Raw genomic sequence first — 230,686 nt, 5'->3', positions numbered from 1 at the left:
TCATATCTATTAAAGACGATTTTTTTGACTAGACTTAAGTGAAGGTCTTACTCGCATACTCATTTATTTGCAGTAACTGCTATATCTATCAATAAAGACTGAAAAACCCGGGGCAAAGTGTCTCGGGTTCTTTAATGGGCATTAAGATGGATAAACGATGATTAAGTGTCCATAAACGGCCTGAGTTTTTTCTCTTGTGCTTTCCTCACTCCTTAAATAAAATGCACCGATCTCCTACTTTTTTGTCGATCTTTGTCGTATTTCCATTTCGATTTTTTCATTTGGTACCACTACAATCGTCATTTACCTACCATGATCTGCGGCATGATTTAGATCAAATACAGCTAACTGCTTTAAATACAGTAAATAAGCAAATGACCTGTGCTGGTTTAAAAAAATTCTGAGTATTACACACATAGATTTCGATCTTTTTTGTTCTTCCCTCTTTACAAAACGAACAAAAGTTCGTATACTAATTATACGAACTTTTGTTCGTATAAAATAATGAGGTGAGAAATCATGAAATCAATGAGACGTCTTGGCTTAGTATTAATGGTATTATTTTTAGGCATTATTATTGGTAATTTTGGTATGCGTACAGCATTGTTGATCTTTGTTCCGTTGTTTGCTTTATGGTTTATGTTGTGGGATGAAAAGAAATACCGTCAGTCTGAACGGCGTCGGATTCATGATGACACTTTTTATCCAGACTCCTATTATCGATCGAGACACTCTTGATCTTGACCCATAAAGAATCCTGAATAACGAAATAAAAAAACACATATGTAAGAGTCAGAAAACGGCTCATGCACAAAAAAGTAGTCGATTGTTCCCCCCCATCAAAAAACAATTGACTACTTTTACAAATACACCTGCACAAACTAAAAATAGTGAGCAAGCGTGCTTAGGATTGCTTCACAAAAAAGAGAGTGGGACAATTAGTCAGAAAAAATCTGATTAATGCCCCACTTTCTTTTTACATTTATTTTTAATGTTTATTAAGCAAAAAATCGTTTAATATTCCATCAAGGTGATCATATCATATCCTTCGATTTTTTCACGACCATCTAAGTCCATTAGTTCGATCAAGAAAGCACAGCCAACAACGACACCGCCCAATTTTTCTACTAATTCGATGGTTGCTTTGATCGTTCCCCCTGTAGCTAATAGGTCATCACAAATCAAAACTCTTTGTCCAGGTTGGATCGCATCTTTATGGAGTGTCAATGTATCTGTACCGTATTCCAGTCCATAAGTTACTTCGATCGTTTCACGAGGCAACTTCCCTTTTTTACGTACAGGTGCAAATCCAACTCCTAATTCGTAAGCTACAGGACAGCCAACGATGAATCCTCGCGCTTCTGGTCCTACAACCATATCGATTCTTTTTTCTTTCGCATAGTCTACGATCTGTTTCGTTGCTTCTCTGTAGGCATCTCCATCAGCCATAAGGGGCGAGATGTCACGAAAAATAATTCCTTTTGCTGGATAATCAGGAATACTTGCAATATATTTTTTTAAATCCACTATTTGTCTCCTCCTAGGTTGTTAACCTTTTTTTAATAGAGGGAATATCACTTAACAATAAGAATTCCTCTACTTTGATTTTTTTTATTCGTTGCTGATAACGCACGCTATCAGTCAACGGATGACTTTTGGGATTAGCGATCTTTTGCAAAACGCCATCTTCTATTGTAACAAATTTCAATTCAAAAAACACCTGAATCATAAAAATTAATAATTTTTGTGGTATTTTTAGATATTGAGCAATCGAGCCTAATTTATAGCGAATATCTATTTTTTCTTGTGTATGGATCAGTTTGAACAATTTGGCATATTGTTCTCTTGACCCAACTCCATTCAAATAAGCTTCTTCATAAGAAATCCCTAATAAGTACATTCGATCGAAAGAACCAAAGACAAGGATTTCTTTTAATATTTCTAAATCATTTGGACAATCAACTACCAGCAAGGAATGATATGAATTATCGTGGATCAACTGCTTGATATGTTCCACACTTTCGAACACGTGGACATTGTCTGTAGCCAGTCCAGAGATTTCTTTTAAAGAAGAGCGATCAAACGCAAGATACAATGTTTGTGGATCAACCTTCGTTAACTGACGGTATCTCTTTGAACGCCAATCAAAAATTTGAAATCCATCAACAACAAAGTCTGATACCAGCAATTGCGGTTTTTTCCGACCGTTCCATTCATTGATAGCTAATTTCCCAACGATATCCACTGGATTATTTAACAGCTCAGCTTCTTGGTCGCCAAAACCAAATGCTACCGCATCTAACGGACTAGCTTCTTCCATCAATGTTAACTTCAAATGTTGCTGACTCGTACCAATTCTTTTCACATTTTCAGCCAAGATTTGGCGAAACAGAAAGTGAGGTACCGCATTGTCTGTACCATATGGTGCAAGTAACTTTAATTCATTAAGCAATTCGATAGTTACATCTTTGGGTGTAAGGACTTCGTCGATCGGTAGAGCTGCGCCTTTTGTCAAATCTATTTTTTGTTCGGAAACATACTGATTCATTCGTTTTTGTAATTCTTGAAGATTATCACTAGGCATCGTTAACCCTACAGCAGCATGGTGTCCTCCAAAGAAAGTAAATAAGTCACGCATCGCATCTAACATTTCATATAGATTCAGGGCTTCGACACTTCGGCCAGATCCTTTCGCTGTACCATCTTCTTTGATCGTTAAGACGATCGTCGGTTTACCAGTGGCATTCATCAGCTTACCAGCTACGATCCCCAACACTCCCTCATGCCACCCAGGATGGGCAAGAAGGTGGATCTGATTCGTTTCATCAATCATTTCCAATGCTTCTTGGGTAATTTTTTCAACGACTGCTTTTCTTTCTTCATTGATCGTGTTGAGTTTTTTGGCATACGTGAGTGCCGCTTCCTCATCAAAGGTAGCTAGCATCTCGACAGCTGGATTAGGATCACCCATTCGGCCAATCGCGTTGAGCCGTGGGGCAATTGAAAAGCCGATGGTCGTTTCATCTGCTTCTTTCATAGAGACGCCACTTTCATTAAATAAAGCTTGTAAACCGATCCGTTCGGTTTCTTTGATCGTATCTAACCCTAAAGCAACAAGTGTGCGATTTTCCCCTGTCATTGATACCAAGTCTGCAATCGTTCCAATCGCCACTAAATCTAAAAATTCAGCAGGAGGTTCTTCTAATAATGCTGTTGCCACTTTAAAAGCTACTCCGACACCTGCTAGATCAGGAAACGGATAATTTCCTTGTGGATGTCGTGGATGCACGATAGCGCAGGCTTCAGGTAATTCACTGGGCATTTCATGGTGATCTGTGATGATTACATCAACACCTGCTTGTTGCGCATAAGCTACGGCATCGTGACCAGCCACACCATTGTCCACTGTAATGATCAATTGCGCACCTGCATCGATTTTTTCTTGATAAACGGCTTTGTTTGGTCCATAGCCATGGATAAAACGATTGGGTAAAAATGTTTCGACATTGGCGCCGAGTAGCTCCAATGTTTCTTTCATCACTGTCGTACTTGTAATCCCATCTGCATCGTAGTCACCATAAACGACTATTTTTTCACCATTGATCACCGCTTCTTGGATTCGACTGATGGCTTTATCCATGTCATGCATTAAGTAAGGATCATGCAATTCTTGATGTTTGGGATTCAAAAATTCTTTTACTTTCTCTACATCACGATAGCCTCGTTGCCAAAGTAATTTGCCAATAAAAGGCGATAGATTCTCTTGCTTTATACTTTGAAGAAACATTTCAGTCGGTTCTGATTCACTTAATTGCCAATCATAATTTGCTTGTCTCACTTGCTCACCCCTAACCTAGTTATTATAGCAAACGAAAAGTTTAAAAAAAAGAAGAAAGATAGCCACAAACACATTAAAATGGTCTTCAAAAAGTCGTTACGCACTTTTTGAAGACCATTTGACAAACCCGAAACTCAGCCTTTTACCTCTCAGCCAAATGTAACAATGCTTCCTGCCATCTTTTATTTTGATCTCGTTCATAAAACTTTAGTCAAAATAATTATAGCTTTGCTTTGCTGAAATTTTCTGCGTATCAGATGTTGACGACTGTGCTTGTTGTAGTTGTTTTTTCGTTGCTTGTAATTCTGCCTGATAAGCAGCTTCTAATTCTGCTCGTTCATTTCGGAATGTTCGTTGTTGTTCTTCCTTTGCTTCAGCAATTTTTTTATCAAGATTTTCTTGATAATCTGATAGTTCCTGCTTTAATTGTTTGATTTGTTTTTTCTGTTGCCATAGAGTGGTTGATGCAGTAACAAAAACAATCAATGCACCAATAATCGCCGAACCAATGATAACTAAAATCAATGGTGCAGAAAATGAAGCAATCCCAAAGTTAACAGGAACATTTCTGTTGTTTAATACAGCAAATACGACAATAATCAAGACAAGCAAAAATCCAATAATCACACTACTTTGTTTTTTCATACTCTTTCACCTACTTTTTATTAAAAATCCCACTTGCGAGGTAGTCGCCAATAGTCGGAAAGAGAGTGTAAAATTTAGCCGCTATTTCAAGAAGGACAGGACGATTCACTTCACGCTTTGGATGTTCCATTGTTCGTACAATTGTTTTTGCTAGTTTCTCCGGTTCTAAAACAAGTTGACTAACTTTTTCTAAATAACTGCCGGTAGGATCAGCTTTATCAAAAAATTCAGTAGCAACCGGTCCTGGATTCACCGTAGTGACTGCCACTCCAAGTGGTCTTAATTCTAATCGTAAGGCATTAGAAAAGCCTAAGACAGCAAATTTTGTTGCTGAATAGATCGTTGATTTTGCCGTCGCCATTTTCCCAGCCATTGAAGCAATATTGATGATATGTCCTTGCCTTCTTTCAGCCATATCAATCGCAAATTTTTGAGTTAGGACCATCATTCCTAGTACATTTACTTCAAACATATCGTAAGCTTTTCCTAAATCGAAAGTTAAAAAATCTTCAAAAATGCCAAAGCCGGCATTATTGACTAACACATCTACACGTCCGACTGTTTGCATCACTTGTTCATAGAGCCGATCGACGCTGTCAGGATCACTCACATCTACTGGAAAAGCATAGGCTTCCTTTCCGCTTAATCTCTGACATTCTGCTTTAACCTCATCAATCAATTGGCTGCGTCGAGCACAAGCAATGACGATGGCACCTTTTTTTGCAGCTTCATAACAGATTTGAGCGCCCAATCCACCAGAACTACCGGTAACTAAGACAACTTTATTTTCTAAATTCATTCTTTTCCTCCTCACGAAATGGAATATCGACAGTATCAAAATCTTTCATGATCCTTGTATTTGCAAAGACCTCACGTGCCTCTTCTTCTAGTTCTTGCGCAGCTTTTCCTAAATAGCGCGCACTAATATGGGTTAATAACAAACTTTTCGCTGCTGCTTCTTTAGCTACTTCAGCCGCTTGATAAGTCGTCGAATGGAAGTAGTTCTTTGCCAGCTTGGCTTCATTTTTGTTAAACGTACTTTCATGAACCAAAACATCACAGTCTTGGGCCAACACGACTGAATTTGCTGTCTTCCTCGTATCACCTAAAATCGTAACGATCCGCCCTTTTTTGTCTGGTCCCACAAACTGCTTCCCGTCCACAACCCTTCCATCAGGTAATTGAACAGATTCTCCTTTTTTCAACTTTCCATATATTGGTCCAGCCGGAATATTCAGTTCTTGTAATTTTTCAACTTGAAGCTCTCCTTTATGGTCATGTTCCACAACCCGAAAGCCATAGCTGGCAATTCCATGATCTAATTTTTTAGTATAGACAGAAAAATGCTGATCTTGAAAAATCGGCTGATCTTCAACTAACTCGATGAATTTCAACGGATAGCCTAAACGTGTTTGCGAAACAGCTAACGAAGTTTTGACAAATGTTTCGATTCCTTTTGGTCCGTAGATCTCCAAGGGCGTATCTCCCCCTTGGAATGAACGACTGCTTAACAAGCCTGGCAACCCAAAGATATGGTCACCATGTAAGTGAGTAATAAATATCTTTTCAATCTTTCTTGGACGAATGTTGGTACGTAAGATTTGCATTTGCGTTCCTTCACCACAGTCAAATAACCAGACTTCATTTCTTTCATCCAAAAGTTTTAATGCAATACTGGTAACGTTTCGATGTTTGGCAGGTACCCCTGCACCAGTTCCTAAAAATTGTAATTCCATAATCTACCTGACTTTCTTTAAACTCACTATTAATTTTATGGGAAATGTGCCGGATAATCAACCGAAAGTCCGTATTGCTTCCTAAATAATTGCATTTTTATTGGTACTAAAAAAAGAAAAACGCCTTTTTCACGCGTTTCTCTTTCTTTATTCTGTTCGTCTCTTTATTGAGGATGTTTGTCTTTCCACGATTTCCGTGCCGTTTCTTGTGTTTGTTTTTCGACTTCTTTGGCAGCGTGGACGTCTTCTTCGACCTCTTCATAATCTAAGCGAGTAATTTCGCCACCTAAATCCATCATGACTAATTGGTTCAAAGGACGATTATCTTCTTCTTCAGCAATCAAAATCAAACCGGTTGCTCCTTCGCCAATTTTATTGCCCACAAAATCAAAAACTGTCTGAGCATCTTGGATTTCCTTGGCATCCTGCGTAGCACCGATCATCCCGCCAGCAAACCAACCTAAAAGAATCCCTAGTGGGCCTCCCAAGACACCGACTAACATTCCGATTAAACCACCTTTTGAAGATTTATTATTTCCAGTAAAATCCAAAAAATCCTCTATTTTGAATTGATGCGTTCCATTAGGATCATGACTAATCACTGCCATTTGTTCACCCTTGATGGCACGAGAAGCGTGTAATCGTTTGATTTCAGAAAATGCTTGGTAAGCTTGACTCTCTACAGGGAAATTCAAAATAATCACTCGTTTGCTCATAAAAACACTCCTCTATTCATTTTCTTTATTCTAACTTTTATTTTAAAAAAACAAAAGGAAAAACCCTTTAATAAATAACACATAAGAAATATAAATTTTTCCTATTAAAAAATCTTTCTGAATACTATTGGTGATAGCTTAAAAATTTTTACCAAAAGACAAATCCTACCATTGCTTAAACCAAAAAAGCGCCAAACCATTTTTCTGGTTTGACGCTTTGTTGATATTGAGTGTTAACATGGGCTCTTTTCATGAGCATACGTAATCTTATTCGACAAACTCAAATTCAAATTCACCAATTCTCACTAGATCGCCATCTTTTGCTCCACGGGCACGTAAAGCTTCGTCAACGCCCATTCCTCTCAACTGACGAGCAAAACGCATAACAGTTTCATCGTGATCGAAATTCGTCATTTGGAATAGTTTCTCAATTTTTTCTCCTGATAAAATCCAAGTAGCATCAGGATCGCGATCGATTTTAAATTCTGGCCCTTCTGGATTGAATCCATATTGAACTGTTTCTTCTTCGATTTCTTCATCATATAACGGAAACTCTGGTGTTACTTCTAGAAGATCCGCTGTCGCATTCAGCAATGGATCAATGCCTTTTCTTGTTACCCCTGAAACTGGAAAAATCGGCATATCGTCTGCAAATTCATCTGTTTTTTCTTTATTAAGCTGCTCTTTGAATTTTTTCAAATTTTCTTCTGCGTTTGGCATGTCCATTTTATTGGCTACAATTATTTGAGGTCGTTCCAATAAACGAAGATTATAAGTAGACAATTCATGGTTGATCGCCAAATAGTCTTCGTAAGGATCTCTGCCTTCCATCCCACTCATATCAATCACATGTAAAATAACACGAGTACGTTCGATATGACGTAAAAACTGCGTTCCTAAGCCAACACCTTGAGAAGCTCCTTCAATCAATCCAGGAAGGTCCGCTGCTGCAAAACTGCGTCCATCGCTAGTTGTTACCATTCCAAGATTTGGTACTAAAGTTGTGAAATGGTAGGCGCCGATTTTAGGGCGAGCGGAAGAAATAACTGAAAGTAACGTTGATTTCCCTACAGATGGAAAGCCTACTAGCCCAACATCAGCCAAGACTTTTAGCTCTAATTCGATTCTGCGTTCCTGACCTGGTTCGCCGTTTTCTGCAATTTCTGGTGCTGGGTTTCGTGGGGAAGCAAAGCGAATGTTTCCTCGTCCCCCTCGCCCGCCTTTAGCAACGACTAAGGTTTGACCATTTTCAATTAAATCGCCTAACAAAGCCCCTGTTTCAGCATCACGGACAGTCGTTCCTTGAGGTACTTTCACATAAGTATCTTCTGAACCCCGACCGTGCATCCCTTTACTCATTCCGTTTTCTCCTGGCTGTGCTTTAAAATGGCGATTGAAACGAAAATCCATTAATGTACGTAAACCTTCATCAACGATCAAAATGACGTCACCGCCACGACCGCCGTCACCACCAGCAGGTCCTCCATCAGGTACATATTTTTCTCTGCGAAAAGCGACCATTCCGTCGCCGCCTTTACCGGCCTTCACATCGATGGTTACTTGATCTAAAAACATGGACATCTTTAAGTCCTCCTATTTTAATTATCTATTATTCATTTGACTGCCTGAATTTCCACAATAAACAAAAGTCTTATTTATTTTATCGGTCAAAAGCTATTTTGTCTATCGTTTCAATTAAACTTTCCAGGTTTTGTTCATTTTTTCTATTCTGTCTAAGTGAATTGTTCCAAAGTTCTCCTAGTACTTTTCATCTCTTAGACCTTTTTATCACTTTACTTTTGTAAGTATCTTTTTTTGACAAATTTTGTGAACAGGAGGAAAATGACAGTGTATTAATCAAGGATGCGAAGTTTGCACCCTCAATATCACTAAAGGAGGAACTTTTGATTATGACAGTAAAAGTAGGTATTAACGGATTTGGACGTATTGGACGTTTAGCTTTCCGCCGAATCAAAGAAGTATCTGATGATATTGAAGTCGTAGCAATCAATGACTTAACTAGCCCAACAATGTTGGCACAGTTGCTACAATTTGATTCAACTCATGGAACCTATCCCGGTACAGTTACTGCAACAGAAGACTCAATCGTAGTAGATGGTGAAGAAACGCGTGTCTATGCTGAACCAGATGCAAGTAAAATCCCTTGGGTTAAAGAAAACGGGGTCGATATCGTACTGGAATGTACTGGTTTTTATACTTCGGAAGAAAAAGCACAAGCCCATTTGAACGCTGGGGTAAAACGTGTAGTGATCTCTGCTCCTGCTGGTGCAATGAAAACTATCGTATACAATGTAAATGATGATACGTTAGATGCTAATGATAAAATCATTTCGGCAGGCTCTTGTACGACAAACTGTTTAGCACCGATGGCTTATTTCTTAAATAATGAATTTGGTATCGAAGTGGGGACTATGACTACCGTTCATGCTTATACTTCTACACAAATGTTATTAGACGGACCAGTAAAAGGTGGAAATTTACGGGCAGCTCGATCAGCAGCTGACAACACGATCCCTCACTCAACAGGTGCGGCAAAAGCAATTGGCTTAGTTATTCCAGAGCTTCAAGGGAAATTGCAAGGTCACGCACAACGAGTACCTGTAGTGGATGGTTCATTAACAGAACTAGTCTCCATTTTAAAAACAAAAGTGACCGCTGAACAAGTGAACGAAGCGATCAAGAAACATACCGAAGACAATCCATCATTTGGTTATGATGATCGTCAAATCGTCTCTGGTGACGTAATCGGTACCACACAAGGTTCGATTTTCGATCCAACTCAAACAGAAGTCACAACGGCTGGCGATTACCAACTCGTAAAAACCGTTGCTTGGTATGACAATGAATATGGTTTCACTTGCCAAATGATCCGTTTGTTGGAAAAATTTGCTAATCTTTAATTACCAAAAAATCACATGTTTTCAACGATAGAAAATAGAGACCGTTTGAACGACTCGTTGAGTGGTTCAAACGGTCTCTTTGTCTAGTTCTTCTAAACTGGTTCAAAAAGAACGAGTGATGGTAAACCTTATCATCTCTCTTGATCAAAGATAGAATTTTTATAAACATCCCTTATTTGCGAATTATTAGCTCGTGTTTTTTTCACTTTCTTTTGAGCAAAGTGTTCTGGATAAGCTATTTTCAATGCTCTTTCTTCTCCTAAATTATTCGCTAACTCTGTATTTTTTCCACTCAATTTCTCAAGATCATTAATATAAACATAACGCCCTAACTGCATTGTACGTGAAAAAATAGCAAAATCTACTGCGGCAGAAAAATGATGAAATCCCTGTTTTGATTTTAAATAAGCACTTTGATCAATGATATAATCTGTAACTTTTCCTCCATTGCTAATTAAAGATAAATCCCTTTGAAGGATAAAGTCACTTTTGTTCTTATCGTTGCGCTTATTGAGTGCTTGTGCTAGTTCTGATAGGTTAGATTTAGAAATTTCAAATTCATGTACACAAGGTAACAGACCATTTACTTGCGTTCTTTTTTGATAGTAACCTGTGGGATCAACCACTGAAACGATAAAGTTCCCGAAAGTATTTTTCCGTATCACACAACCAAGATTCTGTTTTTCATGAGGGCCCTTGTCCTTCAACTTGATCTGAATATCATGAGAAGTAACTAGAAAAGAAGTTGGATCGCCTGGCATTAATCGAGAGAGTTCTTGTACAATCGAATTTTTTTCTAACTGATAATACTTACTATATTGAAGTGAACGGCTAATTGCTGCCACTTCATTTGGCAGAACAATCCCTCTTGACTGTTTTAATTGTTCTTCTGCTTTCTCAAATATTTCTTTTGGTTCCCGCAGCTCAGCTAGGTAAATCCCTCTGTCTTCTACTTCTACTGAATCTTGTCTATACGACGATTTTCTTTGTTGAGAAGTTGTGAGTATTGTATCTTCAATTTTTGTTTTCCAATTCTTATCCATATTTTCCACTTGTTCAGTTTTATTATGTACAATAACCATCGAATGAAGAAGACCTTCCGAATATTGTAATTGGTTCATCCTCTTAAGTGCTGCGTAATGAAACTCATTCATCAAACGTTTATGATTATTTTGTTGAGTTGCTGGTGTAAGATTGAAGTAATCCATTGGGGGCTTCGTTTGTTCATCAATGGCCTTAACCTTCTGACCTTGTATTTGACCGTTCTTTTGAACATCCTCATGAATTTGATCAACAGCATTCCCATAAAAAATGTAGTCAACGGTGTAATATAGTTGCGGAAGTAAGAAATGAAATTTTTTTGAATGTGATATATTCTTTGCCGTTTCTTTTATTTCTTGTTTATTCCTAAGATTCTCAAATTTATCCACTAGTGTAGTCTCATTCTCATGGCTAGAGTGTAATGGCGTGCCCAATAGATTGGCTAACTCTTTGGTTTTGTCTTGATCGATTGCGCATTTGCGAATCGTGAGCTCTTGGTCATTCGAAGTTACCAATGTAACGAGATATTTATTGTTTTGATTTTGGATAATTGCTCCTGTTAAACTAGTATATATAGGCTCATTTTCAGTGGTGTCCTTAATCAACTCTTTTTCCTCTTTATGTAACGGTCTCCCACTTAGGAGTGGTAATATGAGAAAACGAGCTTCATCTCCACTTAAGTGTAAAAGTTCCTGTTCTATTTTTTGTGTATCTTGGATAGCATCGCTACTCCGTTCGAATGAATCGTACATTGTAAACTGACCCTTTTCTTCAGCTAAACTTGTTATGTTAGGATCGTCACTCACATTGATCATATGACTCCAATTTTTCAAATACTCTTTAAACATCGCTTTCGTCTCATTCAAATCAGGAATATGCCGAATATCTCCAACTGGAAGATCAAAAAATTGTTCATACATTTTGAAATTCCCAAATTTGTCTTGCTTATTTACTTCAATCGAAGGTTTTTTTTTTGAACAAACGTTTTGTGCGGTTCACAATTGAATGTTTAGTATCTTTAGAGGATATTGAATTGACTAATAATCGTGCGCGCAAAGCTTGTTCTAGTTCTAGTTTATTTGCCAGTGGCATTTTTTCGCTCCCTTTCTTGAGATCATTTTTTACAATAAAAATCGTTTTGTGCGGTTGATTCGCTTTTTTTCATGAAACGATTTTATATCCGTTTTTATGTCAAAAAGGCTCCTAAATTCATTTTCTCTATTTTCATTCTTCACAATGTATTTTTCGATAATGACAGAAAGGTTCCTCTTTGCCTATTCTTGATTTTCGTTCGTTTTTTTGTCTGATTTATGTAAAATTCTCAACTATATATGTAAGCAGTCACCCATATTTCTATTGTGAACGGATGACTGCCGGTAAATAAAAAGAATGAGTTCTCTCTATTAGAATCCTAAAATTATTTTTGTATTAGCTATTAGCAAACAACTCATTGGACATATTTTGCTAAAAACTCTTTGACGGTTTGCTGATACTTTTCTGGGTCTGCCTGATACGCTTTTGCGTGTTCGGCTCCCTTGACCACGTATTTTTCTTTTGGTCCCTTAGTTGCAGCATATACTTTTGCTAACATATTATAGGGAACGAATGTATCCGCATCACCATGGATAAATAACATTGGTTTCGTATTTTTAGTTAATTGATCAACGCCACTTGCTTCCCCAAAAAAATACCCTGCTCGAATTTTTGTAATCAAGCTAGTCACTTGGATCAATGGAAAAGAAGGTAAGTTGAACATATCTTTTAGTTGATATGCAAGTTCTTCATCAACTGACGAATACCCACAGTCTTCGATGATCGCTTTCACGTTATTTGGTAGCTTCTCACCGCTCGTCATCATCACAGTTGCAGCACCCATACTTACTCCATAAAGCACGATTTGTTGCGACTGCCCTGTTTCTGCTAAGATTTTATCGATCCATTGGACGTAATCTTTTCGCTCTGGCCAACCGAATCCGATATAATCCCCTTCACTACGCCCGTGGCCTCGAGCATCTGGAACTAACACATTGTAGCCTAAATCATGAAACATTTTTGCATAATTTGCCATTGTTTCTGCATTCCCCATATAACCATGGGCAACAATAACTGTTTTATCACTTTTCTTTTCTGCTGGCAGATAGATCGCAGACAATTTCAAATGATCTGTTGATGTTAGATGCCAGTAAGTGCGATTCTCTTTCTGATTGAACCACTTTGTCGCCTCGTTTTCTTTTGTTGTTTGAGAAGTTCCCGGCGTATCGTTTTCTAAAAAATCCTTTTCTGATGGGACAACTGCATAATTATAAAAATAGTTGCCTGCAAATAATAGAACCACTATCACGACAATAGCAATTCCGATTACTATTTTTGTCAAAAGTTTCATCGCTTTCCTTCCTTATTCCATTATTAATACTAATTCTTGATTAAGTATAAACAAAGAAGTTATTCGATGCAATCCTTCCAAGAGTAAATATAAAGCTCCACATCACCCATTTCTCTTCAAATTTCATTTATAAATGGTTGTAAAAAAACCATCTTCACACAACTAATCTATCAAGATCAGTCTTGTTATCTCAGAGACATAACATCTTGACAAATTATTTAGACTAATCAATTTTTCAATCATTTTTACAAAAAAAACTTCAAAACCAGTAGAATTAACCGGCTTTGAAGTTTCCCCGATGGTTCTTAGCTTTTAAACAAAAAATTTAAAAGTTAGGAACCATTATTTTTTATTTTCGATCATTTTAAAACTTGACCACGGTTTTAAGAAGTCTAATAAGAACAATTCATCTTCTGAAATACGTCCGACTACATTCACACGACCGTCATTTTTCATCTCTTTTAGCGCAATTTGAGTTTCACCTTTGTATTGGTCATACCCCACATTATCAATCAAGACATCCCCGCGAGACATGTCCCGGGTATTATGTGGTGGGAATGGTTTATCTTTATAGTAGATTCGTGTCATTGTTGATCGAAGGATATATTCTGAACGATCACCACGATAGCTGTGGAGATTATCAAACAAACAAATCCGTTCATCTTCGGTGATATCTTCTTCAACATCTACTTTCAACGTTGGATAATCTGCATTAAATGCTTCTGCCATCGCTTTTAGTTCTTCCTCGCTCGCATAAGCATTGCCGATAGAAATATCATCGATCAAACCCGTAAGCATCAAGTGCTTGACTTGTGTAGAAATCTCTAAGTTTCGATGATCTTCAAGCGAACACAAACCGTCTTGCGTTGGCCATGGTCCGAAATCGGCGGTTTGAGAATTGACGAATGCCATTGTATTCAAATTATAATTTCTAAATTTTTCTGAGCAATACACAAAATGATCATAACTCAAACCAGAATAGCGATGAGGGTAAAAATTATGAGACCCTAACAAATTATTAGTATTCGGAGAATAACTCATGATGTTGTCAACATAACTAGTGCCAGAACTCATATTGATCTCAATCTTAATACCGTATGGATTACGTGTCATTTTTGCTTCTTCAGCTCCCGTGAACCCGATATCTAAACGGATGCCGTACGCTCCCATCTTATGAAAAAAGGAAAGATCATCGTAGGATATCCCTAATTGTTCAAATAATGCTGGGTTGATATCTACCATAACTTCCATTCCTAATTGGTTCGCATATTCCACAACTTTAGAAAAATCAGCTAAAACCTTTTCTTTGTCATCTTCTATTTGTAATAAGCTAGTAAATACACGTTTGAATCCATATTTATGTGCTAAATCCAAATATGCTTTGTCCTTTTTGAACATTGAACGTTCCGGATAAATCGAAATACCTAATTTTCCCATCAGTTGAATCCTCCCAAAATCTTTTTTGTATCCACTTACATTATAACAAAAGCGCTTTAAATGGTCTACACCTTTGAGAAAAGTGATCATAAACGAAGAAATTATGAGAAAAAGAATAGGTAAATTGAACATTATTTGTTATCATTATAGATAACAAACTGATTATCTTTGAAAGGAACCAAAAATGAAAACAAAAAAACTTCTTTTAAGTATGGGATTGGTTGCAACCCTACTATTTGCAGCAGGGTGTAATCAAAGTGAACCAAAAACAAACACTTCTGAAACAACAAGTTCAACAGAAAAAACAACGGAAAGCAGTACAAAAGAAAGTGTCGATTTAAACGCACTCCCTCTTCCTCAATTGAGCAATGAGGTCGCTGCCAATGAAGATCTGGTTGAGATGGTCACATCAAATGGGACAATCAAAATGAAATTATTCCCTGAATTGGCCCCTAAAGCAGTTGAGAATTTTATGACACATGCTAAAGATGGCTATTACGATGGCTTGACTTTCCACCGAGTGATCAAAGATTTCATGATCCAAGGAGGCGATCCTAAAGGGGATGGTACTGGCGGTGAAAGTATTTGGGGCAAAGGATTTGAAACTGAAATATCTAACCAGCTTTACAACATCCGCGGAGCTTTATCCATGGCACGTGCCCAAGATCCTAACAGTAATGGGAGCCAATTTTTTATCGTCCAAAACTCAGATGATATGCATGACGGACTATTAAAAGATGATTACCCTCAAGCAATCATCAATGCGTATAAAAATGGTGGCTATCCTAGTTTAGATGGTGAATATACGGTCTTTGGACAAGTCATCGAAGGAATGGACGTTGTAGATAAAATCGCAGAGGTTGAAACAGATGCCTCAGATAAACCAAAAGAAGCGGTTAAAATTGAAAAAATCAATATCTTACAAGAAGCGAAAGAATCATAAGACGAATCATTAAGTAAAAGCCGAAGAATAACGAAAGGTACTCCATTGCCCTTCGCTGTTCTTCGGCTTTTACTGATAACTGGGTCCTTGTAAATTCTGCTTTTATAAAAAAAGCCGCTTTACCCAATTAAGCATCTTTGTTCACAATAAAAGTAAACTCACACTCACAAACTTTTTTATCCTCGACATAAGCCGCAGATAAAGCGGTACCTACTGCACCTTTCATTTTTGTGATTTCAAAATGACATTTCATCACGTCACCAGGAACCACTTTCTGGCGAAATTTCGCTTTGTTAATCCCACCGATATACGCTCTTTTGCCTAAAAATTCTTCTGATTTTAAAATCAGAATCGATCCAGCTTGCGCTAAGGTTTCTAGAATCAATGCACCAGGCATTACTGGATTATCAGGAAAGTGTCCTTGGAAGAAATCTTCATTGATCGTTACATTTTTCGTTGCGACGATTTTCTTTCCTGGTTCTAAGGTATCGACATAATCGATATAGCATATTGGATAACGATTGGGGATCAAGTCCATTACTTCAGTAGCTGATAATACGTAAGACATAATATACTCCTTCTTTTGGCTAATTGCCTTGATTATTACTTTGATTATCAAAGTATCATATTCTTAAATTTTTAGCAATCTTTTTTTATTATTTAAAAAAATAGTTTGACAATCAAAGCATTTTGACTAATAATAGAAAATCAAGAGGTTATTATTTTGCAATTATTGTTTATTATACAACCTATTAAATCTTTTTAAGATCAAAGGAGTGTCAATATGTCTTTTTTAGAAGGAAAGAAAATCGTCATTATGGGCGTCGCAAATAAGCGTAGTATTGCTTGGGGTTGTGCCGAAGCAATGATGAAACAAGGTGCTGAGATCATCTATACTTATCAAAATGAACGCATGAAAAAATCATTGCTTAAATTAGTCGGCGAAGATGCCTTTACGGTGGAATGTGATGTATCAAGTGATGAAAGTATTGAAAAAGCAATGGATGCAATCGGCGAATATGCTGGAGAAATCCACGGCCTAGTACACGCGATCGCATACGCAAACAAAGAAGAATTATCAGGAAACGTATCCGATATCTCACGTGACGGCTATCAATTAGCGCAAGATATCAGTAGCTATTCATTAATCGCTGTAACAAAATATGCACAAAAGTATCTAGCACATAACAGCGGAATTGTAAGCATGTCTTATTTAGGATCAGAACGCGCTATTCCTAACTACAACATGATGGGAATCGCAAAAGCATCTTTAGAAGCAGCCATCCGTTACTTAGCTGCAGAACTATCTCCTAAAGGCATTCGTGTCAACGGTATTTCAGCTGGAGCGATCAAAACATTAGCGGTTACTGGCGTGAAAGATTACCAAAAATTGATCCAATTATCTGAATCACGTACACCAGATCAACAAGGTGTGACGATCGAAGAAGTCGGGAATGCCTGTGCCTTTTTAATTAGCCCATTATCAAGCGGAATGATTGGCGACATCGTTTATGTAGATAAAGGCGTCCACTTATCTTAAGAGGACCCTATTTACTTTAGTCATCCCATTTAAAACAACACGAATCGCTTTTTATTTAAGTAAGATAACGGAAAAATTCGTTTAACACTAACGAACTCACCGGTTTCAAATAAACTTTAAACGACGACCTACTATTGATAGGCTTATCAATATTGGGTCGTCGTATTTTGATTGATCCCTAAAAAAATATGAGACCCAGACAATGATACGCATGAAATATGCCTATCTAGATTATTGTGACAGATTACAAGCCATTTGATTGTTAAAATATAAATAGTTTATATTTTAATATGAGTGAAATTGTATTTTCTATTTGGTGATGGATAAACTCTTCTAAAGTAGTATGTGGCAAGAAAGCTTGTAAAACTAATTTTATAAAAAAACTAGGACAGATCATCTATATCTGTCCTAGAAATCGTAGCATCTCTTTTTTATTAGATTATACTGTTGTTTATTCGACTACTTCGATCCAACCCTCAGGCGCTTCTACATCGCCAAACTGGATCCCTGTCAATTCATCATACAATCGTTTAGTTACAGGACCAACTTCTGTTTCGCTATGGAAAACATGTAAGTTATTTTGATAATAGATCCCTCCGATCGGTGAGATGACCGCTGCTGTGCCACACGCTCCTGCTTCGGCAAATTGGTCTAATTGATCAATAAAGATATCCCCTTCGACAGCAGTTAAGCCTAAACGCTCTTCAGCCAATTGTAAGAGTGAATATTTCGTGATACTTGGTAAAATCGATGGCGATTGCGGTGTGATAAATTGCCCATCTTTAGTAATACCAAAGAAATTCGCTGCACCGACTTCTTCAATTTTCGTGTGAGTAGCAGGATCTAAATACACGCAGTCTGAATAATCTAATTCCTTCGCTTGTGTACCTGGCAACAGACTAGCTGCATAGTTCCCTCCTACTTTTGCTGCCCCTGTTCCATTAGGTGCTGCCCGGTCATACTCTGATACAATAAAGTTCGTTGGTTTCAAACCACCTTTAAAGTAAGCACCAACTGGTGTACAGAAAACGACAAATAAGTACTCTGGCGCTGGGTGCACACCAATGTTTTCACCGACACCAATCAGAAAAGGACGTAAGTATAATGTTGCGCCTGTTCCATAAGGTGGTACAAATGCTTCGTTCGCTTTGACTACGTCTTTCACAGCATCAATGAACATTTTTTCTGGTACCATCGGCATCAATAATCGTCTAGCACTTTGATTCAAACGACGGCTGTTTTGATCTGGTCGAAAAATATTGATCTTGCCATCTTTTCTTCGGTAAGCTTTTAATCCTTCAAAGCATTGTTGTCCATAATGAAGCGCTGGAGAACCTTCATGGATTGTTAAATAGTTGTCTTCCGTCAATTCTCCTTTTTCCCATTGACCATCTTTCCACTTTGCAACGTAACGCCAAGGAGTTTTGATATATGAGAAACCTAAATTATTCCAATCCAATTGCATATTCATTCCACCTATCTTTGTTTTGTGAATATTTTAGCACTATCCTTGAGGTTTGTCATTTTATTTTTTGGAAAATTTCTGAAATTTGAAACAGTTTTGCTGATTTTCTTTTTCCCTCGTTCTTGTTACAATACAGTAGTGAGTATATATTTTAGAAAAGGGGATCTTATGTTTTTACAACTAGCGACAACAGCAACCACTTCCACAGGTGAAACATTAACTGACCAAGCAGTCCACCAAGTGAATGCTTTCCAACGTTTCTGGAATACGATCGATTGGGATGCAATTTTTGCAACCTTTATCCAAAAAGGACTTTATTTAGTTTTTTTAATTCTTTTATTTGCCATACTCAACCGTGTCGGAAAATATTTAATTGATAAATCTTTTAAACAATATTCTAAGAAATCGGTTTTGAATGAAAGTCGTTTAAAAACGTTACACAGTCTGTTAAATACGATTTTCCAATACACGATGGGTTTTTTCTTTATTTATGCGATTTTATCCGTCATTGGTGTTCCGATTGGTTCATTGTTGGCAGGAGCGGGAATCGCTGGGGTAGCAATTGGATTGGGCGCACAAGGCTTTATGAGTGATGTGATTACTGGCTTTTTCATTATTATGGAACAACAAATGGATGTCGGAGATTATGTAAAATTAGCGAATCTATCAATTGAAGGAACAGTGGCTTCTGTCGGTATTCGGACGTTACAGCTAAAAGCCGTAGACGGTACGGTCCACTTTATTCCCAATCGAAACATCACGACTATCAGCAACCTATCCAGAGCGAATATGCAAGTTCTACTTGATATTCGCATCGTGCCGGAAGAAGGCTATGATTCTATCTACGAAATCATCGATCGTGTAAATCAACGATTAGCTGAAAAATACCAAGACGACTTACAAACTGAACCAACAATTTTTGGATTAGTCGATTTAGGGAACAGTAATTTTGCGATTCGAACCATTTGTTATGCCTTGAATGGAAAACAATTTGTTTTGAAAGAAGAATTTTTGAGTTCTTATGTAAAAGAATTGACAACAGCAGGATTTACCATTCCTAACAGCCCGATCAGCTTGAAATAAAAAAGATTGAGACGATTCCTTACGCTTTCCATTAAATGACCTTAATGGAGAAATAAGTGTAATCAGTCTCAATCTTTTTTGCTTTAATCGTTAACTAACGATGTCTAACTTTTCTTTTAATTCTTCGACTTTAGGCGAAACAATGTTTCGTCGTTCCAATTCATGCACCATATAGTTGACTGCCTTTAGTAGTTCTTTTCGAGTAATGATCCCTTTAAAAACTTTGTCTTCTGTAACAACCGGTAGAAAAGGTGAATCAACTAATAAATGGAGAACTTCTTCTAGTTCCCAATTTTCATCGATCGTTGCAACATTCGTTTCCATTACATCTGCAACGGTTAATCCTTCTAATGGGTCCATACTGATTGTTTGTAGATCGATCATTTTATTGACGACATCAGATAAGCTAACTAATCCCACAAAACGGTCATCTTTTCCTAGTACAGGGATCTTCGTATAACCTACTTTCGATAAAACAAGCAAACCATGTGATAATGGATGTTGATACATGACATTCGCTACATTTTCAGCCGAGATCAAAAAAGTCTCTCGATTTTGTAGCAATAACTCTCTTACAATCGGTCCAATCATTGGAGGGCCTCCATTTCAATTTCATTTCAACATAATTATTTTACCGAAAACGGATGCAAAATTCATATAAAAAATCGAGATTTTAGTAAAAATTAGAGATTTTTTGCTTACAAGGAAAAAGTGAAAGCCAGTTCCTCGACAGGTTGATGCGCTCGATTATAATATTGAACATTGACTTGTTCTCCACTGTGTTCAATCAAGGCATAAGAAGGGATTTGGATCGGTCCTCGTGGTTGCGAAATGCTTCCAGGATTCAAATACAAGACCCCTTCTACTACCTCACAACCAATTTGATGCGTATGACCAAAAAAGACCATCGTTGCTTGGTTGGCTTGCGCTTCAAGCGCTAATTGAGTAAGACCAAAACGAACATTTGCCAAATGTCCATGAGTGATAAATATTTTATCTTTCACAGTATCAACCCACTCTTTTTCAACAAATCCCGGTCCGAAATCACAATTTCCCTTGACTACATGGAAGTGCGTCCACAATTGATCTTCTGGCGATAATTCTGAATCGCCACAGTGAAAGAAGAAATCCACTTTCGTTTGATAACGAGCAACTAGATCAGCTAAGATTTCCCGATCACCATGGTTATCACTGACAACTAAATAGTTCATTTGTTTTCACCTTCCAACCAGCTTTGCCATACTTGGCTCAATTTCTTCATTGCTTGTGCCCGGTGGCTTACTTGGTTTTTTTCTTCACTTGACATTTCGGCTGCAGTTTCAGTTGAACCGTCAGGAATAAATAGTGGATCATACCCAAAGCCGTTGTCTCCTCTTGGGATTCTTCCTACTTTTCCTGGCCATTGCGCTTCCACCACTAGACTTTCTTTATCCGGTGCAGCAAAAACCAAGGTGCAATGAAATTGCGCCGTTCTTTTCTCATCAGGAATCTCCGTCATCTCATAAAGTAATTTCGCATTGTTTCCTGCATCACTTTTGTGTTCACCGGCAAATCGTGCAGAGTAGATTCCTGGCATGCCACCTAAAGCATCTACTTTCAAACCAGAGTCATCAGCTAATACAGGTTGATTCAACAAATAAGCAATCGTTTCCGCCTTCAGACGAGCATTTTCCTCAAACGTTGAACCAGTTTCTTCTACATCAGGTAATTCAGGATAATCAAACAATGTTTTGACTTCATAACCAGCTTTGCCAAACATCGCTTTAAATTCTTCTGCTTTTCCAGCATTTTTGGTAGCAATAACGATCGTCTTCAAATCGTCCTCTCTTTCTGCTCGTTGCTCGAACAAGACATTTTTTTGTTCAAGAATCAATTGCTCAATCGCCGTTTTTCCATAAAAGAGCAGATCGTTTAATTGTTCTCCATCAAAGGTTGCTTCTTCCCCAGTTCCTTGAATCTCGACAAATTTGCCAGATTCAGTCATGACTAGATTCATATCGACTAGCGCTGCAGCATCTTCTTCATAATCTAAATCTGCCACACATGTCTGATCGGGTAAAATCCCAACACTGATAGCAGCTAAATGTTCAATAACTGGATCTTCACCTAAAACTTTTGTTTGAAGTAACTTTTCGACTGCTAATTTTAACGCAATAAAAGCTCCTGTGATGCTAGCCGTTCTTGTCCCACCATCTGCTTGCAAAACATCGCAATCAATGATAATACTACGTTCGCCTAACTTTTTCAGATCAACGACCGCTCTTAACGAACGACCAATCAACCGTTGGATTTCCATTGTGCGTCCTGAAAGTTTTCCTTTGCTGCTTTCTCTTCGATTTCTAGTATGAGTCGCACGTGGCAACATGCTATATTCTGCTGTTACCCAACCAGTTCCTGTTTCTCTTAAAAATGGCGGAACGTTTTCTTCAATCGTAGCAGAACAATTGACGATCGTATCACCAAAGTGAATCATAACAGAACCTTCTGGATGTTTAAAAACATTTGTTTCAATCTTTATTTTTCTTAACTGCTGAGGTTGTCTTCCATCGTGACGCATCTGTTATTTTCCTCCTAATTCAATATGCTCAACATTCAACTGATCGAGCATCAACCAATCTTGTGCAATCTCTTTAAAAAGCTTAGCTGAACCAGTCGTATAGAATTGGCATAACGTCCGCCCCTCATTGACTGAATTGCTGATTTCAAAATAGTCCAGCAACATCGAAACTTCCCCGACAGTCTCTGCACCTGAATCGATTAATGTTACACTTTCTCCCATAACGTTTTGGATAATCGGACGTAACAAAGGGTAATGGGTACAACCCAATACTAATGTATCGATTTTCTTAGTAACCAATGGCGCTAGTGTCTGGGCAACGATTTTTTTTGCAACTGACGAATGATATTCATTACTTTCCACTACCGAAACGAATTTTGGACAAGCCAAACTAGTCACGGCAAGTTCAGGTACCTTCGTTTTCAGCGCTGTTTCATAAGCACGACTTTTGATCGTTCCGAGGGTTCCGATAATCCCTACTTGTTTATTTCTTGTTTGTTTAACAGCTGCTCTTGTCCCAGGTAAGATCACACCAATGACTGGAATAGGAAGTGCCGCCTTGATTTCTTCTAAAGCAACCGCAGTAGCAGTATTACAGGCAATCACTAACATTTTGATGTTTTGTTCCACCAAATGATTCGTCATTTCCCAAGTAAATTCGATCACTTGTTCTGCCGGTCTAGGACCATAGGGGCAACGGGCAGTATCTCCAACATATAAGATATTTTCATTTGGTAATTGTTTCAATGCTTCTTTGACCACCGTCAATCCACCAACACCTGAATCAATAAAACCAATCGGGCGATTATCAGTCAATAGTATCATCCTTTTTCTCAATAAATTCTATCTTCCTTATTGTGGACTTTTTAAGGTGATTTTTCAAGTACTACCTTTGTACTTCTATCCATAAAGCTTGAATAGCTCACACAGTCGATCTAAAGAATCACTAGTTTGACTTAATGATCTTAAGTTAGTTGTTTTTAGCAGATGAAGATTGCTCTTTATCTACACTTATCATGAATGATTGCGATTCGTTTTAGAGATACTAGAAGAGACTGAGACAAGTTTTGTCCCAGTCTATGAGCAATTATGGTTTATCGACTAACTTCAGCTGATCCTTGAGATAAAGAATTCATTTGTTTTATATTTTTGTTTGGTTTTGGTAGAGTATTTTGTTCCGATCCTCGATTACTTAGTCTTTGATTCAATGGTAATGGAACTTGATCTATTGTATTTGGGTTTGTTCTATCTAGTTCGGGAAGCTTACTTAGCAAAGTTGTTTTTCCATTGATTATTTCGTTAAGCTCTTTTTTATCTTCTTTAGTCAGAGTAAGCATATAAGGTATATTGCGTCTATTTATTTCATTAAGTTTTCTGCTACCAATAAATTCCGCCATCGTAGATAGCATTTTGGGTTCTACCTTTTGGTTCTCTTTAAGTGCTAATGCAGTGTTCATTGCTCGAGATAACAAAAGCGCGTTGTCATCCACTACTTCAGCTATAGTCTTCCCATTTATTTTAATGTCTGCTTCATTTTCTTGTTTTTTATCTGTTTGTTGTTTCGCTCTTTCTCTGATTATATCCCGAAGTGCTTCTTTTTCTTCTATTCTCATGACAAGATTATCAGAAAGTGTATCCATATACTTTTCATCAAGATAACTATTCTCAATGGTAATTGCTATTTCATGTAAATCCTTTGGAGAGGTAGTTTTATTCTCTGAAAGTTGATAATTTACTTTTATTGTTTCAGCCAATAGGGAGACTATCTTATTCTGTACCACAACATTTAATAGATTAATCCGGGCTGGTGCTTTTGGTAAAGTTCCTGGTTTTGGCGACGTATTTGGTTCCAAGCCTGGAGTATTCTCACTTTGATTTAGTAGAGTTCTTAAATTTGGTTTTGGTGATGTCTGTAGTGGATTCTTTGGTTTTGAATCTAAATTGTTTAGTCCTTGACTTAATGTTGAACTTAGGTTCATTTTAGCTGGTTCTTGTGAAATTTCGAGTTCCTTATTTAGCAATGTTGTTTTTTCATTTATTATTTCATTAAGCTCTTTTTTATCTTCTTTAGTCAGAGTAAGCATATAAGGCATATTGCGTCTATTTATTTCATTAAGTTTTCTGCTACCAATAAATTCTGCCATCATAGATAGTATTTCTGGTTCTACCTTTTTGTTCTCTTTAAGTTCTAATGCAGTGTTCATTGCTCGAGATAGCAATAGTGCGTTGTCATCTAGTACTTCAGCTATGGTCTTCCCATTTATTTTAATGTCTGCTTCATTTTCTTGTTTTTTTTCTGTTTGTTGTTTCGCTCTTTCTCTGATCATATCCCGAAGTGTCTCTTTATCTTCTCTTGTCATGACAAGAGCGTTTGGAACCGCATCCATATACTTTTTATCAAGAGAACTATTCTCAATGGTAATTGCTATATTATGTAAATCCTTTGGAGAGATAGTTTTATTCTCTGAAAGTTGGTAAGCTACTTTTATTTCTTCAGCCAATAGGGATACGATCTTATCATTTATTACGCTATTTGAGAATATATTCCGAAGCTTGTCTTTGTCTGCTTGTGTCAAGGCAAGCGTACGCATGAGCTCCAGTTTCTGGTCTATATTTAGGTTTAAATTCACAACCTCATTTGCTATTCTATGTAGTTTATTCGAGGTTGCAGGTCGATCCTCTGAAAGCTGATGCTTATTTGTAATAGTAGTAGCAACAGCATGTACATTCTGCTGAAATAATTGTTCTGATTCTGTTGATTTTTTTTTGACATTATTACGTCTTTCATTCGCAATATGTTTTGCTATTTCCTTTAGATCATGTTGGGCGTTAGGTTTGTATTTTTTTATAATAGCTATATTAGCAGCTTTCTTTTGTTCTTCGTATATAGACAGAAGAGTGTCTTGATCTTTTTCTGATATTTTAAGTTCGAAAATAACCTCTCTTTTCTGTTCATCACTAAGATCTAATTTCGCAATCTTTTTTGCTGTTTTATTTAGTTTTTCTGGGGAGTTAGATTGATCCTCTGAAAGTTCATATTTAGTTGTAATAGCTAGAGTAGCAGCTTTCTTAATTACTTGTATTTTTTTTAGTTCTTTGTATATTGTCCGAAGAGTGTCTCTATCTTCTGTTTCTATTGCAAGTAGATGAATAACTTCTTTTTCCTTTTCCTGTGCTTTACTAAGATTTAAATCCATAAGCTCATTTGCTATTGCCTTTAGTTTCTCTTGAGGGGTCGTTTTTTCAACTGAAAGTTGATATTTACTTGAAATAGCTGTAGCTGCAGTAACTATTTTCCAATTCAATTTCTCCTCAAATTTGTTTAAGTACATTTCTCGAAGAGTATCTTGATCTTTTTCTGATATTTCAAGTATTCTAATAACCTCTCTTTTCTGTTCATCACTAAGATCTAATTTCGTAATCTTTTTTGCTATTGTATTTAGTCTCTCTTGAGGAGTCGTTTTTTCAACTGAAAGTTGATATTTACTTGAAATATCTTTAGCAATACTAACTCTTTCCCCATTCAAGTTCTTCTCTAATTCGTCCGAGTACATTTCTCGAAGAGTGGCTTTATCTTTTTCTGGTATTTTTAGTTCGAGAATAACCTCTCTTTTCTGTTCTTCACTAAGATCTAAATCCACAATCGTTTTTGCTATTTTATTTAGTTTTTCTGGGGAGTTAGATTGATCCTTTGAAAGTTCATATATATTTGTAATAGTTAGAGTAGCAGCTTTTATGTTAGCGTCTTTCTGACTTTCTTGTGTTTTTTTAAGTTCGTTATATATTGTCCTAAGAGTTTTTCTATCTCTTGTTTTCATTTCAAGTAGGTGAAAAATATCCTTTCCAATTCCCTGTACTTCACTAGGATTTAAATGCATAAGCTCATTTGCTATTGCCTTTAGTTTCTCTTGAGGGGTCGTTTTTTCAATTGAAAGTAGATATTTACTTGAAATAGCTGTAGCTATACTAACTCTTTCCCAATGCAATTTCTGCAATTTCTTCTCTAATTTGTTCGAATACATCTTTCGAAGAGTGTCTTTATCTTTTTTTGGTATTTCAAGTTCGAGAATAACCTCTCTTTTCTGTTCGTCACTAAGATCTAAATCCACAATCGTTTTTGCTATTGCCTTTAAATTATTCTGGGAGTTAGGTTGATCCTCTGAAAGTTTATATATATTTGTAATAGCTAGAGTAACAGCTTTTATGTTAGCGTCTTTCTGACTTTCTTGTATTATTTTTAATTCTTTGTATATTGACCGAAGAGTGTCTTTATCTTTTTTTGGTATTTCAAGTTCGAGAATAACCTCTCTTTTCTGTTCATCACTAAGATCTAAATCCACAATCGTTTTTGCTATTGCCTTTAAATTATTCTGGGAGTTAGGTTGATCCTCTGAAAGTTTATATATGTTTGTAAAAGCTATAGTAACAGCTTTTACGTTAGCGTCTTTCTGACTTTCTTGTATTTTTTTTAATTCTTTGTATATTGTCCGAAGGGTGTCTCTGTCTTTTGTTTCTATTTCAAGTAGGTAAATAATCTCATGTTCCTGTAATGTACTAAGATTTCGATTTATAAGCTCATTTGCTATTGCCTTTAATTTCTCTTGAGGAGTAGTTTTTTCAACTGAAAGTTCATATGTATTTGTAATAGCTATTAGTGCAGCTTTCGTTTCTTCCGACAAAGGCATGTTTGAATTAAGTCTATGTTTTTCATTAAGATAGTTAATAAAAAAGGTTCTATTATTACTATTTATTTCTATATTTCTTTGTTGTAACAGATTTTTCTCTTCTAGAAAAGATTTTAGATAGGTGGAGATTTCTTCATAGGAGGGGATTTCTTCAGTTGAAGCTTGATCATCTTTAGAAAGATCTTTATCCAATGCTGCTGATGTTTCCAGATCAGTACGTTTCTTTTTCGTAAATTTATACTTATTGAATAGTCTATAAAAAAAACCACGCTGATCTTGGGACTGTATGCTAACTTTCTCTTCATTGTTTTTATTTATATTCTGTTCCTTGTTTGGCATGCTGTTTTCTCCTTTGAGATTTTATATACGCTTTATAAATTTATCAGAAAAAAAAGGACATCAAAAACTTTTATTTCTAAACAAAGAAATTCTTGGGATTTAATACTATTGCATTTATTCAAAATCTAGATTATCTTTTTTAATCTCTGGGAATATTTGGCATCCACGTGCGGTGATTTGCAAAAATAGTATTACTTTATAAAAACAGAAGAACATGTAGCCTGCAAATTTAAATCAATATCAACATGAAAATTAGAAGCTTTTTGATCAAATTATGAGACAAAGTGAAAGAACAAAAAGCTGAGATAGAATGAGGTACATTCTGACCCAGATTTAATTTTGCGCAACTTATCAGTTCTTATTGACCAAAAACCTTTTTTTAACAGATATTAAAACTAATCAAAAAAAAACGAAAATCAGAATAACTGCTTTTCGTTTTTTCAGCTTGTTCATACGAATACTTTGACCGCACGCTCAAGTTAATTTTTGAACTGTTACACTCTTACTTGAATGTTGCTAAATTGAACACTATCTGATCGTTAGGTGATAATTTAATATCATTTGCTCCTTTTTCCGCCATTTTGCCGTTGATTGTGAACGTCCAATATAATCCTTTATCTTTGTCTTGTGCATGCCCATCAATTGCCGTCACAAAACCATTGTCTTCTTTCACTGAAAACTGTTTTTTTAGTAATTCCAGCAAGGTCTGATTTGGTTGGTAAGTAACGTTTTTTGCCGATAGTTCTTTTCCCTCTTCTTGCAAAGTGATGGTCACTTTTTTTGTAGTGGCTTGTGATTGAGCGCTTGATTGTTCTGTCGTGGTAGGTGATTGACAACCAGTCATAACGATCATACTTGATAAAGCAGCTAATAATACTATGAATTTCTTCAAAAAAAACACTCCTATTTATTAATTTGTAAAAAGAATTAACTTAAGTTATCACTTTAAACATTATAGATATGATTCTTAGACAGTTAGATTTTAATTCAAACAGTAAGGTCTGATAATAATTAATGGAATACTTTCCCAGCTCGCTCATAGAATGGTTCTTTAATATGATAAACCACATTGACATAACGTGCCAAGACAAAAAAGAGATCCGATAACCGATTAATCAGTTTATAGCTCATTTGATTCGTTTCTGTTTCTTCCAAAATCAATTCAGTGATTTCACGTTCCGCTCTTCGGGTCACTGTTCGGGCAAGATGGAAATGCCCTGCTACTGGATGTCCACCAGGCAAGATAAATTTGTCGATCACCGGTAGTTTTTCTTGATAAAAATCAATCATTTCTTCCATTTTCTCCAAATCTTTTTTAGTCACGATCCGTTCTTTGACTTCCGTTGGTGTGGCAAAATCTGTTCCGATATCAAATAGTAATCGTTGAAGTTGGATTAATTGTTCGATCAAAAGCGCAAATTTATCAGGATCTAATTCTGCAACGATCGTTCCTACCCAAGAATTGATTTCATCCACACTTCCATAAGCTCTAACACGAGAAGCTGACTTAGCTAGCCGTTGCCCTCCGATAATACTAGTCATCCCAGCATCACCACTTTTAGTATAGATTTTCATGGTACTATGCTCCTTTTTAACCTTATAATCCACACTTTAGTTGTACTTTACAATGGGTGCAAGTACTGCAACCTCCGATTTCTTCAATTGTACCTTCATGACAAATCGGACAGCGCTCTTCACTCGTTGCTGAGTCGTTTGAAGCTTCTGTTAGCAAAACATCTGGGTGTACCTCTGATGTTACTAGCTCATCGGTAAAACTATTTTCTTCCGCTGATAAAGTCAGGACTTGTGAATCTCGGCTACCGTCAACATACACCGTACCGCCTTTTGCCCCACCTTGATAAAGTCGTTCGTAAATATCAGCTACTTCTTTAACACGATATCCCTTAGGTGCGTTGACTGTTTTGGAAATGGAGCTATCAACCCATCGTTGGATCGTACATTGGACATCCACGTGAGCTTCTGGTGAAAGCTCCATTGCTGAGACAAAGTATTCCGGTAACTCTGAGGCATCTGCCTCTGAATGTTTCGCTAGATATTCGTCAACGATTTCAGCGTGTACTTCAATGAATTTTCCTAAGCGACCGCTTCTAAAGTAGGAAAAAGAGAAATAAGGTTCCAATCCCGTGGAAACACCAGTCATCGTACCTGTCGAGCCAGTTGGTGCAACGGTTAATAAGTGTGAATTACGGATTCCATAAGTTAAGACACCTTGCCTAATATGTTCTGGCATCTTTTTCATATACCCAGAATGGATAAAACGCTCACGTAATTGTCGTGTTTCTTCTTCGTTCTTACCAACTAAATAAGGAAAACTTCCTTTTTCTTTTGCCAATTCGATCGACGTTTGATAAGCTGTAACGGCAATCGTTTCAAACAATTGATCGACTAACGCATTTCCTTCTTTAGAGCCATACGTTTTGCCGCAATAGATCAATAAGTCGGCTAAGCCCATCACCCCTAAACCAATACGACGTTCCCCTTTTGCTTGTTGCTCATTCTTGTCAAAAAAATAAGGGGTCGCATCAATAACATTATCTTGGAAACGTACACTGGTTCTAACCACTTCTGCAACTTTTTGAAAATCGATTTCTTGGTGCTCATCTACCATATTCGCTAAATTGATAGCCGCAAGATTACATACCGCATACGGTGTCAATGGCTGTTCTCCACAAGGATTTGTTGCAACGACTTTTTGACCATAGGCAGCAGCATTAGTCATCTCATTGGCGTTATCAATAAAAAAGATCCCTGGTTCCGCAGAATAAGTAGCACAGTAAGTGATCAATTCCCAAAGCTCTCTGGCTCGAATTGTTTGATGAACTTTCACTTTACGTCCTGTCGCTTCCCACTCACGAACATCACCGATTTCAGCCCAATGTTGATCATAATCAGCCATTTCTACTTCTGTATACTCGTCAATAGCAGGAAAACGCAAATCATAGGTCTTATCTTGTGCGACAGCTGCCATGAATTCCTTTGTCAGACAGATTGAAATATTCGCCCCTGTTAAGAAGTCAGGATCTTTGACACTATAACTTCCACCCATTTTTAATTTTTGCTTAGCCTCTTTGATGAAAGCATGTTCTGCAAATTGCAAAAGCCCCTCTTCCTTAACCAAGACTTCAAATAGCTCCCTTTCTTCTTGAGTTAAAGGAGAAAAAGCTAGTTTCTCGCTTGCTGATTGTTTGATTAGGGGATTTTGACTTGTAGTTATCAAATGTTGCAGGATCAACGGATTCTGGATTTTTGAAATAATAAATTCAAAAATATCTGGGTGCCAATCATTGAGCATGATCATTTGCGCCCCTCTGCGACTTCCTCCTTGCTCGACTAAATGGGTGAGATTAGCTAAATCATTGAGCCAAGAAACAGCACCAGAAGATTTTCCATTTACGCCATGTACGACAGCTGATTTTGGTCTCAAGGTTGAGCCATTCGTTCCTACTCCACCACCACGACTCATGATTTCCATGACTTCTTCTCGGTGTTTTGCTAAACCAGAACGAGAATCTTGAATAAATGGCATGACAAAACAATTAAAGTATGTGACTTCTGATTGCGTACCAGCACCATATACCACCCTTCCTGCAGGAATCAAATTTTGTTCAGTCAATTGTTTGTAAAAATCTTCAAAAAATTCAGCTTTTCTATCGCCCTCGACTTGACTAATTCCGAAAGCAACTCGAGCAGCAATTTGTTCATAATACAGCTCTAAAGGTTTTTCAACTTCACTTTTGTTTCTTTTAACGAATCCACGAGCTATTTCTTCAGGATCAGTCAAAGAGGAGCGAAATTCCTCTTCCACTTCGATCGTTAAATCGTCTCCAGAGTGCTGAATGATCGTTCCAATTCCACGAGCCGGGTATTGTGGATCCGCATGTACCGTCAAGACGACTAGATCACCTATGGTTAACGTCTGATTATGTGGATCTTTGTAAGTATATCGATCCAACATGACCAAGCGTGAAATACCTTCAAATGTCAGTTTCATTTGTGGATCAATAGGTTTGACCTCTGGATAATTCCGTATATCCTGCTTAAGTTTTTCTATATATTTTTTTGAATAAATTCCCATTCCATCGCCACCTTATCATAAAAAAACACTATATATAGTGTCTGTTAATTATTATCACACTACATCATGTGTTTTTCAATCTTGTAATAAAAAAAATTTATGATATAATGAGAACTATTATCAGTGAAGGAGCAGCCTCAAAAGATGAACACATTTAAACAAAAACCTTACTTTACGATTCACAAATTTGCTTATTTGTCATTATTAATTGCTGCCTGTGTCGTAGGCAGACTTTTTTTTGCTTGGTTACCAAATATTCAACCTATGACAGCAATTTTTTTACTACTTGCGGCATTTGGTTCTTTAACAGATGCTTTAATCGTCTCCATATTGAGCTTATTCATCACTAATCTATATTTAGGATTAGGGACTTGGACAATCAGTCAAATGCTCGCCTTCAGCGGGATTGTTTTGTTTTTTCATTGGATGAATCAGTTACCTATAGTCGCTAAGCATGTGACTATTCAAGCAATTTTGAGCTTTATTTGTGGATTAATTTACGGTTTGATTGTTTCACGAATTGAAACTTTCATCTATCAACTTCCCTCTTTTTGGGCTTACTATTTTCAAGGACTTCCTTTTGATCTCGCCCATGGTATAGGTAATTTCTTTTTTTATTTAATTCTCTTTCCCGTATTCCAACGAATACTATTTCCGCTATACAGTAAGACGCTTGATGACAGATATAAAAAATAAATGACGTGAGAATCCTTATTTTATCAGTCGTCTGATCATTTTTGTCTAACTTTTTTTAGGGTATAGAATCAGAAGTGATTCTTCTGTCCCAGTTTTCATTTAGCCATAAAAAGTGGGATATTAATCAAATTTTTTCTGATTAATATCCCACACTCATTTATTATGTAATCATTTTTAGAGTTTATTGATTGTTATCTATGTAACGGGTTATGCTGTAGGTCTTGAGATACAGATGCTCTTTCTGGGGATGAGTTTTCTTCTTTAGATACTCTATTTAATTTTTCTTTAAGATCTTCTCCTCTACCTTTGTTCACTGGAACTTCAGAACTATTTCTAACATTATTCCCTCCCTCATACTTCCCCATTTCTTCTTCTACTCTCTGTCGGCTTATGTGTGGACTTTTTTTCAACTCATTTTTAAGATACCTCAATACACTACTTCGAGGGATGACTCTATTCTTCATAACTTTTGCTATTACTTGCTCAACCGCTTTATCCTCTTTTTTTCTATATTTACCCTTAAACTTCTTCAATTCTTCTTCTGCTCTCTCTTTACTTATGAATGGATTATGCTCAAATCCATATGTGAGATACTTAAATATTTGGGAATGATCTTGAGTTCTGCCTGCATCCTTCATAACTGTTTTTATCTCTTGTTTAACCGCTTTATTCTCTTTTTTCCTAACTTTACTCTCAAACTTCTTCAATTCTTTTGCTCTCTTTTTACTTATGAATGGACTATTCTCTTTTTCTTTAGTTGTACTCGGATTTAATTCAGTTGGTTCCTGTTGAATAGTTTTTGTCTTTTCCTGTTCCTTGTTTGGCATATTATCTTCTCCTTTAAAATTTTATGTACTGCTTCATCAATTTATCAGAAAAAAGAATACATAAGAAAACTTTTATTTCCAAGAAAAGAAAATTTTGCAATTTAATAGCATTTAATTGATTAAAATTCTAGGTTATTACTTTTAATTTCTGAGAATACAAGGTCAAGTATAGTATTTTCAAAGAATTATGCATCAAAAAATTGTATTTGAGTAGTCCTATACATAACAGTTCCTTTCATAATATTTCATTGATTCTTTAATCCTATTTTTGATTTAGCTATAAAAATCGGGTCGTTCATCCAATTTTTTCTGATTAACGACCCGAGCTCATATACTATGTAATTTGGGCTCTATATTTTTTGATGTTGGTGAAATTTACCAACATCTTTTTCATGATGTAAAAACATAGAAAAGACACCCTGAAATCCTTTAGAATTAATTTGACGAACCAATTCATAGGATAATTCAAGATGTCTTGTACTCAGCTTATCAAAGATCCCCTAAATATTCTAGACCTAACTATCTATTTTGAGGTAAATTGTTAAACCAAAGAAAGATATAAAGAGAAATTTTGCTTGATTTACAAAGGTACTCTTCAATACACGCCCGAAGAGTGTCCACATTATTCAACATATAGGAAGAACTTTTTTAAACCACCGAGTGAAGGAAACCAATGCACGGCTTAAAAGTACTTCTCAATACCAACGTGGGCTTGGTAGAAAAATGAAACGTTATTGGAAACTCCTACAAAAAGAAGAAGCAAAGTTGAACTATGAAAAACGGGTTTGGTGTTCCAGTTTCAAAGATTATTTGACTGAAAGTGAGATTGCCAACCGACTGTTAGCTACTTGTCCCAATCTGTGACTAGGCTATCAATTATACCAAGATATGATAAAGAAAAGAGATCAGTCGCTCTTTGAGGACTGTTTAACCAAAGAAATCAGCTATCTACCTGAAACCTATGCGACAACTTTTCGAACTTTTAAAAAGTTTCTGCTACAGATCCAAAATGCCCTCCGCTACAGTTATTCAAACGGACTACTAGAATGTTTAAACAACCATATTAAAGTATTAAAACACAATGCTTATGGTTTTCGAAATTTTTATTATTTCAAACGACAGATCGTAATCCGTCACGGTAAAACTATTTTAATTAAATAAAAAGAACAGAACTGGGACAATAGTCAGAAAAAAATCTGATTATTGCCCATTTTTTTGATTTTAAGGTACACAAAAAGCACGCAACCTTGTGAGATTAAAGTAACCCAACCCAATCAAAAAGGAGCATGCTTTTATGTTTAAAAATTATACCATCAATCAAACAACTTTACCACTAGATGTAGAACAATAATATATTCCAGAAACGGATGTTGCCTTTAAATAATAATTGGTGCTATTTCAAAGCAGAATGCAGGAAAAAGCTTTTAGAGGAGAAAACCGGTTCAATTTATCGGAAACGAAAAATTGATGTCGAACCAGTGTTCGAGCATCTAAAGGCTCACTTGGCCGTTTTCACTTACGTGGGAAACAAGGAGCAACGATTGATATTGGCTTGGCACTCATGGCACTTAATTTGAGAAAATTGGGGAAATATATGAAGGAAAAAGTGTCTAAAATAAGAAAAATCAGCCTGATTTTCTTTTTGAAAAGTATTATTGTCCCAATCTCGTCCAAATTATTCTAAGATTTCTCTTTACCAACATCATTTGACAAAGAGCCAGCAATTATTGTTCATCGACTAAATCCATCTGACTTTTTAGGTAAATGATTATTTTGTTGTACATTTTGGTTTAGTAGAGTTTTTGGTTTTAAATCTGAATTATTTAGTCTTCCACTCAATGAAACTTGATTTGTTGAGTTTAGGTTTGTTTTAGCTGGTTCTTGTGAAGTTCCGTGCGCCCTGTTCAGCAACGCTGTTTTTTCTTTCATTATTTTGATAAGGTCCTTTTTATCTTCTTTAGTAATCAAAATCTCCTCAACTAAATTGCGTTGAGAGAGTTTATCAAGGCTACTGTTAACAATAAATTCGGCCATCATAGATAGCGTTTCTGGGTCTACCTTTTTGTTCGCTTTAAGTCCCAATGCTGTGTCCATTGCCTCACATAACAATATCATGTTTTCAGTCTGTACTTGATCTATAGTCTTCCCATTTATTTTAGTGTCTGTCTTATTTTCTTGTAATTTTTTGGGTTGCTGTTTCAGGCTTTCGCTGATCATATCTCGAAGTGTTTTTTCATCTTCTCTTCTCATGCCAAGAGCTTCAGGAACTTTTTTCATATAATTTTGATCAAGTACACTATTCTCAATGGTAACGGCTATTTCATGTAAAACCTTTGGAGCTGTAAATTGACTCTTTGAAAGTTGATAATGTCTTTTTGCTGATTCAGCCAACATGGATACTAGCTTATCCTGTGCCGTAGCATTTATTGAATTACTTTGAACAGATACTTTTGGTTTTGGTGGAATCGGTGGTGGAGTCTTTTGTTGTACATTTTGATTTAGTAGATTTTTTGGTTTTAAATCTGAATTATTTAGTCTTTCACTTAATGAAACTTGATCTGTTGCTTTTACCTTAAAATATTCTTTTTCATCATAGTTATATTCACTCTTAAACTTCTCAATTTCTTTTTCTCGTCTCTCTCGGCTTATTCTTGGTCTATTCTCCAACTCATCTATGAATTGCTTTAATATGGTGGGGTTAAGTTTAGTAAAGTGTCTATTCTTCATAAAACTTGCTATCGCTTGCTTAACCGCTTCATTTTCTTTTCTTTCTTCAATTAATTTTTCCACTCTTGACGTTTGATTTCCTATAAGTTCCTTAACGTCCTGTTCAGCGATTATTTTTAGATCATGAATAAATGCTATACACGTATCAGGAGTCAAGGGATTAAACTTAAATTTATTAAGGTCTCCAATTAGTGCATCTTTTGTTTCCTTCGGCAAACGTGTATCTGAGTGAATCTTATGCCTTGTCTTAAGGTAGTCAATATAAAAAGTTTTATTTTGGCTAGTTACTTCTATTGTATTTTGGGTCTCTATTAGGTTGTTTGGTTGTATGAGTTTGCTCTCATCTGGATGAAGTGGAAGTCGTTTGATGACCCCTTCTGCTACATCATCTTTAAGTTCAGAAAGAAATTCACCTATTGCTGCTAATGTTTCCGAACTAACAGGTTCACCCTCCTCAAGCTTACACTCTTCGATTAGTTGAAAAGCTATAGTAGCATGATTATACAAAGTATTTCGAGGTCGTTCGCTTTCATTATTTGCAATTTTTTGATTTGTTTCTTTTTTCTGTTCCATGTTTGGCATGTTATTCTCTCCTTTAAAATTTTATATACTGCTTCATCAATTTATCAGAAAAAAAGAATACATAAAAAACTTTTATTTCCAAGAAAAGAAAATTTTGCAATTTAATACCATTTAATTGATTAAAATTCTAGGTTATTACTTTTAATTTCTGAGAATACAAGGTCAAGAATAGTATTTTCAAAGAATTATGCATCATGAAATTATATTTGAGTATTCCTATACATAACAATTCCTTTCATAATATTTCATTGATTTTTTAATCCCAGTTTTAATTTAGCCATAAAAAGTGGGATATTAATCAGATCAATATCCCACACTCATTTATTATGTAATTATTTTTAGAGTTTATTGATCACTATCTTTGAAATTGATCCTTTTTGTTTAGATATGCCTGTGACTTTGGTAGTACAGATGTTTTTAATTGCTCAATTCTTTTTTTCGTAAGGCTTCTTTGTTCTGAGCTTCCTTTTTTAAGAAATTCTTTCACACTCATCTTGAAATATTCTTGTCTTTCATTTGGTTTACTTGGATTCTTATATTCATTTTTTAATTTCTCAATTTCTATTTTTTGCCTCTTTTTGCTTATGTATTCAGATTTTTTCAACTCGTCTTGAAATTGCACCATTAGTGTTGGGGGAATTTCAGGATAGTGTCTGTTCATCTTAAATCTTTGTTTCACTTGATCAACCGCTTTATCTTCTCTAGCCTTTTTTATTAATTTTTCTATCTTGGGCGTTTGCTTCTTCAAAAGTGTCTGAACATCTCTTCTAGCGATCACAGCTAAATCATAAATAAAGGAAGTAAACCTGTTAAGGTCCAAAGAATTGAAATAGAATTTATCAAGGTCTTGAATTAGTGCATGTTTTGTTTCTTTCGACAAAACTGCTTCTTTGCTTAAATCATACCTTTGATTAAGGTAGTTAATATAAAAGGTTTTATTTTTATTATCCACCACTATTCTATCTTCACTATTCATTTGGATGTTCCTTTGTCGTAACAGTTTTTTCTCTTCTGGAAGAAGCGGAAGATAAAAGATAATCCCTTCTGCAGAATCTCTCTTATAGTTAGAAAGAATTTTACCTAATGTTGCTAACTTTTCCGAACTATTAGCTTCTCCCCTCACAAGCTTATGATCCTTGATTAGTTGAAGAGCAATAGCATATTGACTTCCTGTCCGTATTACTGCTATTTTTTGTTTATCATTTGGCATGTTATTCTCTCCTTTAAAAGTTATATACTACCTTGTTAAACTATCAGAAAAAAGGAGTATCTAAGTAACTTTTATTTCTGCAGAAAGAATTTTTTGGCATCTGATATCACTAAACATGTTGTTTTTCGAGTTACTATCCGATAACCATTCTATCGAATAGGCAGTCATCACCCACTTATAGAGAATGGATGATGACTGCCTATACTAGATTAAAATTGAAAATTCTTAATTTAGCCACTTCTGTTTGTCACAAATCGTTGATTGAATGATCTATCGACCACTAGAACATCGTACTTCTACTTCACGCAAGCTCCCCTTTTTTGCCTGAGTAGTCGTTGGGAACAGCTGGTTTTCTAACCGACCAATTTGTTCATTCATTTTTGACATTTTCCTAAATTAACGAACTCTTACACAAAAAATGTACTAAATTTCTAGAAAATCTTACAGAAACTTCTTTCTTTTTACCATTTCCTGTTTGTCGCAAGCAATGGATCATTCGTATACAATTAGTCAATTACATTCGATAATAGACAATGATTGCTAGTCCGATACCTGATAAAATCAGTCCCCAAAATAGTTGTCCGAACATACTGGTATCTCCCAATAGCCAACGAACGAAAAATAATTTTCTTCCAAAACAAAAAATTAACACACCTATGATAAAAATAATACATCCCGTAGAAAATATCGGGTTTGCTTGAAAAGCATTCATAATCTCTTCCATCTAACAACATCTCTTTCTCTATCCATTATAGTTACCACAAACTCTGTTAGGCATCCTCTCATTTCAATACGTTTACCTAACGACACTTAGTATACTTCCTACTGTCAAGACAGTCCATATTTTTAAATGACCTGAACGAACAAAACTGTAAGCTATGTTTTTAAGCTGATCTTTGTCTACGACTACTTTCTCTCACAATATCGTTGAAGAGAAAAACGATCTAAGTTTTACATTGACGAATCAAATAAAAATACTCGCTGAACAATTTTCATTGAACAACGAGCATGCTAAGTTTTTGACTAATAGCTGTACTTTCTTTTTTCTAAATAGGAAGAAAGTAAGGATAAAGCATAGCAGACAGCAAAATACATCAATGTCATTGCCACAAACATTGGCAATACATAATTGGTATTTTGGCCGTAAACAATTCGTGCTTGGTGAGTCAATTCAGGTAAGGAAATGATCACTGCTAATGATGTATCCTTGATCAATGAAATCAGCTGACTCACGATTGCTGGGATCATTGATTTAAATGCTTGGGGTAAAACGACGATTCTCATCGTTTCTACATAAGACAATCCTGTGGAAAGACCAGCCTCCATTTGTCCTTTAGGAACGGCATTCAACCCTGCTCGAAAAATTTCTGATAACATAGCCGATTCAAAAATCGTCAATGCTGCTACGGCTGACCAAAAAATATTCATTTGGATACCGATTTGTGGTAAGGCAAAATACGTAAAGAAAATGATCAATAGCAATGGAAGATTTCTGATAATATCAATTAGTATTCCTAGTATTTTTGAAAAATAAGGTATATTAGCAAAACGAACCACACCACAAATCCCGCCAATCAAAAAACTAAAGATGATTGAAAATAATGAAACCTCCACAGTCACTTTTAATCCTTCTAATAAGAAGCGGATATTCATCCATGAAAAAGCACCACTAAAATCCATTTTGTTCTCCCCTTCCTATGAACGAACTGCCCATTTTTTCTCTAAATATGTCATCAAGTAAGACAAAGGTAATGTAATTACTAAGTAAAAAAGACCCACGATGATATAGGTATCAAAAGTGTTGAAAGTTTCACTGGCAATTAAGTCCCCTTGATACATTAAATCTAACCCAGCAACGATAGCTAAAATCGATGAATTTTTGACTAGATTAATGAATTGGTTTCCTAATGGTGGTACGACGATCTTGAAAGCCTGCGGCAAAATAATAAACCGCATCGTTTGCGCATAGGTCAAACCAGCTGATAAACCCGCTTCTGTTTGCCCTTTTGGCACTGTTTGAATTCCTGAACGAACGGTTTCTGCAATAAATGCCGAAGTATAGATCGTCAAACCGATCGTCCCTGCTTGAAAGCCGTCAAAACTAATCCAATAGATCGGAAGGACGACATAAAAGAACATCACAATAATCAACAACGGGATATTTCGAAAAAATTCCACGTACGCTTTAGCTAGTCCACTGATCACTTTGTTCGTTGACAATTGAAAAATTGCCATCAGTGTTCCAATAATCAAACTAAATAATAAAGCTAACACACTTGAATAGATAGTGATTTTAAACCCTTCTAAGAAGGTTGATCCATATGTTTGCAGCAACTCAGCCATTCTTTCCCCTCCTTAATTCACTTTTCCTTGGGTGGTATCTGGGAACCATTTTTGGTAAATCTGATCATATGTGCCGTTAGCAATGAGTTCTTTTAACGCTTGATTTACGGCATCCAAAAATTCTGTTTGTCCTTTATTGATCGCAATGCCATAAGGTTCATTGGTAAACGTCCCACCTGCTAAAATATAGTCAGGGTTCTCGTCAGCCATTCCCAACAAAATGGCATTATCGGTCGTCATAGCATCTCCTTGTCCTGATTGTAAAGCAGTAAACGCTTCGGCATAGTTTTCTAGTTCAAGAATTTTTGCATCTGGAGCATGTTCTCGGATATTTACTGCAGAAGTTGATCCTTTGACTGCGAGCACAGTTGTTTCAGCATTTAAGTCATCTACGCTTTTAATCGGGCTTCCTTTTTTGACTAATAAAGATTGTCCGGCATCAAAATAAACATCAGAAAAATCAACTTGCTTTTTTCGTTCATCTGTAATGGTCATTGTCGCAATAATCGCATCAATATTTCCATTTTTTAATAGAGGAATCCGTGTTTTAGAGGTAACTTCCACAAATTCTGCTTTCCCATCTTTTCCAAGAATCTCTTGCGTAATCGCTTTAGCGATATCGATATCAAATCCTTGAACCCTACTACTTTTGATATCCATCATCCCAAATAAGCGAGTATCGTATTTTACACCCCACGTTATGGTGTTGTTTTGCTTACTTCGTTCCAGAATATTTTCTTCAGCGACACTTTTTCCTTTGCAGCCTGCTAATATCAAAAAGACCAGACCCAAAAGGAAAAGCAAACGAATCATTGTTTTCTTACGCATCTTATTCCTCCTATCAATGATTGATTACTTTACTAATAAATTGTTGTGCCCGAGGTTCTTTAGGGTTCTCAAAGAAGTCTTTTACATTGCGGCTATCTTCTAATACTTGACCATCCGCCATGAAAATAACCCGATCTGCTACTTCTTTTGCAAATCCCATTTCATGGGTCACGACGATCATTGACATCCCATCACGAGCTAATTTTTTCATTACATCAAGTACATCCCCGATCATTTCCGGATCTAAAGCAGATGTAGGCTCGTCAAATAACAGCATTTCCGGATTCATCGCCAAACCTCTGGCAATTGCCACACGCTGTTGTTGTCCTCCAGATAACATAGATGGATAAGAATCTTTTTTGTCGAGCATGTTGACTTTTTCTAAGAATTTTTCCGCGTTTTTCACTGCACTTGCTTGATCTTGCTTTAATACTTTAATCGGTGCAAGTGTAATGTTTTCTAAAACGGTTTTATTAGGATATAGATTAAAATGCTGAAAAACCATTCCAACATTTTTTCTGACTTCAGTCAATTTTGTTTTTTTGTCCTGAAGGTCGATATCATTGATTAACAATCTTCCAGAAGAGATCGTTTCTAATCCATTGATACATCGTAACATTGTACTTTTACCTGAACCTGAAGGACCAATGACAACGACGACTTCCCCTTTCTCAAACTCGAGGTTTATGTTTTTCAAAGCATGGAATTTGCCGTAGTATTTTTCCACGTTATCAAATTTAATCATTGCCATATCATTACACTCCCATTATTATTTAGTAAGAAAACATTTAAAGATATATAATAGAACATATTATATCTGAAACTTACGTATTTTGTAAAGTTTCTTTGAAACTTTCTTTCGTTATTTTTCTCCTTTGCTTCTTACATCTGCTATTTTTCTGCATTTTGTTCGTCTTTTGATTTAGAACGGTTGTTTCTTCCTCCAAAAAACGGTAAGATATTAAGTGCTTAGTCTTACAAATCGTAAAGAGGTGTTTTTTTTGAAAAATATTATTCTAACAGGTGATCGCCCGACTGGCAAGTTACATTTAGGGCATTATGTAGGATCACTCAAAACACGGGTAGAAATGCAAAAAGATGAAAACAATCAACTTTTTGTAATGATTGCAGATATGCAAGCCCTAACCGATAACGCTAAAAACCCTGAGAAGGTTTCTTCAAATGTACTTGAAGTTGCTTTAGACTATTTAGCTGTTGGATTAGATCCTACGAAATCAACGCTTTTTATCCAATCGCAAATACCAGAATTAGCTGAATTGACTATGTACTATCTAAACCTAGTCAGCGTCGGGCGTGTCCGTCGTAATCCTACAGTTAAAACAGAAATCGAACAGAAAAAATTTGGTGAAGGTGTCCCAACTGGATTCTTTATTTATCCTGTATCGCAAGCTGCTGATATCACAGCTTTCAAAGCGAATTTAGTTCCTGTTGGTGAAGATCAAAAACCAATGCTTGAACAAACGCAAGAAATAGTTCAAAGTTTCAACCACACGTATGGCGACGTCTTAGTGGAACCAAAAGGCGTTTTCCCACCAAAAGGAATGGGCCGTTTGCCTGGCATCGATGGGAATGGAAAAATGAGCAAGTCATTGGGTAATGGCATCTATATTTCTGATCCTGCTGATGTGGTCAAGAAAAAAGTAATGAGTATGTACACAGACCCAAATCACATCCACGTGGAAGATCCAGGTCAAGTCGAAGGCAATATGGTGTTCACTTATCTTGATGTGTTTGGAAAAGACAAAAACGCAATTGAAGAAATGAAAGCTCATTATCGTCGTGGTGGTCTAGGTGATGTGAAAATCAAACGCTATTTGATTGATGTTTTGGAAGAAGAGTTTGCTCCAATTCGTGCTAGAAGAGAAGAATTAGCGAAAGATCCAGCCGCTGTGATGGCGATCCTAAGAGACGGTAGTGAAGCAGCTGCGAAAGTCGCTGCTCAAACTCTAGCAGAAGTCAAAACTGCAATGGGAATCAATTATTTTAACTGATTGGCTTGTTAATGAATAAAAAAGACGTCCTCATTCTTTATGAGGGCGTCTTTTTTTACAGTTTAACGAATATTTGCACCAACTGTTTCACTTAGTGCTTTTTCGATCTTAGTCATTGATCGGTTAATTTCTTCATCTGTCATTGTTGCTTCAGGATTCTCGAATGTCAGACTGTAAGCCATTGACTTATGTCCTTCCTCGATATTTTTTCCTTGATACACATCAAACAGTTGGATGTCTGTTAAGAACTTACCTGCAGCAGACTGGATAACCGTTACGATTTCTTGATTGGTTACTGTTTCTGCAACTAACATCGCAATGTCACGAGAAACGGAAGGGAATTTTGTCACCGCATGGAAAGTCATCCCTTTTTGAGCAGCTTCGATCACTGAGCTCAAGTCAAATTCTGCAACATAGGTTTCTGGAACATCGTATTCTTTAGCTGTATTCGGATGAACCTGTCCAACAAATCCAATCACTGTTTCACCTAAATAGATTTCCGCTGTTCTTCCTGGATGCATGTCTTTCAAACTATCAGTCGCTTGATAAGAAATTTCTGTTGCTATTCCTAATTGTTCAAACAAGTTTTCTAAAAGACCTTTGATCGTATAGAAGTCAACTACTTCTGCTTGAGTTTGCCAACTTTTATCCTGCCAAGTACCTGTCAATGCAAGAGCAACATGTTTCACTTCCTGCGGCAAATGAGTCAATGGATCGTTTTCTTGATAGAAGACTCTTCCGACTTCATAAAAAGCGACATCACTATTTTTTCTAGCTACGTTATAGTTCACATCATCCAGTAACCCACTGATCAAGTTCATTCGTAAGACAGAACGGTCTTCGCTCATTGGCCAATCAAGACGTGTAACTAAGGAATCTTTGATTGTAAATTGACGAGATTTTTCTTCCGTTGTCAAAGCATAGCTGATGGCTTCATGTAAACCACTGTCTTCAAGTAATGTACGGATCTTGCGTGTTGTTGCTTGCTCTTGGGTCAAACTTCCTGCAACAGTCTCTCCACTTGGTAATGTGGAAGGCAAGCGATCATAACCATAGATACGAGCGACTTCTTCAATAATATCCGCTTCAATCCTGATATCCCAGCGACGAGGAGGAACAGTAACGGTGAACGTTTCCCCTTCACTTTGATAGCCAAAGCCAAGTGCTTCAAAAATCTCATTTACTTCCTTAACTGTTAAGTCAGTTCCTAGATAATGATTGATTCGTGAGAGAGTGATCGTTACTGTTACGTCTTCTACTTGATAAGTCGAACCAGCAACCGCACCTTGAAGAACCTCACCGCCTGCTAACGAAACGATCATTGCAGCAGCAACGTCACATGCTTCAGCAACTGTTGCTTGATTGATTCCTTTTTCAAAACGAGCAGAAGATTCACTTCTTAAATTGAATTGTTTCGCTGTTCGACGGATCGAAATTGGATCAAACAAAGCTGCTTCTAGAGCAACCGTAGTCGTTGTCTCAGTGATTTCAGAATCCAAGCCGCCCATCACACCTGCTAAAGCGACTGGTTGTTCTCCATTAGTGATCACGAGATTTTCGGGTGTTAACTCACGTGTTTCGCCATCTAACGTAACGATTTTTTCTGTTGCTTTTGCCTGACGGACGACGATTTCTTGTGATCCTAGCCGATCATAATCAAACGCATGTAATGGTTGTCCAAACAACAGTAAGATGTAGTTTGTGATATCTACTACGTTGTTGATTGGTCGAATCCCTTCATTCATCAAGATATTTTGTAACCATTGTGGACTAGATTGGATTTTTACGCCCTCAATGATTCGAATTTGATAAGCAGGCACAGCTTCTGGATCTTCGACTGTCACCTTGATTTTGTCTTTTGCCGGACGTGCTGCTTCTACTAATTCTTCCTCTGCAAAATGAGGTGTTTGACGATAAATCGCCCCCACTTCATATGCTACTCCTCGCATAGATAAAGCATCTGCGCGGTTCGGTGTAATCGATAACTCGATAATTGAATCGTCCATGTCTAAATAAGAAAAGACGGGCTCTCCATTGACTGCCTCTTGTGGAAGATAGTAGATTCCTTCAGCATATTCTTTGGGAACAACACTATCTGGATAGCCAATTTCTTGTAAGGCACAAATCATCCCATTAGAAACTTGACCACGCATTTTCCCTTTTTTGATTTTTACATTCCCTGCGATCCGTGAATTAGGTAAAGCAACGATGACTTTGATCCCTGCCTTCACGTTAGGTGCGCCACAGACGATCTGTGAAAGTTCTTCTTCACCGATATCCACTTGGCAAATCGATAAATGATCGGAATCAGGATGTGGTACGCATTCCTTGACTTCGCCGACTACGATTTTTTTTAAGCCTTCTTCAGGAACCGTGATTCCTTCCACTTCGATCCCAGTCACTGACATTTTATCAGCTAGTTCTTTTGGCGTAACTGCTGACAAATCAAGATATTTATTTAACCATTTATAAGAAACTAACATGCTTTTTACTCCCCTTTGAACTGACTTAAGAAACGCAAGTCATTTTGATAGAAATTACGAATATCATTGACACCGTAACGTAGCATTGCTACTCGATCTGGGCCAAGGCCAAAAGCAAAACCAGAGTATTTTTCCGGATCGATACCTGACATTTTCAATACATTTGGATGAACCATTCCAGCTCCTAAGATTTCAATCCAACCGGTGTGCTTGCAGACATTACAGCCAGCGCCACCACATTTGAAACAGCTGACATCCACTTCAACAGAAGGTTCAGTAAACGGGAAATAACTAGGACGTAGTCGAATTTCACGTTCTTCACCAAACATTTTCTTCATTACGACTTCTAAAGTGCCTTTTAAGTCACCCATCGTAATATTTTCATCGATCACTAATCCTTCAATTTGATGGAATTGGTGACTATGAGTAGCATCATCTGTATCACGACGGAATACTTTCCCAGGTGAGATCATTCGAAGTGCACCTTTTGAAAAGTCATGTTTTTCCATCGTACGTGCTTGTACTGGTGAGGTATGCGTACGAATCAAGATCTCTTCTGAAATATAAAAAGTATCTTGCATATCACGAGCTGGGTGGTCTTTTGGTAAGTTCATTCGCTCAAAATTATAATGATCAGACTCCACCTCATACCCTTCAACAATTTGGTAGCCCATTCCGACAAAGATGTCTTCGATTTCTTCCATGATTTGTGTCAAGATGTGGCGGTTTCCTTGTTTGACTTGACGTCCTGGCAAGGTCACATCAATTGTTTCTTTGCTTAAAGCTGTTGCAAGTGCCGCTTCTTCTAACGCTTGCTTTTTACGTTCAATTTCTGCTGTCAACAGATCACGAATCTCATTGGCAAAACTACCAACTTTCGGACGTTCTTCAGGACTTAGATCCTTCATTCCCCGTAAAACTTCGGTGATTGGTCCTTTTTTTCCTAAAGTTTCTACACGAATTTGATTTAATTCTTTTAAATCGCGTGCTGTCGCTATTTTAACAATTGTGGCTTCTTTCAAGCTTTCTAATTGGGCTTGTAGAGACATTCCCTATTTCCTCCTTCAAATTCAAATACAAAAAAGACCTCATTCCTACAAAGGAACGAGGTCTTCGCGTTACCATCCTAATTTACGGTCAAAACCGTACACTTACTTTTTTAACGACATTTGCCGGTCTGACTAAAATCAGACGAACTCAGAAAGTGAACTTCATTTTTCAAACTCAGGATCTGCTTACAGTCTATGACAGATCTCCCTGGACTGGTTTAGCCAAACTACTCTTTTTCGTCAACGTTCTTTAGCTATTCATCTAATGCCAGTTTACAAGATTTCACTTCCAAAATCAACTGCATTCTTCTTCTGTCACCCATTTTTCACTCCAAACCTGTAACTGAACAATGGCCTTTTGAAGATCCGCTCCTTTTTCAGTTAACATATATTCTGAACGGCTGGACTCTTTACATGAGAAGTTTCTGGCGATGATTTTTTCTTTTTCAAGTTCTTTTAATCGTTCAACTAAAACCCGATCACTCACCATAGGTATTTTAGCTGCGAGATCAACAAAGCGTTGCGGACCATTTTCAAGCAATACATCAATAATCAGCCCATTCCATTTTTTACCTAAAATCGAAAAGGTCTTTTCAAATTTAGGACATAAAGTGAACTCTGTCTGTGTTAGCTCCATTTTACTCACCTCTTTGCTAAGAGTATAGCATATTACTTACAAAGTGTAAGTCCTAGTTGCTCAATTATTATTATTTATTAATATTTATTATTTTCTTTGCGCTTAATAAGACAAGAAAGACATCTGTGACAGGCTTTTCTAAAGATTCTGTCAACGCCTGTTGATAGAGATTCAATTGCCCACGATATTTTTGAATGACAGCATCAATCGCTGTTTCATCGTTGCGATCTAAAATGAAATCCGTCTTAAAGTCATATAATTGAATCGTCGTGGGTAAATCGATATAACCATCAACAATCCCATGGATCAGCAATTCATCTTCTTCATTTGGGTATTGTTCAAAGACCCGTTCTGCAGGTAATAGCATCGAAAACGGTTGTTCCCGTTTGACATGCTCTTTTTGCTTGATCAATTCTTTTCCTAGCTCGGTTTCAAAAAACCAAAGAATAGCAGAAAAATCAATTTTTTTGGCTACCTTTTGATCCACTAAACGCTTTTTGACTAATTCATCTAGCAATGCTTGGATCGACTCAGTAGTCGGCATTTCTAATGGCAGCAATTGCAATAAATAGTGTGTTGCAGTTCCGATTGCCGCAGCTGAAACCTGTTGCGTTTTTTGTAAGAAACGTGGTTCAGCCAATGTATCTTGCGTATAACGGAATTGGCGGTTTAACCCTCTTGTTTCATTACTTTCCCAGACAAGTTTAGCATCAAGCGTATCATCTGGATCTTCAAATAAACGTTTAATTTCAGAAACTGATTGATAACTTGTGGTTTGTGTCGACTCTTTGAAAGGATAACGATAATCGAGTCGTGCTTTCAAAGCAGGCGATAATGGTGTTTGATCCACGTCATTATTTTCAGCAGCATCGTTTTCTTGCGCTATTAAACGTTGCCTTTTTTCAAGCAGAGATTGTTGATTCATCCAAGTAATGGCAAATTGGCTATCAGAGTTTTTTAATTCTGAAAGAATGGTTGCTTCGGCAAAATAGTTTTGCATCAATGGATGACGCATCAAACTAAGACCGATCCAGCTCATCAAGCTGTTCTTCCCTTTTAATCGAGTCGTTGGTTCTAAGACTAATTTGGTTTGTTCAGAAGCTTCTGACCAATTCTTCAAGGTATCTTCTTTATTTTTATACGAGCCGATAATAAATAATTTTTGTTCCGCACGGGTCAAACCAACGTAGAGTTTACGCATCTCCTCTGACAATAACTTATTTTGTTTGGCTGATTTGATTGCTTGGTAAGGCAAGGTATCATACAACACCCGAGTATCAGGGTCCATATAACGAATCCCCGCACCTAGTTTTTCTTCAAAAGCATATCGCTTTTTTAAATCTTGCAAATTGAATTGTTTGGTCATATCTAATAAAAAGACAATAGGAAATTCTAACCCTTTACTTGCATGAATCGTCATGACTCGGACGGCATTATCGGCGGATGAAATCACCGGCTCCGCTAAATCTTTGTCTTTTTCCTGCATCTTTTCGATGAAGCGAACGAATTGATACAACCCTCTAAACGAACTTTGTTCATACGCTTTTGCACGATCAGCCAAGGCATAAAGATTTGCTTGTCTTTGGGCACCAGCTGGTAAACCTGCTACATATTCTAAATAACCGGTTTGTAAATAGATCTCCCACAGCAAGTCAGTGATTGAAGACCGCCGAGCCAGTTCCCGCCACAATTCGAGTTGGTCATTGAAATGGCGCAATTTATCAGCTAATTCATTCTGATTTGCTGTTTGGTAAGCCAGCACCGCATCATAATAGGTATGGGTACGATCAGCTAAACGGATCTGTGCCAGTTCTGGTTCAATCAGTCCCACGATCGGTGAACGTAAAACGGCTGCCAATGGAATATCTTGATATGGATTATCAATCAATTGGAGTAAAGAAATCATCGTACGCAACTCCGTAGATTGAAAATAATTTTGGGCATCGTTCATTTCTAAAGGAATATCTAATGTTTTAAAGATCTCTAATATCGTCAGATTATTCTTCTTTGTAGGTGTCAAAAGTACGATATCTTTATATTCGACCGGACGATTCTGTTTCATTTTTTTATCATAGATCAAAAATTTTTCATCAATCAGTTCACGGATTTTTAAGCCCGTCATAAAAAGTTCGCCTTCTGTTTTGTCCTCTAAACTCTCATCAATTGGAAGGTCGCTGTTTGGCTCTTCTTCTTTTTCGTAAATCAATAGTTCCGGTTCAAAGCGATCGACTTCGGGGAAATCAGGAAATCCTAATCGTAATTGTGCAGCATCATCATAAGCGATTTGCCCCACAACAGGGTCCATCAATTGTTGGAACACTAGATTGGTAAATGACAGGACTTCCTTTCGGGAACGAAAGTTTTCTGCCAAAATGATCCGTCTTCCACCGTCAGCTGTTGAAAATGCTTCATACTTTTCAATAAACAAACTAGGATCAGCTAGTCGAAAAGAATAAATCGACTGTTTAACATCCCCAACCATGAATAAATTGCCGTTTGTTGGATCAGGTTGTCTAAGCCAGTAAAGGATAGCTTCTTGCAACTGGTTGATATCTTGGTATTCATCGATCATTACTTCTTTAAATTGCTTACGATAAAGCTTTGATGCTTCACTTGGAAGCCATGACTCTTCTGTTTGAGTCGTCAAGATTCGCAAGGCAAGATGTTCTAAATCATTGAAATCTACTACTCCCTTTTCTCTTTTTCGTTGGCTAAAGCCATCCATGAAACGTTTGGTGACATTCGTCAACTCTTCCACTAGGACAGCAGCTTTTTTCGTCCGTTCGGTCAATTGTTCAGGAGAAATCGGAAAATATGTTTTTCCAATTTTCTGAATGATTTTTTTCGCCTGATCTCTTAAATTTTTAACTTCGGCTGAACGTTCTTTCAGCTCTGCTTTGCGACTGCTTTTAAAAGTAGTAAAAGTCAATGTTTCTAAAACCGTATAGGCTTCCGGCAATTGATCTTGTAATAAGTGATCATAAATGCGTTGGACTTGTTCTTTTTCTCCTGCAACTTGTTCCAACATTTTTTCCAGACCTTCTTCTTGCGCTAATCCAACCATTTCTTCATAAAGTTGCACACTTTGTGCCATATCTGTAAGTAGAAGTGGTTGCAATTGTTCTTGGTACAATGGTGAATGAGCTAATCCATCATCTAAACGATAGTTATCCACTAATTGATCTAACCAATGTTTGGGATCAGGATTCGCTCGCGCAAATTCATAAAGAGAGAAAACCAGATTGGTCAATCCATCATCTGAACGATCATTTGAAAAATTCATTGTTAATTGGAAAAACTCTTCCCGATCTTCGCTATAACAAGCCTCGCGTAATTCATCCCAAACATCTTCTTTCATTAAGATCGTTTCTGTCTCATCCGTTAACATCCGAAAAACTGGATCAATATCGATCAAGTAGTAGAATCGGCGGATGACCGTTAAACAAAAAGCATGTAAAGTAGAAATATTAGCACTCGGCAATAAAATCAGCTGTTTCGTGAAATGTTGTTGGCGTGCCGGATCGCTTTCACTATTGACTGCTTCTTGTAAAGCTTCTTGGATCCGTTCTTTCATTTCTTTCGCTGCCGCTTCTGTAAACGTCACGATCAAAAGTTCATCAATATTGAACCCCATTTTTAGTTTTTCGATTACTCGACGGACAAGCACTGTGGTTTTTCCAGAACCAGCGGAAGCTGATACCAGCAAGTTATCTCCCTGATCAAAAATGGCTTGCCATTGTTCGTCAGTGAATCGTTCGTTTTCTGGTCTCAAAGGAATTTTGGTCATTCTTCCTCACTCCTTTTTTCTATTCTTCGCAGGGCTTCTTCCTTGTTTAATTTTTCTAAACGGTGATAATTGTTTTCTTGCAACATCACATCAAACGTACAAACACTTCTAAAAGGACACATTTGACAAGCAAGCCGCTCCTTGTCTTTGTATGCTGGATTAAGTTTGATCTCCCCTGACGTGATTTTATCCCCTGCTAAACGCATATTCGCACGATTATGCGCCATAAAAAGTTGGAGTTCCTGTTCTGTATAGAATTTTTCTTTACTAAAACTTCCCTTTTGATAGACATCTTTCGCATTTTTCTTGATCGGATAAATCAAAGAGTTCTCTTTTGCTTCCAGTGAATGATCTAATACTTCCAATAACTCAGGTTCATCGACAAAGATGCCGTCATAACTGAATTTTTTCAATGTCTCTTTTTCAATTTCATTTGCTTCAGACAAAATCGGATTATGGACATGTAAATAATAGGAACCAGCTGGTCGAACCAATGCTTTTCCAGTCAATTTGACAGCATCCATCAACGCCACGTCTAGATAGGTCAACAGTTGCATAGCCATCCCGTAGTAAGCTTCAGTGACATCAAAGGAACGTCCACTTGATTTATAATCGACAACACTAAGCCAGGTATCCGCTTGTTCAACAGCAACATCCACACGATCAATCTTCCCACGAACATGTAATTTCCCACCATTATTCAGTGGTAATTCCAACCCTGGGATACCTTGAGCGCCAGCAATTTGGCCAAACAATATTTCTGTTTGAAGGGGCTTCATCCCTGTATTTTTACTTTGCTTTTGTAATGCCCAAGCTACTTTTTGGATCGTTTGTCCTAACTGATAACGAATATAGTTCATTCGAGCTGAACTATCTAAAATTTCAAAGCGTAACTCGCCAAAGACTTCTTGCAAGACTTTTTCAGTAAACTCTTTACGTTGTGTATCGGTCATTTCTACTAGCGATATCTGATTTGAAAATAGTAATTTAAAGAAACGGTCTAATGATTCATGATAAAAATCACCTGTAGCAGCCGGCGTTAAACCATAGACCATTCGTTCTTTCAGTTTCAAACCAAATTGGACAAAATATTTATATTCGCAATTATAGAAATTTTCTAATCTGGAAATAGAGGTATAAATATCTTTACCATAGAGTTCCTCTGCCATCTTTTTAGGTAATGACACCGGGACATTCAGATGTTCTTGACTTTCAAAAATGCGCAATGCAAAATTTCGCCATTGTGATTGCAAGATCTGCTCTCTTAGTTGGCGCCAATACACCGGAACTTTTTTCTTCTCTTCCTTTGCTAAACGATAGATATGATTGATTGTATTGATCCCACTACGATACGTACCGATATAACAACTCGGATCGCTGTCTAAAACCAAATGCTCTTTTCTTTCAGCTGGGATCATCAAGTATTCCATGATTCGTTTCAAATAAGGAGAGATTTTCAACGTGTTTGTATCATAACTTTGAGCGTAACTGAGGTATAGACGCTGAGTGGCTGAAGCAAACACCAAGTAGGCTTGCAATGGTTCAAAAGACAAGTTCTCTTTTGCGGGATCAAATAAAAATTTCTCTTCCGCTAAACGAGCATTCAACGTTTCCCTTTCCTCACTAGAAAGCAAGCCTTTCGTTTCGTGACGATCAGGAAATACTTGATCATTCAAGCCAATGGCAAACGTGACTTTCGCCTGGTTTGATCGTACCAGTTCCAAGCGGTTGATGCGTACTTGGTCGATTGCTGTAGGAATCTTCCCATAACTTAAATTTTCTAACCCGCTGGTAATGATTTCCTGAAACAAATGCCAGTCAAATTCAGATTCCCCATAAATGAGCGAATACTCGTCCAGTAAATCAATCAACGCCCCCCATGTTTGCTCATGGTTTCGGGCTGATGCTAAATTGCCTCGTTCAATTTCTTGATTTCGCCAAAAAACTAATTGTTGTTGTACGCCACTGTTCACCAAAAAACGATAAAAGACCGTCGCGCCTTCTTGTCCATTTTTACATTTTTTTATCTTGTCAAAAAATGTTGGGACTTTCTCTTTGAAGAAGTGCCGAATATCATTCGAGCGTTTTTCTAATTCTTGAACATCTTCCAGTTGTTCTGCTTCAAAATCGTAAGACACGAACTGCCAATCTTTTTCTCTCGTCCAGTATGAACCTTGATAGTTATAAGCAAGTGCTACATTTTCTGTGACATCTAATTTTGCTCGGAACTGATTTCTTTGCTCACGCCAACTGGCTAAGTCTAGTGTATCATCCGCTTCACAAATGAATAATTCAGTTTTGAAAAAACGCATGATATCATTCAAACGATAGGCATACCGATCTAAAGCGAATAAACTATTGATCCATTCGATCAATGGATGATTCTCCATCAACTGCTCTTCATCAATATAAAAAGGAATCGCCATTTCTTTGAAAACGGGTTGTAGCAAGTTACCATAAAACGCCATATCTTTCGTTAACACTTGAATGTCACGATAGCGATAATTTTCCTCGCTGACCAAACGACGGATCTCCACAGCTAGTTGTCTGACTTCTTCGGTGGCGTTCTCTGCTTCCCAAATTCTCAACGCCTCTTGTTGCCCAACCTTCAGCGGCTGGCTTTTTTTGTTGCTAGAAGTTTCTTCCCACATTTTTTGCAAGTGCATGAGTGCAAGCGGTCTTTCATGTTCTGGGGCAAATTTTTCCACTAAAACCGGCACTCTTCGTTCTTTGGCACTGTTGATTAGTTGGAAATAGAGCTTTCCTGTTTCATGAAACAATGTCAACACTTCAGGCATATCCGTGATATAAGGACGATCAAGAAGCAAATCAATCACTAGCTGTCCCTTTTCCATCATGACCTGTAACAATTGATATTCTTGCGCATTGACTCGAGTGAAACCACTAACGATAAATTTCACCTTAGACATGTCTTGCGTTTGTAAATAATTTGCCAAAATGGTCAAAGCATCTTCAGATTGCAGCGCACGTTGGACTAATTCTTCTTCAAAAGCTGTAAAAATCAATTGAAGATCTTTCATTTTCAACTGTTGATTTTCAGCTTTTACCGTATCCGCTAGTTCTGAAAAGACAAGATCTTCAGGTGAAATATTTCCAACACGTAATTCATTGTGCAATTCTTGCAACTGGCGAATAAACCCTTTTTTATTGATTTCTCCCCGAAAAATCGTTAAATTTTCTTCATTTTTTTCTAGGATCTGTCGCAAGATCATTGCCGAACCAGATTCTGAAAGTTCATTACCAGACAATAACGTTGTTTGCTGCAACAAATACCACGCTAAACGATAAAAACTAAATACTTGGACATTCGTTGTACTAAATGACGTTTTGCCACTTCTTTGACGCAGCTCTGTCAAGATTTCTTGTTCTTGTTCAAATTTATTATAGTTAGGTACAAGGAAAAATACCTGGTGCATGCTATCTTTTGCTAACCATTCGACTGATTCATCAATCAACGCTGTACGGTGGTCTTTTCGGGCTGTCCCGAGAATAAATTGTAAAGACATTTTCCCTCTCCTTATTCCTTAGATTCATTCCTCATTCATTATACCAAAAACAACTGAACATTTGTTCTTTCTCCTATTTTTTTTAGAAATTAATTGTTTGCGCTTATAGAGATTATTTTACCAAATCCTCTCAAAAAAAGTTTAAGACTACTTCTTGCGATTCACATCCATCAATCGCTATCCTTTACTTATTTCTTATACTTATCCATATAAAAAAAGCACCAAAGCTAGTTATTTCCACTAACTTTGATACTTTCTTTTATAACTTCATTTGGTTTAATGAATGGAACCCATCAATTTTTTGATTGGTTCTTTAATCATAAACAATACAACTGCTCCGACGATTGCTACGACACCGACAATCCCGAAATAAGCAGATTCAGTACCTGGTGTATAGAAACGCGCGATTTGTGCATTGATCGCTTGTGAAGAAGCATCTGCCAAGAACCAGATAGCAATGGTTTGTGATTCAAAAGCTTTAGGTGCTAATTTTGTTGTCGCAGACAAGCCAACTGGTGATAAACATAATTCAGCGATTACGACAATGAAGAAGCTGCCAATCAACCACATTGGACTTACTTTACTATCTGTGCCATAAAGCATGCCTGGTAACATCATTAATAAGAAAGATAACCCAGCAAATAATAATCCTAGTGAGAATTTCACTACGGTTGATGGTTGTCGTTTTCCTAATCTCGTCCACAATGTAACAAATACTGGTGTCAAGACGAAGATGAAAATCGGATTCAATGATTGGTACCAACTAGCTGGAATATTCATACCGAACAATGTTGATTGTGTCCGTTCTTGTGCAAACAGAGCCAAGATGGAAGATCCTTGTTCTTGTAACGACCAGAAAATGATCGCTGCTAAAAATAATGGGATATACGCCCATACTTTTGGTTTTTCCTCTGCTGTAACATTTTTAGCTGTTAACATTTTAACAAAATAGTATAACGGTAAAAGAATACCTAAAACACTAATTGAATTGACAAAGAAATCAATGGTTAAATGTCCAGTGACTTGTGCGCCACCAAAGATTGCTACAATCACAACTAAAGCAATGACTAAGTTACGAATGAATTTTTTACGCTCTGCTGCTGTTAATGGGTTTGGAGCAACTGTTCCTATACCATCCAACGTTTTACGTCCTTGGATCACGTATTGTAACAGTCCAAAGAACATTCCGATTGCAGCTAATGAGAAGCCAAGATGGTAGTTGTATTCTTGTCCGATCGTTCCTACGATGATCGGTGCTAACATCGCACCTAAGTTGATTCCCATATAAAAAATAGAGAAGCCGGCATCTCGTCTTAAATCAGTTTTTGAATAAAGATGTCCAACCATTCCGGAAACATTTGGTTTCAAAAAGGCTGTCCCAAAGATAATCAAAGCCATTGAGACGAATAAAGTGGAAACACCAAATGGTAATGCTAAGACGATATGTCCAAGCATAATAAATATTCCACCGAAGAAAACAGTTCTTTTTGCACCTAGTACCCGGTCTGAAACCCAACCACCGATGATACTAGACATATAAATCAGTGAACCATAAATTGACATAATTGCTAATGCTGTTGCGGTAGGTAATCCAAGTCCACCGTTTGCTACAGTATCGTACATGTAGTAAAGCAACAGCGCACGCATACCATAATAACTAAATCGTTCCCACATCTCTGTGAAGAATAATGTTGACAACCCCTTCGGCTGACCGAAGAAGCCCTTGTCTTGTTGATTTTCCATAATCCATACCCCAATTCTTTAAATTTTCAGAAAATACTATAAATATTCACTGAAAAATTTAACTAAAAAACTTATTTAAGAAATATATACTTATTTTCTATAAAAACGAATAAAATTTAATGGGAAAATGATAATAAAAAATAAACATATATTTAATAATTATATATTGCTATTTTAAAATGATCGAGTTTTACTTAGTTTAACAACAATGGAAACGTTAACTAAAATAACCTCTATTATTTTAATATTCATTAAAAAATTTACTTATTTTTTGTGAGCATATTATTTCACTTACTTTTTGTAAGGTGATATACTTCGTTTGTACTCATAAAATATGCAGATCGCAACTAAAGGAGATTTCACCATGACAACATTTACAACAACTTTGCAAAACCGTCGTTCTATCTATGATTTAGGACGTAACGTAACACTATCAAATGAAGAATTAACAGCTTTGATCAAAGAAGCAATCAAAGAAAGTCCAACTGCATTTAATGCACAATCAACACGAGCAGTCATTCTTTTTGGAGATGCTCACGAAAAATTATGGGAAATGACCGAAGAAGCTCTTCGCCCATTGACACCTGCTGAAGCTTTTCCAAATACGCAAAATAAATTAGCTGGCTTCAAAAAAGGCTATGGAACAGTCTTGTTCTTTAAAGATACAGATATCATCAAAAATCTCCAAGAACAATTTACATTATATGCTGACAACTTCCCAGATTGGTCAGAACAATCAAATGGGATTGCTACAGCAAATACATGGGTAGCCTTAACAGAACAAGGTTTAGGAGCTAACTTGCAACATTATAATCCAGTAATTGACGAAGCTGTCGCTAAAGAATGGAACATCCCATCTAATTGGAAACTACGTTCTCAATTAGTGTTTGGCTCACCAGAAACACCAGCTGGACAAAAAGAATATATGAACGACGAAGATCGTTTCCGTGTATTTAACTAAAACCTCTATGTAATAACCAACTTTTAGCCCAATACTTTAATGGTTGTGAATAGCGTGCTTTAACTTGAACAATAAGTGCACATTTTTAAAATAGCTTTTCAACTCCTTAAAAGTGTCTGCTTATGGTTTAATGTTCACTCTGTGATACCATTTCTGTCTATATTAAACTACTAAAGATAAAGAGCTCGGGGCGAAGGTCGCCCTGAGCTCTTTATCAATTTTCTTTTATCCTACCTTTAACCAGAAGGATTTGTTACATTAATTACATAAAAATCTTAAAATAGTCTATTCATGCGTTCTATTAGACTTGCCTATTAATAAATTCTATCAAATTTCACTAAAAAATTTAGAGATACCTTTAATGATCTTAAAAAATTAGATACTAAACACTTTTGTCTCAACCTCTTCCTGATGGCTTTGTTACGACTATCATCTTTTTCTATTATTTTGAATGAATTAATTTATAACAAGCATATAAGTTTTTCAACACCCAGGTTTTATTTTCGTAAACGAGATATTTTGCAGCCCACTGAGGCTTGTATTTTTCTTTGTATTTCCTTAACCCTTTGAATGAATACAAATACTGAGTATTATTATAGACGCTGTAAATAAACGTATTCTCTAAATTAATTGTGTTTTTATAAGTAGAAGAGAACGGAGCCATTCCTAAATTGAATTTTTGATAACCTTGTTCCTTAGCCCATAGGATGGAATATAAATAAAGAGCATCCATCATTGCCACTTCTTCACTGATAGACCAACGGATCAAGTCGACTGAAATGGTCTCATTAGTATAAGTTGGCATCATGGAAACAAAGCCAACAATTTTTTGTTCTTGATTTCTTATAATACCAACTGCTGCACAATTTAAATATTCCTTCTCAAATCGTCCGACAGAAAAAGTCATCTCATTTTTTGACCTTAACCATTGATCAGATACTTCTTTCAATTCTGACAACAGTTCACGATCATGGGATAACTGTGATGTTGGTGAAAATTCCGAAGAAATTGAGCCCACGCTTTCTGATGACTCTGAAACAATTGTCGGTTCGATGATTTCAAACGTATACCCTAGTTTTTCCATTTGGTTTAATGTTGCTCTAAACCCTCTCTTCTTCTTCCCTGATAGTGAAAACTCAGATAAATCAATGACTGCTTCTTCTCTAACTTGAAAAATTCGCAATTTAGATCATTATAAAAACTAAGGTACTGTGTGGAAGCTTGATAAAAAACAATTCGTTTGCCTAATTGATTCGCTTTAGACACCAAAGTTTTCAAAAAAGGAAAAATGGCTTCTTGTTTACCAACTGGATCACCTAAAATAAAGAGATAATGGTTATTTTCTTGATAAATCACTGCAACATCTTCCCACCACGCAACTCGGTTTTCCTTTAAAAAACCTAAATGAGCTAAGTGATTTCCACCATTTTGTTCTAAGAAATTTCGATATTCAGCATCATCTAATAGCTTTAAATCAAGCTTTAATGATTTCCTTTTTCTTCTTCGGTGTATAACTGACCAAAGCCCAGAAAGTAAAAGCAATAATAGTGTCGTTCCACTCAGAATAAAGAATGATTGTCTAGGCAATATCGGAAAAATTTCAGTTAGACTATCAAATACATAGAGACATGCTAAAGTCCAAATCAATTTTTCTAAAACACTTTGTTTGATGACTTCGACCTCTAACCATCTCCTATAAAATAGAGTATCTACAAATAATACCGTTGTTAATAAGAGGGCTGTCAAACTTTGGTCTTCCCAAAAAAGATAAAACTGACAAAGTGCTAATAACATCAGTTTGAAACGCAACATTTCCCAAGTATCGATCGCCCCTTTATAAATCCCTACAACATCTGTCAGTAATAAAATGCTCAGACATACGTAAATTGGCGCAATAAAAAAAGCCGACTTCATTCCCATATATGCATATTCAAAAAATAAAATGCATGAATCAAATAAAAATGTTAATGAACAAAATAGAAAAATGGCTGTGCTGAGCGTTCTTCCAATTTGCTTCATCTGTGCTTGCGTAATCGAAAATACTACTGTCGTAAATTCCTTCGTAAGAATCGTAAATTGATTATTGCTGATTTTTTGACTAATCAGCATTTGAACTTCACTCACACTGAACAATAAACCAAACAATAGTGGAATGAAGTAATACGCTAAACGATACAGAATCAGCGCCATCAATACTGCTTCTTTATCTATCTGCAGCTCCTGTGTAGCGCCTAAAAGGAAAATGACATCAAACGCACCAAAACCACCTGGTACCATACTAATAATTCCAGCAATCGTTGCTAAAATAAAAATACTTTCCATATCAACGAATTGAACCTGCAAGTTAAGAAAACGAAACGCGACGTACATCACAATACCAGAAGTGAGATAATCAATCGTTGATACGATCGTGAATTGTAAACCTAACCATCTCGCAGCTGGAAGTGGCGGTTTGATACTAATGTAGCCGATATATAGAGGCAACAAACAAGCACTGACAATTAAACCAATCTTGATCGTATCATTTCCCTCTAATAAATGACTTTCTGGAAAAACATTTAGCAGCACCATTGCAGATAATACGCCCACACCAGAAATAGATGAGATCAATAATAGCGAAATCGCTTTTTTTAGTTGGTTTACTCTGCTTTGGTCAATATAGTTTTTATAGAAATTATAACGTACGCTGGCACCAAAAATTCCACCAAATCCCAAAACTGCATTGAATGAATTGGCAATCCAGCTGATTTTTAATAGTTTTATTTTAGAAATTTTCATCGTCTTCAATTTTCGGATCAATGCAAAGTCGTAGAGACAAAGAATGAAAATGCCTAAAGCACCTACTAAAAACAAACTGAAAATTTTTAAGATAGATTCATTACTAATTGTTTGTAACACTTTGCTTAACCTAATGGTAGAAAGTTCACTATTTATTTTTAAAACAGAGATCGAAAAAATGAATAGTGAGAATATAATTTTGAAAAAATTGAGTTTCATCCTCTTCATTAAAATTAAAAGTCCTTTCATTATAATAGAGCTAATATATATCAAATTAGTGAAACAATTTTTTTAATGTTATTATAAAAGTGATCGCAACGATTCAAAAATAAATAAACAAACTCTTTCTCATACGAAGAATCATTTTGAAATGCTGTGTAATCTAGCGTCTGCAAGGCAAAGAAAAAAGAGACCGAGCTAATACTTGCCTCAGTCTCTTATTATATATGCGACTCCGAAATAGGTTCATCCCATATATCGCTCACTATCGTTCTTTGTTCTTATTCTAAAGTAACTTACTCTTGATCAGAATCGATTATAATATCAATTTCGGCATCATCATTTAAATGCTGTGCTAAAAAAGTGACCAACTCTTCCATTGATACAGAAAATTTCAGCATGGGTCCACGCCAACCGTTACGAAAGAAATTCATTTTTATGATGGAAGATCCTTCCGGTTGATACAAAACGATTTTATTGATCTCAGAAAAAGGAACACCTTTTTTATCAAAGCTATTTAGAACAAGCCCATCTTCTGTTATACCACGACTATCTAGTAAAAAGCTGATGAAAATTAGCGCTGACAAGACCCCTTTAGCCAATTCATCTGCAGTTGGTTGACTAATCAGCGTAAACCAAAGAACTAAGATTGCCAGAAAAGGCACGACTAAGTAAACCCAGCGATTTCTAACCGTTCGATAGACGATTTCTCGACGTACCAACCATAAAAACAAACACATAACAAAGACAAATAAAAATAATAGTAAAGTAAATATACTAATCATCTAACTACACCTCTTTTCTCTTTCCAAATACTCGAAAAAGAAATAAAAATTACAAGCAAAAGGACATACAGTGCCGATTTCGTTACTGTACGTCCAAAATCATTTCTTCTTATTCAAATGTTTCGTATTTTGCAACAACCATACTTGCTTTTTCTTCTAATAACTCTTGATCTTCCATTGCGCATTGAGCAACTTTGACTACGGCACAATTCGTCATTTTTGAAACAACTTCTCCGATAACTGCTTTTGTAAACCCAATCGGTTTACATGAATATTGCTCTCCTAAATTAATCATTTCTTCCGTCATCAAAATCCTCCTAAACTACCAAGCTCTTTTATAAGGTAACTGTTTTTTTCAAACAGTAATTGCTCTTTCAAATAAACATCATCTAAAAACATTTGTTATTTGACCTGCGATTTATTTCGACCTTACTGGCATTATAGCGTACTGTTTTCGTTTTCACAATTAAAAACTATCAATAAATCGAAACATTTTTTTCAATTTTAAAAAAATTATTCGGCTATTGATCCTGTGATTTTTCAGGACTTTTGTCTTCTTATTTTAAATTTGGAAAACAACATGTCAAATTTTTTATTTTATTTTTAAAAAAAAGCATTATAATATGTAAATATTAGAAAAAAGGGGAATTATTATGAAAAGATTCATTGGTAAAAAAATATTATTCGTGGCAGTCCTATTATTCGTTATTTTTTCTGCCACCACTTATTTTCACCATTCACACAATGTTGGAAAGGATACTGAAAAAGTGAGTAGTTATGCTAAAAAACAAGTTTTACTTGATGTCCCCTTGGAAAGCCAATTCACCGAGCCAGCGTTAGGAAATGGCTGTGAAGTTACTTCACTGTCCATGCTGCTTTCTTATTATGGTTACGAGACTTCTAAAAATCAGTTAGCTCAACAATTGAATTACGTTCCTGTTTTTAATGCTGATGGTACACATGGCGATCCTAATGAAGGGTTTGTTGGGGACATCAGCGGTGGAGATTGGGCAATGGGCGTCTATGTCCCGCCTATCGCGTCGTTGGCGCAGACAATCGTAAAAACAGATTATCATACTCTTCCAAAAACCGATGCAACAATCAATGACATTAAGAAAGCTTTACAACAAGGAAAGCCTGTGTGGGCCTCCGTTACTTTAGATTTCCAAGTGCCTACTGATACTGATTTCGTTACTTGGCAAACAAACAATGGGCAAGTAAAAGTGACACCATTAAACCATGCCTGTGTAGTTACTGGTTATGACAATGACAATATTTATGTAAATGATCCTTATGGAGAAAAAAATAGACCCGTAGCAATCAAAGATTTTGAGGCAATTTTCACCTCAATGGGTGGTCAAATGTTGACTTTAGAGAAAAGCTAGTATTTTTATAAAAAATACATTATACTCTAGCTAAATATGATGGAAAGGATTGAGGGAAATGGAAAAAATTCATAAAAAAATAGATCCTAATGAAATTCCGATTATTTTCGTTCGTGATGTAAATGGTCATACACCAACCAAAGTTTCCGTCAAGGAATGGACGGATCGCTATAGCCCAGTTTCACTCAATGAGTTACAGATCAAACTTTATCGTCAAGCATTAGCCTATTATTCTGAGAAAGATTATGCAAAAGCGATTGATTTATTGAAATTTTTAATCTCACAAACAAACTATACACATTTTGAATACATCGAACGTTTGGCAACGATCTATCGAATCATCGATGCTCCACTAAAAGAATTTCAGTTACTTTCTAATACATTATCAATTGCCAATTTGATCCCACTTCCATCTGGTTTAATCAAGAAGTTAGAAAGACGAATGATCACTGTCAAAAAAATGCTGGATAAAGAGTAATCTCTTGCATTTTCTTTGTGTCGTGCTATGATCAAATTGTTTGATTGGGATGTAGCCAAACTGGTAAGGCACTTGACTCTGAATCAAGCAATTGCAGGTTCGAACCCTACCATCCCAATAAAAAAACCAATCAGAAATTCAGTTTTCTGATTGTTTTTTTTATATCTTCTTTAAGTTTACATAATAAAATTATAATTATCCAATGATAGCTAATGCTTTTTTAGGTACTTCTTTTTTGTCAACTTCTTCATATGACTCGACGTGAGCGCCCTTATTAATAATCTTTAAATAATGTCCTTCTTTTAAAATAGATAAACCTGTAAATTCAATCGTTCGTTTATGTCCCTCCTGATCGGCAGCTTTTTGGATATAAGTCGCTGTTCCATATGAATTGACTTCATCTGGTTTTTTCGTCTTGACGTATACCTCTCCTTTTGTTACCAACGGATTTAACTGGTCTACCACACCTGCCATCTCATCGTGGGCGTTTTGCGTATAAAACTTCAAGCCAACTAATGCGACTCCTGCAAATAATACCGTTCCAATAACTACTTTTACTACTTTCATTTTTCTACCTCCTATTTTTATTTCATTATATCCATAAAAATAAACGGCATCATCCGCCTCTAGTTGGAGATTTTTCTCCGACTTTGGCACAAAAGCTTTTGCTCACCCTTGTTCTAAATAATGCTCAATATTAAAAAACGCTCAAAACGGCTAAAACCATTTCAAGCGTTTTTTTTTAATGATAAAATCATGAGCAACAATTTTGCCATATGATTAATTTCTTGTAATTAATACAGCCTAGTTGGATCATAATGATAAACTACATTCCCGTTCAATAATGCCTTACCTACGACATATTTACGATTCTCTAATTTTAGCCACGCTTCACGAAAAAGCATGACCTCTTCTCTTTTGACCTCAATTTTTTCAATTTTTCCGTCAATCAATTCTTGGATAAGTGCTTCGTATGGATTCATTGTTCTCCTCCGTCACAATCAATACGTAGTAAAAATTGGTTCATGATCTACTTTTGTATCTAGGTCTGTTCTGACATTTACCGTTGTATATAAAACTTTTTCAACAGGTATACTATAATAATTGTCTTCGCTACTGCTGAATTGGTGTACACCTTTTTTCGTCAGAATACCATTGATTTTATTCATCAGTACTCTTTTTTCTACACTATTACTGACCACATAGTAAATCACACGTATATTGTTTACTAAATGTAAATCGACTTCTAACATTACTTGATCCATGAAAATTTCATCCTTTCTTTCGGATCAATTATAGCAAGAAACTTCTTGTTAATCAAAAACCTTTGTATGTCCTTCTTGGTTATCAATTAAAGAAATACTTGCATCATTTGATACAAAATGTTATTTTGTATCAGATATCATTATTATTCTGGGAGGCACTTTCGTGATTGCGATTGGTCAGCTTGTTTTTTACATTCCATTTTTCATCATGCTAAGTATTCTTTTCTATTACATAAATTGGACAAAAAAGAAACTATCTGTTTTACTTGTTTCTCTTCCAAGCATCTATTTTACTTATCAAATCTTTTCTTTCCGCCATTGGGAAATCCCTTCTGTCTTAATTAGACATGTCATTAGTTTAGTTATTTCAGTCATTCTACTGATACTTTGGATATTTTATTTATTAAATAAACAAGATTAGTGTGTGTATAGATTGTGAATAAACGAACAAAAAATGAGTGTGAAAAAAGTGAGCAACCACTTTTTCACACTCATTTTTGATCATTCATTTACACCAAAGAAAGATTTGAACCGTTCAAGGATTGATGCTTGTTTTAAATCAATAAACTGTTGGGCAACAGAAAATTTGTCCTCTAGCAATTCTTTATTTGATTCAATCAAAATTTTTGCTTCTTCGTACTTCTTTTCTTTACATAGTTGCTTGACTTCATTCAATACATCACCAGCACTCATCTTTTCACCTACTTCAGTTATTAGGAACCTGTTGATATTAAAGGTTGTCTCAATGTTGAATGTTTACGATTCTTTCACACAATGAACTTTCTTCCGCAGCACAAAAGCTATTCTTTTTGATCACTTGACGTGATAAACCGGATCGACTCTTGGTATTCCCGATAGTCTCTACTATAAAGATCTGTTAATCGATCTGGCAAAACGAACCAAGCTGGATGGTACCCATTTACAGTGACAGGAAATCCTTTCTCTTGCAGACTATCACCATCCCAGCGTAAGGCAATCGCTGTTTTGCCTGACCATTTCACTAAAGCAACAGAATAACCTTTTTTCGTCTGCGTACCATCTTCTAAAATTTTGAGGATTTCTATTTTTTCTTTAGGAGCTGTAACCTCTTGTGGACGTACCATTCTTTCCCCTCCTTATTTGACCACTAACACACTGCAGGGCGCATGAGTAACAACATAAGATGCTGTAGAGCCGACTAAAGCTTGTTGGATTGCTCCTTTACCAGTAGCCCCCATGACAATCAAATCGATCGCTTCTTGTTGTGGAAACACCGTCCCAATCAAGTTACGTGGGTCACCCGTTTCAACAATAGCATGGATGTCATTGATCCCATATTCTTTCGCATCATGGATCTTTTTTAACATTTCGACTTCTATCTTCTGTTTTTCTTCTGCATAGATTTTTGAAAATGCGTAGGCGCTATGTGTCAACTCTACTTTATTGATGATCGAAACGATAAATAATTCGGCTTCATTATCTTTCGCTAAATCTAGCGCTTCCAAAAAAGCTTGTTCTGATTGCTTAGACCCATCGACAGCTACCATTATTTTTTGATATCTCTTACTCATGTTATCGCCTCCTTGTTTCTATTATTGTAACATCACATGCTAAATTTAAAAAAAATTACGCTGTTTTCAATTATTTCGTATTTATTTTCAAAAAAATGTAGCTTTTTTTTACTTGTTTCTAGTGTTTATTTTTCTCATCAATTGTCCTTGTTAGTGGTTTATTTTAAACGTTTATGACGGTTTTCTCATTGTTTTTCACATTTTATGATAATCTGTTTGTTACAAAAAACGTATCTTTGTTACAAAGTGTCATAGAGCTTTTACCTATGAAATATTTTCCCATGGTAAAGTATTCCTCGTTGGACACAACAAAACTATTTTTAAATTTATGAAGGAGATCTTACATGAAATCACTTAAAACATTACTATTAGGAACAACTTTGACTGCCGGCGCACTATTCTTTATGGGAACATCTGCACATGCGGACGAAGCTTATACCGTTCAATCAGGTGATACGCTATCAACGATTTCTCAAAAATACGTTGGTGATAACTCCTTGATCCAAACTATTGCAGAAAAAAATTCAATCTCAAACATCAACTTGATTTATTCAGGTCAACAATTAACAATCCCAACAGGCGAACAAGCAACAACACAAACAGCTTACCAAGCGCCTGCTCAAACAAAAACAGTGGCTGAACAACCAGTGAAGCAAGAATCAGTTCAACAAGCAGCACCTGCTCAACCAGTTGCTCAAGCAACGCAAACAGCGGCACAAGCAACACCAGCGACAACAAACACAAGCTCAGCGAAAGAATGGATCGCTCAAAAAGAATCTAGCGGTTCTTATACAGCAACAAACGGTCGTTACATCGGACGTTACCAATTAGATTCTTCTTACTTAAATGGTGACTATTCAGCAGCAAACCAAGAACGAGTTGCTGAACAATACGTATCTTCTCGTTATGGCTCATGGGAAGCAGCTAAATCTTTCTGGGAAGCAAACGGTTGGTACTAATATAAAATAGCTTGTTTAAAAAGCGAAGGTCCCTCTTTACGATCTTCGCTTTTTTATTGATTCTATTCATCTATTTTTTTGAGATTGTTTTAACTTCTTGATTGCCCATTCGTAGTGACTGGCAGTTGCAGAAATGAAATAACTACCTAATGTGGTATTCCCCACCCATGCAAATTGCTTTTTTTGGAATAACTCTTCATTACTCAAGGCGTCTAATTTTTTCATTACTTGCTCATGGCTTTTTTTCAAATAGTTTTCAGCTTCCACTAAAGAAGTTGTTTGATGCTTTTCTACAAACTCTTCATTCATCTTCCCGTAGGTTCGCCAATTATACGGTTCAGGCAAGAAATTTCTTTCTTCTCCGTTAAAGTTGCTTTCAAGCCATCGTAACAATAGTTGATGCCATTCGTATAAATGGATCAATACATCTTTTAAGTCTTTGTCTCGTCGCCAATGTGCTTCCTTTTTTTTCGCCAAAAACTCTTCACTAAATTGAAAGGATTGCTTGCGATCTTCCTCACTCATACCGTTAATTAATTTCCATAAATCATCGAATTGGCTGTTTGCTTTTTCAAGCAATTCATCTTTTGATTTTGGTCGCATATGACACTCCACTCTTTTTTGCTAAATCACCTGCTCACCACAAGGGGTTTCAAAATGATTTGTAGTAACTTTTATGTGTACATTATTTTGTGTTACGAGCAACAAAAGCAAAACGATGCTGCAAATTATAAATCGTACCATGTCGTTTCAACTCTTCATAAAGTCCCAATAACTCTTTGAAATTTTTCTCAACTGTAAATCCTGGGTATTCCCATTCAATCGTCCGTACATAAAAGATCAAACTATCCATATCAAAGAATTGTTGATTCAAATAGGCTTCGTCACAAAACAAAAGATCAAAATGATGCTGTTCTAGTTCTGCTTTCACTAAGGAAAGATGAAAATCAAAACATTCTTTCCTTACTTCTGGCATCAAACGAGAAGCCAAATTCAACCCGTTGAAATCTCCTACTTGTTGAGAAATAAATAACCCATCTGGTTTCAAGACACGCTTCACTTCAGTTACTGCAAAAGATTCATGAGAATTGATCACTAGATCAAATGAATCATCTGGAAAATCCAATATGTCCTCTTCCCCCACAAATTTTACTGTTACACCTTGAGGGTCAAGTGTTTGTAATAATAGCTGGTAATTAGGCGGATACCCTTCCGTTACTGCTGTCTGTTCATAAGGATGGTTAAATGTTTGTAACAATTCACCTCCACCTGTTCCCATATCTAATAGAGACATAGTTGGAGTTAAATAATTTAAAACAAGCTCTCGGTAATCCCACGGAGGCTCTTCACACGACCATTTCCCATCTAAATAGGAAAAATCCCAGCCAGTAAAATTTTTCTGTTGTTCCTCACTTTTAAGCCACTCTTTTTTTAATTGGTCCATCATCTTTTATCGCTCCAGTCATTATGATTTTATAATCGTTGACGGCGATATAGTCGATTGGATAAAGCATACTCGATATAGGTCTATCCATTCCACTATATCGAGTAGCTACCTCGTTGTTTTCTCATGTTCATTCTCCTTTTGATTGACTTAAAAACAGTATATCATGAAAACCAGGAACAGAAAACGCTTACTAAAAAACTGTTTCGTGCGTTTGCTTAGATTGTTAGATAATTTGGAAGCTATAAATTTTTTGATTTTCAACAACCTCTTTCGCAATTATTTTCCTATACTGTACAATCTTTCAGTACATCAGCTATCCGAATATTTTACATAGAAAAAAAACTCTTCTATCAGCATTTACTAAAAGCTGTTAAAAGAGTTTAAGTTAGTGTATCAGCCAATAACTCATTATTGATTCAAAATGTCCTTTACTTTCATTTTATCCATTTCTTTTATTGTCTTTTTTTTCTTTGATTCTTTTCCGCCTTCATAAATACAGATCAATGTAATCAAACCAACAATAGGCATTAATATATTTCTAAATGTTAGATTTAAATGACCTGTCAAAACGATAAAAACAACTAAACCACTGAAAATCACTGGTAAGATCGCTCCCATATATTTATTCCCTATATAACCACTTAGGGTTTGAAACCCAATAATACCTGCAATAAGTAAAAATTGTATTATATTATTCATCTATACTCTCCCTATGTTTTTTTATAATTTCTTTTGCTATGTCTAAACTTATTTTTTCGTTAATCACGAGTTGCATCATTGATACTTCAAAAGAATCTTCTTGCTTTATATCAAAAAGTTTTATTTTTTCAATTAATCTATCTAACCTTAATCTTACTGTTGGGTAACTAACTTCATACTCTTTTGCTAACTGCTTTAAGGAACCTGATGCCAACAAAAATTTCTTAATAAATACTTGTTCCTCAGGTTCTAAATTAAAAAACCATTCCATTCATTAACCTCCCAACAAAACATAAATATAATTAAACAAAGTTTAATATTGTTAAAAATAAAACACAACTTGATTTACAAAAAATTTGAGATGCGATTTGAGTAGATAAAGAGAGAGGGTTAAAAATTTCTATAATTCATGGAACTGATGAAGCAAAATTGATTCTTAAGTCCCATTTTCATTTTAGTTATAAAAAACATATCGTTCTCTAGTATGAATAACTCAACACAAAACAAACAACTGAGAGAACGCTATGCTGTAAGACTGATTTTACACAATTCTTCCGTCCTCGTAAAATATATTTTATCTAATATTTTTTCATGGTACTTCTAAACAAATAATTTATTGATTAACATACTCTTAACGGAGTTTTTTCGTTATTGTAGGATTTTTTTAAGTACAATAAATGTATGTAAAGTATTTAAATTGCCAAATAAATCACCTTAATAAAGATAAGTACAGTTATGTGAAATGATCTTAAAAATCATTCTTTTAGTCTGTTTCTATAAAATGCAATAGCCTTTACCTTTTCTTCGAATATTAACGGCGTTCTTAATAGTTCATAAACAGTAGCACCTTCCACTGTTTGATCTCTTCCCCGCTGTTAACTGCAATAGTGTCTATACTTAATTTATCAAAGTCTGTTGAATGCCTCTACATCATCCACGTCTAATCTACCCTCTTAGACAATGCCTTTACAGTCCGCCACTCTTTGCTTTCGTAAAATTGGGCTATTTCCTTATTCATGCAACCATTAGCAGAGCTGCTTAGTTGTTTCTTACTAGTTTGTTATAATATTTGTTTCTTTGCGTTTTGTGTTCCCAAAATATCTATTATTTATGGAGACTAATCTGCGACATTCACCATACTCACAATTTCATCTTTATTATTATTTCTACTCAGTTAAAAAGCTAATACTTTCATTAGGCTTATTGAACTCCACAAAAGCACTACATATGTTTACAATTTTAATAAAATCTTTTTCATTAATATTAGTTACATTGTATCTTCCATGTTGTACCGAGAGAGTGTAAAATATTTTGTGTAAATAGAAAAAAGGAAGTCCCTTCTGTAGAATAGAGTTACCACAACACATTCACAGAAAAGAGGACTTCCATATGAACGATTTTACTACAGAAATTCTAAAGACTCTAGCGAACAAAGGCGATTTGAATGAATTATTCCGTGTCCATTTGGAAAAAGCTGTCAATACGCTTCTCAAAACGGAGTTAACGGCTTTCCTCGATTACGAAAAGTACGATCGCATTGGTTTTAACACGGGTAATTCTCGTAACGGCTCCTATGACCGTACGGTCAAGACCGAGTACGGGGAACTTCATCTCCAGATTCCGCGCGACCGCAACGGCGAGTTCAAGCAACAGACTGTTCCTGCTTATAGACGGACGAATGATACCTTAGAGGAGACCGTCATTCACCTCTTCCGAAAAGGTATTACCATGTCGGAAATCGCAGACTTGATTGAGAAAATGTATGGGCATCACTACACGCCCCAAACCATGTCCAACATGACTAAAGTGCTGACTGAAGAAGTAAATGCATTTAAAGTTAGAACTCTAAATGATAAGTATGTCGCTATTTTCATGGATGCTACTTATATTCCTTTAAAAAGACAAACTGTTTCAAAAGAAGCAGTTTATATTGTAATTGGCATTCGATTAGATGGAACCAAAGAGGTTCTTGGGTTTAGTCTTGCTCCAACTGAATCTGCTTATGTTTGGAAAGAGATTCTTCAAGACCTAAAAGACCGTGGTTTAAAAGAGGTTTTATTAGTCGTAACTGATGGTTTAAGTGGCATTAACGATAGTATTCATAGTGTTTATCCAAATGCTCAATTTCAACAATGTTGTGTCCATATATCTAGAAATATCGCTCATAAGGTTCGTGTTAGTGATCGACAAGAAATCTGTAGCGATTTCAAATTAGTTTATCAAGCAAGTTCAAAAGAAGAAGCAAATAATCAAATAAGGTTTATGATAGATAAATGGAAAAAGCAGTATCCACGAGTGGTTAAATTGCTCATGAATCCTGCTATATTAACCTTTTATAATTTCCCTCCGTCAATCAGAAGAACTATTTATTCAACTAATTTGATTGAAGGTTTTAACAAACAATTAAAGAAATATACCAAAAGAAAAGAGCAATTTCCTAATGAAGAATCTCTGGAGAGATTTCTAGTATCTCAATTCAACAACTATAATCAAAAGTTTCTATGCCGAGTTCATAAAGGTTTTAAAGAAATACATGATACATTAGAATCAATGTTTTAACTTAATCAACAGAATGGGCTTTTCCATTTACACATAATTCTTGACGCAACCTGTACCGAGTGTCTTGTTAACTTATTCACATCAAAATTAGCATATCTAAAGTATTTTTCTATTACTAATTGGAAACACATTTCTCTTCTTTTTTTATTTAAAACTGTCCTATCTATTTCTATTTTTTTTAAATATTTTTCTTTTTCTTTATTATTAAAATATTTATCATTTTTCATATTACCTTCTAGTAACTGATAAACAAAAGAATAGTCTATAATCGAAAACAATGTTCCCACACATATTGGATAATATTTCATGTCTACGTGAAGTAATTCAATTATCAAATTTAAGGTATCTTCAAAATCTTTTTTACAGTGAAATTTCACAGTCTCTAACTCGTTGAACAAATTTTCATACTTATTACCTTTATAAAGTTGGTATATAAACTCATCCGACATAGTTTTATCATCTTCAATAATTTCTTCTTCCATTAATAATGAAGACAAGGCCCATCCTGACTCTTTTATTTTATCCGCTCTTTCCAAATAATACTTTTCTAGTCCTCCAACCTTTTCAAAAGTTTCAGCTAGATTAGACATGATATGTTCTATGTTATTAATTATTTCTTCATAAATAAAAAATAATGATTTAGTTTCAGTAAGCGGTTTAATCACTTTAAGTAATTCATCTTGTTTCTTTTTAGATAAATCTCTTATTTTTTTACCTATAAGTATTTCCATTGATTGTTCTTTCATGTTTTTCCCCTCCTCTATATATAGTTAAAAATTAAATCAGCTATTGCAATCAAAGTTACTAAAAGTACTAAACTTATTTTTTAGTTTCTTCTAATAGAATCAGATATAAAAAAAATAGGAATAAACATGTTATAGTTAGTTCCTATTTTTATCTTGTTTATTAGTCAACTCTAGATTCTTGTATTTCAATAATCTTTATATATCTTTGTAAATCTTTTATCTTGTTATTTCTAATAGTTTTAGAAACATGTGGATTCAATTTATTTTCTTCACCAGAATGTTTGTAAACTTCTATCCACTCTTCTAAATAACTTTTCAGGCCTTGTCTGTTTCCAACTTCGTCTATACCTTTTACAAAATTATCGCCGAACTTACTTCTCAGTTTCATCAGTTCATCCTGCAATTCTTTATCGCACAAATTTTCCAATTCTTTATAATTCAATTTTTCTTCCATTGTACAAACCCCTTTTCATTTTTTATTATCTACATACTTATTTTAACTTACTGAATGCTTTCTATACCACCATCATTAATAACAATTTTTATCAACAATTTTATAATATATTCATATTTTGACAATTTTACTTCATCAAGCATCAATTTTTACAAAACAAAAACTCCTTTATCAACTTTTTCTAAAAGTTGATAAAGGAGTTTAAAAATTGTTTACTCGTTGAATATGAAACCCGTGTCAAAATTATCTGATACCAAGTGCAATTCGTGCATAGCGACTCATCTTATCCGTCGTCCATGCTGGATACCAAACTAATTTTACTTCTGCCTTAGTTACTTCTGGCACTTCTTTTAAGGCGTCGTGGATTGATTCAGTTAGGATATCAGCTAACGGGCAACCCATGGTTGTTAAGGTCATTTTAATGACTGTTTCTCCGTTTTCTGGATCAAACTCGATTTCATAGATCAAGCCTAGGTTGACGATATCGATCCCTAGTTCAGGGTCGATGACCATTTCTAAGGCAGCTAAGATTCGTTCCTTGATTTCATTGACTTCTTCTGCAGACCATTTTTGGTTTGCTTCGCTCATCTTGCAGCACTCCTTCATGCAATTTTCATTTATCATACTCTTTTTTTGCTCATTTGTAAATGAGAATCGAGAGGTTCTATTCTCATTTAGCAGGTTGAAAACAGAAAATTCTTCTGACTTATTTAAATCAATTATTGTTTTTTAGTTTTTGAAGGAGTTTTCTTTATTTCGGGAAAGACACCCGTAGAACGGTAAAGATTTTGTTCGCTTTCATTAGCAAAACGGCCAAATACCGAATGTGTTGGTAAAATATTGATAAAAGCATCTTCGTCGATTTCATGGACGATTTGATCTAAATCATACATTTCATAACGAGTGATCACCATCATGATCGTTTTACCTTCTTTTTTAGAATAGCCACCGATTGATGGTAAGAGGGTCATTCCTCGAACCATATTTTGAGCGATCGCTGCGGTCACTTCATCTGGTTTGACCGTCACAATCATGGCGGTCACTTTTTGATGACTCGTATGAATCGCATCAATCACTTGGGTCATGGCATAGATAGAGATAATCGTATAGAGCGCACTCTCCCAGTTAAAAAGAAAGCCCGCAATCACCACGATCAAACCATTTAACATCAACATATAATTTCCAACGGTTTTCCCTGTAGTTTGTGAAAGGACTAAAGAAATAATATCCATTCCTCCAGTTGTAAACCCCATTTTAAGTGAGATCCCTACACCAACACCTAACAAAACACCGCCGACTAAGGCATTCATTAAAATATTGTCCGTCACCTGCCCAGTGGGAAGTAAGGTAGTTGCTACCGATACGGCTACTACATTGACAAAACTTAAAATCGTTGCTCGTCTGCCTACTTTCAAGAACCCTAGAATAAAGACAGGGATATTCAAAATAAAGATAAAGGCACCTGTGTCCACTTTTACGTGGAGCCAGTCAGATAATAACGAGGCAATGATTTGGGCAATCCCATTCATCCCTGCGGAAAAGACGTTTGCTGGAATCAAAAAATAATTTAAGGCAACCGCTGCGGTCAATCCGGTGACTAAGATAACCACAATCTTTTTTAATATTTCATTTCTTTGATACACTGTCATAATCTTACTCACAAGCACCTCTTCCTTTCAAAGTTATTCCAATTGTAAGAATAACAGGTTATGAATTAAATTAAAATACTTGAATCATAAATGAGAATAATTTTAGTAAAGCTTCAACACAATCATTTGACTATGATACAATAAAATAAAAACAAATCAGGAGGATCACTATGGCAAAAGATGCAAGTTTTGACATTGTTTCAGAGGTCACAATCGAGGAAGTCAGAAATGCGATCCAGCAAACAATAAAAGAATTAACCAACCGTTTTGATTTTAAAGATTCGACTATTGATATCAAATTTGATAACAATAAATTAACCATTCTCAGTGACGATGATTTCAAGATCGAACAAATCAAAGATGTCTTGTTAAGTAAATTAAACAAACGAAATGTTCCAATCAAAAATATCCATTTCTCTGAATCAGAGCATGCCCTTGGAGGAAAAGCACGCCAATCCGCTGAACTTATCAATGGCATTGATCGGGAAAATGCCAAGAAAATCACAACTGAGATCAAAAATTCAAAGATTAAAGTAAAAACCCAGATTCAAGAAGATCAAATTCGTGTAACTGGAAAAAACCGTGATGACCTTCAAGCGGTGATTGCTTTATTGCGAAAATTAGATCTGCCAATCGAACTTCAGTTTACTAACTATCGTTAACAGATAGCTTTACTTGTCAGACAATGAAACAATTGATCAAATACGCGCTTGAACAGATAAGACACCTGAATCTACCAGTCGTTTATGGTTGATTCAGGTGTTTTTAATTTTAAACTACTAGCGCTAGAGTAATTTCACATCTCTAATGATTTACTTTTGTGCCAAAAATCGGTGATTTCTTTTGTGAGTTCAGAAAGGTTTCTGACAGTGGTCGCTGACTGCCAATGTCTTGGAAACAATTGGCGATAATCCAACCGAGTAAAACGCTGATCTGCTAACAAAACGATTCCCTGATCACTGGCATCTCTAATGACACGCCCCGCTGCTTGTAAGACTTTATTCATACCAGGTAATTGGTACGCATAAGCAAATCCCAGCTGATCTTTTTCGTCATAATATTCTTTGATCAACTCCTGCTCATGGTTCATTTGTGGTAATCCAACGCCAACGATCATACTGCCAATTAATCGGGTTCCTTTTAAATCGATCCCTTCTGAAAAGATTCCGCCTAACACACAAAAAGCTAGTAAGGTTTCGTCTGGATCAATTTGAAACTGCTTCAAAAATGTTTCTCTCTCAGTTTCACTCATCATGGTATCTTGAATCAGCACCTTAACATCTGGATGTTTTTCTTGAAAGGCTGTCACTGCCTGATCCAAATATTGGTAAGAGGGGAAAAATATCAAGTAATTTCCGATTTTTTCTTTTGTAAAATGTTGGATCGTTTCAATTAATCGAGGCATGTTCTCTTCTCGTTTACGATAGGTTGTTTCTAAATAATTTGTGATCAGCATTTTTTGGTTTTCTTCTGGAAAAGGACTTGGCAAGCGATAAGCTAAGCTCTCTTTTCCTCCTAGCGTTTCTTGGTAATAAGATAATGGCGAAAAACTAGCGGAAAATAAGATACTACTTCTCCCCTTAGCTAACGATTGTTCTAAAAAATCACTAGGATCGATGCAAAATGCTTTGATGATGAAATCTTGATAAGTTTTCTCTACAGTTGTTTCATAATGATCATCGTAAAATTCACTGATTTTCAAAAAGTGAAGTAAGTCAAAATAAAAGGGGAGTAACGTCTCTTGAATGGCATGTTCAGGATACTCTGCCAACCACTCTTGGATGTGCTCACTCAATTGATAACCAGCATTAACCAATGTGTCCGCGGGTGCTTTTTGATGGTGGTAGGTCCACCCATCTTCATTTGAAATTTCCTGGATCTGATCGAACGCTTTAAGTAACTTATTAAAACGTCGTCTTAACTTTTTAAATTCTTTTGGAATGAGTGCATAGACGTTTCTAGCGCTTCGATATGAAAGTTTTGCGGAGTACATCTCTCGGGAACGACTGACCAAATTATGGGCTTCATCAATCAGAAAAAGATGATCCTCATTTTTTTCGCCTTCAAAAAAACGTCGTAAATAAACAGTCGGATCAAACAAATAATTATAATCCCCAATAATCACATCACACCATAAACTCACATCTAGCGACAACTCAAAAGGACATAACGTATGTTTCTTCGCATAAGTTTCAATAACTTCTCTGGTGATTTGATTTTCATGATTCAATAAATCCCATAATCCTTCATTGATCCGGTTGTAATAACCGTTGGCATATGGACATTGATCTGGATTACATGTTGTTTCGTCTAAAAAACAAATCTTATCTTTGGCTGTCAAAGTCACACTTTTGGTCTCAGCACCCACATCTTTTAACGCCTCCAAAGCATCTTCAGCGACTTGTCTCGTGATTGTTTTAGCCGTTAAATAAAAAATGCGTTCTCCCTCTTCTTCCCCTATTGCTTTCAAAGCGGGGAACAGTGTAGAAACTGTTTTTCCAGTTCCTGTCGGTGCTTCGACGAATAATTTTTGTTTTGTACGAATCGTTTTATAGGCAGCGACTGCTAACTCTCTTTGACCTTTACGGTAGTTGTCATAGGGGAATTTCAAAGCCATCAAAGAAGCATTTCGAACGGTACGCCAATTCTCTTGAAAAATCAGCCATTCTTTATAGTCATCTGTAAGTTTTTTAAAAAACTCATTTAATTGTTCGATGGTTTGATGCTCAACTTTTCGGGTAATGATTCCTTCAGTAGTTTGATAATAAGTTAGTTGCAAATTAATTTCTTTTAAATCATGTTCATGACAATAAATATAAGCATAGGTTCTTGCTTGATGGAAAAATAATTCAATTTGTTCTTTTTCTAAGTCTTCATACCTCGGTTCCGAAGTTTTTATTTCATCAATATAATAGATGCCTTCTTTTTGGAACACGCCATCTGCTCGCCCTTCTATGATTAGCTGGTATTCCTCGAAGTGGACAGTCGTCTTTAAAAAGACTTCTTTTTCATAGTCTTCTCCAGCATCTTTTTGAAGCTTCCGATGGATCTTGGCACCTTCCAGTGCGGTATGGTTACTTTTTTTACGATTGTCGATACTGCCACGCCTTAAGATAAATTCAACAAGGTTACGTACCGATATTTTTGATTGCTTCACCACTCCCACTCCTTTGACTATAAGCTTACCTGAAAAAGAAAAGAATCGCAAAATACTAAAATCAAGCTTATCAATTTGCCGATTTATACGCCTCAACAGATGAAAGTATTACAGCTATTTAGTCACTTCTTCCTTTCACAAGTAGGATCACAAAGCTATAGATTTGTTTACATTATTCAGATATCTCTCTCCCTTTACATTCATCATCGTTCACTTGAAAGTAAAGTAAAACATCCGAAAATAGCTTTTTGCATTTTCGGATGCTTTCCTTTGTTTTTCAGAGTTGGACATCACTGTCGCAAGCTCGAATAGGATATAGAATTAGGATTTTTGGATGAGCTCACTCTAACACCAACTTATTAAAAAGAAGTGAGAATTTTCTGTTCTCTTGTTTAAAATCTCTCAATACTTTTATTTTTCATCTTGTCATTGAAATAAGTTGTTTATTTAGGAAGCGAGAGAACTTGTCTACAAAAAAACATGACTCAGCTCTACTATATTCAATTAATTCAATTAATTCAATTAATTCATTTATTATTCATTCAATTCGATTTAGATTCACCGTGGACCATTCCTCAAGTAGGGTCTTTTGTTTCATCTTATCAATTGAGTTATACTAGAATTAAGTAAGCGATCAGGAGGAACTCTTTATGCATATTGAACAAATCAAAACTGGGATGATCGAAGAAAATTGTTATTTGGTTTATAACGATGAAGCTTTACTGATTATTGATCCTGGTGAAGATGCAGCAAAAATCAAAACACAAATCGAAAAAACGCAACAACAACCCGTAGCGATTTTACTAACACATACCCACTATGACCATATCGGATCCGTCGAAGAACTTCGTCAGTTTTATCAGATCCCTGTATATGTTAGTCCATTAGAACAAAGTTGGTTAGGCGATCCGATATTGAATCTTTCTGGTTTGGGAAGACATGGTGACATTGCGAATATCATTGTTTCACCTGCTGAATATGAATTTGAAATGAAACCCTATCGTCTAGGGAATATGACATTTCGGGTCGTCCCTACACCTGGTCATTCGATTGGAAGTGTCAGCTTTATCTTTGATGATTTTGTCGTATCAGGTGATGCACTATTTAAAGGCAGTATCGGTCGAACCGATCTATATACTGGGAATCTGGAACAGCTGCTACACAGTATTCAAACCCAGTTGTTTGTGTTGCCAGATGAATTTGCCGTTTATCCTGGGCATGGAGATGCTACGACCATTGAACATGAAAAAAGAACCAACCCTTTCTTTAATGCTTAACTAACAAATCGATTGGAGGCTGTAAATATGACTAAAACCACTCTTTACATCGTCAGACACGGAAAAACGATGTTCAATACGATTGAACGTGTTCAAGGTTGGTGTGACACACCACTCACCAAACAAGGCCAAGAAGGAATCCACTATCTTGGAAAAGGATTGAAAGACGTTGATTTTTCTTTTGCTTATTCTAGCGATAGTGGTCGTGCTATTGAAACGGCACGTATCATCCTCAGTGAACATGCCAAAGGAAAAGATATCCCTTATTTTATCGATCAAAGAATTCGTGAATGGTGTTTTGGCTCTTTAGAAGGTGGCTATGACATGGAGATGTGGGGAGTTATCCCCCGAGTATTAAACTTCAAAACTTATGATGAGATGTTCACGACGGACGTAACTTTTGAACAAATTGCTAATGCTATTTATAACTTGGATACTGCTGGCTGGGCTGAGACCTACGATACTTTAAAAAATCGTGTATGGTCAGGATTTGAAGACATTGCGCACCATTGCGAAAAAAATGGTGGTGGCAACGTCCTAGTTGTTTCTCATGGGTTGACAATTGGCTTTTTACTCAGCTTAATTGACGTACATCAACCTGTTCGAGCAGGCTTATTAAATGGCAGCGTGACAAAAGTGACATATGAAAAAGGCAATTTTTCAATTGAAGGAATCAACGATATTAGTTATATAGAGCAGGGAAAAAAACACTCGCGGGATTCTTTTTTATAATCGTTCTGTTATCAAACACTGGTTTGCGAGTACTCACTTGAGTACTCGCTTTCTTATGCCCTCTTTCTATTTCTCAAGTTTTTCTTAACATCAAGAAAGCATTTGGTTTTCCTTAGAAAGAACGGTATACTTAATACTGTATTTTATTTGGGAAGGAAGGTCCGTATGTTTTTTGCAAATATCATCAAAGCAGCTATCTTAGGAATTATCGAAGGGATTACCGAGTGGTTGCCGATCAGTAGTACTGGTCACTTGATCCTAGCAGATCAGTTCATCAAGCTAGACGCTAGCACACAGTTTATGTCGATGTTCAACGTCGTTATTCAATTAGGTGCTATTTTAGCAGTCGTCGTTTTATATTTTCATAAATTAAATCCCTTTTCTCCAAGCAAAACCACTATTGAGAAAAAAGATACTTGGACATTATGGTTTAAAGTCGTAGTCGCTTGTATTCCAGCAATTATTATTGGATTACCTTTAGATGATTGGTTAGAAGAACATTTTCATAAATTTCTACCAGTTGCGATCGTCTTAATCGTTTATGGGATTGCATTCATTGTTGTGGAAAAAAGAAACAAGACAAAAACACCACGTTGGACAACCTTAAACGATTTTACTTATCAAGCGGCGTTACTGGTTGGATTATTCCAAGTATTAGCGTTAGTTCCTGGAACTTCTCGTTCAGGAGCTACGATCCTCGGAGCCATTTTGATTGGTGCTTCTCGATTTGTAGCAACAGAATTTTCATTTTTCCTTGGTATCCCAGTGATGTTTGGTGCCAGTGGTTTAAAAATCGTGAAGTATCTAGCTGAAGGAAACTCCTTTAAAATGGAAGAAACGATTATTTTACTCGTTGGAACCCTCGTATCATTTATTGTCTCCGTTTTAGCCATCAAATTCTTGTTAAGTTATTTGAAGAAAAACGACTTTACAATTTTTGGTTGGTATCGGATCATTTTAGGGGTCATTTTGATTGGTTACTGGTTTATCGCAATGTAACTGAATAAAACGAAGTCAAAGCACCGTATGATTACGGTGCTTTTTTATATTTATTCTAATTATCTCCTTTCCAAAAAAGCGTTATTCTAAATGATAACTATTATCGTTCTCATTTAGCGATTTTTATTATCAATTAGAATTTTGGTGTGGTATATTGATTTTGTAAAGGAGGAAACAAATATGACTCGTTTAATACAGACATTTATCCCGACAATCGGTTGTTTATTACTTATAATCTTAGGTTTGGCTACTCAATCTTTTGTGCCTTTTCTAAGTATCATCTTTTATTTAGGCGCCATCTCATTCGGCGGTTTCAAGCAGACTCGCGAAGGGTTGACCGAACTTTGGCAGGAAAACACATTGAATGTTGACTTATTGATGGCCTTAGCAGCAATTGGCGCTTGTTTGATCGGTGATTTTTTAGAAGGTGCGATGCTTACGTTTATTTTCTGTTTAAGTGGCGCTCTCGAAGAATATACGACCAGTAAAAGTCAGCAAGAAATTACCGCTTTAATGAATCTACAGCCACAAAAAGCACAACATTTAACTGCAAACGAAGAATTAGAAGAAATAGCTGTAACTGATCTTAAGATCAATGATCGGGTATTTGTCCCAAAAGGTGGAACGATCCCAATCGACGGCTATTTAGAAAGTCAACAAGCAACGGTTGATGAAGCAACATTGAGTGGTGAATCTGTACCAGTTGAAAAAGTCCCTCATGATGAGTTATTTGCAGGAACGATCAATCGAGGAAATCCTTTGATCCTACAGGTGACTAAAAAAAGTGATGAGACCGTTTTTGCTAAAATCATCCAGCTGGTTGAAAAAGCACAAAGCACCCCTACAAAGACCGCTTCTTTTATCTCTCGTATTGAAAATACCTACGTTAAAGGTGTGTTAGTCGTTGTTCCATTAATGATTCTTGTTTCATATTTCATTTTTGGCTGGAGTTTTCAAGAAAGTTTTTATCGGGGAATGGTTTTACTGGTTGTCGCCTCTCCTTGTGCGTTGGTTGCCTCTGCGACACCTGCAACACTAGCAGCCCTTTCTAACGCTGCCCGCAACGGTGTGCTGATCAAAGGTGGACTCCATTTAGAACAATTAGCTGATTTAAAAGCAATTGCCTTTGATAAAACCGGAACTTTAACGAAAGGTAAACCGATAGTAACTGATAGCTATTTTGTAAAAGATCAGAATCTGGCGCAACAAATCTTAGTTTCAATGGAACAAAAAACAACGCACCCCTTAGCTCAAGCAATCGTAACACATTTTGACATTGCTATACCAAAAGACATCCAAAAATTACCAATCGAAGAAATCACGGGGTTTGGTTTACGAACAGTTTACCAAGAAGCTCAGTGGATTGTAGGTAAATGGGAACCAGAAAAAACGTCGATAGCTGAAAAAGAACTTCTTGATAAAATTCATTTACTCGAACAACAGGGAAAGACAGTGATTGTTTTAACCAAAGACAATCAATTGATAGCACTCATCGGCTTATTAGATGTACCGAAAGAAAATGCCCAACAAGTCATTGACTATTTCAATAACCAGCAAATTGATACCAGCATGATCACTGGAGATAACCAAGGGACTGCTGCAGCTATTGCAGAGAAAATTGGCGTTCAACACTTACTGGCTAACTGCACACCATCGGATAAAACACACTATGCACAACAGCAAAAAGAAAAGTATACTGTCACAGCAATGGTTGGTGATGGTGTCAATGATGCCCCAGCTCTTGCAACTGCTTCACTAGGAGTAGCCATGGGACAAGGAACGGATGTCGCTATGGAAATCGCTGATATCGTCTTGGTAAAAAATGACTTGCAAAAATTAAGTTATGCCCACCGTCTTTCACTAAGAATGAAGAAAATCATTAAGCAAAATATTATTTTTTCTCTTACAGTGATTTGTTTACTGATCCTTTCTAACTTTCTGCAATTTTTAAATTTACCTCTTGGCGTGATTGGTCATGAAGGAAGCACGATCTTGGTTATCTTAAATGGGTTACGTTTATTGAAACCCTTACCTGAAGATACTTCCAAAAAATCACGTTGCACTGGCTGTCCCTTACAGCCGAATCACCACTCTATCTAGTTTTTCCACTCTGATGAACCTCACTTTTGTAACCGTTGAAAAAATGATATGATTGATGGCAGGAAAGTGAGGTTCTTTTTTTATGGAAAGTTGGATTTTTCTTGGATTGATCATGCTTGTTGCCCTGCTTGCTAAAAATCAAAGCTTGATCATCGCTACAGGTTTTATATTACTAGTCAAATTGATACCGACATCGAAAGTGTTTCTTACTTGGCTTCAAGGCAAAGGAATTAATCTAGGAGTCACCATCATCACAGCTGCTATTTTAGTTCCAATCGCTACTGGCGAGATTGGCTTAAAAGATTTACTAGATGCCTTTAAATCACCCATCGGTTGGATTGCTGTGTTTTGTGGTGGTCTAGTAGCCGTCCTTTCTTCCAAAGGAGTCGGTTTGATTGCTTCAGACCCGCAGATTACTGTTGCATTGGTTTTTGGAACAATTCTCGGAGTCGTTTTCTTAAAAGGGATCGCTGCTGGTCCGGTGATTGCTTCTGGTATTACCTATTGTCTCTTGCAATTATTTTCTTTAAGTAAATGAAAAAAACGATCACAGATAAAGTGTTTTGAGTCCTCTGAATCGAATCGTTCGTGATATACTTATTCCGAGGTGATCACATGTTAGAAAAATTAAAATACTTTATCGGCACGGTTGGTTGGTTTTTATTAGCGATCGTATTGATTTTAGGACTAGCTTATCTTTTATTTCCAGATCTGATCCAAAATGTGTTCAATACCTACTTTAATTGATCGTGAAAAAAGTAAACCCGATAGATGAAGGGAACAAACTTTATCTATCGGGTTTATTGTTTTTCCATGTACCTTTACTCCTGAAATCTATTTGATAAAAGTTGCGTGGTTTTTATCAAGTATTTTTTTAATGTTCTAACCTCTTCCTCTTACCCCTACGCCACTTACACCCTTTTATGTTTCCTAAAATATTATTAAATAATCCTCATTTCTTTTTGGCTCCTCCTTTCATTTTTTGTTATACTAGAACACAAGATAGCATCACTTATATTTTTAATCATTCGCTATTATGCTTTATATATAGAAAGGAAAACGCTCATGGAAACCTTTGAAGGTCTTTTAATTGATACGTATGTCTTACAAGAACAACCTATGATGTTGACTGGCTTAAATCTTCAACTGGAAGATCGTGTCATTAACGGTCTGTTGAAAGATCGTTACTTGGCAAAATATATTCTTCGGCTCCCTTTAAATAAATATGTATTAGAAGTCAGTGGAAAATGGAACCGCCGCAATCAATTAGTCATCAAAAAAATGATAATCAAAAATATTGATGAATACATTAAAATTATTGGGACTCCGGAATAAATTTAGCTACACCAACGGTTAACGGTTATAAAATAACTAAAGAATGGTATCGTTATGATTGCTTAGTCTACAAGGAACGTATCCCTTTTCAAAAAAAGCTTTGCAAACGGTTCGCTTTGTTATATAATGTTCGAGTACCAAACAGTCCCATTCAAATTTTGTTTAAAAAGATAAATTTATCTGCTTTGGTTGAACGCTATTGTCTCCCACAATAGCGTTTTTTATTTGTCCTTTTCCCTTCTCTTTCAACGCTAGTAGAGCCTAGAATTAAGTTTCTTTTAGTGTTAAGGAAAAAAACTTGTCATGTTCATATTGCAAAGATTACTTCATTTAGGTATAATAATGAATGTTGAATTATGCGGTAACACGCGTAAGAACTTAATTTATCGGAGGTGAAACTAATGCCAAACATTGAATCTGCAATCAAACGTGTTCGTACAAGCGAAAATGCGAACGTTAAAAATTCATCTCAAACAAGCGCTATGCGTACTGCAATCAAAAAATTTGAAGATGCTGTAGCTTCAGGTGCTGAAAACGTAGATGCGTTATATAAAGAAGCTGTTAAAGCTATTGATATGGCTGAAACAAAAGGTCTAATTCATAAAAACAAAGCTAACCGCGACAAATCTCGTTTAAGCAAAAAAATCGCTAAATAAGGAAATCGGCTACGGCCGGTTTTTTTATTTTGTCTCAAACAGTCTATTCGATCACCCTTCTGTTGGGTTTCTTTCCATTCTTTTTATTAGTAAACCAGCTGCGGCTGACTCAGCACTTCCTACTCTAAAACAATTGATGTCTAAAAAACGCTCAAAACATCATCGTTTCAAGCGTTCTTTTTGGATTTATTTCGATTGTTTTTCTCTTCTTTTTAACTCTTCAAAAGCTGACCTGTTCGTAAGACAAATAATTGAAAGCTTAATTCTTTTTCGATTTTACCACTTTTGATTTGGTAATCCATTTCAACCAGATCGTCAAATAAACGCCTTAGGATCTTTTCATCAAATTTACGTACCTCTTGCATCGCCAATTTTACACGGTAAGGATGTATCTTTAAAGTCTCAGCAATATTAGCCTGCTGATAACCGATTTTCATCAAAAACTTGGTCTGTAAAAACAAACGTATTTGTGAAAGCAAGATGGCATTGATCTTAATGGTTTCTTCTCCTTGGATAATTAAGTCTTCAAACAACCGCAGCGCTTGTTCTGTTTTCCCGGAAAGAATATATTGTGTCATATCAAAAAGATTATGTTCCAAGGTTTTAGGGACTAACTGTTCCACTTCTTTAACAGTGATCAGTTCTTGTTGTTGCCCATACAATAGTAATTTATTCAATTCCCTCATCATTTTTGATAGATCGAGATCCGTTAACCTTAAAAACAGATCAATCGCTTTACGGTCCATTTGAAACGGTGCATTTTCCAGTGTATTCAATAAATACTGACGTACTTCTTTTTCATTCAATTGCTGAACATTGATGGTCACAGCAGCTTTTTTTAATTGTTTCGTTACTTTTTTCCGCTCATCTAATTTCTCATAGGGAGCAAAAAACACTAAAACTGTTGATTCTAAAGGTTCTTTTAAATAATCAATCAGTAGATCCGTATTTTGTTCAATCCCATTATTCACTTTTTCAGCTGTTAAAAAGTAGGGATTTTCTACAAATACTAGGCGTTGATCACCAAAAAATGGCAAAGTCTCTGCCTCAGCAACCACCTCATCAATACTAGCATTCCCCATATCAAAACTTAAGAAATTCAAGTCATCTTGACTATCGATTTGAATTTTTTTCTGGATTTCTGCTCTTACCTGATCCTGTAAATATTTTTCAGTACCTAGAATCAAATAACAAGGCGCAAGCTTTTCTTTACGGATTTTTTGTAAATCTGCTTGAATACTCATTTCGTTCACCACTTTCAAATTTATCCTACCATGAGTAGCTGGGAATTGCTAGTCCATCATTGTGTGGATCTTTCCGTTTGGATACCAAAAGGGATGCCATTTAAAAGTAATTGCGCCTTGACGGTCGGTACGCAAAGGAGTGACTTTATTCTGCTTTAACGTCGCTAGTACGTCTTCATGAGGATGACCAAATAAATTATTCACGCCACAGGATAAAACACCATAGGTTGCTTCTAATTGCGAAATGAACTGTGGATAACTAGATGTGCGGCTGCCATGATGTCCTAATTTGATCACATCCGCTTTTAAATCTGGATAAGCGTTTCCGATCTTATCTTCTGCGTGCTGATCTAAATCACCTAAAAAGAGAAAACGACAGGACTGATGAGTCATTGACAAGCCAATCGAATCTTCATTTTCGCCCTTCCCCTGGGTAATCGGAGACAACACAAAAAAATCAAAATAACCTTTGATCCAATCACCCTGCCTGACTTCACAAATAGTGGTTCCTGCTTTTTCCAATTTCTGCAACTGCGTATGGAGCCAGGTGCTTTTGCCAGCTCCCCAACCAATATAAATCGTATCGATCTTGAAATGTTTTGCTAATGTCGTGACTTCTCCCACATGATCGATATCGTCATGCGTCAATATCAGTTTATTGATGTGTCGGATGCCATTTCCTTTTAAAAATGGGACAAGATTGAACTCTGCAGGTGGTCTAACCCTTCGCTCTTGCCAAGCTTCTTTTTGAAAACTCAATTTTCCACCAGTATCAATTATAACGATTTCTTTTAAAAACGGCGCTTTAAAAAAAATACTGTCTCCTTGCCCTACATCGGTGAAAGTGATGCTACTTCCGAATTGAAGAAAACGACCAAAAATGAGAATAATGGGTACAAGGAGTGCAGCGGTCACGCATTGAAATGGTTCATGTTGCTTTTTCTCTATAAGCCATAAAAGAAAGCCTAAACTAAATATTAACAACCAGCCATTCGGTCGCCTAATCACTAGATTGGCAAATCTCAACGAATCTAGTAATCTCTCGAAATGGACTAAAAAAGAATCAAGCAACTCGCTAACACTTGGAGGTAATACCCTGCCAAAAACAAATAAAAACGTCAAACAAGGAAGAAATACTTTCTTAAAAACAGGAGCAAAAAGAAGAGTCAACATACTCCCTAATAGTGGCCACTCATAAAAATGCCAAACTGTCAGTGGCATGATGCCGATACTAAATAACACGATAGTAGTGAACTTTTGAAACTTAGTGGTTGGGTGAGACAACAAAAGAAAGAAGAAGCTCATTCCTAAACTTAGCTGGCCCTCTACTTGGAAAAGACAAAGTGGCTCGATCAGCAAAAGTATCCATAAAATAATCGAATAATGATCGAAAGAAGAAAATTTGACATTGAGGAGTTTTAGCCCTAATTTCAATAAGAATGACAGCCCCGCTCTTTTCACTGACACAGAGCCCCCAGATAAGCTAAAATACCCCAAAGTCCCCCCAACTAGTGGGAGATAACTAGCAGTTAATGTCATCCCTCCTCTGCGAAACAGATAATAGAGCCAACCTAAGTAAGTTTGGATGTGCATGCCTGACAAACTGAATAAATGAAGTAAGCCAGTTTCTTTATATGTGTCTTCTGATGCTAAAAACTGACTATCTTTATAGCCAAAGATCAAAGCATTCATATAGATACTCACCTTGTGACTAAAGTGTTCTTGAATAAACGTAATAGACCTTCCTCGTGTTCTGCTCAGCATATTCTGCCAAGCATTACGATTCAAATGTTCTTTGATCTGGCGTATCTGAAATCGTCCTTTGATCCGATGTATTTGGTCATACTTTTTTTTGATCAAACCCATAAGGATTCCTTTGTTTGGAAGTTTCTTGGTAATCCCCGACTACAATTAATTCAATCGCTTCATGTCTAAGAACAAGAAAAGAATTTCTTTCTTGTTCAGATTTGGCATAATAGCTGCAAGAAATCTTTTGCTTGTCCGTTGTGTGCCCAATAAAAGTCACTAAATCTCCATTCATTTTCACTGTGTCTGAGGCGACCATGATACGTTCCAACGTCCTTTGATCATCGATTGGTTTTGTTTCTTTAAACCAGCAAGAAAATAAAACCAGCGTACTACAAATGAGACTTAAACCAATAATTTGTTTATTTTCTTTCCGTAAAAAAAACAAAAAAAATCCAGCGAAAATCAAACGATAATGCCATCTGTCTGTATAATAAAACAAACAAATAAAAATCGAAGAAATCGCTGGAAAAATGAATCGATTCTGTGTTTGATCACAAAATCTACTAAACATGTTCTCCTGATAATTCTTTTTGGAGTTTAGAAAAGTGAGTAGAATCCAATGATACTTGATGAACAGTTGCACCTAATTGTTCGATCAATGATTGTGCATACGGATCATTTCGATAATCATGTAAATAGTTGATTTTTTTGATTCCTGCTTGTAATAAGGCTTTTGTACAAGCTAAACAAGGGAAATGAGTCACGTAAATCTCTGCGCCCTCCGTAGGTATGCCTAGTTTTGCACATTGTAATAAAGCATTCATTTCCGCATGGATCGTTCGCAAGCAATGACCATCGACGATATAACAGCCTTCATCAATGCAATGAACATCCCCACTAACAGCGCCATTGTAGCCTCCAGCAATGATCCGTTTTTCTCTTACTAAAGTTGCGCCGACTTCTAATCGTGTACAAGTACTTCTCAATGATAATAATACTGCTTGAGCCATAAAATATTGGTCCCAAGGAATCCGTTCATTGCTCATATTAGCCACCTCTATCGTTTATTCTATAGTAATTGTAACGAAGTTTTTGATTTTTTCAACTGTCTTCTGACCAATTCCGTCTATTTCTTGAAGCTCGTCAATACTTTTGAACGATCCATTATCTTGTCTATACTGAATAATTTCTCGGGCTTTTTTTTCACCGATCCCCGGTATTTGTTGCAATTGCGAAAGATCAGCGGTATTAAGATGCACTCGATCTGGGTTTGTGTCCGCTGAATCTACCGTCGCTAGACTAGCATTTGAGCTTTCTGGAATTTCTTCGCCTACTTCAGGAACGTACAGCATTTGTTGATCCGTTATTTTTGCTGCAAAGTTGATCTGTTTCTCGTCAGCTGATTCCGTCAGCCCACCTGCTTTTTGAATGACATCAAAGACCCGATCTTCTGCCACAAAAGCGTACATTCCAGGTCGTTTTACCGCTCCTTTCACATCGACATAAATCACTGACCTAGTCGATGTACTCACCGTTTCATCAATTGGCTTCGTTTCAGAACTGTTCTTTTCCGGAGCCTCAATCGATTGGTTTGTCAAAAATAGTTGATCCTTTTTACTTGATTGACTGAAAAAATGAACCATCATTCCACCAAGGATGATGACCCCTATGATGCCAAAGATCCCTCCGATCACAAATTTTGGTGAAGAAAAGTTGCTAGTGTAGAAACGCTTTCGTTTGTTTTTCCATTCTTCGCTCATTGTGACAATTTTCCGATTGGTTTCCTTTCATTAAATTATGAAGAAGTTTTTTCTCTTCATGATTAAATACGTCAAATCATTTTTCTACATGAAAATAAACCTACTTTTGGGACAATTATTTTTATGAAGAATGAATCTTTCATACCTTTAAACATTTCAGGAATAGGCGTTGACATAGGGTCTATACTCCTCTTTTCATTAACTAGCAAAAAACATCAAAATCACTTTTACTGACTTTAATGTTTATCTATTTTTCTATTCGTTTTTGAAAAATAGTTTCAAGTTCACACTCTTAGCGAAGCTCTTCCTTGATTTTTTTGAGCATGTACCCGACTTACCTAAGCAATCCTAAATACGATATCTTTGCCACTGTCTCTCTAGCGGCTATGTACAATTATTCTCACTATGCCAAAGAGCAATGCCTCAACTACATCAACTTTCCAAGTGTTCAAATCTCCTAAATAAGTCAAAGACTCGCTTTTCCTCATGAATAATCGTGAGCTAGTTTACATAGATTTTATAAGATATTTTTTTACGGACAAAATATTCCATTGTCTAAACTAGTCGTTATACCATATCCAGATAGGTAACTAGTACGATTACGAGACATGTAACGATCATGTAAATAATGTTTTCTAAGCGTCTTGTATGATTTTTTAGAATAATCCCAGGATCAGTAGAATTGAAACTAGTCCGATACTCGATTGGCACAAAATTACCGATACATATTCCGAATAACAAAAGTAAAAAAGGCCAATTTGTAATAACTCCTCTATTCATAAACGCACCTATGATTGAGCTAACATAAATCACCATTTGAATCATTATAATTACAATCGCTTTTTTTCTCATCATTAATCCTCTCCAAGTAAATTTAGAAAAACAAACAGGACTTGATCACAAAATAAAAGTGGTAGTTGGTTTTAAATAGATTTCAAGAATAAAATTCTCCAGCTCTTTCCTCTATTTTCAGAATACCCAATGAATCGGATAAATGTAAAAATCAAAAGCTGTGTGCCAACGTAGTTTTTACTAGGGAATCAGTAAAAAAACACTGACTTAGAACGATCTGATCATCTTACTGTATTCATTTTTTTGTCCTTCGATTATATCATACATCTTCACTTTATTTCCTATTTTTTCATTTAACCGAAAATTTTTCCATTATAAGTTTAAACTCTTTATCAACTGACGCAGTTAAAAATAACTTTTATTTTACTGATCAAACGAATAAAAAAGCTTACCTCATACACATAGATCCCCTCATGGCTAGTTTCTATTCATTTTAGTTTCTCTATAAAAAAGAGACAGACAAGCTTTCTGTTAAGGCTGAGTCATTGAAAACATCAATCTTAAAGGAAATTTTGTCTGTCTATTTATTCGTTCAAAAACCGTTTCATGAACAACGATAAAAAAATGTTGTTGAAACAAAACGATTTATAATGAATCTTTAGTTCATCTTTTCTAAATAATCAAGGGCATCTTGGACGGTTTTCACTGGTACAATTTTCATTGAAGAGTTCAATTCTTTCGCAGCAGCTTTGGCTTCTTCGTAATTGGTTTTGATTTCTGGATGTTTCTTCTTGATTTCATCTGAGATTGGATCATCCGGTGCAAAGAATATTTCAACGCCAGCTTTGTCTGCACTAGCCACTTTTTTATCAATACCACCAATTCGCCCAACTTCACCGTCGCTATTAATCGTTCCAGTACCAGCAATTTCTTTCCCATGACGAAGATTTTTACCGGTCAATTGTTCATAGATTTCCAGGGTAAACATCAAACCAGCAGACGGCCCTCCGATTGATCCTGAATTAATCATTACATCTGTATCCGACTTGATACTCGTATGATCGGTTAAAGTAATCCCAATCCCTGCTTTATTATCCGTTGGCAGTTCGATCAATTTACCTGAAGTTTCGTTTTCTTTGCCATCTCGGAGATAGGTGATCGTGACCGTATCGCCGACTTTTTTACTTTTGACATACTTCATAAATGCTTCTGCACTTTTAAAGGTTTGTCCATCAACTTTTGTGACTGTATCACCAACTGCTAATTTTCCATAGAAATTGGAATTCTTCTCGACACTCATGACATAGACACCTTTAAATTCCATCTGGTAAGAGCGCCCTGCCAATTTTAGTGCTTGCTCAATCGCTGCATTTTGGGAAGACTCCATATAATATTGTTGGATTTGATTGTATTCTTCGCTAGTCGCCCCGCCAGTCAACTCCTCAGCGCTAATCAAATCTTCAAACGGTGCTAGCTTGGCTTTGACTGCTGTAAAACCAGTTGCTCGACGGATGCCCACTGAAGTTAATGAAAAGGAACCTGAATCTTTGTCCTTTTTCCCATTGACGGTAATCAGCTCTTTCAAATTGATGGTTACTCCTGGTGCTTCCACATAAAAAGGAAGTGGAATTACCACGAACCCAATAATAAATATCCCTAAAAAAATGACAAGAATTGTCTTTAACCATCTTTTAAAGTCCATCATTTTCACGCTTTCCAGCTAACGCTTCGTTGATTACTGGTGGAAGATAGTCACTGACATCTCCCCCAAAGTATAAGACTTCTTTTAATAAACTAGAACTAACGTGACTATATTCTTGTTTAGCCAATAAAAAGACCGTCTCGATTTCTTGATTTAAATGATGATTCATTTGAGCAATATCCCGTTCATATTCAAAATCCTTTACACTACGGATACCACGAATGATGGTTTGAACAGCTAATTCATTCGCAATCTCGACTGTTAATTGATTTTCCTGGTGGTACACTTTAACATTCGGAAGATGACGAACAGCTTGAGTAATCAATGTAACTTTTTCATCAACGGTAAATAGATGTTTTTTTGACGTATTCACAAATACCCCAATGATGACCTCATCAAACATTTTTGCTGCTCGTTCGACCATATCTAAATGCCCATTCGTGAACGGATCAAAGCTGCCTGGAAACAAGGCTTTTTTCATAGGTCTTCCTCTTTTCTGTAGATAGTCACAGTTGAAATACCATACGTTTGTTTTCTGATTTGCGTAAAATCAGCAATCTTTTCTGGTAATTCCACTGTTTTATCAGTTTCACATACAATAACTGCCGAATCATTAAAAAGGTCCAGCTCCGTCATTTTGATTATTTGGTCAAGAATTTTTTGTTTGGCATATGGTGGGTCAAGAAATAAATAATCAAATTTTTGCTGATCATTTGCCAGCTTTTCGATGGCTTTGTCCGCATCAAGTTTTAACGTGGTGAATTTTTCTGGCTCTTTCGTTACTTTAATGTTTTCTTGGATTATTTTTAGCGCTTGGTAATTTTTGTCTACACAAAAGGCATGCCCACAGCCACGAGAAACTGCTTCGATAGCTAACCCGCCACTACCAGAAAATAGGTCTAAGACTGTTTCTCCGTCGAAGTAAGGACCGATCATATTGAAGATCGATTCTTTCACTTTATCTGTGGTGGGACGTGTATTAGCCCCTGCTAAACTCTTTAAGCGTCGTCCACCATATGTTCCTGATATGACTCGCATTGACTCACTCCTTTTAAAAATCGTGCTGTTACTAGTATACCAAAAAAAAAGATAAAAAAACTTGGATAGCCATTAATTTCATGCTTTCTCAAGTTATTTTTATCTTTTTTATTTAAGAGATGAATGATTTACACAAAACAGGTTTAAAAGACATGGTCTGCTAAACGAATCTTAGTATTGATCTCCTCAATCTCAAAACCTTCTTCTTTGACTGGTTGCTTCGTACCAATCTTATCAGCAAAGTTCATTTCGACGTCTGGACGATAAGAGCGTTCAACTTTGCGAACAAAATGAAGTTTGTTGATTCGTTCTGCAGTTTGCTCAAATGTGTCTTCATTCAAATACAATACGACATATTTCATTTTACGTGAAACGTAATGAAGCAATCCAAATTTCTTCAAATTTTTTAATTGTTTCAAACTGTATACCCAGACAATCAACCCACGTCGTTTCGTTAGTTGAAATTCATTTTTTTCATCATTCATGACAGTTACCTCCACATCCACTACGCCCCTCTTGTTCAAAAAAAGGATTTCCCGCATCAATTTTAATCGTCAACGATACCGTTTCTGCTAACTGTTGGCTAATTTTATCCAATAGATCTTGCAATTGTGTTTCCATACAACGAAAATCCGCTACTTTTTCATGCAAATCAAGTTGGCGTTTGGCTAACCGAACAGCTCTTTGCTTCTCTCGAAATTCTGGTGCATATTTTTGATAAGGAACAACTTTTTCAAACTGTTCTTTTTTTATTGAGAAATCATTAATCAATAAATTGACATCCGCTGATTGTTCCATCACTTTTTTAGCTTTTAAATATTTTTTCATCGTCTCGCTTTTTTTGATACAATTGGATAAGCTCTGACATTGATCTTCTAAGGCAAATAATTCCTCATTGATTATCACTGCTATCGGTACTCTCCTTACCTTCTTCTTGCATTAAGACTAACATATTTTCTTTTGAAAAAGCAATTCCTAATAGATCGGAAGTGTTAACTAAAAAGCGGTCGTGATAGTACGGATCACTATACAAAAATAAAAATGTAAACGTTGGATCAATCACTGGATGGGTAAAGACACCGGTCGATTGGGGAAGCTTTCTTTTTGCGACTAACGAATCAATTTCATCAGTAGTCAATGAAAACTTAGCAGTTGCGTTTGTACTACCCGCTATTTGTTGCCATTCTGCTAATCGTTCTTTCGTCAAAATATCTTCTGGTCTATTAAGGTAATCACTTAAAAGCAGTTTCGTTTGAGTAGAAAAACCGGTCGTCTGCTTATAAAGTGGTAAGCGATCCAATTGCCTTAACTGATTCAACAATTGAACACTATGACCTTCTTTTGCTTGATTGATTTCAGCCCAATCTACTTGATCGTCTATTTTATATTGCGGTAAGTCTGAACCAAATACTTGATAGGGATGAAGTTTCAACAAACTAGCTTTATCCAAATAAACGATCGAAAACAGTCCATTACTACTTTGGTCGAAGAATAAAATAGCAAACGTATCATTATCAAACGCAATCAACGGTCGATAATTCATATCTTCTTCCATCAATTCGATCCCGACATCTGTTCCATTGTATTGAAAATTAAAATTCGTATAGATCGTGGTGATCTCTGTTAGATCTTGCATTGTCATCCCTAAGTAAAAAGGAGCAATCGTTGAGTTGTCCGTATTTAATACTTTAATCGTGGAAACTTTATCTTTTGTGATATTCGCTTCAAAGGATAAGTGATTGATTTGATCATGGTAATATCTTGTTTCAAAACCAAACCCACTCGTCAAGCGTTCATAGGGATCGCCAAAACGTTGCTCTAATTCATCAACTGATTGACCAACATACGTGGAAAAGCCAGATGTTTCCAACTTCTGGTATTTCCACGTAGTCATTTGATTTTGAGTGATTTGCTCTGAGCTTTTTTTTACTTCAAGTTTAGGAGGAAACAACACCGGCTGCATGTAAAATGCAATGATCACTGATAACAATATCGCACCAAATAACCCTAGCCGTTTCATCTTTTTCCCACCTTTATTTTTCAGTTACTTCAATCAATAAATCACCAGAAGCGATCGCATCGCCATCTGTTACATAGACATGCGCAATTTCACCATCAAAACGAGCTTCAATTGCTGTTTCCATTTTCATTGCTTCCGTGATCATCAATGTATCGCCTTTTTTGACATGATCGCCTTTTTTGACTAATACATCTAATACAGAACCAGACATCGTTGCACCGATATGTTCACGATTTGTTGGTTCAGCTTTCACACGTGTTTGTACAGTACTGATGATCGAATGGTCGTTCACTGTGATTTCACGACGTTGCCCATTCAAATTAAAGAATAAGACACGATTTCCTTCAATATCTGGTTCACCGATTTCATCCAAGCGAATAATCAAAATCTTGCCTTTTTCAATTTGAACATTCACCGTTTCTCCTAAGCGAATCCCTTGGAAGAATGTTGGTGTATCAAGTAATGTCACATCACCAAATTGATTATAGGCCGCTTGATAATCTAAAAAGACTTGCGGATACATCAAGTAGCTCAGCACTTCTTCTTGTTTAGGTTCATAGCCGATTTTTTCAGCTAATTCTGCTTTGACTTGTTGGAAATCAACTGGTTTAGCTAAAGCTCCAGGACGTTCAGTAATCGCTTCTCGTCCTTTAAGGATGATCTTTTGTAATTTTTCCGGGAATCCTCCAACCGGTTGTCCTAGCTCTCCTTGGAAGAAAGTAATCACAGACTCTGGGAAACTCAATGTTTCACCTTTTTCATAGATATCTTCCTCCGTTAAATCATTTTGAACCATGAACAAGGCCATGTCTCCTACAACTTTTGATGAAGGGGTAACTTTCACGATATCACCAAACATTAGGTTCACTGTATGGTACATCTGTTTGATGTCATCCCATTTATTTCCTAAACCAACTGCTTTGGCTTGTTGTTGGAGATTAGAGTATTGTCCACCAGGCATTTCATGCATATATACTTCTGTTTCTGGTGCATTCAAACCGTTCTCAAATGGTTTGTAATACATACGGACATCTTCCCAGTAATGATTCAATTGTTGTGCATTTTGAATATTGATCTCTGGCAACCGTGGACCGTTGACCAAAGCATAATACAAACTGCTCATACTTGGTTGACTTGTATTCCCACTCATCGCACTCATCGCCACATCAACGATATCTACCCCAGCCTTTGAAGCTGCAGAATAGGTAATGATTCCATTTCCACTCGTATCATGTGTATGAAGGTGGATTGGCAAATCAGTAGTCTCTTTTAATTCACTAATCAAGCGATAAGCAGCTTGTGGTTTCAGCAAGCCAGCCATATCTTTGATCGCAATGATATGCGCCCCAAGTTGTTCTAGTTCTTTCGCCATGTCCTTGTAATATTGGACATTATATTTTGCACGACTAGGATCATTGATATCTCCGGTATAGCAGATCGCAGCTTCTGCAATCTTACCTGTGTCTCGAACCGCTTGGATACTTTTTTCCATTTGCGGTACCCAGTTCAAACTGTCAAAGATTCGAAACACATCAATTCCTTGAGCCGCTGCTTCTTTCACAAATTCTACTAAGACGTTATCCGGATAATTGGAATAACCGACTGCATTTGAACCTCTGAACAACATTTGTAACAGCGTATTTGGCATCAATGCTCGGATCTTTCTTAATCTTTGCCAAGGATCTTCATTCAAGAAGCGATAAGCGACGTCAAAGGTTGCTCCTCCCCACATCTCACTTGAGAATAGTTCAGGTAATCCTTCACCGGTCAATTGAGCAATCTCTTTAAAGTCTTTCGTACGAACACGAGTTGCTAATAAACTTTGATGAGCATCTCTAAATGTCGTATCAGTCAATAACAAGTTTTCTTGCGATTTGATCCATTGGACTAACGCATCCGAACCATCAGAATCTAAAACATTTTTTGCTGTCAGATAATCTGGGCGTTTAATCAAATCTTTCGGTACCCGAGGAGATTCATAAAATGGTTTTTCACCATTTTTGATTCCCGGGAAGCCATTCACGGTAATTTCACCGATGTATTTCATTGTTTTATTCCCACGGTCGCGTAAACGAGGGAACTCAAACAGTTCTTTTGTATTATCGATAAATGTCGTTTTAGCATTTCCTGATTGAAATTCAGGATGGGAAATCACATTCAACATAAATGGGATATTGGTTTTGACTCCACGAATCCGAAATTCTTTTAAGCAACGTTCCATTTTTTGGATTGCCGTATCAAAATCTGCCGCATGCGTACAAACTTTGACTAAAAGTGAATCAAAGTATGGGGTAACCACATATCCTGCATAAGCATTACCGACATCTAAACGCACTCCGAAACCACCAGGTGAACGGTAAGTATCGATTTTCCCTGTATCAGGAAGAAAATGATTCAACGGGTCTTCTGTAGTGATCCGACATTGAATCGCAGAACCATTTAGTTTGATATCTGCTTGTTGCGGCAGACCAATTTCACTGTGTAAATCTTTCCCTTGGGCAATCAATAATTGAGTAGTCACGATGTCCACATCGGTAATCATCTCTGTAATCGTATGTTCCACTTGGACTCGAGGGTTGACTTCGATAAAATAAAAGTCATTTCCTTCAACTAAAAATTCAACCGTCCCAGCATTGACATAACCAACGTGTTTCATTAATTGAACGGCTGCTTGACAGATGCGTTCGCGTTGTTCAGTCGACATGGAGACACAAGGGGCTACCTCTACTACCTTTTGGTGACGTCTTTGTACAGAGCAGTCTCTTTCAAATAAATGGATCACATTTCCATGTTTATCGCCCAAAATTTGGACTTCGATGTGTTTAGGATTTGCAATATATTTTTCAACATACACTTCATCGCTGCCAAAAGCCGCTTTTGCTTCACTTTTCGCACGATCATAGCCTTCTCGAGCGCTTTTTTCATCATGGGCGACACGCATTCCTCGTCCCCCACCACCTAGAGCGGCTTTAATCATGATCGGATAACCGTACGTTTCAGCAAAAGACAAAGCATCTTCGACCTTTTCAATCGGTCCATCAGTCCCAGGAATCGAAGCAATTCCAGCTGCGATAGCTGCCGCTTTTGCTTTGATCTTGTCACCAAAGATATCCAAATGATGTAAGTCTGGTCCTACAAAAGTGATGCCTTCTTCCTTGCATCGTTTTGCAAAACTTAGATTTTCAGATAACAACCCATAGCCTGGATGGATTGCATCCGCTCCACAGGCTTTCGCAATGGCAATAATCCCTTCAATATCTAAGTAAGCGTCAATCGGTTTTTTCCCTTCGCCAACTAGATATGCTTCATCTGCTTTAAACCGGTGCACGGAATACTCATCTTCTTTTGCGTAGATACCTACAGTTTTAATTCCTAATTCTGTACATGCTCGAAACACTCGTACAGCAATTTCTCCTCTGTTAGCAACTAAAACTTTTTCCATCAAACCACTCCTACATCTTTTTAGTATAAACCTAAACTTTTTCGTTTTTCATCTGCACTGATATTCAAGACGAAGCCAACACAAATGGATAACATCAATAAACTAGATCCTCCCTGACTCAAAAATGGGAAAGTGATCCCAGTTAACGGAATAACGCCGGTTATCCCTCCCAAATTGATAAATATTTGGATCATGAACATGGCACCAATCCCAATACATAATAGAGAATTAAATGGATCTTTTGAGCGAATCCCCACCAAAAAGATCCGAACAATCATAAAAAACAGTAAAGCAAGAATCAAGATCCCCATGATCACGCCTAACTCTTCTACCACAATGGCATAAATAAAGTCCGTCTGCGCTTCATTTAAAAAACCTTTTTTCTGGATACTATTTCCAAGACCTCGACCAAAAAGCCCTCCATTGAACATCGCATAATAACCATTAGCTAATTGATGACCTTTGTTCAACTCGTCAGAAAAAGGATTTTGATAAATGGCAAATCGGTTATAGATATATTGTAAACGTCCGGGAAATATTTTCCCGTGGGTGATATTGATCAACCAGATTGCTAAAGCACTCAAGCCAACCCCACCGACCCCAACGATCAACGTATAAACGTAGTTGATACCACTAGCCAAAAGTAAGACTAAGATAATTAAAAAAATGACAGTTGCATTACCAAAATCGGGTAAAATAGCAACTAGCGCTGTTAGTGCCAACACTAACAGTAACGGTCTTTTAACAGTAGAAACAAAATCTTTTTGAACGCTTCTTTGTCTTTTAGATAACATTAATGCTAAGTACCAAATCACAATGATCTTTAAGTATTCAGCTGGCTGGAGAGAGAATCCAGCGATTTGAAGCCATCCTTTCGCTCCATTGATCTCTTTCCCGAAGAATAAAACGATCAATAGCAAGATCGTCAGTACAGCAATAGCTGCCATAATCAGTCGTTGATTTTTTAATACGGATGTTTTCATTTTATATAAAAGTCCAATAGCTACTAAGCTAACGCCCCAAAACAAACTTTGGTTAAAAAAAGAGGCGGAAGGACTGCTTCCATTTTCTAGCAATAAATAAGATGATGAACTATAGACCATGATTAAACCTAAAATACATAGAATCAAGTAAGGAATCAAAATACTATAGTTTAATAAATGCCTTTTTTTTACTTTCTTAGGCAAGTTTACTCCTCCTTGCCAATTTCTTTTTTATCGTAATTTTCTTGGTAAACCTCACTATATAATCGGTTCAGTTCACGCTCTAGCTCACTCAGCAACAATTGACCTTGCGTTTTATCGATGATGCCTACACGAACGGCAAATCCGACTTGTTGTGAGAAGCCATACATTTGCGTATCTACTACTTCTTCAAATGCCTTACATTGTGAGATACACAGGCTATTTTTTTGATTTTTGATCAAGCGTTTGATTCGTTCTGATTCATCTTTAAGCACTTGAACTGCAAATTCATTTGATAGAGAATCCATCTAAGCCTACCCCCATTCTAAGTTTATTTATTATAACATACTTAAAATTCTAACGGGGAAAAATCCCAGTTTTCGCTCAGGGATTTTCTTCTTTTTTTACTATTTGCTAGCCCATCATGAGCAAAAACAATAGATGCACTAATTTTACAAACAATACACTACTTAACTAGAAAGTATCAGTGCTAAAAAAGCGTCCCCGTATTTGTCTAACTTGCTTTGTCCTACTCCTTTTATCTGCAATAAAGAAAGTCGATCTTTTGGACGTTGTCGACTCATTTCTTTTAAAGTCGCATCTGAAAAAACCACATAAGGCGGCACGCCTGCTTCAGAAGCTAAGTCAGTTCGTAACTCTCTTAGCGTTTCAAATAAGGTGTCAGCTTCTTCATCAGAAAGTTGTTGGACTTTTTCAGCTTCTTTTTTAAATACTTTTTGTTTCCCTTTTAACACTTCGATTCCTAGTTCCGTTACTTTCAACGTGGGGTATTCACCGTTCATTGAATACAGATAACCACCAGAAATAAGATACTCGATCAACTGAAGAATATCTTTTTGTGCCCATTTTTTTAATAAGCCATAAGTTGATAACGCTTGAAAACCTAGCATCTTGACTTTTTGTTCTTTCGAACCAGCTAATACCTTCATCAACAATTGTTTCCCATAATTTTCACCCATGCGTTTCAAGCAAGACAACACCATCTGTGTTTCAGTCGTTACATCGACTAGTTCACGTTCATCTAAACAGTTACCACATCTTCCACATGGGATACTTTTTTCGCCAAAATAAGTAAGAATATATTGTTGCAGACAGGATTCGATGTAGACGTATTCCGTCATTGCTTTTAATTTTTCGTATTCTTTTTGTTTTTGTGACTCTTCTCGTTGGGATTGTTGGATAAAAAATTTTTGGACCTGTATATCTTGGGGAGCAAACAACAAGACAGCCTCACTTAAGAGCCCATCACGACCTGCTCTTCCCGCCTCCTGATAGTAAGATTCTAAAGAACCAGGAATCTGATAATGAATGACGAAGCGGATGTTACTCTTATTGATCCCCATGCCAAAAGCATTCGTTGCAACTAATAATTCTATACGGTCATATAAAAAGTCCTCTTGGATTTCTGTTCGTTGGCTTTCACTCATCCCACCATGATATCTGCCAACACTGAAATCAAATTTATTTAACAAATGATAGATTCGATCAACTTCTTTGCGGGTAGCGGCATAAATGATCCCTGATTGCTTTTTATTGATACGCAGATACTCAATTAAGTACTGCTCTTTTTTTTGATCTTTTACTACTTGTAAACGTAGATTTTCTCGTGCAAAACCCGTTTGAATATGATTATCCATTGGTATCTTTAAAAGTCTTTTAATATCTTCTGCTACTTGCTTTGTTGCAGTAGCAGTCAATGCCACAATGACCGGTCGTTGATCAAACGTGCTTAATGTTTCTGCCATATGAAGATAGCTTGGACGAAAATCATGTCCCCATTGTGAGATACAATGCGCTTCATCAATTGCTATCAGTTGCACGTGCCAACGTTTCATTGATTGGATAAAATCTGGCATGATAAACCGTTCTGGCGCAACATATAATAATTGGATTTGTTGCTGTTCGAGTAATCGAAACCGAGAAGCAGTCTCATAACTATCCAATGAACTATTGATAAATGTCGCTGAAATGCCTAACTGATTGGCAGCATCTACTTGATCTTTCATCAGAGAGATCAAAGGAGAAATGACCACAGTCAAGCCATCCAGCATTAAGGCTGGCAATTGATAACAAATGGACTTCCCACTTCCTGTAGGCATGATCCCTAGGACGTCTTCATGACCAAGTACCTTTTGGATAATTTCTTTTTGTCCAGGGCGAAATACTTCATAACCAAAGTATTGTTTTAATATATCATTCATTTTATCCCTACTTTTTAGTTGATTTAAGAGGTTGTGAAAGAAGCGATCAGCTCCGATGACAATAAGAAAGAATTTTTTAAAACAGCTTCTCATGTTTTGAAAAATTCAGGCTTATTTCAAGGAGCTGATGCTTGAACACCGTGAATCAGAGGTTGTGAAAAGAGCGCTTTGACCTGAGCGCTCACCAAGTAAAAACTGCGCCGAGTAATCGAAGGAGCATTAAGGATGAAAATCTCGAAACAGCTCCCCATGTTTTACGAAATTCAGCTTTATGTCAAAAAACTGTCGCTCGTCCACGGTTTAGTTTTTTTTTATTTATAAAAAGCCTAGAGCAATCTTTTATTATTGACTCTTCTATCGCCCCTCTATAACTATAATACGTCAATTATATTTTACTTCTCCAAGCAATCAAGTACAACATTCTTTTTGTGAAACTTCTGCTTTTCGTGAAACAAAAACCGAGGTAATTAAAGATTTTAAAAAGACTTTTAATAAACTTTTAGCGTACTTATTGAATTTTTCTTTTAATTTTTATTAACTTCTCCACAGATAACAATTTTAGAAAAAGGAAAAACAATTCTCTCCTTTTAATTTCAAACAATTGAATACGTTCTAAAAAATTGAGAAGCAAAATTTGCCGACAGTATTTTTCTTTTCATCCACTTTAATGCTGATTTACCAGTCATCTGAACAAAAATAAACCGAAGATGCCCGAAAATAGTTACTCCTATTTTTGGACTTCTTCGGTTTATTTCTCAAAGCTAAACATCACTGTATCAACAAGTTGAACAGATGATTATTTTTTCTTTTTAGAAGCTTTTTCACGTGCATTTTTGTTTAAGATTTGTTTTCTTAAACGGATACTTTCCGGTGTTACTTCACAATATTCATCGTCATTCAAGAATTCTAACGATTCTTCTAACGTCAATTGTTTTGGTTTTTTGATAACAGATGTTTGGTCCTTGGTAGCAGAACGAACGTTAGTCATTTGTTTTGCTTTCGTAATGTTAACAGTCAAGTCATTGTCACGACTATTTTCACCAATGATCATGCCTTCATAAACTTCTGTACCTGGTTCAACAAAAACAGTTCCACGTTCTTCGATACTCATGATTGAATAAGTTGTTGCTTTTCCAGTATCAATCGATACTAACGCACCTTGGTGTCGTCCACCGATTTGACCTGGTAACATTGGTAGGTATTGATCAAATGTGTGGTTCATGATGCCGTAGCCACGAGTCATTGAAAGGAATTCAGTTGAATAACCGATCAAGCCACGAGCTGGTGTTAAAAATGTCAAACGGATTTGTCCATTACCAGTATGGATCATGTCTTGCATTTCACCTTTACGTAAGCTCAATGATTCGATTACGCTACCCATGTATTCTTCAGGTGTATCAATTTGAACACGTTCAAAAGGTTCACATTTCACGCCATCAATTTCTTTTTCGATAACTTCAGGACGAGATACTTGTAGTTCATAACCTTCACGACGCATGTTTTCGATCAAGATTGACAAATGAAGTTCTCCACGACCAGAAACAGTCCAAGCATCTGGAGAATTTGTTGGTTCAACACGTAATGAAACATCCGTTTGCAACTCAGCCATCAAGCGTTCTTCAATTTTACGAGCAGTGACATATTTTCCTTCACGGCCAGCAAATGGTGAATTATTCACTAAGAAAGTCATTTGCAGTGTTGGTTCGTCAATGTGTAGAATTGGCAGAGCATCTTGGTGGTCCACAGGTGTCACTGTTTCCCCAACGAAAATATCTTCCATTCCTGATACGGCAATTAGATCTCCAGCTTTTGCTTCGTCAATTTCTAAACGTTTCAAGCCGAAGAAACCAAATAATTTAGTTACACGGAATTTTTTAACTGAACCGTCTAATTTTAGTAAGGCAACTTGGTCCCCTACTTTGATCGTTCCACGGAAGACACGACCAATCCCGATACGTCCAACATAGTCGTTATAATCAAGCAATGATACTTGGAATTGTAATGGTTCATCGCTATTGTCTACTGGCGCAGGGATTTTTTCAACAATTGTATCAAAGATCGGTGCCATTGTTGGTTCTTGATCAGCTGGATCATCAGACAAGCTAGATGTTCCGTTTAATGCTGAAGCATAGATAACTGGGAAATCTAATTGATCATCATCTGCACCTAGTTCAATAAATAATTCTAATACTTCATCAACAACAAACTCAGGTCGTGCAGAAGGTTTATCAATTTTATTCACAACTACGATCGGTGTAATATGTTGTTCTAGCGCTTTTTTCAAAACAAAACGAGTTTGTGGCATCGTTCCTTCATAAGCATCAACTACTAAGACAACGCCGTCAACCATTTTCATGATTCGTTCAACTTCGCCACCAAAGTCCGCATGCCCAGGTGTATCCATGATATTGACACGAATCCCTTTATAATCAACTGCGGTATTTTTTGCTAAAATCGTGATTCCACGTTCTTTTTCTAAAGCATTTGAATCCATCGCACGTTCTTGTAATTGTGTGTGTGCGTCTAATGTATCTGATTGTTTCAATAATTCATCAACCAATGTGGTTTTTCCGTGGTCAACGTGGGCGATGATCGCTACGTTACGGATATCATTTCTATAGTTCAATGTAACTAACTCCTTCTCGGTTCTTTATGACAGTGCAATTTTACTCGACTGTTTATTATAGCAAACTTTTTTCATGAAATATAGTAAAATGTTTTCATTTTTTCGAGAAAATTAATATTTTAGCCATATTTTTCTTAATTATGCGGTTTTTTTTTACTTATTTAGCGAATCAGCCGCAGCAATAAGTGCCCGAATTTCATCATAGGCTTGAGGTGTAGCCGCAATATAATATTCTCTTCCTCGAAATTTTAGCTTTTCTCCTGAGATACCGCTATATTTCATTCCAAATCCATCGAGCAAAACATTCCCTGCGCCATAGTCCCACGGGCTCAAATTTGCAATATAACCAATATGTTTCCCTTTTAAAAGTGCAATCATTTCTAGTCCTGCACATCCATAAATACGAACACCCATACTTTGTTCACCAATTGTTCGGACATTCCACCGATTATGACTAAAAAGATAACCGTTCAAACCAATAAGTCCATCTTTTAAACGAAGGTCTTCTGGCTTAGTTAACGGATGGTCATTCATATAAACACCTAAATCTTTTCCACCCCAATACAGCGCTTCTTTCATCACGTCATAAATAAAACCAAGTTGTCCAACACCATCTTGATAAACGCCTAACATAATACAAAAATTCTCTTGTTCAAGTACGAAGTTCATGGTTCCATCAATTGGATCAATAACAAATACTTGCCCTTCAAAGCTTTCTAACTCACTGTAACCTTCTTCTTCTGCGAGAATCTTTGCTTCTGGATTATACGCCTGAATCTTTTCAATCAAAAAAGCTTGGACTTCACGATCCATATTGGTAACCAGATCTTTTCGATTGGTTTTTTGATCAACTTTAAGCGTCTTGATTTGTACCGCACGAATTTTCTCAGCTGCTTCTTCAAGCCAGATTTTGATCTGAGGGATCAGTTCTTGTTTATTCATGTTCTCACCCATTCATTTTTAGGATTTTTTTCTGATTCTTTTTTGCTGCTTGAACTGTTCGATACAATGAATAACCTGATACTTTTTCAAATTCTTTTCCTAATTTTTTTTCTTCTCCAATAGATGGAATAACCGTTTTGAATTGTTGGTATGATTTTAGAAACCGAGCATTATCGATGCCCTTTTCATTCGCTAACTCTAAATCCTCCCACATCTTCATCACAATGACCATTTCCTCGGTGGTCCAGTCTAAATCAAGCGGGTATTGATAATCTTGCATACTTCATTCTCCTATTTCCTATAGTCAAAATCAGTGTATCATAAGAATAAGTACATAACCAAATAGTTTCGATTTTCTAGTTTACATAATTAATTTATAGTTGAATAACTATTTTATATCGCTAGCTAAGAAAAATAAGTAATAGTCTATAAAAATTCACACGTTCATACAAAGAACCGTCACTAACAAAATAGAGAAAATAAATTCTGTCGGTGACGTAGGTTTATTTATTAAGATAAGAGGAAAAGATCTAACATTTTTACTTTTCCTAAGGGATTTCATATGAAACTAACGTCCTTCATGTTCAGGTATGTTTAACGAGCTCATAGACGCTTCATTAGCAAAACTATGATTTATCCGATATTGTTCATTTATTTTAGTGGCAGTGTATGTTTCATCTTTTGAAATTAATTTAAACATCCCCTTCTGTAGTTCAGCAAATTTAGAATTCCCTTCATTTTCTAAAAAAATCTTATAGAACCAATTTTGAGAGGATAAAGACGAATTTTTAATATAATGATAATGTGGCAATGCTTTGACAACAACTTCAATAAGTACTTCTGTATCGACCTTAGGCCTATATGATTCATTATCCTTTCTACTTAAATAATGAAGTAAGGTGCTTTTAACATCTCGTTTAGTAATGATATTTCCTCCATTAACAGCTAGTTCATTGTATTTTTGAATCGTTTTGTTTAGTTCAAAATTTATTATATTATCGCTAAGTATCTCTTCTGATGATATAGTACTTGGAATCTCTGCTGCATTAATATACATCGTAAATTCAGACGAAGAAACATATTTTTCTAAATTTTCAGAAAAACTCTCCAAACTTATTGGATTTTCTAAAATTGCTTTGGGTAAAATTTCACTGAACTGAGATTGTTCAGAAATTCCTATTTTATTCATAATAATGCTTATTTCCCTATTGGCCTCTTCACTGAGAGGAACAACTTTACCAAACTCTGAATGTTCACTCAAAATTTTTTCAACGATACAATGATAGCTTGATTTTTCTAATAGCTCTGGTAAATAATCGTTTAATTTTTCCCATGGAAATTTTAGCTTTTCTTCTAATATTTGTTTCATACTTTTGGTACTAATCTTATTTGAATGTGCAAAAGTTTGAAGATCTTTGTCTGGCCTAAGTAAAAAAGATTTTGTTAGTTTATTATCTTCTTTATTCATCTGTTGACTACCTCCTACAAAATATTAATAATTGCTATCTATTTAGTTCTACATTAAGTATAGACTGAGAGATGCTCCGAGTATCAATTACATTTATTTTCTTATTATGAGATAAACCTTTATGTATCGCGTTCAATCGCTTTACTTCTATTCTTTTTTTTCTCTTTGTTCGAATGCTTCTTTTTCTCTGCTATTATTTTCGCCTATTAGACGACTAAAATCAGGGAATGTCGTTTCTACAATATCATTCCCATTTTTATAATAATTGGCAATAATTTCCATTCTAGATTCTTTTTGGCATTCTATAAACAACGCACTGATGACACTTTTTCTAAAACCTTCATTTGCACATAATAATTCACTGCGTTGGAACCCTTTTCCTTCTCTTTTTAGCGCATCTAATAAAGAAGGACCTTCGATTTTATATTTTTCATATATAATATTTTCAATTTCAGCATACCTCAATGGTTCTCTCTCAAATAAATCTGTTAAATGAACATAATAATTGTATGCACTTTTCTCAAATATACGTTGGATTGTTCGATAGTCATTATGTCGATTCACATTGCCAACATTTGGATTTACATGAATTTTTTGTATTTGAGTAAACTTCATCTTTTTACCCCATTTCTTTTTTTACATAACTCTCTAACGTCCCTCTCAATACTTTTTACTTTTATATCATTTTTTATTTGTGGTTTGTAGAGCATCACTCATCTGATTGATTTGAATTTTCTGTGTTGTAACCGAGATCTTATCATTCAAACTAGTTGATGATTTTTCTAATATCGTCCCATTGAGAATGGCACCTGACATCTTTTGTATGAGGGTCAACATAAACCCCTTCTTCTCTTTTACTCATCATTCCCGACCTTTCTTTCTAACGTATCTGACTTGATTCATTGTATATAGATTTTTTCCAAAAAATAAAATTAAGTCATTCCCGTTGACTATAGAGCTCCATTTATTATTTTTGCTGCTAAATCTTTGTTGTATTCAATATTTATAAAACAAGTTTACCGTTTTTGTGAGTTTCTGTTTAATAACAACTTAACCATAGCTTTTGTCCAGCCGCTAAAAATACTATCAGGGACTTACAAACGTTCATATAATTCAATCTAAGGAATTTGACTTCTTTTCCATAATCATTTCCTTTTTTATTCATTTATTATTTATCTATTTTAACATCGAATGTTCTAACAAATAGTTTACTTTTTCTTCTTTTTAGAAAAAAATGTTCGACCAAGATTAATCCATTGGTCTTGGTCAACATAATTTGTCGGTTTATTTTTATTGTATCTAACTTTCATTCTAATTTTACTTGTGATTTACTGGCTAGAATTTTATTGAATCCTTTGCTCTTTTAGACTATGTGTTACATTTCCAATGGTTCTCTTTGATACTCCAAATCGCTCAGCAAGTCCTGCTATCGATGTATTTTCTGTTTTGTATGCTTCTATAATCCTTTCATTTCTCTTTTTAATTGAATTGTTAGGACCGCCAATTTCATTATTCTTTTCATTCTCATGACAGTCTCCTTGAAGTGTTTTAATCGTTTCTTTTCTCACAAAGTCAATCTCCTTTAAAGTGATTAAAAATTAATTAGTAAACAACTAGTTCCGCTAGTTAAATCATTGATATAGAAATATGCTGACCTGATTGCTTTTACCACATTTATTCTAACACCCTCTTTCAAAAAGCTTGACTTTCTTTTTTCTTTTTTCAGAAAAAGAGGTTTTGAAAAGACCACAAAAAAACATCAAAGCTAGCAGTTTTTGCTAACTTTGATGTTTCATCGATCATGTATCAATTCAATTTGTCAAAAAGATGTTTTTAACCTGGCAACTATCGCCAGCATCCATACTTTTTTTGAAACAGTTCGGATAAAATATCCCAATTGCTAAATTAAATATGGATTGGTAAACCTAAAGCGAGTTCAGCAGCATCCATCGTAATTTCACCTAGCGATGGATGTGGATGGATCGTTAACGCAATATCTTCGGCATTCATTCCTGATTCAATGGCTAAAGCAAGCTCAGAAACCATATCACTAGCACCTACACCACCGATTTGCGCTCCAATGATGACATTGTCTTCATTGGTCGTCACTAAACGGATAAAACCTTCTGTTTTTGCAAGCGATAACGCCCGTCCATTTCCTGAAAACGGAAATTTATATGCAGTAGCTTCAATACCAGCTTCTTTTGCTTCTTTGATCGTCATCCCAACAGAAGCTAATTCTGGATCTGTAAAGGCAACCGCAGGCATTGCTTTATAGTCAACTGCTACTTTCTTACCTGAGATAGCTTCTGCAGCAATTTTTGCTTCATAACTTGCTTTATGCGCTAAAGCAGCACCTGGTACGATATCCCCAATTGCAAAAATGTTTGGCACGTTCGTACGCCCTTGTTGATCCACTGGAATCAATCCACGTTCACCGACTTCGACACCCGCTTGTTCTAATCCCATATCGTCAGTATTTGGACGACGACCAACTGTTACCATGACATAATCTGCTGTCACTGTTTCTTCTTTACCGTCAACAGTATATTTGACTGTCACACTGTCCCCATTATCAACAGCTTCTTTCGCCATTGCATTGGTTACGATTGTCACACCTTTTTTCTTGAAGTCGTCTTCCACTAATTTCACCATATCTTTTTCATAGGTAGGTAAAATTTGAGGAGAACCTTCAAGAATCGTTACCTCAGCACCTAAGTTAGCATAGGCTCCACCTAATTCTGCTCCAATAACTCCGCCACCAATGATAACGAATTTTTTTGGTACTTCTTTTAAAGCTAAGCCGCCTGTTGAGTCAAGTACACGTCCGCCAAACTTGAAGCCTGGGATTTCGATCGGACGGGAACCAGTAGCAATGATTGCATTATTGAAAGAATACGTTTGAGCAGAATCGGGATGGATCACACGCAATGTATGATCATCGACGAAGAATGCTTCGCCTTCGATTGTTTCTACCTTGTGTTTTTTCAATAAGAAGCCAACACCAGAAGTCAGTGTTTTCACTACTTTATTTTCTTTCCAGTCTTGTGTTTTTGCAAAATCAAGTGTGACATTTTCACTTGTGACACCGAATAAAGTTGAATCAAGAGATTCTTGATAATGATGTCCTGCAGCAATCAGCGCTTTTGAAGGAATACAACCAACGTTTAAACAAACACCACCGATGTATTCTCTTTCAATGATTGCCACTTTTTGTCCCATTTCAGCAGCACGGATGGCAGCAACATAGCCACCAGGTCCCGCACCGATTACAACTGTGTCTAATTCTACAGCAAAATCTCCAACTACCATTTGTTTATCATCCTTCCATCATCAATAACTCAGGATCAGCTAAAAGTCGTTTGATATTGTTCATTGCTTGTTGAGCTGTTGCTCCGTCTACGATACGGTGATCAAAGCTTAAGGAAAGTTTCATCACTCGTCCAACAACGATTTCACCTTCACCATTAACGATCGGTTGTTGTGCAATTGTTCCCACACCTAAAATTGCTACTTCAGGGTAGTTGATTACTGGTGTAAACCAGCCACCACCTACAGAACCAATATTACTGATCGTAATAGTGCCATTTCGCATATCTTCAGCTGCTAATTTACCTTCATGAGCTAGTTTTGCTTTTTCATTGATTTCATCCGCAATCGCAAACATCCCTTTACGGTCTGCATCTTTTACATTTGGTACATACAAGCCATGATCTGTATCAGTTGCGATTCCGATGTTATAGTAATTTTTATAAACGATTTCTTGGTTCGCATCATCAATTGACGCATTCAAAATATGGAATTTCTTCACAGTAGCAGTTAATGCTTTTACCACGTATGGCAAGAAAGTCAATTTTGTCCCATTCGCAGCTGCCACTTCTTTAAATCTCTTACGATTATCCCAAAGTTTAGAAACCTCTACTTCGTCATGTAAAGTAACATGTGGCGCTGTTTGCTTACTATTGACCATTGCTTTAGCAATCGCTTTACGTGTCGGTGTCATTGCTACACGTTCTTCCAATTCACCTAAATTAGATTTGAACGCTTTTGCTGGTGCTGCTGGCTTGCTTTCAGCTTTCGCTTCAACCGCTTTTTCTGTCGCAGGTGCAACTGGTTCAGCTGATGCTGTTTGACTCGCATGCCCACCTGATAGATAGCTTTCAATATCTTCTTTTGTCACACGTCCACCTTTACCAGTTGCAGTGACTTGTGTGATATCCACGTCTTTTTCACGAGCAAATTGTCGAACTGATGGCATAGCCAAAACACGTTTGTTAGGATCAGCTGCCTCAGCTACTGATGCTGAACCAGAAGTTTCTACTTTAGCATCAGTTGATTCAGCTGTTTTTTCTGATGTAGTAGAAGGCGTACTATTATGTCCTGGTGCATCGATTTCTACTAATACATCACCAACAGTTGCAACTGTTCCTTCTGATACCAAGATGTTTTTAACCGTTCCAGTCACTGGTGACGGGATTTCTTCTACCGATTTATCGTTTTGTACTTCTAACAATGTGTCATCTTCATTGATGGTATCGCCTGGTTTCACAAACCATTTAACGATTTCACCTTCTGCGATTCCTTCACCAATATCGGGTAATTTAAATTCAAAGACCCCACCATCGGCACTAGCTTCAGTTGGTTCAGCAGCTGGATGTTCAGGTGTTTGCTCTTTCGCTGCTACTCCAGCATCGCCACTTGTTTCATTGTCTTCATGTCCTGGTGCATCGATTTCTACCAGTACATCGCCAACATTCGCGACTGTTCCTTCAGGTACGATGACGTTTTTCACTGTCCCAGTAACTGGGGATGGAATTTCTTCTACTGATTTATCATTTTGAATTTCTAATAACGTATCATCCTCATTGATGGTATCGCCTGGCTTGACAAACCATTTGACGATTTCGCCTTCTGCGATTCCTTCACCAATGTCAGGTAATTTAAATTGGTATGCCATGATTTACTTACGTCCCTTCTTATTTCTTAGAATTCTGCAATTTCTTTGACTTTTGCTTCAATATCAGCCGCATTTGGTAACCAGATGTTTTCAGCTTGTCCAAATGGAAAAACAGTATCTGGTGCTGCTACACGTCCAATTGGTGCTTCTAATGAAAGGATCGCACGTTCTGAGATTTCAGCAATCACTTGGGCACTTACACCTGCTTGTCGTTGCGCTTCTTGAACGACTACCACACGACCAGTTTTCTCAACTGATTGAATGATTGTGTCAATATCTAGCGGTGCGACTGTTCTTAGGTCAACGACTTCTACTGAAATATCCTCTTTCGCAAGATTGTCAGCTGCTTTGATCGCTTCACGAACCATTGCGCCATAGGTAATGATTGAAACGTCTGTTCCTTCACGAGTAATTGCCGCTTTGTCCAATGGTACTTCATAAGCTTCATCTGGAACTTCTTCACGGAATGAACGATAAAGTTTCATATGTTCCAAAAATACAACTGGGTCATTGCTGCGGATAGAAGAGATCAATAATCCTTTTGCATCATAAGGATTTGATGGAATGACTACGCGAATTCCTGGAGATTGAGCAATCAATCCTTCTAAGTTATCTGAATGAAGTTCTGGTGTGTGAACCCCACCACCAAATGGTGAACGAATCGTAATCGGTAGATTTCTAGTCCCACCCATTCGATATCTTGTACGTGCCATTTGTGCGACTACTTCATCCATGGCTTCAAAAATAAATCCAAAGAACTGAATTTCAGGTACTGGACGAAAACCTTCTAAAGCTAACCCAAAACTCATACCAGCAATCCCTGATTCAGCTAATGGGGTATCGAAAACGCGTTCTTCGCCAAATTTTTCTTGCAATCCTTCCGTTGCACGGAAAACTCCACCGTTTTTCCCAACATCTTCACCAAAAACGATTACGTTCTCATCATTTTCAAGTTCAAGTGCTAGGGCATCTGTGATTGCTTGAATCATTGTTTTTTGTGCCATGATTATTTCGACTCCTTCGCTTCATAGATTGCAATTTGTTCTTTAATTGATTGTGGTGCCACTTCAAACATATTTTTTAAGAAATCAGAAACTTTTTGTTTTGGAATCTTATCTGCTTCAGCAATCGCTGCTTTGATTTCCTCTTTTGTTTGTTCAATTACTTGTTCTTCTTTTTCTTCTGACCATAGACCTTTTTCTGTTAGGTAGTTACGGAAACGGATCAATGGATCTTTTTTCTGCCATTCGTCATCTGTTTCTTTTGAACGGTAACGAGTTGGGTCATCTCCTGATAAAGTATGCGGACCATAACGGTAAGTCAATGTCTCAATCAAGACTGGACCATTCCCGTTGATTGCCCAATCACGTGCCATTTTAGATACTGTATAAACTGCTAATGGATCCATACCATCTACTTGGATCCCTGGAATCCCGGCTGCCACAGCTTTTTGCGCTAATGTTTTAGCAGCTGTTTGTTTTTCACGAGGTGTTGAGATCGCAAAGCCATTGTTTTGGATATAAAATACAGCATTTGCATGATAAGCTCCAGCAAAGTTGATTGCTTCATAGAAATCACCTTGAGAAGAGCCGCCGTCACCTGTATAAGTGAAGACCACATTTTTTTTGTTTCGTTTTTTCAATCCTAAAGCCACACCAGCTGCTTGGATGTACTGCGCACCAATAATGATTTGTGGTGGTAGAGCTTTCAATTCTTCTGGATAAAAATTCCCTGCCGCATGTCCTCGTGACCATAAGAAAGCTTGTGCTAAAGGCAATCCATGTTTTACTAATTGGGGAACATCACGGTAACCAGGAAGTAATACGTCTTCTTTTTCAAAAGCAAATGCACTTGCAAGTTGGCTAGCTTCTTGACCAGCTGTCGGTGCAAAGAATCCTAGACGTCCTTGACGGTTTAAAGCTGTTGAGCGTTGGTCTAATACACGAGACCAAACCATGCTAGTCATTAATTCTACTAATTGTTCATCTGATAAATCAGGAACAAGATCAGGGTTTACTACTTTACCATTTTGGTCAAGCGCTTGGTATACTGGAAAATCTGAATTGACTTCATCTAATAACGCATTAAAGTCTAGTGGTAATTTCTTTTTTGCCATTTGTACACATTCCTCTCTCATCATATAAGAAAATCTCATCTTTCTGCGATTGAAACAGATATATAAACTGTATCAATATCCAACCGTCTTCTTTTATAAATTATCATGGATCATTAAGAAATACAAGCTAAAAGCAAAAAAATTCACGTTTTTAAAAATTTGTAATAATCCGCTTAACCACGCAAATAGTGAACAACATCACAATCAAGAAAGCGGTTTACATCTTTTGTACAAAATTAGTCCTGATTTTCTATCTACTCCTCTCTACTGTTATCATTGAATCCGCACATTGTTATACCTTATTCCAACAAACAGAAAAATTTTTTTATTAATTAGTGATTTTCTTTACAATCATCCCTCTTTTAATTTTCTACTATATGTGTATTTTTTTCAATTAAAAAGCAACAGCAAGGAATCTCCTTAACTGTTGCACATGAACCTGTTCTTTTGATCATGAATTAAACGGATAAACGTTTTGCTAATTTTGCCATTTCCGCTTGAAAAAATGGCAGCCTTTCTTCAGTTAAACGACTAAAATTGATACGCAACCCGTTGGTCTCTTCTCCAAACAAAAAATTTGGTGCAATGCCTAACCCTGAGCGGATCAATTCTTCCGCAATATCTCTTGTCAATTGCTGTCCTTTCCACGTAATCCACGCATAGTACCCACCATAAATGGGCCAGACTTCAAAAAAGTTTTGCGTTTTTTCCCATTCAACCAGTGTCAAACTTCTTTTGTATAATTCTTCCCTCACAATGGCGATCTTTGTGCTATAACTTTCTTCAAATACAGTCATCGCCACATTTTGGGGAAAGATGCTCATCGAAAATTCCATCATTTCCTGCGCTTTCGCTAAGCGGTCGATAAAGGAACGCAGCCCAACGATCCAACCTATCTTGGTCGTTTGTCCTAATACCCTAGATAATGATCCGACATATAAGACGTTTTCCGGATCAATCGAATGAATCGCAGTTGGTTTATGCTTTTCACTATCATGAAAGGATAAGTCACTAAAAACGTCGTCTTCAATGATCGGTAATTGATAGTTGCGACAAAGGTTCACTAATGCTTCGCGACGTTTTTGGGACATCACTTTCCCTGTTGGATTTTGAAAGTTTGGATTGACTAAGACAGCTTTCAATTTATTTTTCTTGATCAACACTTCTAGCTTATCCAGCTCAATACCTTCGCTATCCATGGGTACACCAAATAGACGAATCCCTGTCGCTTTAAATAAGGACAAACGATAAAAAAACGAAGGCGCTTCTACCGCAATAGCATCACCACTAGATAAAATCGTCTGTAAAATTAGAAAAATAGCCTGTTGACCCCCACTCGTAACTAATAATTGCGTTTTAGTAAAATCAAAATAAAATTTTTCGATCAAGTAATTTTTTATTTTTGCTACTAATGGAAGATAACCTAGACAGGTGATTTGTTGCTCTTTTTCAATAATCTCATTCATTGAGTATGCTGGAAATTGAACGTTTGGTAATAAGTCTGTAGGCATCTCGCTCGAAAATAAATCGAGAAAATAAGGGTTCAGTTTTCCTACTTCGATCATTTTTTCATAACTATCATCGATTTGTTCATAGCGTTGGGAAAATAATTCGCGCCAATTCACTCTCGGGACAGAATACCGCCCCCATTCGGTTTGATTCACAAAGCGTCCACTGCCTCGGCGACTGATAAGAACGCCAAGATCTCGTAATTCATCCAACGCTCGAACCACAGTTGTGCGATTTGTTTGAAAAATAACTGCCAATTTCCTTTCAGAGGGCAAGGGTACATTGGGATCTAAATTCCCATTTTCAATATTTTTCATCACCTGATCCATAATTTGTCGATAAATTGGTCTTTGTTTCTTATCTATGACTTCCCACATGTTCTTCTCCATTCCTCTTTCTTCTACTGCCTATTTTACCTTATAAAAAAGGGGTCGAAAAGCAAAGAAAAAGCAAAGTATGACACGAGAGCATCTACTTTGCTTTTTAATAGCTATTAAATCGTATCTCCGTTAAAAATGGAGTTTTTAACAATCACATAATCAACTTTGCGAATAGCTTCAATATCTTTCCCACCCGCGTAAGAAATAGAAGATTGTAAATCTTGTTGCATTTCAACCAACGTGTCTTTCAAAGACCCTTTATGTTGGATCCAAATTTTCTTACCTTCTACATTTTTCTTTTCACCTTTTTGAAACTCGGAGGCAGAGCCGAAGTATTCTTTGTACACTACGCCATTTTCCACCATTGTTTCACCAGGCGATTCTTCATGTCCGGCAAATAGCGAACCGATCATAACCATTGTTGCGCCAAAACGAACGGATTTTGCAATATCGCCATGGGTACGAATACCCCCATCAGCAATAATCGGTTTTCTGGCAGCTTTCGCACACCATCTTAAGGCAGCAAGTTGCCAACCACCGGTACCAAAACCGGTTTTGATTTTTGTGATACAAACTTTACCAGGTCCAATTCCAACCTTTGTTGCATCAGCTCCGGCATTTTCTAATTCCCGAACAGCTTCTGGTGTACCAACGTTTCCTGCAATAACGAACGTTTCTGGTAAATGTTTTTTGATATGTTGGATCATTTCAATCACCGCATTTGAATGACCGTGCGCAATATCAATCGTGATATAATCAGGAACTAAATTTAACTGTGCTAATTCTTCAACAAATGAATATTCTTCTTGTTTTACGCCAACACTGATTGAAGTAATCAATTGTTGCTCCTTCATTTTTTGCACAAAGGGGATTCTTGCTGCTTCATCAAATCGATGCATAATATAGAAGTAACCATTTTCTGCTAAAAATTGTGCAATTGACTCATCGATGATCGTTTGCATATTCGCAGGGACAACAGGCATTTTAAAAATATGCTTTCCTAGTGTCACTGTCGTGTTACATTCTGAACGGCTACTTACAATACATTTATTAGGAATGAGTTGAATATCTTCGTAATCAAACACTTTCATGGACATGATCCTCCTGATGTTCGAATTCAGTAAAACACGAACATTATTTGCTTTTTGGGTGTTTATTTTTAGCACCTTATGTAATTTACCGTATTTAAACTAAAAAATCAAGGGGAATATAAACAAAAAAATAAAAACTCCTTAATCTGAAATAACACTGTCTAGCCATCAAACTTTTCGACAAATAAACAATCAGCTGTTTGTCGCTTATAGCTACTCAATCTCTACCAGGTGGTTCATTCTTTTGTTGATTTCCAGCTTCTTTTGATTGGTTTGTTTTCTCTTGATTGTTTTCATTCAGAGTTCCGGGTTGAACGATTGCTTTTTTAGCGTCAGAAATAATATTAGTCAATCTGTTATAAACCCGTTTTTGACCGTTAGGGTTTTCTTTATCTTTAGATAACTTTGTTTGCGAAATGTTCGAACTTTTTTCTAGCTCTTTTTCTCTATCCTTTTTGAATTTCTCCATACCAGCAAGTACTTTAGGGCTAAAATAGCTTTGCGCTATTTCTTGGATCATTCCAAGTAGAGCTCTATTAGGTTTATTTGATTTTGCAGATTTCGTTTTATTTATTGCGTGTGTCATTACTCCAAGACTATAGCGTTGGGGGTCTAGTTTTAGATTGCCTTTCGCTTCTTTACCATCACTGACATTTTCATACGCTGCTCTATGAGCGTTTAGCTCACTTTCTGGCATTGACGAATTATTGTCCCATTTATTTAGATATCCCATTTTACTCCCCTTTTCGTAGATTCTTAGTGACGTTCCTCGCATCAATATATGTAGAAGTCATTAGCGAACAAGCAACTAATGACTGTTTCATTCAATGTTTTTTCATGTCTATGGTAGGATATTGCCAGCTTCGCGATACAGCGCATACCAGTCTTCACGACTCAGTTCAACGTCTGAGGCTTGTGCAATTTCCTTGATTCGCCCTACATTCATCGTTCCTGCAATCACTTGGATATTCGCAGGATGGCGTAAAATCCAAGCTGAAGCTAAACCTGTTGGCGTTGTATGATATTTTTCAGCAAGTTCTGCTAATTTTTGATTCAATTTAGGAAACTTTTCGTTACCGATAAATACCCCTTCAAAAAAACCATATTGATAAGGCGACCATGCTTGGATCGTCATTTCATTCAAACGTGAATAATCCAAGACACTACCATCGTGGTCAACGCTAGCTTCATCTGTCATATTCACATGGATCCCTTGATCAATCATTCCAGAATGTTTCAATCCAAATTGCAATTGGTTGATCAACAAAGGTTGTTTGACGTATTTCTTTAGCAATTCGACTTGCATTGGTTTCTGATTACTTACACCGAAATAACGTACTTTACCTGACTTTTCTAATTCATCGAATACCTCTGCCACTTCCTCAGGTTCAACTAAGGTATCGGGACGATGTAATAGCAACGCATCAACATAATCCATTTTTAACCGTTTGAGGCTACCTTCTACTGATTCAATGATGTGCTTTTTGGAAAAGTCAAACATCACACCGGGAACAATCCCACATTTTGTTTGAATAAATAGCTCTTCTCTCTTTATTGAAGTTTTTGCTAACGCACTAGCAAAGATGGTTTCACATTCTCCACCACCATAGATATCCGCATGGTCAAAAAAATTGATACCGTTATCAAAAGCAGTTTCAATAATACGTTCTGGATGTTCAGCGCCATTAATCCTCATACATCCGAGAATGACCGACGACACCTTTTGATTTGAAGTTCCCAATTGAATCTGTTTCATTAAAATCATTCCTTTCTTTCCCATTAGATTTTAACACATTTACTTCAAAAAGGGGGCAAAAAGAGGCATGCCACTTTTTTCTCAAAAAAGAAAAAAATGTTATCCCCCTTTTTGTTGCGCTAGTGATTCTTAGAAAAAACGTTGATTGCTTTCATTCCAATATCTTTCCGATAAAATGTCCCCTTTGTATCTTTTGATTCTAACACGTTGTATATTTTTTCCCTCGCTTCTTCAATTGTTTCCCCATAGGACTCCACTAAGTAGATTCGACCACCTGAACCTTTTAAATTTCCTTTTTCCTCTTGAACACCTGCATAATAGACAGTTGCCTCCTCTTCAGGAAAATCGGGCAAATCCATAGCAGTTAAATACTGATTAGGATAACCTTCTGCTGCAACTACAACCCCTAAACGATATCCAGTTTCCTCCCAAATTAAATGAACCGGCTTATGATCTAACAAATCAGTGATCACTTGCGCCAAGTCACTCTTCAATCGAGGTAAAATGACTTGTGTCTCAGGATCGCCAAATCTCGCATTAAATTCAATCACTTTCGGTCCATCTGAAGTGGCGATCAATCCTGCATACAATACACCGATAAACGGACGACCAATTTCGCTCATCCCTTTAGCTGCAGGTTTTATTACTTTTTCGATTCCCGCTTCAATGATTGCTTCAGAAATGTGAGGTACTGGAGAATAGGCACCCATCCCTCCAGTATTCGGCCCTTGATCTCCATCATACGCTCGTTTATGATCTTGTGAGATTTCCATTGGATAAACTGCTTCGCCATCCACAAACGCTAACAAAGAGAACTCTTCTCCTTCTAAAAATTCTTCCACAACGATTTGATGTCCACTTTGTCCAAAACGATGTTTTTCCAGCATATCGCTGGCTGCCTGTAACGCTTCGGCTTTTGTCATCGCTACGACCACGCCTTTGCCAGCAGCTAAACCGTCCGCTTTGATCACAATTGGGGTGCCCTTCTCTTCGATATATCGCTTGGCTTCAAGATAGCTGGTAAAAGTTTTAGATTCAGCAGTTGGAATCTGACAACGCTCCATCAATTCTTTGGCGAAACTCTTAGATCCTTCAATCAATGCAGCAGCTTTCGTCGGACCAAATATTTTTAATTCCGCTTTTTTAAAATCATCTACGATCCCATTTAGTAATGGAATTTCTGGGCCAACAAAACTCCAAGTAATCGACGCTTTCTTAGCAAACTCGATCAATCCTTGATGATCAGTTTCTTTAATATCAACGATTTTGACCCCATCACGTGTCATGCCAGGATTCCCCGGTGCACAATAAACGTTTTCGACTAGCGGACTTTGTAAGATTTTACTCGCAATCGCATGTTCACGCCCACCAGATCCTATGATCAATATATTCATTTCTTACTCCTTCTATCTTAATGTCTAAAATGACGGACGTTCGTAAAGACCATGGCAATTCCATGTTTATTAGCCATATCAATCGACGCTTGGTCCTTGATACTTCCACCAGGCTGAATGATCGCCTTGATTCCGTGTTTAGCTGCATATTCCACCGAATCATCCATTGGGAAATAAGCATCGCTTGCCAAAACAGCTGCTTGTGCTTTTTCTCCAGCTTGTTCAATCGCAAGTTTGACAGAACCGACACGATTCATTTGTCCTGCACCAATCCCTAGTGTCTGATACCGATTACTTACAACGATCGCATTTGATTTGACGTGCTTAACAGCTTTCCAAGCAAATGCTAATGCAGCCATTTCATCAGATGTTGGCTGACGATCGGTTACTACTTGCCACGTAGTTGGTTCTTCCATTGCTGTATCTTTTTCTTGGACGAGTAACCCTCCAAGAACTGAAACAATTTCATTAGATGCTTTTGTTAATTGCGAGTTAAAGTCAACCGTTAATAATCGTAAATTCTTCTTGGCTTTTAAAACTTCTAGACTTTCTGGTGTATAAGACGGTGCAATGATAATTTCTAAAAAGAGTTTATGCATTTCTTGAGCTGTTGCTAAATCGACTTCCCGATTCAATACCACAATCCCACCAAAAATCGAAACAGGATCTGCTTCATAAGCTGCTAGCCAAGCATCGAAAATCGTGTGAGCTGAGCCAATACCACAAGGATTCATGTGTTTGAGTGCTACGACTGTTGGTTCTTGGTATTCACTCATGATCCGCAAAGCAGCATCTGCATCACGAATATTATTAAAAGATAGTTCTTTTCCATGAAGCTGTTTTGCTTGAGCAATCGAATAACGTTCTGGTAGAGCAGATTGATAAAAGACAGCTTGCTGATGACTATTCTCGCCATAGCGGAGGTCTTGCTTGCGTTCAAAAGTAAGAGTCAATTTTTCCGTCTTTTCTTCCTTCACTTGCTCCGTTAAATATTGAGCAATCAATGCATCATAGGCTGCTGTGTGACGAAATACTTTCGCTGCCAGTTTCTGACGTGTCGCTAGAGAAGTAGTCCCTTGATTTCTCAGTTCATCTAAAACAATTGGATAATCGTTCGGATCAACGATCGCCGTGACAAATTCATGGTTTTTGGCAGCACTACGCAACATACTTGGTCCACCAATATCAATATTTTCAATGGCTTCTTTTTCACTAACATCCGGTTTCATGATTGTTTCTTTGAAAGGATACAAATTGACGCAAACAAAATCAATCGGCAAAATCTCAGAAGCTGCCATTGCATCTCTGTGACTAGCAAGATCACGACGTGCTAATAATCCCCCATGAATCTTAGGATGCAAAGTTTTGACACGTCCGTCCATCATCTCAGGAAAGCCAGTGACATCTTCGATTGCGATGGTTAAGATTCCCGCTTCATCAAGTGCTTTTTTGGTGCCCCCAGTTGAAATGATCTCAATTTCCAAAGCTTGTAATCCCTTGGCAAATTCAACAATTCCTTTTTTATCCGATACACTTAACAATGCTCTAGTCATTTTTTTCTTCCTCCACTTTTTGCATTTCTTTGATGACTGCTTCGATTATTTTAGGATAGGTCTGATGTTCGATTTGATGAATCTTTGCTTCTAAGCTATCCAATGTGTCTTCTTTCGTAATCTCTATGGTTTCTTGGTGAATGATTGGTCCTGTATCTATCCCTTTATCAATGTAATGAATCGTTATACCTGTTTCTTTGACTTCCGCAGCAAACGCATCACGAATCCCATGTAAGCCAGGAAAATCAGGTAAAAGAGAGGGGTGGATATTAATGATCCTTGACTCATAAGCATTCAATAAAGTCGGACCAATAATCCGCATGTATCCTGCTAATACAATGAGTTCAATTTCTTTTTCCACTAGGATCTCTAAAATTTTTTCTTCATATTCTCTTTTAGATGAAAATTCTTTTGGTGAAAAAAAATGAAATGGTACATGTAACTTTTCTGCCCGTTCTAAGACAAAAGCATTCGGCTGGTCACAAAAAAGCCATTCAAAGGTATCTGGCAACTTATTTTCCCGAAAATAGTCAACTAAAGCTTGAAAGTTGCTGCCATTTCCTGAAGCAAATACGGCAATCTTCATTTTTCTTCCTCATCAAACAACACTGTTTTATTTTTTAAGGGAACTACTTCACCGATTCGATAAACCGCTTCTCCTTGCTCATTGATTTTTTCAATGACTTCATCGACTTGAGAAGCTGCTACTGCTACAACCATTCCAATACCCATATTAAAAATCTCAAACATCTCTTGTTCAGGGATTTCACCTAAACGTTGGAGACAATCAAAAATCGGCAAGCTAGGCCATGAACCTAATTGAATTTGCGCGGCCGTTCCTTCCGGCAACATCCGAGGAATATTTTCTACGAATCCACCACCAGTGATATGTGCCGCACCTTTGATCTTTTGTTCTTTTATGATTGGCAGCAAAGCTGATACATAGATTTTTGTCGGCTTTAACAATTCTCGGTCCAGTGTTTCAGACAGACCCTCTATCTGATCGGTTAATGTGTAACTATTTTGTTCAAAAAACACTTTCCGAACCAATGAATAGCCGTTTGAATGAATCCCGCTAGAAGGTAAGCCTAACAGAACATCACCAACTTCGATTTCACTTCCTGTGATCAATTGCGACTTTTCTGCAACCCCAACTGCAAAACCAGCAAGATCATACTCATTTTCCGCGTACATCCCTGGCATCTCTGCGGTTTCGCCACCGATCAACGCAAGATTACCTGCTACACAACCATCCGCCACGCCAGCGACGACTTTTTCTAATTTTTGTGGATCATTTTTTCCAGTAGCTAAATAGTCTAAGAAATATAAAGGTTCCGCACCTTGAGCTAAAATATCATTGACACACATCGCCACACAATCGATTCCGATTGTTTCATGTTGATCCGCTTCGATGGCTACTAACAATTTTGTTCCTACCCCATCTGTCCCTGATACCAAAACTGGTTCTTTTAATTGGTAAGAACTTAAATCAAAACAGCCACCAAAACCGCCTAAAGCACCCATTACCCCTAGTCGCTCTGTTTTTTTCACGTGTTTCTTGATTCGTTCTACTACTTCATAGCCAGCTTCTACATCCACACCAGCATTCGCATAGGCATTGCTCATGTTACTTCCTCCTTTATTGAAAAAAAGATACTTTTTCTTTCAATGATTCACGGTATTTTTCTTCATAGTCGTATAAAGGCGTCGGATAATCACCATTAAAATAAGCCATACATAACCCAGAATAAGGAGCTGCTTCTTTTAATCCGATTGCTTGGATCAACCCATCCTCACTTAAAAATTCCAATGAATCTGCTTCAATACATTGTCTGATTTCTTCGATACTATGATTCGCTGCAATTAGTTCTTTTCTCGTTTGAATATCAATGCCGTAAAAACAAGGATATTTTAACGGTGGTGAAGCAATTCGTACATGAACCTCTTTTGCTCCTGCTTCTTTTAATAGACGTACGATTCGCCGGCTCGTTGTTCCTCTAACGATCGAATCATCCACCATCACGATTCGTTTGCCTTCAACAACTCCTCTGACAGCCGAAAGTTTCATCCTGACACCCTGTTCCCTTAATGCTGGTGTAGGTTGAATAAAGGTTCTGGCAATGTATTGATTTTTTACTAGTCCAATCTCATAAGGGATGCCACTAGCTTCGGCATAGCCACTGGCTGCTGATAGCGAAGAATTTGGAACACCTACAACCATGTCAGCATCAATTGGCGCTTCCTGTGCTAAATTTCTCCCCATATTTTTACGAGCAGTGTGTACATTGACACCAGCGATATTTGAATCTGGTCGTGCAAAGTAGATATATTCCATGGAACAAATCGCTAACTGGGTTTCGGTCGTATAAGTATCGATCGTATAGCCCGAGTCATCAATGATCACTACTTCCCCTGGACGAACATCTCGAATAAACCGCGCACCGATGACTTCCAGTGCACAAGTTTCAGAAGCAATCACATATGCACCATTTTTCATTTGTCCGATTGCCAAAGGTCGAAAACCATTCGGATCAAGAGCGGCGATCATGGCATCTTCTGTTAAAAGCAAATAGGCAAAACCGCCTTTCACTTCATTTAATGCTTCTTTTAAACGATCGAGCAATGTTGTTTTTTTACTTCGACGAATCAAATGCATCAAAATCTCTGTATCTGAATTGGAATGGAAAATCGCACCGTCTTTTTCTAACGACGTTCTCAACGATCGGGCATTCGTAAGATTACCATTGTGAGCTAGACCGATTGACTGGTCATAAAATTTAAATAAAAAGGGTTGGATATTGTCCACACTACCATTACCTGCTGTAGCATAACGCACATGTCCAATCGCTGCTTGTCCAGAGAGTGCAGCTAGCTTTCTTTGATCTTTGAAAACTTCTGAGAGTAAACCTAGATCCCGGTGTCCTAATAGTTTCCCTTGATCATTTGAAACGATCCCAGCACCTTCTTGACCACGGTGCTGAAGACTATGAAGCCCAAAATACGTTACGCTAGATGCTTCTTGATGTCCCCAGACACCAAACACCCCACATTCTTCATTTAAACTTTTTACTTCATAAGACATTCGATTGCGTCCTCCCAGCATTTTTTAGCTGTTGTAACAGCTAGATGGATTTCCCCATCACTTGCTTGGATCACGATATTACTTGACTCAGTCACTTTACCGATACAACTTGCTTTTTCGCCCATCAAACGTTCAAATTCCTCACAATCTTCTGGAAGGATGGTGACCACAAATCTTGATTGTGTCTCTGAAAAAAGTTGTGCTGTCGTCAGATTTACTGTGACATCTAATCCCAATTGGGTACCAAAAGTTGCTTCAGCCAACGCCACAGCCAAACCGCCTTCCGAACAATCATGCGCACTGGTTACCACTCCTGCTTGAATAGCCGCCAGTAGACTTTCTTGGTTTTGTTGTTCCGTCAATAGATCAAAATGCTCGATGTCCCCTTCAATTTTTCCTAATTGCATTTTTTGCAATTCACTACCATTGAAATCGTCATAAGTTTCACCAACAAGATAAATCAAATCATCCGCCATTTTGAAAGATTGAGTGGTGATGTGTTGGTGGTCCTCGATCAATCCGACCATGCCGATCATCGGGGTAGGATAAATCGCTTTGCCATCCGTTTCATTGTATAAAGAAACATTCCCGGAGATCACAGGTGTCGCAAAGACTTCACATGCTTTGGCAATCCCGTCTGCTGATTTGACCAGTTCCCAAAATACTTCTGGTTTATCAGGAGAACCATAATTCAAGCAGTCTGTGATCGCCAATGGACGTCCGCCACTAGCTACAATGTTTCTGGCAGCCTCTGCAACAGCAATTTGGCCACCTATCTCGGGGTTTAAGTAAAGGTAGCGGGCATTACAGTCAGTCGTCATAGCAATTGCTTTTTCAGTTCCACGAATACGCAATACGGCAGCATCACTTCCAGGGGAAACTACTGTATTGGTTTGTACTTGAGAATCATAGGTTTCATAAATCGCATGTTTTGAAGCTATTGTCGGTTGTTTCAATAAATCTAGCAATAATTGATTCGCATCTTCAATGATTGGTTGATATTGCCCTAACTGTTTAAATTTTTCGATTCGAGCGGGTTCTTGCACTACCTTTTCATAAACAGGTGCATCTTCGGCTAAGGCATCAACTGGTAAGTTAGCCACTTCTTCCCCATGATGGTACAAGCGATACAAGCCATCATCGGTGACTTCTCCAATCGTAACAGCATCCAAATCATATTTTTTAAACAATTCTTTGACTCTTTCCTCTGCCCCAGCTTTTACACAAATCAACATTCGTTCCTGTGATTCTGAAAGCATCATTTCGTAAGGAGTCATATTTGTTTCTCGTTGCGGCACATCATCTAATGTCAAAATCAAACCAGATCCAGCTTTTGATGCCATTTCCGAACTTGAAGAAACCAATCCGGCAGCGCCCATGTCTTGGATTCCTACTAAAATGTCCGCATGTTCCAGGATCAATTCTAAGCAAGCTTCAAGTAATAGTTTTTCCATAAAAGGATCGCCTACTTGGACTGCGGAACGTTGCTGTTCTTCTTCTTGACTGAACTCTTCTGAAGCAAAAGTCGCACCGTGAATGCCGTCGCGTCCTGTTTTCGCACCAACATACATGATCGAATTACCCACACCAGAAGCTTGCCCTTTTTGAATGTCTTTGTGATCGATCAACCCTACGCACATGGCATTAACTAACGGATTCCCTTCATAACAAGGATCAAACGCTACTTCTCCTCCAACCGTCGGTATTCCGATACAATTACCATACCCAGAAATCCCTGCGACTACTTCTTCCAATAAGTACTTGGTTCGTGGTTGGTCTAACTCGCCAAAACGTAAGGAGTCAAGTAAAGCAATCGGACGTGCACCCATACTGAAAATATCACGGATGATCCCACCAACACCGGTTGCCGCTCCTTCATAAGGTTCTACTGCTGAAGGGTGATTATGACTTTCCGCTTTAAACACAACTGCTTGACCATCACCGATATCCACGATACCAGCGCCTTCTCCTGGACCTTGAAGAACATGCGGTCCACTTGTTGGGAACTTTCGTAAAATCGGTTTAGAATTTTTGTAAGAACAATGCTCGCTCCACATGACTGAAAACAAACCTGTTTCGGTGTAATTGGGCATTCTCCCCAAAATATCTTCTTCGATCATTCGATATTCTTCGTCTGTCAATCCCCATTCAGCATAAATTTTCTTTTCTTTGATCTCTAAGGGACTTGGTTCATTCCGTGTTTTCATCTTAGGCAGTCACCTTTCCAAAATTTTTTAACATCGAGGCAAAAAATCGTTTTCCGTCTTCTGATCCTAGTAACGCCTCCATCGCACGTTCTGGATGAGGCATCATTCCCAACACATTTCCTGCTTTATTGGTGATCCCTGCAATATTTGCGACACTACCATTGATATTCTCAGCGTAAGTAAAAACGATTTGATTATTGGCTTTTAACTCTTGCAATGTTTGCTCATCGCAAAAATAATTTCCTTCGCCATGAGCGACAGGCAGCTGAATGATCTCATCGGTTTCATACTCCGAAGTAAAGGCTGTCTGGTTGTTAACTTTCAAAGGAACAGTTTTGCAAATGAAGCGCAAAGAATCATTTTTTCTTAACACGCCTGGAAGAAGACCCGCTTCTGTAAGTATTTGAAACCCATTACATGTACCAAAGACTGGTTTTCCTTCCTCCGCAAAACGAACGACTTCATTCATGATAGCTGAAAAACGCGCAATAGCTCCACACCGCAAGTAATCGCCATAGGAAAAACCACCAGGGAGCAATACGCCGTCATAGCCTTGTAGAGAGGTTTCATCGTAACGAACATACTCAGCTTCTACTCCCATAATGTCACGAATTGCCCACAGCATATCCGCATCACAGTTCGAACCAGGAAAGACAATCACGGCAAATTTCATGCTAGATTCCCTCCAATTGTTCAATTTCATAACGATAGGTTTCCATGTTGACGTTAGCTAATAGTTTGTCACAAATCCCTTCAATCGTTTCCTCTACTGCGCTAGCTTCTGCTGAAACTTGGATCTCAAAATATTTACCGATTCGGATATCTTCAACAGTTTCATATCCCAAACGATGGACCGCATTTTTCACTGCTTCTCCTTGAGGATCTAATACAGAATCTTTATAGGTGACATAAACTTTTACAAAATACATTTCATTTTCTCCTCTCATAAACCAACTTGTGTTAAACGTGTCAAAACTTCTTGATATACTGGGACAATTTCCCCAATTTTTCGTCGATAAACATCTTTGTCCATGTGTTCGTTTGTTTTCAAATCCCATAACCGACAAGTGTCAGGCGAAATTTCATCTCCTAATACGATTTCGCCCGTAGCTGTTTTCCCAAATTCCAGTTTGAAATCAATTAACTGTAAATCGATTTTCTCAAATAGTTGGATTAACAAATGATTGATTTTTCTAGCCTGTGTCTTTAATTCAGTAATTTCATCTTCATCTGCAATTTGTAAAAACAGCACATGTTCATCATTGATAAATGGATCATCTAATTGATCGTCTTTGTAATAAAATTCGACAATTGGTGTGGGTAATTTTTGTCCTTCAGGAATTGCCAACCGTTTTGAAAAACTACCAGCTGCACTATTTCTGACTACCACTTCTAAGGGAAGAATATTTAATTTTTTCACTAATTGTTCGTCTTTTCCGATTTGTTGGATAAAGTGATTGGCAATCCCTTGTTCGGATAAATAATGGAAGACTTTACTTGTGATTTGATTGTTCAGTTCCCCTTTTCCATTTACTTGGTCTTTCATCAAGCCATTTAAAGCCGTAGCTTGGTCCAAGTATTCCACCCAAATCACCTGTTCATCTGAAGTATGGTACATTTTTTTAGCTTTTCCTTCATACAGCAAATCTTTCTGTTCCATTTCGACATCTCCTTAAATTCTTGACGATCACAACAAACATCATTTTTTTGTTCGTCTTTTCACTTTAAATTTTAACAAGTGTTTTTATCCTGTTCAACAAAAAAATGTACATTTATAGCATTAAAATTGTCTAATGTTCGTGTTTAATCCAAAAATTCTTCCCTGGAAAAATAATAAGCGTTTACACCTATAATAATTGATGCTATAGTAGGATTAGAATGATTCTGGATATTTATTCAAGGAATTCAAGGAGGTAGCGAAATGGAAGAGGCCGCAGTTTGTGCCCAATGTTTTTTAATGGATTTATCGCCCGAGGAAACGTCACGTTTATATAATGACCTGTTGTCTATCAAAGATGTCTACTTATGTAATAAAGATACGAGTTTTTATACCTTCAGAAAAATCCGTCGTGCGGCAAAACGCCATACTGAGTGTCGAAAGCGCACATTTGAATATCAAACATTTTCTGAACATCAACTCGTGATCAGTCAGATACACGAACAAAAATTATTCAAAAATCATTATCGTATCCAAGTCACTTATGATCAGCAAGAATTTGATTATACTTTTATCGAAGAATTATTGAGTTTGCTTCATACTAAACATTTTAACTATTCCGCTCAAGCCCTTTACGGATAGTTTTCTCATGCTATTATCAAGCAACATCATGAAATGAATCAAAACAGCTAAAAAGAACCCCGACCAGTTGAGTTATTTGTGTCAAGGTTCTTTTTTATTACATTTCAGTAAAAGAGTGGCTGCTTCTAGCAATCCGAAGCAAGCCACTCATTTTGATTATTTGTCTTTTTCTCCTAAACCAACACGGTCAAAGATCACATCCACATTTTTCAAGTGATGATGGTAGTCAAATGCGTCATTGATCTCTTCTTTTGTTAAAACAGAAGTAACCGTTGGATCCTCTTCAAGTAAAGGTCTAAATTGAACTTGATGATCCCATGCATAAGCTGTTTTAGGTTGAACCAAGTCGTAAGCTTCTTCTCTTGTCATACCTTTGTCAATCAGTTTCAACATCACACGTTGACTATAGATCAAGCCAAAAGTAGCTTCCATGTTACGTTTCATATTCTCAGGAAAGACCGTCAGATTTTTTACGATATTTCCAAAACGATTCAACATATAGTCCAACAAAATCGTTGTATCAGGTAAAATGATTCGTTCTGCTGACGAATGAGAGATATCTCTTTCATGCCACAACGAAACATTTTCATAGGCTGTGACCATATGACCACGAATCACTCGAGCAAGTCCAGCCATGTTTTCTGAACCGATTGGGTTTCGTTTATGAGGCATTGCTGAAGACCCTTTTTGTCCTTTAGCGAAGAACTCTTCTACTTCTCTCGTTTCTGATTTTTGCAAACCACGGATTTCTGTTGCAAAACGTTCGATGCTGGTAGCAATCAATGCCATAGTCGCAAAGTACTCTGCGTGGAGATCACGTGGGAGCACTTGCGTAGAGATCTCTTGCGGACGAATCCCTAATTTTTCACACACATATTCTTCAATAAATGGCGGAATGTTCGCAAATGTTCCTACCGCTCCTGATATCTTACCTGCTTCAACACCTTTGGCTGCATGCTCAAAACGTTCAATATTTCGTTTCATTTCTGAATACCAAGTAGCTAATTTCAAGCCAAATGTCGTTGGTTCAGCATGAACGCCATGCGTTCTTCCCATCATCACTGTGTACTTATGTTCTTTAGCTTTTTCACCAATAATTGCCGTAAAACGTTTCAAATCATCTCGTAAAAGATCATTTGCTTGTTTGATTTGATAGCCATAAGCTGTATCCACGACATCAGTACTCGTTAAGCCGTAGTGGACCCACTTACGTTCTTCGCCTAATGTTTCAGAAACTGCTCGAGTAAAGGCAACAACGTCGTGACGTGTTTCCTTTTCAATTTCCAAAATACGTTCAATATCAAAAGATGCATGTTCACGAATTTTTTTGACATCTTCTTTAGGAATTTCTCCTAATTCTGCCCATGCTTCGTCAGCTAAAATTTCTACCTCCAGCCAAGCTTGGTATTTGTTTTGTTCTGTCCAGATATTGCCCATTTCAGGTCGTGTATAACGTTCTAACATCAATTTTTCTCCTTTAATCCCAAATATTGGTTTTCTTTATTTCATCCAAAGTTTGTTGAATGTCTTCAGTTACGATAGTAATATGCCCCATTTTACGACCCTTTTTCGCTTGTGCTTTCCCATAAAAATGAAATTGCCAATCTGGTTTTTTATCGATCAAATGATAGCTTTCTAATAACTGCTCGCCCAATACATTGACCATCACTGCCTCACTCAATAAACGGACTTTTTTACTTAATGGCCAACCACATATTCCCCGAATATGGGCATCAAATTGACTCATCGAGCATGCTTCAATGGAGTAATGTCCCGAGTTGTGAGGTCGTGGTGCTAATTCATTCACATATAAACCACCAGTTTTTGTTAAAAACATTTCAATGCAAAGTACGCCAGATAAGCTCATTCCTTCAGCGATGACTCTAGCGATCCGCTCTGCTTCTTCAACAACCTCATCAGCGATTGCTGCTGGTGCAATCGTTTCATGTAAAATGTTGTTACGGTGGATATTTTCGACCACTGGAAATGTACTATAATCCCCTTGTCCGTTTCCAGCAACTAAGATTGAGATTTCTTTTTCAAAGGGAATCCATGCTTCCAATACACAGGTCCCTTCCCTTAGTAAATCCATTGCTGGCGCAAGGTCTGCCCGACTTTTCAAGACGTATTGTCCCTTGCCGTCATATCCACCTCGTGTCGTTTTCAACACACAAGGATAACCAATACCATCAATGGCATCTTGAATATCGGTTGGACTTACAATTGTCGCATAAGGAGCAATAACGATATTATTCGTTTCTAAAAAAGATTTTTCTAAAAGACGATCTTGGGTGATCGCTAATAAATCAGTTCCTTGAGGAATAAACGACATAGAGGAAATGGCATTTAATGCTTCCACACTGACGTTTTCAAATTCATACGTGATAACATCTGTTCGTCTAGCAAGCTCTTCCAATGCAAAAGTATCATCGTATGTTCCTTGAATATACCAATCAGCTACTTGAGCTGCTGGACAATTCGTTACAGGATCAAGAACCCCGACTTTAAAGCCCATTTCTTTTGCACTGATCGCCATCATCCGTCCTAATTGTCCGCCACCGACAATTCCGATCGTTGATCCAGGCAACAAAGGTTTAACCAAGTTGATCACTACTTTCTATCACAGTTTCAGCTAACATTAACCGTCTTTTCGCTAACTTAGCCTCCAACTTTAAATCATACATTGAAAGCATCTCAACCGCAAGTAGTCCAGCGTTAATTGCCCCCGCTTTTCCAATCGCCGTCGTTGCCACAGGAACACCACCAGGCATCTGGACAATAGATAATAGCGAATCTAATCCGTTCAATGTTCGTGTTTGTACCGGAACGCCAATTACTGGTAAGGTTGTTTGAGAAGCCACCATTCCTGGTAGATGAGCGGCTCCACCTGCTCCAGCAATGATCACTTTGATTCCCCTTGCTCGTGCTTCTTTGGCATACTGAAACATCAAATCAGGTGTACGATGCGCAGAGACGACTTTCTTTTCATAAGCCACCTCAAACTCTTCTAGAATCTCGCAAGTATTTTTCATCGTTTCCCAATCAGATGTACTCCCCATAATTACCGCAACCTTGATTGTCATACATTTCTCCTTTCTCTACTTTCACATTCATATTTTAGCAATCGATTTTTTTGATGTCAAAGAATTTTCGAATATTATAAAGATTTTCATCTTTAATGTTCGGTATTTATATCAGCAAAAAAACGAGAGTGAGACAATAGTTCTTTCTCAAAAAAAATAAGTTCGATTTTGATGTTTATTGTCAAAATCGAACTTATTTTTTCTGTTATGCGCACTTTCCTCTCCATATATTTTCCTTATTTTCTTAAATTTAATGCCATCAGTGCCAAACCAATACCAATCGTTGCTCCATGTTTTCCACGTAAATGGAAACGATGGAACGCCAAGTGAGCCTTCAGATATCCGAATGCGGGTTCGACATCCATTTTTCGTTTCCGATAAATCGAACCAGTTTTCTCCTCTAGAAGCTTTTTTCTGCATTCTGCTGTGAAATAGCGCCAATTATTATTTACTTGAATTTTTCGCTTTTGTTCACTTTTCACACGCGTACATTGACGACGAACTGGACAGTTCCGACAATCCTCACATTCATAGATTTTGAAATCTCGAATAAAGCCACCTTTATCTATTCTGCGACTATAATTTTTGAACGGTACCGGACGATTCGCTGGGCAAATATAGGTGTCTTGTTCTTCAAGATAACGCCTATTCTCCACGTTAAACGGATTCTCCTTGTCCTTCTTTTTATTTTTTTTGTAATAACTGCCATAGGTAATCAAGGGAGTTTTATGTAGAACATCGTTGATATACATGTAAATTTCTTCGCTACCATACCCTGCATCTGCCACAATGTACTCCGGCAACTCCTTATGTTGGTCTAAAAACTATCTAAAAATGGATTCAATGTTTTGGTGTCTGTGGGATTCGGAAATAATTCATAGCTCAAAACATACTGATTTTCGGTGGCGATTTGTAAATGATAACCTAGTTTGCGCTGTCCATTTCGCATATAATCGTCTTTCATCCGCATAAAGGCGGCATCAGTAAATGTTCTACATCTAGTGGTAAAGTTATTTGGTTGATGGTATTATTTTTAAACATAAAGCACACTCCTTTGATTTTTGTTTAAACACTTTAATCATACAAGGTTGTGTGCTTTTTGTGTGCCCTAAAATAAAAAAAATGGGACAATAATCAGATTTTTTCTGACTATTGTCCCACTCTCTAATCTTAGTATGTTTTTGTAAATGGAAACAATAAATTTCGTGGGAACTATCATATTCTTTGTATAGATTTATGTAATTATCCATTATACAAGTAGAAGAAAAGAGTAGTTTTTCATCTTTTCCTAACAAAAGAAATTATTAGAATATAACAATAATCTTAACGTGTTAAGATTGAACTATGAATAAAAATAGAGGAGTGAAGATATGGAAGAATGGTATGAAGGGTTTTACTTTACAAAAGATGAGATTAACAGTCAAAGAAAAATAACTGAAAAAGCAAAACACGCCCTTAATGTGAAACATGAATATTCATCAGCGAGCAAAGTGGCGAAAGAAAACTACGAAAAAGAAAATAAATGCTTGGAATATATGAAAAGTCATCATCAGGAAGAAAAGGATCAACCAGCATTTAGCGCAAAAGAAATAGATGAAGCAAAAGTACAAGTGTATAAATTGGAAATGCAGCATGCTCGGATATCCGATCCTTTTGGCAATGAAGCATTAAAAATATCAGAAAAACTTAAATATGCCAAAAACAGATACAATCATATGGAAAACATAAATAAACCCAAAATACAACGACAGCAACAAGCGAAAGAGGCAGAACAAGCAACGGCTAATTTGGGCATGTTACAAGCAAAGAGAGAACAAAGAGGAGAACCTGATGATAAAAAAATTAAGGTGTATATGGACAATTTTAAAAAGTCAAACAACCAGTTAGAAGCAAAATACAATAACTTAACGACTAACAGTCCTGATAAAAATGAAAAACTCAAAGAAAACCAATTTGAGGAAATCACAAACACTGTGAAGTATGTTAAAGATAATAAACATAAAATGTCCCAGTTAGATAAAAAAGTGACTAGCATCCAAGATAAATTAAGTAATGAAAAAGAGAGACGAGAGAACATAAAAAATCAAATAAATGAAATAGATAATTCGTCATTTTTCAATAAAATTATAGTGTATTTTACAGGCGAGAAGAGAGATTTAACGAAAAAGTTAAACACAAAAGATCAAAACATAGCAATGTATACTAAACAATTGAGTACGATATCAAAAGATAAAGCAGCATATATAATGGAGAGTGAAGCAGCATATATAATGGAGAGTGAAGCAGCAATAGATAAAATGTTACCCATAAGTCAAGAAAAACAGGCTGAGCTTAATGCTTTAAAAACGAATCTCAAAACTTTGAGGAATGAGGTGAATCATTTATCTAAAAATACACAAGTAACCCAACAAATTGATCCCAAATTCAAGGATGATTTGACAAACTTAGAAAATTCGAATAAAATACTTTCGGAAAAAATTAATAATTCAATAAAAATAGTTCAAAATTTAGCTGACCAAAAAAAGGAATTTGCAACAATGAGGGGGCAAAGTACATTTATTGATCTAAAAGATAATGCGAAGGAAAAACAAAGTGAAATTTTAAGTCAAGGGAAACAACCTGAAAAAAGTAAACAACCAGATAAATCAGAGCGGGGTTCCTCTTTTGCATAGCATATAATAAGTATAGAATATTGATTTTAGCGTATACATAAAGAAATAAACTAGAACGAAGTTGAGACAAAGGTATTTAGCGTCAAGAAATAAGCAGGAATTTCCAAAATTTGCTTTTCAACTTTTTGGTCAATCCCTGCTTATTTTTCGAAGATGTTACTTTTGTCTCAGTCTCATTTTTAGGACGATTCAAGTTATTTTTTTGCTAATGCTTCTTCAATAATCTCTTCATCTTTTTTCAACCCGTTAAAAACAAGATTCAAAACGATCGCTGTCACGCTACTCATGACGATCCCATTCCCCGTAAACATTTGAACTGTTGGGGGTAATTGGCTAAATAAAGTCGGCATAATATTGAATCCTAAGCCAAAACCAATCGAAACAGCAGTAATCAAGAGATTTTTGTCATTCGTAAAATCAACTTCCATCAACATCCGAATACCTTGAACAGCAACCATCCCAAACATGACTAACATGCCGCCACCTAGAACTGGCTCTGGAATGATTTGTGCTAAAGCACCTATTTTAGGAAATAATCCAAGAATAATCAAAAAAATTGCAGAGAAATAAATTGGTTTTCTTGTCTTGATACCAGAAAGTTGGACTAGCCCAACATTTTGAGAAAAACCAGTGTAAGGGAATGTATTGAAAATCCCACCTAAAATAACCGCCAGACCTTCGGCACGATAGCCTTTTTTCAATTCTTCTTCGCCCACTTTTTGTCCAGTGATATCCCCTAGCGCAAAGTAAACACCTGTTGACTCTACCATACTCACAATAGAAATAATGATCATCAACAAGATCGACCAGACATCAAAAGTTGGTTTTCCAAAATAAAAAGGTTGAGGCACGTGAAAAACAGGTGCTTGACCAATCGCACTTAAATCCACCATTCCCAGTACAGCAGCTAAAATACTCCCGCCAACTAAACCGATCAGTACAGCAATCGAGCGAACAAACCCTTTAGCTAACATTTGTACTCCGACGATCAGTGCAATTGTAACGAAAGCTAGCAATAAATTGGTTTGATTTCCAAAATTAGTCGCAGATGAATCGCCACCGCCCATTTTTTCGATTGCAACTGGAATCAACGTCAACCCAATCACGGTAATGACCGTCCCAGTCACGATCGGCGGAAATAATCGTTTGATCTTTGAGAAAAATCCAGACACTAAAACAACAAAAATACCAGAAGCGATAATCGAACCATAAATTGCCCCAACACCTTGGTCGCTCCCAATTAGAATCAGTGGTGCAACTGCTTGAATGGCACAACCTAAAACAACTGGCAACCCAATACCAAAAAAACGATTAACCGTCAATTGTAATAATGTTGCTAAGCCACACATAAAAATATCAATCGAGATCAAGTACGTCATTTGCTCTTGATTAAACCCTAGTCCCGTACCGATCAGCAAAGGAACAGCAACTGCCCCAGCATACATTGCTAAGAGATGTTGTAAACCTAATACTGCGGCTTGGCCATTTTTTGTTTCTTTCTCCACCTTTATGCATCCTCCTCAAGAAATTCAACTTGTCCGTTGGATAACGCCGCAATTCGTGCCAATGAAACAACTTTCAAGCCCATTTCTTCTAATAGCTGACGGCCATCTTGGAACGATTTTTCAATCAGGATGCCGATCCCTTCGACTCCTGCACCTGCTTGGCGGCACAATTCAACCAACCCTTTCGCCGCTTGGCCGTTCGCTAAGAAATCATCAATGATTAAAACCTTGTCCTCTGCAGATAAAAATTTACGAGAGATAGAAATCGTACTAGTCACTTGTTTTGTAAAGGAATAAACAGAAGTAGTCAACAATTCTTCATCCATCGTCAAGCTTTTGGCTTTTCTGGCAAAAATCATTGGTACATTTAATGTCTGCGCCACAAATAAAGCTGGTGCAATCCCAGAAGCTTCAATCGTTACCACTTTAGTGATTCCTTGATCTTTGAAAACTTCCGCAAATCGTTGGCCTATTTGTTCCATTAATACCGGATCCACTTGATGCGTCACAAAGCTATCTACTTTTAAGACGCCTTCACCTAGCACACGGCCATCTTTTTGAATACGTTCCACTAATTCTTTCACTTTATTTTCCCCTTTTTCATTTATTGATATCAAAGCTAACCACTATTCGACCTCATGGATCACCCTTTCAAGGTTTCAAGCTCGTGCGAAATACGCAAAAATGCCTGCTTTTTAAACAAAAAAACCCTTTTACTAAATAAGTAAAAAGGGTGCAAGACACTCTTTCACTTATAGTCCAGCATTTACGGTGCTGGCTAGAAACTGTCATCCTTATCATGACGATATATAAGTGGGCTATATCACTACGTTCCTTCGATCCTCTTAAGAAACAAAATAGTGATCTATTTTGCTCAAGTAGTCTAGAAGTAGCTTTAATAAAATATGTTGATTGGTTCAAGCATTCATAATCGTTGTTTGGCACTTTTAATGTTAGCTTTTGTTCCAAACGATGAAAACAGTTTAACATCTGTTTCAGAAAGTGACAACCAACTTTCACTATTTTTTTCTAAAATCTAATATTTTTGATCTCATTCAGCAAGGTTGTTCGGTATTTCTGACAGAAATAAAGAGAAAAAAGAGAATTTACGTGAGTGCCACGATTTTTTCTCTTTTTTGACTTGCTTTTGATTTTTATGATTCCTCTTGCTTTTCAAGTTGTCGATACTTTTCCATTTTACGACTAAATAATTCCCCGTTACTTGGAGGAGTATAGGTAATAGCGTTCGCTCCAGCTTTGATCGTATCCAAGATGCTTTGATCTGTTGGACCACCAGTAGCAATAATCGGTAGTTCCGGATACTTTTCTCGGAAAAATTTTACCGTTTCAGTTGTTTCTTTCCCTGCACTGATATTGATGATCGTAATACCTGCTGCCAATTTTTCATCGATTTGTGTATATTTCGATGTCACTGTACTAATCACTGGGATATCCACTGCACGACAAACTTCTTGAACTGTTTCAAGTGGTGTGGGTGCATTTAAAACGACCCCTAACGATCCTTGCGCTTCAGCGAATAAGCTCATGTAAGAAGAGCGCGTGCCTTGCGTTAGACCTCCGCCAACACCTGAAAATACTGGAATGTCTGCTGCTTCGATAATACTTTTAGTGATTGCAGGATGCGGAGTAAATGGGTACACAGCAATCACGGCATTTGCATTTGTATTCCGGACAATTGCTATATCAGTAGTAAAAATAATCGATCGGATCAGTTTTCCAAAAATCTTAATACCACTTGCCTCCATAATGACCTCAGGTACTCTAACGATATCTTTTCGTAGCTCGGTCATAATTTCAGGGGTAAATTGCTCTGCCATCTTGCCACTCCCTTTTTCATAGTTATTGATCATATTGATCCAAGTGATAGGTTTCAATGACTTGGATAATTTTTTGTGCGTAGGAAGGGTCAGTTGCGTAGCCTGCGTCTTGCAGTGCTTGGGCAGCTTCACGATAGTTCGTAGCCGTGATCACTTTTTCATATAATGCTGGATTCCAATCTACCCCATTCACAAAAAGTTGTGTGTGAGAGTCCATCGATTGTTCCCATGAATCATACACACGAAAATCTCCTTGGATCGTGACCCATTCTTCATTCACAAATTCCTTTGTTTCTAAATTAACTTTTTTTTGATCACCATATGCTTTAATTCCAAAAAGATTATTGTATTGACTGGCTAACGTACTCTCGCCCCAGTTTGATTCAAGAATTGCCTGACCTAAAATGATACTTGGGAGAACGCCATAGCCGGTTTGTAATTCTTTCGCATGAGGAGCTAATCGATCAATAAATTGTTGATGCGTTTGTGCCTCATTGTTATTCTGTTCTTGCCCAACAAGAGGCGCTGACAAGCCTCGTAAAGAGAGAACAAAAGCTATCATCAACAATATTCCACCAAAAATCACAGCAATCAAGCGTAATGAATTACGTTTTTGTTTCTTCCATTTTTTTTTGGCCATTCACTACTCCTATTTCTTTTGTAATTGTTCTAAGTATTCTTCTAATGTGATATCATGTTTCGAAATATAGGCCGCACTTTCTTCTCCAACATAACGCAGGTGCCATGGTTCATACGTGATTTTTGTAATATCTTGACGATCTTTAGGATAACGTATGATAAATCCATATTTAGGCGCATTCTCAGCAATCCATTTTGCCCCTGGTTGATCTCCATAACTTGCCTCTAAAAGCTGTGAAGGATAATTATTATACCAATTTTCATCCACTACATCGACCGCTAAGCCTGTATGATGTTCGCTATGTCCAGGGACGGTGATTGTTTGTTTCGTGATTGCTGTCGCCTCTTCCTCTGAAACATGTTGACTACTCATCACTTCTTGGACATTTTGTGTAAACACCTGTTGCTGTGCTGCAACCGAACGATATGCGGAGACCATCACTAAAGGAAAACCTGCAGATTGTGCTGCTTTCGCAAAATCTTCATAATGGGATTCGATACGTTTATCGATCAAATAACCATTGGGCAGTGATGCCAGCTGCGTGTCTTCATTGATTTCTTTTTCGATTTTATGATCAGGTCCTACCAAGACAAGATCCCAATCGGTCGGTTGAACCTTTGGTAAATCTTCACTTTTTTTGGTAGAATCCTTCACTTTAGTTTCTTTGGAACTCTTTGTTGTCTGTTTGGTTACTTGTTCAGTTGTTTGATTTTCTGCTTGGACGTCAGATTTCATGTGTTGCTCGCTTACAAAGATGTACCCCATTGCGGCAACCATGATCACAACTGCTCCAAACCCTAAAACTTTATTCACTCTTAAAAATCCTCTCATTCCTTTTTATGTTCATTTTTTTCATGAACATAGGTTTCTTCTAAATTCTCGTTTACCCAATCCAACAGTTCCAATTTCTCGCCTTCGATCTGTCTTTGAACGTCTGCAGGTAATCGAAAGTTCAAGATGTCGTCATAACCCCATTCATCATAATTAATACTTACCTTCAAGTCAAGGAACCCTGTAAGATATTGATCGTTTTTTAATGGAATCAATTCGACTTTGGCAGGACCATCCGTTAACCATTTTTGAGCGATTCTCGTTTTGATTTGTTTATACTCTGCCACTGCAGTCGTCCTTTTTTCAGGGAAAATGATCGTTTGTCGTAAAATCTTTTGCGTAAGCATCCATTCATAATCAGTAAACAGGTTTTTGATTTTCTGCATGGTTTCAGATGGAAGGTTCTTCTCTCCTCGTTTCCAGCCTTCCCACTGCGCTTCGTCAATTACTAAATAGTCCTCTAAAAAATTCTTTTCTGTTGCGTACTGTTCCAGTAATACACTAAGAATTAAATCAACATAAACTTGATGCATAAAAGTTTCCCCCTCTACTCATTTTACTTGAATTTCAAAAAAATTCACTACGACTTTACTTTTTCTTATTAAAGTACTCTAACACAAATTTTAACGATTCATTTGGTATAATTAAACAAGGACAATGGCATTTTTTCATTTCATTCACTATATTAAATATAACACGAGAAGGAGTTTTGAAGTATGAAAAAGTATCAATGGGGAATCATTGGCTTAGGAAATATTGCACATGAGTTTGCGGAACATTTTGACCAAGAAACAAGCGAGTTGGCAGCAGTTGCTTCACGAACAATAGATAAAGCAGAAGCATTTGCACAACGCTATCATATTCCTAAAGCATATGGTAGTTATCAAGAAATGCTTAATGACCAAGAAATCGATATTATTTATATTGCCGTTCCCAATCGTCAACATAGTCAACATATCATGGAAGCATTAGCAGCGAATAAGCATGTTTTATGTGAAAAAGCGATCACCATGAATAAAAAAGAACTGACCGAAGCAATGAAATTAGCAGAAGAAAAGAATCTAGTGTTAGCAGAAGCGATGACGATTTTCAATATGCCATTGTATCAACAGTTACGTTCTTTGATCGATACAAACAAGCTTGGGGCATTAAAAATGATTCAAGCACCATTTGGCAGCTATAAAGATCCCGACCCAACCAATCGCTTTTTCAATCCTGAATTAGCTGGTGGTGCTTTATTAGATATTGGGACATATGCCGTCTCGTTTGCTCGTTTCTTTTTGAGCTCTCAACCAGAAGTTATTGCATCAACAATGGTACCATTTGAAACAGGTGTGGATGAACAGTCAGTGACTATTTTAAGGAATAAAGAAAATGAGTTAGCAACGATCAGTCTGACTTTCCAAGCCAAAATGCCTAAAGTGGGAATCGTTGCCTTTGAAGAAGGCTATATCACCATCACCGATTACCCTCGTGCGGATCGTGCGGAGATCATCTTCAATGACGGGACAAAAGAATGGATCGAAAGCGGCAGCACCGCGCAAGCCATGAATTATGAAATCGAAAATATGGTCAAAACTATTAAAGGCGAACTCCCTAACCGTTCGTTGTTTCTGACCCACGATGTCATCGAGATCCTCGATGGGATGCAAAAACTTTGGCAAAAATAAGCTCCTTGAAATAAGCTGGAATTTTTCAAAAACATGAAAAGCTGTTTAAGCAACGGAGACATCCCCAATGCTTAAACAGCTTCTCTTTATTTCATTCATTGAACTGAATAATTTAACCAATCGATTGTTGCGAAAATTCCGCTTTGATTTCAATAAAGCTCTTAAAGGATTGCAAAAATTGAAACAATTCTGCTCGATCTTCAAATTCTAAACGTTCTTTGGGCATAGCCATGTCCCGATATAGTTCGTAGACTTCTTCAATCCGCTTCAATAATTCTTTCCCATCATTCTTTTCAGAAAAAGTTTCTGCAGTATAAACCAACAAGCCGTAAATATGCTTGCCATAAGGAACCGGGTCTTGGATTCGATCCAGATTTCCCTGCATATCTTTGATCACGTTGATTTGGGTTCGACGCATAGAAAAATACGTTTCATAGTATTGCGTTTGTTTCACCCAGTAATTCTCTTGGTACTTCCTAGCATCGCTCTGACTTTCTCTTACGAAAGCCAACAATTTATCACAAAGCAGTTGATTGCTAGTATTTCTTCCAGTCAGTAGGAAATCAGCCATGTTGTTTAAAATGATACGAAACTCTTCTTCGATCAATTGTTGATTTTTTTGTAGCTGTTTTTTGATATCCGGCATATAGATATTCGCTACTAGTGCAAAAAAAACACCGATAGCCATTAAACTTGCTGCATTACCGATCAACGACCAACTCATATTTTTTTCACTTAAATAGTGTGTGACTAGCACAGAATTTACGACAATTCCATCCGTCAATTTTAACCCAACAGTCAGAGGAATAAACAGTAGTAGGAACAAGCCAAACCCCAAGATCGTATAATCAAAAATAAAAAAACTAATAAAAGCAATCACAGTCGCTAAAATAAATGCCGCAATCCTTAACATCCCAGTTCTTAAAGTTGAACGTTTCGTGTTGCCCACACTTAACAAAGCAATGATTCCTGCTGAAGGCCAAAACAATAATGAAAACATTTGGGCGGTAACCATGGACAACATACTACTAACCACTGTTTTCACGGTCCTCATTCCGATACGCATAAGCAACCCCTCTCTTTTCTTAGAATTATACTAAAAGACTTAGCTAAAAACTAGCAATCTCTTTAAAAGTTCGTTATCCTATTAAAAAGGACTAAAAGGAGAATAAGCGATGGAATTTGGCCGTTTTCGTTTAGGAATGCGAACAATAAAAAGCGCATTAGCAGTTTTTTTATGTATTTTATTTTTCCACGTCACTGATCGAGGACTACCGATGATTGCTGCATTGTCAGCTGTTTTTTCCTTGCGCCAAGATTTAACCACTACTGTTTCCTTTGGTCGTTCAAGAATCATTGGCAATTCAATCGGCGGCTTTCTCGGAATCATCTATTTTTTAGTAAAGAACTATTTTCACAATGATTTTTTAGTGGAATTATTTCTGCTGCCGGTTCTAGTGGTCATCGTCATCGTGGTATCTGACGGAATCAATAATAATTCTGGGATCATCTCAGCAATCGCCACTTTGTTGTTGATTGCCCTGAGCGTTCCTCAAGGCGAATCCTCTTTATATGCGATCCAACGAGTCTTAGACACATTCATTGGAACCTTTATCGCCATCGGAATCAATTTCTTTCTCCGTCCACCTGAGACAGAAAAGAAAGAAGAGCTTGTAGAAGACTTAGTTGAGCTGCAAAAAAAAGAAGCGTTGCTTAGAGAAAATTTGGCAGAAGTCGAAGAACAGATCAAAAAACACAAAAATAGCTAATACATAAATAAACAAACCAGTCTCTTCAACATGAAAGAAACTGGTTTGTTTATTTTTCTAACTAATTTAGCGATAATTATTCTGCTTGATCGGGTTGTTCCCCGTTTTCATAGAGATTAACTTGTTTCATCGTTCCACGATTAGAGAGATTTTCGATAATGTCTTTGATATCTAATCCTGTTGTTTCTTTCAACGTTTCTTGAGTGGAAGCTAAGAGATTGGTAGCATAGTTAGTCACCCGGTTTGCTCCGCCGTTTTCGCTTGACCCGTTACTGGTATCAACCACTGAGATTTTCTCAATGTTTCCTAATGGCTGTGCTGCTTCTTTCATTAATTGTGGTAACATCTCGATTACCATACTCAAGACCGCTGCTTCACCATATTCTTTGAACGCATCTGCGATTTTGGCTTTGGCTTCAGCTTCGGCCGCTCCTTTGGCTAAAGTCGCTTCCGCTTCCGCTTGACCAGCTAACCGGGTTTTATTGGCTTCGGCTTGTGCCAGTGCTTCAACGCGGAATTGTTCAGCTTCGGCTTCAGTTACTTCTTTTACCTTTTGAGCTTGTGCTTCTTGTTCTTTGGCATAACGATCCGCATCGGCTTTTTTCTTCACTTCTGAATCGTATTGTTTCTCACGACGAATGATTTCTTTTTCTTCTAATTCAATTTGTTTTTGTCGTTCAATGACTTTTACTTCCATTTCTTGTTCAACAACATGTTGTTGCGCCCGAGCGCTTTCCAAGTTATAGGCCTGGTCTGCTTTGGCTTTTGCAATATCTTGTTCTTGCTTGTAAGAAGCTAGTTTTAATTCTTTTTCTTTGATGGATTCTGCAATTTCCGTCTGTCTTTGTAGTTCCGCTGCTTGAGAATCTTTTTCAGCTTCTGCTTTTTTAATACGTGTTTCTTTTAACGCTTCTGCTTCCGCAATATCTGCGTCACGTTTCACTTGGGCGATCCGTGGTTTCCCTAAAGAATCTAAGTAACCGTTTTTATCACGGACTTCTTTGATCGTAAACGAAACAATGATCAATCCCATTTTCGCTAAATCAACAGATGCTACTTCTTGAACGCTTTGACTAAATTTGTCGCGGTTTTGATAAATTTCTTCTACAGTCATCGAACCCAAAATGGAACGAAGATGCCCTTCCAAAACTTCTCTTGCTTCATTTTCAAGTTCCTCACGTGTTTTACCTAGAAACTGTTCTGCAGCAGTCGCAATTTCTTCCACTGAAGAACCAATCTTGATGATCGAGGTGCCATCACACATCACTGGTACCCCTTGTTCAGTATAGACTTCTGGCGTCGAAACATCTAACTTGCTTGACAAGAGACTGATCCGATTCGAGCGTTGGAAAACTGGTAAAACAAATGCCCCGCCACCACGAACGATTTTGATTTTATTATTACTTTCATCTGCGTGGACATTTTTACTGCCTAAATAACTCCCGCTAATAATTAATGCTTCATCTGGTTTGGCAGTTTGATATTTTGCTACAAAGACGATCAGTAACATTAAAATGATCAATACTGCAATAGCAATTGCGATATAAACTCCTGATATTTCCATTTCTTATACACTCCTTCATATTTTTAGCATGCCTTCATAAGGCGTTACATAACAAACTCTTTCTTTTACTTCAATGATCAAGACCTGTTCCCCTTGCTTAGCTGGTGAACTTTGTGGGGCATAAAAGCATGCAGGTCGCGTAATCGAACCAGTCACACTTTTTAATTGGATCTCTCCCATCCCTTTTAATGGTATGGGTGTAACTACGATCGCCATCTGTCCTTCAAGAGTTTTTTCTGATGCAGACAACGTACTTTCAGCATTTTTCATCGGCATTCGGACATAAAAATTGAGCAAAAACACTAAAACAGTTGCAATCGCCCCACTTGAAATCAATAGAAACAGCGAATCTAATTCTGTTAAGCGCTCTCCTAAATACCCAAACAGGCTGGTAAAAGTTAGCCAAGGGACAATGAGTATCGGGTCAATTGGACCATCGAAATCAAAAATATCTCCAAAGACTAGCAGAAAAACTGCAATCCCCGCACAAGTTAAAAGTGTATACCAATAAATCGTCTCTAATGCCACCCCTCCAATCATGTAATCGCCTCCTCCTCTGTTTTGTTCTATCATACCAATAGAATAACTTTCTGTATAGTTTGATCGATAATTTTGTTTTACCAATTTCCCAATGACGATTTAGCCAGTGGGGCGGACACCCCACCGGCAATAAAAGAACTTTGATGCGATCGTTTATTATTTTTGTTCGCTTCTATTCTTTAAAAAGAAAATGGCTCATGCATCTAGTTTGTGAGTTGATTTTACCGTCATCCCTACAAAAGCTTTCTCTAATTCAACAAGAAGGAATAAAACCAATCCAGGTAGTAAACTGATGCTTGCTTCTTGGACAGTCAACGAAACTGTCCCAATCGCAATTTTTAATGGTGGGAACACTAACATCAATCCTTGTAAGAGGATCATCGCTCCAATCGAATAGAGTAATGCCCGATTTTCAAAAAGATCTTTTGTCAGACTAAATTCAGTCACTCTTCGACAATTAACCATGTAGAAGGCTTGTCCAAAAACCATCGCATTGATCAGAACGGTTTGTTTCGCTTCAGCAGGAACAAAATCCATTGCAACGAACCCTAAAATAGTCATGATGATCCCAACATATAAAATACGCAAAAGTGCATATTTTGATAGGATTTTTTCGTTAATTGGTCTCGGTGGACGATTCATAACATCTTGATCTGCTTTTTCAAAACCCAACGCGTATGAAAGGGTGATCGAAGCGACTAGATTTAACCACAAGATTTGTACAGTAGTTAAAGGTAATGGGAAATTTCCTACCAATGAAAAGAGCAATAGTAATCCTTGGGCTAAACAAGTTGGCAAATAAAAGAGAATCGTCTTTTTCAAATTATCAAAAATACGTCTTCCTTCTTTCACGGCTTTTGCTATGGTCTCAAAATTATCATCTACCAACACCATGTCTGCTGCCTGTTTGCTAACATCGCTCCCTTTGATTCCCATAGCGATCCCGACATCGGCTTTTTTCAAAGCTGGCGCATCATTAACGCCGTCCCCAGTCATTCCAACAATTTCATCTTGTTCTTGGAGATAGGTCACAATAGCCAATTTATGTTCAGGTGTCGTCCTGGCAAAAACATCATTCTCACGGACAGCGATTTTCCATTCTTCTTCTGTCAATTGATCTAGTTCCGTTCCCGTAATCGCCGATTTAGCATTTTTTAAACCTAATTCCTCAGCAATCGCTTTTGCTGTTGCTTGATGATCGCCAGTGATCATTTTTACTCTGATCCCTGCTTGTTGCATTTCCTTGACTGAAGCAATAGCTGATTCCTTTGGCGGATCAATGATGCCACTAAGTCCAATCATCACTAGCTCATTCGTTAATTCTTCATGTGACAATTCACGATCCTTTAACTCTTTCATTGCAAACGCTAAGACACGTTGGCCTGTTTGCGCTAATTGTTCGTTTTTTTGTAACCACATAGCATGATCTATCTGTTGTTGTCTTCCATCTGATCCCAGTTCATATTGTACTTTATTCAGTAAAACATCTGGCGCACCTTTCACAAATAAGATCCTTTTTCCTGCAATCTCATGGACGGTCGCCATATATTTGTAAGCTGAGTCGAAAGGAATTTTATCAACGACTGGATAAAGTTCGATCGGTTGTTGATTGGTCCATTTTAATAAAGCTAATTCCGTGGCATTACCTGAAGTTGGACATACTCCTTGAGTTAGTTGGGTTTCTTGACAATTATGCATCGCTTCAACAAGCCAAGTCTCATTTTTGGTCCAGTTTTTTTCTTCAAGTATTTCCACCCCATGGTTCGCTTCTCTAGTCGCTAAGCTAACCAATGTCATTTCATTTTTAGTCAGTGTTCCTGTTTTATCTGAACAAATTACTGTCATTGCCCCTAACGTTTCAACTGTGGGTAGATTTTTGACGATTGCTTGTTTCTTTGCCATTCGATTGACACCCGAAGATAAAATAATCGTTAAGATCGAAGGAAGTCCTTCTGGGATAGAAGACACGATCAAGGCAATGACAGCTGTCGCTATATAGCCCCAAGTCATGCCATAATAAAAGTAGGATACGGTAGCTAGCAATAAAATCAACGCAGCGATTCCTTTAAATATACTAGTATTCATTTCTTTGATTTTCTTCAATAACGGTGTTTCTTGTTCTGTGATCGACCCTAATGAAGTGCTGATTTTTCCAATTTCTGTAGCAGTTCCAACCGCGACTACGATCCCTACTCCTCTGCCTGATTCCACTTTAGTCCCAGAAAAAGCCATATTCGTTTGTTCCGCTAAAGGTGTCTCAAGCGGTAATGGGTCGGTCGTCTTTTGGATCGCATGGGTTTCTCCAGTAAGAATTGCTTCATCGATTTGTAAATTGAACGTTTCACTCAAACGAACATCTGCAGAAACGATATCTCCAGCAGCCAATACGAGTTGATCCCCCACCACTAAATCAGCTGGTGCAATCTCTTTTTGCTGTCCCTTTTCGATGATGACTGCTTTTTCACTAAGTAATTCCGCAATGCTGTCTAAAGATGAAGCTGCCTTTCGTTCTTGTAAATAGCCGATCAGCGCATTTAAGAAAACAACTAAAAAAATCATACTGCCTTCAATATATGCGCCTGTAAAAAGCTTAACGATCGCAGCTCCTAGTAAAATGTACATCAGTGCATCATGAAAGTAAGAAAGAAATTTTTTCCATTCTGGAACTTTAATACCATTTTCTAAGACGTTTCTTCCATACTTAAGTTGTCGTTCGTTCCTTTCTTGTTCGTTCATTGCTTTTTTTACCATTAATTTTTCTTTGATTTCTATGATTGATAAGGTGTACCATTCTTTCATTTTTTTCCTCCAATAATTCTTACTGATCAAATCATAAAGGTTAGAGTGACTCTAAGGTCAAGAAAAATTTAAGCAAATCTATCTATGTAGAATAAAAAAATCAATTCCATTCACATTTCCCCCACGTTTCGTAGTAAAATAACCTTACTTAAAATGACTGATCAATGGAAGTGATGATTTGAAAATCAATGAATTAGCAAAGCTCTATGATATTACAGCCCATACTTTACGCTATTATGAAAAATTAGGTTTGATTACACCGGATTATGATGAAAATGGCTATCGAAATTATTCTTACGAACACATTGAACAACTGAATACCATCCGTGACCTACGTTATTTTGACGTCTCCATTACTGAGATCGCCGATTATTTGAAGCAAAAAGAAATCAGCAAGACAAAAGAATTATTAGCTTTTGAAATCGAGGCACTAGATCAACTCATCAGTGACTCACAAAAAAAAATCGAACTATTAATCGAACGTGTCCAGTTAATTGAAGAAGCAGAAAGCATAGACTATCAAGAAGTGCTATTAGTGCAGCAACCGAAAAGACTGATTCTTAAAGCTTCTACGGTTGCAACGGATGAACAAATCGACTTTTCGTTAAAAGAACTTCATAAAAAATACGAACCTTTATTAAGCACTAATAATCAAAATCTTTTTGGTAGTATCATCCATTTAGAAGAAGATCCTTTTACCTATCAAGTATTTTATTTTTGTCCTGACCTTACGATTAAAAATGAAGATGCTGAGATACTCCCTGCTGGAAATTATCTTAGTTATAGTTTTAAAGGTGACTATGAACAAAGGAAGAAAGGAATTGCTACCATCATGAACTACCTGACTACCCATTCGCTTCATAGAGCCAGTCCATTTTATGAATCTTATCTGATTGATTTTCACGAAACGAATAAGCCAGAAGAATATGTGACGCGTTTAGAAATTTTAGTTGAATCGTAGCTTTGGATAACTAAGTATTTATACAAGAAAAAACTACGTCTGAGTTTGACATCAGACATCAAACTCAGACATAGTAACTCTTTTATGAATCAAGAATAAAAATTTGCTACTAAGTGCTACGAATCAATAAATGTGAAGACTTCAAGTAAGCCCCCGCAAGCTTCGTCATTTTTGACCGTAATATGCATGCATCCCATGTTTTCGATAGTAGTGCTTATCTAAAAGATATTGTGGAATAGATTGCATAGCAGGATTAATTTTTTCATTTTCTTTAGCCATTAAGCATATTTCGTCTAAAATCAAGCTATTCTCTACCGCCTTTGCAGGGGTTTCACCCCAAGTAAATGGGCCATGTCCATAAACGAATACACCAGGAACTTCAGTGGGAGCTAATTGTCTCTCTTGAAACGTTTCAACAATCACATGACCAGTGTTTCTTTCATAAGCACTTTTAACTTCTTCTTCAGTTAATTGCCGTGTGCAAGGAATCGTTCCATAAAAAGCATCCGCATGAGTTGTTCCATAGGCAGGCAAGTCTCGACCAGCCTGCGCCCACATGACTGAATGTGTGGAGTGCGTGTGGACTATAGCATTGATTTTTTCAAAAGCTTGATACAAAATCACATGAGTCGATAAATCAGAAGAGGGCTTCATCCCATCTTCTTCTAGCGGATTTCCAGCTAGATCAGTCACTACCATTTGTTCGAGAGCCATCTGTTCATACTTTACACCACTTGGCTTGATCACGATCACCCCAAGCACTCGATCAATCTCACTGACATTGCCCCAAGTCAACTTAACTAGTCCATATTGAGGTAGTGCCAAATTTGCTTCATAAACACGTTGTTTCATTTCTTTAATGATCGGATTACGCAAACTCATAACCTGCCTCCTTTAGCTTCGGATAAAGATAGCTCTTTGCTGCTGCGATTTCTTTTTTAAAATCCGGATTTTTTTCACTCCACATTTCAATTAAAAATGACCCATTATAATTCATCTGTTTAAGTTTCTTTAACAAACCCTCAAAGTCAACACAGCCTGCGCCAAAAGGAACATCACGAAATTGACCTGATGATTCAGTTGTTACTGGATAGGTATCCTTTAAGTGGATGGAAGAAATCCAATTGATCCCTTTTTCTAGTTCACGTTCTGGATCGTTTTCTTGCCAAGCCGAAAGGTTACCAAGATCTGGATAAACTTGAAGATATGGTGAATCAATCTGGCGTTTGATTTCTAAAAATTTAGTGATTGAATTCATAAATGGATCATCCATAATTTCAATTGACAAGATTATTCCATATTCAGAAGCTATTTTGACGCTTTCTTCAAGTCCTTCAATAAATAATTTTCGTGATAGCCTTGTTTTTTTTCATAATAGACATCGTATCCGGCTACTTGGATAATTTTGATACTTAAGCGCTGAGCAAGTCGGATCGCTTTGACCATCAATTCTTTGGCTTTTATCCGATACGCTTCATTTGAAGAGCCAAAAGGAAACCTGCGATGACCACTCAGACAAATGGAATTGATCCGTATACCCGTCTCTTTCATGTCTTTGCGTATTTGATTGATCATCTCGTCAGACCAATTGAGTCGAGCTAGGCGTTCATCTGTCTCGTCAATCGACATCTCAATAAAGGAAAAACCAAGTTCCTTTGCTAATAAAAAGCGCTCTTTCCAAGAGATATCTTTTGGTAGTGCCTTCTCATAAATTTCGATTTGAGCCAAGTCTATTCCCCCCAAATGCGAATCATTTCTTGTTTAAAATCATTGGCTGCTTTTGCAGGATCGTCCGCACTAGAAATCCCTCTTCCAGCTATAAAAGTTTCCACTTCAATCCCTGCGAATAATTTCAATGTTTCCACGTTTAATCCACCTGTCACAGAAACTGCAAAGCCCATTTCTATTAATTTCTTTACTTTTGTCAGATCCCGTTCTCCCCAAGTTTCACCAGAAAGTAATGCATCTCGACTTTGATGATAGATCACCTGTTGGATACCGATCCTCCGCCATTCAGCTGCTTGTTCATAGGTCCAATCCCCATACAGTTCGACTTGCAATGCCTTCACTTCTTTTTGAGCTGCTTCCATGGTTGGCAGAGTAGCACAGCAGATAACAGTCATAAAATCCGTACCGGCATCAGTTACATTTTTGGCTACCGTTCCCCCGGCATCCGCACATTTTGTATCAGCAACAATTGTTTTCCTTGGAAACATGCTACGAATACAGCTGATGGCTTTGCGCCCCTCTTGCAGACATAAAATGGTTCCAATTTCAATAATATCGACAATATCCCCTACTTGAAATACATCTGCTAATGCTTGTTCTAAATCATTATGATCCAAAGCAATCTGTAATTTTGGTCTGCTCATTTTGTCTTCCTCTTTTATTTAGATTTTTGATACAACGCTGATTCAGCAAATTTTTCACCAATTTCTTTGGCTGACATGACATTTTTAATGCCAATCACTGTAATTCCTTTTTTCTCTGCTTGGATAAACATATTCAAAAAATTGACTGGTGTAAAAACGACATCATACTGAGTCGCAGAACTTTTTCCTTCAGAAATTGCACAATGATGGATTTTGGTAATTGACACACCTAGTTCTTTCATTGCCTTTTCGACGCTTCTCATCATCATCAAACTTGTTCCCGACCCGTTTGCGCAAGATACTAAAATTCTCATTATGTTTTCCTCCTATGTGTTCATTTTAATTTTATTGTTGTATTTAATTCTCGTTGTGATATTTTTCTGCATATTGCTCATAATCATCGACGATCAAAAAGTACCCGTCTGGATTTTTACGGTATTGTAATTGTGGAATAATCAATAGCCCAACCACGACTAATGCGATACCAACATACCCCAAAAACTTCATCATTACAGTAAATAATGGCCAAGCAGTGGCCCAGTCAAACATACCGAGATAGCCACCATATTTTGACATGCCGATCCAAGTTGCAAAAACGGCCGATCCACCAACTTGAATGATTCCAGAAAGAAATGGGAACAGACAGGCGGCTTTGAAACCACCTCGATTGTTGGCAAAAACTGCGATAACTGCATTGTCAAAGAACAGTGGAATAAAACCAGCAATCACGATGGTTGGTGATTTGAACAAAATGAGTAAGGCAATCATCAAAAATTGTCCTAAGGCACCAAACAAGAAGCCAATGGTTACGGCGTTAGGTGAACCAAAACCAAAAGTAGCAGCTACGTCAATCCCAGGAACCGCACCTGGTAGGATTGTATTTGAGATCCCTTGAAAAGATTGTGTTAGCTCATCCACGAAAGTACGGACTCCTAATTGTAAAATGGCTAGGTAGACAGCAAAATTCAATGATGTTGTCATAATATAGAACAAGAAACTTTGTCCTTCTTGCATAAACTGTGCTTGAATCAAATAATCTTTTCCTAGCACTAACAAAATAATTCCAAAAAATAAAAGCATTAATAAAGAAGTTGCTACCATATTTTCATTAAATATAGATAAAAAACCTGGTAATTCAATATCTTCCAATTTTTTATCCACTTTTTTAGAGTGTTCTTTTTTTTGATCACGTTTCTTTAAAAACTCGGCTAACTTCGCAAATATATAGATACCAAACATTTGCTGATGTGCCACAGAAAAACCAGCGCCCTCGGTTAACTCCTGGGTGATACCAACTGTTAAATTAGAAGCTACTGCCCAATAACAGCCTAAAATCAGTCCCATAAAAATCAGAACTTGAATTCTTCCTAAAGAGGGAAAACAAAATAATAATATCCAAAAAGCAGTTGCAGATTGTTGAATCTGAACATTTCCAGTTGTAAAAACCGAACGTAATTTTGTATATTTTTGAAAACGAACGAGTAAGATATTCATAACAAAAGCAATCAAAAGTAAAATCATGACATCCCCAAATGTACGACCAAATGTTTCCTCTAATCCAGAGTCAACGGCATTTTGTCCAAAATATGGATCGGTGACCATCGCATCCAGATTAAACCGTTCTTTTAAACCTACTAAAATGGGGCGGAAGTTGTTTACTAATCCTCCTGAACCAACCGTCAAAATGAAGTAACCGACTGTTGTTTCAAGAAACCAGCAATACACTCATAAAATGGACGTTTCAAGAGAATGTACCCTAGCAGTACAATAAAACCAATCAGATAAGCTGGTTGAGTTAAGATGTTTGTAGCGAAATAAGTCCAAATGCTCAATAAAAAATCAGCCATTCTTTTTTCCTCCTATAAGTTATACTCTTGCATCACCACTCGATAGTCTTCAATCGAATCGGTATCTGCCAAACGATCAATTAGCCCATCTATCATCAACAACTCAGACAATTTTTGAATATTTTCCATATGCTGATCTACATTTTTGGCTGCTAAAGTAAAGAATAAACTTGCTGATTTTTCTTCTTGGTCGAATTGAATGGGTCTTTTCATTTTAGTGAATGATATAGCTGTTCCATAAACTCCTTCACTATCTGCTGAAGAATGTGGCATTGCCACTTTGGGAACAATCACGATATAAGGACCATGTTCTTCTACACATTGGATGATTTCATCTACGTAACTTTGATCAATCAACTTTTTATCTAATAATAGTTGACAGCTTTCAGCAACAGCTTCCTTCCAATCAGTAATTTCTTTATCGGAATATTTCACCAAGCCTTGATCCAAAAAATATTTCAACATGTTGTTAGCCTCTTTTCTATAAGAATGACGGGAATGGTGTATCGTTTTCTACAGAAAATACATCCTCAAAACCACGGTAGAAATTAAATTCCAGGTCGTCTTTGTTCGTTGGATAGGTAAACTTGCCTCCTACCTGCCAGATATATGGTTTAAAATCGTACTTCAAGCGATCCTTTTTAAACTTCCATATTTCGGTAATTTCTTTTGGATCAGCCATAAAATTTGCCCAGATATCATAATGAACAGGGATGACTACTTTAGCCTTTAATGACTCAGCCATTCGCAACATATCGACAGAAGTCACTTTATCCGTGATACCTCGTGGATTTTCACCATATGCACCTAGGCAAACATCAATAGTATGTTCGTTCCCATGTTTCGCAAACATATTAGAATAATGAGAGTCTCCAGCATGATAAATATTTCCACCCGATGTTTCAAATAGATAATTCACAGCGATCTCATCCATTTCTTGAGGTATTTTCCCTTTTAAAGTTTCCTCTGGATCTTCACAAGTGACTAATGCTGTACGGTCAAATGCTTCTAAAGCAACGATAGTTACATCCTCAATTTTGACTTCATCTCCTGGTTTGACGATTATCGTTTTCTCTTTTGGAATTCCCCAGTTCAACCAAGTATTTACTACTTCTTGAGGACCAATGAATTTTGCATTCGGACAATTTTGATGAACAGCAGCTGCTGTATTGATATCCAAATGATCCGAATGGATATGCGTGATAACTAAAGCGTTTACACTTTTCATTTCAAAAGGGTCAATCACAAAAGGTTGCGTCCGCAAGTTCGGTTGCATTTTTTGAACCCCACTCATTCGCATCATCTGATGCCCTTTTTTCATCATCCCATTTCCATGACTACGTTTACCTGTCCCACACCATAAATCACACAAAATATTTGTCCCTTTATGCGTCTTTAACCAAATCCCGGTACAACCTAACCACCACATCGCAACCGTTCCTTCTTTTACTTCTTCTGTTTCGATCTCTTCATTCAAGTAGGTACCCCATTCAGGAAATGTTTCTAAAACCCAATTTTCTTTTGTGACATCATTGACATGTTTGCTCATTGTAATTCTCCTCTCAAGAACTTTCTTTTGTTGATATCTAAATCATAATATGCAACGACAAACATGAAAACCCTTTTATATGACTGTTTGTTATTTATATGATCGTTTTTGTAAGTTAATTGATTTTTTTAGTATGATATATATAGTTAATAAACTTTATATGAATCTTTGAAGCGATAAAAATCATATACATAGGCAACAAATAGGAGGGTAAATAATGAAAAATTCCATTGTCAATATTGAGAAGCGTCAAAAGGATATTTTGGAGCGATTACAACAAAAAGAGCAAATGACAACATATGAGTTAGCTGAATCTTTAAAAGTCTCTATTAGTACAATACGCAGAGACCTAAATTTATTAGAAGAAAAAAATGAGATCATTCGTCATTACGGGTTCTGTTCTTATAATTATGATAATCGTACAGACTTTGATCAATCTGGACCAGAACGACTAAAACAATCAATCGCTCGTGAAGCTTGTAAATACATCAATGATTATGATACCGTATTCATCAATTCTAGTTCTACTGCACTTAAAGTGGTTGAATATGTACGTGCCAATCACCTGACAATTGTCACAAATAACGTAAAAATCACTTACTCCCCTCATAAAGAAAACTGCAATTATATCTTGACTGGAGGTGAGATGCGCTTTCCAAAAGAAGCATTAGTGGGTGATATCGCATTAAATACCATTTCTTCAATGAATGCTGATGTCTGTATCATTGGTTGCAGTGGTGTGTCGCTCGATAATGGCGTAACAACTAAAATTCTCAATGAATCAACGATCAATGAAATGATGATTCGTCAAACGTTTAAATGTAAAATTCTAGTTGCTGATCATCGTAAAATTGGTTTAACATCAAAATTTAAAATTGCAGATATTTCTGTTTTTGATTATTTGATTACTGACAAGTTTTGTTCTGAAAAAGTAATTGCTGAAATCAAAAATGTTGGGGTGAAAGTCATCCAAATCAGTTAAAAAAAAGCCGGTGTGAATGGAACAAGGTTCTGTCCCAACCACATCGGCTTTTGCTTATTTACGAATGATGTTCAAATAAAATGACCTGATCCATTAAGTCAAAGCTCTTCAAATCAGCCTTTCAGCGATGGTTCGCTCTTACTTACTTAATAACAGTCTTTTTATTAAGCGTGATAACGTTCTACACCATCTAGGTATGTTGCTTCTAAAGTCATATCTGGATTCAATACGATAAAATCAGCGTCCCGTCCTTTTGCGATCTTGCCACAAGTATCATCGATCTTGCAGCTGATTGCTGGTACTAAGCTTCCCATCATCACAGCTTGTTCAGGTGTAGCTAATCCCCAGTCTACTACATTTTTGATTGCTTCTTTTAATTTCAAGATACTTCCTGCTAAATTACCTGATTCTAAGCGAGCAGTTCCATCTTTCACGACCACTGGAAATTCTCCTAAATTATAATTGCCATCAGGCATTCCACCAGCCATCATGCAATCAGTGATCAATGCCACATGGTCATGACCTGCTTTTTCCATTAAAATTTGAGCAGCATTTGGATGAACATGGTGCCCATCACAAATCAATTCTGAAAAAACATGTTCTAGCGATAGTAGCGCACCAACCATTCCAGGTTCACGATGATTTAATCCACGCATGCCATTATACGCATGGACAAAGACACTGGCACCTGCTTCTACTGCCTTTTGTGCTTCATCGATCGTCGCATTACTATGACCCAATGAAACAACCACGCCTTCATCTGTCACTTGTTTGACAAACTCTTCAACGCCTTTTCGTTCTGGGGCTAGGGCAATTTTTTTGATCAGTCCGCCAGAAGCTTCTTGCCATTCATGGAAAGTATCAAGATCAGGGTCTCCAAAATAACTTGGATTTTGCGCCCCTTTATGTTCTTCCGTAAAGAATGGTCCTTCAAAATAGATTCCTTTAATTTTTGCTCCAGGAGCTTCTTGGTACATTTTTCCAATTGTTTCAGCTACATCTTTTAAACGTTCTTTACTTGATGTTAAAGTAGTTGGTAAAAACGATGTTACTCCACAAGAAAGCAATCCTTCTGACATTGCTTTCACACCTTCTGCATCATTATCCATCACATCATGGTTCATATAGCCATGAATATGCGTATCAACTAGACCAGGAGCGATCCATTTTCCGCTTTGATCAATGATATTGACTTCTCCTTCAGGTGTGTTTTGGGTATACTCCCCAAAAAGACCATCAGTGATTTCAAGATAACCTGCATTTTTGACACCGGATGACAAAAAGAATTTGTCTGCGTAGATAAAAGTTCTCATTCTTCTCTCTCCTTTGATTTTCTATCCTAAAGGTACTCTTATTTTGGAGATAAGTCAAGAATGGTCTACACCATTTAGAGACTTTTTGCTATTTTTTTAACTGATTGTGCCAATTCTTCATAAAAGAGAGCTTTATTGATTTCACCTTTCTTTTTATAAATCAAACTCTTTAAAATAAATAAATCGTTAAGGTAATAATAACTATTTTTATCTTGCGCCCACCGTATTCCTTGATTTACTTGTTCTAAAGATAGTTCAATTTCTCCTTGGTGCAACAAAAAGCTTCCATAGTTATAAAAAATTTGAGTAAACTCACTTTTGGTTCGATCTTGGATCGTCTCTTGGAAGAGTTGGATACTACGACTTAAATAGTACCTCGCTTCCGCAGTTTTGCCAGCTACGCCATAGATTTTGCCAATGCAACTGACTAGCTGGATCTCAACATCCGTCACTTGTGTTCGATCTTTTAACGTCGAATAGGAGAGCGCTTCTTTTAAATAACTAAGTGCTTGAGTAATATTTTTTCGTAATGTAAATTCACAGACGCCTAAATAATAATAATATTTTTGAAAATCCGCAGCTTCGTACAAATTTTCTGTAACCTCTGGCGATTTTAACACTTGTTCCAGCTTGCGATAATCTCGTTGCTGAAAATACAAGTCTGTTAACTCAAAATTCTTTAAGACCGCTCGAATTTTCCCATGAGATAAACGCATGACATGATCGATCGTTACGCCTAAACGTTGGCAAATTTGTGCCATTACAACAACATTTGGTAGCTCTTCATTATTTTCAATTCTGCTTAAAACACTCTGTGAACAAATATCTTGCGAAAGCATTTTTTGTGTCATCTTCTGTTCTTTTCGAATTTCTTTTATGATTGTACCAAAGGAAGCGACCAACGTTTCCATAAGCATCCTCCTTCAAAATATGCGTATTCGCATTATACCAATATTTTACTTTACGGAAGAAGAAACATCAAGAAAAGTCCTATCAAAAACTTGTCCGACTTTTTTCCTTCCTTATTTTTGATTTAGCTAGTGATTATTTCATCTCTCACACCAAAAAGAGCCAAAACTTGAGTTCGGCTCTTTTGAGTAAAAACATCCATGACAGGCTATTTTTGTCGGTAAGTCGATAAAAATTCACGCATTTTGACAGCAGTCGTTTTCAGATCATCCATCTTTGGTAAATAAACGATTCTAAAATGATCCGGTTGATGCCAATTAAATCCCCCACCATGAACCAGCAAGATATGATGTTCATGTAGGAAATCTAAAACAAACTTTTCGTCATCTAAAATATTGAAACGCTTCGTATCAATCTTAGGAAAAATGTAAAACGCTGCTTTAGGTTTTACTGCAGAAAGGCCGGGAATGTCATTAATGGCATTGTAAATAAATTCTCGTTGCTCATAAATACGCCCACCAGGTAATAATAATTCATCCACACTTTGATAACCACCTAATGCCGTCTGAATGATTTGCTGAGACAATACATTGGAACAAAGACGCATCGAAGAAAGCATGTTCAATCCTTCAATATAGCCTTTAACATGTGATTTATCTCCACTCAACACCATCCAGCCAACACGAAATCCTGCAACACGATGGGATTTAGATAAACCGTTCAACGTCACGACAAATAAATCTGGTGCCAAGGTAGCGATTGGAATATGTTCTAAACCATCCATGACTAAACGATCATAAATTTCATCAGAATAAATAATCAATTGATTTTGACGAGCAATCTCCACGATTTGCTCTAAAATCTCTTTTGGATACAATGCTCCAGTCGGATTATTTGGGTTGATGATCACGATTGCTTTTGTTCTACTCGTTATTTTTGATTTAATATCATCAATATCAGGATACCATTCTGCTTGTTCGTCACATATATAATGAACAGGTTTTCCACCAGCCAGTGATACTGAAGCCGTCCATAATGGATAATCAGGCATCGGAACTAAAACCTCATCCCCATTATCAAGTAGACCTTGCATACACATTGTGATCAGTTCGCTGACTCCATTCCCTGTATAAATGTCGTTGATCGTCACATTGGGGAACTTTTTGATTTGACAATATTGTTCAATCGCTTTTCTTGCTGAAAAAATGCCTTTAGAATCAGAATAGCCTTCTGAATCTCGTGCATTCATAATCAAATCACGTATCACTTCATTTGGCGCTTCAAATCCAAAGGGGGCAGGATTTCCAGTATTTAACTTTAAAATACTGATCCCTTCTTCTTGCATACGTTCGGCTTCTTCTAACACAGGTCCACGTACGTCGTAGCTTACGCCTTCTAGTTTATTGGATTTTTCAAATTCTCTCATAACGCTATCCAATCCCTCATTTCAAAATAAACAGAAATTTCTGATTTTTTATTTTTTACTTATTTTCAATATCATACTCTATCCCTCTAAAATTTACCACAATTTTAAGTAAAACCATAAGAAATTTTAGTTAGTTTTCAAACTCATTTCCGTCGATATTCATTGAATAAATTCGCACCCCAGTCCATAGCAATTCCGCAAATAACACCCAAAAAAATTCCGGCAGACAAATCTTTCAATACAATACCAAGAATTAGCCCAACACTCATTCCTAAGATAGAAAACTCCCCATCATATTTTTCCACTTTTTCTCTCCCTTTTCATCTTGACATCTGCGGAAATACTCGCTATCATTAATTTATTGTTATTATACGCAGACGTGATGGAACGGCAGACATGCAAGATTGAGGGTCTTGTGAGCGTACGCTCGTGTGGGTTCAAATCCCATCGTCTGCATCAATGACTAGTCGTAGAGCATTCCGTGCTCTACGTTTTTTTGTTTTCTTATTCACGTCTTATTAATAAACTTACTGTTCGTTATACTAAACGACCTGACTTCTGATAATTTTACGCATTAATTCTTCTTTCTATTTTACTCTTCCTGTTAATTTACTGCTAATGATTACCATGGACAGTTCCTTCTTATGTTTCATAAGATAGCTTTTTTGATTATTTCTCCTTTTTACGATTAAGCAATGAAATCAGTATTGTTTTATCTGCATGCCTTCTATTTTGCCCATCTTGATCATTTTTTATACTTACAACCTATGACCTATACTGTAAAAGAATTATGAGAACGATGAATATTAGGAACCATAATTGAACTCTTATTCAATCGATTCTTTTAAATAGTATAACGCTTGTTTACAGTTCTTGAATCCTTTTGCTTTCCATTGGACATTTCTCTTTCTTGACTTATATATTTCATTTTTTTCTCATCATCAAACTCGTATTCTTATAAATAAAGATGACATTACCAGCTTATAACCTTATTTTATAAGCTTAAGCAGTATTTTAGTACTAATATAAAAATTAGTTTATAATTAGAGTATGTCAAATATGGAGAGGAGAAATAACAAATGAAAACTTTAGACATTATTGCTTTAACATTGTTGATCGTTGGTGGATTAAATTGGTTATTGGTTGGTTTATTAGAATTTGATTTAGTTGCTACTATTGCAGGTGGATCTACGACAATTCTAGCTAAAGCGATCTATATTATTGTAGGAATTTGTGCTATTTATTGTTTGAAATTCTTTCCACTTATTACAAATAGAGTAGAACGATAATTTTTTAATTATCCTCTGTTCCTAATATAAATAAAGCAGTCATGAGCGTTAGTTTGTATGCTCATGACTGTTTTTATTTATATTCATGTAAGCGTTATTCGAGACAAAAGAGAGATTTTTTCTACAAAAAAACGTGAGATTAACCTTTTCTTAATAACTAGACAGCTACTCTTTTCAGAGACATTATGCTTGATTTCACAACAAAGAAATCGCTTTCGATTACATATGTTACTTCAAATATTACAAAAAAGGTAGATTTGTCATAAAGCTATTACCTATGAAATATATCCCCGTGGTAAAGTATTCCTCGTTGGTCACAACAAAACTATTTTTAAATTTACGAAGGAGCTTTTACATGAAATCACTTAAAACATTACTATTAGGAACAACTTTGACTGCCGGCGCACTATTCTTTATGGGAACGTCTGCACATGCGGACGAAGCTTATACCGTTCAATCAGGTGATACGCTATCAACGATTTCTCAAAAATACGTTGGTGATAACTCCTTGATCCAAACTATTGCAGAAAAAAATTCAATCTCAAACATCAACTTGATTTATTCAGGTCAACAATTAACAATCCCAACAGGCGAACAAGCAACAACACAAACAGCTTATCAAGCGCCTGCTCAAACAAAAACAGTGGCTGAACAACCAGTGAAGCAAGAACCAGTTCAACAAGCAGCACCTGCCCAACCAGTTGCTCAAGCAACTCAAACAGCGGCACAAGCAACACCAGCGACAACAAATACAAGCTCAGCGAAAGAATGGATCGCTCAAAAAGAATCTAGCGGTTCTTATACAGCAACAAACGGTCGTTACATCGGACGTTACCAATTAGATTCTTCTTACTTAAATGGTGACTATTCAGCAGCAAACCAAGAACGAGTTGCTGAACAATACGTATCTTCTCGTTACGGCTCATGGGAAGCAGCTAAATCTTTCTGGGAAGCAAACGGTTGGTACTAATATAAAATAGCTTGTTTAAAAAGCGAAGGTCCCTCTTTAGGATCTTCGTTTTTTTTACTAAGCAAAGCGTAAATGAAAAAAATTGGCAGAAATGGTATCCTTTCTGTCAATTTTTTTGGTAATTTCGATTTTCTAATTCCAGTTTGGCAAATGGTGGTTCGTTCATCGTGTTTTTTGAACAGTTGTGTTTGTCTAACTGCTCAAAATTATTTTTTGTTTCTTTCATGACGTTCAATAAATAGTTGTTCTCTGCTTTCAATCGTTTCACTAATGAATTCAAATAATTGTTTTCTTTATGTAATTCGTCTATTGTTTTACTCTTTTCGTCTGTCATATGATTTGAATAGTTGTCTGTTTCTCTTCCTGGTTTCTTCATCCCCACCTCAGAAGGCAACAACGAGTGGTGAAGTAATTTAGTATACAGTTCTTTGTATTCTTGATACTCAGCATTCAATTGTTCTTTCATATGATCATTTGTCGATTTTTTTCGATAGATGGATGTCTTATTTTGTTGAAGAACTGCTTCTAACTTTTTGAGTAATTTTGTTTCTATTTCACAGTTTTTATATTTGGACATAATATAAGCAGAATTGAGACGTCCTTCTTTCATGGGTATTAGGCCAATATGTAAGTGTGGTTTCTCTTCATCAAAATGAACATGTGCATAAATGATATTCGATAGACCGTATAGTTTTTGAAAGGTTTGAACAATTTGTAAAAAAAATAGTTTTGTTTCTCTTACTGATAATTTTTTTAATGCCGATTCTTTAAAGATGATTCGCCATTCAATTAATATCGTCCAATTAGAATGAATCGATTTTGTTGAAGATAAATGGGTCAAATATTTTCTAATGATCTTTTTATAGTCAATAAATTTCTTATTTAAAACATCATAATTTAAAGATGTTTTATCTGGTTGTACAATACTTGATTCAACTATTTCTCTTTGATTATGTCTTTGGACTTGTTCTAATTCATAAAATCGATAATCCGTTTTTTCTAATTTGATTGATTTAATAGTTCTGCCTCCTTACTTTCTTCTTACTATGTGAATCTTTCAAACAAGTAAATAAACAACGTTTTCATCTAAAGTTTAGTTAATTCTATCCGAAAAAACAAACCGAAAAATTCCTATTTCTTGGTAATTATGTACTTTTAGTGAAATAAAAAAGGACCCTCTTTAAAGGATCCCAAGTAAACCAGTTAAAACAAAACCTACTTCGTGAATTTTCGAGTGAACTAAGATAATAAAGCAAGCTTTGGCCCGCCTCTAAATAACTATTTTTTATTATGCTAGCTATGATTCGTTAATCAATACGGAGTGTTCCATCAATGGTTGTTGTATTGATTAGTTCTTTTTCATCATATACTTTATAATATATCTTTATGCCATGCGTACCCGAGGAAGGCATATTCTTGAAAGCAACCGATTCAATCCCATTGTTGGGTGGAATCAATCCTGAAACATATAATTTTTTTTGATTAGATGCTAAATAGTATTCTACTTGTATATTATAGGAGTTGACACCCACATTACGTACATCCACGTGGGCTTTTCCCTCTTTATTTAATTCGATTTCATGCTTCAATACAATCCGAACATTGTCTTTATCGACTTCTTCCTGCATCTTTTTTAATAATTCGCCATTATTCAACTGAGTGATGTTCTCATCAAAATCTGGCAATCCTGTAACGACTTGAGGGGGAGATTGATTAAAATAGAAGTATCCACTGATCCCCAATATCAAAAGTACTACAGAGAAGGTTATCAGGATATATGTGCTTTTTTTTCTTTGTTTTGCTTTATGTGCCATTTAAAAATCTCCCTTTCTGATAAAATCAAAAACAAATCGTCTCAACCAGATGGATAAAAAAATCATTCGTTAAGCATTTACTTTTATTTTTTTTCAAACAATCCACAAGTTTTTTTGTTGATCAACTAGTTTCTTTCGTTCCAACAGTTTATACTTTCAATGATTAGCAGAACTCCAACTATTTGGAATCCTGCTAAATGGTATTCTAAGACAGTCATGTCAATGTTACTATGTGCGAAATCCCCTGTTTATTCTGCTGGGGATTCCAATAATATATGATATAAATGAAACAAATCACGCTTTTTTATGATTCAGTATCTTTTAAAGCAGTGAAATTAAACGTTATTTCGTAACTTGGTCTAACCACTTGATTTTCTTTAAATCCTTCAGCGATTTTTCCTTCGAATTTTAACGTTTTAGATGAAGATTTATCTAATTCTGTTAAATAAGTAGGGCTATTAAGAAATTGACCCGCAACACTTTGTAAACGGACGCCCGCTTCATTTGTTGGCGTAAAGTATAAATCTTGTCTTACACCCGATTGACTTTTTTCTTCAAATTTTGATATTTCAATCTTGACTCTACGTGCACTAGAATTATTTGTTACGGTATAAATAGGTGATAAGATATTAGGAAGTGGCTGGCCATCATCTGTTACCGCATTTGCATAACGTACTTTTGTAGGTACAGTGATGTCAACATAAGATACATCTTCCGGTCCGACCGGATCCCATGGACCAATCCAGCCATCCACTTTAATTTGTGCATTATCTTCTCCTTGAATAGTTACGCTGTCATCCTCAGGGTCACTTAATCCAGGAATCCAGCCTAATTCATTATCTTTAACTGTTTCTGCACTTGCATTCATTGTTCCAATCCCAAATCCACCTAATAAAATAGATGATACTAGTAACACATTTGTCAACTTCTTCATTATTCTGTCTCTCTCCTCGCTGAAAACGTCTCACAACATTTCCATAAAAATAAAATTACATGATATAGTTTTTTTCTCGATTGAGCTCAATCAACATAACCGTTGAGAAAAGGGATACAATTGTTCCAAGTAACATCATATAAACGCTCAATTGTTCACCAGTTTGTGGAAGTCTCACTTTTTTTGAAGAACCTGAATCAGATGGTGTGATCGTTATAGTTGCTTTTTCTTTGGTTCCTGCGTCACTTACGTTATCAATTGTACTGGCATCTGCGTCCGCATCCCATACTCCTATTATTGCTTCAACTTGAATCGTTTGTTCATTTGTGGTTTGTGCATGACAGTTTGTTGTAATGAAAAGACTAACCATTAAAACACCTATCAAATAATACATCACTCTTTTTATTTCGCTCTTCACCTCCAATACTTTAACGACGCAACCTCCACAATAATATTATCCGTAAAAATAAAATAGAATGAAAACCAAGTTTTACCGATAGATTGGTAAATACCTTTTCCATTAGTAATTGTTATGTAACAAAAAGATGATTAGCTTAGAACATCTAAAAAATAATACTTAATTTTTAGCCATATCAGTTGATAAGCGGAAACTTTTCCGAAATTTATAGTCATAGTGCAAACTAACTATCCATACTGGAATTAACTTTTATATGGTAATAATCAACTAATTTATTAATGATATCTTCATCAAAATAACTAGACATCCCAATCGTTGGAATACCGAAATGGTCAGGCGAATATACATCTGTTAAAAGGCAATCGAACTTTTGTAAATAGCCCTTTTGTATTTGAGTAGTAGGATCGAGTATCTCAATTTTGATATTATGTCTAAAATAAAATTGAATTTCCTCTTTGAGCATCCGCATATGATCGTAAGAGCTATCCAATAATAGTGCTACATTGATACTTGTTTTACTTTCTCTCACGCGTACCCATAGTTCAGACCAAGAAGTTAATAATTTGAAGATGGATTGCTGGATCATTTCATCTAAGTAAGATAAAAATGGATTACCAAGAGAAAAGTAAATATCAAAAAATTCATCTCTTAATGCGGTAACTAACTCAGGACTTACCTTCAACGTATTTTCAAAAAAATCCGTTTTTTTATTGTATAAAATATAAGTAGGTCGCACCGAACTCATGGTCGTCCAATAAATATCATAAATCAATTTATCTCGATTCTCGCAAAGTAATCCAAAACGTTCTTCCAGCAAAGTAATCACATAGCCGATCTGTTTCTTTATTGAGACCGAATCGATTTCAACTCCTTCTGAATGAAAGCGAGCGATTGGATTAATTGGCTGATGGAATTCATAAAATAATTGCTGAAGATTTTCTTTTACACTTTTGATGCCAAAGACATTATGTATTTTTTCTACTAGTTTTTTTTCGTTCATTAGATGTGTAAAATGAAAAGGTATCTCGTTAACTTCTAATTGATAGCCTTGCTTCAATCGTGTAAAACAGACATACAATTGAAATTTTAAATTTCCCAAAAATAAATGATGGTCATTGTTCACAATTGCCCATATCGTATTTTCTTTGATGAATATATCAATGATCTCTGAAATCAAATTTCTTTCTTCTTTTTGTATCAATTTTTCGGGCAAATGATATTTCTCAGAAAAATATACTGAAAAGAAGTCTCTGATATTCCCTTCGTTTCCGATAATTTTGATTTGATTGGTAATTTGAAAATCGAAAAACCGGATTTCTTGATTGATTCGATTAATTACCCTTGATACCTGAGTTTCTGAAATATAAAGCAAATCACTAAGCTCTTCTTTAGAAGTAACTTTTCCTAGGAAAATCGTTTCCAGTAATGTGTATTCTAGACTCTTTTCAAGAATTTTTGAATAGATAAATGACTTAGGCGTTGTGATATCTTTCTTTAAAATGATTCCTGCTCTAAAAGAAGTTTCAATTGATAGAGGCTCAATCATTTCGTTGACTTGAGATAGATCATTTCGAATGGTTTTTTCTGAACTATCAATTTTTTCAGCTAATTCCGCAGTCGTAATCCATTCCGTATTCCAAAGGATTTCTAAAATATTCAATTGGCGTCTCAAACGCCCGTCTAATATTTCTCTCATTTCTATTACATCTCTCCTCTCCTAACAGATAAATACTCCTTGTTTTATTTTTAGCATATCCCAATCTTTAAAAATAACCTTAATATACCGAGCCCTTGGTAAAATATCTTTCATAATCTTTTATTTTTTCCACCGATCCATTGAGTTGTTCGTGATGCAAAGTAAAAAAATAGGAGACCAAAGACAATCATTCATCTCGGGTCCCTTTACTAGGTAGATCTATGCAACAAACAGAATCGTTTTCACTAAATAGCACGCTCACTTTTTTTATAGTTAATGTAACGATAACTGCTCTTTGGATGTTCATTCGGAAATACTACTATGATTGTTACTGTATCGTTCAGCCTCTTTCTCAATATGTATATTCAACTTGTTTTACTTTTAGATGAGTATATTCTTTCTAAAAACGTGTAATTCTTCCTTTTTGTTGATCAAAAAATGATGTAGTTTTTTGACAAATTCTTCTCCAAAATAATTAGGGACGCCAATAATTTTCACATCTCCTAGATCGCCAGTATTAAAGCCATTGGTTAGGACACAATCATAGTGTTTTAGCTGATTCACAGAATTTTGTGCTATTGGCAATAAAATATCAACTTCATATGTATTTCTAAAATGATATTCGATTTCTTCTTTTAGCATTTTTAAATGCCCGGCTGGTGCATCTAATAGCAATGCAGCGTGGATTTTAATCGTTGGCTTACGTATTTCCGAACGAAATTCAGACCATTGTGAAACTAAAGTATAAATGGATTGATAAATCATATTTTTTTTATCTAGAGAATGAACGGTTAGATCGTCATAAATTTCACTGAATTTAGCTTTCAAATTTAAAACGATATCTTGTCGATCATTCATTAATTCGCAGACAAAATCTTCTTCAACGTTATTTAAAATATGCGTTGGACCGATCGTACGAAATATCCGCCACATAACGGCCTGAAGTAGAGCTGTTTTGTTCTGGCATTTAATCTTAAATTCATAGCTAACTTCCAAAATCAGATTTTCCAGTCTTGTTTGTAAGATCGATTGACTAGTCCCTAGTTGTAAGCATCTTTCATTTAATTTGAATGGAGCATGAAAATACTCAAACAGGTTAAACAAAACTTCTTCTGATAGTTCGATACCAAAAACAGCTTGCCACCTTTTGTTTAATTCTCGATCTCCAGTAATCATAGAATAATTAAAATAATCTTCCTCTTGTTTAAAGAATGAGCTAGATTTACAACGATAGGCAGCCACCCATAATCTCATTCGCATTTTATTCAATAAAAAATGATGTTGATCATCCATAACCATCTTCTCTTTATTTTGTTTATAAAAAATATCAAGTACTGTATCAATCAGTTGAAATTCTTCTGTTTTAAAAAGTAAATCGGGTGAAAGGTATTTTTCATAGAACAAACTAGAGAAAAGTTTACGGATATTTTTTTCGTGACCGATCAATTTCAAATCATTTGTGATTTTTATTTCGTATTTTTTCATTAAAATATTCATTTTATTATGTAATCGATTGAGTTGTGTTTCTGAAATAAAGAGTTGATCGCATAGTTCCCCTCTTTTCATCATGGGATTGATGAATATCATTTCCAACATTTGACATTCGACACTTTTTTGTAAAAAAAGCGAATAAACATATGATTTTGAAACACCTAAGTCTTTACTTAAAAAAACGCCATATTTTACCGAAGTCTCTATTTTTAAAGGTTCAATTATTTCATTCAGTTGTTTGATGTCTGTTCGTATCGTTTTTTCAACCCCACCTATTTTTTTGACGATCTCTGCAATCGTCAGCCATTCGTTGCTCCAGAGTAACTCTAAGAGTGCTAGCTGTCTTAAACTTTGTTTCGTTAGTAATTGCTTCATTTTCCCCTCCTAATCCCTCAAAATTTACAAACGCTTTGTTTTCTCTATTCTCCTCTATTATTAATTTTAATGTACGAAAATAAGTATGTCTACCATTTCATTAAAATATAAGTATAATAATATTAAAAAAGTAGTGATCAACCTATAAGATTCGTGCTTTTCTGCGAGGTAATATTTTAATAAAAATAACACTCAAGATATCTATTATTAAAATATTTACTACCGGATCTTTTAGAGAACTCCATAAAGAGCCTTTCACTAAAATAATCTTTTTATCATTTTCACTACAATAGAAAAAACGCCTAAATTCGAGGACATTTTCAGCCACAGATTTAAGCGTTTATTTTTTTATATTTAATCGTTTTTTTACATAATCAATACACTGTATTTTTTATTTCAATAAATAGGATAAATCACTCGCTACCGTTGGATAACCCATGATCCATTGCTCTAATTCTTCTTTTTTTGTATGTTGACTGATCAATAAATTCAAATCATTGATTAAATCATCTGCCTGTTCACTAAGGACACTGGCACCAATCAAATACCCAGCTTTGTCATAGATCATTTGGGATTTAGCAAGTGGTTCATTCACACGATGATAGGTAAACCAATTGGTCATATCAATTTCTACTACTTCTTCTTGTCCAGTGAGTTGTTTTTTTGTTACCCCGACCTGAGCCAATTTCGGACTAGTAAAAACGATCGTAGGGATGGAAGGGTAACTAATTTTTTCTTTAGTATTTCCTAATACATAGTTTGCAACATAATTTCCTTCAAAGGTAGCAACTGGCGTTAATTTTGGCTCTGTCCGTGAGATGATATCCCCGCAAGCAAAAATCATTGGATTACTCGTTTGAAGATAGTCATTAACAACAACACCATGTTTCGTTGTTTCTACCTTCGCCTTTTCCAGGTCTAGTCGCTCAACATTTGGCTGTCTTCCAGTGGCACAAAAAATCGCATCTGCCTGTAGTTCTTGATCGTTTGACTTCAAGGAATAGTGCGTTCCTTCTTGAATGATTCGCTGTGACTCAAAATCAAAAACAAATCGAATCCCGGCTGCTTCCATTTGTTTAACTAATTGTTTGACCAATTGTTCGTCAAATGCTTTTAATGGTCGTTGATTATGGTGAACGATCGTGACATTGCTTCCTGAAGCATGAGCGATCATCGCTAATTCAAATGCAATATAGCCTGCACCAATAAAAATAATGTCCTGAGGCAATTCACTTAATGATAAAAAGTCAGTACTTGTTTGTAAAAATTCATTCCCATCAATAGGTAAAATCGATGGTCGTTGTCCAGTAGCAAGAATGAAATGTTCAGCTGAAATTTTTTCTTCTCCTACCATGATCGTATTTTCATTGATAAAGCGTGCTGTTCCAGCTAGATAATCAATGTCAGCTGCTGCTAATTCTTTTTGACGATTCTTTGAAACTGGATCTGTAAAACTGCGCTTAAATGCTTGTAGTTCTTGCCAATCAACAGTTGGTACTTCGCTGAATCCTTTACCCAACAACTGTTCAATTCGTTTTCTTGCTTCCACACTATTTAGTAGAATTTTTTTAGGGTCACATCCTCGATTAGGACAAGTACCACCCCAAAGATTTTCTTCGATGATCAAGACGTTCTTCCCTGCTTTTTTTAACCCATAAGCCACGCTCATACCAGCTACGCCGGAACCAATCACAACTTCATCATATTCTTTCATTTTCCCTTTCCTTTCTAGATAAATAAGTGAAGATATCTTTTCTTGTAATCTCCCCTAGATTTTCCTCATTTTCTCGAATATTTACTGCTTCATGTTGGATCAATAATTCGAATACTTCAGTCAGCGGTGTACTTAAGTAAACATCTGGAAAATCCGCTTGATGAAGTCCTTTGCTGTAATCGTCAGCTACGATCAGCTCTTTTACTGTTTGTTGTTTTTGTTGAATCGTTTCATCAAAAAAGCTCCGTACAAATTCATTTTTAGGCTGAGTCAACAACTGGTCGGGTTGGTCACATTGAATTAATTCGCCCTCTTTCATGACAGCGATCCGATCTCCTAATTTTATGGCTTCATCCATATTATGCGTCACAAAGACGATCGTTGTGCCTAATTCTCGATGTAAGGAAAGTACAAGGTCTTGTAAAGAAGCTCGAGACAAAGGATCTAAAGCACTAAATGGTTCGTCCATCAAAATAACTTCTGGGCTAGCTGCCAAAGCACGGACGATACCGATCCGTTGTTGCTCTCCACCGGATAATTCCTGTGGCATTCTATTTCGATAGATTGTAGGATCAAGTCCGACTTTCTCAAGTAATTGGTCAGCTATTTTTTCTCTTTTTCTTCTTTCCCATCCTAGCATTTCTGGAATAACTTCGATATTTTGTTGGACAGTCATAGTTGGAAACAACGCAATTTGTTGTAAAACATAGCCCATTTTCCACCGCATTTTTTGTAAATCATAGTCTTTTAACGATTTACCCTTGAAGAATATCTCCCCTGCGCTCGGCTGAGATAGACCATTGATCATTTTAAGCGAGGTCGTCTTCCCGCTACCAGAGGGACCCACCAAAACAAAGATTTCCCCTTGTTCAATCGATAAGTTTAGTTCTTTAATTGCATATTTTTCGCCAAATTTCTTTTGGACTTGCTTGAATTCTATCAGATTATTCATTTATTCCCCTCCTTCAGTAGTCCTTCTTTTTCCAAGAATGCATGCGCTACTTCCGCAGGTTGTTGTTTTTCTACATTCACTTGATAATTCATTTCAATCATTTGAGATTCTGTTACTTTGTCAGCGAGCTTGTTTAGAGCTGCAACGATTTCTGGATGTTCCTTCGCAAAGGCTTTGGTCATCAAAGGAGCTCCTTGATAATCTGGAAATAATCCCTGATCATCTTCTAAGGTGACAAGGTCATATTGTTTTAGATCACTATCCGTCGAATAAGCATCTACTACATTGACATCTCCGTTATCGATGGCTTGATAGCGTAAACTTGGTTCCATACTTTGTACACTTGGAAAATTAAGTTTGTAAAGTTCTTGGATTCCTTTATAGCCATCCGAACGATCAATAAATTCTAATGTGAAACCGGCTTTTATCTGATCTTCAATCTTTCCCAAATCAGAAATGGTTTTTAGCCCATTTTCTTTGGCAAATGATCGCTTCACCGCTAAAGCATAGGTATTTTGATACGCCATTGGTTGAAGAAGTGTCATTTCAAATTGTTCACCTAATAAGCGATTCGCTTGATTATAGGTTTCTTTTTCATTCAATTCTTTATTTTTTAAGTCATCAGGTACTTTAACTAAGCTTTCTAAAACAGTTCCTGTAAATTCCGGATAAATATCGATCTGTTGATTCTCCAATGCACTAAAAAGAAAACTGGTTTTGCCGAAGTTCGGTTTTAATTCAACTTCAACATCTGAATTATCTTCAATTAATTCTTTATACATTTGAATCAAAATATCTGGTTCTGAACCTAATTTCCCAGCAATTGTCACCTTATCTTCTTTAAAGAGTCCGCTTTGATACAAAGATATTCCACCGATTCCCAAAAAGATAAGCAATAAAGTGATAACTGTATATCGAGGTTTCAAATGTTGAAGAAGTCTGATTAAACTACTGAAAATAATTGCTAACAAAGCTGAACTGATTGCACCGATCAGTGTCAAAACTGGCGTATTGCGATCGATTCCTAATAAAATAAACGTTCCTAAGCCACCGGCACCGATCAATGCTGCTAACGTCGCTGTTCCAATGATCAAGACAAGGGCTGTTCGAATACCTGAAATAATCACTGGTAATGCGATTGGCAATTCCACTTTGATCAACCGTCTCATGCGTGACATACCAAAAGCAACTGCTGCTTCTTCAATGGATGGATCAATTTCACTAAGTCCGATATACGTATTTTGAAAAATTGGTAATAACGCATAGATCACTAATGCAATCAACGCTGGCACTGTTCCGATTCCAACGAAGGGGATCAACAATCCTAATAAAGCTAAAGATGGGATCGTCTGTAAAACACTGGTTATCTGCAACAATACTTCTGCCATTTTTTTATGGTTCACTGCCCAAATAGCTAATGGGATTGCAATAACAATCGCAATCAATAAGGCAATTAATGAAATTGATAAGTGCTGAAATGTTGCGGAGATCAATTCTCCTTTTCGCTCAACAAGCGTTTGAAAAAAATTATTCATAGGATCTTCCTTTCCATTCTAATTTAAGTATAAACATAGACGAAAAAATCCCCAACTAAGTTGTCTGAAAAGAACAAAAAAGATGCGTAGTTCATCATTTGTAAATCCAACACCCCGGCAATTCTCTGAATATGCTTCAAACTAGCGATAAAGTCCTTAATCAATAAATGGAAAGAAAGAAGAAATTTATTTCTTCAAACTCTATGTATTTCTTTCATATAAAAAAAGACACATCTCACGAATTTGAACGAGAAATGTGTCTAATTTATTTGAATATAAAAAAACAGCCAGTAAAGCAGAAACCTCGTGGGGGAGATAATTTTTACTGGCTTGTTCATAAATTATTATACTGTAAGTTTTGTCCAAAGATAAAAAAAAGTAATAAATGATCGTTTTAGAGTCATAAACGTTCAATTTTTCTCGAAATTCCTATTTTTTCTCAAATGACTAGCTGGTTTGCTCTTTCTTTCACTCCGTATAATGGGTAAAATTCTTGACCTTTTTGATACAAAATTTCTTTTTCACGATTTTTCATCAAGAAAACAAGCAACTCTTTCATCGGCAGATTGGGTTTATTTGGTTCAAATAAAAACACACATTGAGTCTCACCTTTTCTTCGAATGCTCGTCAAAGCCTGCAGATTATCATGAAGATCACAATAGATGCCTTTATATTCTCTTTTCGTTGGAGAAGTTGTGATGAGTGTTAATAGATCAGCTGCTCGCATAGTTACTCCTTTCCTTGGACATCCTTTAAATGTTGAAAAAATTTTTCAAATTATCTATTGAAGATTCTTAACTAATAAGTATAATAAAGAAGTTGCTGAAAATTTTCAAAAGAAAAGAGGTTTGAGAATGAAAAAAATAAATCTATTAATTGATCTGGTTGGTATCAGTTTTGGCGCTGCACTTTATGGTTTAGCTGTGACCGGGATCAATATTCCTGCTAAATTAGCAGATGGTGGTGTAACAGGAATTGCCCTTTTACTTAATAATTTATTCGGTTTTGCTCCTTCCATTACATCACTTATTATCAATTTACCATTGCTATTGGTTTCATTATTCATTTTTGGTAAGCAGGCTTTTCTGCGAACGATTGTCGGAACCTTTGCCTTAGTGTTCTTTTTACATTTGTGGGAAGGACTAAACGTCCATTTTGCTGTCCACAATCTTTTACTCAATAGCCTGATGACTGGTGTATTATCTGGTATCGGTTGTGGTCTGGTCTTTCGCTTTGGTGGAAGCACTGGCGGAACAGACATCATTTACCAAGCCTTTGAAAAATATTTCCATATCAAGATCGGTAAAAGTCTATTCTTGATTACATTTGGTATCTTGGTTGTTTCTTTATTATATCTGGATGTAACACATTTTGTTTATACCTTACTCAGTTGCTCCATCTTATCTTATACGTTAAACAAAGTGAAATATCTCGAAGTAAAAGGTTCTCTCAATCCTTTTTCTGCAAATCGTTCAAAAGAACCTTTTGATACTCTTGATTCTGCAGAACAATTTGAATAACCTTCTTAAATGATTGGTTAGCGACTGAAAAGTATATTTCTACTTTTCAGTCGCTATTTCGTTACTAGCAAAACCTCCAGTAATCACTACTTTACCATGTACTTTTCCAGTCTCTACTTCTTTCGTTGCCTGCTTTAAAGTCTCTTTGCTGATGCCTTCTCTGTATACTTTTCCTAAAGTAGTATGGATTTTTTCTTCTTCTACCAATGCTGTCAAATGTTTTAATATTTCCCCTTGTGTCTCGATTAGTTGACCATAATCCGTTTTAGTAAACATATACTCCCATTCAAATGAAACAGATAAATTTTTAAAACTTGCAATATCGATTGGTCCATCAAGTCCTACGATCATCCCAATTTTCCCCATAGGTTGAATCATTTCTGCCAGCTCAGTTAGATAGGGACGGATATCATGTAAAACCGCTACGACATCGACGGTGCTTATCCCAACCTTTTCTAGTTGAGGCTTTAACTCCTGATGGTAATCAATTGGATGATCGACCCCATTTTCTTTTAACCATTGAAAGTTTTTGGGGCTGGCTGTCGCAACCACCTCTAACCCACTCCATTTTGCTAATTGTGTGAGAATCGAACCGACACCTCCAGCACCGTTGATGACCGATATTTTTTTACCTTTATTCGCTGATTCTTTAGGAATCAATTGAAATTTCTCAAATAAGAGTTCATAGGCGGTGATCGCAGTTAACGGTAATGCTGCACTAGCTTCGTCCGTGAGATTTTCTGGTGCTTTTGCCACAATTCGTTCATCTACCAACTGATATTCTTGGTTACTACCTGGTTGTTTTGCTGAACCAGCATAATAAATACGGTCTCCTATCTCAAAATTTTCAGATTGGGGACCTTTTGCAACTATTCTCCCTACCGCATCAAATCCCAAAACAGTAAAAGACTCTTGTTTTGGCGTCTGCATTCTAAATTTTACATCCACTGGATTCACTGAAACCGCTGAAATCTCCACCAATAACTCCCTTTTTTTAGGAACTGGAGTTTCTGCCAACTTTTCTAAAAAACTATTTTTGTCAGTCAATGGTAATCCCTCATAAAACCCAATTTGCTTCATTTGTTTTTTCATAGAAACCTTTCCTTCTTTCTTTATACAAAAAGACCTGGATCAATCCACGAAAGGAGTTATCCAGGCTTTCCATTATTTAAAATAGCTATTTTCTTCCAAAGAATTCCCTTGTTCTTCTATCAATCCTTTTAATGATCTTTCTAAAACACCATGATTTTTATCTTTTCTTTTTGATGTCGCACTGAGTGGTTCTTTCTCAGCTTTGTTAAAAGGTTGTACAGAAGGAGAGCCGGCTTTTTTTGTTTGGTAAGGTACCGGTTCATTATCAAATAACAAATATGAATCTTTCATTTTTTTCATTGAATCAACTAGTTCTGCGTCAGAAATACTAGATACTTTTGGATCAGGAATAATTGATGCTGGCACATACTTAGGTACAAAGTAAGAACGCCCACGACCATTTTTTTGTTGGTTCGATGTATAGGATTTGGTACTTGTGTGCTGCTCTTGACTCTTCTGACTATTCATTGAATCAGCCGCTTTTCTCGTCCGCTGATTAGTCAATGGGCGATTACTTGCTTGATGCGTATGATAATCAGGAAGCTGTTCTTTGTGTCTGACTAAATTTTCTTTTGGAATTGTTGATTTTTTTGAATTGCTCAAATTTCGACGTTTGCGTTGTTCTCTAGCATCGCCTTGAGCAAAGTGAAATTCTTGCATTTGCTCAAACATTGGTTGATTATTGTTTTCGGTTAATAGATCATCCTGTCCATCAAATAAAACACGCCTTTGGTTTTTTGCTAGTTTGACGCCAATTTCGTCATCATAGGCAGGAAAACGAAAATGTTTCCGTCTAATTTCATTCATTTTAAACCATCCTTCTCATAAATGGAACTTTTCTCAATCATAGCATAATTTTTTCATTTTCCATAGTAACCATAACTAAATTTAACCTCTTTCGACGGTCATCTGGTCGTTTCTCGAATGACCAATTCAGGGAAAAATCGACGGTATCCTTGACTTTCTCCTTTTTCGGTAATTTTTTTCAACAACATTTCACCACAAACTTCACCCATTCGTACGATATCTTGTTTTACCGTAGTTAATTTGGGTGAACTGATTTGGTCTAAAAATACACCATCAAAGCCAATGACTCCAAAATCTTCAGGAATTTTCCCCTTTTCTTTAGCAATACCTCTTACAATCCCTAAAGCTAGTCGGTCAGAGCTGCAAATAAAACAAGTCTTTGGTTTAATAGTTGACCAATGATCGGCAAGATATTTCTCTGCCATTGTCGAATGATTTGGGAAACGTAATATTTGCGGCTTCATGTTGGCTGTTTCCATAACTGAAAGGTAGCCTGCTTCTCTTGATAACTCAAATGGCTCATCCTCGTCAATCCCAATATAAATAATTGTCTCGTAACCGCATTCCATAGCATATTGTGAAGCCTTTGCTGTGCCATAATGGTTATCGCTATCTACATAATCATAGCCAAAACGATTTTCACCAAAGAGGACGACTGGTTTTTCCAATCGGTCGATCCAGTCAAAATCTTTTTCTCTCACCCCTGTAATGATGTAGCCGTCGCAAGACCCTACGTCAAATGCATCATTGGTTACCAACTGCAAAGAATAGTGCGCTTTTCCAATACATTTTGCAATTCCCATCAATAAATTCATATAATACGGTTCTGTTGTATCAATCTCTTCAAGGATGAAAAGTTTGATGATTTGTGACCGATTAGAAACGAGTGCTTTTGCTGCAATATTGGGGCGATAATCTAATTCTGCCATCGCAGAAAAAACTAATTCTTTTAACTCATCCGTTACTTGTTCCGGGTGATTGATGACACGAGACACCGTCATTTTGGATACATTTGCTTTTTTAGCAACATCAGCTAATGTTGGCATAGGTTGCTCCTTTCACAATAGAAAACTTTTTTCTGTTTTCTATCATTATAGCAAACTTGAAAGCGATAAAATGTAGAAATATCGTAAAAATCATCTGCACGCCAGCATCTTTTTAATAAAAGTTCACTAGAATCGAAAGCCAGTTACTCCATTTTATTAGAAAAATGTACGTTATCTCCATCTATTTTCTAGTTTCAGATATGAACTAGAAAAATAGCAAAGAATGAGACTAAGCCAAAAATAGCCTCCTCTTCTAGTATCTCTAAAACGAATAAACGGTGTTTAAGGAGCAACAACTTCAAAAAATTTGCCGAAATTGACTAAAAATTTGAGAAACACCTAGTAAGTATCCATCAATAGCAAAAACCAGTGTTTGTGTTTCTTGTCAATTTTTGGATATTCTTTCGTATTTCTTGATGCTAAACGCTTATTTCTCAACCTCAGCTTTGCTTATTTCATAGCATTGTTTGCTTCTCTCATACCTCTATTATTAAAAATTCAACATACACCTGTCTTTTCTATTCTTTGGATCCATTCATCATTTGCACCAAAAATTTGGTTGCTCTATCCATCAATGGTACTTTTACCATATGCTTTTCGGTTTGCGAATAATCAAAAACAATTCCTTGACCATAACGTTCTTTTTGATTATTTTTCACAAAATCATTGGTTTGTTGAAAGGGAATTTTCTCGTCTTTTTCACCGTGCCAAAAATATAAAGGTCGCCCAGCTAGTTTTTCTGGCTGCAAAGATAAATCATATTTTTCGACCCAAGAAATTAAATCAAAATAATCGTTCGGCAGTATGTATTGGTACTGATGAGCTCTTTTGTAAATTTCTTTAGCATACTGTTCAGGCGCAGGGGAACCCATCAGACAAATACCACCAACCAAATGCGGATGTTTTGTTAACAACGCACAAGTCGTCATCCCCCCCATTGAAACGCCACCTACAGCTACTTTTTCATGAAGAACATCTCGTTTTTCTAAGTGCTTCAATAAAGTCTCAAATTCAAATAAGTTTCCATAAATACTATTCCAAAAGGTAAAGGAAGGAATAGCAGAAACTACTTGCTTTCTTTCACCATGGTTCATTGCATCTGGTAGTAAGACACGAAATCCTTGTTTAGCAAACTTTCTTCCTTGTGTCAAAACTAATTCTTTACTCGTTTGCCAACCATGATAATAAATAATTATCGGAATTTTTTCAGCTCTTAATTCGGTTAGGACAACTTCTAATAATGGAATATTATTTACTTTACGTTTTAATATAATTGGATTCACTTCTTTAGTCTCCGATCTTCATCAAAATAGTCGAACGAAATATTTCCCATCCACTAACCACAATTTGAAATAAACAAATCGTACCAAACAAAATCAAAAATAAGCTCATCGTTCTTGAAAAGAGCAATAATGCTAAAAGACCAGCTAGTCCTAATCCTAAGGTAAGCAGTGGATAAATTGTGAAATTAAAAAAACTAGCAAAGCTGCCAAAAATATTTCCGATAAAGATCACGGAAAATAAAAAAATACTTAAAAGCAAGCTATCGGTCAATGATATCTGAAAGATATAATTATTGGCTACGATGGGCTGCTGAAGTGAATATAAATCTAAATACCCACAAGAGGCAACACTGAGAACATGAGTGACTCCTATGGCTCGGTTTATTATTTTCATTCGTATCACCAACTCTCTTTATAATTCTATTATAATCGTTTTATCATCATTTAGAATAAAAAAGGCTTAAATTTTAATTTTTTCTTTTTTCCAAATAATCGTTCACAATCAAAATGACCTAACAACCTATGAGTACCTCTTGTTTTTTTGTCATGCTCCTCATTTTGTCTGTCTAGTTCTGAAAAAATTTAATTCTTTTTTCAGGCATTTCATGTTCAAACTTCTCCTTTTTAAAATAGAGAATAAATATACTTTTGGGAAAATCTACATCAAACTGATCTATTATTAACTCATAAGTAATAATCAATGTTGTCACTAAATTTCTTTGTGAATAAAAACATTTAAGTGAGGCACATCATTAGTAAAACCTTTAATTAAATTAGTTTGAAAACTTGTAATTGAAGTTAAAATGAAATTTACCATATAAAAAAAGCCTTTATTTTTTATTTCCATTAAAAAGCATCGACATATACTCATCATTTTGTTATCATATATCTGATTAACACTATTTTTATCAGGAGAATATATGAAAACGAAACGACAGACAAGTACATTTTTGCACATAGGGACGCTTTTCGCCCTATTGACACTTTTTTTGTTCTTATGCTATTCCTATTTCAGATCTTCCGATATACCATGTAATGCCTTTGGCTGGTTATTGTTAGATCACCCCGGTTTAAGTCAGGTAGATGAGAGCCTCTTCTTGCTAATTCTTTCATCTTTGTGTGGTTTTATTTTTTCATTGGCTTTTCGAACATATGTGAAAAAACAACTCCCCAAAAAGATGGATGAAGCTGCTACAATTTTTGTTGCATCTAGGTTGCTCGCATTGCTGACCGTTTTATTCTATTCCTTTAACCAAAATTCATTGTTCTTTTTTATACTGAATGGACTGGTTATCATTTTATCCATCTTTACTTACTTTATTTTTTCACTAATATTCAAAAAGTTACGCTTGCCACTTTTAATGCAACTAATCCCACTATTCTGCTTTGTCTATAGTGTCTTTTCTTTTCTTGTATTAGCGTTAGCGCCAACTTTTGATCCAGCAAATATTCAAATCACTAGTAATTTTCTTGAATTACTCTTCATTTCGTGTTTAGGAATGATGATGTGGCAAATAAGAAAAACAGTTCAGGACAAGTAAGTCTAAGTGCCTTGAACTGTTTTTTTATTTTTCGGATGATATTGCTAATAAAGAATCCTTTACAATAGACATAAATGATTGAACTTTACATAAAAAACATCAAAGCTAGTCATTTCTGATAACTTTGATGTCTGAGGATTATTAACAGTTGAGTCTAAAAATTTTTCAGTTGATTTTTTCTATATAAGAAAAATCTGCTAAATTTAGTTCCTTGATAAGACGATCATAGACTTTTCTAGCAATATAAGCATGCTCTTCCACGGTTCTTCCAGCAGCGATTTTGGGTAGTTGTCTTCTGCTGTTTGCCGTTTTATCCAACGGCAATGCTAATTGATAGTTGAGCTGATCATCAGTTTTCACAACTTTAACAGTATTCGACAAGATCAGTGAATCAAAGAAGATACTGGAACGACGATTCTTATATTTTTGAGCTTGGATACGCTCAATGATTACTTCAACTTGATCAAAATAATAAGTTTCGTTGACGTCACCGATCAGTTCTACAAGTTTTAAAAATTCTGATGGCACAGGTAATTGTTTCTTTTGTAAATAAAAATAATTGGCAAGAGAATAAGATAACTTGTTATGATAATTTAAAGAAACAAATCGATAATTCTCATTGCCAGCAACCTGTCTCGTCACAGGAATAAGATCTTCTAAGGTTGCATAAAAATAGGTTGAATTAGACACGAAACATTCTTGCCAACATTCATTTCCCATAACCAACTGTTTTTCCGTTTGCGACAAAGGACTAATAGCTTGTAAAATCTTGGCTGCAGCTTCTTCAATTTCTTTTTGATAAGTTTCTTCTTCAAATATTGGAAAATTCAACTTATAACGACGATTTTCCCGCTTGATTAGATTTTCATCAATCAACTGATCAAGAAAAGCTTCAAATTTCGGTTGATCAAAATTTTTTTTCAACTCTCTCAAAATAATGTCTTCTTCTTGATGATGATGCAAATACTCAATCAAAGTTGGAAAAACAGCATTGTTTACTAGTTTGCTAAGCAACTGCTGGTGATTTTGTGAATAAAAATAGTTCATTTTTTCCCCTTCTCGTTTTCCCTAGCTCAATTGGAAATAGGCCGAAGAATCCCAAAAATACGAGCAACTATTTCCGGATTCTTCGGCTTATTTTTTAAAGCTGGATCACTTCTGTTCCAACCTCATTTTGATCGAACAAGCTAGGCTGGCATTGTGAGCCTGGAACAAATAGCTGTCAGGCTCTTTAATAACTATCGAATAAAAGGTGTTAGCAACCCCTTAGCTAGCTTAGTTAAAAACTGCTGTTAGCTGAGGAACGACTTGTTTCTTACGAGAAACAACTCCTTTTAATAAGGCACGATTGTTCGTTAATTTAACTTGGAAAGCTTCTTCGACTTTATCTAATCCTTGACCTGCAACTAATAATTCCGAATCGCTATCTAGGATATTCGTTACCACTAGGACAAAGAGATCATATCCATTTTTAGCCATTTCTTCAGTCATCGCTTCTTCCAGTTCCGTTTGACGAGCCATTACTTCGCTTAAATCGACTGTATTCACTTGTGCAATACGAACATTAGCTTCTCCCATTGGGAAGCTTTTGGCATCAAGATCAAGTAAGGTTGCAGCTGATTTATCGCTAAGATTTGTACCGGCCTTTAACATATCTAACCCATAGCTTGTCAAATCAACGCCTGCAATTGTTGCAAGTTCTTTTGCAGCTGCCTCATCTTCTGATGTACATGTTGGTGATTTGAATAGCAATGTATCAGATAAAATTGCAGAAAGCATAATGCCAGCAATCTCTTTAGGAAGTTCTACTTGGTTTTCTTTATATAACTTCAAAATGATTGTACTTGTACAACCTACTGGTTCAGCTCGGTAATAAAGTGGATTGGCTGTTTCAAAATTTGCAATCCGATGATGATCAACGACCGCTAAAATTTCTACTTCTGCAATATCAGAAATACTTTGTTGAAATTCATTATGGTCCACTAGCATCACTTGTGTTGCTTCTTCTTTTGCTGATTGAACGACACGTGGGGCAGATAACTTAAAGTAATCTAATGCATATTGTGTTTCTTCGTTAGGTGTACCTAAAGCTACAGCTTCAGTTTCTTTTCCTAGTTGATTTTGCAAGTGCGAAAAGGCGATTGCCGCTCCGATTGCATCTGTATCTGGATTTTGGTGACCAAAAACTAAAATTTTTGACATTTGTCTCGCTCCTTTATGGTTTCTCCTACTTAATAATAGCAAAAAAACCGAAAGAAGCAATACTGACGCTATAATTTCTAGGATGGAAGAAATTCCGATCCATCTTACTTTTATATCAAACAATCGCAAACAAAATTTTTGATAGCGCGAAGTACCATGGAACAGTCATTTAAAAAGTTGGCCATGCCATTACTCATTTCATTGCAGAACTCTTTGTACTGAAAGAAAGAGTTGGGAAAAGTAAATCATTTATCGTTTTTTTTCTTTACTAGCCTTTAATGACTACTTGAGTTTTGAGCAAACGGTTCAACTAAGCGGTTTTCAGCGATTACCTGTGCCATCCATAAACTTGATTGTTTCGGTAACCGTTTATAGCCATTGTCCAGATTGACACGATAAAAACCATATCTATTTTTATAGGCATTCAACCAACTCCAACAGTCAGCAAATGTCCACATATGATACCCGAAGCAAGGAGAACCTTCTGAGATTGCCTGCTGCAGTTGCGTCAAATGTTCAAATAAAAAATCAATTCGGTAGTTGTCGTCAATCATATTCTCTTTATTGTTGAACCGTTCTTCTTGCGACACACCCATCCCGTTTTCTGAAATATACCAAGGAATATTGCTATAACTGTTTTTTAACCGCATCGCAATATCATAGATTCCCCGCGGATAAATCTCCCAGCCACGATGTGGGTTAATTCGTTTCTCCGGCCAATCATAACCTCGGAATAAATCTCTTAGTCCTGTGATTGGTCGTTTCTTTTCTTGAGGTGCTTGAACACGTAATGGCTGGTAATAATTACAACCAATAAAGTCTACTGTATTCTCCGCAAAAATTTCTTTATCACCTGTTTCTGTTTTAGGAAGCAAATCACTTTCTCGTAATACCTCTACCAGCTCTTCTGGGAAAGTACCTCGTACCGCACAGTCCAGAAAGCTGCGAATATAAAACAGGTCTGCCCACTTTGCAGCAGCCACGTCTTCAGCTTCTTCGCTTTTAGGGTAAACGGGTGCTAAATTGAGAATGATAGAAATTTGTCCGTCATTAAAAGAAGAGCGCCGGTACTCCTTTACAGCTTTCGCATGCGCTAGTAGTGTGTGATAGGCAACTTGTATAGCTCGTTTAAAATCATGCACCTTGGGCCAATGTGCATCTCCCATATACCCACATTCGATGTGTACAAGAGGCTCATTGAACGTCGCCCATTTTTTTACTAAATCGCCAAAAGCTTCAAACGCAGTCTTTGCGTAAAATGCAAAATGATCCGCTGATTCACGAACTTCCCAGCCACCTTTTTCCATCAGCCACCAAGGCATATCAAAATGGAACAAATTGATGATCGGCTCAATGCCATTATCCAGCATTTCCTGAAAATAGGCTCGGTAAAAATCAACAGCTTGCGGATTTAATGTCTTGCCATCCGGTAAAAGACGCGTCCAAGCAATCGAGGTCCTATAGGAATTTAAATTCATTGCCTTCATACAGGCAACATCTTCTTTGTATTGATAATACGTATTAGAGGTATTTTCTGGTCCTGTTCCGTTATAAAACAATTCTGGTTCTATTTCAAACCACTTATCCCAAGTTGATGGGCTCTTGCCATCAACCAAAGCAGCTCCTTCTGTCTGAGGGGCAGAAGCCGCTGCTCCCCACAGAAAGTTTTGTGGAAATGTATCCATTTAAAATTTCCTTCCTTTTCTATCGTTTTATCCACTGATTCCCTTCAGTCAGTGAACCCAATAATCATCGTTCATGTTGGTTCATTCTTTTTCTCATTTATATTTACCATGATTTGGCAAAATTAGTTAGTCAGTGTGATACCCGTTCTCTTTGATCTTTATCATGAAACCATTTGTTTGACCATCATCTCTATGCTAGTTGCTAATAATCTCATTTTGGTTTCTCCAAACTCTTGATGTTTTGTTCAAATAAAGCTGGACGCTAGGAACATCCCAAACGTCCACTTTGATGTTAAAGATGATTATTCGGTTTTAGCCCAACGATCATATGCTTTTTGATAAGTGCTGACAAAATCATTTAATCCCATTGATTTTAATGTACTGACATATTCATCCCATTTAGCCAAACTTTCCACACCTGTAATAAATTTAGCTTCCATTTGCTCTACATAAGTCCGAATGTCCGTCGCGTTGATCGCAATTTGATCTGCTTCATCTTTCGTCATATAAACAATTGGGAAAGGTACCTCGGTATTGGGCATGATTTTCTCGTTGATTTCTTTCATGCGAAATTCCGTCCATACACTAGGATCAGGATCATTGACATTAGCTAAAACACTTTGGGCATAATCGTCTTCTAATCCCGGTACGACTAAGCCATAATCCATTGCAATTTTCCCACGATCTTCTTCCATCTTTTGTTTATTTTCGCCTGTATATACCCGAACTTTTTCTCCAGAATCGTTTGTTTCATATTTCCAAAATGCCCCTTCTGGACCTTTTGTCATTAAATCTTGTCCTTCTTCTGTGTAAAGATAGTCCGCCCATCGCATGGCTGCCTCTGGACTTTTACATTTATTGGTAATCGCAAAAGTTCCAGTTGTTACACGAGGATGCCCCGGTGCTAAAGGTGTATTTTGAATACTTGAAGTAACTAGTGAAAACATTGGATCTGATAAAGACTCCTCAGGCATTTTACCAGTAGCCATGTATGAAGCATACGCGCCAAATAAACCGACTTTATCTGTTTGTGTGTTTCCTTGATACTTTTCTTCTGACTGCGAGAAGACTTCTGGGTCCAGCAATCCTTCAGAATAAAGTTTATTCATATACGTTAAATATTCCTTATAGTTAGCCGATGCAGCAGCATAACGCACTTTTCCGTTAACTTCTTCGATTCCTAGAGATTTCATACCAAAAGCAGGTAGCAACCACGTACGAATAATTGCCAACTTGTTGCCGTCTGATAACGGAATCTCATCTTGTTTGCCATTACCGTTGGGGTCTTCTTCTTTGAATCGCTTCAACAATTTATATAACTCATCCGTGTTTTTTGGCAATTCGGTTACCCCTAATTTTTCTAGCCACTCGCCGTTATACCATAAAGGTGAGATATAAAGAGGGCTAGAGGTATCTTCTGGATATAATCGTGGTAAAGAATAAATGTGTCCATCTGGTGCAGTAATTGATTTTTTGAACTCTGGGTTCTCATCAAGGATTTTCTTTAAATTTGGCGCATAGTCATCAATCAAATCCTCCAAGGCAATTAAAATTCCTTGTGATCCATAATCTGATTGTTTGGCATTTGAAAGACCACTTCCTGCACCAAAAATAACATCTGGTAACTCACCAGAAGCAAAAGCCAAATTCAATTTCGCTTCAAAATCTGTACTTGGCGGAGTAATATAATCAAAATTGATTCCAGTTAATTCCGCTAACGCTTTAGCCGAAGCTAACTCATCCCATTCTGCTTCTCCACCAGGAGCCATCATCGTCATGTTGATTTTTTCTTTGACGATTGGCATTCCGGTTTTTTCAACGGCAATAGTTTCTTCTTTTCCAGCAGTATTTCCCTTGTTCCCACAAGCACCCAAAAGAGTTGTTGTCAACACTAATGATGCAATTACTAAATAACATTTTTTCATTCATTTCACTCACTCTCTTATTTATTTTTTAGTTAGCCTTTCAAAGAACCAACCATGACACCTTTAACAAAGTACTTTTGTAAAAACGGATAGATCATAATGATTGGTAATGTCGAAACGATCATTACTCCATATTTAATGACTTGTGCAAGCTGTTGTTTACTATAAGCTACTTCTGCTGCCGCTGCTGTCATCTCTGTTGTTCCTTTTGTTAAATCTTGATTCACTAAAATCTCTCGCAGGATTAATTGAAGCGGATACATTGATTTGTTTGTTAAATAGATTAACGCACTAAAATAACTATTCCAATGGGCCACTCCGCAAAATAGTCCCATTACTGCAATAATTGGCATTGATAAAGGTAAAACAATCTTCATAAATATCTGAAAGTCAGAACATCCATCAATCAATGCCGCTTCCTCCATTTCTCTAGGAATGGTAGATTGAAAGAAAGTACGTGTAATTGCGATATTATAAACTGAAACGGCCCCTGGAATAACTAACGCCCAAATCGAATCATTCATCCCTAGATTTTTAATCAATAAATAAGTAGGTACCAAACCGCCACTGATAAACATAGGAACCATCAAAAATTTCATAAATAGATTTTTCCCATAAAATTCTGCTCTTCCTAGAGCATATGCACAAGGAAGTGTACATAATAAATTGATAAATGTTCCTAGTAATGTGTAATAAATCGTGTTCCGGTAACCTTGCCAGATACTTTTATACGTAAAAATCGTTTTGTAACCATCCCAAGTGATCTTTTTTGGCAATAGCCACATTTCTCCAGAATTGACGGAGGTCGGACTTGATATAGATGCGCTTATAACATAAATCAACGGATAAATAACCAACAAAAGGGCAATGGCAATAAACAAGTAGATGAGAAACATAAAAAATTTGTCGCCTTTCGATGATCGGATCGCTTTTGAATACATTATTTCCCCTCCATTACCATAAACTTGTTTCGCTGACTTTACGCGAAATTTTATTTACTGTGATCAATAAAAATGCGTTGATTGCTGCATTGAACAGTCCGACAGCTGATGCATAGCTGTACTGTGCGTCAAGCAACCCTTGTTTGTAAACAAACGTGGCAATCACATTTGAAGAATCCATATTCAACGCATTTTGCATCAACAGGATTTTTTCATAACCTAATGACATCAAACTCCCTACATTCATGATCAGTAAAATAACCATAGTAGGAATGATAGTCGGTAAGTTGATATACCAGATTCTTTGCCATCTCGTTGCACCATCGACAGTTGCAGCTTCATGAAGCTGTGTATCAACACCAGATAATGCAGCTAAATAAATCACTGAACCCCATCCTGTTCCTTGCTAAACCCCAGATAATACGTAGATCGTTTTAAACCAACGAGGATCTGTCATGAAACTAATTCGCTCAAAACCTAGAAAAACCAGTAGATGGTTAATAATACCGGTGGAAGGCGTCAAAAAAGCAATTAACATACCGCATACGACAACGACTGAAATAAAATTAGGTGCATAAGTCACTGTCTGCGTAAATTTTTTAAATTTTCCATCTTTCAACTCATTTAGTGCTAATGCTAAAATAATCGGTAGCGGAAATCCTACGACCAAAGAATATATACTGATACCTAACGTGTTTTTAATTAGATCCCAGAAATAGTAGGAATCAAAAAAACGTTGGAAATGCTTAAATCCTACCCAAGGACTTCCAAAAATTCCTAATGATGGGATATAATCCTTGAATGCTATAATCACGCCGTACATGGGACCGTAAGAAAAAACAGCAACCACCACCAATGCTGGAATGACAAAAATATACAGCTGTCGGCTTTTATATAATTTTTTTTTGATCTCTGACCATTTTGTTTTCTCTTTCTCTTTATTGACATCAAGTAATGCATCAGCCATTTTTTAACCTCCTTTTATGAAGTTCACTCATCTCTATTCTTGTGGCTTTTTTAAAATTTCAAGACCAATCAGCCCAATTGCTGGTTTCTCTAATTCACTGCTGAGGATATATATTTGATCTTCTTCCGTATATACTTCTAATTCTTTTTTTGTAGATAAATCTTTAATCACATGATGTTTCTCGGCCTCAATGTCAGCTAAAAATATTTTTTCTTGTGCAAAGCGAATACTTTGAAAGGCATAATGTATGGTTTGATCTTTGCTGTATGTTAATTTCCACTGATTTTGCCATTCTTTAGGTTGTGAGCGAGTTTCATAGATTCCTTCTCCATAGATATTTAGCCAATTCCCAATTTCCTGTAAGATTTTGGTTTCTTCATCAGTAAAGGTACCATCTGGTTTTGGCCCAACTCCTAAGATCAAATTCCCACCTTTGCTGACCACATCGACAAAAGTTTCCAATAGTTCTTGGGAACTCTTAAAGCGATCATTTGGTACATAGCCCCAATCATCACCAATCGGGATATTACTTTCCCAAACTTTCTTGGGAATTTCAGCTAGTTCTGGCACCTTTCGTTCAGGGGTCACATAGTTCTCATGTCTGCCCCCCATCATACGATCCACAATAATTAATTCCGGTTGCTTCTCACGAGCGATTTCTGCTAATCGATCCATTTCCAGGTCTTCTTTTTTCTGTCCACACCAACCAGCATCTAACCATAAAAGATCCACATGACATAGTTATGCGTGATTTCTTTAATCTGATTATGAACAAAACTTACGTAACGTTGCCAAATTTCTGGGTAACGTTCCGTATCATAGCTCGCATGACGCCCCTTGATCGTATCGTCATCCAACCAATAAAACGACGAATACCAATCGGCTTTTGAATAGTAGGCTCCTGTTGCTATTTCTTCTTTACGAAAAGCCTCAAAAACTTCTTTTAAAATATCTCTTTTAAACGGGCTTTGTTTACCACCAACCTTATATTCTGTTTCAAGAGTATTGTACATATTAAACCCATCGTGATGTTTCGTTGTAAAAATACAATACTTAAAGCCTGCTTCTTTACATATACTTGCCCATTTCTTTGCCTGTAATTTTTCTGGGTTAAACTCTTTAATCAAATTCAAGTAGTCTAGTTGCAGTTGTTTAAAATCTTTCCGAAACTCACGCCCTTCTCTTGCCCAAAGGTCTTTTTCAGAAAGTTGCCAAGATTCTACGATTCCTGCTTGAGCATAAAGTCCGTAGTGAAAAATCACGCCAAGTTTTAAATCTTGAAACCATTCTAATCGTTCTTTTAGCATTTCTGTTTCTGGATAAGTCCTATGATCTAATTCAACCTCTTTAGGTACTTCGATATCTCCGCGTATCGCCATTTATGAAACCCCTTCCATGTTTGTGCTTTAAATTTACAAAAAAAGCAAGGCAACAGCAATATGTAAAAAGCATAAGCTATGTAAAAACAGCATAAAGCGTAACTTATTTAGAGGATATCTATATCTTATCTCTTAGTCGGAAAGTAACTATGTAAAAGTAGAAAAAGCTATGTAATAATCGCATACTGATAGAAAACATAAATAAACCTTACTATAATAAAAAGAGCTGTATGACTAATACAAGGAGGTTTTAGCTATGAATCAACATAAACGATCACCACATTCTATTTTTGATTTCACCTATTCTTTAGGAAAATTCTTGCTTTTTCTCATCAAGCTCCAAGTATTTTGGTTTTTATCGGTATTAAAAGGTTGTATTCTACTAGGAACTTTTCCCGCAAGTGTTACCGTTCTCAAATTTTTCTATCATTTATTTGAAGAAAAACAAATTCCTCAAGTCTTATATTCAGATTTTCAAACAAGCTTCAATAATCTGTTTATTTCAACAAATCAACTAGGCTATGCTGCTGGCATGTTACTAGGATTTCTATGGATGGATCTGAGAATTGCAGCTGTGTATTTACAAAACCCTTTCATTCATATGGGGATCTTATTATTATTTATCGCAACTGTCATAGTCATTCTTTATTTATTCCCAGTATTTTTACGTTATGATTTGTCATTCACACAATATTTCAAACAAGCATTATTTCTATCTTTGTGTAGCTTGATTGAAACCGTAGCGATTATTCTGGGGATCTTTGTCGTGACGGCTGTCTCTACCTTTTTCCCAATTTTGACAATCGTGGCTTTTGTGCCTTTATTCTGTTTGCCATTAAGTTGGTTCTCTTTGCAATCAATGATTAAAATTGAAGAAAAAAATCGTACGTTACCGCAATAACAAAAAACAAACCTTAAATCAAACAAACAGCTAAAAGCTGTAACAGAACTGCGAGGAGATTTTACAAGGAAACCTCAATAATAGCTCTTTTTTTAACTTACAATCTACAATGCGATTCGTCAGCCCTTTAGGTAAAAGTCAAATGTCTGTTTCACTCCTTATTCATAATTGTCGCCATCAAAGGGAACCTTCTGCCAATCGTTGACTCAAGCCTTTTTTCAATTTTTGCTAAGGCTACTACCTGTTACTTATCCCTTTCGTTTTTTCTTTCATTTATTATTTTCCAGAAGCTGATTGGCTATGTATATTCATCAACTTTCACTATGTCAAATAAACAGATTATGTACTTTCAAGCTAGTTATTTTCTTTTTTTACAAGTGCTATATACTGAAAATGAAAACGATTACTTCGAGGAGGTTATTATGCAAGTTTCAATCGAACTTACAGATGTCATGCGTGATTTTTTTGAAATTGCGACAAACGAATTAGCGTTAACTATTTCAGATAATGGAAAACCACTCCAACTGATTCAGCGCAACGGTTCATTAAAAATTGAAAATAAAGAAAACGAAACGTTTATCTATTTTCAGGAAAAAGCCCATCTTTTTCGAGCGCTGTCACTCTGGTTAGATCGCTGTGAAGAAGAATTTGTTTATGAAGAGTTTCCGCAATTTGAAAAAATTGGGCCCATGGTAGATCTTTCTAGAAATGCTGTGATGACTGTTGATCAGCTGAAACACTTTTTTGTTCTTTGTAGCAAGATGGGATTAAATAGCTGCATGCTTTATATGGAAGATACGTATCAAATCCCTGATTATCCTTATTTTGGTTATTGTCGTGGTGCCTATTCTCTTGAGGAATTAAAGGCGTTGGATGCTTTTGCAGAGACGGTAGGGATCGAGCTGATTCCTTGTATTCAAACGCTGGCTCATTTAACTAATCCGCTAAAATGGGGATTTGCCAATGGCATGAGAGATACAAGTGATATTCTCCTTGTGGAAGAGGAAAAACATATCAATTTTTAGATCGTGCAATTTCTGTGATCGCAGCCGCTTTTAAAACGTCAAAAATTCATATCGGGATGGACGAAGCTCATGATCTGGGACGTGGTCATTATTTAACCCAGCATGGTTTGATCGATCGCTTTGATATTATGGAAAAGCATCTGAAAAAAGTAATGGAAATCTGTAGAAACTATCAGTTACAGCCCATGATGTGGAGCGATATGTTTTTTAGAATCGGTTCAAAGTCAGGAGACTATTACGATAAAGACGTACATTTTCCAGAAGATTTGATTGCAAAGATTCCTGAAATTAGTATGGTTTATTGGGATTATTACCATCATTCAAAAGAAGAATACCAATTGCATTTTTCAAATCATAAAAAATTGCAACGACCGATCGTTTTTGCGGGCGGTATCTGGACGTGGAATGGTCTTGCACCAAATTATGGAAAATCGTTTGAAACGACCAGTGCTAGTCTTTCTGTCGCAAAAGAGGAAAAAATCAACGAAGTTTATGCTACTTTATGGGGCGATGATAGTGCTGAAACACCGATCATCGCAAGTTTGTTAGGATTACAACAATTCAGCGAGGAACAATTTGCTCCTGAAGTAAGCATGGAACTGATTAAAGAGCGTTTCCGTCTCTTCCACCATCTTGAGGCTGATGATTTTTTACTGCTAGATGCTTTTGATCAGACGAAAGGTGTAGAAAAAAATAACCCTGATGGATCAAATAGTAGTAAGTTGGCACTTTATCAAGATCTATTATACGGTCTTTACGATGTTGATCTGCAAAATTTAGAACTTCCTTCGCATTATAAGGACTTAAGTGAGAAACTATCTAGCGTAACAGCTAATGAGGACACACAAACGATGTTTACTTTTTATCAGAAATTAGCACAAGTCCTTTTTATAAAAACAAATTTGATCGGTCGCTCTTATCGAGCCTACCAATCAAAAAGGAATGACCAGTTACAACTAATCCTTCACGAACTGGAAGTTCTCACCAAAAAGATCAATGAGTTGCAACACCTCCATCGCCAGCTATGGTTTGAATGGAATAAACCCTTTGGCTATGAAATTATCGATCTTCGTTACGGTGCCTTAAAAAGTCGGATAGAAACAACCGTTTGGCGACTGAATAAATTTTTAACAGGAGAAATCAAGCAATTGCCTGAGCTTGAGCAAACGCCTTTACCCTTCGATGCTCCTTTCAAAACAGCAAGCGGTGTCGGGCGAAACTTGTTCCATGGAATTTATAGTGCTAGTAAACTATCAGATATCTAAAGGCAGGGATAAAAAATGAAAAAGAGAACTCTTTTTTTGGTCATTCTGAGTATTTTTTTGTTGGTCACTGCTGCTTCTCAGCTTGTCAGAAACGTGCCTCGTGTCGAAGCAAAACAGACATCTACTAAAATCACTGGGAAAATCAATAATCAAAGAACTGCGAACATCTGCCATCAGCTTTTGCAACAAAATTTAAAGGCTGCAACGGATAAAAATCTGAACGACTATTTAGCAACACTAGTCAAAGATGCACATAAAGCGACCACAAAAGAAATGCAGCAATTTTTTAAAGACTATGATGTCAGTCATGAACTGCTTTCTTTCGAAGTAATCAAACAAACACCTCAATCGATGTTAGTAGCGGCAAAACAAAAAACAGTGAATCATGGGAAGAAGGCGTATCGAGATCATATCACAACGGCATGTCACACCTTTATTTTGGAAGAGAATGAATGGAAAATCAAAGAAACAACAATGACAAATACACAATTTTTAAATTAGGAGTGTTCATATGAAAAAATTCAATAATTGGCCCACCGACTATCCTGATCCTAACTGGTTTATCCATGATCGTTTTGGTTTGTTTATCCATTTTGGCTTGTTCAGTGTGGGAGCTAGACACGAATGGTTTATGACCACAGAACAAGTCTCTTTAGAGGAATATTCAAAAAAATATTTTCAGCATTTTAACCCTGATTTGTTTGATGCAGATGCTTGGGCAAAAGAAGCCGCTCGCTGTGGGGTAAAATACATGGTATTCACGACAAAACATCATGAAGGCTTTGCCTTATGGGATACGAAACAAACTGATTACAAAATCACCAATACTGCTTTTGGACGAGATCTTCTGGCAGAGCTACTCCCGGCTTTTCGCAAAGTCGGGATCAAAATCGGGTTATATCATTCACTGATCGATTGGCGCCATGAACATTTCCCACTGGACGGACTGCATCCTGAAAGAGAGAACCAGAAACTGCGAGAAAAAAATTCCGAAAGAGATATCAAGATTTATCAACGCTATCTACGTGAACAAGTCAAAGAATTACTGACAGAATATGGAAAAATCGATTATTTATGGTTCGATTTTTCTTACAGCCACCGCGATTGGGGATGGTCAAAAGGAAAAGGGCACATTGATTGGGATAGCGAAGCACTAGAAAAGCTCTGCTTAGAACTGCAACCTCATCTCCTATTGAATGATCGACTTGATTTAGGCCATGGCATCACTACTCCAGAACAGTTTCAACCTGATAAACCATTAGAGAAAAACGGCATGCCTGTTATCTGGGAAGCCTGTCAGACAATGTATGGCACTTGGGGGTATGACCGTGACAATATGGAATGGAAAAGTAGTGAGATGCTTTTGAAAATGCTGATTGATACCGTTTCAAAAAATGGGAATTTCTTGATGAATATTGGTCCTAATCCACGAGGAATGATTGATACGAAAACGTTGGAACGGCTTCATGCTATCGGGGATTGGATGACCCTTCACAAAGCATCTGTCATTGGCTGTTCATATAGCGCCTTTGAAGCTCCTGACGATTGCCGATATACACAAAATGGAAACAAGCTTTATCTGCATCTCTTTTCTTATCCTTACCGCAACCTTCATCTTAAAGGATTAGCAGGTAAAGTTGAGTTTATTCGTCTGCTCAATGATGGCTCGGAAATTTTTTATCGAGGATTTGATCCGGACGAAGTGATTACTTCTACAGAAGCAGTCATTGCTCCAGAAGATCTTGTCATCACCTTGCCAATCATCAAGCCTGATGTGCTGATCCCAGTAATTGAAATTACCTTGAAAGACGATTAAAGAGCAAATATAAAGCAGATGATACTTCCTTCGTCGATTCACAAAAAATACTGGCATCGAAAGCTTGTAAAAACATACTTTTAGTGAGAAATATCGTAAAACATTTGAATAACTACCCAAGTTGTATGCTGAAAAAGCAACAATTTGGGTAGTTATTTCAGTCTTTTACAATTATTTGCTCTTGTTTTTTTGTAAGAAGCTCAAAACTGGAAATAAAATGACTTCTTCGTCCTGCTCCAGTTCGATGCCCCCCTTAGTTTACTCCTATTTATTGCTTATAAAGTTCCTTCTCTATTCATTGTTCGGTATTGACCTGGAGTCACACCAACGTTCGTCCTGAATTTTCTCGTATAATTTGAAACATCATAATAACCATTCTTTTGAATAATCGTTTTTATTGGTAAATCAGTTTCTATTAATTCTTGCTTGATTTTTTCTAGCCGCAATTCTTGCAGATATTTTGAAAAAGTAGTACCTGTTTCTTTTTTGATAAAACGGCTAAGATACGAAACGGAAAGTTGAAATTCATCTGCCAACTTTTCCATAGATAATTGGGAAGAAGCATAGTTTTTGTGAAGATATTCGAACAATTCTTTTTTCAGCACAGACTCTTGATTTTGTGGCTTAACTTGCATAACCTCACAGATCATTTTTGCGAGCATTAATAATTGTTGCTTCAATTCGAGTAAATTACTAAACTTGGCACTTCTTTCTGCTTTTTTCAAAATTGTTTTATTTTGCAAATTACTACTTACTTTAGCAACTGCATTTAATAGATAAAAACCATACATTTTTTGTCCACTATAAGAAAAGTGTTCTTTAATCCCCCGCTCAATCAACGATTCAATCGTTTCCGCAGCGATCGTTAAGTCTCCTTGACGCAGACTTTGAATCAATTTCAGTTTTTCTCCATCTGGGTAATTAATGCTAGTTGAAGACTCTTCACTTGGAATTTCATTATAGAAAACAAAGTTATTTTCTACTGTTGAATAGTCTAATGCGGCCAAACCTTCAATATAAGAAGCATTGATCTTCGTAAGGTTTTCAGTACTATTTCCTACTCCTATCCTAAAAGTACCGTAACACGCTTTTTTTAGTTGCTGAATCATCTCTATTACAACTTTCTTGTGACTAGTTTTTTCATAGGTACTAAAGATATAGGCGGTCACTCCTGCAGATAGGATCTCTGTACCATATCCCGAAAAGTTCTTTCCACTTACTTTCAGCGGTAACTCATTAGCTGTGTCGTCAATGCTCTGGATAGGATAATCAACTACGACGACAAAATAGCAAGTACCGGTAAAATGTATTTGGACAGAGTTCAGTAGAACTAATGAATCTTCTGGAGACTTAAATTTCCCTCCTAAAATTTTTCTAAGGACCTGTTCTCTCGCATGGGGAGTCTGTCGTTTAATTTCTTTATGTAGCTCTTCATGTTCGTTCAAAAATTGCGCCAACGTTTCATAGACATTCCCGTTGGAAACAGCTACACCGATTTTATTTCGATAATATTGATCAATCAATTTTTCAATGTTGCGGATCGGCTGTGAAAAACGAGTACCTATAATCACTACAAGCACTAGACCAAACACAAATATCACAAAAAAAAGTTTTAAAAACTTTTGGTGGATGGTATTGATCTTTGTCAAAGCTTGTGATGGATCCATTACAGAAACAAATGACATATTCAAATCCCTGCTATTCAAAGACTGGACAAGATAGTTTCGATGGTTGTAGTAAAAATCATCCTGTTGCAAGATCATTTGAATTTGCTTCGGCTGATGCAAATGCGCCGTTAGTTTGTTATTACTGGTATCTGCTGCTAGAATACGATACGAGTCATCAATCAGATAGTTGGTACTGATGCCATCACTATTGGAAAGATTCAACAGCTTATTCAAAATCGAAAGATTGATTGAATAGATTGCTGCGCCATAAAAATGCATTTCTGCATCTTTAATTGGAACAATGTAAAAAAGTTGTGTGGAATTGGGTCCTTTTTTCAGGGTTAGCCCAGTTGGAATATCGTTATCTAGATGTGAAAGCAGCTCTTTTTTATCAAGCGAATGATTATTGATTTTTCGTTGCAAAAAATTGTCCACTGTCAAGCTACCGGTAGATGAAAATAATGTATTTGGGTTTTCTTTGTAGTAAAGATAAATTTCCTCAACAAAATCATTACTTAGCTTATATTGTTGCAAGCTAAGCTGTCCTTCCCGAGCATAATAACTATGGGAAAGCCTTCCAGGTGAAAGATTAGTGTTATAAGGAATATGTTGAGTGATATTATCCAATTGCAAAAACTTATTTTCAGATGAGTACTTCAATTGGAGTAACTGATTTTTGGCTGTCAAAACAACTTGCTGATTAATGCTTTATTTAGCCGTATGAAACCAAATTAACGATACCATAAAAATTGGCACTAGAAAGACAAAAAGATAAGATAAAATCGACTTAGAAAGCTGTCTGTGCTGTTTATTTTTCCCGTTAGTAGCAACTTCTCGTACCATATGTCCCTCCTTGATTCTTTAGCTAATCCTGTCGTGGTATCTAGGGCTTTAGTTACAAATAGCAACTTTTCATTTCTATAATTACTCCTCACAATTCCATCCTTACTGGTCAATGAATAGATATCTACAGGCTGCTGATCCCGATGAAAATACCTAAAAAAGCTGATCCATCAACTTCATAGAACCATTTTCATTATCCTGACACCCCAGCTTTTTGCAGCCACATTTTATTTACATATATCACAAATCTAATTTTTATCTGTTATTCTTCCATCGTTTCCTTTTATTCCAACGTATGTATGCCTCGATTATAAAGCGCTTTCCAAACAAAGGAAATCCTTGCTTAAAATTTTGATCATTGTTCAAAAATTAGCAAGATTTTTGTTCAACTCATTCATTTTTATTCAAAAGCATTTTATTCGCAAAAAGAAAGCGCTATAATAAAAGAAAAACTTGGAGAAAAAAATGGAGACTAGACGTACAAGCGATCTTTTAAGCTATTTGGTAAAAAAGAAACAAGCAACTTCCAAAGAACTTTGTACTCACCTTCACTGTAGTATAAGTACACTTCGCAGAGAATTACTTGAGCTAGAAAAACGAAAATTAATCCGCAGAACTTGGGGCGGAGCGATCTTGAACGAAACGACAAACATGGAATATACTTATCTTCAAAGAGAAGCCAGTAATATCCCGGAAAAAAAGATCATCAGTGAATTAGCACGAGATTTTATTGCACCAGGTATGTGTATTTTTTTAGATTCCAGCAGTACGGTTCTACACCTTATTCCACTACTTGTTAAGATACCTAACTTAATTATCATTACCAATGGTTTGCGTACAGCTTTAAAGTTAAGTGAATGTCAGAACGAATCTTTAAAAATTTATTTGACTGGCGGTGAAGTCAAACTTAATGCTAGTACAGTTATTTCAAATACACTTGATCCCATTACCAGTTCCTTTCGTTTCAATGCTGCCTTTTTATCTTGCCGGGGGCTCGACCATGAAGGGATTTATGAAGCAAACTTCAATCAAGCACAAATCAAAAAAGAAATGATGAATAAAGCACAAGAGATTGTTTTATTGGCTGACGAAACGAAATTTGACTCTACTCATTTTTTCAAGATAGGTGATTATTATGATTATGATGCGATTGTTACCAATAAAAAACCGCCTAAGATTTATCATAGAATCATTGAAAAAAATGACATTTTTTTTTCAATTCTTGGATTAAAGTAGAATAAAATAAGACGACTGACAAAATGAAAAAGAAGATACTACTATGCTCAAATAAAAAATAAATATTCGAGGGTACACCAAGCGAAGGAATAATAAAAGTTAGGAGTAAGTACGTACTACAAAATAACCATTCAATCACTATCCAATAGGAATATAATCAATATACTGTGTGTTTGCTGTTGCATTTTGACGATATTTTTTAAATTTTCCACTTGCAGAAGTAGTTCTATTTAATTCGATTTTCATTCCAAAAATATTATCACTAATGGATAATTTTGTACCACGGGTATGAGTTTCTACACCTAAATAAGTTCGAGTTCCTTTCTTGATTGACCAGTTTTGAGGTTTTGACCAAGTTCTCGTTTGAATAGTAGATTCATCTAATACGTAATAATAGTCATCATCAGAATAAGCAGCTATATTAGAAATATTATGCTCACTAGCTAATACTCTAACGCTAGGCATAATGGCAGAACCTAAAGTCAAAATGGACGTTGATAATAACATTGTTTTAAATAATTGCTTTTTCATGGTGTTCTCTCTCAGTAATAATAGATTAAGAAAACGTTTTCTGTGTTTTTAGAATAATAGAAAAATTTAAGGTTGTCAATATTTATTCTATATAAATTTTGTTATTTATTTTTACGATAAAACCAATCAAAAAATAGGATAAAACACCCATATATTAGTTAACTATTTGTAATTTTAACTAATTTACCTCAAAGAATCCTGTAAAAGCTTGTTCATACGTGATGTCTCTTTTTTCTTTTTTGTTCATTGTTAAAAGAAATTCCAGAAACGCAAGATGAAAGCTTTCGAGTGAAGCTTCAAACCTTCTGTACTATGAAGATGGGAACACCAATGCGCTGATTTCTCCGTACTCTAATGGGAAAATAGAAGCGAAGAATCCTCATGAAAAGACAACCAAACGAGTAACTTACAGATTTAAATCAATTAATTAAAGTAAATGAAAAAAATCTGAGACAGAATGAGATTCATTCTGACCCAGATTTGATTTTACACAGCTACTCAGTTCTTATTACTGAGATATCCTCGATAGTCTTCTGTGTGAAGTAGTCGTTTGGCATTCTCAACTCTTTCTTTTGTTGGCGGTTCAATACCTTCTAGTGGATAATCTAAGCCAAGTGTTTCCCACTTATATTTCCCCATCGTATGGTAAGGTAGAATCTCTACTTTAGCTACATTGTTCAATGTCTTGATAAAGTCATCTAGCCGAATCAAGTATTCATCATAGTCACTGCGTTCAGGAACTAATACGTGTCTGATCCACACTGGTTTATTGATTTCAGAAAGATATTGCGCCATCTCCAGAATATTTTCATTATCCCAACGTGTTAACTTTTTATGCTCTTCGTTGTCGATGTGTTTGATATCAAACAGTAACAATTCAGTATACTTCATCAATTCTTGAAAACGAGAAAAGAATGGTTCGTCACGCGTGAAAGGCTTCCCACAAGTATCTAGCGTAGTATGCATACCACGCTCTTTCGCTTTCTTGAACAGTTCGATCAAAAAATCGATCTGTAATAAAGGTTCGCCTCCACTAACAGTGATACCGCCTTCTGAACCCCAATAGGAACGATAGCGCTCTGCTTGGTCTAATAGTTCATCCGCCGTATATTCTTTTCCTCCGCCTATATTCCATGTATCAGGATTATGACAAAATTCACAACGCATGCGACAACCTTGCATAAAAACGACGAATCTAACGCCTGGTCCATCTACAGAACCAAACGTTTCGATCGAATGAACATAGCCAATTGTTTTTTCTTCCATAAGGATCACTTCTTTTCTTTGATTTCATTTTATTTCAAAAGACACTTGAATCATCCGATTGCTAGGAAAAGACGAGGGCAAAGACCACCGCCTTGCCCTCAACCTTTTTCAATCGTTCTTTTTAATGATAGATCGTATTATTTATTCCGATTTACATTCTATCGTGTGATGTTCTCATCAATACGTCTAGTTGTTGTTCTCTCGTTAGATCACGGAATTTAACAGCATAACCTGAGACACGGATCGTCAAGTTAGGGTATTTCATTGGATTTTCCATAGCGTCACGTAATAGATCATTACTAAATACATTGACGTTCAAATGGTACGCTCCCTTAGAGAAGTAACCATCTAATACATTACGCAAGTTGCCGATACGTGTTTCTTCATCTTTTCCAAGACCGGAAGGATTGATCGTTTGCGTATTAGAGATCCCGTCACGTGCATAACCATAATTGATTTTAGCAGTTGAGTTAAGACTTGCCAATAATCCATTTTGTTCTGCATTGTAACTTGGGTTTGCCCCAGGAGCAAGAGGTTTACCTGCTTCACGTCCATCAGGTGTGTTACCAGTGTTTTTACCATAAACCACGTTTGATGTGATTGTTAATAATGACGTTGTTGGTGTGGAGTTACGGTAAGTTTTATGACGTTTGATTTGTGTCATAAAGTATTCTAAGATCCATTCTGCTAACTCATCTGCTGCATCATCGTCATTTCCGTATTTAGGGAAGTCGCCAGTTACTTCGAAATCAACAGCAATTCCTTTTTCGTTACGGATTGGTTTCACATCTGCATATTTGATTGCTGACAAGCTATCCGCTGCATGAGAGATTCCAGCAATCCCTGTTGCAAATGTACGTTTCAAATCTGAATCCATCAATGCCAGTTGAGCTGCTTCATAAGAATATTTATCATGCATATAATGGATGATGTTTAATGTATTCACATATAACTCAGCTAACCAGTCCATCACATTCATAAATTTGTGTTTTACTTCTTCAAAGTCTAATACATCAGCTGTGATTGGACGATACTCAGGAGCAACTTGGGCACCAGTTACTTCATCAACCCCACCGTTGATTGCGTATAATAATGCTTTTGCTAAGTTCGCACGAGCACCGAAGAACTGCATGTCTTTTCCAACAACTGTTCCAGATACACAACATGCAATAGCGCAATCATCTGAACCCCATTGTTCACGTAGAAGATTGTCATTTTCAAATTGGATAGATGAGCTTTCGATTGCAATTTTACTTGCATAAGTTCTGAATCCTTCTGGTAAATGTTCTGAATATAAAACTGTTAAGTTTGGTTCAGGAGAAGGACCCATGTTAGTCAATGTGTGCAATAGACGGAAATCATTCTTAGTTACTAATGAGCGTCCATCTAAGCCCATTCCAGCGATTGAAAGAGTCGCCCAGATTGGGAATCCTGAGAATAATTGATTGTATTCTGGTGTACGGGCAAATTTCACCATACGTAATTTCATGACTAAGTGATCGATCAATTCTTGTGCTTCTTGTTCGGTGATCACGCCATTATCTAAGTCACGTTGGATATAGATATCTAGGAAAGCAGAGATACGTCCGATTGACATTGCTGCACCATTTTGTGATTTGATTGCTGCTAAATAACCGAAGTATAACCATTGTACTGCTTCTTTTGCATTAGCAGCTGGTTTAGAGATATCATAGCCATATTTTGCAGCCATTTCTTTCATTTGTGCTAAAGCACGATATTGTTCTGTGATTTCTTCACGAAGACGAATGACTTCTTCATCCATTGTATGGAAACCTGTCATATCATGGTCTTTTTTCTTTTGTTCCATCAAATAGTCAATACCATACAATGCGATACGACGGTAGTCGCCGATGATTCGTCCACGTCCATAAGCATCTGGAAGGCCTGTAATGATTTTGTTTTTACGTGCTGCACGCATTTCAGCTGTGTAGGCATCAAATACACCTTGGTTATGTGTTTTACGCCAATCGCTAAAGATATGTGTCAGCTCATCATTAGGTGTGTAACCATTACTTGTTAATGCATTGTTAGCCATATTGATACCACCAAATGGCATAAATGCTTGTTTCAATGGTTTATCTGTTTGTAAACCAACGATTTTTTCAAGATCTTTGTCTAAATAACCTGCATCATGTGAGGTAATCGTTGAAACGATTTCTGTGTCCATGTCATAAACGCCATTGCGTTCAAATTGAATATCATTTAGTTTTTGTAATTCTGCCCAAAGCTTTTCTGTTGCTTCAGTTGGTTTTTCTAAAAAGCTGTCGTCTCCACGGTATTCAGTGTAGTTATTTTGGATGAAGTCTCTTGTATCTACGCCTTCTTTCCATTTCGTTCCTTTAAATCCATTCCATTGCTCCATTGTATGGACCTCCCGTTATCTGTTTTATGTAACAGTTTTTACGTGATTAGTATAACACAGACAAGCATCTTTGCAAGGGTTTTCTTGTTTTTTATTTAACAAAAGATGGCGTTTTTATTCACTTATATCAACAAACGCTAATATACCAAGCTTTAGCAATTGTGAACACTTTCATATTTTTTTATCTTAATATTTATAATTTTTTAATAATCAGAAAAAAGAAGGTAGTTCTGTATTAAAACAGCTCTACCTTCTTTCAAAAAAACTATAACAGTTAATCGGTAATGGCTACTTCAGGTGGCTCAATGACTTTGATCACTTCGCCGCCTTTTTTCTCATCAACTGCAAATGAGCCATTAGACGTTCGATCGCCAATCGGATAATCCGTTGGGTCAATCATTAGCTCTTGACCTTTTTGATTGATGATCATTATTTGTTTAGCGTTTCCTTCAGACATATGAATAACTCGATGTGGGTTTTTCTTTAGTTCACGTAGAACCGTAACACCACGTTTTGCTCGAGAGGTTTGACTAATTTCTTGCGCAAGCATCCGTTTTACCGCACCACGTTGAGTGACGATGATGATTGGCGTATCTCCTTCTGTCAAAACGAGTAACCCGTTAACGACAGTATCTTCGTCTTTTAGGTTGATTGAACGAACGCCAGCAGCTTTTGCTCCTACCACAGGTACTTCTTCTAATGGATATCGTAACCCCATCCCTTGGTAGGTGACTAAAAAGAGATCTAAATCCGTTTGACCTTCTACCAAGTAAGACGCCACTAATTCATCATCGTCACTTTTGAGTTTCATGCCACTTAACGGACGACTCTTATAAGTACGCCATGGTTCAAATTCAGTCATTCGAGTTTGTTTTACCCAGCCATTTTTACTGATGAAGACCAATGTTTTTTCTGCTTCGATTTTTTTGTATGGAAAAACAGCTAGAATCGATTCATCAACCGAAAGATTGACAATCGTTTGTGAAATATGTTCTCCAGCATCTTTCCATTTTAAATCTGGCAATTCATGGACAGGACGATAAATGACATTTGCCTTATTGGTGATCAACAACACATGATCCAAGGTATTTAGTTCACCAGAATACAAGAGATAGTCCCCTTCTCTCATGCCGATTTCCTCTGGTTTAGAAGCACTATATGAACGTAGACTAGTCCGTTTCACATAACCTTCCTTCGTTACGCTGACAATCACATCTTCTTGTGCTACTAACACTTTTGTATCAATTTTGATTTCTTCGATTTCGTCTTCAATTGTCGTTAAACGTGCATTAGCATACTTTTTCTTGACCTCACGAAGTTCTTTCTTCATGACCGAGAATAATTCTTTATCATTAGATAGAATTTTGTTCAATTCAGTGATTTGTGCTATTAAGCTTTCTGATTCTTTACGTAATTCTGTAATATCCGTATTTGTTAGACGATATAGTTGCAACGTCACGATTGCTTCAGCTTGTTCTTCCGTAAACTGAAAAACTTCGACTAAATTTTGCTTCGCGTTTTTCTTATCTTTACTTTCTCGAATCGTGGCAATGACTTCATCCAAGATCGACAAAGCTTTCATTAAACCTTCTACGATATGCTGGCGCTTTTGTGCTTTTTCTAAATCAAATTGACTTCGTTTCGTGATTACTTGTTTTCGATGATCAATATAACTACTTAAAATATCTTTTAACCCCACTTGATGCGGTGTCATATGATCAATAGCTACCATATTGAAGTTGTAATTGATTTGTAGTTCAGTATTTTTAAACAGGTAATTGAGGATACCTTGTGCGTTAGCATCTTTTTTCAATTCAACCACGATCTGTAATCCAGTGCGGTCACTTTCATCTCTAACTTCAGCAATGCCATCGATTTTTTTATTTAAACGGATTTCATCCATTTTCTTCACTAATGTGGCTTTATTTACTTCATAAGGGATCTCGGAAATCACGATTTGCTGCTTGTTCCCTTTAATCGCCTCAATTTTAGTCTTTGATCGCAGAATGACTTTTCCACGTCCAGTTTCATAAGCTTTTTTGATCTCTGCTTTTCCTTGCAAGATTCCCCCAGTAGGAAAATCAGGACCAGGGATATAATCCATTAGTTTCTCTAAACTCGCTTGGGGATGATCAATGAGGTAAATCGTACCATCAATGACTTCTGCTAAGTTATGGGTAGGGATCTCCGTAGCATAACCAGCGGAAATTCCCGTTGAACCATTGACTAATAGGTTGGGATATCTCGCTGGCAACACAGTTGGTTCTTTTTCAGTATCATCAAAGTTCCATACAAGATCAACCGTATTTTTTTCAATATCTGCCAACATTTCACCACTCAATTGGGAGAGCCGTGCTTCTGTATAACGCATAGCAGCTGGTGGGTCACCATCCATACTACCGTTATTTCCGTGCATCTCTATAAGTACTTCTCTTAGCTTCCAATCCTGACTCATCCGAACCATGGCTTCATAAATACTACTGTCCCCATGAGGATGATAATTCCCCATGATATTTCCGACAGATTTGGCAGATTTACGGAATCCTTTATCAAAAGTATTGCCATCTTTATTCATCGCAAATAAAATTCGTCTTTGAACGGGTTTCAATCCATCTCGGATGTCTGGCAATGCTCTTTCTTGAATAATATATTTTGAGTAACGTCCAAAGCGGTCACCCATCACTTCTTCTAGGGTTAGTTCTTGGACTTCTTGACGTTCTTCCATTAGGTGACCTCCTATTCTTCTACTAATTCAGATTGTTTCTCTTCATCGAACAATTCATTGGACGTAGCTGTATTTTCAATATCTTCTTTTTTATCTAAGATACTACCATCTTCTTCTAACGTGAATTGCACATGATTTTCGATCCATTTTCGGCGAGGTTCAACTTTGTCTCCCATTAATGTCGTCACGCGCCGTTCCGCTTGAGCAGCATCATCTATCCTCACGCGAATCAACGTTCGAGAGGCCGGGTCCATGGTAGTTTCCCACAATTGTTCTGCATTCATTTCTCCAAGACCTTTATAGCGTTGCAACATATAGCCTTTACCAATTTTTTTGATGGTCGCTGCTAATTCATCATCTGTCCAAGCATATTCGACCACTTGTTTTTTTCCTTGACCTTTAGAAACCTTATAAAGCGGTGGTAATGCGATATACACTTTTCCTGCTTCAATCAATGGTTTCATGTAACGATAAAAGAACGTCAGTAATAGCACTTGAATATGTGCACCATCGGTATCCGCATCGGTCATGATAATAATTTTGTCATAATTGCAATCTTCAATTGAAAACTCAGGTCCAACACCTGAACCGATCGTATAGATCATCGTATTGATTTCTTCGTTTTTCAAGATGTCTTGCATTTTTGCTTTTTCAGTGTTGATCACTTTCCCACGAAGAGGCAAGATGGCTTGGAATTTACGGTCTCTTCCTTGTTTTGCTGAACCACCAGCAGAGTCTCCCTCCACGAGGTATAATTCATTCTTTTTCGGATTTCGTGATTGAGCAGGTGTCAGTTTTCCTGAGAGTAATGATTCACCTTTTTTACGTTTTTTCCCATTACGGCTTTCTTCTCGAGCTTTTCGGGCAGCTTCACGAGCTTCTCGGGCTTTGATTGCTTTTCGCACTAACATTTGGCTCATTTCACTGTTTTCCTGTAAATAAAAGCCCATTTGTTCTCCAATGACATTATCTACTGCCGTACGGGCAATTGATGTACCCAATTTTTCTTTTGTTTGCCCTTCAAATTGTAAGAGATTCTCAGGTACTCGAATGGAGAGAACAGCTGCTAAACCTTCTCTAAAATCACTACCTTCGAGATTCTTATCTCGTTCCTTCAGTAAGCCCACTTTTCGAGCATATTCATTATAGGCCTTTGTCATTGCTGACTTCATACCGACTTCATGGGTGCCTCCATCTTTCGTTCGGACATTATTCACAAATGACAACACGTTTTCTGAATATCCATCATTGTACTGATACGAAACTTCAACTTCGATCCCGTCTTTTTCACCAGAAAAATAAACAACTGGTGTCAACGTATCTTTTTCTTCGTTTAGGTAATCAACAAATTCTTTGATTCCTTCTTCATAGTGAAAAACTTCCTTGACTGGCTCTTCACCACGCAGATCAGAAAGTGTGATTTTTACTCCTCTTAAAAGAAAAGCTGATTCTCGCAAACGTTCAGATAAAATATCATAAGAAAATTTAGTAGTGGAAAAGATCGTGTCATCTGGTAAGAAATGAACTGTCGTTCCATTGGATTTCTTGGTTTTCCCGATTTTTTTCAGTGTACCATCAGGCTTACCACCATTGCTGAATTTTTGTTGGTATTCAATCCCATCACGGACGATTGTAACAACCAACCATTTTGATAAAGCATTGACCACACTTGCTCCGACACCGTGTAGTCCCCCTGAGGTCTTGTATCCTCCTTGACCGAACTTTCCGCCGGCATGTAGTACAGTAAAAATCACTTCAACTGTGGGGATACCAGAAGCATGCATCCCAACTGGCATACCACGACCGCTATCTGTCACAGTGATACTATTGTCTTCATGAATGGTTACATCAATTTCATTTCCATATCCAGATAAAGCTTCATCAACCGCATTGTCAACGATCTCATAGACTAAATGATGTAAGCCCCGGCTATCCGTTGACCCGATATACATTCCTGGTCGTTTTCTAACTGCCTCTAATCCTTCAAGAACCTGGATCGATGCATCATTATATTCGTTCTTTACTTTTTTTGCCAAGGCAAACGCTCCTTCAATAATACTTTACGGTTAAAACCGCATCACGATAATCATACTAGAAATACGCATGAAAAAAAAGAGGTTAGGAAAGAATTAAAACTTAATTACTAACTAACCTTTGAGAATACCATCTTTTTTATCCTATTGTTCGCTTTTGTCTTGTCGATTAAATATTTCATGTTATTTAAAATGCAAACATTTAGTTATCTTTTTCGTTCATATTGTTCCACTCGATTTTTATACAACGATCCATGACGATGTCTTTGCGATTTGCTGATTGAAGCTTGTTTGCTGCTTCTTCATTTGCGATACCTAATTGCGCCCAAAATACTTTTGCTTGAGTCTGTAAAAAGTCAGCAGCTACCTCTGGCAAAAATTCACTACGCCGAAAAATATCCACGATATCGATCGGTTCTTGGATTTCCTGTAGCGACGCATAGACCTTTTCGCCTAAAATGATCTCTCCTGCTAATAATGGGTTCACCGGAATGATACGATATCCCCGTTCTTGCAGAAATCGAGCAATTTGGTAACTTGTTCGTACTTCCTTGTTACTCAAACCAACAATTGCAATCGTTTTTGCTGTTTTTAAATAATCGAAGATTTTTTCTTGTGTTGGATTTTCAAATGACATAAATAATACTCCCTTTCGTTCACTCTTTCAAGTATTTCCAATTGTTCACGTACTTTATTCATGCTAAAATAAACATTAGTTTCAAATTGAAAGAGGTAGAACAATGAAATTAATTTTATTATTGGTACTTGCCTATCTTCTAGGCTCGATTCCTTCGGGGGTTTGGATAGGTAAATTATTTTTCAAAAAAGATATCCGCCAACATGGTAGCGGAAATACTGGCACCACCAATACTTTTAGAGTTTTAGGAAAAACAGCGGGTACAATTGTGTTGTTCATGGATATCTTGAAAGGAACCTTGGCAACTTGCTTACCAGTTATTTTCCACGTTACAACCATTAATCCCCTATGGTTTGGTGTTTGTGCAATCTTAGGTCATACGTTCCCTATTTTCGCTGGCTTCAAAGGAGGCAAAGCAGTTGCAACAAGTGCTGGAATGTTACTTGGATTCAATCCTCTATTTTTTATCTATTCCAGTATCATCTTCGTTGTTACGCTCTTTTGTACTAGTATGGTAAGTTTAACAAGTATGATCAGTGCAACTTTGATCACTTTATCAACGATTATCCTTCCTTACATCGCACCTGGTATCTTGCCTAAGCAAAACTGGCTATTGACGATTATTGCATTTTTAGTTTCTGCCTTTATTTTCTATCGCCATAAAGAGAATATCCTACGAATCAAAAACCATACAGAAAGTCGTATCCCCTTCGGATTGAATAGTAGTAAGAAAAAAAATTGACCTGAGAGAAAAACAGTTGACTAATCAGCCAACTGTTTTTTTAGCTTTTAAATGATTGATTCGTTAAGAAGCGAAAAGAAACGATTAGTAAAATAAAGGGAACATGAATCATTATACCTGATTTCCTCTGATTAATTGAAATCAAACAACTTTAGGATAACCACTATTTTACCGTAATCGAATATTTTGTTTGAAAAATTTCATGTGCGCCTAGTTGATTGATTCCAGCTTTTTCCATCAATTCTCCCGAGCTGTTTACTGTATCTGCAATACCACACCAAGGTTCGATACAAACAAAAGGCGCTTCTTTTGGATAAGGTGACCAAATCCCAACATATGGCATATCTTTATAACTCAATGTCACACTGTGGCTAGATTTTTCACTACGGATGGCATAAGCGTTCAATCCTTTCGTTTCAAATACTAGTGCATCATTTTCAAAAAGATCGTGTACTAATGCAAGGTTGGTATTTGTTTGTCCAAGTGTTTTTTGTTCCATATCGATATATGGCCCACTTAAAGGTAAACGCAAACGTGATTTTTTAGGTGAAAACGCAAGATAAAAATCATCAAAAGTTAATCCTTCTTCCAGAGGAACATTAAAGGCTGGGTGACCCCCAATCGAAAAGAACATTTCTTCTTCTCCAGTATTAGCCACTTGATAATGAACGGTGATCCCATCTCCACCTAATTCATAAGAAATCACTAATTCAAAATCAAAAGGATAATTTTTTTTGGTCTCGGGTGTGCTTCTTAACAAAAAGCTGGCTAATTCTTGACCATGTTCGATTACTTCAAAATCCATATCTCTCGCAAAGCCATGTTGCCCCATTGAATAAGTCTTTCCTTGGTACGTGTATTGGTCATCCTTTAATCTTCCAACAAATGGAAATAAAACGGGCGCATTTCTTCCCCAATACGCTGGATCAGCTTGCCAAATATACTCAAGATTATTATCCTTTGATTTTAAACTGACCAATTCTGCTCCATGTTCAGCAATTTCAGCAATCAATTGATCATTTTGAATGATTACAGTCATTATAATTCCTCCACCGTTAAATCTTAGGACCTGAGATAGCTAGTCTCAGGTCCTAAGCTATTCTTATTTTTTCCAACAAGAAGTATCCGAATCATCCTTGGCATTACTCGTGTGTTTCAGCGAAAAGAAAACCTAAAGGAGACTCTTTTTGTTTACTTCGTTCCTACTGAATAGATTCATCTAATCAATCGGTCATAGATTTTTAGTAACTGTGTTTTGTTAATTCCTCTTTGAATCTGGAATTTAGAACTTTTAAATACGTCCCTTTCATCCCAAGGGAGCGTGATTCAATGATCCCAGCTGACTCTAATTTACGTAATGCATTGACGATCACTGAGCGAGTGATCCCAATTTTATCCGCAATATTGGATGCTGTTAAACGTCCTTCATCGCCTTCTAAAGCATCGAAAATCGCTTGAACTGCCTTCAATTCGCTGTAAGACAAAGTATTGATCGCCATTTGGACAGCTGTTGCACTTCTGACATCCGCTTCAATACTACGTGATTTTTGATAAAGGATCTGCATACCGACTACCGTCGCACCATATTCAGCTAACACTAGGTCTTCATCGGTAAAGGCTTGTTCCATCCTTGATAAAATAATGGTTCCTAACCGCTCGCCAGCACCAAAAATAGGGACTACTGTCGTCAAACCAAATGGGTATTTTTCTCTTGCTTCAAAAGGAAAAGCAGTCATTTCACTACTGATCGGAATATTGGCTTCCGTTTTGTTCAATTGATCAACTGTGTCAGTATAAGAATCGGGAAATTGCTTTTCAACAAACATCATTTTTATCCGTTCATTGTTGACATCATGACGTTCATCATAGCCTAATAAGACTCCTTCACTGCTGATGATATAGACGTTACTATCTAAAATAGCACCTAATGTCACAGCCATTTTATCATAAGGTAAATCAGCTCGCAGATCGAAAGTATTTTTTTGTTGTAATAATTTGTTGATATTGCGGGTTTTTGTTAATAAATCCGTCATTTTCTTCCTCCGATTTTATAAAATAAAACGACTTAAATCTTCATTTGCTACAATCGAACCTAATTTTTCTTCTACATATGCTTCCGTAATCGTGATTTCTCCCATTTGCATGTCAGGTGCTTCAAACAATAAGTCTTCTAACAATTTTTCTAAGATCGTGTGCAAACGTCTAGCTCCGATATTGTCTGTATCGCGGTTCACATCATAAGCGATTTGAGCGATTTTCTCAATTGCTTCTTTCGTAAAGATAACTGAAACATTTTCTGTACCAATTAATGCTACGTATTGTTTGATTAGTGCATTGTTTGGTTCAGTCAAGATCTTAATAAAGTCATCTGCAGTTAAATCATCTAATTCTACACGTATTGGAAACCGTCCTTGCAATTCTGGAATCAAATCACTTGGTTTTGATAAATGGAAGGCACCAGAAGCAATAAATAAGACGTGATCCGTTTGGATAACTCCATACTTCGTGTTCACTTGTGAACCTTCAACGATTGGCAGGATATCTCTTTGGACGCCTTCACGTGATACTTCACCAGATTGTTGTGATTTTGAAGTGATTTTATCGATTTCATCAATAAAAATGATCCCGCTTGATTGTGCTAATTGAATGGCTTCACTATGGATGTCAGCATCTTTGACTAGTTTACTTGATTCTTCTTTGATCAACAGTTCAAGTGCATCTTTTACTGCTAACGTGCGCTCAACCTTTTTCTTCGGTGTTAGCGCCCCTAATGTTTCATTTAAATCAATGCCCATCTGTTCCAAACCATTGTTCATCATCGGAGCTGGTTTCTTTTGTTCTTCTATTTCGATTGTTACTTGACGGTTATCAAGTAAACCTTTTTGTAATTGTTCTAGAACCGTTTTCCGATTGACACGGATTTCTTCAGTCACTTCTTCTTGCGGTTCTGCTGTATTTTGTTGCGCAACATTGAACATATTCATCATTTGTTCAAATTGATTTCCTGTTTGTTTTTGTTCTTTTTTAATCCCAGGAACCAGCACTTTTACTAGGCGTTTTTCTGCTCTTTTCTTAGCTTCAGTATATACACGGCTATATTGTTCTTTTTCAACGATCTGGATCGCATTTTCTACTAGATCACGAACCATCGACTCCACATCTCGACCAACATAACCTACTTCTGTAAATTTCGTTGCTTCTACTTTCACGAAAGGAGCGTTGACGATTTTTGCCAATCGGCGAGCGATCTCTGTTTTCCCTACCCCTGTTGGTCCGATCATCAGCATATTTTTAGGTGTGATATCTTGTTGCATTTTTTCATCTAATTGTAAACGGCGATAGCGATTGCGCAAAGCGACCGCAACTGATTTTTTAGCTGCTTGTTGTCCAATGATATATTGATCTAATTCATTAACGATTTGTCTTGGTGTTTGTTTTAATTCATACATTCTTCTTCACCTCTATAATTCTTCCACAATAATATTATGATTTGTAAAGATACAAATGTCTGCTGCAATATTCAGTGCATTTTCTGCGATTTCTTTGGCACTCATGTCATTTTGTGCGTAGTTCTTCATTGCCCGAGCAGCAGCTAATGCAAAATTCCCTCCTGAACCAATTGCCAAAATTCCATCATCTGGTGCAATCACTTCCCCAGTACCTGAAACTAATAACATTTCTTTTTCATTCATTACGATCAACATTGCTTCTAGTTTTTGCATGGACTGTTGTGTCCGCCATTCTTGCGCTAATTCCACTGCAGCTCGCTGTAAATTACCATTGTATTCATTTAATTTGCCTTCAAATTTTTCTTCCAATGTAAATGCGTCTGCGACACTTCCAGCAAATCCTACGATGACTTCATCATTATAGATTCGACGGACTTTTCTTGCGCTTCCTTTCATCACCACGGATTCGCCCATTGTAACTTGACCGTCACCTGCCATTGCAAATTTTCCATCTTTTTCAACGGCACAAATCGTCGTTGAATGAAATTGTGATTCTACCATAGTTATTTCCTCCCAATTAAGATTACTGATCCTTTTCTATTACGCTCTTGGATGAAACGAGCGATAATTTTTTTGTAAACTTTCTTTTGTTACGTGAGCATAGATCTGTGTAGTAGATAGATTAGCATGACCCAACAGCTCTTGAACTGTCCGCATATCTGCACCATTATTCAGCAAGTGTGTAGCAAAGGTATGCCGCAGCATATGTGGATGGATCGAACTATCTAAACTACTCTTTTTAATCACTTGATTCAATACATACTCGATCCCTGTTGGCGTAATTGGTTCACCATGATGGTTCACAAAAACATAGTCATGACTCTTGTGGTATTTATCCATCAGCACCTTTCGCCCTTTTTCAAAATACTCTTGTAAGGCATCTTGTGCGAATGAACCAAGTGGTGCATACCGTTCTTTATTCCCTTTACCATGAATCAACATGACTTCGGAGTCGAAATCGATTTCTGCTAGTTTCAAATTACTGCACTCGCTTAATCGAATCCCCGAACCGTAAAGAACTTCTAATAGCGCTTGGTTCCTCAAATCTAAAGGTTTTTCTCCTTTGACACTGTCAAATAATGCTTGCATTTCATTCTCATAAAAAAAGCGAGGTAGTTTCAAATTTTTCTTTTTTAGGTGGACATAAGAAAAAGGATTTTCTTTGATCACTTCTTCTTTTAAAAGGTATTGATAAAAAGAGCGCAGACTTGCAATCTTACGACTGATCGAATTTCTGCTATATCTTTCATCAGTTAGGTAACTTAAATACACTCGAACATCTAAGTGATTGATTTTTAATAAATCATCCTCTCCTGATTCTGTAAGAAATCTTTCAAAATTAGTGAGGTCTTCCTCGTATGCTTCTCGTGTTTTTTCAGAGTAACCACGTTCCACGATTAAATAACGTAAAAACTTATCTTTCCACGTTTGTTCTAGCATTTTATCACCTTCCTTTTAATCCCAGAGATAAATTTAGCATAGCAAAATTAAAAAAACAAATAAATTGTCAGAATTTAATCAATATTTCTAAGTTTGTTCACAATTGAAACAATTAATTTGACAAAATTCTTAGATTACGACCTTTTTTTAATCTGATATTTACTCATTTTTTACCAAAAGAAAAAATTTTTTTTGGAACACTGCAAATAAAAGATGTGTTGTATATTTATTTTATGCCTAGTAAAGAGCCCGGAACACCTTTGTCCCGGGCTCACTTCATGTTACTGAGCTGTTACTTCATCAATTAATTCTTTTTTTATTTGTTCATTTGCCTGAAGTGCTCTTTGAGCAATCGCTTCATAACGTGTTTTTTTGTCACGAATGCGCTCTGGTAATTCAGGGAACAAACCATAATTCGCATTCATTGGTTGGAAATGTTTTCCTTCAGCATGTGTAATATAATACGCCATACTCCCAATCGCTGTTTCTCGTGGAAACTCAATCGGCTCACTTTCTTTAGCTAAACGAGCAGCATTGATCCCTGCAAGCAAACCACTAGCTGCACTTTCAACATAACCTTCCACACCAGTCATTTGTCCTGCAAAGAACAAGTCTTCACGCTTCGTTGATTGATAAGTTGGTTTCAATAATTCTGGTGAATTCATAAAACTGTTGCGGTGCATCACACCATAACGGACAAATTCTGCGTTTTCTAAACCTGGGATCATACGGAAAACCCGTTTTTGTTCTCCCCATTTTAAGTGCGTTTGGAAACCAACGATGTTATACAATGAGGCAGCGGCATTGTCCTGACGTAACTGGATCACCGCATAAGGGCGTTTACCGGTTTTTGGATCTTCTAATCCAACTGGTTTCATTGGACCAAACAGCATTGTTTTAAAGCCACGCTGAGCCATCACTTCGATCGGCATACAGCCTTCAAAGTATTTTTCTTTTTCAAATGATTTAAGTTCAGCTACTTCAGCTGTTGTTAAAGCTTCGTGGAATGCTTTAAACTCTTCTTCAGTCATTGGACAGTTTAGATAAGCTGCTTCCCCTTTATCATAGCGTGATTTTAAATAGACTTTATCCATATCGATCGTTGCTTTGTCTACGATCGGTGCTGCTGCATCATAAAAATAGAATCCGTCAGAACCATTGAATGCTTTAATACTTTCAGCTAACGGGTGAGAGGTTAAGGGACCAGTAGCAATGATCGTGATCCCTTCTGGAATTTCAGTGATTTCTTCATTGATGACTGTTACTAGCGGGTGTTCTTTGACTTTACGTGTGATCGTCTCAGAAAAAGAATCCCGATCCACTGCTAAGGCTCCGCCAGCTGGAACAGCTGTTTCATCAGCTGAAGTGATCACGACTGAATTTAACCGTCGCATTTCTTCTTTTAATAAACCTACTGCATTTGCTAAACTATTCCCTCTCAAGGAGTTGGAACAGACTAACTCTGCAAAATTACTTGTATGGTGTGCTTCTGTTGATTTCACTGGGCGCATCTCGTATAAACGAACAGGAACACCTGCTTGAGCGACTTGCCAAGCTGCTTCACTTCCAGCTAATCCTGCACCTATTACATTAACAGTTTTCAAATAAAGACCTCTTCTCATTTTATTTTTGAATGTCTTCTTCATAGTCGCCATTGATACATACGACTTGTTTTCCGCCTTTGACTTTCTTTTCAACTAAATACTGGTCACATTTCGGACAATTTCGACCTACTGGTTTGTCCCAAGAAGTAAAGTCACAGTCTGGAAAACGTGAACACCCGTAAAAGATTCGGTTTTTCTTAGACTTACGTTCAATCACCTGACCCTCATGACAAACTGGACAAGTCACACCGATCTCTTTAACGATTGGTTTCGTATTTCGACAATCAGGAAAATTACTACATGCATAAAATTTACCATACTTTCCTAATTTTATAACCATCGGATGCCCACAAATATCACAGTCAAATCCAGCCGGTTCATCTTTGATTTGAATTTTTTCGATTTTTTCTTCTGCATTGGTCAATTCTTTTTCAAATGGTTTGTAGAAACGATCCACCACTTCGATCCATGCTTCTTTTCCTTCTTCAATTTTATCCAAATCACCTTCCATTTCAGCGGTAAAATGGATATCGACGATTTGGGGGAAGAAATCACAAATCAAAGAATTGACGATTTCACCCAATTCAGTTGGTTCGAAGCGTTTTTGTGTCAATTTGACATAGTAGCGTCGTTGGATCGTATCCAGCGTTGGCGCATAAGTGGAAGGACGTCCCACACCATTTTCTTCCAAAGCACGGATTAAAGTTGCTTCACTGAATCTTGCTGGCGGTTGCGTAAAATGTTGCTTCGGTTCAATGTCCACTGATTGAACAATGTCCCCTTGTGCTAGTTCTGGTAAGATATTTTCTTTATCTTCTTTCCCATCATCTCTGCCTTCAACATAGACTTGCATGAACCCTTTAAATTTAACTTTAGAGCCATTCGCAATAAAAAGTACGCCATTTTGTTCTAAGGTAACTTTCATGGTATCTAATATCGCTGGTGTCATTTGACTAGCAACAAATCGTGACCAAATAAGGGTGTAGAGTTTTAATTGGTCCTTGTCTAAATATTGTTTGATTTCCTCAGGAGTACGTAGGACACTTGTCGGGCGAACTGCTTCATGGGCGTCTTGCGCACCTTGCGCATTTTTAATTTTACGTTGTGCATGACTTGAAAATTCTTTCCCGTAAGTTTCTTCGATGAAGGTAGCCGCTTCTGCTTTCGCAGTCTCAGCGATCCGTGTTGAATCGGTACGCATATATGTGATCAAACCTACAGTCCCTTGCTTACCTAAGGAGATTCCTTCATATAATTGTTGCGCAACCATCATCGTTTTCCGTGTTCTAAAATTCAATTTTCTAGCAGCTTCTTGTTGTAGGCTACTCGTAGTAAATGGGTTTGCTGGATTTCGTTTCCGTTCTTTCTTTTCAACTTTTTGAACGGTGAAATCTGGTCCATCAATACGATCAGTAACTTCTTTTACAGATTGGGCATCAGGCAATTTCTTTTTCTTGCCATCAATTCCCCAAAAGTTTGCTTTAAATTTTTTACGTGTTTTTTTGAAATTACCGTCAATGCTCCAGTATTCTTCTGGAATGAAATCACGGATTTCTTTTTCACGATCAATGATAATTTTTAATGCAATAGACTGTACTCTTCCAGCACTTAATCCTTTTTTGACTTTGCGCCATAGGATTGGACTGATGGAGTAGCCCACCAAGCGGTCTAACGCCCGTCTTGCTTGTTGGGCATCCACTAAATCCACGTCGATCGTTCTTGGTTCCTTGAAAGCTGCTTTTACCGCTTCCTTAGTAATTTCGTTAAAAACCACACGATTTTTTTCTGATAAATCTAAACCTAGTAAATAGGCTAAATGCCAAGCAATTGCTTCCCCTTCTCTATCCGGGTCACTTGCAAGATAAACTTTTTGCGCTTTTTTTGCTGCTGATTTTAAACTTTTGATCACATCGCCTTTTCCGCGAATTGAAATATAATGGGGTTCATAGTTGTTTTCGACATCAATTCCCATTTTACTTTTAGGTAAATCACGTATATGACCGACACTGGCCATTACTTTATAATTACGACCAAGATATTTTTCAATGGTTTTGGCCTTTGCAGGTGATTCCACAATCACTAAATATTTATATGCCATTACTGAATGGACTCCTTTCCATTGACATGTTCCTACTATATTAAGCGGACTCATACAAATCGTAGCTTATCATATCCATTCAGAAAACGTTTGTCAAGAAAATCAAATGAGAAGTTCCTGTTATTCTTTCAACTCGAACAATAAATCTTCACCAGAAATCACACAAACAGCACCATCTTGAATTAGTTGATGGGAGCCAGTTGAGTATTGTGTCAAAATATTTCCAGGTACAGAAAAAACAGTTCGACCGATTTCTAACGCTTGTTGTGCTGTTATCAAAGAACCACTCTTTTGCTTTGCTTCAATGACACAAGTGCCTTGTGACAAAGCAGCAATGATTCGATTTCTCATGGGAAAGCGGTATTGTTTTGGTCCTTCGTATGGGGGATATTCACTAAGTAAAAGATGATTCTTTCCAATTTCTGCTTGAAGAAATTGGTTTTCCTTTGGGTAGGCTTTTTTAATTCCTGTACCGATTACCGCAATCGTCTTTCCAGTATTTTTAATCGCAGCCAAATGTGCGTATGTATCGATTCCTTTGGCACAGCCACTAACGATGACATAGTTAGCATCTATGACCGGAGTTAAAAGTTCATGTACAACTTTTTTTGCCAAGACCGAGGTTTTCCTGCCCCCAACCACACTGAGCATCTTTTGTTTTAGTAGAGAAAGATCACCAGAATAAAATAAAAGAATCGGTGGTGTCGCAAGATGAAAAAGTTGCGGGGGATAGCACGGGTCAAGACAAGTAATGAATGACTGAGCTGTTTTAAACTTCGCAAAATTTTGATTGATTTGCCGCCAACTTTCTTGAAATTTTTCTCGATGACGAACAATTTTTTCGATTTCAATGATTTCATAAGAAGACAACTCGCATGTTTGAGTTTCCAATAAAGCCTGGACAACCGCCCATTTTCCTTGACTGCTAATTCCTTTCGCATAAGCTAATTTAAGTAAAAATCCTTCAATCTGATCCATGAACGAAAACCGCCTCTCGAAGTTACTTTTAAATAAAATACGCAAGAGACGGTCAAACATCTTAAGATAAATAATTTTTTATCGGTGCAAAAGAGCGTCGATGAATAGGGGTAATTCCTTGTGTTGCTAAGCCTTGTAGATGTTCTTTCGTTCCATAACCAGCATTATGGCCAAAACCATAACCTGGATATAGTTCATCATATTTTTTCATTAAATCATCACGATAAACTTTTGCAATGATACTTGCTGCCGCAATAGAAACTGAACGAGCATCTCCCTTGATCAATTTTTCTTGCTGGATTGGCAAATCCAGTGTCATGGCATCAATTAAGAGATAATTTGGACGTATCGCCAGCTTTTCTACAGCTTGGATCATTGCTAGTTTGCTTGCCTCATAAATATTGACCTCATCAATCTTTTTTTCATCAATGATGCCGATACCGATAGCAAGTGCTTTTTGTTGGATTTGGTCATAAAGCAGTTCTCGTTTTTTTTCTGATAATTGTTTCGAGTCATTTAATCCAAGGATCGGTTCGTCTTTAGGTAGGATGACAGCGGCCGCTACTACTGGCCCTGCTAAAGGTCCACGCCCTACTTCATCAATCCCCGCAATCCATTCATATCCTTGTTCATATGCCTGCTTCTCAAATAATGACATTTCCAAATATTTTTCTTGGATCAATGCCGTTTTTTTTACTTGTTTCTCAAAGGATAGAAGCGCTTGTTGTACCCCTTTTCGCTGATCTTGCTTTAGTTCGGCAATGAAGGGATCAGTTAACGACGTCACTGTTTTTAATCGTTCCTTGATACTTTGGATCGATTCACTCATCGCTTGTTTTCCCCATTTCTTCACATCGATCTAACGTGTAGCGCCCAAGTTTTCCTTGACGGATATCGAAGACTACCACTTCACTACCACGATCATAATCATCTTTATAGCCACGCTTTGCAGTAATCGTCATCAATAATTCAGGTGCTAATTGTTGTTCTGCTTCTTCTGGTAACTGATAGCGCTCCGCAATTCTTCCTGGATAGTAACGAGCGAAAAAATCTAAGCCATAGATAGCGAGATCATCTAAATGAACTAACTGGTCTTTAATGGCTCCGGTTAGTGCTAGTTTTTTACCGATCTCTTCATCTTCAAATTTAGGCCATAAGATTCCTGGCGTATCTAATAACTCTAATTCGCTACCTAGGCGCAACCATTGTTGTCCTTTTGTCACACCAGGTTTATTACCTGTTTGAGCAATTTTTTTTCCAACTAAGCGGTTCATCAATGTTGACTTCCCGACATTTGGAATACCTAAAACCATGGCTCTGATTGCTCGTGGTTTGATCCCTCGAGCGGCATCACGTGCTCTTTTTTCTTTCAGTGCTTCTTTGGCTGCTGGAATCAACGCTTTGATCCCTTTACTCTCTTGAGCGGTAATCGCTAATGCTTGATGACCTTGTTGTTGAAAATACGTTTGCCATAACTTCGTTTGTTGGGGGTCTGCTAGATCAGCTTTATTTAATAATACCAACCTTGGCTTTTGTTGGATGATCTGATCAAGCATTGGATTACGTGAAGACAAAGGTAATCGTGCATCGACTAATTCAAAGACGATATCGACATATTTCATTTTCTCAGAAACTTCACGACGGGCTTTTGCCATGTGCCCTGGGAACCATTGGATCGTCATAGAATAAATTCATTCCTTTCATATAAGGATTTCAAACCTTATTCTTACATTATCATATTTAACCTTAGTAAATCTATGCATACAAGTCTACTACCATCAAGTAAGTTGATTAGGCTCATTTTCCTTATATTATTCAAAGCAATTATTGGGTAGACTCTTTCAAAAGCAGCTCTGCAACTATCCATACTACCATGAACCTAAGATCAGCGATTATTTTTATGCATTTATCCTGACTTTACAATTTTTTAAAGTGGATACCGCTTTTTATTCATCAGTGGTTCGGCAGAATAATCCTTCTATCATGATACTAAATCTCAACGCCTTAGGGTATTTTTCTTTATCAAACATGTTTTGTACTTTTATTACTATTAATAAAAAGAAAATACATCATTATAAATAACAAAAAGGCGCCTGTTCCGTATTTTATCATATTTCCCTACTAATCGCACTCTCATTTTGGCATTTTCCGTTCTCTGGGTTCTTGATTCCTCCATGCTACAAATTGGTGAGATAACACATCCTTTAAGACTTCTTCGTGATCCATTACTCAATATAATTTGAGATATTTTTTCACTTTATTATCGATTCTGAGTTTTGGAATCATCAACTATCGATTATCCTTTTTCAGTTAAAAATGAGTGGAAAACTTCCAACTTGCTTTCTAAGGTTTAATCGATTGAGTTATTTATTTTTTTATTTAACGCTCTTGCTTGCTTTTTGCTCTCATTTTTTGCGTATAGATAAAAAGCAATGGTGTGTAAGATCAAATTTAAAATAAGATAAATTGCCAAAAGATTAATTGGTGAAATTGCCAAAGGCAGTTCGAATGAAAGCAAATTGAAAATCGCTAAACCCGCAACTGTATTTCCAACAGTCGCAATCAAAATATTACTGACTGGTTTCAGCGTAAGATGATTCCAAAGCACATCATACATCACACCAAAGACTAATGCACAAACTAGACTAACACCCATTACGTGCCAAAGAAAATAAACATGGATCATCTGTCCTTTCGCAAAGAAGCTTGTTATTATAAATATCAACCAGATGCTGCTTAACGAGAACGTTTGAAAAAAATTATGTTTTATCTGTTTACTCATACCCACATCTCCTTAAATTTTTTTACATAGTGACGATTCACAATAAATTTAGAACCATTTTTCATTTCAATTTCAACCCGTGCATTATCCGTAGAACGAAAAGCTTTAATAAAAGATCGATTAACCAGCGTACTAATGTTGATCCGCACAAATCCGTAACTTGTAAATTGCTTCTCAACTATTTTTAACCGTACAGCTAATAGATACCTCTCATTTGATGTAAAAACGACATGACACATCTGTTCTTTTGACTCGATTGAGGAGACATCACTTAATAGCCTGGAAACTTTCTTATTTGTTTTTGCATCAATTACTACGATTGTTTGCTCCGTAGTCAGAATAGCTTCTTTTATTCTCCCCCACGTTTTTTCGCAAGAAGAATGGGTAGTTACCTTCACTGTATCCTGTGCAATGTGATTATCAATTCCAAATTTTATTCTCAAATTTTCTCCTCCTTGCTTTGATACTCTCAGTTTAAGCCGTACGCATACCATATTCAATTCCTTTCCATGAGGTTGCACTTTTTCGCAAGAAGATTGCAAGAGATAGGAAACACTTCAATACTTCCTCCCTATTCAGGTGTACCCTGCTTCTTCAAATGAAGAATGTTCCTGTCTTTAATGATGAACGACATTCGATTGGGTTTAATCGTTTTTTCTAGTATTCTGCCGATAAATATATTCAATGAACGTTTATAAAACTGTAAAGAAGAATTCTTTCAGCACGCATCTTTTGACAACGTTTACATTTTAATAGATGATAGGATAAAAGAAAGGAGAGGTACAAATGAACAGTATGGTTTTTGTTAATTTCCCCGTTGAAGATGTAGACAAGTCTGTTGCTTTTTATGAAAAATTGGGCTTTAAGAAAAATGAAGAATTTTCAACTGACGAAGCAAGCGCTGTGGTTTGGGACGACACATTTTGGATCATGTTACTCTCTCACGGTTTTTACAAAAAATTCTTAAAAGACAAAGAAATCGCAGATAATAAAAAAACAAGTGGCGCCTTGATTTCTTTTAGCGTAGCAAATGCGGATGAAGTTAAAAAGTTTGCGAATACGGCGAAAGAAAATGGCGGAAGCTATCATGAAGTCGATATGGGCATGTCTGAAGAAGAAATGTTTTCACTTGAAGTCCAAGATTTAGATGGAAATACATTAGAGCCTGTCTGGATGAAAATGTAAATTTTTTAAAGCCCTCCATTAGAAAAACAGATGGAAGGCTTTTTTAGATAAATTATCTTGGTCTCCTATGCACTTATTTTGGCTTGTTTGACTAAAATAGTAGTGCTAGTAGATCTTCGTTATTAAAATGAAAGATATAATCTGAAACAGTCATATCATTTAATGCGTTTTTTATTTCTTCATAAATAAATTTTTGACCAAGTAATTGTTGTTCAAGAATACTTACATCTTTTTGTCCAAAAAAATCACCATAAAAACGAATCTCATTGATTCTCCCATGCAGTGTCGACAAACGGACGTCCACAATTCCAACTTTGGGGAGCCTGATTCTGCGTTTCACCGAAAACCTTGGTGTTTCACCATAGACCCAATCATCATTAGCATAACGATTCTGGACGATTTGTTCAATGTTTTGTTCATCTTTCTTCGTCAAATCTACCCTTTTATCTTCAATTTCTTGCAGATCATCGACCTGATAGACTTCACAAATCAGTGCATCTCTAAAGTCAGCGGTTTTTTCAAATTGATATTTTTCTTTTAAAAATGGTTTCAGATTCGTCACACTTTTTTTTACTGATTTCGTTGCTTTAGACTCAATTTTCTCTTTGGAAACCGTCAAAATTTTATCAAGAACGGACAAATCAACATCATACATTAATGTACCATGTGAGTATAACCGATTTTTTTTCGTATACATGGCATTACCAGAAAATTTCATTCCTTCGATATACATATCATTACGTCCACCAACTTCTGCTTTGGTTGCGCCCATTTTTCTTAATGCTGTGATAATAGGCGAGGTAATGGATTCATATTCACCAAATTTCATTGCATTTTTGCTGGTCACAAAGCTAAAGCTTAGATTTCCTAAGTCATCATATACAGCACCTCCACCTGAGGTTCGCCGAGTGAGTGTCACGTTTTTTTCCCTTAAATACTTGAGATCGATTTCTTCATAACTATTTTGGTTTCGTCCAATAATCACACAAGGTTTTTGAATATATAGTAAAAATAAAGGTTCATCACTGTCAAAACTGTTCATAAGATATTCCTCTGTTGCTAGATTTTTCCGAATATCTAAACTTTCCATGATATGATAACGCACTTTTATCCCTTCTTACTTTTTCTCCTATCATCTCTTTTAGAACATAAAATGGCAAGAAATTAGTTCATTTTATATCTTAATTGTACTATTTTAATCAAGTAAAAAAGCGACCTCCAAAAGTTAAAACAGAAAATCTAACTTTTGGAGGTCGCTTCCCTCTTCACTCTAAAACAAATTAGCGGTGGCATTAGCGTCTTGAAATCATCCTGAATGATCTCTTTTCTTTACCCAATCCATTTTATCTCGTTCAAAGGATAGTAAACAAAGCGAGCCTTACCCAATATTTCGCTTCCTGTAATCATTCCAAAGGAGCGACTGTCTTTCGAAACACGTCGATTGTCCCCTAAAACAAAGTAACTGTCGGCTGGCAGCTTTGTCTTATTCGTTAATTCTTCCAGAGTAAAGTCCGTTGTATAAGGACTACTTTCATGATCTGACTTTCTATTTTTCGTTAGAAAAGGTTCTTCGACCACTTTTCCATTCACTTTCAGCTGATCATTCTCATAGCTAATTGTCTCTCCTGGCAACCCGATCACTCGTTTGATATAAATCGTTCCATCAGCCAATTGAAAAACAACTACGTCAAACCGTCTGATTTCAGAAAATTTTTCCATTACAACCATGTCACCTTGTTTCAAGACGTTTTCCATCGAATTACCTTCCACTGGCACTGGAATAAGAAGAAATCCTCTTAAAATAAAAGCGATCAAGATGGAGCAAAGTACATATTTGATTATAAGCCAAAAACGGTCGATATAGCGTTGTTTTTTTGTCAATATCCATCATTCCACTCTCAAGGTTATCGTTCTTTCTCTATTATAGAAAAAAAAAACAAAAAATGCGACTAGATGTTTCCTTTTTGATCTTTTCTAAAAAATGAAGAAAACAAACGCAGAATCAATGGCTGTTTTCTAAATATTTTTCCCACACCTCATCAAATATATCCATAGATGACAAATAATCCACATTCAATTCTAGATAATCGGAAATTTCTTCATAACTCGTACTATGTTTAGGAAACTGGATATCTTTTCCTGCTTCTGTGGCGAAAACAGACTGTTGATCTGCTTGTTTACCGCCACGAAGAGTCATTAAATAATGATAGAAGCTTTGATTCACATTCTTTCCTCCCAGTTTTCTTTGACGAAAGCCGCTCTTCTTGCATGGTTTCGCTCAAAATTTTCAGGATTTTTTTTATAATAATCTTGATGTTCTGGCTCAGCCAAATAAAATGGTTGTGCTTTTTCAATCGTGGTCACGATCGGTTTTGTAAACCGACCACTAGCCGCTAATCGATTTTTACTTTCTTCCGCGATTCTCTTCTGTTCATTTGTCGTAAAGTAAATAACCGGCCGATAATTCTCGCCACGATCTTCAAATTGTCCAAATGCATCCGTTGGATCGGTTTGCTGCCAATAAATTTCCACTAATTCTTGATATGATATTTTCTCTGGATCATAGATGATCTCTACCGCTTCTGTATGACCAGTCGTTTTAGATTTGACTTGTTCATAGGTTGGAAATGGCACATGTCCACCTGTATAGCCAGACATGATCGTATGAATCCCTGGTAGCGTATCAAAGGGCTGAATCATACACCAAAAGCATCCTCCAGCAAAAATTGCTCTTTCCATCCTTCTCTCTCCCATCAATGACCCACTGTTTACTTCGTTACACTCGTGTCGGTGGTATCAGTATTCTTTGTCGTTTTATTGCTCGTTGTCTTTTCACCAGTTTCTTTAGGTAGATATAGACTAAAACGAATGTCATCATTCACTAAATCAATTTTATCTGCTTTGATGTACATACCATTTTGCATACGGAAGCGATCTAAACGTAGCATGATCGTCAAATCATCCGTATTGATTTCAATCCAATCAGGCAACTTATAATTTCGCTTGATCATATTCATGATATCTTTGATCGGTAGACTCAATGTGCCGATCGAAAGACTTTTCGCTTTTAATTGGACATTTCCATTTTCCATCACATATGGATCAAAGTACAGATAAAAGTTGATTGGAAATCCTAATACTTCAAACGTACCATTCAACATCGCTTCATTTTCAAGATAAAATTTATATTGAATACCTTGGTCTTTTTGATAATCTGTCAAGAAAAAACTGATCATTTGATTGACCTTTTCTTTATTGGTGTTGATGGTCAAGACTGGATCTCCTTGTCTTTGGGTGATCGCTGGCACCTTAGCAAAATCCGGTTCTCGATTCGCAAAAATCCGAGTACCTAAAAAGATGCTTGATCCAAAAACAACTCCTAAAAGGATCAAAAAAGCCCATTTCCAATAATTTTTCTTTTGAATTTCAGTATTCGTTTCTGTCGAAACCTTTTTTGAGCGTTTTTCCATTATTTCTGATCCTCCCTTGGCAACCATTGGTCTTGCGTTTCAATTAATTCATCTCGTACAGCATTTGCCATCAATTGATAGCCTAAGTTATTAGGATGAAAATGATCTTCTTCATACAATACATTATTTTTGCTATTTGACGTACTTTCGCTAGTACTTGACTGATTCGTTCCTTCTTCAGTTACGCCAACTTTTTGGTTTAACCCTTGATATAGTAACTCATTGATTGGGATAAAATAGCAGTTGTCCGCATTTTTGACAACAGACTCAGTCCCAGCATTCCAGTTGTTCACAATCGTCTGCATGTCTTTAATCTCAGGGAAGTTCAAATAAAATGGATTATAAATACCTAAGATGTAAACCGGTGCGTGACCATTTAACTTCCTAATTTCTTCTATCAGTTGTTCAACATTTTTCTGATACTTTTGTAATGGTCGCTTAAATGATTGGATACTAATCCCAAATAGATCGTTTTGAATCACTTTCATTAAGTCATTTCCGCCCACTGTCAAAGTAATAAAGTCAGCTGATTTAATGTTTGTTTGAATCTCTGAATTTTTCTTGAGCCGTTTTAAAATTTGATCGCTCCGTTCACCGTTTACCCCATAGTTTTCAATTTCAACAGCAGTCAGATCATAGCGATCTTTTAAATCGTTGGCTACTAATGGAACAAAACCACCTTGTTTCGTTTGATCTCCTATTCCTTCAGTTAACGAATCGCCGATAGCTACATAATGGATTTTTTCTTTTTGATCCGTCTTTTGACTAACTGTCGCTGCTGGTTTTAATAGCGGTTTAGCTTTTGGAATCGATAAAGATAGTCCTAAATATACAAATATAGCGATAAGTAATGGGAACAAAACGAGCAATAGTTGTCGTTTTGTTAATTTCATATCATTCACCTCATATTATTCGATTGTTTCTTATGTTATCAAAAATTAAAATAAAAAGGTAGTGTTTCTGAAAAAAATAAGAATTATTATAAAGAAAAAAAGGATAAAATCAATGGCTAACTGACCAATGATTTATCCTCTTGATTTAGTCAACGTAATACATGATTGCAAAGGCGTTTTTCCCCGTATGTGTTGCAATAACTGGATTCGTGTGTAGAACAGGAATCGTCATATCAGGAAATAATTCTTGTAGTCCTTCTTTAAATTCTTGAGCAAGCTCTTGAGCATCTGCATGAGAGATCCCAATTTGACGAACATTTGGTAGTTCTTTTAATTCTTTCTTCAAATTATTGAACCATTTGTCAAAGGTTTTCTTTCCTCGACCCTTAGCAACTGGGATCAACTCTCCATGAGTGAAATTCATCACAGCACGTATGTTCAATACACTTGACAATAAACCAGTCGCTCGGCTAATGCGCCCACCTTTGACTAAGTTATCTAATGTAGAGATCCCAATATATAATTTTGTATTTTCTTGTACTTTTTTGATTTCTTCAAGAATCTCATCAGCACTTTTTCCTGCTTGTGCAAGTTCAGCAGCGCGGATTACTTGGAAGGACAGCCCCTGATCGGTTGTATCACTATCGATGACAGTCACTTTCGTTTTAGTCAGATTGCTTGCCTGACGGGCCGCTTCAACCGTTCCACTCAATCCTTTAGTCATATGGATCGAGATAACTTCACTGCCATCTTCGCCAAGTTGATCATAGGTTGAAATAAATTCACCGATTGGCGGTTGACTCGTTTTTGGTAATGATTTAGCTTGAGCCATCATATCCATGAATTTTTCTCCACCTAATTGATCGTCATCAGGATAGACCACGCCATCGATCATGATAGCTAGCGGCATCACCTGGATATTTAAGTTATCTCGCACACTTTTTTCCATTGTACAAGAAGAATCTGTTACGATTTTTACATTTGTCATACTATCTCACTCTTCCTTTAACAAGATGCCTTTTGGTTTACAACAAGTACTAATAAAGGCAATTTCTTTTTTAAGTATAACAGACAACAGACGTTTTTTCATTAAATACCTCTACGAACGATTCCGTTTTCATCCAAAGATGTGGTATTGATCATTTCAATTTTATTAAAAAAGATATTTCCCAAAATGTGCTAAACAAGCTTTCAGGAAATACCTTTTTTCATCGGTTATTTATTTTCTTTTTCGTTGATATGTTTCAAATTGATGGGCATATGGATTTTTTTCGTCCATCTCCCCTTGGCTGATATTGATTAATGACCATTGATCCCAATCAACTTCTGGAAAATAAGCATCCCCTATAAAAGAATGATGGATGACTGTACGATACAGCACCGAACAAAAAGGAAGAAATTCTTTATAAATAGCTGATCCTCCCGCAACGAACAAAATGCCATCGTTTTCCTTTGCGTAATCCAATACTTCTTCAATCTCGTGCATAACCATGACATTGTCAGCTTGGTAATCACGATCTCTTGTCATCACGATTGTTTGACGGTTAGGCAACGGACGACTTCCCATACCTTCAAATGTTTTTCTTCCCATAACTAAAGTGTTTGCTTCAGTCATTTGTTTAAAAAACTTCAGATCATTGGGTAATCGCCAAGGCAGTTGGTCTTCTTTACCGATCAACCCATTTTCATCTTGTGCCCAGATAGCAGCTAACATTTCATCATCCTTTCTGTGTTCATACTGCGATTGGCGCTTTGATTGCTGGATGAGGTTCATAGCCTTCAACCTTGATATCATCCATTTCAAAATCAAACACAGATTTTTTTTCTGTATTTAAAACTAATTTAGGAAACGCACGCATTTCTCTTGAAAGTTGTTCTTTCATTTGTTCCACATGATTTGAATAGAGATGAGCATCACCTAAAGTATGGATAAATTCACCAACTTCTAATCCAGTTTCATGCGCAATCAGATGGGTTAACAAAGCATAACTGGCAATATTGAAAGGCACACCTAGAAATACATCACCACTCCGTTGATACAATTGACAACTTAAACGACCATCATGAACATAAAATTGAAACATCGTGTGGCAAGGCGGTAACGCCATACTAGGAACATCTTCTGGATTCCAAGCAGACACGATCAAACGTCTTGAATCAGGTGTTTTTTTGATTGCTTCAACCACTTCCTTGATTTGATCGATAAACCCACCATCTTTCGTTTCCCAATGGCGCCACTGGTACCCATAGATGTGACCTAAATCGCCATATTTTTCAGCAAATGCGTCATCAGTTAAAATTCTTTCACAAAATAGCTGACTTTGTTTTTGATATTGTTTATTAAACTCAGGATCAGAGATGCTTCGATGGCCAAAATCAGTCATATCTGGCCCATGGTATTCATCACTTTTGATATATCGTTCAAATGCCCATTCATCCCAGATATGATTGTTATTTTGTAAAAGATAACGGATATTCGTATCCCCTTTTAAAAACCATAACAATTCACTCTTAATCAACCCAAAAGGAACCCGTTTCGTTGTTAATAATGGAAATCCTTTTTGTAGGTCGAAACGCATTTGATAGCCAAAAATGCTGCGTGTACCGGTACCTGTTCGGTCGCCTTTTTCATGTCCTTCTTCTAGTAGTTTCCTGCCTAAATCAAGATATGCTTGCTCCATTTTTTTCCTCCTAGTCTTCTACCCATTCGCTTAAGTATTCCCAACGAGCCATTTTCTCATCTAATTTGCTTTCTGCTTGTGAAACGTTTGCTTGTAATTCTTGTAAACGAGTAAAGTTATCTCCTTGATGATTCATTTCTTCTTGCAGCTCTGAAATCTGTTCTTCTAATTCAGCAATTTCATCTTCGATCGTTTCCCATTCTTTTTGCTCTAAATAAGAAAGTTTCTTTTTTGTTTCCTTTTTACCGTCAGCAGCCGGCTTCGTTGGTTCATTCATTTTTTCTTTACCTAAAGGCGCTGTATCTTTTTGTGTCAATAAATAACTCGACATATCCCCATAATATAATTCTTGCTTAGCATTTCCTTGAAAAACTAATAATTTTTCTGCTACTTTGTCTAAGAAATAACGGTCATGTGATACAGTAATCACGGCACCTGGGAAACTCTTGAAATAATCTTCTAAAATGGTCAGTGTGGCGATATCTAAATCATTCGTTGGTTCATCCAAGAGTAAAACATTAGGTTGTTGGATCAGCAATTTCAATAGATATAGTCGACGTTTTTCGCCACCAGATAATTTTTTGATCAATGTGCCATGCATAAATCGAGGAAATAAAAATCTTTCCAATAATTCAGCCACACCAATTTGCATACCTTCTGCCGTTTGAGCTTCTTCAGCTGCTTCTTGCAAATAAGCAATCATGCGTTTTTCGGGATTCATCTCTTCATTTTCTTGTGTATAGTAGGCGATACGAACAGTCTCACCAACCGTAAACGTACCATTATCTAAAGGAATACGTCCCGCTAAAATGTTCAGTAAGGTTGATTTACCGGCACCATTTTTCCCAGTGATCCCTAAACGTTCTCGTGATTGAATCAACAAATCTAAATGGTTGATCAGCAATTTCCCTTCAATAGCATATGTTCCATCTTTGATCTCTAATACTTTTTTTCCTAAACGTTTCGTTGCGATATTCAATTCGAGGTCTGCTTCATGATTGACTTGATACAAGTTTTCTTTAAGATCCTCAAAACGATTGATGCGTGCTTGTTGCTTCGTTCCGCGTGCTTGAACTCCAGCTCTCATCCAGGCTAATTCTTGTTTGTACAGGCGCTTTCGTTTTTCTTCTTGTTCCACTTCCACACGATCTCTTTCAGCTTTTTCTAAAATATAAGCTTCATAATTCCCTCGATACTCGTGTAGTTGTCCAAATGATAGTTCAAAAATGCGATTCGTCACTCGATCCAAGAAATAACGATCATGGGTGACCATTAATAACGATCCACGATACTGTTTTAAGTAATTTTCTAACCATTCAATCGCTTCATAATCCAAGTGGTTCGTGGGTTCATCTAATAATAATAAATCAGGCTCATCGATTAGGACTTGTGCTAAACTTACACGTTTTTTTTGTCCACCTGACAGTGCGCCAATCTTTTTGTCTAATTCACTGATGCCTAATTTTTGTAAGATAATCTTAGCATTTGTATCTGTGGTCCAAGCATCTTCTTTGTTCATTTGTTCTTCTGCCTTGGCATAACGTCTCTGAACGCTCTCGTCCTCGCCATTCTCAGCTAACACAAGCAAAGCTTCCTCATATTCTCTCACGGTACGGATTAATGGACTATTTCCTTGAAAAACCGCTTGAAGTACAGTCAATTCATCAGAAAATTCGGTTGTCTGTGACAAATATCCAATTCGATAATCATTCGGATAAAAAACTGTTGGTCGATCTCCATCCCCACTGTCGATACCTGCTAAAATATTTAATAAACTTGTTTTTCCAGTTCCATTAGTTCCAATCAAACCGATTCGGTCTTTTTCGTGGATCAAAAAAGAAATCTGGTTAAATAGTTCTTTTTCACCATACGTTTTATTGAGGTCAGTTACTTTTAATTCTTTCAATCCATTCCCTCCTCATCTTGGTTATTGTATCATAAAATAATTTAATTACGGATATTTTTCTATTGTCATCTTAGACAAAATAAAGGGAGAAAATAAGATAGTGTTGATTTTTTCATTAGAGTGGGATAATAGTTAGAAAAAATCTGATTATTGCCTCATTTTTTTAAGGTACACAAAAAGCACACAACCTTGTATGATTAAAGTGCCTAAACAAAAATCAAAGGAGTGTGCTTTTTTGTATCTATAAAATAAAAAAAATTTTATGTTTTGACTATCTATAACGTTCCTATTATAAAAAATAATTAGAAAGATGTTAATTATTCGATTATAGCTACTGCTCTAACCCAACCAGCACTAGCATTTTTAATTTTTATCGGATAACAACTGATTTTAAACCCCGTGGAAGGTAATTGATCAAGACTGGTTAATTTTTCAAGCTGACAATAAGATTTCTCGATTCCTGCAAAATGCCCTTCCCAAATAAGTGAAGGGTCTCCGGTCTTATCAAATTCTTTTGCAATGAATGGTAAAGGTCTGTCCCATGACCAAGCATCGGTACCTACCACTTTTATTCCTTGTTCGAGTAGCCATAAAGTTGCTTCTCTTCCTACACCGCACCCACTGA

203 protein-coding genes, 2 tRNA genes, 9 pseudogenes, 1 riboswitch and 1 other annotated feature (2 of these 216 running past the window's edge) are annotated in these 230,686 nt (G+C 36.6%); of the genes and pseudogenes, 46 read left to right on the top strand and 168 right to left on the bottom strand.

Annotated elements, in window-relative coordinates; translation table 11 throughout:
* Both lexA and IGL30_RS05740 read left to right on the top strand, forming a co-directional pair.
* A protein-coding gene (gene lexA, locus IGL30_RS05745) for a transcriptional repressor LexA (protein WP_010719259.1) crosses the window boundary here: on the top strand, positions 1-13 show its end. The gene continues 611 nt to the left of window position 1, outside the view; 13 of the gene's 624 nt are visible here — the last part of the coding sequence; its start codon lies beyond the left edge, outside the window; the stop codon is at positions 11-13.
* Positions 14-519: 506 nt separating this feature from the next.
* The gene (locus IGL30_RS05740) at positions 520-738 is read left to right on the top strand and encodes a hypothetical protein (RefSeq protein WP_010719260.1); all 219 of its coding nucleotides are present in this window, start codon (positions 520-522) and stop codon (positions 736-738) included.
* A 276-nt stretch (positions 739-1,014) separates the two neighbouring features.
* On the opposite strand, the gene IGL30_RS05735 is transcribed toward IGL30_RS05740, so the two are convergent.
* The 7 genes from IGL30_RS05735 to obgE form a co-directional block, all read right to left on the bottom strand.
* Positions 1,015-1,527 (bottom strand): adenine phosphoribosyltransferase, encoded by a 513-nt coding sequence (locus IGL30_RS05735; RefSeq protein WP_010719261.1) that lies wholly within the window; start codon positions 1,525-1,527, stop codon positions 1,015-1,017.
* Positions 1,528-1,540: 13 nt separating this feature from the next.
* Positions 1,541-3,838, bottom strand: a complete 2,298-nt coding sequence (gene recJ, locus IGL30_RS05730; protein WP_123874808.1) for a single-stranded-DNA-specific exonuclease RecJ — start codon at positions 3,836-3,838, stop codon at positions 1,541-1,543.
* A 207-nt stretch (positions 3,839-4,045) separates the two neighbouring features.
* The gene (locus IGL30_RS05725; RefSeq protein WP_010719263.1) at positions 4,046-4,483 is read right to left on the bottom strand and encodes a LapA family protein; all 438 of its coding nucleotides are present in this window, start codon (positions 4,481-4,483) and stop codon (positions 4,046-4,048) included.
* Between the two features lie 10 nt (positions 4,484-4,493).
* Positions 4,494-5,282, bottom strand: a complete 789-nt coding sequence (locus tag IGL30_RS05720; protein ID WP_010737503.1) for an SDR family NAD(P)-dependent oxidoreductase — start codon at positions 5,280-5,282, stop codon at positions 4,494-4,496.
* Positions 5,266-6,219 carry a ribonuclease Z gene (rnz, locus tag IGL30_RS05715; RefSeq protein WP_010737502.1) on the bottom strand — a complete coding sequence of 318 codons (954 nt, stop codon included), beginning with the start codon at positions 6,217-6,219 and terminating at the stop codon, positions 5,266-5,268. The genes IGL30_RS05720 and rnz overlap by 17 nt, the downstream gene beginning before the upstream one ends.
* Positions 6,220-6,383: 164 nt before the next feature.
* Positions 6,384-6,935 (bottom strand): hypothetical protein, encoded by a 552-nt coding sequence (locus IGL30_RS05710; RefSeq protein ID WP_010737501.1) that lies wholly within the window; start codon positions 6,933-6,935, stop codon positions 6,384-6,386.
* Between the two features lie 267 nt (positions 6,936-7,202).
* Positions 7,203-8,516, bottom strand: a complete 1,314-nt coding sequence (gene obgE, locus IGL30_RS05705) for a GTPase ObgE (RefSeq protein ID WP_010719267.1) — start codon at positions 8,514-8,516, stop codon at positions 7,203-7,205.
* Positions 8,517-8,845: 329 nt separating this feature from the next.
* Here obgE and gap point away from each other — a divergent pair, with 329 nt between their 5' ends.
* A complete protein-coding gene (gene gap / locus IGL30_RS05700) occupies positions 8,846-9,856 on the top strand; it encodes a type I glyceraldehyde-3-phosphate dehydrogenase (protein ID WP_010719268.1) in 1,011 nt (336 codons plus the stop codon).
* 131 nt (positions 9,857-9,987) lie between these two features.
* Here gap and IGL30_RS05695 read toward each other — a convergent pair whose 3' ends face one another.
* From IGL30_RS05695 to IGL30_RS05685, 3 genes are all read right to left on the bottom strand, one after another.
* Entirely contained in the window at positions 9,988-11,817 is a 1,830-nt protein-coding gene (locus IGL30_RS05695) for a hypothetical protein (protein WP_123874809.1), read from the bottom strand.
* A gap of 527 nt (positions 11,818-12,344) precedes the next feature.
* On the bottom strand, positions 12,345-13,280 hold the full coding sequence (locus IGL30_RS05690; RefSeq protein ID WP_123874810.1) for an alpha/beta hydrolase: 936 nt from the start codon (positions 13,278-13,280) through the stop codon (positions 12,345-12,347).
* Positions 13,281-13,622: 342 nt separating this feature from the next.
* Positions 13,623-14,717, bottom strand: coding sequence for a DUF871 domain-containing protein (locus IGL30_RS05685; protein ID WP_430618563.1), 1,095 nt, complete (start codon positions 14,715-14,717; stop codon positions 13,623-13,625).
* A gap of 184 nt (positions 14,718-14,901) precedes the next feature.
* Here IGL30_RS05685 and IGL30_RS05680 point away from each other — a divergent pair, with 184 nt between their 5' ends.
* Complete coding sequence (locus IGL30_RS05680) at positions 14,902-15,660, top strand: peptidylprolyl isomerase (RefSeq protein WP_123874811.1); 759 nt, start codon at positions 14,902-14,904, stop codon at positions 15,658-15,660.
* Between the two features lie 127 nt (positions 15,661-15,787).
* Here the strand turns inward: IGL30_RS05680 and fabZ are convergent, their stop codons facing one another.
* A complete protein-coding gene (fabZ, locus tag IGL30_RS05675) occupies positions 15,788-16,228 on the bottom strand; it encodes a 3-hydroxyacyl-ACP dehydratase FabZ (protein WP_010719274.1) in 441 nt (146 codons plus the stop codon).
* Between the two features lie 216 nt (positions 16,229-16,444).
* Here fabZ and fabI point away from each other — a divergent pair, with 216 nt between their 5' ends.
* The gene (gene fabI / locus IGL30_RS05670) at positions 16,445-17,200 is read left to right on the top strand and encodes an enoyl-ACP reductase FabI (protein ID WP_010719275.1); all 756 of its coding nucleotides are present in this window, start codon (positions 16,445-16,447) and stop codon (positions 17,198-17,200) included.
* Between the two features lie 451 nt (positions 17,201-17,651).
* Here the strand turns inward: fabI and IGL30_RS05665 are convergent, their stop codons facing one another.
* The gene (locus IGL30_RS05665) at positions 17,652-18,665 is read right to left on the bottom strand and encodes a branched-chain amino acid aminotransferase (RefSeq protein WP_123874893.1); all 1,014 of its coding nucleotides are present in this window, start codon (positions 18,663-18,665) and stop codon (positions 17,652-17,654) included.
* A 168-nt stretch (positions 18,666-18,833) separates the two neighbouring features.
* Here IGL30_RS05665 and IGL30_RS05660 point away from each other — a divergent pair, with 168 nt between their 5' ends.
* Entirely contained in the window at positions 18,834-19,748 is a 915-nt protein-coding gene (locus IGL30_RS05660; RefSeq protein WP_034697771.1) for a mechanosensitive ion channel family protein, read from the top strand.
* A 90-nt stretch (positions 19,749-19,838) separates the two neighbouring features.
* Here IGL30_RS05660 and cbpB read toward each other — a convergent pair whose 3' ends face one another.
* The 8 genes from cbpB to IGL30_RS05620 all read right to left on the bottom strand — a co-directional run bounded on the left by cbpB (position 19,839) and on the right by IGL30_RS05620 (position 31,425).
* Positions 19,839-20,339 (bottom strand): cyclic-di-AMP-binding protein CbpB, encoded by a 501-nt coding sequence (gene cbpB, locus IGL30_RS05655; protein WP_010719279.1) that lies wholly within the window; start codon positions 20,337-20,339, stop codon positions 19,839-19,841.
* A gap of 107 nt (positions 20,340-20,446) precedes the next feature.
* Entirely contained in the window at positions 20,447-20,959 is a 513-nt protein-coding gene (locus IGL30_RS05650; protein ID WP_123874812.1) for a metallophosphoesterase, read from the bottom strand.
* Positions 20,956-22,305 (bottom strand): ribonuclease PH, encoded by a 1,350-nt coding sequence (rph, locus tag IGL30_RS05645; RefSeq protein WP_123874813.1) that lies wholly within the window; start codon positions 22,303-22,305, stop codon positions 20,956-20,958. The genes IGL30_RS05650 and rph overlap by 4 nt, the downstream gene beginning before the upstream one ends.
* Positions 22,306-22,308: 3 nt before the next feature.
* Positions 22,309-23,130 carry a glutamate racemase gene (racE, locus tag IGL30_RS05640; protein WP_010737494.1) on the bottom strand — a complete coding sequence of 274 codons (822 nt, stop codon included), beginning with the start codon at positions 23,128-23,130 and terminating at the stop codon, positions 22,309-22,311.
* 269 nt (positions 23,131-23,399) lie between these two features.
* Entirely contained in the window at positions 23,400-27,329 is a 3,930-nt protein-coding gene (locus IGL30_RS05635) for a hypothetical protein (RefSeq protein WP_260221646.1), read from the bottom strand.
* Positions 27,330-27,831: 502 nt separating this feature from the next.
* A complete protein-coding gene (locus tag IGL30_RS05630; protein ID WP_223603268.1) occupies positions 27,832-28,230 on the bottom strand; it encodes a DUF4430 domain-containing protein in 399 nt (132 codons plus the stop codon).
* 110 nt (positions 28,231-28,340) lie between these two features.
* Positions 28,341-28,904 carry a cob(I)yrinic acid a,c-diamide adenosyltransferase gene (locus IGL30_RS05625; protein WP_034699997.1) on the bottom strand — a complete coding sequence of 188 codons (564 nt, stop codon included), beginning with the start codon at positions 28,902-28,904 and terminating at the stop codon, positions 28,341-28,343.
* 22 nt (positions 28,905-28,926) lie between these two features.
* A complete protein-coding gene (locus tag IGL30_RS05620; RefSeq protein ID WP_123874814.1) occupies positions 28,927-31,425 on the bottom strand; it encodes a vitamin B12-dependent ribonucleotide reductase in 2,499 nt (832 codons plus the stop codon).
* A gap of 144 nt (positions 31,426-31,569) precedes the next feature.
* Between IGL30_RS05620 and IGL30_RS05615 the strand changes: the two genes are divergently transcribed.
* Positions 31,570-32,121 (top strand): DUF6580 family putative transport protein, encoded by a 552-nt coding sequence (locus IGL30_RS05615; RefSeq protein ID WP_010719291.1) that lies wholly within the window; start codon positions 31,570-31,572, stop codon positions 32,119-32,121.
* A 191-nt stretch (positions 32,122-32,312) separates the two neighbouring features.
* Here IGL30_RS05615 and IGL30_RS05610 read toward each other — a convergent pair whose 3' ends face one another.
* A complete protein-coding gene (locus IGL30_RS05610) occupies positions 32,313-32,948 on the bottom strand; it encodes a hypothetical protein (protein ID WP_123874815.1) in 636 nt (211 codons plus the stop codon).
* Between the two features lie 618 nt (positions 32,949-33,566).
* Between IGL30_RS05610 and IGL30_RS05605 the strand changes: the two are divergent.
* Positions 33,567-34,109, top strand: a pseudogene (locus IGL30_RS05605) (transposase); the annotation flags it as partial.
* Between the two features lie 212 nt (positions 34,110-34,321).
* Positions 34,322-34,632, top strand: a pseudogene (locus IGL30_RS05600) (transposase); the annotation flags it as partial.
* 47 nt (positions 34,633-34,679) lie between these two features.
* Here the strand turns inward: IGL30_RS05600 and IGL30_RS05595 are convergent.
* The 7 genes from IGL30_RS05595 to IGL30_RS05565 form a co-directional block, all read right to left on the bottom strand.
* Complete coding sequence (locus IGL30_RS05595; protein ID WP_260221649.1) at positions 34,680-36,257, bottom strand: hypothetical protein; 1,578 nt, start codon at positions 36,255-36,257, stop codon at positions 34,680-34,682.
* Between the two features lie 355 nt (positions 36,258-36,612).
* Positions 36,613-37,467: a hypothetical protein gene (locus IGL30_RS05590; protein ID WP_123874816.1), complete on the bottom strand. Its 855-nt coding sequence runs from the start codon at positions 37,465-37,467 to the stop codon at positions 36,613-36,615.
* A gap of 514 nt (positions 37,468-37,981) precedes the next feature.
* The gene (locus tag IGL30_RS05585; protein WP_063627051.1) at positions 37,982-38,191 is read right to left on the bottom strand and encodes a hypothetical protein; all 210 of its coding nucleotides are present in this window, start codon (positions 38,189-38,191) and stop codon (positions 37,982-37,984) included.
* Between the two features lie 299 nt (positions 38,192-38,490).
* Positions 38,491-39,147: an amino acid ABC transporter permease gene (locus IGL30_RS05580; protein ID WP_010719297.1), complete on the bottom strand. Its 657-nt coding sequence runs from the start codon at positions 39,145-39,147 to the stop codon at positions 38,491-38,493.
* A gap of 15 nt (positions 39,148-39,162) precedes the next feature.
* Entirely contained in the window at positions 39,163-39,810 is a 648-nt protein-coding gene (locus IGL30_RS05575; protein WP_010719298.1) for an amino acid ABC transporter permease, read from the bottom strand.
* Positions 39,811-39,822: 12 nt separating this feature from the next.
* A complete protein-coding gene (locus IGL30_RS05570) occupies positions 39,823-40,638 on the bottom strand; it encodes a transporter substrate-binding domain-containing protein (protein ID WP_088745173.1) in 816 nt (271 codons plus the stop codon).
* 13 nt (positions 40,639-40,651) lie between these two features.
* Positions 40,652-41,389 carry an amino acid ABC transporter ATP-binding protein gene (locus tag IGL30_RS05565; protein ID WP_010719300.1) on the bottom strand — a complete coding sequence of 246 codons (738 nt, stop codon included), beginning with the start codon at positions 41,387-41,389 and terminating at the stop codon, positions 40,652-40,654.
* A 250-nt stretch (positions 41,390-41,639) separates the two neighbouring features.
* Between IGL30_RS05565 and trpS the strand changes: the two genes are divergently transcribed.
* Positions 41,640-42,650 (top strand): tryptophan--tRNA ligase, encoded by a 1,011-nt coding sequence (gene trpS / locus IGL30_RS05560; protein ID WP_010719301.1) that lies wholly within the window; start codon positions 41,640-41,642, stop codon positions 42,648-42,650.
* 62 nt (positions 42,651-42,712) lie between these two features.
* Here the strand turns inward: trpS and pheT are convergent, their stop codons facing one another.
* From pheT to IGL30_RS05530, 6 genes are all read right to left on the bottom strand, one after another.
* Positions 42,713-45,133 (bottom strand): phenylalanine--tRNA ligase subunit beta, encoded by a 2,421-nt coding sequence (gene pheT, locus IGL30_RS05555; protein WP_123874817.1) that lies wholly within the window; start codon positions 45,131-45,133, stop codon positions 42,713-42,715.
* Between the two features lie 5 nt (positions 45,134-45,138).
* Complete coding sequence (gene pheS / locus IGL30_RS05550; protein ID WP_010719303.1) at positions 45,139-46,182, bottom strand: phenylalanine--tRNA ligase subunit alpha; 1,044 nt, start codon at positions 46,180-46,182, stop codon at positions 45,139-45,141.
* Positions 46,183-46,230: 48 nt separating this feature from the next.
* Positions 46,231-46,435 (bottom strand) — a binding site (T-box leader).
* Between the two features lie 42 nt (positions 46,436-46,477).
* Positions 46,478-46,819, bottom strand: a complete 342-nt coding sequence (locus tag IGL30_RS05545) for a winged helix-turn-helix transcriptional regulator (RefSeq protein WP_010719304.1) — start codon at positions 46,817-46,819, stop codon at positions 46,478-46,480.
* Between the two features lie 70 nt (positions 46,820-46,889).
* Positions 46,890-50,606, bottom strand: a complete 3,717-nt coding sequence (gene addA, locus IGL30_RS05540; protein WP_123874819.1) for a helicase-exonuclease AddAB subunit AddA — start codon at positions 50,604-50,606, stop codon at positions 46,890-46,892.
* Positions 50,603-54,133: a PD-(D/E)XK nuclease family protein gene (locus IGL30_RS05535; protein WP_123874820.1), complete on the bottom strand. Its 3,531-nt coding sequence runs from the start codon at positions 54,131-54,133 to the stop codon at positions 50,603-50,605. The genes addA and IGL30_RS05535 overlap by 4 nt, the downstream gene beginning before the upstream one ends.
* Before the next feature lie 276 nt (positions 54,134-54,409).
* Entirely contained in the window at positions 54,410-55,876 is a 1,467-nt protein-coding gene (locus tag IGL30_RS05530; RefSeq protein ID WP_010719307.1) for a peptide MFS transporter, read from the bottom strand.
* Positions 55,877-56,240: 364 nt separating this feature from the next.
* On the opposite strand from IGL30_RS05530, the gene IGL30_RS05525 reads away from it, so the two are divergent.
* Entirely contained in the window at positions 56,241-56,837 is a 597-nt protein-coding gene (locus IGL30_RS05525) for a nitroreductase family protein (RefSeq protein ID WP_123874821.1), read from the top strand.
* A 442-nt stretch (positions 56,838-57,279) separates the two neighbouring features.
* Here the strand turns inward: IGL30_RS05525 and IGL30_RS05520 are convergent.
* From IGL30_RS05520 to IGL30_RS05510, 3 genes and pseudogenes are all read right to left on the bottom strand, one after another.
* Positions 57,280-59,408: pseudogene (locus tag IGL30_RS05520) on the bottom strand (phosphatidylglycerol lysyltransferase domain-containing protein).
* Between the two features lie 722 nt (positions 59,409-60,130).
* Positions 60,131-60,619: a hypothetical protein gene (locus IGL30_RS05515; protein ID WP_088745178.1), complete on the bottom strand. Its 489-nt coding sequence runs from the start codon at positions 60,617-60,619 to the stop codon at positions 60,131-60,133.
* Between the two features lie 109 nt (positions 60,620-60,728).
* The gene (locus IGL30_RS05510; RefSeq protein ID WP_010719311.1) at positions 60,729-60,926 is read right to left on the bottom strand and encodes a hypothetical protein; all 198 of its coding nucleotides are present in this window, start codon (positions 60,924-60,926) and stop codon (positions 60,729-60,731) included.
* Between the two features lie 346 nt (positions 60,927-61,272).
* Between IGL30_RS05510 and IGL30_RS05505 the strand changes: the two genes are divergently transcribed.
* The 3 genes from IGL30_RS05505 to IGL30_RS05495 all read left to right on the top strand — a co-directional run bounded on the left by IGL30_RS05505 (position 61,273) and on the right by IGL30_RS05495 (position 62,600).
* Positions 61,273-62,004, top strand: a complete 732-nt coding sequence (locus tag IGL30_RS05505) for a C39 family peptidase (protein ID WP_010737478.1) — start codon at positions 61,273-61,275, stop codon at positions 62,002-62,004.
* A gap of 58 nt (positions 62,005-62,062) precedes the next feature.
* A complete protein-coding gene (locus IGL30_RS05500) occupies positions 62,063-62,482 on the top strand; it encodes a hypothetical protein (protein WP_010737477.1) in 420 nt (139 codons plus the stop codon).
* 45 nt (positions 62,483-62,527) lie between these two features.
* Positions 62,528-62,600, top strand: a tRNA-Gln gene (locus IGL30_RS05495).
* Between the two features lie 77 nt (positions 62,601-62,677).
* On the opposite strand, the gene IGL30_RS05490 is transcribed toward IGL30_RS05495, so the two are convergent.
* The 3 genes from IGL30_RS05490 to IGL30_RS05480 all read right to left on the bottom strand — a co-directional run bounded on the left by IGL30_RS05490 (position 62,678) and on the right by IGL30_RS05480 (position 63,747).
* On the bottom strand, positions 62,678-63,049 hold the full coding sequence (locus IGL30_RS05490) for a YxeA family protein (protein WP_088745180.1): 372 nt from the start codon (positions 63,047-63,049) through the stop codon (positions 62,678-62,680).
* Positions 63,050-63,276: 227 nt separating this feature from the next.
* On the bottom strand, positions 63,277-63,465 hold the full coding sequence (locus IGL30_RS05485) for a hypothetical protein (protein ID WP_010719315.1): 189 nt from the start codon (positions 63,463-63,465) through the stop codon (positions 63,277-63,279).
* 18 nt (positions 63,466-63,483) lie between these two features.
* Positions 63,484-63,747 (bottom strand): hypothetical protein, encoded by a 264-nt coding sequence (locus tag IGL30_RS05480; protein WP_010737474.1) that lies wholly within the window; start codon positions 63,745-63,747, stop codon positions 63,484-63,486.
* A gap of 163 nt (positions 63,748-63,910) precedes the next feature.
* On the opposite strand from IGL30_RS05480, the gene IGL30_RS05475 reads away from it, so the two are divergent.
* Positions 63,911-64,168: a glucose uptake protein gene (locus IGL30_RS05475; RefSeq protein WP_088745181.1), complete on the top strand. Its 258-nt coding sequence runs from the start codon at positions 63,911-63,913 to the stop codon at positions 64,166-64,168.
* 80 nt (positions 64,169-64,248) lie between these two features.
* Here the strand turns inward: IGL30_RS05475 and IGL30_RS05470 are convergent, their stop codons facing one another.
* The 3 genes from IGL30_RS05470 to IGL30_RS05460 all read right to left on the bottom strand — a co-directional run bounded on the left by IGL30_RS05470 (position 64,249) and on the right by IGL30_RS05460 (position 65,297).
* Positions 64,249-64,440 (bottom strand): hypothetical protein, encoded by a 192-nt coding sequence (locus IGL30_RS05470; RefSeq protein WP_010719318.1) that lies wholly within the window; start codon positions 64,438-64,440, stop codon positions 64,249-64,251.
* A 107-nt stretch (positions 64,441-64,547) separates the two neighbouring features.
* Entirely contained in the window at positions 64,548-64,850 is a 303-nt protein-coding gene (locus IGL30_RS05465; RefSeq protein WP_010719319.1) for a hypothetical protein, read from the bottom strand.
* A gap of 12 nt (positions 64,851-64,862) precedes the next feature.
* Entirely contained in the window at positions 64,863-65,297 is a 435-nt protein-coding gene (locus IGL30_RS05460; protein WP_010719320.1) for a universal stress protein, read from the bottom strand.
* A 344-nt stretch (positions 65,298-65,641) separates the two neighbouring features.
* Here IGL30_RS05460 and IGL30_RS05455 point away from each other — a divergent pair, with 344 nt between their 5' ends.
* Entirely contained in the window at positions 65,642-66,256 is a 615-nt protein-coding gene (locus IGL30_RS05455) for a LysM peptidoglycan-binding domain-containing protein (protein ID WP_123874824.1), read from the top strand.
* A 66-nt stretch (positions 66,257-66,322) separates the two neighbouring features.
* Here IGL30_RS05455 and IGL30_RS05450 read toward each other — a convergent pair whose 3' ends face one another.
* The 4 genes from IGL30_RS05450 to IGL30_RS05435 all read right to left on the bottom strand — a co-directional run bounded on the left by IGL30_RS05450 (position 66,323) and on the right by IGL30_RS05435 (position 68,673).
* The gene (locus IGL30_RS05450) at positions 66,323-66,859 is read right to left on the bottom strand and encodes a ClbS/DfsB family four-helix bundle protein (RefSeq protein ID WP_088745838.1); all 537 of its coding nucleotides are present in this window, start codon (positions 66,857-66,859) and stop codon (positions 66,323-66,325) included.
* A gap of 82 nt (positions 66,860-66,941) precedes the next feature.
* Complete coding sequence (locus IGL30_RS05445) at positions 66,942-67,703, bottom strand: class I SAM-dependent methyltransferase (protein ID WP_123874825.1); 762 nt, start codon at positions 67,701-67,703, stop codon at positions 66,942-66,944.
* Between the two features lie 408 nt (positions 67,704-68,111).
* On the bottom strand, positions 68,112-68,402 hold the full coding sequence (locus IGL30_RS05440; RefSeq protein ID WP_123874826.1) for a hypothetical protein: 291 nt from the start codon (positions 68,400-68,402) through the stop codon (positions 68,112-68,114).
* The gene (locus IGL30_RS05435) at positions 68,395-68,673 is read right to left on the bottom strand and encodes a DUF2089 family protein (RefSeq protein ID WP_088745839.1); all 279 of its coding nucleotides are present in this window, start codon (positions 68,671-68,673) and stop codon (positions 68,395-68,397) included. Before IGL30_RS05435 ends, IGL30_RS05440 begins: the two co-directional genes overlap by 8 nt.
* Before the next feature lie 1,118 nt (positions 68,674-69,791).
* Between IGL30_RS05435 and IGL30_RS05430 the strand changes: the two genes are divergently transcribed.
* Positions 69,792-70,961 (top strand): IS256 family transposase, encoded by a 1,170-nt coding sequence (locus IGL30_RS05430; protein WP_010721693.1) that lies wholly within the window; start codon positions 69,792-69,794, stop codon positions 70,959-70,961.
* Positions 70,962-70,966: 5 nt separating this feature from the next.
* Here IGL30_RS05430 and IGL30_RS05425 read toward each other — a convergent pair whose 3' ends face one another.
* The 4 genes from IGL30_RS05425 to IGL30_RS05410 all read right to left on the bottom strand — a co-directional run bounded on the left by IGL30_RS05425 (position 70,967) and on the right by IGL30_RS05410 (position 73,822).
* Entirely contained in the window at positions 70,967-71,707 is a 741-nt protein-coding gene (locus tag IGL30_RS05425; RefSeq protein ID WP_375371638.1) for a hypothetical protein, read from the bottom strand.
* Positions 71,708-71,867: 160 nt separating this feature from the next.
* Positions 71,868-72,161 carry a hypothetical protein gene (locus tag IGL30_RS05420; protein ID WP_053766364.1) on the bottom strand — a complete coding sequence of 98 codons (294 nt, stop codon included), beginning with the start codon at positions 72,159-72,161 and terminating at the stop codon, positions 71,868-71,870.
* A 243-nt stretch (positions 72,162-72,404) separates the two neighbouring features.
* Positions 72,405-72,749 carry a metal-sulfur cluster assembly factor gene (locus IGL30_RS05415; RefSeq protein ID WP_010719329.1) on the bottom strand — a complete coding sequence of 115 codons (345 nt, stop codon included), beginning with the start codon at positions 72,747-72,749 and terminating at the stop codon, positions 72,405-72,407.
* 131 nt (positions 72,750-72,880) lie between these two features.
* Entirely contained in the window at positions 72,881-73,822 is a 942-nt protein-coding gene (locus IGL30_RS05410; protein WP_010737469.1) for a YitT family protein, read from the bottom strand.
* A gap of 158 nt (positions 73,823-73,980) precedes the next feature.
* On the opposite strand from IGL30_RS05410, the gene IGL30_RS05405 reads away from it, so the two are divergent.
* A complete protein-coding gene (locus IGL30_RS05405; RefSeq protein ID WP_123874827.1) occupies positions 73,981-74,472 on the top strand; it encodes a YajQ family cyclic di-GMP-binding protein in 492 nt (163 codons plus the stop codon).
* Between the two features lie 134 nt (positions 74,473-74,606).
* On the opposite strand, the gene IGL30_RS05400 is transcribed toward IGL30_RS05405, so the two are convergent.
* A complete protein-coding gene (locus IGL30_RS05400; protein ID WP_088745730.1) occupies positions 74,607-76,970 on the bottom strand; it encodes an ATP-dependent DNA helicase in 2,364 nt (787 codons plus the stop codon).
* A gap of 647 nt (positions 76,971-77,617) precedes the next feature.
* On the opposite strand from IGL30_RS05400, the gene IGL30_RS05395 reads away from it, so the two are divergent.
* From IGL30_RS05395 to rpsT, 8 genes are all read left to right on the top strand, one after another.
* Positions 77,618-78,244 carry an MBL fold metallo-hydrolase gene (locus IGL30_RS05395; protein WP_430618558.1) on the top strand — a complete coding sequence of 209 codons (627 nt, stop codon included), beginning with the start codon at positions 77,618-77,620 and terminating at the stop codon, positions 78,242-78,244.
* 27 nt (positions 78,245-78,271) lie between these two features.
* Positions 78,272-78,976: a histidine phosphatase family protein gene (locus IGL30_RS05390; RefSeq protein WP_034700670.1), complete on the top strand. Its 705-nt coding sequence runs from the start codon at positions 78,272-78,274 to the stop codon at positions 78,974-78,976.
* 165 nt (positions 78,977-79,141) lie between these two features.
* Positions 79,142-79,975 carry an undecaprenyl-diphosphate phosphatase gene (locus IGL30_RS05385; protein WP_053766368.1) on the top strand — a complete coding sequence of 278 codons (834 nt, stop codon included), beginning with the start codon at positions 79,142-79,144 and terminating at the stop codon, positions 79,973-79,975.
* A gap of 180 nt (positions 79,976-80,155) precedes the next feature.
* Entirely contained in the window at positions 80,156-82,075 is a 1,920-nt protein-coding gene (locus IGL30_RS05380; protein ID WP_123874828.1) for a heavy metal translocating P-type ATPase, read from the top strand.
* 82 nt (positions 82,076-82,157) lie between these two features.
* A complete protein-coding gene (locus tag IGL30_RS05375; RefSeq protein WP_010719338.1) occupies positions 82,158-82,613 on the top strand; it encodes a DUF441 domain-containing protein in 456 nt (151 codons plus the stop codon).
* Positions 82,614-82,690: 77 nt separating this feature from the next.
* Positions 82,691-82,822, top strand: coding sequence for a hypothetical protein (locus IGL30_RS05370; RefSeq protein WP_010719339.1), 132 nt, complete (start codon positions 82,691-82,693; stop codon positions 82,820-82,822).
* A gap of 318 nt (positions 82,823-83,140) precedes the next feature.
* Positions 83,141-83,410 carry a hypothetical protein gene (locus tag IGL30_RS05365; RefSeq protein ID WP_123874829.1) on the top strand — a complete coding sequence of 90 codons (270 nt, stop codon included), beginning with the start codon at positions 83,141-83,143 and terminating at the stop codon, positions 83,408-83,410.
* A gap of 401 nt (positions 83,411-83,811) precedes the next feature.
* Positions 83,812-84,066: a 30S ribosomal protein S20 gene (rpsT, locus tag IGL30_RS05360; RefSeq protein WP_010719340.1), complete on the top strand. Its 255-nt coding sequence runs from the start codon at positions 83,812-83,814 to the stop codon at positions 84,064-84,066.
* A 212-nt stretch (positions 84,067-84,278) separates the two neighbouring features.
* Here the strand turns inward: rpsT and holA are convergent, their stop codons facing one another.
* The 39 genes from holA to purC all read right to left on the bottom strand — a co-directional run bounded on the left by holA (position 84,279) and on the right by purC (position 127,960).
* Complete coding sequence (gene holA, locus IGL30_RS05355) at positions 84,279-85,322, bottom strand: DNA polymerase III subunit delta (protein WP_123874830.1); 1,044 nt, start codon at positions 85,320-85,322, stop codon at positions 84,279-84,281.
* A gap of 36 nt (positions 85,323-85,358) precedes the next feature.
* On the bottom strand, positions 85,359-87,002 hold the full coding sequence (locus IGL30_RS05350) for a DNA internalization-related competence protein ComEC/Rec2 (protein ID WP_260221626.1): 1,644 nt from the start codon (positions 87,000-87,002) through the stop codon (positions 85,359-85,361).
* A gap of 148 nt (positions 87,003-87,150) precedes the next feature.
* The gene (locus IGL30_RS05345; RefSeq protein ID WP_260221624.1) at positions 87,151-87,630 is read right to left on the bottom strand and encodes a hypothetical protein; all 480 of its coding nucleotides are present in this window, start codon (positions 87,628-87,630) and stop codon (positions 87,151-87,153) included.
* Positions 87,623-88,105, bottom strand: coding sequence for a ComE operon protein 2 (locus IGL30_RS05340; RefSeq protein WP_010719343.1), 483 nt, complete (start codon positions 88,103-88,105; stop codon positions 87,623-87,625). The genes IGL30_RS05345 and IGL30_RS05340 overlap by 8 nt, the downstream gene beginning before the upstream one ends.
* Positions 88,106-88,123: 18 nt before the next feature.
* The gene (locus tag IGL30_RS05335; protein ID WP_123874831.1) at positions 88,124-88,819 is read right to left on the bottom strand and encodes a helix-hairpin-helix domain-containing protein; all 696 of its coding nucleotides are present in this window, start codon (positions 88,817-88,819) and stop codon (positions 88,124-88,126) included.
* A 567-nt stretch (positions 88,820-89,386) separates the two neighbouring features.
* Positions 89,387-89,644: a hypothetical protein gene (locus IGL30_RS05330; RefSeq protein WP_249509710.1), complete on the bottom strand. Its 258-nt coding sequence runs from the start codon at positions 89,642-89,644 to the stop codon at positions 89,387-89,389.
* 625 nt (positions 89,645-90,269) lie between these two features.
* On the bottom strand, positions 90,270-91,313 hold the full coding sequence (locus IGL30_RS05325; RefSeq protein ID WP_088745732.1) for a SepM family pheromone-processing serine protease: 1,044 nt from the start codon (positions 91,311-91,313) through the stop codon (positions 90,270-90,272).
* Positions 91,303-91,794: a pantetheine-phosphate adenylyltransferase gene (gene coaD / locus IGL30_RS05320; protein WP_088745725.1), complete on the bottom strand. Its 492-nt coding sequence runs from the start codon at positions 91,792-91,794 to the stop codon at positions 91,303-91,305. The genes IGL30_RS05325 and coaD overlap by 11 nt, the downstream gene beginning before the upstream one ends.
* Complete coding sequence (gene rsmD / locus IGL30_RS05315; RefSeq protein ID WP_223603477.1) at positions 91,791-92,372, bottom strand: 16S rRNA (guanine(966)-N(2))-methyltransferase RsmD; 582 nt, start codon at positions 92,370-92,372, stop codon at positions 91,791-91,793. Before rsmD ends, coaD begins: the two co-directional genes overlap by 4 nt.
* Positions 92,373-92,494: 122 nt before the next feature.
* Entirely contained in the window at positions 92,495-92,836 is a 342-nt protein-coding gene (locus tag IGL30_RS05310; protein ID WP_010719349.1) for a YlbG family protein, read from the bottom strand.
* On the bottom strand, positions 92,829-93,257 hold the full coding sequence (locus IGL30_RS05305) for a YlbF family regulator (RefSeq protein ID WP_123874832.1): 429 nt from the start codon (positions 93,255-93,257) through the stop codon (positions 92,829-92,831). The genes IGL30_RS05310 and IGL30_RS05305 overlap by 8 nt, the downstream gene beginning before the upstream one ends.
* Positions 93,244-94,371, bottom strand: coding sequence for a CAP-associated domain-containing protein (locus tag IGL30_RS05300; RefSeq protein ID WP_123874833.1), 1,128 nt, complete (start codon positions 94,369-94,371; stop codon positions 93,244-93,246). The genes IGL30_RS05305 and IGL30_RS05300 overlap by 14 nt, the downstream gene beginning before the upstream one ends.
* 13 nt (positions 94,372-94,384) lie before the next feature.
* Entirely contained in the window at positions 94,385-97,813 is a 3,429-nt protein-coding gene (locus IGL30_RS05295) for a pyruvate carboxylase (protein WP_010737454.1), read from the bottom strand.
* Positions 97,814-97,833: 20 nt separating this feature from the next.
* Positions 97,834-99,000, bottom strand: a complete 1,167-nt coding sequence (locus IGL30_RS05290; protein ID WP_123874834.1) for an FtsW/RodA/SpoVE family cell cycle protein — start codon at positions 98,998-99,000, stop codon at positions 97,834-97,836.
* A gap of 2 nt (positions 99,001-99,002) precedes the next feature.
* Positions 99,003-99,305 carry a DUF1507 family protein gene (locus IGL30_RS05285; protein ID WP_088745721.1) on the bottom strand — a complete coding sequence of 101 codons (303 nt, stop codon included), beginning with the start codon at positions 99,303-99,305 and terminating at the stop codon, positions 99,003-99,005.
* A 162-nt stretch (positions 99,306-99,467) separates the two neighbouring features.
* Positions 99,468-101,219 (bottom strand): DNA helicase RecQ, encoded by a 1,752-nt coding sequence (gene recQ, locus IGL30_RS05280; protein WP_088745720.1) that lies wholly within the window; start codon positions 101,217-101,219, stop codon positions 99,468-99,470.
* 796 nt (positions 101,220-102,015) lie between these two features.
* Positions 102,016-103,845, bottom strand: coding sequence for a translational GTPase TypA (typA, locus tag IGL30_RS05275; protein WP_010737451.1), 1,830 nt, complete (start codon positions 103,843-103,845; stop codon positions 102,016-102,018).
* 153 nt (positions 103,846-103,998) lie between these two features.
* The gene (locus IGL30_RS05270) at positions 103,999-104,787 is read right to left on the bottom strand and encodes an inositol monophosphatase family protein (RefSeq protein WP_260221587.1); all 789 of its coding nucleotides are present in this window, start codon (positions 104,785-104,787) and stop codon (positions 103,999-104,001) included.
* Positions 104,788-104,791: 4 nt separating this feature from the next.
* A complete protein-coding gene (locus tag IGL30_RS05265; protein ID WP_010719359.1) occupies positions 104,792-105,067 on the bottom strand; it encodes a UPF0223 family protein in 276 nt (91 codons plus the stop codon).
* Between the two features lie 288 nt (positions 105,068-105,355).
* Positions 105,356-106,255 (bottom strand): hypothetical protein, encoded by a 900-nt coding sequence (locus tag IGL30_RS05260; protein ID WP_123874836.1) that lies wholly within the window; start codon positions 106,253-106,255, stop codon positions 105,356-105,358.
* A gap of 147 nt (positions 106,256-106,402) precedes the next feature.
* A complete protein-coding gene (locus tag IGL30_RS05255; RefSeq protein ID WP_349700605.1) occupies positions 106,403-106,870 on the bottom strand; it encodes a hypothetical protein in 468 nt (155 codons plus the stop codon).
* Positions 106,871-107,598: 728 nt separating this feature from the next.
* Positions 107,599-107,823, bottom strand: coding sequence for a hypothetical protein (locus IGL30_RS05250; protein ID WP_260221586.1), 225 nt, complete (start codon positions 107,821-107,823; stop codon positions 107,599-107,601).
* 337 nt (positions 107,824-108,160) lie between these two features.
* Positions 108,161-109,567 (bottom strand): dihydrolipoyl dehydrogenase, encoded by a 1,407-nt coding sequence (gene lpdA, locus IGL30_RS05245; protein WP_010719369.1) that lies wholly within the window; start codon positions 109,565-109,567, stop codon positions 108,161-108,163.
* A gap of 7 nt (positions 109,568-109,574) precedes the next feature.
* A complete protein-coding gene (locus IGL30_RS05240; protein ID WP_123874838.1) occupies positions 109,575-111,212 on the bottom strand; it encodes a dihydrolipoyllysine-residue acetyltransferase in 1,638 nt (545 codons plus the stop codon).
* Between the two features lie 26 nt (positions 111,213-111,238).
* Entirely contained in the window at positions 111,239-112,216 is a 978-nt protein-coding gene (locus tag IGL30_RS05235; RefSeq protein ID WP_010737448.1) for an alpha-ketoacid dehydrogenase subunit beta, read from the bottom strand.
* A 2-nt stretch (positions 112,217-112,218) separates the two neighbouring features.
* Entirely contained in the window at positions 112,219-113,328 is a 1,110-nt protein-coding gene (gene pdhA, locus IGL30_RS05230) for a pyruvate dehydrogenase (acetyl-transferring) E1 component subunit alpha (RefSeq protein WP_010719372.1), read from the bottom strand.
* Positions 113,329-113,786: 458 nt separating this feature from the next.
* A complete protein-coding gene (locus IGL30_RS05225; RefSeq protein ID WP_375371712.1) occupies positions 113,787-115,214 on the bottom strand; it encodes a PLP-dependent aminotransferase family protein in 1,428 nt (475 codons plus the stop codon).
* A gap of 116 nt (positions 115,215-115,330) precedes the next feature.
* Entirely contained in the window at positions 115,331-116,308 is a 978-nt protein-coding gene (gene guaC, locus IGL30_RS05220; RefSeq protein WP_088745452.1) for a GMP reductase, read from the bottom strand.
* 217 nt (positions 116,309-116,525) lie between these two features.
* Positions 116,526-117,041 carry a hypothetical protein gene (locus IGL30_RS05215; protein ID WP_010737446.1) on the bottom strand — a complete coding sequence of 172 codons (516 nt, stop codon included), beginning with the start codon at positions 117,039-117,041 and terminating at the stop codon, positions 116,526-116,528.
* 108 nt (positions 117,042-117,149) lie between these two features.
* Positions 117,150-118,064: an aldo/keto reductase gene (locus IGL30_RS05210; protein ID WP_123874839.1), complete on the bottom strand. Its 915-nt coding sequence runs from the start codon at positions 118,062-118,064 to the stop codon at positions 117,150-117,152.
* A gap of 119 nt (positions 118,065-118,183) precedes the next feature.
* The gene (gene purD, locus IGL30_RS05205) at positions 118,184-119,458 is read right to left on the bottom strand and encodes a phosphoribosylamine--glycine ligase (RefSeq protein ID WP_088745449.1); all 1,275 of its coding nucleotides are present in this window, start codon (positions 119,456-119,458) and stop codon (positions 118,184-118,186) included.
* Positions 119,459-119,475: 17 nt separating this feature from the next.
* On the bottom strand, positions 119,476-121,011 hold the full coding sequence (purH, locus tag IGL30_RS05200) for a bifunctional phosphoribosylaminoimidazolecarboxamide formyltransferase/IMP cyclohydrolase (RefSeq protein WP_053766390.1): 1,536 nt from the start codon (positions 121,009-121,011) through the stop codon (positions 119,476-119,478).
* Positions 121,004-121,597: a phosphoribosylglycinamide formyltransferase gene (gene purN / locus IGL30_RS05195; protein WP_010737442.1), complete on the bottom strand. Its 594-nt coding sequence runs from the start codon at positions 121,595-121,597 to the stop codon at positions 121,004-121,006. The genes purH and purN overlap by 8 nt, the downstream gene beginning before the upstream one ends.
* Positions 121,594-122,637: a phosphoribosylformylglycinamidine cyclo-ligase gene (gene purM / locus IGL30_RS05190; RefSeq protein WP_010719380.1), complete on the bottom strand. Its 1,044-nt coding sequence runs from the start codon at positions 122,635-122,637 to the stop codon at positions 121,594-121,596. The genes purN and purM overlap by 4 nt, the downstream gene beginning before the upstream one ends.
* Positions 122,638-122,650: 13 nt before the next feature.
* On the bottom strand, positions 122,651-124,093 hold the full coding sequence (gene purF, locus IGL30_RS05185; RefSeq protein ID WP_034700370.1) for an amidophosphoribosyltransferase: 1,443 nt from the start codon (positions 124,091-124,093) through the stop codon (positions 122,651-122,653).
* On the bottom strand, positions 124,078-126,300 hold the full coding sequence (gene purL, locus IGL30_RS05180; RefSeq protein WP_123874840.1) for a phosphoribosylformylglycinamidine synthase subunit PurL: 2,223 nt from the start codon (positions 126,298-126,300) through the stop codon (positions 124,078-124,080). Before purL ends, purF begins: the two co-directional genes overlap by 16 nt.
* Position 126,301: 1 nt before the next feature.
* Positions 126,302-126,973: a phosphoribosylformylglycinamidine synthase subunit PurQ gene (gene purQ, locus IGL30_RS05175; RefSeq protein WP_096710422.1), complete on the bottom strand. Its 672-nt coding sequence runs from the start codon at positions 126,971-126,973 to the stop codon at positions 126,302-126,304.
* Between the two features lies 1 nt (position 126,974).
* Entirely contained in the window at positions 126,975-127,229 is a 255-nt protein-coding gene (gene purS, locus IGL30_RS05170) for a phosphoribosylformylglycinamidine synthase subunit PurS (protein ID WP_010737437.1), read from the bottom strand.
* Positions 127,230-127,243: 14 nt separating this feature from the next.
* On the bottom strand, positions 127,244-127,960 hold the full coding sequence (gene purC, locus IGL30_RS05165) for a phosphoribosylaminoimidazolesuccinocarboxamide synthase (protein ID WP_053766392.1): 717 nt from the start codon (positions 127,958-127,960) through the stop codon (positions 127,244-127,246).
* A gap of 261 nt (positions 127,961-128,221) precedes the next feature.
* Between purC and IGL30_RS05160 the strand changes: the two genes are divergently transcribed.
* The gene (locus tag IGL30_RS05160) at positions 128,222-128,599 is read left to right on the top strand and encodes a hypothetical protein (protein ID WP_010737435.1); all 378 of its coding nucleotides are present in this window, start codon (positions 128,222-128,224) and stop codon (positions 128,597-128,599) included.
* A gap of 156 nt (positions 128,600-128,755) precedes the next feature.
* Here the strand turns inward: IGL30_RS05160 and purB are convergent, their stop codons facing one another.
* From purB to IGL30_RS05140, 4 genes and pseudogenes are all read right to left on the bottom strand, one after another.
* Positions 128,756-130,063 carry an adenylosuccinate lyase gene (gene purB / locus IGL30_RS05155; RefSeq protein ID WP_088745447.1) on the bottom strand — a complete coding sequence of 436 codons (1,308 nt, stop codon included), beginning with the start codon at positions 130,061-130,063 and terminating at the stop codon, positions 128,756-128,758.
* 13 nt (positions 130,064-130,076) lie between these two features.
* Positions 130,077-131,201, bottom strand: a complete 1,125-nt coding sequence (gene purK, locus IGL30_RS05150) for a 5-(carboxyamino)imidazole ribonucleotide synthase (RefSeq protein WP_172595681.1) — start codon at positions 131,199-131,201, stop codon at positions 130,077-130,079.
* The gene (gene purE, locus IGL30_RS05145) at positions 131,194-131,682 is read right to left on the bottom strand and encodes a 5-(carboxyamino)imidazole ribonucleotide mutase (RefSeq protein ID WP_010719389.1); all 489 of its coding nucleotides are present in this window, start codon (positions 131,680-131,682) and stop codon (positions 131,194-131,196) included. The genes purK and purE overlap by 8 nt, the downstream gene beginning before the upstream one ends.
* 106 nt (positions 131,683-131,788) lie before the next feature.
* Positions 131,789-132,673 (bottom strand): annotated as a pseudogene (locus IGL30_RS05140) (transposase); the annotation flags it as partial.
* Positions 132,674-133,052: 379 nt separating this feature from the next.
* Here IGL30_RS05140 and IGL30_RS05135 point away from each other — a divergent pair.
* Positions 133,053-134,354: a hypothetical protein gene (locus tag IGL30_RS05135; RefSeq protein ID WP_123874841.1), complete on the top strand. Its 1,302-nt coding sequence runs from the start codon at positions 133,053-133,055 to the stop codon at positions 134,352-134,354.
* 194 nt (positions 134,355-134,548) lie between these two features.
* Here IGL30_RS05135 and IGL30_RS05130 read toward each other — a convergent pair whose 3' ends face one another.
* From IGL30_RS05130 to IGL30_RS05105, 6 genes are all read right to left on the bottom strand, one after another.
* The gene (locus tag IGL30_RS05130) at positions 134,549-135,859 is read right to left on the bottom strand and encodes a nucleobase:cation symporter-2 family protein (protein ID WP_010737429.1); all 1,311 of its coding nucleotides are present in this window, start codon (positions 135,857-135,859) and stop codon (positions 134,549-134,551) included.
* A gap of 2 nt (positions 135,860-135,861) precedes the next feature.
* A complete protein-coding gene (locus tag IGL30_RS05125) occupies positions 135,862-136,443 on the bottom strand; it encodes a xanthine phosphoribosyltransferase (RefSeq protein ID WP_010719393.1) in 582 nt (193 codons plus the stop codon).
* Positions 136,444-136,594: 151 nt separating this feature from the next.
* Positions 136,595-136,692, bottom strand: a riboswitch (purine riboswitch).
* Between the two features lie 321 nt (positions 136,693-137,013).
* Positions 137,014-137,697: a hydrolase gene (locus IGL30_RS05120; RefSeq protein WP_123874842.1), complete on the bottom strand. Its 684-nt coding sequence runs from the start codon at positions 137,695-137,697 to the stop codon at positions 137,014-137,016.
* Between the two features lie 22 nt (positions 137,698-137,719).
* Positions 137,720-138,337: a glycoside hydrolase family 73 protein gene (locus tag IGL30_RS05115; protein ID WP_010737427.1), complete on the bottom strand. Its 618-nt coding sequence runs from the start codon at positions 138,335-138,337 to the stop codon at positions 137,720-137,722.
* A gap of 9 nt (positions 138,338-138,346) precedes the next feature.
* On the bottom strand, positions 138,347-139,150 hold the full coding sequence (locus IGL30_RS05110) for a M15 family metallopeptidase (RefSeq protein ID WP_034700361.1): 804 nt from the start codon (positions 139,148-139,150) through the stop codon (positions 138,347-138,349).
* A gap of 14 nt (positions 139,151-139,164) precedes the next feature.
* Positions 139,165-139,701, bottom strand: a complete 537-nt coding sequence (locus IGL30_RS05105; RefSeq protein ID WP_014834723.1) for a hypothetical protein — start codon at positions 139,699-139,701, stop codon at positions 139,165-139,167.
* Positions 139,702-139,884: 183 nt separating this feature from the next.
* Between IGL30_RS05105 and IGL30_RS05100 the strand changes: the two genes are divergently transcribed.
* Complete coding sequence (locus IGL30_RS05100; RefSeq protein ID WP_010737424.1) at positions 139,885-140,838, top strand: Gfo/Idh/MocA family protein; 954 nt, start codon at positions 139,885-139,887, stop codon at positions 140,836-140,838.
* Between the two features lie 112 nt (positions 140,839-140,950).
* On the opposite strand, the gene IGL30_RS05095 is transcribed toward IGL30_RS05100, so the two are convergent.
* Entirely contained in the window at positions 140,951-141,904 is a 954-nt protein-coding gene (locus IGL30_RS05095) for an aromatic acid exporter family protein (RefSeq protein WP_010719399.1), read from the bottom strand.
* A 109-nt stretch (positions 141,905-142,013) separates the two neighbouring features.
* Between IGL30_RS05095 and IGL30_RS05090 the strand changes: the two genes are divergently transcribed.
* The gene (locus IGL30_RS05090; RefSeq protein ID WP_010719400.1) at positions 142,014-142,607 is read left to right on the top strand and encodes an FUSC family protein; all 594 of its coding nucleotides are present in this window, start codon (positions 142,014-142,016) and stop codon (positions 142,605-142,607) included.
* 76 nt (positions 142,608-142,683) lie between these two features.
* Here IGL30_RS05090 and IGL30_RS05085 read toward each other — a convergent pair whose 3' ends face one another.
* From IGL30_RS05085 to IGL30_RS05075, 3 genes are all read right to left on the bottom strand, one after another.
* The gene (locus tag IGL30_RS05085) at positions 142,684-144,171 is read right to left on the bottom strand and encodes a flotillin family protein (RefSeq protein WP_010719401.1); all 1,488 of its coding nucleotides are present in this window, start codon (positions 144,169-144,171) and stop codon (positions 142,684-142,686) included.
* 15 nt (positions 144,172-144,186) lie between these two features.
* On the bottom strand, positions 144,187-144,711 hold the full coding sequence (locus IGL30_RS05080; RefSeq protein ID WP_010719402.1) for an NfeD family protein: 525 nt from the start codon (positions 144,709-144,711) through the stop codon (positions 144,187-144,189).
* Positions 144,712-144,906: 195 nt separating this feature from the next.
* Positions 144,907-147,510, bottom strand: a complete 2,604-nt coding sequence (locus tag IGL30_RS05075; RefSeq protein ID WP_123874843.1) for an HAD-IC family P-type ATPase — start codon at positions 147,508-147,510, stop codon at positions 144,907-144,909.
* Between the two features lie 178 nt (positions 147,511-147,688).
* On the opposite strand from IGL30_RS05075, the gene IGL30_RS05070 reads away from it, so the two are divergent.
* A complete protein-coding gene (locus IGL30_RS05070) occupies positions 147,689-148,471 on the top strand; it encodes a MerR family transcriptional regulator (protein WP_123874844.1) in 783 nt (260 codons plus the stop codon).
* 165 nt (positions 148,472-148,636) lie between these two features.
* Here the strand turns inward: IGL30_RS05070 and araD are convergent, their stop codons facing one another.
* From araD to ulaG, 7 genes and pseudogenes are all read right to left on the bottom strand, one after another.
* On the bottom strand, positions 148,637-149,353 hold the full coding sequence (araD, locus tag IGL30_RS05065) for an L-ribulose-5-phosphate 4-epimerase AraD (RefSeq protein WP_123874845.1): 717 nt from the start codon (positions 149,351-149,353) through the stop codon (positions 148,637-148,639).
* A pseudogene (locus IGL30_RS05060) lies at positions 149,340-150,199 on the bottom strand (L-ribulose-5-phosphate 3-epimerase). The gene araD and the pseudogene IGL30_RS05060 overlap by 14 nt, the downstream one beginning before the upstream one ends.
* Before the next feature lie 2 nt (positions 150,200-150,201).
* Positions 150,202-150,843, bottom strand: coding sequence for a 3-keto-L-gulonate-6-phosphate decarboxylase UlaD (locus IGL30_RS05055; RefSeq protein WP_123874846.1), 642 nt, complete (start codon positions 150,841-150,843; stop codon positions 150,202-150,204).
* A 14-nt stretch (positions 150,844-150,857) separates the two neighbouring features.
* Positions 150,858-151,157, bottom strand: coding sequence for a PTS sugar transporter subunit IIB (locus IGL30_RS05050; protein ID WP_010719408.1), 300 nt, complete (start codon positions 151,155-151,157; stop codon positions 150,858-150,860).
* A 43-nt stretch (positions 151,158-151,200) separates the two neighbouring features.
* A pseudogene (locus tag IGL30_RS05045) lies at positions 151,201-152,690 on the bottom strand (PTS ascorbate transporter subunit IIC).
* Positions 152,691-152,702: 12 nt separating this feature from the next.
* The gene (locus IGL30_RS05040; protein ID WP_034866766.1) at positions 152,703-153,155 is read right to left on the bottom strand and encodes a PTS sugar transporter subunit IIA; all 453 of its coding nucleotides are present in this window, start codon (positions 153,153-153,155) and stop codon (positions 152,703-152,705) included.
* A 16-nt stretch (positions 153,156-153,171) separates the two neighbouring features.
* The gene (gene ulaG / locus IGL30_RS05035) at positions 153,172-154,239 is read right to left on the bottom strand and encodes an L-ascorbate 6-phosphate lactonase (RefSeq protein ID WP_123874847.1); all 1,068 of its coding nucleotides are present in this window, start codon (positions 154,237-154,239) and stop codon (positions 153,172-153,174) included.
* Positions 154,240-154,456: 217 nt separating this feature from the next.
* On the opposite strand from ulaG, the gene IGL30_RS05030 reads away from it, so the two are divergent.
* Positions 154,457-155,221, top strand: a complete 765-nt coding sequence (locus IGL30_RS05030) for a DeoR/GlpR family DNA-binding transcription regulator (protein ID WP_053766402.1) — start codon at positions 154,457-154,459, stop codon at positions 155,219-155,221.
* A 164-nt stretch (positions 155,222-155,385) separates the two neighbouring features.
* Here IGL30_RS05030 and nagA read toward each other — a convergent pair whose 3' ends face one another.
* From nagA to IGL30_RS05010, 4 genes are all read right to left on the bottom strand, one after another.
* Positions 155,386-156,534 (bottom strand): N-acetylglucosamine-6-phosphate deacetylase, encoded by a 1,149-nt coding sequence (gene nagA / locus IGL30_RS05025; RefSeq protein ID WP_010719415.1) that lies wholly within the window; start codon positions 156,532-156,534, stop codon positions 155,386-155,388.
* A gap of 74 nt (positions 156,535-156,608) precedes the next feature.
* Entirely contained in the window at positions 156,609-157,445 is an 837-nt protein-coding gene (locus IGL30_RS05020) for a helix-turn-helix domain-containing protein (RefSeq protein ID WP_010719416.1), read from the bottom strand.
* Between the two features lie 206 nt (positions 157,446-157,651).
* Positions 157,652-158,869 (bottom strand): pyridoxal phosphate-dependent aminotransferase, encoded by a 1,218-nt coding sequence (locus IGL30_RS05015; protein WP_010719417.1) that lies wholly within the window; start codon positions 158,867-158,869, stop codon positions 157,652-157,654.
* Between the two features lie 143 nt (positions 158,870-159,012).
* Positions 159,013-159,174, bottom strand: a complete 162-nt coding sequence (locus tag IGL30_RS05010) for a hypothetical protein (protein ID WP_010719418.1) — start codon at positions 159,172-159,174, stop codon at positions 159,013-159,015.
* A gap of 68 nt (positions 159,175-159,242) precedes the next feature.
* On the opposite strand from IGL30_RS05010, the gene IGL30_RS05005 reads away from it, so the two are divergent.
* The 3 genes from IGL30_RS05005 (at position 159,243) to IGL30_RS04995 (ending at position 161,128) form a co-directional block, all read left to right on the top strand.
* A tRNA-Leu gene (locus IGL30_RS05005) sits at positions 159,243-159,325 on the top strand.
* A gap of 623 nt (positions 159,326-159,948) precedes the next feature.
* Positions 159,949-160,158, top strand: a complete 210-nt coding sequence (locus IGL30_RS05000; RefSeq protein ID WP_010719419.1) for a DUF378 domain-containing protein — start codon at positions 159,949-159,951, stop codon at positions 160,156-160,158.
* Positions 160,159-160,513: 355 nt separating this feature from the next.
* Positions 160,514-161,128 (top strand): LysM peptidoglycan-binding domain-containing protein, encoded by a 615-nt coding sequence (locus tag IGL30_RS04995; RefSeq protein WP_010719321.1) that lies wholly within the window; start codon positions 160,514-160,516, stop codon positions 161,126-161,128.
* Positions 161,129-161,234: 106 nt separating this feature from the next.
* Here IGL30_RS04995 and IGL30_RS04990 read toward each other — a convergent pair whose 3' ends face one another.
* The 10 genes from IGL30_RS04990 to IGL30_RS04945 all read right to left on the bottom strand — a co-directional run bounded on the left by IGL30_RS04990 (position 161,235) and on the right by IGL30_RS04945 (position 172,784).
* Positions 161,235-162,053, bottom strand: a complete 819-nt coding sequence (locus IGL30_RS04990; protein WP_375371710.1) for a plasmid recombination protein — start codon at positions 162,051-162,053, stop codon at positions 161,235-161,237.
* Between the two features lie 382 nt (positions 162,054-162,435).
* Entirely contained in the window at positions 162,436-162,942 is a 507-nt protein-coding gene (locus tag IGL30_RS04985; RefSeq protein ID WP_010737409.1) for a hypothetical protein, read from the bottom strand.
* A 304-nt stretch (positions 162,943-163,246) separates the two neighbouring features.
* The gene (locus IGL30_RS04980) at positions 163,247-163,876 is read right to left on the bottom strand and encodes a hypothetical protein (protein ID WP_088745506.1); all 630 of its coding nucleotides are present in this window, start codon (positions 163,874-163,876) and stop codon (positions 163,247-163,249) included.
* A 55-nt stretch (positions 163,877-163,931) separates the two neighbouring features.
* Positions 163,932-164,270 carry an LPXTG cell wall anchor domain-containing protein gene (locus IGL30_RS04975; protein ID WP_223603537.1) on the bottom strand — a complete coding sequence of 113 codons (339 nt, stop codon included), beginning with the start codon at positions 164,268-164,270 and terminating at the stop codon, positions 163,932-163,934.
* A gap of 247 nt (positions 164,271-164,517) precedes the next feature.
* Entirely contained in the window at positions 164,518-165,990 is a 1,473-nt protein-coding gene (locus tag IGL30_RS04970) for a helix-turn-helix domain-containing protein (protein ID WP_123874850.1), read from the bottom strand.
* 381 nt (positions 165,991-166,371) lie between these two features.
* On the bottom strand, positions 166,372-167,856 hold the full coding sequence (locus IGL30_RS04965) for a helix-turn-helix domain-containing protein (protein ID WP_034867558.1): 1,485 nt from the start codon (positions 167,854-167,856) through the stop codon (positions 166,372-166,374).
* A 391-nt stretch (positions 167,857-168,247) separates the two neighbouring features.
* Complete coding sequence (locus tag IGL30_RS04960; protein WP_123874851.1) at positions 168,248-169,570, bottom strand: dihydrolipoyl dehydrogenase family protein; 1,323 nt, start codon at positions 169,568-169,570, stop codon at positions 168,248-168,250.
* The gene (locus IGL30_RS04955) at positions 169,557-170,522 is read right to left on the bottom strand and encodes an ABC transporter ATP-binding protein (protein ID WP_034700339.1); all 966 of its coding nucleotides are present in this window, start codon (positions 170,520-170,522) and stop codon (positions 169,557-169,559) included. Before IGL30_RS04955 ends, IGL30_RS04960 begins: the two co-directional genes overlap by 14 nt.
* Positions 170,519-172,057 carry an ABC transporter permease/substrate-binding protein gene (locus tag IGL30_RS04950; protein ID WP_010719428.1) on the bottom strand — a complete coding sequence of 513 codons (1,539 nt, stop codon included), beginning with the start codon at positions 172,055-172,057 and terminating at the stop codon, positions 170,519-170,521. Before IGL30_RS04950 ends, IGL30_RS04955 begins: the two co-directional genes overlap by 4 nt.
* A 439-nt stretch (positions 172,058-172,496) precedes the next feature.
* Positions 172,497-172,784 (bottom strand): hypothetical protein, encoded by a 288-nt coding sequence (locus tag IGL30_RS04945; protein WP_010719429.1) that lies wholly within the window; start codon positions 172,782-172,784, stop codon positions 172,497-172,499.
* 127 nt (positions 172,785-172,911) lie between these two features.
* Between IGL30_RS04945 and IGL30_RS04940 the strand changes: the two genes are divergently transcribed.
* Positions 172,912-173,577: a YitT family protein gene (locus IGL30_RS04940; protein WP_010719430.1), complete on the top strand. Its 666-nt coding sequence runs from the start codon at positions 172,912-172,914 to the stop codon at positions 173,575-173,577.
* 39 nt (positions 173,578-173,616) lie between these two features.
* Here IGL30_RS04940 and IGL30_RS04935 read toward each other — a convergent pair whose 3' ends face one another.
* The 5 genes from IGL30_RS04935 to IGL30_RS04915 all read right to left on the bottom strand — a co-directional run bounded on the left by IGL30_RS04935 (position 173,617) and on the right by IGL30_RS04915 (position 178,199).
* Entirely contained in the window at positions 173,617-174,657 is a 1,041-nt protein-coding gene (locus IGL30_RS04935) for a zinc-binding alcohol dehydrogenase family protein (protein WP_409541774.1), read from the bottom strand.
* An 84-nt stretch (positions 174,658-174,741) separates the two neighbouring features.
* Entirely contained in the window at positions 174,742-175,476 is a 735-nt protein-coding gene (locus IGL30_RS04930; RefSeq protein ID WP_430618555.1) for a hypothetical protein, read from the bottom strand.
* A gap of 98 nt (positions 175,477-175,574) precedes the next feature.
* Positions 175,575-176,522, bottom strand: coding sequence for a LacI family DNA-binding transcriptional regulator (locus IGL30_RS04925; RefSeq protein WP_034700335.1), 948 nt, complete (start codon positions 176,520-176,522; stop codon positions 175,575-175,577).
* A gap of 518 nt (positions 176,523-177,040) precedes the next feature.
* Positions 177,041-177,805 (bottom strand): alpha/beta fold hydrolase, encoded by a 765-nt coding sequence (locus IGL30_RS04920; RefSeq protein WP_088745511.1) that lies wholly within the window; start codon positions 177,803-177,805, stop codon positions 177,041-177,043.
* Positions 177,806-177,809: 4 nt separating this feature from the next.
* Positions 177,810-178,199 carry a hypothetical protein gene (locus IGL30_RS04915; protein WP_123874854.1) on the bottom strand — a complete coding sequence of 130 codons (390 nt, stop codon included), beginning with the start codon at positions 178,197-178,199 and terminating at the stop codon, positions 177,810-177,812.
* Between the two features lie 526 nt (positions 178,200-178,725).
* Here IGL30_RS04915 and IGL30_RS04910 point away from each other — a divergent pair.
* A complete protein-coding gene (locus IGL30_RS04910; protein ID WP_123874855.1) occupies positions 178,726-179,346 on the top strand; it encodes a hypothetical protein in 621 nt (206 codons plus the stop codon).
* 165 nt (positions 179,347-179,511) lie between these two features.
* On the opposite strand, the gene IGL30_RS04905 is transcribed toward IGL30_RS04910, so the two are convergent.
* The 7 genes and pseudogenes from IGL30_RS04905 to IGL30_RS04875 all read right to left on the bottom strand — a co-directional run bounded on the left by IGL30_RS04905 (position 179,512) and on the right by IGL30_RS04875 (position 188,445).
* Positions 179,512-180,393, bottom strand: coding sequence for a DUF1803 domain-containing protein (locus IGL30_RS04905; protein WP_088745513.1), 882 nt, complete (start codon positions 180,391-180,393; stop codon positions 179,512-179,514).
* A 228-nt stretch (positions 180,394-180,621) separates the two neighbouring features.
* Positions 180,622-181,548 (bottom strand): manganese-dependent inorganic pyrophosphatase, encoded by a 927-nt coding sequence (locus IGL30_RS04900; RefSeq protein WP_010719439.1) that lies wholly within the window; start codon positions 181,546-181,548, stop codon positions 180,622-180,624.
* Between the two features lie 275 nt (positions 181,549-181,823).
* Positions 181,824-183,233 (bottom strand): glycoside hydrolase family 1 protein, encoded by a 1,410-nt coding sequence (locus IGL30_RS04895; RefSeq protein WP_123874857.1) that lies wholly within the window; start codon positions 183,231-183,233, stop codon positions 181,824-181,826.
* Between the two features lie 302 nt (positions 183,234-183,535).
* Complete coding sequence (locus IGL30_RS04890; protein WP_123874858.1) at positions 183,536-185,158, bottom strand: extracellular solute-binding protein; 1,623 nt, start codon at positions 185,156-185,158, stop codon at positions 183,536-183,538.
* 32 nt (positions 185,159-185,190) lie between these two features.
* Positions 185,191-186,102: a carbohydrate ABC transporter permease gene (locus IGL30_RS04885; protein WP_370566457.1), complete on the bottom strand. Its 912-nt coding sequence runs from the start codon at positions 186,100-186,102 to the stop codon at positions 185,191-185,193.
* A gap of 10 nt (positions 186,103-186,112) precedes the next feature.
* Positions 186,113-187,066 (bottom strand): annotated as a pseudogene (locus IGL30_RS04880) (ABC transporter permease).
* A gap of 33 nt (positions 187,067-187,099) precedes the next feature.
* Positions 187,100-188,445: pseudogene (locus IGL30_RS04875) on the bottom strand (alpha-L-fucosidase).
* A 256-nt stretch (positions 188,446-188,701) separates the two neighbouring features.
* On the opposite strand from IGL30_RS04875, the gene IGL30_RS04870 reads away from it, so the two are divergent.
* The 5 genes from IGL30_RS04870 to IGL30_RS04850 all read left to right on the top strand — a co-directional run bounded on the left by IGL30_RS04870 (position 188,702) and on the right by IGL30_RS04850 (position 193,452).
* A complete protein-coding gene (locus IGL30_RS04870; RefSeq protein ID WP_088745517.1) occupies positions 188,702-189,346 on the top strand; it encodes a DUF624 domain-containing protein in 645 nt (214 codons plus the stop codon).
* 422 nt (positions 189,347-189,768) lie between these two features.
* Positions 189,769-190,371: a hypothetical protein gene (locus IGL30_RS04865; protein ID WP_240210708.1), complete on the top strand. Its 603-nt coding sequence runs from the start codon at positions 189,769-189,771 to the stop codon at positions 190,369-190,371.
* Positions 190,372-190,385: 14 nt separating this feature from the next.
* The gene (locus tag IGL30_RS04860) at positions 190,386-191,636 is read left to right on the top strand and encodes a hypothetical protein (protein WP_260221582.1); all 1,251 of its coding nucleotides are present in this window, start codon (positions 190,386-190,388) and stop codon (positions 191,634-191,636) included.
* A 15-nt stretch (positions 191,637-191,651) separates the two neighbouring features.
* Complete coding sequence (locus IGL30_RS04855) at positions 191,652-192,137, top strand: hypothetical protein (RefSeq protein ID WP_088745518.1); 486 nt, start codon at positions 191,652-191,654, stop codon at positions 192,135-192,137.
* A gap of 10 nt (positions 192,138-192,147) precedes the next feature.
* Entirely contained in the window at positions 192,148-193,452 is a 1,305-nt protein-coding gene (locus IGL30_RS04850) for an alpha-L-fucosidase (RefSeq protein WP_053766425.1), read from the top strand.
* A gap of 275 nt (positions 193,453-193,727) precedes the next feature.
* Here IGL30_RS04850 and IGL30_RS04845 read toward each other — a convergent pair whose 3' ends face one another.
* Positions 193,728-195,806 carry a helix-turn-helix domain-containing protein gene (locus IGL30_RS04845; RefSeq protein ID WP_123874859.1) on the bottom strand — a complete coding sequence of 693 codons (2,079 nt, stop codon included), beginning with the start codon at positions 195,804-195,806 and terminating at the stop codon, positions 193,728-193,730.
* Positions 195,807-196,427: 621 nt separating this feature from the next.
* On the opposite strand from IGL30_RS04845, the gene IGL30_RS04840 reads away from it, so the two are divergent.
* Positions 196,428-197,198 (top strand): DeoR/GlpR family DNA-binding transcription regulator, encoded by a 771-nt coding sequence (locus tag IGL30_RS04840; protein ID WP_123874860.1) that lies wholly within the window; start codon positions 196,428-196,430, stop codon positions 197,196-197,198.
* A gap of 138 nt (positions 197,199-197,336) precedes the next feature.
* Here IGL30_RS04840 and IGL30_RS04835 read toward each other — a convergent pair whose 3' ends face one another.
* Positions 197,337-197,729 carry an LMxysn_1693 family intestinal colonization protein gene (locus IGL30_RS04835; RefSeq protein WP_240210711.1) on the bottom strand — a complete coding sequence of 131 codons (393 nt, stop codon included), beginning with the start codon at positions 197,727-197,729 and terminating at the stop codon, positions 197,337-197,339.
* A 234-nt stretch (positions 197,730-197,963) separates the two neighbouring features.
* On the opposite strand from IGL30_RS04835, the pseudogene IGL30_RS04830 reads away from it, so the two are divergent.
* Positions 197,964-198,160, top strand: a pseudogene (locus IGL30_RS04830) (ISL3 family transposase); the annotation flags it as partial.
* A gap of 67 nt (positions 198,161-198,227) precedes the next feature.
* Here the strand turns inward: IGL30_RS04830 and pflA are convergent.
* From pflA to IGL30_RS04805, 5 genes are all read right to left on the bottom strand, one after another.
* Positions 198,228-198,995, bottom strand: coding sequence for a pyruvate formate-lyase-activating protein (pflA, locus tag IGL30_RS04825; protein ID WP_010737384.1), 768 nt, complete (start codon positions 198,993-198,995; stop codon positions 198,228-198,230).
* A gap of 151 nt (positions 198,996-199,146) precedes the next feature.
* Positions 199,147-201,378 (bottom strand): formate C-acetyltransferase, encoded by a 2,232-nt coding sequence (gene pflB / locus IGL30_RS04820; RefSeq protein ID WP_010719453.1) that lies wholly within the window; start codon positions 201,376-201,378, stop codon positions 199,147-199,149.
* A 274-nt stretch (positions 201,379-201,652) separates the two neighbouring features.
* Positions 201,653-204,103: a DNA topoisomerase IV subunit A gene (gene parC, locus IGL30_RS04815; protein ID WP_123874861.1), complete on the bottom strand. Its 2,451-nt coding sequence runs from the start codon at positions 204,101-204,103 to the stop codon at positions 201,653-201,655.
* Between the two features lie 11 nt (positions 204,104-204,114).
* Complete coding sequence (gene parE, locus IGL30_RS04810) at positions 204,115-206,139, bottom strand: DNA topoisomerase IV subunit B (RefSeq protein ID WP_123874862.1); 2,025 nt, start codon at positions 206,137-206,139, stop codon at positions 204,115-204,117.
* A 199-nt stretch (positions 206,140-206,338) separates the two neighbouring features.
* Positions 206,339-206,773, bottom strand: a complete 435-nt coding sequence (locus tag IGL30_RS04805; RefSeq protein ID WP_088745522.1) for a CoA-binding protein — start codon at positions 206,771-206,773, stop codon at positions 206,339-206,341.
* A 103-nt stretch (positions 206,774-206,876) separates the two neighbouring features.
* Here IGL30_RS04805 and plsY point away from each other — a divergent pair, with 103 nt between their 5' ends.
* Complete coding sequence (gene plsY / locus IGL30_RS04800) at positions 206,877-207,515, top strand: glycerol-3-phosphate 1-O-acyltransferase PlsY (RefSeq protein WP_010719457.1); 639 nt, start codon at positions 206,877-206,879, stop codon at positions 207,513-207,515.
* Positions 207,516-207,678: 163 nt separating this feature from the next.
* Here plsY and IGL30_RS04795 read toward each other — a convergent pair whose 3' ends face one another.
* The 12 genes from IGL30_RS04795 to IGL30_RS04740 all read right to left on the bottom strand — a co-directional run bounded on the left by IGL30_RS04795 (position 207,679) and on the right by IGL30_RS04740 (position 220,369).
* On the bottom strand, positions 207,679-208,554 hold the full coding sequence (locus IGL30_RS04795) for an aldose 1-epimerase family protein (RefSeq protein ID WP_088745523.1): 876 nt from the start codon (positions 208,552-208,554) through the stop codon (positions 207,679-207,681).
* Positions 208,555-208,756: 202 nt separating this feature from the next.
* Complete coding sequence (gene codY, locus IGL30_RS04790; RefSeq protein ID WP_010719459.1) at positions 208,757-209,548, bottom strand: GTP-sensing pleiotropic transcriptional regulator CodY; 792 nt, start codon at positions 209,546-209,548, stop codon at positions 208,757-208,759.
* A gap of 15 nt (positions 209,549-209,563) precedes the next feature.
* Positions 209,564-210,964, bottom strand: a complete 1,401-nt coding sequence (gene hslU, locus IGL30_RS04785; protein WP_010719460.1) for an ATP-dependent protease ATPase subunit HslU — start codon at positions 210,962-210,964, stop codon at positions 209,564-209,566.
* 12 nt (positions 210,965-210,976) lie between these two features.
* The gene (hslV, locus tag IGL30_RS04780; protein WP_010719461.1) at positions 210,977-211,525 is read right to left on the bottom strand and encodes an ATP-dependent protease subunit HslV; all 549 of its coding nucleotides are present in this window, start codon (positions 211,523-211,525) and stop codon (positions 210,977-210,979) included.
* Between the two features lie 39 nt (positions 211,526-211,564).
* A complete protein-coding gene (gene xerC, locus IGL30_RS04775) occupies positions 211,565-212,464 on the bottom strand; it encodes a tyrosine recombinase XerC (RefSeq protein WP_010719462.1) in 900 nt (299 codons plus the stop codon).
* Positions 212,465-212,745: 281 nt separating this feature from the next.
* Positions 212,746-214,119, bottom strand: a complete 1,374-nt coding sequence (trmFO, locus tag IGL30_RS04770; protein ID WP_051092533.1) for an FADH(2)-oxidizing methylenetetrahydrofolate--tRNA-(uracil(54)-C(5))-methyltransferase TrmFO — start codon at positions 214,117-214,119, stop codon at positions 212,746-212,748.
* On the bottom strand, positions 214,088-216,166 hold the full coding sequence (gene topA / locus IGL30_RS04765) for a type I DNA topoisomerase (protein ID WP_010719464.1): 2,079 nt from the start codon (positions 216,164-216,166) through the stop codon (positions 214,088-214,090). The genes trmFO and topA overlap by 32 nt, the downstream gene beginning before the upstream one ends.
* A gap of 120 nt (positions 216,167-216,286) precedes the next feature.
* Positions 216,287-217,144, bottom strand: coding sequence for a DNA-processing protein DprA (gene dprA, locus IGL30_RS04760; RefSeq protein ID WP_123874863.1), 858 nt, complete (start codon positions 217,142-217,144; stop codon positions 216,287-216,289).
* Positions 217,145-217,205: 61 nt separating this feature from the next.
* Entirely contained in the window at positions 217,206-217,973 is a 768-nt protein-coding gene (locus IGL30_RS04755; RefSeq protein ID WP_034700297.1) for a ribonuclease HII, read from the bottom strand.
* On the bottom strand, positions 217,966-218,826 hold the full coding sequence (gene ylqF, locus IGL30_RS04750) for a ribosome biogenesis GTPase YlqF (RefSeq protein ID WP_010719467.1): 861 nt from the start codon (positions 218,824-218,826) through the stop codon (positions 217,966-217,968). Before ylqF ends, IGL30_RS04755 begins: the two co-directional genes overlap by 8 nt.
* 668 nt (positions 218,827-219,494) lie before the next feature.
* Positions 219,495-219,926 (bottom strand): hypothetical protein, encoded by a 432-nt coding sequence (locus tag IGL30_RS04745; protein ID WP_123874864.1) that lies wholly within the window; start codon positions 219,924-219,926, stop codon positions 219,495-219,497.
* A complete protein-coding gene (locus IGL30_RS04740) occupies positions 219,923-220,369 on the bottom strand; it encodes a LytTR family DNA-binding domain-containing protein (RefSeq protein ID WP_034700296.1) in 447 nt (148 codons plus the stop codon). Before IGL30_RS04740 ends, IGL30_RS04745 begins: the two co-directional genes overlap by 4 nt.
* 343 nt (positions 220,370-220,712) lie before the next feature.
* Here IGL30_RS04740 and IGL30_RS04735 point away from each other — a divergent pair, with 343 nt between their 5' ends.
* Positions 220,713-221,111, top strand: coding sequence for a VOC family protein (locus tag IGL30_RS04735; protein ID WP_010737374.1), 399 nt, complete (start codon positions 220,713-220,715; stop codon positions 221,109-221,111).
* A 91-nt stretch (positions 221,112-221,202) separates the two neighbouring features.
* On the opposite strand, the gene IGL30_RS04730 is transcribed toward IGL30_RS04735, so the two are convergent.
* The 11 genes from IGL30_RS04730 to IGL30_RS04680 all read right to left on the bottom strand — a co-directional run.
* Positions 221,203-222,216, bottom strand: coding sequence for a lipoate--protein ligase (locus IGL30_RS04730; protein WP_088745527.1), 1,014 nt, complete (start codon positions 222,214-222,216; stop codon positions 221,203-221,205).
* A 224-nt stretch (positions 222,217-222,440) separates the two neighbouring features.
* Entirely contained in the window at positions 222,441-222,992 is a 552-nt protein-coding gene (gene lepB / locus IGL30_RS04725) for a signal peptidase I (protein ID WP_034700293.1), read from the bottom strand.
* A gap of 121 nt (positions 222,993-223,113) precedes the next feature.
* Entirely contained in the window at positions 223,114-223,335 is a 222-nt protein-coding gene (locus tag IGL30_RS04720) for a YozE family protein (protein WP_010719473.1), read from the bottom strand.
* Positions 223,332-223,850: a peptide-methionine (S)-S-oxide reductase MsrA gene (gene msrA / locus IGL30_RS04715; RefSeq protein ID WP_123874865.1), complete on the bottom strand. Its 519-nt coding sequence runs from the start codon at positions 223,848-223,850 to the stop codon at positions 223,332-223,334. The genes IGL30_RS04720 and msrA overlap by 4 nt, the downstream gene beginning before the upstream one ends.
* Before the next feature lie 29 nt (positions 223,851-223,879).
* Entirely contained in the window at positions 223,880-224,581 is a 702-nt protein-coding gene (locus IGL30_RS04710) for a YpmS family protein (RefSeq protein WP_088745529.1), read from the bottom strand.
* Positions 224,581-225,474, bottom strand: a complete 894-nt coding sequence (locus IGL30_RS04705) for an SGNH/GDSL hydrolase family protein (protein ID WP_088745530.1) — start codon at positions 225,472-225,474, stop codon at positions 224,581-224,583. Before IGL30_RS04705 ends, IGL30_RS04710 begins: the two co-directional genes overlap by 1 nt.
* Before the next feature lie 145 nt (positions 225,475-225,619).
* Positions 225,620-226,462: a DegV family protein gene (locus tag IGL30_RS04700; protein WP_010719545.1), complete on the bottom strand. Its 843-nt coding sequence runs from the start codon at positions 226,460-226,462 to the stop codon at positions 225,620-225,622.
* A gap of 231 nt (positions 226,463-226,693) precedes the next feature.
* A complete protein-coding gene (locus IGL30_RS04695; protein WP_088775137.1) occupies positions 226,694-227,188 on the bottom strand; it encodes a dihydrofolate reductase in 495 nt (164 codons plus the stop codon).
* Positions 227,189-227,207: 19 nt separating this feature from the next.
* Positions 227,208-228,155 carry a thymidylate synthase gene (locus IGL30_RS04690; protein WP_123874866.1) on the bottom strand — a complete coding sequence of 316 codons (948 nt, stop codon included), beginning with the start codon at positions 228,153-228,155 and terminating at the stop codon, positions 227,208-227,210.
* 10 nt (positions 228,156-228,165) lie between these two features.
* On the bottom strand, positions 228,166-230,061 hold the full coding sequence (locus tag IGL30_RS04685) for an ABC-F family ATP-binding cassette domain-containing protein (RefSeq protein ID WP_123874867.1): 1,896 nt from the start codon (positions 230,059-230,061) through the stop codon (positions 228,166-228,168).
* 317 nt (positions 230,062-230,378) lie between these two features.
* Positions 230,379-230,686 carry the end of a cyclase family protein gene (locus IGL30_RS04680; RefSeq protein ID WP_123874868.1) on the bottom strand. The gene runs 460 nt beyond the window's last position, so the window shows 308 of its 768 coding nt (coding positions 461-768); the start codon falls outside the window, past its right edge; its stop codon occupies positions 230,379-230,381.

It is taken from the genome of Enterococcus sp. DIV1089c (assembly GCF_050530965.1).
Classification (GTDB): domain Bacteria; phylum Bacillota; class Bacilli; order Lactobacillales; family Enterococcaceae; genus Enterococcus_B; species Enterococcus_B hirae.
The sequence above is the reverse complement of the archived record's forward strand: the minus strand, read 5'-3'. Positions and strand labels throughout refer to the sequence as shown.

What these genes read in the sequence shown, in the direction of transcription:
- IGL30_RS05740 (WP_010719260.1), top strand. Translation starts at nt 520, where the DNA reads ATGAAATCAATGAGACGTCTTGGCTTAGTATTAATGGTATTATTTTTA.
- IGL30_RS05595 (WP_260221649.1), bottom strand. Translation starts at nt 36,257, where the DNA reads ATGCCAAACATGGAACAGAAAAAAGAAACAAATCAAAAAATTGCAAAT.
- lpdA (WP_010719369.1), bottom strand. Translation starts at nt 109,567, where the DNA reads ATGGTAGTTGGAGATTTTGCTGTAGAATTAGACACAGTTGTAATCGGT.
- IGL30_RS05650 (WP_123874812.1), bottom strand. Translation starts at nt 20,959, where the DNA reads ATGAACTATTTAGTTGTCAGTGATAACCATGGTGATCGGGAAATCTTA.
- purF (WP_034700370.1), bottom strand. Translation starts at nt 124,093, where the DNA reads ATGTCTTATGAAGTAAAAAGTTTAAATGAAGAATGTGGGGTGTTTGGT.
- IGL30_RS05395 (WP_430618558.1), top strand. Translation starts at nt 77,618, where the DNA reads ATGCATATTGAACAAATCAAAACTGGGATGATCGAAGAAAATTGTTAT.
- IGL30_RS05345 (WP_260221624.1), bottom strand. Translation starts at nt 87,630, where the DNA reads ATGTTTAGTAGATTTTGTGATCAAACACAGAATCGATTCATTTTTCCA.
- IGL30_RS05300 (WP_123874833.1), bottom strand. Translation starts at nt 94,371, where the DNA reads ATGAAACGGCTAGGGTTATTTGGTGCGATATTGTTATCAGTGATCATT.
- IGL30_RS05075 (WP_123874843.1), bottom strand. Translation starts at nt 147,510, where the DNA reads ATGAAAGAATGGTACACCTTATCAATCATAGAAATCAAAGAAAAATTA.
- pheT (WP_123874817.1), bottom strand. Translation starts at nt 45,133, where the DNA reads ATGTTAGTTTCTTATAAATGGTTAAATAAATATCTTGATTTGTCAGCA.
- IGL30_RS05085 (WP_010719401.1), bottom strand. Translation starts at nt 144,171, where the DNA reads ATGGAAATATCAGGAGTTTATATCGCAATTGCTATTGCAGTATTGATC.
- IGL30_RS05570 (WP_088745173.1), bottom strand. Translation starts at nt 40,638, where the DNA reads ATGCGTAAGAAAACAATGATTCGTTTGCTTTTCCTTTTGGGTCTGGTC.
- IGL30_RS04980 (WP_088745506.1), bottom strand. Translation starts at nt 163,876, where the DNA reads ATGAAGAAGTTGACAAATGTGTTACTAGTATCATCTATTTTATTAGGT.
- IGL30_RS05465 (WP_010719319.1), bottom strand. Translation starts at nt 64,850, where the DNA reads ATGGTACGTCCACAAGAGGTTACAGCTCCTAAAGAAAAAATAGAAATC.
- IGL30_RS05565 (WP_010719300.1), bottom strand. Translation starts at nt 41,389, where the DNA reads ATGGCAATGATTAAATTTGATAACGTGGAAAAATACTACGGCAAATTC.
- IGL30_RS04985 (WP_010737409.1), bottom strand. Translation starts at nt 162,942, where the DNA reads ATGGCACATAAAGCAAAACAAAGAAAAAAAAGCACATATATCCTGATA.
- IGL30_RS05535 (WP_123874820.1), bottom strand. Translation starts at nt 54,133, where the DNA reads ATGTCTTTACAATTTATTCTCGGGACAGCCCGAAAAGACCACCGTACA.
- IGL30_RS05050 (WP_010719408.1), bottom strand. Translation starts at nt 151,157, where the DNA reads ATGAGAATTTTAGTATCTTGCGCAAACGGGTCGGGAACAAGTTTGATG.
- rnz (WP_010737502.1), bottom strand. Translation starts at nt 6,219, where the DNA reads ATGGAATTACAATTTTTAGGAACTGGTGCAGGGGTACCTGCCAAACAT.
- purB (WP_088745447.1), bottom strand. Translation starts at nt 130,063, where the DNA reads ATGTTAGAACGTTATACACGACCTGAAATGGGCAATATCTGGACAGAA.
- purQ (WP_096710422.1), bottom strand. Translation starts at nt 126,973, where the DNA reads ATGAAATTTGCCGTGATTGTCTTTCCTGGTTCGAACTGTGATGCGGAT.
- IGL30_RS05240 (WP_123874838.1), bottom strand. Translation starts at nt 111,212, where the DNA reads ATGGCATACCAATTTAAATTACCTGACATTGGTGAAGGAATCGCAGAA.
- IGL30_RS05440 (WP_123874826.1), bottom strand. Translation starts at nt 68,402, where the DNA reads ATGAATAATATAATACAATTTTTACTTATTGCAGGTATTATTGGGTTT.
- IGL30_RS05350 (WP_260221626.1), bottom strand. Translation starts at nt 87,002, where the DNA reads ATGAATGCTTTGATCTTTGGCTATAAAGATAGTCAGTTTTTAGCATCA.
- IGL30_RS05665 (WP_123874893.1), bottom strand. Translation starts at nt 18,665, where the DNA reads ATGCAATTGGATTGGAATAATTTAGGTTTCTCATATATCAAAACTCCT.
- rph (WP_123874813.1), bottom strand. Translation starts at nt 22,305, where the DNA reads ATGCGTCACGATGGAAGACAACCTCAGCAGTTAAGAAAAATAAAGATT.
- IGL30_RS04755 (WP_034700297.1), bottom strand. Translation starts at nt 217,973, where the DNA reads ATGAGTGAATCGATCCAAAGTATCAAGGAACGATTAAAAACAGTGACG.
- IGL30_RS05445 (WP_123874825.1), bottom strand. Translation starts at nt 67,703, where the DNA reads ATGATGGACCAATTAAAAAAAGAGTGGCTTAAAAGTGAGGAACAACAG.
- IGL30_RS05500 (WP_010737477.1), top strand. Translation starts at nt 62,063, where the DNA reads ATGGAAAAAATTCATAAAAAAATAGATCCTAATGAAATTCCGATTATT.
- IGL30_RS04995 (WP_010719321.1), top strand. Translation starts at nt 160,514, where the DNA reads ATGAAATCACTTAAAACATTACTATTAGGAACAACTTTGACTGCCGGC.
- pflA (WP_010737384.1), bottom strand. Translation starts at nt 198,995, where the DNA reads ATGGAAGAAAAAACAATTGGCTATGTTCATTCGATCGAAACGTTTGGT.
- addA (WP_123874819.1), bottom strand. Translation starts at nt 50,606, where the DNA reads ATGACCAAAATTCCTTTGAGACCAGAAAACGAACGATTCACTGACGAA.
- IGL30_RS04915 (WP_123874854.1), bottom strand. Translation starts at nt 178,199, where the DNA reads ATGAAAATAATAAACCGAGCCATAGGAGTCACTCATGTTCTCAGTGTT.
- IGL30_RS04735 (WP_010737374.1), top strand. Translation starts at nt 220,713, where the DNA reads ATGAACAGTATGGTTTTTGTTAATTTCCCCGTTGAAGATGTAGACAAG.
- IGL30_RS05285 (WP_088745721.1), bottom strand. Translation starts at nt 99,305, where the DNA reads ATGGATTCTCTATCAAATGAATTTGCAGTTCAAGTGCTTAAAGATGAA.
- IGL30_RS05490 (WP_088745180.1), bottom strand. Translation starts at nt 63,049, where the DNA reads ATGAAAGTAGTAAAAGTAGTTATTGGAACGGTATTATTTGCAGGAGTC.
- IGL30_RS05385 (WP_053766368.1), top strand. Translation starts at nt 79,142, where the DNA reads ATGTTTTTTGCAAATATCATCAAAGCAGCTATCTTAGGAATTATCGAA.
- nagA (WP_010719415.1), bottom strand. Translation starts at nt 156,534, where the DNA reads ATGAGAACTTTTATCTACGCAGACAAATTCTTTTTGTCATCCGGTGTC.
- araD (WP_123874845.1), bottom strand. Translation starts at nt 149,353, where the DNA reads ATGAGTTTGCGTAATCCGATCATTAAAGAAATGAAACAACGTGTTTAT.
- IGL30_RS05425 (WP_375371638.1), bottom strand. Translation starts at nt 71,707, where the DNA reads ATGAAAGAACAATCAATGGAAATACTTATAGGTAAAAAAATAAGAGAT.
- pdhA (WP_010719372.1), bottom strand. Translation starts at nt 113,328, where the DNA reads ATGGCAAAAAAGAAATTACCACTAGACTTTAATGCGTTATTAGATGAA.
- IGL30_RS05325 (WP_088745732.1), bottom strand. Translation starts at nt 91,313, where the DNA reads ATGGACTTTAAAAGATGGTTAAAGACAATTCTTGTCATTTTTTTAGGG.
- IGL30_RS05660 (WP_034697771.1), top strand. Translation starts at nt 18,834, where the DNA reads ATGTTTTTACAACTAGCGACAACAGCAACCACTTCCACAGGTGAAACA.
- IGL30_RS05295 (WP_010737454.1), bottom strand. Translation starts at nt 97,813, where the DNA reads ATGGAAAAAGTTTTAGTTGCTAACAGAGGAGAAATTGCTGTACGAGTG.
- IGL30_RS05000 (WP_010719419.1), top strand. Translation starts at nt 159,949, where the DNA reads ATGAAAACTTTAGACATTATTGCTTTAACATTGTTGATCGTTGGTGGA.
- IGL30_RS05030 (WP_053766402.1), top strand. Translation starts at nt 154,457, where the DNA reads ATGAAAAATTCCATTGTCAATATTGAGAAGCGTCAAAAGGATATTTTG.
- IGL30_RS05720 (WP_010737503.1), bottom strand. Translation starts at nt 5,282, where the DNA reads ATGAATTTAGAAAATAAAGTTGTCTTAGTTACCGGTAGTTCTGGTGGA.
- purC (WP_053766392.1), bottom strand. Translation starts at nt 127,960, where the DNA reads ATGGAACAGAAAGATTTGCTGTATGAAGGAAAAGCTAAAAAAATGTAC.
- IGL30_RS04905 (WP_088745513.1), bottom strand. Translation starts at nt 180,393, where the DNA reads ATGAACTATTTTTATTCACAAAATCACCAGCAGTTGCTTAGCAAACTA.
- ylqF (WP_010719467.1), bottom strand. Translation starts at nt 218,826, where the DNA reads ATGACGATCCAATGGTTCCCAGGGCACATGGCAAAAGCCCGTCGTGAA.
- pheS (WP_010719303.1), bottom strand. Translation starts at nt 46,182, where the DNA reads ATGTCTCTACAAGCCCAATTAGAAAGCTTGAAAGAAGCCACAATTGTT.
- IGL30_RS04945 (WP_010719429.1), bottom strand. Translation starts at nt 172,784, where the DNA reads ATGCGAGCAGCTGATCTATTAACACTCATCACAACTTCTCCAACGAAA.
- IGL30_RS05120 (WP_123874842.1), bottom strand. Translation starts at nt 137,697, where the DNA reads ATGGCAGAGCAATTTACCCCTGAAATTATGACCGAGCTACGAAAAGAT.
- cbpB (WP_010719279.1), bottom strand. Translation starts at nt 20,339, where the DNA reads ATGATTGGACCGATTGTAAGAGAGTTATTGCTACAAAATCGAGAGACT.
- IGL30_RS05610 (WP_123874815.1), bottom strand. Translation starts at nt 32,948, where the DNA reads ATGCCAAACAAGGAACAGGAAAAGACAAAAACTATTCAACAGGAACCA.
- coaD (WP_088745725.1), bottom strand. Translation starts at nt 91,794, where the DNA reads ATGAAAAAAGCCTTGTTTCCAGGCAGCTTTGATCCGTTCACGAATGGG.
- topA (WP_010719464.1), bottom strand. Translation starts at nt 216,166, where the DNA reads ATGGCATATAAATATTTAGTGATTGTGGAATCACCTGCAAAGGCCAAA.
- purN (WP_010737442.1), bottom strand. Translation starts at nt 121,597, where the DNA reads ATGAAGATTGCCGTATTTGCTTCAGGAAATGGCAGCAACTTTCAAGCT.
- racE (WP_010737494.1), bottom strand. Translation starts at nt 23,130, where the DNA reads ATGATACTATTGACTGATAATCGCCCGATTGGTTTTATTGATTCAGGT.
- IGL30_RS05685 (WP_430618563.1), bottom strand. Translation starts at nt 14,717, where the DNA reads ATGGGAAAATTAGGTATTTCGATTTATCCGGAACGTTCAATGTTCAAA.
- IGL30_RS05160 (WP_010737435.1), top strand. Translation starts at nt 128,222, where the DNA reads ATGGAAGAGGCCGCAGTTTGTGCCCAATGTTTTTTAATGGATTTATCG.
- IGL30_RS05380 (WP_123874828.1), top strand. Translation starts at nt 80,156, where the DNA reads ATGACTCGTTTAATACAGACATTTATCCCGACAATCGGTTGTTTATTA.
- IGL30_RS05575 (WP_010719298.1), bottom strand. Translation starts at nt 39,810, where the DNA reads ATGGCTGAGTTGCTGCAAACATATGGATCAACCTTCTTAGAAGGGTTT.
- IGL30_RS05615 (WP_010719291.1), top strand. Translation starts at nt 31,570, where the DNA reads ATGAACACATTTAAACAAAAACCTTACTTTACGATTCACAAATTTGCT.
- IGL30_RS05255 (WP_349700605.1), bottom strand. Translation starts at nt 106,870, where the DNA reads ATGAAGTTTACTCAAATACAAAAAATTCATGTAAATCCAAATGTTGGC.
- IGL30_RS04965 (WP_034867558.1), bottom strand. Translation starts at nt 167,856, where the DNA reads ATGAAGCAATTACTAACGAAACAAAGTTTAAGACAGCTAGCACTCTTA.
- IGL30_RS04960 (WP_123874851.1), bottom strand. Translation starts at nt 169,570, where the DNA reads ATGAAAGAATATGATGAAGTTGTGATTGGTTCCGGCGTAGCTGGTATG.
- IGL30_RS05365 (WP_123874829.1), top strand. Translation starts at nt 83,141, where the DNA reads ATGGAAACCTTTGAAGGTCTTTTAATTGATACGTATGTCTTACAAGAA.
- IGL30_RS05260 (WP_123874836.1), bottom strand. Translation starts at nt 106,255, where the DNA reads ATGAATAAAGAAGATAATAAACTAACAAAATCTTTTTTACTTAGGCCA.
- fabZ (WP_010719274.1), bottom strand. Translation starts at nt 16,228, where the DNA reads ATGTCTTACGTATTATCAGCTACTGAAGTAATGGACTTGATCCCCAAT.
- IGL30_RS05480 (WP_010737474.1), bottom strand. Translation starts at nt 63,747, where the DNA reads ATGGATCAAGTAATGTTAGAAGTCGATTTACATTTAGTAAACAATATA.
- parC (WP_123874861.1), bottom strand. Translation starts at nt 204,103, where the DNA reads ATGGAAGAACGTCAAGAAGTCCAAGAACTAACCCTAGAAGAAGTGATG.
- IGL30_RS05585 (WP_063627051.1), bottom strand. Translation starts at nt 38,191, where the DNA reads ATGGAAGAGATTATGAATGCTTTTCAAGCAAACCCGATATTTTCTACG.
- IGL30_RS05710 (WP_010737501.1), bottom strand. Translation starts at nt 6,935, where the DNA reads ATGAGCAAACGAGTGATTATTTTGAATTTCCCTGTAGAGAGTCAAGCT.
- IGL30_RS05215 (WP_010737446.1), bottom strand. Translation starts at nt 117,041, where the DNA reads ATGGGATATCTAAATAAATGGGACAATAATTCGTCAATGCCAGAAAGT.
- IGL30_RS05225 (WP_375371712.1), bottom strand. Translation starts at nt 115,214, where the DNA reads ATGTGGGAAGTCATAGATAAGAAACAAAGACCAATTTATCGACAAATT.
- IGL30_RS04870 (WP_088745517.1), top strand. Translation starts at nt 188,702, where the DNA reads ATGAATCAACATAAACGATCACCACATTCTATTTTTGATTTCACCTAT.
- IGL30_RS05460 (WP_010719320.1), bottom strand. Translation starts at nt 65,297, where the DNA reads ATGAGTAAGAGATATCAAAAAATAATGGTAGCTGTCGATGGGTCTAAG.
- gap (WP_010719268.1), top strand. Translation starts at nt 8,846, where the DNA reads ATGACAGTAAAAGTAGGTATTAACGGATTTGGACGTATTGGACGTTTA.
- IGL30_RS04700 (WP_010719545.1), bottom strand. Translation starts at nt 226,462, where the DNA reads ATGACAAATGTAAAAATCGTAACAGATTCTTCTTGTACAATGGAAAAA.
- IGL30_RS05235 (WP_010737448.1), bottom strand. Translation starts at nt 112,216, where the DNA reads ATGGCACAAAAAACAATGATTCAAGCAATCACAGATGCCCTAGCACTT.
- IGL30_RS05695 (WP_123874809.1), bottom strand. Translation starts at nt 11,817, where the DNA reads ATGTATGAACAATTTTTTGATCTTCCAGTTGGAGATATTCGGCATATT.
- IGL30_RS05375 (WP_010719338.1), top strand. Translation starts at nt 82,158, where the DNA reads ATGGAAAGTTGGATTTTTCTTGGATTGATCATGCTTGTTGCCCTGCTT.
- IGL30_RS04950 (WP_010719428.1), bottom strand. Translation starts at nt 172,057, where the DNA reads ATGAATAATTTTTTTCAAACGCTTGTTGAGCGAAAAGGAGAATTGATC.
- IGL30_RS05635 (WP_260221646.1), bottom strand. Translation starts at nt 27,329, where the DNA reads ATGCCAAACAAGGAACAGAATATAAATAAAAACAATGAAGAGAAAGTT.
- IGL30_RS05100 (WP_010737424.1), top strand. Translation starts at nt 139,885, where the DNA reads ATGAAAAAGTATCAATGGGGAATCATTGGCTTAGGAAATATTGCACAT.
- IGL30_RS05390 (WP_034700670.1), top strand. Translation starts at nt 78,272, where the DNA reads ATGACTAAAACCACTCTTTACATCGTCAGACACGGAAAAACGATGTTC.
- IGL30_RS05040 (WP_034866766.1), bottom strand. Translation starts at nt 153,155, where the DNA reads ATGTTGAAATATTTTTTGGATCAAGGCTTGGTGAAATATTCCGATAAA.
- IGL30_RS05055 (WP_123874846.1), bottom strand. Translation starts at nt 150,843, where the DNA reads ATGAGCAGACCAAAATTACAGATTGCTTTGGATCATAATGATTTAGAA.
- IGL30_RS05525 (WP_123874821.1), top strand. Translation starts at nt 56,241, where the DNA reads ATGACAACATTTACAACAACTTTGCAAAACCGTCGTTCTATCTATGAT.
- purM (WP_010719380.1), bottom strand. Translation starts at nt 122,637, where the DNA reads ATGAGCAATGCCTATGCGAATGCTGGTGTGGATGTAGAAGCTGGCTAT.
- IGL30_RS05530 (WP_010719307.1), bottom strand. Translation starts at nt 55,876, where the DNA reads ATGGAAAATCAACAAGACAAGGGCTTCTTCGGTCAGCCGAAGGGGTTG.
- IGL30_RS05405 (WP_123874827.1), top strand. Translation starts at nt 73,981, where the DNA reads ATGGCAAAAGATGCAAGTTTTGACATTGTTTCAGAGGTCACAATCGAG.
- ulaG (WP_123874847.1), bottom strand. Translation starts at nt 154,239, where the DNA reads ATGAGCAAACATGTCAATGATGTCACAAAAGAAAATTGGGTTTTAGAA.
- IGL30_RS05725 (WP_010719263.1), bottom strand. Translation starts at nt 4,483, where the DNA reads ATGAAAAAACAAAGTAGTGTGATTATTGGATTTTTGCTTGTCTTGATT.
- guaC (WP_088745452.1), bottom strand. Translation starts at nt 116,308, where the DNA reads ATGAAAGTGTTTGATTACGAAGATATTCAACTCATTCCTAATAAATGT.
- IGL30_RS04795 (WP_088745523.1), bottom strand. Translation starts at nt 208,554, where the DNA reads ATGACTGTAATCATTCAAAATGATCAATTGATTGCTGAAATTGCTGAA.
- purH (WP_053766390.1), bottom strand. Translation starts at nt 121,011, where the DNA reads ATGACTAGAGCATTGTTAAGTGTATCGGATAAAAAAGGAATTGTTGAA.
- hslU (WP_010719460.1), bottom strand. Translation starts at nt 210,964, where the DNA reads ATGTATGAATTAAAACAAACACCAAGACAAATCGTTAATGAATTAGAT.
- purL (WP_123874840.1), bottom strand. Translation starts at nt 126,300, where the DNA reads ATGAAAACACGGAATGAACCAAGTCCCTTAGAGATCAAAGAAAAGAAA.
- trmFO (WP_051092533.1), bottom strand. Translation starts at nt 214,119, where the DNA reads ATGGCGACTATGAAGAAGACATTCAAAAATAAAATGAGAAGAGGTCTT.
- IGL30_RS05470 (WP_010719318.1), bottom strand. Translation starts at nt 64,440, where the DNA reads ATGAGTGCTGGTGATGTATTGAATGAAGTCAAGCAACTATGTAAAGAA.
- pflB (WP_010719453.1), bottom strand. Translation starts at nt 201,378, where the DNA reads ATGGAGCAATGGAATGGATTTAAAGGAACGAAATGGAAAGAAGGCGTA.
- IGL30_RS04975 (WP_223603537.1), bottom strand. Translation starts at nt 164,270, where the DNA reads ATGTATTATTTGATAGGTGTTTTAATGGTTAGTCTTTTCATTACAACA.
- IGL30_RS04690 (WP_123874866.1), bottom strand. Translation starts at nt 228,155, where the DNA reads ATGGAGCAAGCATATCTTGATTTAGGCAGGAAACTACTAGAAGAAGGA.
- IGL30_RS05095 (WP_010719399.1), bottom strand. Translation starts at nt 141,904, where the DNA reads ATGCGTATCGGAATGAGGACCGTGAAAACAGTGGTTAGTAGTATGTTG.
- IGL30_RS04940 (WP_010719430.1), top strand. Translation starts at nt 172,912, where the DNA reads ATGAAAAAAATAAATCTATTAATTGATCTGGTTGGTATCAGTTTTGGC.
- IGL30_RS05625 (WP_034699997.1), bottom strand. Translation starts at nt 28,904, where the DNA reads ATGAAAATCTATACTAAAAGTGGTGATGCTGGGATGACTAGTATTATC.
- fabI (WP_010719275.1), top strand. Translation starts at nt 16,445, where the DNA reads ATGTCTTTTTTAGAAGGAAAGAAAATCGTCATTATGGGCGTCGCAAAT.
- IGL30_RS05340 (WP_010719343.1), bottom strand. Translation starts at nt 88,105, where the DNA reads ATGAGCAATGAACGGATTCCTTGGGACCAATATTTTATGGCTCAAGCA.
- IGL30_RS04850 (WP_053766425.1), top strand. Translation starts at nt 192,148, where the DNA reads ATGAAAAAATTCAATAATTGGCCCACCGACTATCCTGATCCTAACTGG.
- IGL30_RS05620 (WP_123874814.1), bottom strand. Translation starts at nt 31,425, where the DNA reads ATGGGAATTTATTCAAAAAAATATATAGAAAAACTTAAGCAGGATATA.
- IGL30_RS05435 (WP_088745839.1), bottom strand. Translation starts at nt 68,673, where the DNA reads ATGGAATGGTTTTTTAATTTAGAACCTGAGGAACAAGTATTTATTAAG.
- IGL30_RS05505 (WP_010737478.1), top strand. Translation starts at nt 61,273, where the DNA reads ATGAAAAGATTCATTGGTAAAAAAATATTATTCGTGGCAGTCCTATTA.
- IGL30_RS04805 (WP_088745522.1), bottom strand. Translation starts at nt 206,773, where the DNA reads ATGTCATTTGAAAATCCAACACAAGAAAAAATCTTCGATTATTTAAAA.
- codY (WP_010719459.1), bottom strand. Translation starts at nt 209,548, where the DNA reads ATGACGGATTTATTAACAAAAACCCGCAATATCAACAAATTATTACAA.
- IGL30_RS05335 (WP_123874831.1), bottom strand. Translation starts at nt 88,819, where the DNA reads ATGAGCGAAGAATGGAAAAACAAACGAAAGCGTTTCTACACTAGCAAC.
- IGL30_RS05415 (WP_010719329.1), bottom strand. Translation starts at nt 72,749, where the DNA reads ATGAGCGAAGCAAACCAAAAATGGTCTGCAGAAGAAGTCAATGAAATC.
- IGL30_RS05420 (WP_053766364.1), bottom strand. Translation starts at nt 72,161, where the DNA reads ATGGAAGAAAAATTGAATTATAAAGAATTGGAAAATTTGTGCGATAAA.
- IGL30_RS04840 (WP_123874860.1), top strand. Translation starts at nt 196,428, where the DNA reads ATGGAGACTAGACGTACAAGCGATCTTTTAAGCTATTTGGTAAAAAAG.
- IGL30_RS05265 (WP_010719359.1), bottom strand. Translation starts at nt 105,067, where the DNA reads ATGCAAGATTATCAATACCCGCTTGATTTAGACTGGACCACCGAGGAA.
- IGL30_RS04855 (WP_088745518.1), top strand. Translation starts at nt 191,652, where the DNA reads ATGAAAAAGAGAACTCTTTTTTTGGTCATTCTGAGTATTTTTTTGTTG.
- obgE (WP_010719267.1), bottom strand. Translation starts at nt 8,516, where the DNA reads ATGTCCATGTTTTTAGATCAAGTAACCATCGATGTGAAGGCCGGTAAA.
- IGL30_RS04865 (WP_240210708.1), top strand. Translation starts at nt 189,769, where the DNA reads ATGCAAGTTTCAATCGAACTTACAGATGTCATGCGTGATTTTTTTGAA.
- msrA (WP_123874865.1), bottom strand. Translation starts at nt 223,850, where the DNA reads ATGGAAAGAGCAATTTTTGCTGGAGGATGCTTTTGGTGTATGATTCAG.
- IGL30_RS05020 (WP_010719416.1), bottom strand. Translation starts at nt 157,445, where the DNA reads ATGGAAACGTTGGTCGCTTCCTTTGGTACAATCATAAAAGAAATTCGA.
- IGL30_RS05430 (WP_010721693.1), top strand. Translation starts at nt 69,792, where the DNA reads ATGAACGATTTTACTACAGAAATTCTAAAGACTCTAGCGAACAAAGGC.
- IGL30_RS05450 (WP_088745838.1), bottom strand. Translation starts at nt 66,859, where the DNA reads ATGCGACCAAAATCAAAAGATGAATTGCTTGAAAAAGCAAACAGCCAA.
- IGL30_RS04955 (WP_034700339.1), bottom strand. Translation starts at nt 170,522, where the DNA reads ATGAATAATCTGATAGAATTCAAGCAAGTCCAAAAGAAATTTGGCGAA.
- IGL30_RS05105 (WP_014834723.1), bottom strand. Translation starts at nt 139,701, where the DNA reads ATGCATCAAGTTTATGTTGATTTAATTCTTAGTGTATTACTGGAACAG.
- IGL30_RS05370 (WP_010719339.1), top strand. Translation starts at nt 82,691, where the DNA reads ATGTTAGAAAAATTAAAATACTTTATCGGCACGGTTGGTTGGTTTTTA.
- IGL30_RS05115 (WP_010737427.1), bottom strand. Translation starts at nt 138,337, where the DNA reads ATGGCCAAAAAAAAATGGAAGAAACAAAAACGTAATTCATTACGCTTG.
- IGL30_RS05015 (WP_010719417.1), bottom strand. Translation starts at nt 158,869, where the DNA reads ATGAGAGAATTTGAAAAATCCAATAAACTAGAAGGCGTAAGCTACGAC.
- IGL30_RS04895 (WP_123874857.1), bottom strand. Translation starts at nt 183,233, where the DNA reads ATGGATACATTTCCACAAAACTTTCTGTGGGGAGCAGCGGCTTCTGCC.
- xerC (WP_010719462.1), bottom strand. Translation starts at nt 212,464, where the DNA reads ATGCTAGAACAAACGTGGAAAGATAAGTTTTTACGTTATTTAATCGTG.
- IGL30_RS04935 (WP_409541774.1), bottom strand. Translation starts at nt 174,657, where the DNA reads ATGAAGCAAATTGGGTTTTATGAGGGATTACCATTGACTGACAAAAAT.
- IGL30_RS05330 (WP_249509710.1), bottom strand. Translation starts at nt 89,644, where the DNA reads ATGATTCAAATGGTGATTTATGTTAGCTCAATCATAGGTGCGTTTATG.
- IGL30_RS05080 (WP_010719402.1), bottom strand. Translation starts at nt 144,711, where the DNA reads ATGATTGGAGGGGTGGCATTAGAGACGATTTATTGGTATACACTTTTA.
- purE (WP_010719389.1), bottom strand. Translation starts at nt 131,682, where the DNA reads ATGACAATCAAGGTTGCGGTAATTATGGGGAGTACATCTGATTGGGAA.
- IGL30_RS05590 (WP_123874816.1), bottom strand. Translation starts at nt 37,467, where the DNA reads ATGCCAAATGATAAACAAAAAATAGCAGTAATACGGACAGGAAGTCAA.
- IGL30_RS05580 (WP_010719297.1), bottom strand. Translation starts at nt 39,147, where the DNA reads ATGGATTTTAGTGGTGCTTTTTCATGGATGAATATCCGCTTCTTATTA.
- IGL30_RS05515 (WP_088745178.1), bottom strand. Translation starts at nt 60,619, where the DNA reads ATGATTAGTATATTTACTTTACTATTATTTTTATTTGTCTTTGTTATG.
- IGL30_RS05210 (WP_123874839.1), bottom strand. Translation starts at nt 118,064, where the DNA reads ATGAAACAGATTCAATTGGGAACTTCAAATCAAAAGGTGTCGTCGGTC.
- IGL30_RS05680 (WP_123874811.1), top strand. Translation starts at nt 14,902, where the DNA reads ATGAAAACAAAAAAACTTCTTTTAAGTATGGGATTGGTTGCAACCCTA.
- IGL30_RS05270 (WP_260221587.1), bottom strand. Translation starts at nt 104,787, where the DNA reads ATGAATAAACAAGAACTGATCCCTCAGATCAAAATCTGGCTTGAAGAA.
- IGL30_RS05090 (WP_010719400.1), top strand. Translation starts at nt 142,014, where the DNA reads ATGGAATTTGGCCGTTTTCGTTTAGGAATGCGAACAATAAAAAGCGCA.
- IGL30_RS04970 (WP_123874850.1), bottom strand. Translation starts at nt 165,990, where the DNA reads ATGAGAGAAATATTAGACGGGCGTTTGAGACGCCAATTGAATATTTTA.
- IGL30_RS04910 (WP_123874855.1), top strand. Translation starts at nt 178,726, where the DNA reads ATGAAAACGAAACGACAGACAAGTACATTTTTGCACATAGGGACGCTT.
- purS (WP_010737437.1), bottom strand. Translation starts at nt 127,229, where the DNA reads ATGTATTTTGTAAAAGTTTATGTCACCTATAAAGATTCTGTATTAGAT.
- IGL30_RS04890 (WP_123874858.1), bottom strand. Translation starts at nt 185,158, where the DNA reads ATGAAAAAATGTTATTTAGTAATTGCATCATTAGTGTTGACAACAACT.
- IGL30_RS05690 (WP_123874810.1), bottom strand. Translation starts at nt 13,280, where the DNA reads ATGAAACTTTTGACAAAAATAGTAATCGGAATTGCTATTGTCGTGATA.
- IGL30_RS05485 (WP_010719315.1), bottom strand. Translation starts at nt 63,465, where the DNA reads ATGAATCCATACGAAGCACTTATCCAAGAATTGATTGACGGAAAAATT.
- IGL30_RS04710 (WP_088745529.1), bottom strand. Translation starts at nt 224,581, where the DNA reads ATGGAAAAACGCTCAAAAAAGGTTTCGACAGAAACGAATACTGAAATT.
- IGL30_RS04925 (WP_034700335.1), bottom strand. Translation starts at nt 176,522, where the DNA reads ATGCCAACATTAGCTGATGTTGCTAAAAAAGCAAATGTATCCAAAATG.
- IGL30_RS04705 (WP_088745530.1), bottom strand. Translation starts at nt 225,474, where the DNA reads ATGAAATTAACAAAACGACAACTATTGCTCGTTTTGTTCCCATTACTT.
- purD (WP_088745449.1), bottom strand. Translation starts at nt 119,458, where the DNA reads ATGAATATATTGATCATAGGATCTGGTGGGCGTGAACATGCGATTGCG.
- IGL30_RS04745 (WP_123874864.1), bottom strand. Translation starts at nt 219,926, where the DNA reads ATGAGTAAACAGATAAAACATAATTTTTTTCAAACGTTCTCGTTAAGC.
- recQ (WP_088745720.1), bottom strand. Translation starts at nt 101,219, where the DNA reads ATGAATGATATATTAAAACAATACTTTGGTTATGAAGTATTTCGCCCT.
- IGL30_RS05310 (WP_010719349.1), bottom strand. Translation starts at nt 92,836, where the DNA reads ATGAATGATGAAAAAAATGAATTTCAACTAACGAAACGACGTGGGTTG.
- IGL30_RS04900 (WP_010719439.1), bottom strand. Translation starts at nt 181,548, where the DNA reads ATGTCAAAAATTTTAGTTTTTGGTCACCAAAATCCAGATACAGATGCA.
- dprA (WP_123874863.1), bottom strand. Translation starts at nt 217,144, where the DNA reads ATGGATCAGATTGAAGGATTTTTACTTAAATTAGCTTATGCGAAAGGA.
- IGL30_RS04930 (WP_430618555.1), bottom strand. Translation starts at nt 175,476, where the DNA reads ATGAATGAAATTAGACGGAAACATTTTCGTTTTCCTGCCTATGATGAC.
- hslV (WP_010719461.1), bottom strand. Translation starts at nt 211,525, where the DNA reads ATGGTAGAATCACAATTTCATTCAACGACGATTTGTGCCGTTGAAAAA.
- IGL30_RS05510 (WP_010719311.1), bottom strand. Translation starts at nt 60,926, where the DNA reads ATGACGGAAGAAATGATTAATTTAGGAGAGCAATATTCATGTAAACCG.
- IGL30_RS04695 (WP_088775137.1), bottom strand. Translation starts at nt 227,188, where the DNA reads ATGTTAGCTGCTATCTGGGCACAAGATGAAAATGGGTTGATCGGTAAA.
- IGL30_RS05135 (WP_123874841.1), top strand. Translation starts at nt 133,053, where the DNA reads ATGGAAGAATGGTATGAAGGGTTTTACTTTACAAAAGATGAGATTAAC.
- IGL30_RS04835 (WP_240210711.1), bottom strand. Translation starts at nt 197,729, where the DNA reads ATGAAAAAGCAATTATTTAAAACAATGTTATTATCAACGTCCATTTTG.
- rpsT (WP_010719340.1), top strand. Translation starts at nt 83,812, where the DNA reads ATGCCAAACATTGAATCTGCAATCAAACGTGTTCGTACAAGCGAAAAT.
- IGL30_RS05545 (WP_010719304.1), bottom strand. Translation starts at nt 46,819, where the DNA reads ATGGAGCTAACACAGACAGAGTTCACTTTATGTCCTAAATTTGAAAAG.
- IGL30_RS05455 (WP_123874824.1), top strand. Translation starts at nt 65,642, where the DNA reads ATGAAATCACTTAAAACATTACTATTAGGAACAACTTTGACTGCCGGC.
- plsY (WP_010719457.1), top strand. Translation starts at nt 206,877, where the DNA reads ATGAAATTAATTTTATTATTGGTACTTGCCTATCTTCTAGGCTCGATT.